The sequence below is a fragment of the Desulfosporosinus hippei DSM 8344 genome (assembly GCF_900100785.1).
Classification (GTDB): Bacteria; Bacillota; Desulfitobacteriia; order Desulfitobacteriales; family Desulfitobacteriaceae; genus Desulfosporosinus; species Desulfosporosinus hippei.
Genome location: NZ_FNCP01000008.1, coordinates 1 through 179,535 on the forward strand (window position 1 = coordinate 1; position 179,535 = coordinate 179,535).

General features: G+C 40.7%; 169 protein-coding genes, 3 pseudogenes and 2 riboswitches. Of the genes and pseudogenes, 18 read left to right on the forward strand and 154 right to left on the reverse strand.

Annotated features, from left to right (window positions below; genetic code table 11):
* Nucleotides 1-157 precede the first annotated feature (157 nt).
* The 13 genes from BLS16_RS08495 to cbiE form a co-directional block, all read right to left on the reverse strand.
* Nucleotides 158-1,261, reverse strand: coding sequence for a pyridoxal phosphate-dependent aminotransferase (locus BLS16_RS08495; RefSeq protein ID WP_092332259.1), 1,104 nt, complete (start codon nt 1,259-1,261; stop codon nt 158-160).
* A 4-nt stretch (nt 1,262-1,265) separates the two neighbouring features.
* Entirely contained in the window at nt 1,266-2,183 is a 918-nt protein-coding gene (locus BLS16_RS08500) for a GHMP family kinase ATP-binding protein (protein ID WP_092332262.1), read from the reverse strand.
* Between the two features lie 73 nt (nt 2,184-2,256).
* Nucleotides 2,257-3,726, reverse strand: coding sequence for a cobyrinic acid a,c-diamide synthase CobB (locus BLS16_RS08505; RefSeq protein ID WP_092332264.1), 1,470 nt, complete (start codon nt 3,724-3,726; stop codon nt 2,257-2,259).
* 63 nt (nt 3,727-3,789) lie between these two features.
* Nucleotides 3,790-4,761, reverse strand: a complete 972-nt coding sequence (cbiB, locus tag BLS16_RS08510; protein ID WP_092332593.1) for an adenosylcobinamide-phosphate synthase CbiB — start codon at nt 4,759-4,761, stop codon at nt 3,790-3,792.
* Nucleotides 4,762-4,851: 90 nt separating this feature from the next.
* The gene (locus tag BLS16_RS08515) at nt 4,852-6,396 is read right to left on the reverse strand and encodes a cobyric acid synthase (protein ID WP_092332267.1); all 1,545 of its coding nucleotides are present in this window, start codon (nt 6,394-6,396) and stop codon (nt 4,852-4,854) included.
* A 252-nt stretch (nt 6,397-6,648) separates the two neighbouring features.
* Nucleotides 6,649-7,284, reverse strand: a complete 636-nt coding sequence (locus BLS16_RS08520) for a precorrin-8X methylmutase (RefSeq protein ID WP_092332270.1) — start codon at nt 7,282-7,284, stop codon at nt 6,649-6,651.
* Nucleotides 7,281-7,649 (reverse strand): sirohydrochlorin chelatase, encoded by a 369-nt coding sequence (locus tag BLS16_RS08525; protein WP_092332272.1) that lies wholly within the window; start codon nt 7,647-7,649, stop codon nt 7,281-7,283. Before BLS16_RS08525 ends, BLS16_RS08520 begins: the two co-directional genes overlap by 4 nt.
* Nucleotides 7,646-8,410: a precorrin-6A reductase gene (cobK, locus tag BLS16_RS08530; protein WP_092332275.1), complete on the reverse strand. Its 765-nt coding sequence runs from the start codon at nt 8,408-8,410 to the stop codon at nt 7,646-7,648. Before cobK ends, BLS16_RS08525 begins: the two co-directional genes overlap by 4 nt.
* Entirely contained in the window at nt 8,407-9,096 is a 690-nt protein-coding gene (cobJ, locus tag BLS16_RS08535; RefSeq protein ID WP_242876236.1) for a precorrin-3B C(17)-methyltransferase, read from the reverse strand. The genes cobK and cobJ overlap by 4 nt, the downstream gene beginning before the upstream one ends.
* A gap of 26 nt (nt 9,097-9,122) precedes the next feature.
* The gene (locus BLS16_RS08540) at nt 9,123-10,241 is read right to left on the reverse strand and encodes a cobalt-precorrin 5A hydrolase (RefSeq protein WP_092332595.1); all 1,119 of its coding nucleotides are present in this window, start codon (nt 10,239-10,241) and stop codon (nt 9,123-9,125) included.
* Between the two features lie 58 nt (nt 10,242-10,299).
* Nucleotides 10,300-11,094 carry a precorrin-4 C(11)-methyltransferase gene (gene cobM, locus BLS16_RS08545; protein WP_092332279.1) on the reverse strand — a complete coding sequence of 265 codons (795 nt, stop codon included), beginning with the start codon at nt 11,092-11,094 and terminating at the stop codon, nt 10,300-10,302.
* Nucleotides 11,075-11,812: a precorrin-2 C(20)-methyltransferase gene (cobI, locus tag BLS16_RS08550; protein ID WP_092332282.1), complete on the reverse strand. Its 738-nt coding sequence runs from the start codon at nt 11,810-11,812 to the stop codon at nt 11,075-11,077. Before cobI ends, cobM begins: the two co-directional genes overlap by 20 nt.
* Nucleotides 11,812-13,062 carry a precorrin-6y C5,15-methyltransferase (decarboxylating) subunit CbiE gene (gene cbiE, locus BLS16_RS08555; RefSeq protein WP_092332284.1) on the reverse strand — a complete coding sequence of 417 codons (1,251 nt, stop codon included), beginning with the start codon at nt 13,060-13,062 and terminating at the stop codon, nt 11,812-11,814. The genes cobI and cbiE overlap by 1 nt, the downstream gene beginning before the upstream one ends.
* A 296-nt stretch (nt 13,063-13,358) precedes the next feature.
* Nucleotides 13,359-13,542: riboswitch (cobalamin riboswitch) on the reverse strand.
* A gap of 210 nt (nt 13,543-13,752) precedes the next feature.
* Between cbiE and BLS16_RS08560 the strand changes: the two genes are divergently transcribed.
* Complete coding sequence (locus BLS16_RS08560; protein WP_242876237.1) at nt 13,753-14,331, forward strand: Uma2 family endonuclease; 579 nt, start codon at nt 13,753-13,755, stop codon at nt 14,329-14,331.
* 82 nt (nt 14,332-14,413) lie between these two features.
* Here BLS16_RS08560 and BLS16_RS08565 read toward each other — a convergent pair whose 3' ends face one another.
* From BLS16_RS08565 to BLS16_RS08575, 3 genes are read right to left on the reverse strand one after another with little or no spacing between them, the layout of a single operon-like run.
* Nucleotides 14,414-15,760: a B12-binding domain-containing radical SAM protein gene (locus BLS16_RS08565; RefSeq protein ID WP_092332289.1), complete on the reverse strand. Its 1,347-nt coding sequence runs from the start codon at nt 15,758-15,760 to the stop codon at nt 14,414-14,416.
* A gap of 45 nt (nt 15,761-15,805) precedes the next feature.
* Nucleotides 15,806-16,021: a helix-turn-helix domain-containing protein gene (locus BLS16_RS08570; RefSeq protein ID WP_092332292.1), complete on the reverse strand. Its 216-nt coding sequence runs from the start codon at nt 16,019-16,021 to the stop codon at nt 15,806-15,808.
* A 10-nt stretch (nt 16,022-16,031) separates the two neighbouring features.
* Nucleotides 16,032-16,511: a DUF2975 domain-containing protein gene (locus BLS16_RS08575; protein ID WP_207649739.1), complete on the reverse strand. Its 480-nt coding sequence runs from the start codon at nt 16,509-16,511 to the stop codon at nt 16,032-16,034.
* Between the two features lie 757 nt (nt 16,512-17,268).
* Here BLS16_RS08575 and BLS16_RS08580 point away from each other — a divergent pair.
* Nucleotides 17,269-18,255: a gluzincin family metallopeptidase gene (locus BLS16_RS08580; RefSeq protein WP_176786109.1), complete on the forward strand. Its 987-nt coding sequence runs from the start codon at nt 17,269-17,271 to the stop codon at nt 18,253-18,255.
* Between the two features lie 54 nt (nt 18,256-18,309).
* Here the strand turns inward: BLS16_RS08580 and BLS16_RS08585 are convergent, their stop codons facing one another.
* The 8 genes from BLS16_RS08585 to BLS16_RS08620 form a co-directional block, all read right to left on the reverse strand.
* The gene (locus BLS16_RS08585; protein WP_092332300.1) at nt 18,310-19,098 is read right to left on the reverse strand and encodes a DUF3102 domain-containing protein; all 789 of its coding nucleotides are present in this window, start codon (nt 19,096-19,098) and stop codon (nt 18,310-18,312) included.
* Nucleotides 19,099-19,338: 240 nt separating this feature from the next.
* The gene (locus BLS16_RS08590; RefSeq protein ID WP_092332302.1) at nt 19,339-20,244 is read right to left on the reverse strand and encodes an Rpn family recombination-promoting nuclease/putative transposase; all 906 of its coding nucleotides are present in this window, start codon (nt 20,242-20,244) and stop codon (nt 19,339-19,341) included.
* A gap of 429 nt (nt 20,245-20,673) precedes the next feature.
* Nucleotides 20,674-20,877 (reverse strand): PA14 domain-containing protein, encoded by a 204-nt coding sequence (locus BLS16_RS08595; RefSeq protein WP_092332305.1) that lies wholly within the window; start codon nt 20,875-20,877, stop codon nt 20,674-20,676.
* 201 nt (nt 20,878-21,078) lie between these two features.
* On the reverse strand, nt 21,079-22,209 hold the full coding sequence (gene cbiD, locus BLS16_RS08600; RefSeq protein WP_092332308.1) for a cobalt-precorrin-5B (C(1))-methyltransferase CbiD: 1,131 nt from the start codon (nt 22,207-22,209) through the stop codon (nt 21,079-21,081).
* 155 nt (nt 22,210-22,364) lie between these two features.
* A complete protein-coding gene (locus BLS16_RS08605; protein ID WP_092332310.1) occupies nt 22,365-23,174 on the reverse strand; it encodes an energy-coupling factor transporter transmembrane component T family protein in 810 nt (269 codons plus the stop codon).
* Nucleotides 23,168-24,967, reverse strand: a complete 1,800-nt coding sequence (locus BLS16_RS08610) for an ABC transporter ATP-binding protein (RefSeq protein ID WP_092332313.1) — start codon at nt 24,965-24,967, stop codon at nt 23,168-23,170. The genes BLS16_RS08605 and BLS16_RS08610 overlap by 7 nt, the downstream gene beginning before the upstream one ends.
* A gap of 6 nt (nt 24,968-24,973) precedes the next feature.
* Nucleotides 24,974-25,489 (reverse strand): ECF transporter S component, encoded by a 516-nt coding sequence (locus BLS16_RS08615; protein WP_092332316.1) that lies wholly within the window; start codon nt 25,487-25,489, stop codon nt 24,974-24,976.
* Nucleotides 25,490-25,506: 17 nt separating this feature from the next.
* Nucleotides 25,507-26,247 carry an alpha-ribazole kinase gene (locus BLS16_RS08620; RefSeq protein WP_092332318.1) on the reverse strand — a complete coding sequence of 247 codons (741 nt, stop codon included), beginning with the start codon at nt 26,245-26,247 and terminating at the stop codon, nt 25,507-25,509.
* A gap of 98 nt (nt 26,248-26,345) precedes the next feature.
* Nucleotides 26,346-26,523: riboswitch (cobalamin riboswitch) on the reverse strand.
* Nucleotides 26,524-27,051: 528 nt separating this feature from the next.
* Between BLS16_RS08620 and BLS16_RS08625 the strand changes: the two genes are divergently transcribed.
* The gene (locus BLS16_RS08625; RefSeq protein ID WP_092332321.1) at nt 27,052-27,774 is read left to right on the forward strand and encodes an AraC family transcriptional regulator; all 723 of its coding nucleotides are present in this window, start codon (nt 27,052-27,054) and stop codon (nt 27,772-27,774) included.
* Nucleotides 27,775-27,889: 115 nt separating this feature from the next.
* A complete protein-coding gene (locus BLS16_RS08630) occupies nt 27,890-28,786 on the forward strand; it encodes an EamA family transporter (protein ID WP_092332323.1) in 897 nt (298 codons plus the stop codon).
* Nucleotides 28,787-28,902: 116 nt separating this feature from the next.
* Here the strand turns inward: BLS16_RS08630 and BLS16_RS08635 are convergent, their stop codons facing one another.
* The gene (locus BLS16_RS08635; protein ID WP_092332326.1) at nt 28,903-29,346 is read right to left on the reverse strand and encodes a YkvA family protein; all 444 of its coding nucleotides are present in this window, start codon (nt 29,344-29,346) and stop codon (nt 28,903-28,905) included.
* Between the two features lie 204 nt (nt 29,347-29,550).
* Between BLS16_RS08635 and BLS16_RS08640 the strand changes: the two genes are divergently transcribed.
* Both BLS16_RS08640 and BLS16_RS08645 read left to right on the forward strand, forming a co-directional pair.
* On the forward strand, nt 29,551-29,721 hold the full coding sequence (locus BLS16_RS08640; protein WP_014903027.1) for a DUF1540 domain-containing protein: 171 nt from the start codon (nt 29,551-29,553) through the stop codon (nt 29,719-29,721).
* Between the two features lie 24 nt (nt 29,722-29,745).
* Nucleotides 29,746-29,919: a DUF1540 domain-containing protein gene (locus BLS16_RS08645; protein WP_092332328.1), complete on the forward strand. Its 174-nt coding sequence runs from the start codon at nt 29,746-29,748 to the stop codon at nt 29,917-29,919.
* Between the two features lie 47 nt (nt 29,920-29,966).
* Here the strand turns inward: BLS16_RS08645 and BLS16_RS08650 are convergent, their stop codons facing one another.
* Nucleotides 29,967-30,569, reverse strand: a complete 603-nt coding sequence (locus tag BLS16_RS08650) for a DUF502 domain-containing protein (protein ID WP_092332331.1) — start codon at nt 30,567-30,569, stop codon at nt 29,967-29,969.
* 509 nt (nt 30,570-31,078) lie between these two features.
* On the opposite strand from BLS16_RS08650, the gene BLS16_RS08655 reads away from it, so the two are divergent.
* Nucleotides 31,079-31,264 carry a PspC domain-containing protein gene (locus tag BLS16_RS08655; RefSeq protein WP_014903024.1) on the forward strand — a complete coding sequence of 62 codons (186 nt, stop codon included), beginning with the start codon at nt 31,079-31,081 and terminating at the stop codon, nt 31,262-31,264.
* On the opposite strand, the gene BLS16_RS08660 is transcribed toward BLS16_RS08655, so the two are convergent.
* The 16 genes from BLS16_RS08660 to BLS16_RS08735 form a co-directional block, all read right to left on the reverse strand.
* Nucleotides 31,261-33,210 (reverse strand): (Fe-S)-binding protein, encoded by a 1,950-nt coding sequence (locus tag BLS16_RS08660; protein ID WP_092332333.1) that lies wholly within the window; start codon nt 33,208-33,210, stop codon nt 31,261-31,263. The two genes, BLS16_RS08655 and BLS16_RS08660, sit on opposite strands and share 4 nt — an antisense overlap.
* A 32-nt stretch (nt 33,211-33,242) precedes the next feature.
* Entirely contained in the window at nt 33,243-34,088 is an 846-nt protein-coding gene (locus BLS16_RS08665; protein WP_242876238.1) for an alpha/beta hydrolase, read from the reverse strand.
* A 260-nt stretch (nt 34,089-34,348) separates the two neighbouring features.
* Complete coding sequence (ytxJ, locus tag BLS16_RS08670; protein WP_092332338.1) at nt 34,349-34,717, reverse strand: bacillithiol system redox-active protein YtxJ; 369 nt, start codon at nt 34,715-34,717, stop codon at nt 34,349-34,351.
* Nucleotides 34,717-35,499 (reverse strand): ABC transporter permease, encoded by a 783-nt coding sequence (locus BLS16_RS08675; RefSeq protein WP_092332341.1) that lies wholly within the window; start codon nt 35,497-35,499, stop codon nt 34,717-34,719. The genes ytxJ and BLS16_RS08675 overlap by 1 nt, the downstream gene beginning before the upstream one ends.
* Entirely contained in the window at nt 35,483-36,250 is a 768-nt protein-coding gene (locus tag BLS16_RS08680; RefSeq protein WP_092332343.1) for an ABC transporter ATP-binding protein, read from the reverse strand. Before BLS16_RS08680 ends, BLS16_RS08675 begins: the two co-directional genes overlap by 17 nt.
* 78 nt (nt 36,251-36,328) lie before the next feature.
* A complete protein-coding gene (locus BLS16_RS08685) occupies nt 36,329-37,315 on the reverse strand; it encodes an ABC transporter substrate-binding protein (protein WP_092332346.1) in 987 nt (328 codons plus the stop codon).
* Nucleotides 37,316-37,386: 71 nt separating this feature from the next.
* Complete coding sequence (locus BLS16_RS08690; protein WP_242876245.1) at nt 37,387-39,354, reverse strand: transglycosylase domain-containing protein; 1,968 nt, start codon at nt 39,352-39,354, stop codon at nt 37,387-37,389.
* Between the two features lie 291 nt (nt 39,355-39,645).
* Nucleotides 39,646-40,560 carry an EamA family transporter gene (locus BLS16_RS08695; RefSeq protein WP_092332351.1) on the reverse strand — a complete coding sequence of 305 codons (915 nt, stop codon included), beginning with the start codon at nt 40,558-40,560 and terminating at the stop codon, nt 39,646-39,648.
* 239 nt (nt 40,561-40,799) lie between these two features.
* Nucleotides 40,800-41,807, reverse strand: coding sequence for an ABC transporter substrate-binding protein (locus tag BLS16_RS08700; RefSeq protein ID WP_092332354.1), 1,008 nt, complete (start codon nt 41,805-41,807; stop codon nt 40,800-40,802).
* A gap of 52 nt (nt 41,808-41,859) precedes the next feature.
* Nucleotides 41,860-42,702, reverse strand: a complete 843-nt coding sequence (locus BLS16_RS08705; RefSeq protein WP_092332357.1) for an ABC transporter permease — start codon at nt 42,700-42,702, stop codon at nt 41,860-41,862.
* Nucleotides 42,695-43,462 (reverse strand): ABC transporter ATP-binding protein, encoded by a 768-nt coding sequence (locus tag BLS16_RS08710; protein WP_092332359.1) that lies wholly within the window; start codon nt 43,460-43,462, stop codon nt 42,695-42,697. The genes BLS16_RS08705 and BLS16_RS08710 overlap by 8 nt, the downstream gene beginning before the upstream one ends.
* A 210-nt stretch (nt 43,463-43,672) precedes the next feature.
* The gene (locus tag BLS16_RS08715) at nt 43,673-44,095 is read right to left on the reverse strand and encodes a GNAT family N-acetyltransferase (RefSeq protein ID WP_092332362.1); all 423 of its coding nucleotides are present in this window, start codon (nt 44,093-44,095) and stop codon (nt 43,673-43,675) included.
* A 183-nt stretch (nt 44,096-44,278) separates the two neighbouring features.
* Complete coding sequence (locus tag BLS16_RS08720; protein ID WP_092332364.1) at nt 44,279-44,836, reverse strand: DUF1697 domain-containing protein; 558 nt, start codon at nt 44,834-44,836, stop codon at nt 44,279-44,281.
* Nucleotides 44,837-45,065: 229 nt separating this feature from the next.
* A complete protein-coding gene (locus BLS16_RS08725) occupies nt 45,066-46,247 on the reverse strand; it encodes a MalY/PatB family protein (protein WP_092332367.1) in 1,182 nt (393 codons plus the stop codon).
* 81 nt (nt 46,248-46,328) lie between these two features.
* Nucleotides 46,329-46,778, reverse strand: coding sequence for a (2Fe-2S)-binding protein (locus tag BLS16_RS08730; RefSeq protein WP_092332369.1), 450 nt, complete (start codon nt 46,776-46,778; stop codon nt 46,329-46,331).
* A gap of 82 nt (nt 46,779-46,860) precedes the next feature.
* Nucleotides 46,861-49,155 (reverse strand): xanthine dehydrogenase family protein molybdopterin-binding subunit, encoded by a 2,295-nt coding sequence (locus BLS16_RS08735; protein WP_242876239.1) that lies wholly within the window; start codon nt 49,153-49,155, stop codon nt 46,861-46,863.
* A gap of 144 nt (nt 49,156-49,299) precedes the next feature.
* Here BLS16_RS08735 and BLS16_RS08740 point away from each other — a divergent pair, with 144 nt between their 5' ends.
* Entirely contained in the window at nt 49,300-49,980 is a 681-nt protein-coding gene (locus BLS16_RS08740; RefSeq protein WP_092332373.1) for an AIM24 family protein, read from the forward strand.
* 290 nt (nt 49,981-50,270) lie between these two features.
* On the opposite strand, the gene BLS16_RS08745 is transcribed toward BLS16_RS08740, so the two are convergent.
* The 10 genes from BLS16_RS08745 to BLS16_RS08790 all read right to left on the reverse strand — a co-directional run bounded on the left by BLS16_RS08745 (nt 50,271) and on the right by BLS16_RS08790 (nt 64,421).
* Nucleotides 50,271-52,496, reverse strand: coding sequence for a YcdB/YcdC domain-containing protein (locus BLS16_RS08745; RefSeq protein ID WP_092332375.1), 2,226 nt, complete (start codon nt 52,494-52,496; stop codon nt 50,271-50,273).
* Nucleotides 52,497-52,870: 374 nt separating this feature from the next.
* The gene (gene dinB, locus BLS16_RS08750) at nt 52,871-54,037 is read right to left on the reverse strand and encodes a DNA polymerase IV (RefSeq protein WP_092332377.1); all 1,167 of its coding nucleotides are present in this window, start codon (nt 54,035-54,037) and stop codon (nt 52,871-52,873) included.
* A 22-nt stretch (nt 54,038-54,059) separates the two neighbouring features.
* Nucleotides 54,060-54,371 (reverse strand): hypothetical protein, encoded by a 312-nt coding sequence (locus BLS16_RS08755; RefSeq protein WP_092332379.1) that lies wholly within the window; start codon nt 54,369-54,371, stop codon nt 54,060-54,062.
* A gap of 163 nt (nt 54,372-54,534) precedes the next feature.
* A complete protein-coding gene (locus tag BLS16_RS08760; protein WP_092332381.1) occupies nt 54,535-58,359 on the reverse strand; it encodes a phosphoribosylformylglycinamidine synthase in 3,825 nt (1,274 codons plus the stop codon).
* Between the two features lie 220 nt (nt 58,360-58,579).
* Nucleotides 58,580-59,002 carry a hypothetical protein gene (locus tag BLS16_RS08765; RefSeq protein ID WP_092332383.1) on the reverse strand — a complete coding sequence of 141 codons (423 nt, stop codon included), beginning with the start codon at nt 59,000-59,002 and terminating at the stop codon, nt 58,580-58,582.
* Between the two features lie 570 nt (nt 59,003-59,572).
* Nucleotides 59,573-60,331: an amino acid ABC transporter ATP-binding protein gene (locus BLS16_RS08770; RefSeq protein WP_092332385.1), complete on the reverse strand. Its 759-nt coding sequence runs from the start codon at nt 60,329-60,331 to the stop codon at nt 59,573-59,575.
* Between the two features lie 17 nt (nt 60,332-60,348).
* A complete protein-coding gene (locus tag BLS16_RS08775; RefSeq protein ID WP_092332387.1) occupies nt 60,349-60,999 on the reverse strand; it encodes an amino acid ABC transporter permease in 651 nt (216 codons plus the stop codon).
* An 89-nt stretch (nt 61,000-61,088) separates the two neighbouring features.
* Complete coding sequence (locus tag BLS16_RS08780) at nt 61,089-61,730, reverse strand: amino acid ABC transporter permease (protein ID WP_092332389.1); 642 nt, start codon at nt 61,728-61,730, stop codon at nt 61,089-61,091.
* Between the two features lie 138 nt (nt 61,731-61,868).
* A complete protein-coding gene (locus BLS16_RS08785; RefSeq protein ID WP_092332597.1) occupies nt 61,869-62,711 on the reverse strand; it encodes an amino acid ABC transporter substrate-binding protein in 843 nt (280 codons plus the stop codon).
* Between the two features lie 213 nt (nt 62,712-62,924).
* The gene (locus tag BLS16_RS08790; protein ID WP_092332391.1) at nt 62,925-64,421 is read right to left on the reverse strand and encodes a PAS domain S-box protein; all 1,497 of its coding nucleotides are present in this window, start codon (nt 64,419-64,421) and stop codon (nt 62,925-62,927) included.
* A 1,029-nt stretch (nt 64,422-65,450) separates the two neighbouring features.
* Between BLS16_RS08790 and BLS16_RS08795 the strand changes: the two genes are divergently transcribed.
* Nucleotides 65,451-66,722 carry a RidA family protein gene (locus tag BLS16_RS08795; RefSeq protein WP_092332393.1) on the forward strand — a complete coding sequence of 424 codons (1,272 nt, stop codon included), beginning with the start codon at nt 65,451-65,453 and terminating at the stop codon, nt 66,720-66,722.
* A 124-nt stretch (nt 66,723-66,846) separates the two neighbouring features.
* Here the strand turns inward: BLS16_RS08795 and BLS16_RS08800 are convergent, their stop codons facing one another.
* The 10 genes from BLS16_RS08800 to allE all read right to left on the reverse strand — a co-directional run bounded on the left by BLS16_RS08800 (nt 66,847) and on the right by allE (nt 75,795).
* Nucleotides 66,847-68,250 (reverse strand): S26 family signal peptidase, encoded by a 1,404-nt coding sequence (locus tag BLS16_RS08800; RefSeq protein WP_092332395.1) that lies wholly within the window; start codon nt 68,248-68,250, stop codon nt 66,847-66,849.
* Nucleotides 68,240-69,205: a P-loop NTPase family protein gene (locus BLS16_RS08805; RefSeq protein ID WP_092332397.1), complete on the reverse strand. Its 966-nt coding sequence runs from the start codon at nt 69,203-69,205 to the stop codon at nt 68,240-68,242. Before BLS16_RS08805 ends, BLS16_RS08800 begins: the two co-directional genes overlap by 11 nt.
* A gap of 69 nt (nt 69,206-69,274) precedes the next feature.
* Nucleotides 69,275-69,820, reverse strand: coding sequence for a signal peptidase I (locus BLS16_RS08810; RefSeq protein WP_092332399.1), 546 nt, complete (start codon nt 69,818-69,820; stop codon nt 69,275-69,277).
* 237 nt (nt 69,821-70,057) lie between these two features.
* The gene (locus BLS16_RS08815; RefSeq protein ID WP_092332401.1) at nt 70,058-70,588 is read right to left on the reverse strand and encodes a hypothetical protein; all 531 of its coding nucleotides are present in this window, start codon (nt 70,586-70,588) and stop codon (nt 70,058-70,060) included.
* Nucleotides 70,589-70,641: 53 nt separating this feature from the next.
* A complete protein-coding gene (locus BLS16_RS23530; RefSeq protein WP_165574425.1) occupies nt 70,642-70,782 on the reverse strand; it encodes a hypothetical protein in 141 nt (46 codons plus the stop codon).
* A 41-nt stretch (nt 70,783-70,823) separates the two neighbouring features.
* The gene (locus BLS16_RS08820; protein WP_092332403.1) at nt 70,824-71,783 is read right to left on the reverse strand and encodes a cellulose binding domain-containing protein; all 960 of its coding nucleotides are present in this window, start codon (nt 71,781-71,783) and stop codon (nt 70,824-70,826) included.
* 393 nt (nt 71,784-72,176) lie between these two features.
* Nucleotides 72,177-72,440, reverse strand: coding sequence for a hypothetical protein (locus tag BLS16_RS08825; protein WP_014902986.1), 264 nt, complete (start codon nt 72,438-72,440; stop codon nt 72,177-72,179).
* 148 nt (nt 72,441-72,588) lie between these two features.
* Nucleotides 72,589-72,978 (reverse strand): iron chaperone, encoded by a 390-nt coding sequence (locus tag BLS16_RS08830; protein WP_092332599.1) that lies wholly within the window; start codon nt 72,976-72,978, stop codon nt 72,589-72,591.
* A gap of 246 nt (nt 72,979-73,224) precedes the next feature.
* The gene (locus BLS16_RS08835; RefSeq protein ID WP_092332404.1) at nt 73,225-74,895 is read right to left on the reverse strand and encodes a PucR family transcriptional regulator; all 1,671 of its coding nucleotides are present in this window, start codon (nt 74,893-74,895) and stop codon (nt 73,225-73,227) included.
* Between the two features lie 138 nt (nt 74,896-75,033).
* Entirely contained in the window at nt 75,034-75,795 is a 762-nt protein-coding gene (gene allE / locus BLS16_RS08840; protein ID WP_092332406.1) for a (S)-ureidoglycine aminohydrolase, read from the reverse strand.
* A gap of 300 nt (nt 75,796-76,095) precedes the next feature.
* Between allE and BLS16_RS08845 the strand changes: the two genes are divergently transcribed.
* Nucleotides 76,096-76,617, forward strand: coding sequence for an ureidoglycolate lyase (locus tag BLS16_RS08845; RefSeq protein ID WP_092332408.1), 522 nt, complete (start codon nt 76,096-76,098; stop codon nt 76,615-76,617).
* A 71-nt stretch (nt 76,618-76,688) separates the two neighbouring features.
* Here the strand turns inward: BLS16_RS08845 and BLS16_RS08850 are convergent, their stop codons facing one another.
* The 31 genes from BLS16_RS08850 to BLS16_RS08995 form a co-directional block, all read right to left on the reverse strand.
* On the reverse strand, nt 76,689-78,074 hold the full coding sequence (locus tag BLS16_RS08850) for an NCS1 family transporter (RefSeq protein WP_092332410.1): 1,386 nt from the start codon (nt 78,072-78,074) through the stop codon (nt 76,689-76,691).
* Nucleotides 78,075-78,124: 50 nt separating this feature from the next.
* Nucleotides 78,125-79,477: an allantoinase AllB gene (gene allB / locus BLS16_RS08855; RefSeq protein ID WP_092332412.1), complete on the reverse strand. Its 1,353-nt coding sequence runs from the start codon at nt 79,475-79,477 to the stop codon at nt 78,125-78,127.
* A gap of 12 nt (nt 79,478-79,489) precedes the next feature.
* Nucleotides 79,490-80,848, reverse strand: a complete 1,359-nt coding sequence (gene allB / locus BLS16_RS08860; protein ID WP_092332601.1) for an allantoinase AllB — start codon at nt 80,846-80,848, stop codon at nt 79,490-79,492.
* A gap of 111 nt (nt 80,849-80,959) precedes the next feature.
* Nucleotides 80,960-82,183, reverse strand: coding sequence for a Zn-dependent hydrolase (locus tag BLS16_RS08865; RefSeq protein WP_092332414.1), 1,224 nt, complete (start codon nt 82,181-82,183; stop codon nt 80,960-80,962).
* Nucleotides 82,184-82,509: 326 nt separating this feature from the next.
* Nucleotides 82,510-82,746, reverse strand: a complete 237-nt coding sequence (locus tag BLS16_RS08870; RefSeq protein ID WP_092332416.1) for a hypothetical protein — start codon at nt 82,744-82,746, stop codon at nt 82,510-82,512.
* A 263-nt stretch (nt 82,747-83,009) separates the two neighbouring features.
* Nucleotides 83,010-84,173: a sensor histidine kinase gene (locus tag BLS16_RS08875; RefSeq protein ID WP_092332418.1), complete on the reverse strand. Its 1,164-nt coding sequence runs from the start codon at nt 84,171-84,173 to the stop codon at nt 83,010-83,012.
* Nucleotides 84,174-84,412: 239 nt separating this feature from the next.
* Nucleotides 84,413-86,599 (reverse strand): ABC transporter ATP-binding protein, encoded by a 2,187-nt coding sequence (locus BLS16_RS08880; protein ID WP_092332420.1) that lies wholly within the window; start codon nt 86,597-86,599, stop codon nt 84,413-84,415.
* Nucleotides 86,596-88,323, reverse strand: coding sequence for an ABC transporter ATP-binding protein (locus tag BLS16_RS08885; RefSeq protein WP_092332422.1), 1,728 nt, complete (start codon nt 88,321-88,323; stop codon nt 86,596-86,598). The genes BLS16_RS08880 and BLS16_RS08885 overlap by 4 nt, the downstream gene beginning before the upstream one ends.
* A 205-nt stretch (nt 88,324-88,528) precedes the next feature.
* Nucleotides 88,529-89,686: a VanW family protein gene (locus tag BLS16_RS08890; RefSeq protein ID WP_092332424.1), complete on the reverse strand. Its 1,158-nt coding sequence runs from the start codon at nt 89,684-89,686 to the stop codon at nt 88,529-88,531.
* Nucleotides 89,687-89,887: 201 nt separating this feature from the next.
* Nucleotides 89,888-90,310: an acyl-CoA thioesterase gene (locus BLS16_RS08895; RefSeq protein WP_092332426.1), complete on the reverse strand. Its 423-nt coding sequence runs from the start codon at nt 90,308-90,310 to the stop codon at nt 89,888-89,890.
* A 38-nt stretch (nt 90,311-90,348) separates the two neighbouring features.
* Nucleotides 90,349-91,206, reverse strand: a complete 858-nt coding sequence (locus tag BLS16_RS08900) for a damage-control phosphatase ARMT1 family protein (protein WP_092332428.1) — start codon at nt 91,204-91,206, stop codon at nt 90,349-90,351.
* 109 nt (nt 91,207-91,315) lie between these two features.
* The gene (locus tag BLS16_RS08905; RefSeq protein ID WP_242876240.1) at nt 91,316-91,747 is read right to left on the reverse strand and encodes a DUF2695 domain-containing protein; all 432 of its coding nucleotides are present in this window, start codon (nt 91,745-91,747) and stop codon (nt 91,316-91,318) included.
* Nucleotides 91,748-91,831: 84 nt separating this feature from the next.
* The gene (locus BLS16_RS23535) at nt 91,832-91,972 is read right to left on the reverse strand and encodes a hypothetical protein (protein ID WP_176786110.1); all 141 of its coding nucleotides are present in this window, start codon (nt 91,970-91,972) and stop codon (nt 91,832-91,834) included.
* 1 nt (nt 91,973) lies between these two features.
* Complete coding sequence (locus BLS16_RS08910) at nt 91,974-92,519, reverse strand: HD domain-containing protein (protein WP_092332430.1); 546 nt, start codon at nt 92,517-92,519, stop codon at nt 91,974-91,976.
* 164 nt (nt 92,520-92,683) lie between these two features.
* Nucleotides 92,684-93,403 carry a 3-oxoacyl-ACP reductase FabG gene (fabG, locus tag BLS16_RS08915; RefSeq protein WP_092332432.1) on the reverse strand — a complete coding sequence of 240 codons (720 nt, stop codon included), beginning with the start codon at nt 93,401-93,403 and terminating at the stop codon, nt 92,684-92,686.
* A gap of 27 nt (nt 93,404-93,430) precedes the next feature.
* Nucleotides 93,431-94,516, reverse strand: coding sequence for a class III poly(R)-hydroxyalkanoic acid synthase subunit PhaC (gene phaC / locus BLS16_RS08920; protein ID WP_242876241.1), 1,086 nt, complete (start codon nt 94,514-94,516; stop codon nt 93,431-93,433).
* Between the two features lie 22 nt (nt 94,517-94,538).
* On the reverse strand, nt 94,539-95,636 hold the full coding sequence (locus tag BLS16_RS08925; RefSeq protein WP_092332436.1) for a poly(R)-hydroxyalkanoic acid synthase subunit PhaE: 1,098 nt from the start codon (nt 95,634-95,636) through the stop codon (nt 94,539-94,541).
* Nucleotides 95,629-95,832: a hypothetical protein gene (locus BLS16_RS08930; protein ID WP_092332438.1), complete on the reverse strand. Its 204-nt coding sequence runs from the start codon at nt 95,830-95,832 to the stop codon at nt 95,629-95,631. Before BLS16_RS08930 ends, BLS16_RS08925 begins: the two co-directional genes overlap by 8 nt.
* A 341-nt stretch (nt 95,833-96,173) precedes the next feature.
* Complete coding sequence (locus tag BLS16_RS08935; protein ID WP_092332440.1) at nt 96,174-97,490, reverse strand: radical SAM/SPASM domain-containing protein; 1,317 nt, start codon at nt 97,488-97,490, stop codon at nt 96,174-96,176.
* 135 nt (nt 97,491-97,625) lie between these two features.
* Complete coding sequence (locus tag BLS16_RS08940) at nt 97,626-98,663, reverse strand: NAD-dependent epimerase/dehydratase family protein (RefSeq protein ID WP_092332442.1); 1,038 nt, start codon at nt 98,661-98,663, stop codon at nt 97,626-97,628.
* Nucleotides 98,656-99,954 carry a beta-ketoacyl-[acyl-carrier-protein] synthase family protein gene (locus BLS16_RS08945; RefSeq protein ID WP_092332444.1) on the reverse strand — a complete coding sequence of 433 codons (1,299 nt, stop codon included), beginning with the start codon at nt 99,952-99,954 and terminating at the stop codon, nt 98,656-98,658. The genes BLS16_RS08940 and BLS16_RS08945 overlap by 8 nt, the downstream gene beginning before the upstream one ends.
* Nucleotides 99,951-100,964, reverse strand: a complete 1,014-nt coding sequence (locus BLS16_RS08950; protein ID WP_092332446.1) for a thiamine-phosphate kinase — start codon at nt 100,962-100,964, stop codon at nt 99,951-99,953. The genes BLS16_RS08945 and BLS16_RS08950 overlap by 4 nt, the downstream gene beginning before the upstream one ends.
* A gap of 11 nt (nt 100,965-100,975) precedes the next feature.
* Nucleotides 100,976-101,980 (reverse strand): diacylglycerol/lipid kinase family protein, encoded by a 1,005-nt coding sequence (locus BLS16_RS08955; RefSeq protein WP_092332448.1) that lies wholly within the window; start codon nt 101,978-101,980, stop codon nt 100,976-100,978.
* A complete protein-coding gene (locus BLS16_RS08960; RefSeq protein ID WP_092332450.1) occupies nt 101,977-103,152 on the reverse strand; it encodes an aminotransferase class I/II-fold pyridoxal phosphate-dependent enzyme in 1,176 nt (391 codons plus the stop codon). Before BLS16_RS08960 ends, BLS16_RS08955 begins: the two co-directional genes overlap by 4 nt.
* A 5-nt stretch (nt 103,153-103,157) precedes the next feature.
* A complete protein-coding gene (locus tag BLS16_RS08965) occupies nt 103,158-103,385 on the reverse strand; it encodes an acyl carrier protein (protein ID WP_092332452.1) in 228 nt (75 codons plus the stop codon).
* A 7-nt stretch (nt 103,386-103,392) separates the two neighbouring features.
* The gene (locus BLS16_RS08970) at nt 103,393-104,601 is read right to left on the reverse strand and encodes an NADH:flavin oxidoreductase (RefSeq protein ID WP_092332454.1); all 1,209 of its coding nucleotides are present in this window, start codon (nt 104,599-104,601) and stop codon (nt 103,393-103,395) included.
* A gap of 72 nt (nt 104,602-104,673) precedes the next feature.
* A complete protein-coding gene (locus tag BLS16_RS08975) occupies nt 104,674-105,711 on the reverse strand; it encodes a UbiA family prenyltransferase (RefSeq protein WP_242876242.1) in 1,038 nt (345 codons plus the stop codon).
* Nucleotides 105,656-106,129, reverse strand: a complete 474-nt coding sequence (locus BLS16_RS08980) for a helix-turn-helix transcriptional regulator (protein WP_092332458.1) — start codon at nt 106,127-106,129, stop codon at nt 105,656-105,658. Before BLS16_RS08980 ends, BLS16_RS08975 begins: the two co-directional genes overlap by 56 nt.
* Nucleotides 106,130-106,371: 242 nt before the next feature.
* Complete coding sequence (locus BLS16_RS08985; protein WP_092332460.1) at nt 106,372-107,127, reverse strand: sulfite exporter TauE/SafE family protein; 756 nt, start codon at nt 107,125-107,127, stop codon at nt 106,372-106,374.
* A 361-nt stretch (nt 107,128-107,488) separates the two neighbouring features.
* Nucleotides 107,489-108,124, reverse strand: a complete 636-nt coding sequence (locus BLS16_RS08990) for a DedA family protein (protein WP_092332462.1) — start codon at nt 108,122-108,124, stop codon at nt 107,489-107,491.
* Between the two features lie 223 nt (nt 108,125-108,347).
* Nucleotides 108,348-109,103: a carbonic anhydrase gene (locus BLS16_RS08995; RefSeq protein ID WP_092332464.1), complete on the reverse strand. Its 756-nt coding sequence runs from the start codon at nt 109,101-109,103 to the stop codon at nt 108,348-108,350.
* Between the two features lie 471 nt (nt 109,104-109,574).
* Here BLS16_RS08995 and BLS16_RS09000 point away from each other — a divergent pair, with 471 nt between their 5' ends.
* Complete coding sequence (locus tag BLS16_RS09000; protein WP_092332466.1) at nt 109,575-110,060, forward strand: cytochrome c3 family protein; 486 nt, start codon at nt 109,575-109,577, stop codon at nt 110,058-110,060.
* A 3-nt stretch (nt 110,061-110,063) separates the two neighbouring features.
* On the opposite strand, the gene BLS16_RS09005 is transcribed toward BLS16_RS09000, so the two are convergent.
* The 3 genes from BLS16_RS09005 to BLS16_RS09015 all read right to left on the reverse strand — a co-directional run bounded on the left by BLS16_RS09005 (nt 110,064) and on the right by BLS16_RS09015 (nt 111,979).
* Nucleotides 110,064-110,786: a nickel/cobalt transporter gene (locus BLS16_RS09005; protein WP_242876246.1), complete on the reverse strand. Its 723-nt coding sequence runs from the start codon at nt 110,784-110,786 to the stop codon at nt 110,064-110,066.
* 283 nt (nt 110,787-111,069) lie between these two features.
* Entirely contained in the window at nt 111,070-111,519 is a 450-nt protein-coding gene (locus BLS16_RS09010; protein WP_092332470.1) for a C-GCAxxG-C-C family protein, read from the reverse strand.
* Between the two features lie 118 nt (nt 111,520-111,637).
* A complete protein-coding gene (locus BLS16_RS09015) occupies nt 111,638-111,979 on the reverse strand; it encodes a toprim domain-containing protein (protein ID WP_176786111.1) in 342 nt (113 codons plus the stop codon).
* Between the two features lie 362 nt (nt 111,980-112,341).
* Here BLS16_RS09015 and BLS16_RS09020 point away from each other — a divergent pair, with 362 nt between their 5' ends.
* Complete coding sequence (locus tag BLS16_RS09020; RefSeq protein ID WP_092332474.1) at nt 112,342-113,124, forward strand: enoyl-CoA hydratase/isomerase family protein; 783 nt, start codon at nt 112,342-112,344, stop codon at nt 113,122-113,124.
* A 129-nt stretch (nt 113,125-113,253) separates the two neighbouring features.
* Here the strand turns inward: BLS16_RS09020 and BLS16_RS09025 are convergent, their stop codons facing one another.
* From BLS16_RS09025 to BLS16_RS09070, 10 genes are all read right to left on the reverse strand, one after another.
* Nucleotides 113,254-114,021 carry a formate dehydrogenase subunit gamma gene (locus tag BLS16_RS09025; RefSeq protein WP_092332476.1) on the reverse strand — a complete coding sequence of 256 codons (768 nt, stop codon included), beginning with the start codon at nt 114,019-114,021 and terminating at the stop codon, nt 113,254-113,256.
* Complete coding sequence (locus tag BLS16_RS09030; RefSeq protein ID WP_092332605.1) at nt 114,002-115,090, reverse strand: 4Fe-4S dicluster domain-containing protein; 1,089 nt, start codon at nt 115,088-115,090, stop codon at nt 114,002-114,004. Before BLS16_RS09030 ends, BLS16_RS09025 begins: the two co-directional genes overlap by 20 nt.
* A 296-nt stretch (nt 115,091-115,386) precedes the next feature.
* Nucleotides 115,387-116,184 (reverse strand): ectoine/hydroxyectoine ABC transporter ATP-binding protein EhuA, encoded by a 798-nt coding sequence (gene ehuA / locus BLS16_RS09035; protein ID WP_427846372.1) that lies wholly within the window; start codon nt 116,182-116,184, stop codon nt 115,387-115,389.
* 87 nt (nt 116,185-116,271) lie between these two features.
* On the reverse strand, nt 116,272-116,922 hold the full coding sequence (gene ehuD / locus BLS16_RS09040) for an ectoine/hydroxyectoine ABC transporter permease subunit EhuD (RefSeq protein WP_092332480.1): 651 nt from the start codon (nt 116,920-116,922) through the stop codon (nt 116,272-116,274).
* Between the two features lie 2 nt (nt 116,923-116,924).
* The gene (gene ehuC / locus BLS16_RS09045) at nt 116,925-117,566 is read right to left on the reverse strand and encodes an ectoine/hydroxyectoine ABC transporter permease subunit EhuC (protein WP_092332482.1); all 642 of its coding nucleotides are present in this window, start codon (nt 117,564-117,566) and stop codon (nt 116,925-116,927) included.
* Between the two features lie 61 nt (nt 117,567-117,627).
* Nucleotides 117,628-118,515, reverse strand: a complete 888-nt coding sequence (gene ehuB, locus BLS16_RS09050; protein ID WP_092332484.1) for an ectoine/hydroxyectoine ABC transporter substrate-binding protein EhuB — start codon at nt 118,513-118,515, stop codon at nt 117,628-117,630.
* A 318-nt stretch (nt 118,516-118,833) separates the two neighbouring features.
* The gene (locus BLS16_RS09055) at nt 118,834-120,261 is read right to left on the reverse strand and encodes a peptidoglycan DD-metalloendopeptidase family protein (RefSeq protein ID WP_092332486.1); all 1,428 of its coding nucleotides are present in this window, start codon (nt 120,259-120,261) and stop codon (nt 118,834-118,836) included.
* 136 nt (nt 120,262-120,397) lie between these two features.
* Complete coding sequence (locus BLS16_RS09060) at nt 120,398-122,827, reverse strand: coiled-coil domain-containing protein (protein ID WP_092332488.1); 2,430 nt, start codon at nt 122,825-122,827, stop codon at nt 120,398-120,400.
* Nucleotides 122,817-123,977 (reverse strand): metallophosphoesterase family protein, encoded by a 1,161-nt coding sequence (locus BLS16_RS09065; RefSeq protein WP_092332490.1) that lies wholly within the window; start codon nt 123,975-123,977, stop codon nt 122,817-122,819. The genes BLS16_RS09060 and BLS16_RS09065 overlap by 11 nt, the downstream gene beginning before the upstream one ends.
* Nucleotides 123,978-124,008: 31 nt before the next feature.
* A complete protein-coding gene (locus tag BLS16_RS09070) occupies nt 124,009-125,064 on the reverse strand; it encodes a GerMN domain-containing protein (RefSeq protein WP_092332492.1) in 1,056 nt (351 codons plus the stop codon).
* Nucleotides 125,065-125,290: 226 nt separating this feature from the next.
* Here BLS16_RS09070 and BLS16_RS09075 point away from each other — a divergent pair, with 226 nt between their 5' ends.
* A complete protein-coding gene (locus BLS16_RS09075) occupies nt 125,291-125,584 on the forward strand; it encodes a LapA family protein (RefSeq protein WP_092332494.1) in 294 nt (97 codons plus the stop codon).
* 66 nt (nt 125,585-125,650) lie between these two features.
* Here the strand turns inward: BLS16_RS09075 and BLS16_RS09080 are convergent, their stop codons facing one another.
* From BLS16_RS09080 to BLS16_RS09095, 4 genes are all read right to left on the reverse strand, one after another.
* Nucleotides 125,651-125,992 carry a cupin domain-containing protein gene (locus tag BLS16_RS09080; RefSeq protein WP_092332496.1) on the reverse strand — a complete coding sequence of 114 codons (342 nt, stop codon included), beginning with the start codon at nt 125,990-125,992 and terminating at the stop codon, nt 125,651-125,653.
* Between the two features lie 63 nt (nt 125,993-126,055).
* Nucleotides 126,056-126,961, reverse strand: coding sequence for an Fpg/Nei family DNA glycosylase (locus BLS16_RS09085; RefSeq protein ID WP_092332498.1), 906 nt, complete (start codon nt 126,959-126,961; stop codon nt 126,056-126,058).
* Between the two features lie 95 nt (nt 126,962-127,056).
* Nucleotides 127,057-127,599, reverse strand: coding sequence for an SGNH/GDSL hydrolase family protein (locus BLS16_RS09090; protein ID WP_092332500.1), 543 nt, complete (start codon nt 127,597-127,599; stop codon nt 127,057-127,059).
* A gap of 195 nt (nt 127,600-127,794) precedes the next feature.
* On the reverse strand, nt 127,795-128,115 hold the full coding sequence (locus BLS16_RS09095; protein WP_092332502.1) for a heavy metal-binding domain-containing protein: 321 nt from the start codon (nt 128,113-128,115) through the stop codon (nt 127,795-127,797).
* Between the two features lie 186 nt (nt 128,116-128,301).
* Here BLS16_RS09095 and BLS16_RS09100 point away from each other — a divergent pair, with 186 nt between their 5' ends.
* The gene (locus tag BLS16_RS09100; RefSeq protein ID WP_092332504.1) at nt 128,302-128,712 is read left to right on the forward strand and encodes a 4Fe-4S dicluster domain-containing protein; all 411 of its coding nucleotides are present in this window, start codon (nt 128,302-128,304) and stop codon (nt 128,710-128,712) included.
* The gene (locus tag BLS16_RS09105; protein WP_092332506.1) at nt 128,712-130,463 is read left to right on the forward strand and encodes an aldehyde ferredoxin oxidoreductase N-terminal domain-containing protein; all 1,752 of its coding nucleotides are present in this window, start codon (nt 128,712-128,714) and stop codon (nt 130,461-130,463) included. Before BLS16_RS09100 ends, BLS16_RS09105 begins: the two co-directional genes overlap by 1 nt.
* Nucleotides 130,464-130,467: 4 nt before the next feature.
* Here BLS16_RS09105 and BLS16_RS09110 read toward each other — a convergent pair whose 3' ends face one another.
* The 22 genes from BLS16_RS09110 to BLS16_RS09205 all read right to left on the reverse strand — a co-directional run bounded on the left by BLS16_RS09110 (nt 130,468) and on the right by BLS16_RS09205 (nt 152,579).
* Complete coding sequence (locus BLS16_RS09110; protein WP_092332508.1) at nt 130,468-130,737, reverse strand: hypothetical protein; 270 nt, start codon at nt 130,735-130,737, stop codon at nt 130,468-130,470.
* Nucleotides 130,738-131,017: 280 nt separating this feature from the next.
* Entirely contained in the window at nt 131,018-131,197 is a 180-nt protein-coding gene (locus BLS16_RS09115; protein ID WP_092332510.1) for a hypothetical protein, read from the reverse strand.
* Nucleotides 131,198-131,427: 230 nt separating this feature from the next.
* The gene (locus tag BLS16_RS09120; protein WP_092332512.1) at nt 131,428-132,078 is read right to left on the reverse strand and encodes a superoxide dismutase; all 651 of its coding nucleotides are present in this window, start codon (nt 132,076-132,078) and stop codon (nt 131,428-131,430) included.
* A 170-nt stretch (nt 132,079-132,248) separates the two neighbouring features.
* On the reverse strand, nt 132,249-132,449 hold the full coding sequence (locus tag BLS16_RS23540) for a hypothetical protein (protein ID WP_176786112.1): 201 nt from the start codon (nt 132,447-132,449) through the stop codon (nt 132,249-132,251).
* 56 nt (nt 132,450-132,505) lie between these two features.
* Nucleotides 132,506-132,652 carry a hypothetical protein gene (locus tag BLS16_RS23545; protein ID WP_176786113.1) on the reverse strand — a complete coding sequence of 49 codons (147 nt, stop codon included), beginning with the start codon at nt 132,650-132,652 and terminating at the stop codon, nt 132,506-132,508.
* 71 nt (nt 132,653-132,723) lie between these two features.
* On the reverse strand, nt 132,724-133,968 hold the full coding sequence (gene nrfD / locus BLS16_RS09125) for an NrfD/PsrC family molybdoenzyme membrane anchor subunit (RefSeq protein ID WP_092332514.1): 1,245 nt from the start codon (nt 133,966-133,968) through the stop codon (nt 132,724-132,726).
* Between the two features lie 15 nt (nt 133,969-133,983).
* Nucleotides 133,984-134,670 carry a 4Fe-4S dicluster domain-containing protein gene (locus tag BLS16_RS09130; protein WP_092332516.1) on the reverse strand — a complete coding sequence of 229 codons (687 nt, stop codon included), beginning with the start codon at nt 134,668-134,670 and terminating at the stop codon, nt 133,984-133,986.
* Complete coding sequence (locus BLS16_RS09135; RefSeq protein WP_092332518.1) at nt 134,667-137,237, reverse strand: molybdopterin-dependent oxidoreductase; 2,571 nt, start codon at nt 137,235-137,237, stop codon at nt 134,667-134,669. The genes BLS16_RS09130 and BLS16_RS09135 overlap by 4 nt, the downstream gene beginning before the upstream one ends.
* A gap of 121 nt (nt 137,238-137,358) precedes the next feature.
* Nucleotides 137,359-139,002 (reverse strand): hydroxylamine reductase, encoded by a 1,644-nt coding sequence (hcp, locus tag BLS16_RS09140; protein WP_092332520.1) that lies wholly within the window; start codon nt 139,000-139,002, stop codon nt 137,359-137,361.
* A gap of 586 nt (nt 139,003-139,588) precedes the next feature.
* A complete protein-coding gene (locus BLS16_RS09145; protein ID WP_092332522.1) occupies nt 139,589-139,954 on the reverse strand; it encodes a hypothetical protein in 366 nt (121 codons plus the stop codon).
* Nucleotides 139,955-140,060: 106 nt separating this feature from the next.
* On the reverse strand, nt 140,061-141,434 hold the full coding sequence (locus tag BLS16_RS09150; RefSeq protein ID WP_092332524.1) for a C4-dicarboxylate ABC transporter: 1,374 nt from the start codon (nt 141,432-141,434) through the stop codon (nt 140,061-140,063).
* 464 nt (nt 141,435-141,898) lie between these two features.
* Nucleotides 141,899-142,351, reverse strand: coding sequence for a DUF4362 domain-containing protein (locus BLS16_RS09155; RefSeq protein WP_176786115.1), 453 nt, complete (start codon nt 142,349-142,351; stop codon nt 141,899-141,901).
* A 393-nt stretch (nt 142,352-142,744) separates the two neighbouring features.
* Nucleotides 142,745-143,398, reverse strand: a complete 654-nt coding sequence (locus BLS16_RS09160; protein WP_092332528.1) for an SdpI family protein — start codon at nt 143,396-143,398, stop codon at nt 142,745-142,747.
* Entirely contained in the window at nt 143,395-143,667 is a 273-nt protein-coding gene (locus BLS16_RS09165) for an autorepressor SdpR family transcription factor (RefSeq protein ID WP_092332530.1), read from the reverse strand. The genes BLS16_RS09160 and BLS16_RS09165 overlap by 4 nt, the downstream gene beginning before the upstream one ends.
* A 122-nt stretch (nt 143,668-143,789) precedes the next feature.
* Nucleotides 143,790-144,821: a threonine aldolase family protein gene (locus tag BLS16_RS09170; RefSeq protein ID WP_092332531.1), complete on the reverse strand. Its 1,032-nt coding sequence runs from the start codon at nt 144,819-144,821 to the stop codon at nt 143,790-143,792.
* Between the two features lie 43 nt (nt 144,822-144,864).
* Complete coding sequence (gene rlmN / locus BLS16_RS09175) at nt 144,865-145,929, reverse strand: dual-specificity RNA methyltransferase RlmN (protein ID WP_092332533.1); 1,065 nt, start codon at nt 145,927-145,929, stop codon at nt 144,865-144,867.
* Between the two features lie 159 nt (nt 145,930-146,088).
* Nucleotides 146,089-146,607, reverse strand: a complete 519-nt coding sequence (locus tag BLS16_RS09180; RefSeq protein WP_242876243.1) for a Uma2 family endonuclease — start codon at nt 146,605-146,607, stop codon at nt 146,089-146,091.
* A 256-nt stretch (nt 146,608-146,863) separates the two neighbouring features.
* Entirely contained in the window at nt 146,864-148,600 is a 1,737-nt protein-coding gene (gene pyk / locus BLS16_RS09185) for a pyruvate kinase (RefSeq protein ID WP_092332535.1), read from the reverse strand.
* Nucleotides 148,601-148,615: 15 nt separating this feature from the next.
* Entirely contained in the window at nt 148,616-149,626 is a 1,011-nt protein-coding gene (gene gap / locus BLS16_RS09190; protein WP_092332537.1) for a type I glyceraldehyde-3-phosphate dehydrogenase, read from the reverse strand.
* Between the two features lie 291 nt (nt 149,627-149,917).
* A complete protein-coding gene (locus BLS16_RS09195; protein WP_092332539.1) occupies nt 149,918-150,190 on the reverse strand; it encodes a hypothetical protein in 273 nt (90 codons plus the stop codon).
* Nucleotides 150,191-150,230: 40 nt separating this feature from the next.
* Nucleotides 150,231-151,370, reverse strand: coding sequence for a carboxynorspermidine decarboxylase (gene nspC, locus BLS16_RS09200; protein WP_092332541.1), 1,140 nt, complete (start codon nt 151,368-151,370; stop codon nt 150,231-150,233).
* Nucleotides 151,371-151,379: 9 nt separating this feature from the next.
* Nucleotides 151,380-152,579 carry a saccharopine dehydrogenase family protein gene (locus BLS16_RS09205; protein ID WP_092332543.1) on the reverse strand — a complete coding sequence of 400 codons (1,200 nt, stop codon included), beginning with the start codon at nt 152,577-152,579 and terminating at the stop codon, nt 151,380-151,382.
* A 218-nt stretch (nt 152,580-152,797) separates the two neighbouring features.
* Here BLS16_RS09205 and BLS16_RS09210 point away from each other — a divergent pair, with 218 nt between their 5' ends.
* Nucleotides 152,798-153,331 carry a LysM peptidoglycan-binding domain-containing protein gene (locus tag BLS16_RS09210; protein WP_092332545.1) on the forward strand — a complete coding sequence of 178 codons (534 nt, stop codon included), beginning with the start codon at nt 152,798-152,800 and terminating at the stop codon, nt 153,329-153,331.
* Between the two features lie 64 nt (nt 153,332-153,395).
* Here BLS16_RS09210 and BLS16_RS09215 read toward each other — a convergent pair.
* Nucleotides 153,396-153,531: pseudogene (locus tag BLS16_RS09215) on the reverse strand (DUF3102 domain-containing protein); the annotation flags it as partial.
* A 345-nt stretch (nt 153,532-153,876) separates the two neighbouring features.
* Nucleotides 153,877-154,209 carry a hypothetical protein gene (locus tag BLS16_RS09220; RefSeq protein WP_092332547.1) on the reverse strand — a complete coding sequence of 111 codons (333 nt, stop codon included), beginning with the start codon at nt 154,207-154,209 and terminating at the stop codon, nt 153,877-153,879.
* A 531-nt stretch (nt 154,210-154,740) separates the two neighbouring features.
* Between BLS16_RS09220 and BLS16_RS09225 the strand changes: the two genes are divergently transcribed.
* Entirely contained in the window at nt 154,741-154,935 is a 195-nt protein-coding gene (locus BLS16_RS09225; RefSeq protein WP_092332549.1) for an aspartyl-phosphate phosphatase Spo0E family protein, read from the forward strand.
* 155 nt (nt 154,936-155,090) lie between these two features.
* Nucleotides 155,091-156,164 carry a GGDEF domain-containing protein gene (locus BLS16_RS09230; RefSeq protein ID WP_092332551.1) on the forward strand — a complete coding sequence of 358 codons (1,074 nt, stop codon included), beginning with the start codon at nt 155,091-155,093 and terminating at the stop codon, nt 156,162-156,164.
* 294 nt (nt 156,165-156,458) lie between these two features.
* On the opposite strand, the gene BLS16_RS09235 is transcribed toward BLS16_RS09230, so the two are convergent.
* The 20 genes and pseudogenes from BLS16_RS09235 to BLS16_RS09335 all read right to left on the reverse strand — a co-directional run bounded on the left by BLS16_RS09235 (nt 156,459) and on the right by BLS16_RS09335 (nt 179,122).
* Nucleotides 156,459-158,105: a DeoR/GlpR family DNA-binding transcription regulator gene (locus tag BLS16_RS09235; protein ID WP_092332553.1), complete on the reverse strand. Its 1,647-nt coding sequence runs from the start codon at nt 158,103-158,105 to the stop codon at nt 156,459-156,461.
* Nucleotides 158,106-158,221: 116 nt separating this feature from the next.
* The gene (locus tag BLS16_RS09240; RefSeq protein WP_092332555.1) at nt 158,222-158,734 is read right to left on the reverse strand and encodes an RHS repeat-associated core domain-containing protein; all 513 of its coding nucleotides are present in this window, start codon (nt 158,732-158,734) and stop codon (nt 158,222-158,224) included.
* Nucleotides 158,735-158,946: 212 nt separating this feature from the next.
* Nucleotides 158,947-159,486 (reverse strand): hypothetical protein, encoded by a 540-nt coding sequence (locus tag BLS16_RS09245; RefSeq protein WP_092332557.1) that lies wholly within the window; start codon nt 159,484-159,486, stop codon nt 158,947-158,949.
* Between the two features lie 6 nt (nt 159,487-159,492).
* Nucleotides 159,493-160,059 carry a hypothetical protein gene (locus tag BLS16_RS09250; protein WP_092332559.1) on the reverse strand — a complete coding sequence of 189 codons (567 nt, stop codon included), beginning with the start codon at nt 160,057-160,059 and terminating at the stop codon, nt 159,493-159,495.
* A gap of 51 nt (nt 160,060-160,110) precedes the next feature.
* Nucleotides 160,111-161,340 carry a (Fe-S)-binding protein gene (locus BLS16_RS09255; RefSeq protein ID WP_092332561.1) on the reverse strand — a complete coding sequence of 410 codons (1,230 nt, stop codon included), beginning with the start codon at nt 161,338-161,340 and terminating at the stop codon, nt 160,111-160,113.
* A gap of 624 nt (nt 161,341-161,964) precedes the next feature.
* Nucleotides 161,965-162,441 carry a VanZ family protein gene (locus BLS16_RS09260; protein WP_092332563.1) on the reverse strand — a complete coding sequence of 159 codons (477 nt, stop codon included), beginning with the start codon at nt 162,439-162,441 and terminating at the stop codon, nt 161,965-161,967.
* Between the two features lie 138 nt (nt 162,442-162,579).
* Entirely contained in the window at nt 162,580-163,032 is a 453-nt protein-coding gene (locus BLS16_RS09265; RefSeq protein WP_092332565.1) for a DinB family protein, read from the reverse strand.
* A gap of 123 nt (nt 163,033-163,155) precedes the next feature.
* Nucleotides 163,156-164,421, reverse strand: coding sequence for a hypothetical protein (locus tag BLS16_RS09270; protein WP_092332567.1), 1,266 nt, complete (start codon nt 164,419-164,421; stop codon nt 163,156-163,158).
* Nucleotides 164,422-164,499: 78 nt separating this feature from the next.
* Nucleotides 164,500-165,462: a phosphodiester glycosidase family protein gene (locus BLS16_RS09275; RefSeq protein ID WP_092332569.1), complete on the reverse strand. Its 963-nt coding sequence runs from the start codon at nt 165,460-165,462 to the stop codon at nt 164,500-164,502.
* 38 nt (nt 165,463-165,500) lie between these two features.
* A pseudogene (locus BLS16_RS24220) lies at nt 165,501-166,199 on the reverse strand (phosphodiester glycosidase family protein); the annotation flags it as partial.
* Between the two features lie 174 nt (nt 166,200-166,373).
* Nucleotides 166,374-167,366 (reverse strand): annotated as a pseudogene (locus BLS16_RS24225) (M56 family metallopeptidase); the annotation flags it as partial.
* A gap of 4 nt (nt 167,367-167,370) precedes the next feature.
* Nucleotides 167,371-167,748 (reverse strand): BlaI/MecI/CopY family transcriptional regulator, encoded by a 378-nt coding sequence (locus tag BLS16_RS09285; protein ID WP_092332571.1) that lies wholly within the window; start codon nt 167,746-167,748, stop codon nt 167,371-167,373.
* Between the two features lie 237 nt (nt 167,749-167,985).
* Nucleotides 167,986-170,421, reverse strand: coding sequence for a phosphodiester glycosidase family protein (locus BLS16_RS09290; protein ID WP_092332573.1), 2,436 nt, complete (start codon nt 170,419-170,421; stop codon nt 167,986-167,988).
* Between the two features lie 754 nt (nt 170,422-171,175).
* Nucleotides 171,176-171,478: a DUF4275 family protein gene (locus tag BLS16_RS09300; protein WP_092332577.1), complete on the reverse strand. Its 303-nt coding sequence runs from the start codon at nt 171,476-171,478 to the stop codon at nt 171,176-171,178.
* Between the two features lie 930 nt (nt 171,479-172,408).
* Entirely contained in the window at nt 172,409-173,338 is a 930-nt protein-coding gene (locus BLS16_RS09310; protein ID WP_092332581.1) for a hypothetical protein, read from the reverse strand.
* Between the two features lie 54 nt (nt 173,339-173,392).
* Entirely contained in the window at nt 173,393-173,848 is a 456-nt protein-coding gene (locus BLS16_RS09315; RefSeq protein WP_092332583.1) for a hypothetical protein, read from the reverse strand.
* A 1,012-nt stretch (nt 173,849-174,860) separates the two neighbouring features.
* Nucleotides 174,861-175,520 carry a response regulator transcription factor gene (locus BLS16_RS09320; protein WP_092332585.1) on the reverse strand — a complete coding sequence of 220 codons (660 nt, stop codon included), beginning with the start codon at nt 175,518-175,520 and terminating at the stop codon, nt 174,861-174,863.
* Between the two features lie 15 nt (nt 175,521-175,535).
* Nucleotides 175,536-177,761 carry a sensor histidine kinase gene (locus BLS16_RS09325; protein WP_242876244.1) on the reverse strand — a complete coding sequence of 742 codons (2,226 nt, stop codon included), beginning with the start codon at nt 177,759-177,761 and terminating at the stop codon, nt 175,536-175,538.
* Nucleotides 177,762-177,933: 172 nt separating this feature from the next.
* On the reverse strand, nt 177,934-178,098 hold the full coding sequence (gene comX / locus BLS16_RS09330; protein WP_092332589.1) for a competence pheromone ComX: 165 nt from the start codon (nt 178,096-178,098) through the stop codon (nt 177,934-177,936).
* Between the two features lie 109 nt (nt 178,099-178,207).
* Nucleotides 178,208-179,122 (reverse strand): polyprenyl synthetase family protein, encoded by a 915-nt coding sequence (locus tag BLS16_RS09335; protein WP_092332591.1) that lies wholly within the window; start codon nt 179,120-179,122, stop codon nt 178,208-178,210.
* Between the last annotated feature and the right edge of the window lie 413 nt (nt 179,123-179,535).

The window sequence follows — 179,535 nt, forward strand, 5'->3', positions numbered from 1 at the left end:
CCTTATTAAGATTATCTCAGTTAATTCTTGCCATGAAAAGATGTCCGAAAATTTTCATGCCTCCCTGTGAACGGAAGGTTCATGAATGTTTATATTGAATGTTAATGTTTATCTTATATTATCAATAATTTTTAAGTTAAATCCCATTACCCCGGGATTATCCAATCCAACTTTTCAATCCCTCAATTAGACGCTGCATCACTGGGATATCCTTGATCGCTACTCGAATAAAATTACCCGGCAGGCCGGCAAAACTGGCGCAGCTGCGCACGAGAATCCCTGAGCGACCTAAATGTTCGATTAATCTATCAGGAGTCTGGTCTAAAACTTCAATCAAGGCAAAATTAACCACAGTCGGCCACAGCTTTAGATTTAAAAACCCTGCCGACCGGAACTCTCTATAGAAATACTCTCTGCTCTCCTGCAATTTGCCCCTTACTTCATCAGGATACTGTAAATCTTCTAAGGCTGAGATTCCGGCATGCTGAGCAAGAACATTAACAGACCAGGGATCACGATATTTTTCGAAGTCAGCAATTAGAGTTGGCTGGGCAAAAACACTGCCCAAACGCAGCCCCGGTATACTATAGAACTTCGTTAGAGAATAGAGAACCATAAGATGCTCGTTGGCAGTTAAATAATCGCGAGCAGACCAGCGCTCTGCATCCGGAAGAAAATCAAGGAAGGATTCATCGAAAAGGATTCGACAACCTATTTCTTGGCAGAATACTAGGATTTCCTCAAAGGTTTCTTTCTCCAGGACAGTCCCGGTTGGATTATGGGGAGAACAAAGAAAAAGCAAATCACATTCCTTAAGAACTTCCTTCCAGATCTGTTGCTTACAATCAGCTTCAGAGGAATGTCCCTTCTTACCCGTTTGGTACTTGGCCCAACCCTCCGGGCCCAGAGGAATGTATTGAATTTCAGACACTACTGCCCGTGCAGCGCGTTCGTATTCACTGAATGTCGGAATAGGAATCGCCACTCTCCGGGGCTTTAAGGCCTGGACAATGGTAAATATTAGTTCGCCGGCTCCGTTGCCTACCATAATTGTTTCCAAAGGTTGATCCAAGTGCCTGGCAAGAGTCTTCCTCAACCCAATACTCTCCGGATCCGGATAATTTACAATATCCTCCATGCCCTTTTTTATAGAAGCCCATACCCCAGGTGGAGGTCCAAAAGGGTTAATATTAGCGGAGAGATCAACAAATGACTCCAAACCATAGATTTCCTTGGCTCTGCGGAGATTGCCACCGTGCATAGTATCACCCCGTATTTTCTGTAATTTCGATTTTATTGGCGACAATTCCGCCGGAATGACTATGGAAGAGGTCCAGATAGGCAGGAGCAAATCGTTGTTGAGCTTCACTTAGTAAGCTCCTGGATACATCCTGATTTAAAGATCCACTTTGGGGAAAAACTCCTGCTAACAATGTACCACTATGGGCAGTGACTAGGCCAAGCCCCCCCTTTTGCAGAACCCAGTCTAAAAAGGGTTGAAAGAATGATTTATGGTTAATTTCTAAATTGCACTGAGCGCTGATCGTTCCCGCTCTTGCTAATTTTTCTAAGTCACCCTGCTCGATTCCTTCACAGGCTAATTGATACGCTCTCTTAATTGCACTCTCCTGACGCCGATAGTGTTCAGAAAGCTCCGGGCGAGCGTTAAAGACTTTCGTGTCAATGGCCCCGCCCCAATCTAAAGCTAAGAACAAAGCCGGCACAGTGGGGCCCAGTAACCGATGGTTATGCCCTTGAACATGTTCTATTTCCGTAATACCCGGAAACATTACACTGTCGCTGGGTTCAATCCGGAGAGCAAAATCAGCTAAACGTTCCGGTACAGGATCTTCTCCTAGGGCAACTAAAGCTGCTGCTGCTACAGCAGTAATATCTGCCGTTGAGCTGGCCATCCCTTTTCCTTCCGGAAGCTGGAGAGAGAACTCAACCTGGCCCCCTAGCCTAGGCAGACCTAAACTTTTTTTGAGCAATTCCAAGACTTGGAGTGCTTTTACTTTATTAAGGGGCAGATCCCAGCCAGTAGTATTCAAGTTTAATGTCACTCTAGCTTCCGAAAATCGATCAATGGGACAATCAATAAGAAATGGAACTCCATTTCTAGCCCCTTGTACCCATTCTCCACATGTTCCCGGACACCGAGCTAACCCCACTGCGAAATCCATTAATATTCAATCCCCCTACGACTTTTAACCCCTTTAGAGAAAGGATGTTTCAGCATGTTTAGCTCAACTGTTATCATTCTGTTCTCCCGAGACGGGAAGCAAACCAATGTTCCAGTAACTCCGGATGTCCCGAAAAATGAAGGTGCAAATAAGAAGCGATTATATTATCTCTAGCATATCCTTCCAGGCGATCCACCTTATCTCCTCTGAATAATTCATAAGCAGGAGGATATTCCTTTTCATAGATGACTCGAGAATAGTGAAATTCATGCCCTTGAACAGTGGTTCCACCAGGGCCGAAAAAATTGCCCTCACGAAAGACTCCTTTTCGATAGCCAATCCCTTGTAAACGCTTGGTCATCTCAGCCTTCATGGGAATGATACCCGCCATGGGCAGCTCATTGCCTTCAAAATCCGTAATCGACTGGCCGAGATACATGTACCCTCCACATTCAGCATAGATTGGTTTACCGCTGGCGGCAAAATCCTGTAAGGATTTGATAAACGGTTTGTTTTGACTTAACTCTTTAAGATGCAGCTCAGGAAAACCACCGCCTAAGAAAATCCCATCCAAGTCTTGAGGGATAGAGTGATCGTGTAGGGGGCTAAAGGGTATTATGCTGGCATTCAAACCTTCAGCAAGATCTAAGGCGTCTTGGTAGTAAAAGAGAAACGCTTCATCCCAAGCTAAGCCTAACCGAAACTTATTACTAGTTTCTTGTCTCTGGATATTTGGATAGATTATTTCTTTATTTGTAGTTGAAACAGACACTTGTTCTGAGTCAATAATATTCGGCTTATCGGAAGGATACAGAATATGATCCTTTTCTATTTCAGGTAAAGATGGCTGTTTAAATTCGGGGGCACCCAGCATGATGCTTTCAACCAGATCCAGGTCAACATGTTTCGTTATCAGCTCAGAAAGTGTATCGATAAATCCTTCTAAGAGTCCGCCTTCCCCTACCGGAACTAACCCTAAATGCCGTTCAGGCAACTTAAGCGATAGTTCTTTGGGTAAAACTCCAAGGACGGGTATTCTAATTTCACTAAGGGCTTCTCTAAGAATTGCTTCTTGGGCGGAGGACTTAACCCGATTAAGGATTACTCCCCGAAGCTTAACTTGAGGGTCGTAAGTACTAAATCCATGAACTAACGCTGCAACACTGCGAGACATTGAGGAAGCATCCACTATAAGAACGATGGGAGCGTCAAGGAGTTTTGCCACATCAGCAGTGCTCCCAAAGCCCGCGGTTCCACTCATTCCATCATACATTCCCATGACTCCCTCAATCACCGCCCAACGTTCCTTGGCAGTCTGAGCAAAGACGGAAGGCAGGCTCTCCCCCAACAACCAGCGGTCAAGATTGCGGGAAGCCCTTCCCGTAGCCGCCGCATGATAACTGGGGTCTATATAATCGGGTCCAACCTTATACCCTTGGATTGGGTGTTCCCGCTTTTTTAAGGCTGCCATTAAACCCGTGGCAAGGGTTGTTTTCCCCACGCCACTATGCGTTCCTGCCAGGACAATCCGTGGAATCTTCATGCTTAATCCCCCCCAACTCGATGTTCGTGGTTCGATATTCGTAGTTCGTGCCGTTATACTGCTTTAAAGTAGATAAGCTAAAACAAGCGCAGGTATCAGAGACAGCCAGGTGGCTGTTTTTACCAGCTGACGGCAGCGAACAATATCAGTGGCATTGACTGGATGGAGTGCATCCCCCATCTCAGCACGATGATGCGTCTTCCCGTGATAAATATTAATTCCACCTAATTGAATTCCCAGTAGACCGGCAACCACACTTTCCGGATTTCCGCCATTGGGGCTGGGGTGTCCTGAGGCGTCCCGCTTCCACATCCGGTACGCATGAGCAACAGACATTCTTCTCAATTTTCCTGCCAGGAGCAAGATGGGAACGGATATGCGGGCAGGCAGGTAGTTTGCCCAATCATCCGTGCGAGCTGAAAACCAGCCAAAGTCTAAATAACGTTCATTTTTATAACCGACCATAGAATCCAAGGTGCTCACAGCTTTGAAGGCCATGGCTAAGGGGGCACCTCCCAGAGCCGCGTAAAAGAGAGGAGATAGTATTCCATCGACAAAGTTTTCCGCTAAAGTTTCAACGGTTCCTCGGGCAATTTCCCCTTCGAAAAGATTTGTCGTATCACGGCTGACTAACCAAGAAAGTTGAATCCGAGCCTCACTTAGATCCCCTTTTGTCAGGGGGACTAGAACATTTTGCCCCGCATCTAAAAGAGATTTAGCGGCCAGGGTGGTAAAAACTATATAAATGCTGAAGGCAAAACCGAGGATTGGGTGGAAAAAGTTAGCGAGAGAGACGGCTCCCCAAGTAAGCAGATAGCTTCCACCTACGACAACTAAAGTTAACAAGACCCCATTTTGCCGTCGTACCTTTGGAGATCCCTGATTGAGCTTCTCCTCTAAAAAACTAATCCCCTTGCCGATCCCTATAACCGGGTGGGGCCAGCTGTGTGGATCTCCAATAACTTGATCAAGAATAAACCCACAGAGAACAACCATTGGAAGGACTGCCCCAAACCAACTAAAGGTTTCTATCATAATAATCTTCACATCCTAGACTCCTACTTTAAAGCAAGAGTTCTCTGCTATAGGTCTTTGCTAATTCTGCTGACATCCCTAAAACCGTTTCTAAGAATCTGCCTTTAAACCCATAATATCTCGTATCCGTTCCAGATCCACATTCTGTCGCACTAAATCCGCCAACTCATTAAACGCCGATTCACGCAGAGCAGCTTGGGAAAGTGAAGCTTCGACAGGTCTCCGGGTTCCTCTGCGCTCCCACAACCAGTTTAACAAGGAGGCCCTCAAACTATCATTATCAAAAATCCCGTGGAGATAAGTTCCATAGGAATTTCCAGACTGTAAACCATCGAGATTGGATTCTCCATTGGAAGTTAAATTGAATAAAGGCAAATGGCCTTCATCCAACATGGATCGCCCCATATGAATTTCATAACCTTCAACAGTTTCTCCGGTGCAGGCTTTAAAAAAACCCTGATCCGTCAAGATAGTCCCCTTGCTTTGAACAGTATGTTTTTGAGGATAGAACTCTGTAACCATGGGCAGAATTCCCAATCCCGCTACCTCTTCCAGCTCAGATTCCGTATGCAGAGGATCCTTAACCAGACGTCCCATCATTTGATACCCGCCGCAAATTCCTATCACAGGAACTTCTTCCCCGCAAAGGGCCAGTATTTGTCCCCCTATTCCACTATCATGAAGAAAGCGCAAATCAGCAAGAGTATTCTTACTCCCCGGAATAATCAGAAGGTCGGGTTTTCCAAGATTGGCGCGCTCTGTGACATAACGTACGGAGACATCCGGCTCATCCTGCAAGGCATCAAAATCCGTGAAATTTGAGATATAGGGCAAGCGAATCACTGCCACATCCAATTGCTGATCTAGGGAAACCGAAGGATTTTCCACCGCTTCACTCAAAGCAACAGAATCTTCATCGGGAATACGGATTTTAAAGTAAGGAACAACCCCTACCACCGGAATCCCTGTCTTTTCCTCAATGAAATCCAGGGCAGGCTGAAGCAGCTTGATTTCACCGCGAAACTTGTTAAAAATAATTCCCTTGATCATCGCTCTCTCTTCAGGTTCTACCAATTCTAAGGTTCCTACAACAGAGGCTAAAGCTCCGCCGCGATCAATGTCTGCTACAAGCAAAACCGGTGATTTGGCCTCCATTGCCACTCGCATATTCACAATATCATTGGATTTGAGATTCACTTCAGCCGGACTTCCAGCTCCCTCGATAACCACTATTTCATACTCATCCAGCAGAGAGTGAAGAGCCTCAGTAACATACGGCCAAGTCATACGCTGATACTCCCCATGATAGCGCAAGGCTGTTACATTACCCTGGGACTTGCCCATAATAATAACTTGAGATCCGGCAGGTCCACTGGGTTTAAGCAAAATTGGGTTCATTCGAACATCAGGATCCACTCCGGCAGCTTGTGCCTGAACGACCTGGGCCCTCCCCATCTCACCTCCTGCAATGGTCACAAAGGAATTGAGCGCCATATTTTGAGCTTTAAAGGGAGCGACCTTATATCCTTCTTGATAAAATATCCGGCAGAACGCAGCAGCCAATACACTCTTTCCTACACTAGAAGAAGTTCCCTGAATCATAAGTTTGGCCTTTGCTTGAGTATCTGAAGACATCTTTTCACCCTCTTTTCTAAGGAAGCAAGGGGACAAATCTCTTGCTTCCACTTCATGCTTTCCAACTAATTACAAAGCTAACTTATCATTAAAGCTTATCAATCTGCTGAGCTTCTTAACCGAGATACTAACAGAAAACGACTCTGAAAACACCCCAAAAACATTCTTAACGACAATAGACCCGAAAGAAAGGGCGGATTCGTCCAACAGGAGTGAACCCATTGCATGGAGAGGCGGTAAAGGCCTGCAAATTTACTTTTGCTTTAAAACTGTATAAATCAAGGCATTTACCACTGTTGCTGCAATAGGACTCCCGCCCCTGGTTCCTAGTACGGTAATCGACGGGAACTCTTGGTGCTCCCAAAGGAGATCCTTTGACTCTTTGGCTCCAATAAAGCCAACTGGAATTCCAACAATCAAGGTCGGACGAGTCTCGGGATTTTCTGCGAGACGCAAAACTTCAAGCAAAGCGGTTGGGGCATTTCCAATGGCTACAATGGAACCCTTCAACCGATCGGCATTCATGCGAAAAGCGGTCATGGAACGTGTAATTCCCCAGGCTTTTGCTTGTTCGGGAACTCCGGGAGTGTTTAGAAAACATTCTACCGTCCCGCCCAATGATTTAAGCTTTTCCTTGGAAATACCTGCTCTAACCATCTCCACATCCGTAATGACAGTGGCCCCCTGTTTCAATCCTTGAAGACCACACGCAATTGCTTCCGGGTGAATCGCAATTGCAGATTCTAAAGAAGGATCCCCCGTAGTATGAATGATGCGTTCAACAACCGGGAGGTCCGTGTCTAACCAAGGACGGGTAAGTCCTGCCCGAATAATCTTCATGCTTTCAGATTCAATTTGACCGGGGTCTAAAATAAAATCTGCTGTCATTCGCCGAGAGCCTCCTTAATGCGAAGACTAGCCAAACTTGCTATTCCGTCGTCAGCTCCCAGCTCTCTGGTAAAGACGATTTCAACCTCCGGATGCTGTTCCCGAATCTCACGCAGTTCCTCATGAATATCAACAGTCACATGCATCCCACGGAAAAGAAAGAGGGGCATTATAACAATGTGCTTTGCTCCACTTTCAATTTTAGCCTCTACCGCTTCCGGCAAGCTCGGGTGGTCATGAGCCATATATGCGGGGGTTACAGGTTGCCCAATAATGCTGCTTACTTTTTCAGCGACGACTAAAAGTCCTTCGTTTGCTTCTGCTCGACGGCTGCCGTGCCCTAGAATGATGATTTCTGATTTCATGTTATTACCTCCAAATTATTAATAAATTCTGTAATGGTTGGTTGATTTGAAGCTATCTCTGCCGCCGGTCGTTTCAAAAGAACTAAAGGAAGATTCAAATTCAGACAGGCTTCTACCTTTTCGATGGTTCCGCCTACTTTACCACTTTCTTTAGCCACCACGACTTCGATCTTTAGCTGCTTGAACATCGCCTCATCCCATTCTTGGGAGAAGGGGCCTTGAGCAGCTATGATTTGATTCGGTTTTAAACCTAATTTTTCACAGCGCATCAACACTTCAGACGTAGGAAGAACACGAACGTAAAGGGATTTATCCTGCATTAACGGATGAGAAACCCATTCCGGCAACCCATTGCTGCCCGTGGTCAGCATAATTCGTTGTCCTAACTTGGCAGAAAGTTGAGCGGCACCGGATATGTCCTCCGCCCAATAAATAAGAGGATGATCCGGCAAATCCAGTTCTGAACGCTCCCAGCGTCGGTAAGGAACCTTTAAATCTAAGCAAACCTTTTTAGCCATTTCTTTAACCCTTAAAGCGTAGGGATGAGTAGCATCTACTAAGGCGGTAAAATTCTGTGCTTTCAAAAGGTTGATTAGCTTCTCTTCATCCATAGCTCCCCAGCGAGTCTGCAATCCTTGCCCTTGGGCTAACTCCGCTCCATAAGGAGTTAGTGTAGAAACTAATACCTCATGTCCCCGGTGCTTGAGGGCATAGGCCAGTTTACGTCCATCCTCAGTCCCTGCTAAAACTAAAAGCCTCACAGCTTATAGCCTCGGGGGGTTACCATGTAAGGTCCTACAATCCGAGTTTGCGAGTTTCCAATAATTACGGTTGTCAACATGTCGATTTTGTGCTTCGTGAAATCTTCCAGGGTGGTAATCTCTACACTGGATTCCTCCCCTCGCAAGGCTTCTCGAACCAGACCCACCGGAGTATCCGGACGACGGTAGCGTAAAACAATCTCTCGTACTGTCTCAATATGTTGAGGGCGACCGTTGCTCTTAGGGTTATAAAGGGCGAAGATAAAATCCCCTTCCGCTGCTAAGCGAACTCGTTTCTCAATAACTTCCCAAGGAGTTAAGAGGTCACTTAGGCTAACCACAGCAAAATCATGCATTAAAGGAGCACCTAACATCGAAGCTGCAGCAGAGGCTGCTGTCACTCCGGGGATGATTTCTAAAGGCATATCCAGGAGGTTCTCTTGTTCCAGACATTCAATAATAATCCCGGCCATACCGTAAACTCCTGCATCTCCACTGCTGATAACAGCTACTCGATGTCCTTCGGCAGCCAAGCGAATGGCTTCACGGCAGCGATCTATTTCTTGACGCATGCCGGTGGCCACAATTTGTTGATGGGTTAAAAAGGGTTTGATAAGGTCTACATAGGTTTTATACCCTACTATGTATTCAACTTCATTTAAGACCGACTGAACCCTTGCCGTCATATGTTCTTGATCCCCAGGCCCCAGACCTACGACATATAGTTTTCTATGCTGATGGCTACTGTTACTCCCTGCCCCTTGGTCTTGGGCAGAATTAACCTCCCCATTTGGGCTCCCAGTAAACTCGCTGCTTCGCATACACCGTCCACTCCTATCTTTTCGCTGACAAAATTTGATCGACTTAATTGTTCTTGAAGATTAACTGTTTGCAGTTCATCAGCACGAAAGGTTTTAAAGGGAACCTTCAAGCTTTTGGCTGCTTCAATCAGTCCCACTTCATCAGATTTGAGGTCAATACTATAAATACCCGCAATGGCTTTAAGGGAAGCCCCGAGTTCCTCGACAGCCATTTTTATGCGTTCCAAAATGACCTCCTGAGCAACTCCTCGTCTGCATCCCACCCCAACACTTAAAACCGGGGGGACTAAATATAGACAATCCCTTTTAAGCGGCAAATTCGGAAAAGCATCAATAATAACATTAGCTTGATCTTTCTCATTTTCACTTAAGAAACAATAATGAGCATCCTTTAGCAAGGCATGGTGCTCCGGCTTTAAGGGATACTTGGCCCAGACTTTAAGATATTCCCGGTTTAATAATAAGCTGTTGACCTCCGGCAAATGATATAGCGGTTCTACCTTCCAGCCAAATCTACGGGCATATTCGTCCGGAGCTACCATTCCTCTTACATCCGTAGCGGTGGTAATAACGGGTACTGCCCCAATCTGGGCGGAAATTTGCTTAGCCCAAGTATTAGCGCCCCCTAAATGCCCGGACAGCAAAGGAATTACGAATTTTCCTTCCTCATCTAAGACCAAAACAGCTGGGTCTCGATCTTTTCCTTCTATTAAAGAGGCTATCTGACGCACCACAATTCCTGTTGCCATGACAAAGATCAGCACTGCTGATTCTTGCCACAGACGGGGCACAACATCCCTGAGATGGCTGAAGGTTTGCAATTGGATCTGAGATTGGACTTGGGTTTGGGCTTGTCGATTAGGCTTATCTCCCGGACGGAGTACCTTTTCATGAAGATAAACCTTAAATCCAACATTCTCCGGTAAAGTCTCGCCAATACGCAGGATCGTATCCAAGCCTCGATCAGTCAAGGACAAAAGAGCTGCTTTCCCGCTTGGAGGATTATCCATGTCCTCAAAGTCTTGGTGGTGGTTTTTCGTCGTCACCTTATTGGCTTCAGTGTTCACCTTACTTATCTGTTCCTTGTCGGTATTCATGGGTAAAGGTCGGATCGTAGAGTTTTGACCGTGCATAACCCTTGGCAGGATCTAAGAAATCTCCTACCAGAATTTGCGCCTGTTTACGGATTCCTGCCGCTTTTACCTTTTCCACGATAGTTTCTAGGGTTCCCAAGAGAATCTCTTCATCCGGCCAGCTTGCTTTAGCGATAACGGCAATAGGAGTGGAGGCAGCGTAACCCCCATCCTGCAACTCTTTGACCACAGTTCCCATGTCTTGAACACTTAGGAAAATCGCCATACTGGCTTGATGTTGAGCCAATTTAGAAAGTGCCTCACGCTCCGGTACGGGAGTTCGCCCGGCTAAACGAGTTAGAATCAAGGTTTGACTGATATCCGGCAGAGTAAATTCTCTCTTTACCGCTGCAGCAGCTGCAAACACTGAACTGACCCCCGGTATGACAGAATAGGGAATTTCTTGTTTATCTAAGTATTCGAATTGCTCCTTAATAGCACCGTACATACTGGGATCTCCGGTATGAAGGCGAACAACAGTCTCTCCGTTATTCGTTCCCTCCAGCATGAGGGCCACTACTTCTTCAAGAGTGAGATGAGCACTGTCATGACAAGGAACCCCCGGACGACACATCCCCAGCAATTCCGGATTAACTAACGATCCGGCATAAATCACCCGGTCTGCGCCTTCTATAGCCCGGGCTCCTTTGAGTGTGATGAGCTCAGGATCCCCCGGACCGGCTCCGACAAAAATCACTTGGCCTTGGCCGCTAGTTTTCTTCTGGCTCACTGTTTTCCCTCCCCAGTAAATCTTTTTTGACAAGCAACAGGCTGAGATAGTCGACTTTTTCAGATTTAAAATCATCGGGCTTAGGTTCCCAACGTATTTTCTCTTCAGCTTGTCCGAGACGAGTCAGTAAAACTGCCTTTCTCTCACGTTTTTCCAGCAGATCCAAAATGTCAGGCAGCCTGCGGGAGACTTTCATCAGGACTAGATTAGGGAAGTTCAGGTAGTCTCCCACATCTTCCGTACTTGGTAAGATAAGGAGAGGTTCATCCCCTGTGGCCAGGGGCAGGTTAATCTTTGCTGCAGCAGCAGCCATGGCCGTTATTCCAGGAATGGTTTTAATGCATTCCTGGGGCAATTGTTTCTGAAGAATATTAAGCAGATAACTGTATGTACTATACAGGGATGGGTCGCCTAAGGTAATGAAGGCTACTGATTTGCCCTGTTTTAGTTCTTCCAGGAGGGTTTGAGCTCCATCTTGCCATGCTTTTTCTAAAACCTGCTGATCAGAAGTCATGGGCATTTCCAGCTCTACTAAACGAGCCTTCGCGGGGCAATGAACTTTAGCAATATCCCAAGCCACACTTTCTCGATCCATCTTGGATTTTGGAATAGCTACTAAATCCACGGATTGAAGTACATTAACAGCTTGCAAAGTCAAGAGCTGAGGGTCACCGGGACCGACTCCGACTCCATAGAATTTTCCCCATGTTGTATTCATCACTTTTCCCCTTTTCTTGCTGAGATAATAAAGATTGGATTCAAAGCTTGAGCCATATGCAGGGTTTGTACTGCTTTCCAGCGGACAGCTTGAATAGAAACCGTATCAATATCCTGATAGTTGTAATCCGAGAGCAATTTTAATCCTTGGGCAACAGTTTCTATGGTTACTGCTGTGATGACGATCCTTCCCCCTTTAATTAAGGGAACTGTTTGTAGTATTTCCGACAGTCTGCCGCTGCTGCCGCCAATGATACAGACATCCACCGGAGGCAGCTCTCCAAAGACATCGGGAGCGGCTCCTGGAATTAGCCGAAGATTTGGAACTCCAAACTTTTCTTGATTAGCTAGAATTAGTTCCTGAGCCTCGGTATTGTGTTCGATGGCGTAAACCACACCGGCAGAAGCCAGACCGGCAGCTTCAATACTTATACTCCCCGTACCCGCGCCAATGTCCACAACGCAATCCTTTGTGGAAATTTGGGCTTTGGCCAGGACTTGGACGCGAATTTCCGCTTTGGTCATGGGAACCTTACCCCTTAAGAACTCCTCGTCTGGAATCCCCAGCCTTAACTTTGTACCTCTCTCAGGGGGATCGGAATCAGATGGTTGGTTATTAGAGATACTCGTTTGGTTAGAATCCGGATGAAGAATGACAATGGCATTCTTTAGCAAGGTCTCTTCCTGAGCCAACTTCTCTGCATCCATTGTTGCCCAAAACTCCTCCGGATAAGCCAGGGCATTTCCTATGGATATCTGCGGATTATTTCCCTGCTCCAGATAAAATTGAGCAATTGCCTGGGGAGTGTTTTCCCCACCGGTCAGAACCGCTGTAGGTCGAGTTATCACTTGAGGTAATACTGACAGCTCGCGGCCATGAACACTGGCAAAGTCTGCCTCCTGCCAAGCAAGCTCAGCTCTGGCAAAGGCAAACTGCAGAGAACTAATCCCCGGATGTACATCGATCCTCTCCTCGGGAAACTCTTTCTTGAGTCTAGGTAAAAAACTAAAAAACCCTGGATCGCCGGAGACGAGGACTCCAATAACGTTCTTTTCCCTTAAGGCGCTTCTGATCACTTCTATACTACTGGCCAGATTACCGGATAGGACATAGGTTTGTCCTGTGAAATCTGGAAAGAGTTCCAGAGCCCTAGATCCTCCGATCAAGATTTCGCAGTTCTTCACAAGCTCATTAATCGCGGGTGGCAACCATTCCGGCCTCCCAGGGCCAATGCCGATCACCTGTAACATTCATTACCCTTCTTCCCTAATGTTGATGTTTAGTACTTGTTAGCCTTCAGTTCAGGCTGTGTAGCCCAGATCTTGCAAGCCCAGCTTATTCGGGGAAGACAGTTTCTGCGAAATGCTTAATCCGTGCGAAGACAGTGTCTGCAAGAATGCGTAATCCGTGCGAAGACAGTGTCTTCGTGTGTGTGTGTGTGTCGCTTAGCATTCCGAGGCTTCCTACTAGCTGGTATAAAAAAACGAGCCTGAGCGGCTCGTATGGTTTACCCAAATAAACACACACATCTCCTATCGCTCGTAGGTTGGTGATGCTACTTAAGGCAGGTTTCCTGGCTTCAGATCATCATTTTCTCCATTAATCATGTCTAATAACACAACTAGGCGAAGAAAACTCCTTGTTTACAGTGGCGGGACCGCGCCGGATTTTCACCGACTTCCCCTCTTTGATCCTTTAAATTCAAAGGAACCTTAAGCATAACAATATTAATTTAACAAATTGCGTCTTAACAATAATGAGTTATTCTATAAGTATATACTAAATTCCTCTATTTCAAAATAATTTGTTAAAAACATTATAATATTCACAAAGTTTATTCAAATGCATGTCATTCTAGTATTCTTATTATGTTCTTGTTCTACGTAAGCGGATATGTTAGATTATTGATAGGAAATAAATGGAACAGGGGGTGGATTTCCTTGGGTAAAAATCTAAAATACAATCAACGATTGTTTACATACCAAGATTACCTCACGTGGCCAGAAGTTGAACGCTGGGAATTACTTAATGGGAAAGCTTACAATATGACTCCTGCCCCTTCGCGTAAGCATCAAGAGATTTCTGGTCAGTTACATACTCTATTCAACAATTATATGAAAGGAAAACAATGCAGAGTTTATGCTGCCCCCTTCGAGGTACGTTTACCCCAAGTACATGAGACTGCTGATCAAACATCTACTGTCGTTCAACCTGATCTTGTCCTCGTTTGTGACACAAATAAATTAGATGATCGGGGTTGTCTAGGAAGTCCAGACTTGGTTATTGAGATAACTTCACCCTCTACGTTTCAAAAAGACCTTAAAGAAAAATTTAATCTTTATGAAAAGGTTGGGGTTCGTGAGTACTGGATCGTTCACCCGGAGGAAAAGACTATTTCGGTTTTCCAACTTACTAAGGAAGGAAAATTTAGCCGCCCGGAAGTGTATATTGAGGAAGATTCAATCGTCGTAGGTATTTTTCAAGATCTTTTAATAGATTTGCAGGATGTTTTTTCTTAAGTATTAAGGAAAGAGAATAGAACCGAAGAATAGGGGCGTGTTTAAGTTTAATGAAACACGCCCCTGCCCTCTTTTTATACACTTATTCAATATGATAAGAAAGCTTTCTTGCTAATCTACCAACAGAACTCATAAAACCAAAACTAGCAATTTTAGAAATTAATTTCCCAAATTTACGGTAGATTAAACTAAATAAAAGATAAGGCACTTTTTGCTTCGGATGGTCAGGTATTCTTTTAAAAATATTTTTAAATGAGTAGAACTCTTTGTAAATCCACAAATACCCCTCTAGTAATTCTTTCTGACTCATCTGTTTAGGGGAAAAGACAACGTTTGCAGTGTTATAATGGCTTAAATCAAAATCAACAATCCTTCCCTCTGCAAAGAACCTTTCATATAAAACTGTACCTGGATACGGAGTGAGAATGTGAGCTGTCATTGTTTCAACTTTGTTTTTAACCAACCAGTCTAGAGTGTTTTGAAAAACTTGGGGAGAATCATGATCAAAACCAAAGACAAGGCTGGCATTTACCATAATACCTCGCTTATGCAGCTCATGAATTAAGCGCTCATAATTTTCTCGTTTATTTTGGAACTTTTGAACACTTCGAATGGACTGTTCATTAATTGACTCGAAGCCAATAAATAGGCTTTGACAACCACTCTCTTGCATTTGATCTAATACATCCAGATGATTGAGTATATTAGCAGATACAGCGGCATTCCATTTGAGACCAAGGGGTTTAATTTCCTTAAGAAATGCTCTGGTCCAGCCGATATCACCAATTAGGTTATCATCAATGAACATGACGTGTTTGGTTTTTAGTCGTTTTATCTCCTCAAGGACATTGGCTATTGGCCGATTGCGATATTGATGATGTACATAATCGCAGCTATTATAGCAGAATTCACATTTAAAGGGGCATCCACGGCTGGCAACAATGATATTAGTATAGAGGTATTTTCCAGAGGGAGTTAGACTCCAGCGTGGAATAGGTATTTTGCTGGGATCAGCTATTATCGTGGAATAATACTTAGGTTTTAGTTGACCTAGACTTACGTCGGAAAGAATATCAAGCCAAACGTTTTCTGCCTCTCCGATACAAACAGAATCCGCAAACTGTAAGGCTTCCTCAGAATTTGCACTGACATGAATACCGCCCAGGATGACAGGTACCTTTTTCTTGCGATAATACTCAGCAATTTGATATGCTCGATTAGAAGTATCAATATTCACTGTAATTCCAACTAGATCAGGGGAATCCTCTAAGTTAAGTAGATTAGCATTTTCATCTTCAATGATTATTGAATGTTCCTTCGGAGTAAGAGCAGCTAATACTAAAAGGGACAAGGAAGGTGACATTAAGCGTTTAAATTCTGAATCCATAGGTCTAAGACTCATTTTTGGCTGGATTAATTTAATTTTCATTCCATTGCCCTTTCTTTTTACTTAAAGATCCCAACTTGATTATGACTAATTGTCTTGGTCACTTTTGTATTCTAAAATATCTCCTGGCTGACATTCTAGAGCTTTACAAATCCCCTCTAACGTTGTTAATCGAATCGCTTTGGCTTTCCCATTTTTCAGAATAGAAAGGTTAGCCATTGTTATTCCAACTCTCTCCGAAAGTTCTGTAACGCTCATTTTTCTTTTAGCCAACATCACGTCAATATTAATTATAATCGCCATCTTATTCACCTCAGACTGTTAAATCATTTTCAGACTTTATCTCTATGGCACTTCTTAATAGTTTTTGAAGAACAGCGGCAAAAACCCCAACCACACTGCAACCAAAAATAATGACCATTCCGATTACTATAATGCCTGGGGCATCATCTACCTCAGCCATGAGATAGATCAGTGGCATAAATACCACGTATAAAGAACTGATGGTGATGGCACAGTATTTGATATTCTTTAAAGCCTTTACCGATAACTCCGAGAACGCCTGGTTATTATCAATATAGCTTAAAAGTCTTAAGGCCTGGTACAAGGCAACGAAAAATACTATCGCCGTTACATACAACCCTATTAAAAAGGGATATTGCAAATAAGCTAACGTTGGATTTAACTCTGCAAAAAATTCAGCTATCTCAGGCACCACAAAAATACATAAAGCAATGACAGGAAGACTCATTAGAATAACCACTAACTTTAAAAAGAATGTTTCTCGTTTCATCAATAGCACCTCTCTTATTTGATAGTTGTATTCTAATGCATTATTTATCGTTTTGCAACAAACAATTATTGGTTGGCGTTATTTTTATGTCGTAATACAATTAGCGATTAACAGAAACGAGGACGAAAGGCCCGAGGCTTTGCAAGTGCAACTGCAAAGAATGCTGGCCCTAGATTATAGCGATAACTAGCCACAACCGTCGAGGAACGACTAACGACCCTTTACCAGGTTCCGCCAAGTACTTTAGGTTAAGCCCTCTATAACTTGAGATTCATAGAGGGTTTAACTATTTTTTTATCGATAATTAAATTAATCTCTAATTCCTTAACAAAGGAACCGACAGAGGGTGTTAGATTCAGGTGAACACACCTCTGTCCTTATTTTATCTGCATTTCAAGTTCGCACCTAATAATTGCCTTTCTTGCCAGTGAGGATTACCAATGGATACCTCTAGCGCAAAGCAAGATTCATTGCTAAACTGATGAAGCTGCAAACTTATAAATTAAAAAGGGAGTGGGTTTCTATTTTAGCTAAAAAAATTATTGGAATCCTTAAATCTTTATTAATTTATTTAACTTGGGTTATTGCTTTTTCAGTTTTTGCAGGATTAATCCTATTTTTTTACCTTCCAAGCAATAGTAATTTAGAAAATGTACTGGTTATTACACTTTTCCTATGCCTGCCGTTAATCATTATTGTTTTATTTGGTTTAATCAAAGGGAAAATTAACTTCCTTAGAATACCTAATCGAAGGTCTTTGCTTTTTCGGAGTGCCATCTTAATATCTTGTCTAGCCAGTTTCTTCTTATTAGGTGTCGGTCAATCTGCTATGGCCCAGGTGCTTATAAATGAGAATAGTCAAGACAGGATAACTAATTCGGAGAAAATTGAGTTTATTAAAGACTTGGCCCAAAAAATCTCCTCCAATAAAGCTAGTGCAGAGTATATTAACAGCCTGGATAGTCTAAGCCCTAATGATCGCTTAACAGTTTACTATTCCACGGAAGATAAAGAATTAGCTGAGAAATTAGTAAAAGTTATACCCGAGATTGAACAGCGGTTAAACAAGATGTTTGATGTCAAGGAACCCTTCCCCATAGAACTTATACTGTACAATGATTTAGATCAGTTTCGCCAGAGTAACGATATTGCCGAAAATCAACGGCTTTTAGGCTTATATATCAACAAAAGTATTCATATGGCCAATACAAAGGTCAGTGAAGAAATCTACCAGACTTCCTCCCTTGATCTGAATTTACAAGACCTGAATTATGAAGAAGAAATTATCCATACCCTTGAGCATGAATATACCCATTATTATATCCGAGGATTTCTGGCAGAAAACAACCTGAAGGAAGACATTCCCCGATGGTTCGATGAAGGACTGGCAGTTTATTATGGATCTGAAGGTTATCTCACAGATGTAGAATTTGAGTTTCCGGACTTAAAGGATTCCGCGATCCCCTTACAAGATTTAATGGGGTATATCGAATGGGAGAAAAATACAGAATCCGAAACTGCCAGTGATATAGCTTATAATGAATCCTTTATGATGGTTTACGAATTAATAAAAACTAAAGGTGAGAAGGTCATAACGGATATTTTGCTTAATGGAATTCCCAAGGCCCAAGACCTAAGTACTAATGAGCAGACACAGTTTACGGAATCTTTTTTAGAGCAGGTTGGAATGACTATGGATGATTTTCAAAATCAAGTGCTGACGAAATACTCTAAATCTAAATAAGAAGAGTGATAATAAAAGCGACGTGAGAGGACTTACCTCTCACGCCGCTTCTATTTACCACCTTTCATGAGTGGAATAGGTCTTAACTGTCATCATATTTGTCGTGGGAACAGGCGGCCATTCTTTAAGTCTTTCCACCATATACTCAGCCAGCCCGCTGGCATCTTGGCTGCATTTCTCCTTCACCGCCGGATCAAGCCTGGCCAGCTGGCCGAGAGATTCCAGAAGTTCCTGAAAGGCATCGGCGATCTTCTGACAGCATGCGGTGCATCGTTCTGCATACTTCTCGGTAAAAGCTTGGGAGGCTGCTGTTTTAGGCCTGCTCTTTGTATTGTTGGATTTCACCACAGTTTGATATTCTATCTGGATATTCCCGGGAGGATTGGACTGAGGCGTGACTGGAGGCTGCTCTTTCTCTGGAGGGCTTTGCCGTTCTTTGACTGCCCGCTCAAGTTCACGGGTAGTCATATTTTCTACATCATGCGCTAGGATGAATTTCTCCCGTTCATCTTCCGGAATCCCCAGCAGGAGAAGAGCCTGGTAGTAGGTCAAATTCGCCTGCGCCGGCGAATTTGACCTGCCTTCGCCTGTTCCGGCAGCTAATTGTTCATCTCCATATTCTTTAAAAAGCTGCATCAGCTTGTTAGCTGTGCGCTGGGAATAGCTTACGGAATCTACCAGCCATTTTCCCCATTCTCCGTGAGGGAGCAGGTCCTTGGCCTCCTTCAGGCGCCTGCCGATTTCAAGGGCATTGGTAAGCATGATTTCACAAGTCTGTTGCTTGATCCTGTTAATCTCAGCCGCGATGACCAAGGGCGTACGTTCCGTGCCTGCTTCATCCATTTTTGATTCCTGCCTTTTTATAGCTTTAGTTCAGCATACGCAGGCGGGATTCCCATGGTGAAAGCTTGACTAGAAACTATGATTTTTCTTTCAGAGGGCAACCCTCCGGAATACAAGCCTATAGAATATAGGGACACGGCAGTACAGCGCGTTTGTCAAAACCATCTAAAACCGAAAATAGAAGGCCAGGTGTATTGTTCATATAAATCAATACACCTGGCCCCTCTTGTTTTAACCCCACTACTCGTTCAATAACCTAATCTCTTCTTCAGATAATCCTGTTGCTTGGGCTATTTTGGGAATCTCAATCCCCATGTTCAGCAGGTTCTTAGCAACTTCTGCTTTACCCTTTGCTAATCCCTTTGCTAATCCCCTTGCTACCCCCCGTTCAATCCCTTCCTTCAATCTAAGTTCAGCTTCCCTTACTACTGCCTTTTCATCTAATACTGCCTTGCGTCTTGCAAAGTACTCTTCTCTCACATTGGGATCATCACTTGATTGCTCCCATGTTGCTATAGCTTGGTGTAAAACGGGATCTTGCATTGCAATCTCCTCCAGTGTATTAAATATTTCCTGATTTTCTGAACCTTCCAGAAGCAGTAACCATCGTACTAAACCATTCTCCCATGGACTAACTTCCCTGCTCCGCCACTTGTTGATTAGTTTGGGCAACTCCATGAAATGCATCTCTAACGCATCGATGAGTTGGAATTTTTCTTCATCTTCATAAAGATGGAACACGTTATGATAATTATTCGTCTCAGTTAAATAGTTAAAATCCAGAATGTTAATCGTGACGGCTTTAGTCAGTTCCTTATAAGCCATCCCTTCCCGCATCTGCCTAGTATACATTTGAGCCCAATAATACAGTGAGCGTTTCTTCATATTATATTGATCGCTTAGTTGTATTTCTATGTTAATCTGCATTCCTTCGGTGGTTACAGCGCGAACATCCAGGATGGACTTCTTATCATCCCTATATTCTTTATTGAACTCAGGGTTCAAGATCACAATATCTTCAATCTGACTATCCTGCGGCAACCTTAAGGCAGCATTGAGAAAAGCGATGAGGATCGCTTCATTTCCCTCCTTGCCAAAAATAAGTTTAAATGCATAATCGATCTTGAGGCTAATTAATTCCTTCACCTTTCACGCTCCATTCAATCACAAGATATTCATCTTCTGTCTGAAAATTTAACGACGGATCGGGATGATAACCATATTATACCATGGTTGATTAGACCACTTCAATTTATTTATCGTTTCAGGGTTCGTTCGAGAGTTTTCAAACCTTAAACCTCATACCCGGCGCAAAACACCATGGAAGGTGCGGTGGTGAAGGTGTAAAGTACTCACTTCCAGTCGTTGGTCCATAAGTTGTTGCCCAGATTGCGGTGCATGGGCATTAGGTTGTTGTTGGAATCGTATTCCAGCAGGTAATAGGTTCCGAAGACTTGGGCAAGGCCGGCCGCCTTTTGTTTAGTGCTTTAGAGCGCTGCCTCACTTATCTTATAAACCTTTTTTGTCTTCGCACTGACCCAGTTATAGAAGTACTCAATCACCACTTTATAGGGTTTACCCGCCTCGAGGATGGGGTGGTCCAGAGATAACTTGTGGCACCATTCTGCAGAACCACTTGTCGATGGCTAAGACCCCGTCAAACCACAGGCGTACCCCGTCATCTGCTGTTAAGGTTAAGGTGTAAGTTTCGTTTGTAAGGGGGACGATATAACCCTCGATATGAGCATTATAAAAATCAGTTTGTCCGCTGGGATCCACGTTGTTGAGATCAAGGGTTGGGTGGCATTACTTAGGTTAGCCCCTGCTGTGATTCCCGGAATCCCGCCCTTGTCAGCGACTGGATTCCAACCTAAAAAATGTCATTAATACAAGGAAGGGTATGTTTCCAAATATCGGAAACACGCCCTTCTTCAAATCAACTTTACCTAAACTTACTATTAAATTAAAAGTCCATTACACTCAACAAAGTTTCAATCCCCCAGCCCACCCTTGTTCCTCCACAATTCTTTGAGCCTTCGCGTCCCAACCCACAGGCTGGCCGTCTAATAAGGTCATAATTGTCCCCACACTCAGTCGCCCAAAGGTAAAGGCCTGGGCCCTTTCACTTGCCAAATAGGCCAAGTGGTGAAGCAGCTTTTGCTCACCCATTTGCAAGAGTTCAGTGGTTGCTCCTTCGGTGGTTGGAAACTCAGCCAGATGCTTCAAGCTGTCTAGATTCAGCCCTGCTAAAGCAGCATGGGCAAGCAAGATTTCCATTCGAGCATCGGCAACCCGATTATGGGTATGGAAAATCCCAGCCGAGACTTTGATGAGCTTGCCTACATGCCCTAAGAGAATGACCTCCTCAATTCCCCGATAAGCTGCTTCTTCCAGCATGTAGCCCACAAAATTACTCATTTGAATGACAGCCTCCGGGGGAACTTTAAAGCCCTCTGTCGCTACTCTGAATCCATAATGCCCTGGAGTAAGCACAATGGCTTTATATCCATAAGCTACAGCCTGATCCAACTCCGGCAAAATCGAGGTTTTAAAGGCCTCTTCAGACATGGGTCGAACAATCCCGCTTGTTCCAAGGATGGAGATTCCTCCAATCACTCCCAGCCTGGGATTAAGGGTGCGCAAGGCCGTGGTTTCTCCTGCAGGAACTTCGATAGTAATTTCAACTTCTTCCACCGGGAAAACCTCCCGGACGGCTTCCCTGATCATCCTTCTGGGGACAGGATTAATGGCACTTTCTCCAACGGAAATGGCCAGGCCTTTCTTAGTAACTGTCCCAACTCCCCGGCCACCGCGGATATGAACCTCACCCTGAGGTGAGATTAAGCGCACAAGGGCCTGAATCTCCAGGCCATGAGTAATATCCGCATCGTCTCCCCCGTCTTTTAAAACACAAGCTCTCCCTTCCAAGTTGTGGATTTCTCCACTATGGATGGGCATAGTCAGTCGGGCTGAACTGGGGAGCGGTATCTCAATCTGCTCAGCCAAACTCTCTCCTCTCAAGAGGAGGCAGGCAGCTTTTGCCGCCCCGGCGGCACAACTTCCTGTGGTATATCCTTCTCGCCAAGTATGTCGATCTTTATCTCTTGCCATGGTTTTCTCTCCCACATCAATTAATCCAAAGGTTCACTTGGTATGAATTCTATCGAAGGCAAAAATGAATTATCTTAAATAAAGTATAGGTCATGAACTAACACCCTGCAAACTACTCCCCAATTATTTTGTATTTAGTTAGTATGTCTCTATCATCAAAGAACTCCTAATTGCAAGCCAAATCGGATATAAAAGGCCAGCCCCAATCCTAAACCAATAAAAGCCATTGTCCAGTAATCCCTTGAATTAAAGGTAATTTGGCGCATGGTTGTCCAGGTTCTCGTTAAGCCATAACCACGATTAAGCATAGCCATGGATAAGGAATTCGCCATCATAATCGAATTGATAAACAGAGGAATCATAATCGGCAGATAGGAACCAATAGAACCGATGATTCCCTTCTCCTTGAATTTCGTACCCCGTGCTTTTTGCGCTTCTAATATTTGCCGGCGTTTTTTATCCAATGTGGGAATAAAGCGTATTGCCATGGTTAGCATCATGGACACTTCGGCTGGAACCTTCATCTTTTGAAAGAATTGAGTAAAATCCTCCAGAGAAGTGGTCAAAGTCAACACTGAAGAAACAATCATCATGCTAATTAAACGCAGGATAAACGTCGTTCCCATTAAAAATCCACCCACAGTAGCCCCTATTCTTTCTCCAGGTAGTGCATAAAAGAGGATTGCTTGGCTGGAGACCCTTTCAAAACGCTCCGGGGCAAAGGTAAACCCTGTGATTAGAATAATCGATATGATGATGGGAATCAAGGGAATCATCATTCCCCAGATTTTCCTCAAGGGTATTTTTATCCATAGAGCTAATAGTCCTGCTGACAAAAGGATTCCCAGTTGGAACAATGGATCTTGAAAAAGAAATGATATAATAATAAACCCAATAAATCCTAGCATTTTGGTGCGCACGTCAAGTCGATGGATCAAGGTATCCCCAGGCAAGTATTCTAGCATCCCCTTTGCTCCCCACTTTCGAACATCCCCAGAAATTCACTCGCTTCGACAAAGATTTGAGGCCCCAGAACATCCTTCAACTGTAAGGATAGCTTACAGAGTTGAGGGGCAGCAAGGAATGATTCACGCAGCACTTCTTCATTAGAAAATATCTCCTGAGGAGTACCATCCAGTGAAATCTCCCCATCTTTCATGACAATAACCCGCTTAGCATATTGGGCCACTAAATCCATGTCATGACTGATCATGATGATGGTAGTCCCTGCTGAGTGGAGCTTCTCTATCAAAGCCATCATCGTTTGAACCCCGGTCCAGTCTGACCCAGTGGTTGGCTCGTCGATGATCAGCAGTTTCGGTTTTAAAACAAGGATAGAAGCCACAGCAATCATTTGCCGTTCACCTTTACCCAGACTGAAAGGATGAACACTGCGGTAGGGTTCCAAACCTGTATATTCCAGAACCTCTGCAACTCGCTTTTTCATTTCCGAACCTCGATAACCTGCATTTTTAAGACCAAATTCTAATTCTTTTTCAACGGTGGCAGAGAAAATCTGATGGTCGGGATTTTGAAAGACGTAACCAACGGTTTTGGCCAATTCCGAGGTATCAACCTTCAGGGTGTTCATTCCTTCTATGATGACTTCGCCGCTGGTCGGCTGCAAGAGTCCATTGAAATGTTTAGCTAAGGTGGTTTTACCTGCCCCATTTTGCCCGATCAGAGCTAGGAATTCACCGGAATCAATTGTCAGATTAATTCCCCGCAAAGCGGGTGAGCCTGAGTTGTATCGGTAGGTTAGATCTTTGATTTCTACGGCAAGGACTTTCTCAGAAAGTCTAGGTTCCCGCTTTGAGCGCAAGTTCTCTCCATGTTGCTGAACTTCATGTTGAGATTTCTCCAGATATTTTACTCCCTCTAGAGGGATCCCAGGCCTATTTCCATATAGGGGTAACAACTCTCTGATCAACCCTTCCGCAGCCGGAATGTCTAAGGGAATTTCCGCCAAAGAGATCCACCCTTTTTCATAGAACTCCCAGCCAATCTCACTGACGGGAAGGGGCTTTATTCCCCACTGGCGCAAGAGAGGCAGATTGCGCAAGAGGTCTGAGGGTACTCCTCTCCAAACCAATTCCCCGTGGTTAAGTACAATGACCTCATCGACCTTATCCATCAATTCCTCAGTGGAATGATCGACAAGTAAAATCGTCAAATTATTTTTCTCTCGTAAAGCAGTTAAGGTAGCATAGATCTCTGATCTCCCAAGGGGATCGAGTTCTGAAGTTGGCTCGTCAAGCACTAGTATTTCAGGTTCCATGGCGAGGACCCCGGCAATAGCTAGGCGTTGTTTTTCACCGCCGGATAACTCCTCGGTTAAGCGTTGGTTATATCCTGTAAGGCGAACTGTTGCTAAGGATTGATCTATTCTCTGCTCAATCTCCTTAGCAGGCACTAAAAAGTTCCGAGGGCCGAAGGCAGTGTCCTCTTCGACGCTTCTCCCAATTATTTGGGTTTCCGGATCCTGCAATACAAGCCCTAATAACTTGGCTAAAGACTGAACGGCAGTCTTCCCCACGTCCTTTCCTGCAATGCGCACCCGGCCGGATAGCTTTCCTTCTAATAGTTGGGGAATCAACCCATTCAAACATAAGCTCAAAGTAGTTTTACCCGCTCCGGTGGAACCCAGCAAAGCAACGAATTTTCCTTTTTCTAGGCTGAGGTTGATGTTTTTCAGGCTGGGCTCCGAGGCATTTGGATAAGTATAAGTAAGATCTTCAAGTTCTATCAATATTTTCACCTCAGCTTAAATGAGCCGACTTCCTTTAATTGCTTTATAAGCAACTGCAGAGATAATCACATTTAACGCGGCCCCTACCACAAGGAAAGGCAACAATCCCAAAACTCCGCCCATCCCCATCATAGGCAGCATAGCAAAAGAGGAGGCGACACCATTAAGGATTATTCCGACGATGACTGCAGGAATCAAGCCGATTTTCTGATTAACCCAGCGATAAGCCACCGCCCATAAAGCCATTTGTAAAGCGATATATAAGTGGACAGGAATTGACATGGGAAAACCGGTTACAGCAGCCGTCAACATGTGTCCAAAGGCAATGACAATCCCTCCGGTGGTTCCCCCGAAGGCTAAAGCGCTAAAAAAACCTGGCGCGGAATCCATCCCGATAGTTCCAACGGGACTGGGGATCTTAATAAGCGCCCCTACCGCACTTAAAGCAATAAAAATTGCCATAATAGATAGTCTTTTTACATTCCAAGGAGATAGTTTCAATTCCTGTTCTTTTGTTCCTAAGCTTTGCATAAAATTCCCTCCTAAAATTAAGCCAACTCGCCAATTTTTGCTAAAGGCATGTTTAACTCCCTAATATAGTTCGCATCTAAAACCTCTGATGAGGAAAAAATCAAACATGTAGACGGACCGGCGGATTTTCCCAAATCCAGGGCGCAGCTTGGTTCAACTTGCAAGCGACTATTGACCGAGGCTGCAAGTTGTTCTGCCTCCAGTCGTATACCCCTTGAACCTACAGGTATTATGTCATGAATCCATGGGTTTTTTATAAGTGCTTGGACACTTTTGACGTTAACAATTTCCGGATCCTCTGGATCGCTAAGTTCCGGCCCTACTTTAGGCAGTCCCAGACAATAGACGGAATCCCTTGGTTGAGAAGTACCAATGCGCAAATTTGACTTTTCAGCAACACCAATGACGCTCACCCCCAGACCCGTCTGTTGAGTAGGCATGTTTTTTTCCGTACTGATCACTATGGGCAGGTTGGCTAATCCAGCCGATTCCAGTTCGTCCTTCACCCCCTTTATTAGCTCATCCCCAGCCGGAGACGGCTCATTGGAAATCGCCACAGTGACCATTTGGACTACTCCACCGGTAGAGATAACCTCTAAAAGAGCAACTCTTGTGGTCAACTTCCCTGTAATGAACCAAGAAATCTTATAGGCATCCAATTCCTTCATACCAATTGCCCCGCATGAGTCACAGGCAGCCAGCAGATATTGAGTTTCGTTGATAGAAACAACTTCAACATCCCTACCCAGAAATCCCATTCCGTTCCTTCCCCCTTTCCGAATATAATAAAAAGTTCACAGTCAATTCTCTTGTTATAGATTAACAAGAGAATTGACCATGAACTTTACCTTAATTCATGAATCCAACATTATAGGCAGGTCTCCTGACTTAGAATCATTGACAGTATGCGCCTTCCCGGTTTCCCAGTGGCAAATGCATAAGTCTCCTCATATACAGTGGTGGGTCCGCCCGGGATTCTCACCCGGTTCCCTATTCACCCTAAATTAAAGGGCACCTATAACGAAACTATTGAATTAATCGTAGTTTAATACAAGATGCTAAGGATTACAAGACTTTTTTATCCTAGGTGTACAAATCTTCCCACACCTCAAATTATTAACTACATCCATATATGAATTTTTGCCGGTAGTCCATTGAATACCCTGCCTTGCTTTCATTTTTACAGTTTCTTAATTCCTCGAAGTTCAAGTCTTGTAAAGTTTCTCAATTTAGGATTTGCTATTTCGCTTTGGGAATTTTCGCGTTGAGCCTCATTTCTTTTATTTTCTTATCTGTAATTAACGTTATTAAAAAAGCGGGATCAAAAATATTCAAATTCGCCTGCGCCGGCGAATTTGAGCCATAATATAATCGCAAATGATCATGGTCATTCGAAGGTACTACGCATTAAACTCAAATACAATTTGTTGATTATATATTGGTCGTAACAAGCCTGTCTGTCCAGTTAACTAAAAACCGAGGTAGTTGTATATGAACGCTATAATATATTATATAATTGAAGTGTGTTAAGGTCACTATGCTTTTTAAAAGGTGGGGCAGCAGTGGATAATAGAATAATTTGTGAAAATAGGACATATAACGATGTCATGAACACCCATGACCACAGCTTTGTTCAGTTAATACTGCCGCTTCAGGGAGTTCTGAACATAAAGACCGACGGCAAGGAATTAGAGTTAGATGAGGCCCATTTATTTTTACTTCCCCCTTCCTGCCAGCATACCTTTTGGGCGAAGCAGAACAACAAATTTCTAGTATTGGATATCCCCCAATTTATGTTTCAGGTGGAGGTATTGGATAATTTTCCAAGTGGACAAAACTATGTAATGGATGAGAAATGGAAGGCCATTAGATTCCTTCTTCTAAGTGAAGCTGGTCAAGGTAAAATCGAATCATCTAGGATCAGTTCTCTTTTTCATTTTTTTAATACCTACTTGACCGAATATCAGATTCCGGAGTCGGTTAAATATATTCAGAAATTCTATAACGAACAGATAAGCCTGGAGAAGCTCGCTTCTTTGGAACATTATACCGTTAGCTATTTTTGTTCATGGTTCAAAGGCATTATGAACTGTACCCCGATGGCATATCTGAAAAAAGTGAGGATTCAGCAGTCAAAACAACTGCTTCTTGGTACAACTCTTAATATTTTACAGATTGCTTGGGAAGTCGGATATGTCCACCAGTCTTCCCTAGATAGGGTATTTAAAGAAATCGAAGGTATAACTCCAGCAGAATACCGGCGAAACAATATGAAGATACGCTAAAAAATATCCTAATCCATGCGAAAACAACTTTATGACTTTGATTTATTATTATCTAAAAAGAAGCTGATGTTTTACTTATTTATTACAAATTGTGAAATCAGCTAAGGAGAAAATAATGAAGCAAAATGAAACCTTCTTCTCTAGCTTAGTGTTGGCAGCGGCTGTGCTCTGGGGAACGACAGGCACAGCCCAATTCTTTGCCCCTCCCGGCGTATCGCCATTGTCCATTGGATCGGTTCGCCTGGCGGTAGGAGGAGCGGCTCTTTTAATTTTCGCCTGGCAGCGGGGAGCTTTGGTGGGAAATTCCCTTTGGTTCAAGGGGACCACGTTTCTCGCAGCCGGGTGTATGGCTGCTTATCAGCTTTTCTTCTTTGCCGGAGTTTTGAAAACGGGAGTGGCTGTGGGAACAGTAGTGACTATTGGTAGTGCACCGGTGTTCGCTGGTCTTCTATCTCTGATTTTGCGGCGAGAAAACCCAGGGATGAAGTGGACAGCAGCCACTTTACTCTCAGTTATCGGATGTATTCTGCTAATTACTGGCGGCCAGAAACTAGCGCTAAACCCCATTGGCGTCATCCTAGCCTTAGGAGCCGGTGCCTCTTATGCGCTTTATGCCGCCATCAGCAAGGAACTACTTATGTCTCACCCTCCGGAAGCAGTGACCGGGATTGTATTCTTCATCGGGGCACTTCTACTTTCTCCTTTTCTCTTTTATTACAACCTTGAGTGGCTAAAAACTATCCAAGGTGCAAGTGTTGCCCTTCATTTGGGATTAGTGACCACAGCTCTGGCTTATGTTTTGTTTTCACATGGTTTGGCCAAAATACCCTTTCCCAAAGCAGTAACTTTATCCCTTGCGGAACCAGTTACTGCAGCGGCATTAGGATTGTTTCTGCTAAAAGAAAAATTATCTATTCTTTCTCAAGTAGGGATAATTCTAGTTTTTGGCGGATTGGTTATCCTGTCCTTGGGTGGATTACATAAAAAAAGGGTGACTAGGGGATTTAAATAAATGTCATCTTCTGGCATTCCGGCTGCCGTAAGATCTCCAACTATCTTTCTTACAATAGCAATACGGTGCTCACCAGAGCTGGGCACCCCCCTGTCATCATTCACAAGGCAACAACTTTATAGTTCCACCATTTGCGAGCTCGAATTTTCCCGGTTTTTCTCCAACTCAATCTCAGAATTAACCTGCTTTTTCCACAGCTTGTATTTTTCAAGATCTGCACTCACTTGAGATATAACAAAGCCAGCCACTGCTGCATCATCAATTAATCCACCAAAAGGAATGTAGTCGAAAACACCGTCTATAGGAGAAACAAAATAGACAATGCCTAAGACAATCATGAAAAGCGACCGTTTGGGAAGTTCCTTATAGCTGCCATTAAGCCAGTCTCTGAATACACTAAATAACAAATGCAGCTTTTCCCAAACCTCACCTAATCGATTCCTCTGTGCTGAGGCCTTCTGAATTGCTTCATTCAATAAGCCCATAGATTTATCCTTGTCCTTTATATACTCTAAAGCTTTAGCTTTAAACGGCTTTAGTTTTTTATCATCAATATCCACATTAAAACCTCCTCTTTTAGAAAAATAAAAGTTCAAAATCTAAAGCAAATTACAGTGAATAGCGTGGTTTAAGCTAGTCTTTCTAGATTTAAGCTAAATTATTTCATATGCACAAATCCGATTTGGATCATATTGGTATTCATTAAAAGTGGCAAATCGGAAACAATACTTTTGGATTCAAAAACAAAGGAGGAATGTTCAACAATGCAGATTAAGAAAATGCCTCAACCTAATGAAGGAATTAAATGCGTAGTTAATACATGTCATTATTATGGTTCCGGCGATCACTGCTATGCTGAGAAAATTGAAGTTCAATCCCCTAATGCTAAGAGCACTGAAATGACAGACTGTGCTACATTTTTACCTGAATCTTAAAAAAAGCTAATAGGAGGAATTGAAATGACTGGACGTGCCAATAAAATGCCTCAAGCTAACGGTGGAATTAAATGTGTTGTAAACACTTGCCATTATTACGGATCTGGGGATCACTGCTATGCTGATAAAATTGAAGTTCAACCACAAAATGCAAAAAGTACCGATATGACGGATTGTGCAACTTTTTTACCTGAGTAAAAATCAGCACATTCGAAATTGATCCCTCCATAGGGAAAAATTCAGACTTACCCATTGGGTAAGTCTGAATTTTTAAGGTTGCTTGGGGAGACGGGTTTATTCAAAAGTCCCGCAGAAGCAATAAACTTTAGTGCTTCCTCTGAAGAAACATCAATCAGTTGCACTTGATCCTTCGGCACTAAGATTAAATTCCCTGCCCATTGCATACTTTGCATCAGATAAACAGCCACATACCCTTTAGGAATAAAGGCACTTTCTTCATCATTGGTAATAAAGCCAAGAAGTTTAATGTCCTCAGACAAAGTAACTCTTACCAAACGAGAAAATCCCTTTTTATTTGAAGAAAATGAATTTACAGTGTCTTTGATGATTCCGTAGATATTTCCTAACAGCGGAACCTTAATGAGAACTTTTTCCAAGTAATTGAGTATTTTGTTCGTCAACCAGTTTGAAGCCAATACTCCCACTAAGAAAATAGCTGCCAAGGTGACTATTACGCCAAGACCCGGAAAGTATAATCCCTCTCGTTCCAGAATTCCCTTAAATATACCATCGGTTACAATAAACATCTTATAGAGAATGTAAAATGTCAGAACAATAGGTGTTAGAACGAGTAAGCCCTTTAGAAATATTCCAATAATTTTTTTCAAATATATCCCTCAATCCCCATCTAATACATAATTATTACCACCATTATTCTATCTTTTTTCAAGCTTGTCAAATTTCAGATCTAAGCATAAACATTAGTTTAGATAAAGTTAATATAACATATATTTGATTGATATAAATCACTGATTAGTTGCTTATCAAGGACAATTCCAAGCCAACCCACATCTTGTGTGTATAGAGGGGGGCTAAACTTTTGTTACCAGATTTCGAGGCACATTAGCCTTTTAATAAATCAATGAGAGTCCTTTACCGAACATTGGTTAAAGGAACTTTTTTTATAATTCTGATTTCAATATTAAACTTAATTCCTAAAGAGTTTGTCTTGAAAGGATTATTGAGTAAATGAGCAATTGGGTAGAGTATTTTATGAAAATCTGTAACTTTTTCATTACCTAGTACGTATAAAGAGTGTAATGGTAAAGAAAGCACAAAGACAACAAAGCTGAGAAATTCTTCACAGGCTGAAAATGATCGAAAAGGAGGAGGAAATATGTCGAAACGCTTGTATCGATCTAGCCTTAATAAACAAATAGGTGGGGTTTGCGGAGGAATAGCTGAGTACTTAGATCTTGACCCAAGTCTTGTCCGGATTGCAGCTATTCTACTAATGTTCGTTGGTGGAACAGGATTTTTGGCCTATCTGGTTGCCTGGTTCGTAATCCCATTAGATAGTTAAAGAGCATCTGCTACGAGTTCAGCTATATCCATACTTTGCATATCTACACTCTTAGAACTTACTGCTTCACTCAAGGTCTTCAAACATAATGAACAGGCACTAACCAAAATATCAGCCTCAGTTCTCATAGCCTTTTTGACTAAAAGGCTATGAATTTTTTTATCTCCCTTATCCTCCATCCATATACTACCACCACCTGAGCCACAACAAAAAGCCATTCCTTGATTATTCTTCATCTCGAGTAATTCTAACCCAGGAATTGCCTTCAAAACTTCTCTTGGAGCATTATAAACCTGATTGTATCTTCCTAAATAACAGGGATCATGGAAGGTAACTTTGCTTCCGTTGGATTCTTTGAGTATTATTCTCTCGGAACGAATAAGCTCTAGGATGTATTCCGAATGATGCATCACTTGATAAGAACCACCAAACTGAGGATAATCATTTTTCAAGGTGTTAAAGCAGTGAGGACAATGTGTCAAGATTGTTTTGAATTTATATCCGTTTAATGTTTTAACATTCTCATAGGCCAACTGCTGAAAGAGTTTTTCGTTACCGAGGCGTCTGACGGAATCTCCGCAACACTTTTCCTTTCCTCCCAATACCGCATAGTCAATTCCTGCTTTATCTAGAATAGTAATCATTGACTGAGAAACCTTCTGATTACGCGATTCATATGAGCCATAACACCCTAGCCAATACAGGACATCCGTCTGTTTTTTCTCACTCTGCTGTGGTGAGGATGCTAATTCTAAATTAGAAAAAACCGATCTTACATTGTTTCCCCAGGGATTTCCGAATTCAGAAATATTATTAAAGACCGATTGAATCTCAACAGGAAAACCATTATCTGAGGAAGTAAGGCCTCTGCGCAAATCAACAATTCTTTTTATATGTTCAATGTAGATCGGACATTTAACCTCGCAAAGTCCACAAGTTGTACATGACCAGAGGGTCTCTTGGGAAATCACCTGATCGATTAAGGTCGTAGCTTTTTTCTTAGAATGCTTTTTTAAGGTTTGTACCAAAACTCTTGGAGACAAGGGTCTTCCACTTAAATGTGCCGGACAGCCTTTCTGGCATCTTCCGCAAGAAATACAAGCATCTAATTCCAGCAGCTGTTTCATGCTAAATTCATTATAATACCCGGCCCCAACCCTCTTCTCACCTTCTGACAAACAATCAACCGGAGTCAAAGTGCCAATGTGTGAATTGGATTTTAAGAAGATATTAAGTGGAGAGGCAAACATATGAAACAACTTTGAATAAGGAATATAGGCAATAAACCCAAAGGTCAATAACATATGAAAATACCAGATAAAGGCATGGACAGATAGTGACAACTCAGTGGATAAACCGAATAATTGAAGCATTAGAGCAAACAAAAGCCCCACCGGTGACCACCATGCCCACGGGTCATATACAGAGTAAATTCTTAAACCCTCTAAGAAAAACCCCGTTAGCAGAATTGAAATTACAATGATTAATAAGAGGGCATCGTCTAGTGTATAATCCTCATGGTCGGGTTTATCGATATATCGTTTGTAAGCAGCCATCAATATTCCAACCATTGCCAAGAGTCCAGACAAATCGAGCAACAGGCTTAAAACTAAATACTTCAGCCCATAGAATAAGGGAATCCCAAAATGATCCTGAATAGCAATAACCAAGGTTCCGAAGGTTAAAACTATAAAACCATAGAAAATTCCTAAATGGGCATAACGGCGAAAGTCCCCTCTAAAAACTCCCTGGTCGTGCCTAGCCATTGTAGAAATAAACTCTCGAAGCCTCAAACTCAAATTATCAAATGCCAAAGCTCTCCCCTGCTGCCAACCCCTAATCTTGTTAATGGTTCCAATCGTAAAAACAACCAAGGCGATCAGAGCAAAAGCATACATTGTAGACTTCCCGTCAATATTCCAATAGAGCTGCCTAGTCGCCTCCATATTACACCCCAATCATAATCCAATTTAGTTTACTAATCTTGACGTTCACTTTGAGTTTCCAGCCAATTAATGACGTAGGTAAGTATTTCTTCTTTCGCCGGCTCATTATGTAGCTCGTGAAATAAGTCTTTCCAGATTTTTAGCGTACAATTTTCAGGTACAAAGGCTGCAAATTCCTTAGATCCTTCAGGAGATGTAATTTTGTCTCCTCCGCCATGCATTAGCAATAAAGGAAGATTAAATTGATCGGCATTTTTAATAGCCCAAAGTCCTGCGCAATCCATAGCTGTAAGTAAACCAAGAGAGATTTTATTATGAATATAAGGATCTTCTTGATAGGCTTTAATAACCTTCGGATCGTGAGAAAGGGCATCTAATAGTAGTCCACTGGAAACTGTAAAAGTTGGCCACAGCTTACTTAAAAATCTTACCAGTACCTTAAGCAGTGTTGGAGGTTCAACCCCTAACTTGAGCCAGGGACTTGTTACCACCACCCCGGAAAACTGGGGTTGTCGACGCAAAACATAATTTAGCACTAAGCTGCCGCCTAAACTGTGTCCATATAGAAAAGAAGGGAAACCTGGTAAACGTTTTGAGCACTCATTTTTAAAGCAGGTAATATCATCTAACAGCCTATCGAAAGATGGCGAGTGCCCTCGCTGGCCTTGTGACTTACCGTGACCGCGTTGGTCAAAGGCAGACAATGCAAACCCCGCCTGAGTTAGTTTCAGAGCCAGATTGGCATAGCGCCCACTATGTTCTCCTAAACCATGAACCAGGAAAACAACACCCCGAAGCTGACTGCTGACCGGCTGCCACTCCCGTGCAAAAAGTTTAGTTCCATCATTTGTCTTGAATTCAAATTCGGTGTACTTCATATTATCCGCCCTTCCAAATCGAACTCGCAAATTGACACCTTTCACTTTAACATATCATACAACAAATACTTCAACAAATCATATCACCAATTGTTTTACAGAAATATTAAGGAGCACTCGCAACGAGTGCTCCTTAATATTAAATTTCATAATTTCTTGATTACTCGCAAAAATAAAAACCGTTTTATAGGAATCACAATAACAGTGTCATAGCCAAGGGATTAAGATTCAAACTAACTGAGAAGAATGGAAGAATGTATTTAACCCATAAAATTATAAGGCAAATTTTGACCTTCCAAAGCTTTCGTAAGATTTGTCTGAGTGACTGTTTGATGGGAGGCATGCCACAGAACCTGTCCTTGGCTAATCAGCAGCGCTTGAGGAGATTGATGCTTAACCGTCATTTTTTCAGCCACAAAATTCGAAGTGGAGCGAGATTCAATCACTTTGATCATAACCACAAGCACTTCATTGTTGCTTTCCCGGATAAACTCCTGTACTTCCACCCAAGCACGAGCACTAATTGGGCAGGTTGTGCTGTGTTTAAAAATAAAAACTTTGCGTAACTGGGACTCAACTAAGATTCCTTCAAACTCTTCAACAGAACTGATTTCTCTGAACTCTGCCATTACTTCCCCTCCTTATATCCATTTAAGTGCTGCCAGCGACAAAAGATGTTATCAAAAAAATCAACGACAATAAATAATCCGACTCCAAGCAAGGCCATCATAATAATCCCCGCAAACATTTCATCCGGTGCAGCACGGCTCCAAGAATCCATGATGAAGTATCCTAAACCTTCGGTAGTTGCAAAGGACTCAGCAAAGAACAAAACCGCAATCGCTGTACCCATGCTTAAACGAAGGGATGTGAAGACATCCGGTAAACTTGCGGGCAAGAGTACATAGCGGTAGACTTGGAAACGGTTTCCCCCTAAGGAACGCAAAGAGGAAATTGTTTCTGACTGTACTTTACGAACCGCATCCCGAGTTGTGACTAATATTTGAAAAAAGACAATGAAGGTAATCAGGAAGATCTTGGAACCGTCGCCTAATCCTAGAAACAAAAGAATCAGCGGCAGAAAGACAATTTTAGGAATCGGATAAGTGATATAGACTAGGGGTGCTAAAAATCGGTCTATCCGACCTTCGTAGCCCATAATTATACCCAAGGGTAGTCCGATTAGAAACGCAGTCAATGTTGATAATACTACCCGATAGGTACTAACCCAGAAGTGTTTTCCGAGATCTGCTTCAAATAAGCGAATAGTGGCGGCGATTGCCGCCTGGGGTGTCGGTAAGAGGGGGGTCTGAAGACTCCAGGCTGCATATTGCCAAAGAGCCAGTAAAAATACTATAGCACCTAAATAGCCCCAGGACTTCCCTTGAAATACTTTACCTTGCAGATTCATCAAGTCCACCCCTTTCAAGAAGTGAACGTACATAGCTGGTCTTCTGGAAAAACTCTTCTGTCTGACGATAGCCAGGTTTTCCAACTAGTGGGTTCGATATTTCCCCCACAACTTTTGTTGGTCTGCCATCAAGAAGCACCAAAATACGGCTTCCTAAGAAAACAGCTTCTTCAATACTATGCGTTACTAAAACTGTTGTCAACCTTTGTTCCTGCCAAATCTCTAAGAGCAACCCTTGTAGTCTTTCCCGAGTTAAAGCATCTAAAGCTGACAAAGGCTCGTCCATTAACAGCAAATCCGGTTGGAGAGTTAAGGCTCGAGCCAATGCGACTCTCTGCCTTTGCCCTCCACTTAATTGACTGGGAAAATTGTGTTTCACTTCTCCTAGGCCCATTTTCCGAATCATTTCCTCAACGAGGGGTTTATAGTTTCTCTTAACCGTATGCCTGACTCGTAACCCTAAACTTACATTTTGCTCAACTGTAAGCCAAGGAAATAGCCCATACTCCTGTAGTATAAAAGCTGTTTTCTGACGGGTACCTTTAACAGACTCGCTAAAAATCTTAATATTGCCCGCCGTAGGCTTCAGTAATCCTGATAGCAGGTAAAGAAGAGTACTCTTGCCACAGCCTGAAGGGCCGATCAAGACTAAGCTCTCTCCCCGTTCAATCGTCAAATTGAAATCATCGTATACTTTAACCTGTGACTTTCCTTGATTATAGATGAAATCACAGTGCGAAACTTCAATCACAGGTTATTCTCTCCTTTTCCAAGGGATATTAGGCATAAAGTGAAAATCTCAAGAACCTAATCAACTGACTATTTAAGACTACGAGCTGGGCAGAAGATTGGGATCAACTAGTTCTTGGTAGTTATAAGCTTGGGGAATGAGGTTCTTTTCTACCATCCATTTCATCACACTCTGAACCTCTTCCTCAGTTGGAAGCTGCAGCTTGGAGAAGGTCGGGGTTTGATAACTATCCTTCAATTCTTGAGGAATCTGGGCTTTTTCCAAGAATAGATCTCGATATTGATCCGGACTATTAGTCAAAGCTTGCCCGGCAGTACCATAGGCCCGAAGGACAGCTTTAATCCCTTCGGAATTATCGTTTATACTATCGGTTCGAAATAGGAAAACAGTTTGAGAAATATTCTTATAAGTATCATCAATAAGTAAGTGAGCTCCTTTTGCTTGAGCCAATGAGGCTAACGGATCCGGAAGACAAGCAGCATTGATCTGGTCTGATAGCAGCATATCTAAGCGCACCGGCATCTTAGGAATTGATACTTTTTTTACACTATCCAGCTGAACCCCTTTATCCAGGAGCATTTGATCACTGACATAGTCAATAATTGAATTTTGAGATATCCCAAGGGTTCCTCCCTTTAAACCAGCTAGGTCTTGGATACCGGATTTAGGAGAAGATAAAATAGCGAAACGCCCCTCCTTTGGGGTTGCCCCCAGCCCTATGGATGCGATCTTCACATCGGCACCTATCTTCTTTAATAAAGCAACTGCCAGCAAATCTGCTACTTGACCATCAATTTGTCCGGCTTGAAGTGCAGCATCTCTTTCCATTGCACTGGCAAAGCTGACTAGTTCTACTTGAACACCTTCTTTGGTGTATAGTTTGTCTTTTTCCGCAACATAGAAGGGCAAATTATCTTCAATAGGCAAGACCCCGATCTTAACTACTTTAGCTTCACTGATTGGAGACTGATTCTCCGATTTTTTAGGGGCTCCGCAGCCAAATACAAAAAAGGCAATACTTAGAACCATTAATACCAGACCAACCCTTGAAATTTGTTTTTTCATTTAATCGACACTCCTCATCTTGAAACTACCCTATTTTAACACAACATAAGCTATTCGACATTTTATCGGCATTACCTTTTAAAATGTTCTTCAAACCACTTATATAATTTATTGGACAATCTATTCTGCTCGATGTATTCCTCAGGAATCTCAAATGGGACAACCGGTGTTGATTCTAGTGCACGTGACAGAATTTCACGAAAGACTACAGCAGGTTCTGCCCCTCCTGAGGTAGTGAGGTAATGGTTATGATCCGTGTTATCATAACCCATCCATACTGCTGCCGTAAGTTCCGGTGTATAACCCACAAACCAAACATCTTTAACCCCTTTGCTGATGTCCGCGAATTCTTCGGTTTGGGGAAGTTCAACTGACCCTGTTTTGCCGGCTGTAGGTCGAGATAGCTTTGCATTTTCACCGGTGCCGTTTGTGACCACATCCTCCAGCATCAGGGTCATCATATAGGCTACGCTTGGAGTGGTCACTTGAGTTGTTTCAGGTTGAGCAAGGTAGAGCACAGTCCCTTCATCCGTAGTAATTTTACTTATGGCATAGGCTTTATTCATAACTCCGAGATTAGCAAATGCTCCATAAGCTTGCGCCATCTGTAAAGGTGTAACCCCTTGAGAAAGACCACCCAAAGCTAAACTAAGGGTGTGATCTTCTTTCTTCAAAGTGATCCCACACCTTTGCACAAAATCTACCCCGCTGTCTATCCCGATCTTATTAAGTAACCAAACTGCCGGCACATTCCAGGAGTGTCGAACAGCTTCTTGCATTGTAATATATCCACGATACTGATTGTCATAATTCTGAGGGCTGTAGCCATTAATATTTAGAGGGTGATCCTCAACCGTTGAATCCGAATTATAGCCCTTTTCTAAGGCCGGGGCATAAACCGACAAGGGCTTCAAGGTAGAACCCGGCTGGCGCAGAAATTGAGATGAAGCGGCATGGTTCAACCCGCGGTAAACTCTCGCCCCCCGATATCCGACTAATCCTCTGATCCCCCCGGTTTTATGATCCAATAAAACCACACCACTTTGAACGAGTTGGTCAGATGTCCCTTTGGGAAAGTAATGACTTTCTTCATAAACCTCTTCAGCTGCTTTTTGGACAAGAGGATCCATTTGAGTATAGATTTTCAGGCCACCCTTGAGAATTTGTTCTTCAGTAAATCCGATGCGATTAATAGCTTCATCAATAACATAATCAACGTAAGGTGAATACTGGCCTGAAAGGTCCTTTAGAGAACCTTTCTTTATAACAATTGGTTGCACAAGGGCCTTCTGATACTCTACTGAGGAAATATAATTCTGTTCCTTCATCAAAGCAAGTACTATATTTCTGCGTTCTAAAGACTTTTCTTTACTATTCAGCGGTGAATAAATGCTGGGGGCTTTTAGCAGCCCGGCAAGTAACGCAGATTCAGGTAATGACAGATCCTCAACCTCTTTATCAAAATAAAGTTGAGCCGCATTTTGTAGACCATAACAGCCCTCACCATAATATATTTGATTGAGATAAGCGACTAAAATCTCATCCTTGTCCAGCACAGCTTCAATCTTTAAGGCATAGGCCGCTTCATTTAATTTGCGGGCAAGAGTTTTATCCGAAGCTAAGAAAAGGTTCTTGGCCAATTGTTGAGTGATGGTGCTTCCACCTTCGGAAAAGTCACCTGAAATTATATCCCGATAAAGAGCACGGATAATTGAACGAAGATCGACCCCTTTATGCTCGTAATACCGACGGTCTTCTACTGCAATTACAGCATTTTTCATAACCAGTGGGATTTGCTGCCCTGAAACAGGTTCTATTCGTGATGATGAAAGCTGGGAAATCCGGTTGCCATTTTGGTCATACAAGTAGGAAGGTCGTGCCAGAGGTGTTTGTAACTTACTAATATCTAATGAGGATATATAAGCCGTAATTCCACCGGTCAAACAAATGATAAAAACTAAAAAAACAACTCCCAGTCTTTTCCAATATCTAGCAAAAAGTACACTCACCTTAGATTTCTGCCCCTGAAGTGTACTCATATCTTCCAACTAAATCCCTTCTTTCTATAATCCTATAAATGAACTTTGATTAATTTCGAGACTCTTGCTTCTAACAATTGGGTTTTCCTTAAGCTTATTTTACCACAATGTACTTACAACAAAAGCTGAAACATGTCAAAGAAATAAGAAAGGTAATTATTCACCATAATGACAAGAGCCTCTCACCAACTTTATGAAGTCAGTAAAAGGCCGGAAAACTCGATGAGTATATATATCATATTCTGAAGCACCTAGGGATTTAAGATCGTATTAGAACAGGGTGTCTTACATTTAAAGAGCTGATGTGTCCACCGGACTAATCCGCTTTCGAGCTGGGGTTAAAATTGCCAGAATTCCCCCAACGATGACGAATCCCCCTCCCACTGCCTGCAAGAGGGTTATATTCTCATTGAATATAACAACCGCTAAAATAACAGTCATCACAGGCTCAGTTGTACTGATAATTGAGGCAGAAGTCGGACCCATACGCTTCATACCCTCAAAAAATGTCAGCATAGCTAATATCGTCGAGAACAGAACAATACCCCCAATTCCCAGCCACGTGCCCCAGGAAAGATTCCAGGTTGTTCCGCCTATTGGTAAACCGATTAGGCCATAGGTAAATGCTGCAGAGGTCGAAATTACAGAAGTACTTACTAAAGGAGTTGTTGTTTTTAACAACTTGTTGCCAACGATTATATAAAACGAGTAGACGAAGGCAGCGCTAAGAGCAAGTATAACCCCCAGATAATTAATCCCTTCCAATGCTATGCCTAAAACCAAGACTAAACCAAAGGTTGCGATAATCAAGCCAGCCAACTTGAGTAAAGAAAATTCTTCTTGCTTTGTCAAAACTGCTATGATGGTAACAATAACGGGATAGGCATATAGAAGCAACGCAGCTAAAGATGCCGGGATATATAATACTGAAGATATGTACAAACCGGCCATCATAGAATATCCAACTCCGCCCATGCCCCATAGTATCAGCCAAGTCTTAAGGGGCATGCGCGGGAATCCTTCTCGCCAAATAGTTATCGCCCAGAATACTAAGGATGCTATGGAAAACCTAACAAATAATACGGTAGAAAGACCTGCCCCTCCTCCAAAAACTACTTTTCCTAAAATCGGGTACAAGCTAAAACCAAATGTGGAAATAAGTATTAATGAAACCGCTAATCCTGTCGACTCTTTTTGATTTATCATTTTTTTCTCCATATCATAAGCGGACTTATTTATCTCAGTCGATTAACATCTTTAACATCCTTTTACATCTTTTAGGATGATTACTCTATTATCCAGGATTCTTGAATTCCTGTCAATTAGCTTGTTTAGGACTTTTCTTTCATCCCTTTTATTTTTTGTCTTCTAATTTTATACCTTATAAGAAAAAGGGATCAAGCTATAAGCCTAATCCCAAGTTATATTAAATAACTTTTACTCGATTATTTAACATTCTTTATAGCATTTTCCCCAAATTGCTTTGTGACAACTTTCTCGTAAGGAGCTATTTTGTTAAGCTCTCCGGCATCTTTAATGATTTGCTGCAAGAGATAAAAATCATTTTCTTGGAGAATAGGGTCTGTTTTCCAAGAATTTTGTTCTTTATAACGCTTAATAGCACTAATAAGAATTTGGTCATTCTCTTCAGGAAATTGAAGTTTTATAGCCAAGGCAATTTCTTCAGGAGTATGGCTTGCTACCCACTTCTGTCCTTTATAGATGGCGTTGGTAAACTTCTGAATAAGCTCTGGATTTTTTTCGATCATGCTCTTCTTGGCAAAATAGGCAGTATAAGGTATTTCCCCACTCTCTTTACCTAAAGAAGCAACAATATAGGCTTTACCTTCTTTCTCCATGCTTGATGCAGTAGGTTCAAAGATAATTACATAATCTCCTTGCCCTCCGATAAAGGCACCGGGCATTGCCGCAAATTGCATCGTCGTGTCAATGGTGACATCTTTTCCTGCCGCCATACCATTTTTGCTCAACACATACTGGAGGACAATAGCTGGCATTCCACCTTTACGTCCGCCGATTACGGTCTTTCCTTTCAGGTCACTCCATTTAAAGTCAGGATCAGGTTCTCTGCCCATTAGAAAGGTTCCATCCCCGTTGGTCAACTGGGCAAAAACAACGCTGTTATCCTCTTTTCCCTCGTTATGAACATAGACGCTCGCCTCAGGTCCGGCGAAGCCAATATCTACTTGACCTGATAATACGGCAGTCATAACTTTATCTGCACCTTGGCCATTAGTTAGTTCTACCTCAAGCCCTTCCTCTTTAAAGAACCCCTTACTCATTGCTACATACTGGGGAGCATAGAAAACAGAATGGGTAACCTCTGATAATTTAACCTTAGTCAACTCACTTTGCTGGCTGCAACCAGAGAGCACCATAGAAATTCCAAGGATCACGGTAATAAGTACGGGCATAAATCTTTTTCTAAACATGTCGCTCCTCCTTTATATATTTAAGCTTTTACATACTGTCCTAATCATTGGATCAAGCCTTGTTTTTCACAAGCATCCTTTCAAGGTAAACCACCCCCTGATACATGACCGCTGCTGCCACACCTAAAATAATGACACTAGTCATAACTAGGTCTAGTTTAAAAACTTGCCCCCCGTAAACGATGAGATAACCTAACCCCGCTTTGGAAACTAAAAATTCTCCAACAATAACCCCTACCCACGACAAGCCCACATTGATTTTCAAAGCATTGATAATCGTAGGATAAGAAGCCGGAAGCACTACTTTTGTAAGAACTTGATATTTTGAACCGCCGAAGGTCTGAACAAGTTTGATCTTCTCTTGATCAACCGTTAAGAAGCCGTTTAACACTTCCAAAACTGTGACGATCAGTGAAATAGCTAAAGTCATAACAATAATCGCCGGAGGCCCTGCACCAATCCATACAATGAAAACTGGGCCCAAGGCAATTTTAGGCAAACTATTGAGAATTACTAAGTATGGTTCTAAAATTTTGCACAAAAATTCAGACCACCACAACATTATGGCTATTATCGTCCCGACAAGGGTTCCTAAGACAAAGCCCAAGAAGGCTTCCCAACAGGTTATTCCAATATGATGAAAAAGAACCCCATCTTCATAAAGGCGAACCATTGTATTAAAAACTCTCGACGGCTGACTTGTAATAAATGGATCTACTATTTTGGTATTAGCACATATTTCCCAAAGCAAGAAAGCCACACCAAAGATTAGTATTTGAATGACCCGCACTGAGATTTTTTCCATCCTAACTCGGTGTAAGTAATCAATGTGTTCCTGAGAAATCTTTGTGACTTGAGTCTCCTTCGAAACCCTGTCGTCTTTCAACTTAGACATGGACATCTAACCCCTTCCATATCTCTTGAAAATAATATCTGAATTCGGGAGTCTCCCGAGACGAAAAGGGGGTTCTGTTCTTTATATCGAAATTAATTTCATAAATATTTTTCACTTTGCCAGGTCTTTTGGAAAGCAGAATAACCCGGTCAGACATGCTTATGCTTTCGGATATGTCATGGGTAACAAGTAAGGCGGTTTTATTCTCTTTTTTGATAATGTCATAGATATCATCGTTAACAATTAAACGAGTCTGATAGTCTAATGCCGAAAAAGCTTCATCTAATAACAGGATTTGGGGATTGGTCACCAGAGTTCTAATAAGAGCCACTCTTTGTCTCATTCCCCCAGAAAGTTGATTGGGATATTTGTCCTTAAATTCATAAAGCCCATATGTTTTTAGAAGTTTAATGGCATGCTCTTTTGCAGAGCTTGTAACAGTTTTTCGAATTTCCAGGCCGAGCATAACATTTTGAAAGATTGTCCTCCAGTTAAAAAGGTGATCTTTTTGTAACATATAGCCAATTTTCGGAGATGTCCCCGTGACCTTTTCCCCCGATAAGAGAACCGCACCTGAGGTAGATGCTATTAGGCCTGAAATGATTGATAATAAGGTTGACTTCCCACACCCGCTTGGGCCGACGATACTTACAAATTCTCCATCTTGAACCGAAAAATTGATATTTTCCAGCGCTGTAATTTCCCCGTTTAGAGATTGATATTTCATGCCAACATTATGAACTTCGACAACTGGTTTCAATGGCATCCCCCCCTTAAGCACATCCCGGTTTTTAATAGTGTATTGGGAAGTCTCCTAAACGGTGAGGGATTCGAAAATTTACCAGTTTTCTGAGTTTAAATATTAGAAGCCAGAATTAGTTAAAAAAAGGTGTTGTGGTGTTGTGGGGACGGTCCTTTTAACACACGAATGTGTGTTAAAAGGACCGTCCCCACAACACCACAACACTAATTATTCTGTAAAACCTTTTTCCTTCATATCACTAGCCTTTTGAAATAAGGCCATTCCAGTATTCATTTTTCTAAAATTTAACCGTTCGTAAAACTTTTCTTTGCCAGGTGATGCATATAAAATTAAGTTGCACATTGGAAGAGATTTTACAATATTATTGATAATCATTCGTCCTATCCCTTTGCCTTGATACTCCGGTAATACTGCAATATCATATAAAGCGGCTTGATATACTCCGTCTGAAATTGCACGACCAAAACCAATCAGTTTTTCTTCGTTAAAGACAAATACTACCGTTTGACTGTTTTCAAAAGCTTTTTGATGGATTTCCGGAGCATAATTAGCCATGCCAACTTTTCTTAAAGTTTGAGACACATAATTCCAGTCAATATTCAAACAATTATTCTTGATTATAAAGTCCATAAGCTTCCCTCCTGAAATAATAGCCTTATCCTACCAACATGTAACTCATTAAAGGAGTAATGCGCAAAATGGAAATAACTACGATAGTAAAAGATACTCCCATGCTTACGATGTTTGGAATAATATTTATTGTGGTATTTGATCCTACTTTTGTCGCGAATAAGAATAATGTGCATAAGAGCGTCAGTCCATGGCTTTGGCTAACGTGGTAAGCTTATTGAGCGTCTTCCAATTACGTACAGTAGCTGATACACCAAGTTTATAAAGGTTAGTAGCAAGCTTTGAATTTCTAATACTATGATTGAATAAGAGAAATACGTCTCGCCCTATAATTCGATACTGGTCGTTTACTTCTCTGTAAGCGTCCAGCAATGCAATATTTTCTTGCAAGGGTAGGTGGGTTAATAGTGCTACATATTGACTCTCTGCTTGAGTAGATGCCTCCGCATCAGCTAATTCTTCCGCTGAAAATGGGCAATTAGAAACCAGTTGTTCCAACTCCGCCGACGTTCTCAAAATAACCGTAAATGGAAATCCAAAAACCGCCTTAATTTCATGCTCAATTTTTCCCCGCAGAAATTCCTCTCCTTGGTTTGATTTGAATAATACGTTGCCACTTTGTATATATGTCTTGACATCACAAAGTCCGATAGCTTCAAATACTTTTTTCAATTCAGCCATCTTTATAACATTCTTTCCACCTACGTTTATTCCTCGCAATAGTGCTATATAAACAATCATAATTACAGGTCCCCTTTGTCAGTAATCATATGCAAAGGTGGTACAATGCCGTCCAACTTTAATCAGCAGATAAGATGGGATTATACAATTACTGCTCTCATCTTCTGCAATTTCGCTTTGTATTCCTCTGTGCGAAGGAAAAAGCTGTTTAAGCGGATGTTTTGAATTGGTTCATAATTCTCTTTAAAAGGTTTTTTGTAGCTATCTTGGTTATTTTCATATCCATTGTTTACACATGGAGATCTAATTTATCAATTGCAACTCTAATCCGTTCACAACCTTCTTCAAGAGTTGAACGAGAGCAACCGATATTAAGACGGGCAAAGCCTTCTCCGCCAGGGCCAAATTGAAAGCCTGGATTTAGTCCCACCCCAGCCTTGTGTACTAAGAACTTCTGTAATTCCTTGGGATCCATCCCTAAATCCCTGAAGTCTAACCAAGCCAAATAAGTCCCTTCGGGCTGAATCAGCTTAACATGAGAGATTTGAACAAGTGACGATATTAAGTAATCGACATTTCCCTGTAAATAGTCCATCAACTGATTTAGCCAATCCCAGCCATATTTATAGGCTGCTTCTAAAGCCGTAATACCAAAGACATTAGGATTATGTATCCCAGTCAAATCCCGAGTCGCTAGAAAAGCTTGTCTATAGTCCGGATTCGATATAATTAAGTTGGACGTCTGTAAACCAGCAAGGTTAAATGTCTTGCTTGGTGCTGTACAAACTACCGACTGAAGAGCTATTTCAGGTGAGAGAGTAGCAAAGGGAATATGGCGATGCCCTTTATAAATAAGATCTCCATGAATTTCATCAGAGATTACTAAGACCTTATAGGTGAGACAAAGTTTTCCCAAGCGTTCGAGCTCCTCCCGCTCCCAAACCCGCCCAACAGGATTATGAGGGTTACACAGAATCATCATCTTGACTCCGTTAGAAAACTTGTCTTCTAAATCCTTATAATCCATAACATAGCGGCCATTTTCAAAAATTAGTTGGCTATTGACTAGCTCACGATGGTTATTTTTAATAGCGTTAAAAAAGGGAGGATATACAGGGGACTGCAGAAGAACTTTATCTCCAGGCTTTGTTAAGCTTTTTACTAATTGATATAAGCCAAAAACGATTCCCGGACTAAAGGTCACCCAATCTCGTTGGATCTCCCAGCCAAAGCGCTGGTGCAGCCAGTTAGTTAAGGCCTCATAATAACCGTCCATTCCATCTGAATAGCCAAAGATTCCATGCTTAGCACGATGAACTAAGGCTTCAATAACAGCCTCAGGAGCTTGAAAGTCCATATCTGCAACCCATAAGGGCAAAACATCTTCACGTCCAAAAATCCGCTGATTGAAATCCCATTTTACAGAACAAGTCTGGCGACGATCGATTATCTGATCAAAATTACAGTTCATTTTCATCTACTCCTTTCGTGTTGAGGGGACGGTCCTTTTAACACACATTTGTGTGTTAAAAGGACCGTCCCCTCAACACGCTTATTCGGCGGCTTCCTTAATTGCCTGGACTATTTTATTGTACCCAGTACATCTACATAAATTACCGGCTATTGCAGTTTTAATCTCTTCTTCCGAGGGAGTAGGATTCTTCATTAATAGTGCTTTAGCTGACATTAACATTCCCGGAGTGCAAAATCCACATTGAACAGCACTATTTTTGATGAAGGATTCCTGTAATTTGTCTAGTCCATCTGTTTCAAGAGCTTCAATTGTCAGGATCTCTTGACCTCTAATTTGGGATGCAAGAACCAAACAGGAATTAACAGCTTTACCATTTATAATTACCGTGCAAGATCCGCACTCTCCTTCACCACACCCTTCTTTAGTCCCCGTTAGCCCTAGTTCTTCTCTCAACAAATCAATCAACCTCAGGGTTGGAGAAACCGTCAGATTGTACATTTTTCCATTAACCGTAAACTCAATTTGCATGCTTGCCACCCTTATCCTCTGCCTTTTGATATTCTTTTCCTAAATACATATCTTTACTCATCCCATTAATAAAGGACACGTCTCATTCGTACCTCATGCCTGAAACATCGCGCCTCGCATTCAGAGCAGCTATAATCTTTTCCGGTGTCAGAGGCAAATTTGACAAAGATGTGCCCAAGGCATTGTTAACAGCATTGACTACCGCCGCGGCCACCGGAACAAAGGCAATTTCTCCAATACTCTTTGCGCCATAAGGCCCTTTATCTCCACCCTCTTCGATCAAAAGAATTCTCACCTCAGACATGTCCGGTGCATTAAGTACATGATAATTTTTCAAGCTTCTGCTTAGAATACTTCCATCAGTCTTAACCTTTATTTCTTCGTATAGAGCATAACCAATCCCCATTTGCACAGCGCCTTGAATCTGCCCCTCAACCATCCCGGGATTGATAGCTTTACCAATATCATGGGCCGCCAAGTAATCCTTTACCTGGACTCTTCCCGTGGCTGTGTCAACTTCCACCTCGGCAAAATGTACAGCATAAGCACCTGGGTTGGACGTCCCATGATAGGTATGAGTAAGCACGATGTCCGTATTATACTTAAGTTTGGCGGTTGTGGCGATTTCTCGATAACTTAGAGAGTGCTGTTCATCTCCCCTAACCCATACTCTGCCAGCGCCATTTTCTAAAGACTCAATAGGTGTATGGAATATTTGTGAAGCACATTCCAATACTTTTTCTCTTACCCTCTGGGAAACTTCGTAGGCACAAGCGCCACATATATAAGTAACCCTGCTACCGTAAGAACCAAAATCATAGGGACCGTTTTCCGTATCCGCTTCTAAGGTCGTAATAAATTTAGGGTCGATGTCTAGGACTTCTGCAACAATTTGGGTAATCGAGGTAATGGTTCCGCACCCTAATTCATGGAGACCGGTGTTCAAAATGAAACTGCCATCCTCATTCATTTTCAAGGTCATGGTACTATGTTCGGGAAATCCTCCGTACATTCCATTTTTATGGGCAGCACAGGCTAATCCTACTCCTCTGCGGAATCTGCCTTGATTCGGCGCTATATTCCATCGGTGAAACTTCTCACTCCAACTGAAGGTTTCGGCACCTTTCAGGAGACACTCTCTGACACGAGCATTCCCTAAAGAAATTTCAGAGGTCTTATCTAAGTCATAAGGATGGATAAGATTCAGGAGCCGAAATTCTATAAGATCTATTCCTAACCCTTTCGCCACAGCATCCATATGAATTTCGAGAGCAGTCATGATTTCCGGTGCACCCCATCCTCGTGCTCCACCGGCTACAGGGGTGTTGGTATAAACGGTTTTGCCCCTGTGTTCATAGTAAGGGATTCTGTACAATTTACATATCTTCTTGGCCATTACATAAGTATTGTCAATAGAACTTGTCGCATACGCTCCGGCGTCTAATACGGTATCTACTCTACAGTCAACTAATCGACCATCTTGGTTAACCAGGGTTCTTACCCTGGAACTCGTTGCGGGTCGGGTCATTGTAGATATAATGGTCTCTTCTCTCGTCAAGGTTAGTTTGACCGGACGCTTTACCTCCTTGGCCAGAAAAGCAGTTAGGGGTTCAAAAATAATTTCTTGCCTGCCGCCGAAAGACCCCCCCATAGGAACTTTAATGACTCTGACTTTGTTATAACTCAGTTCCAGCAAATCAGCTACCACAGTTCTTACCCCAAATACTCCTTGGCAGGCAGCCCAGAGAGTGAGCTTGCCGGAACTGTCGTAATCCGCCAGACAAACATGGGGTTCCATAGCCGCATGATGCACTTTTTGAGTATTGGTTAAAGTTTCAACCTCAACACAGTTTTCGGCAAAATCTATCTCCCCGATTTTGTATTCAAATTCATGGAGCAAGTTCCCTGCAGAATGAATTTTGTCCGCCTGTTCCTCAAGAGCTTTTTCGGGAGTATTCAGCACACGCAATTCTGCATAGTCTACTTGAATAAGATCAATAGCCCGGGTGGCGATTTCTTTGCTGACAGCTACCACAACGGCAATGCGATCTCCGACAAAGCGAGCCTTCTCTGTTAAAAGACGCTCATCCTCTAAGCAAAACTCTTGGTCAGGCACTATTCTATAACGACTGTAGGTTTTAGCAGGAGTATTTAGATGAGTAAATACTCTTACAACTCCCGGTAAAGCCTCAGCTTTACTCGTATCTATATTGGTAATGTGAGCATGAGCGATTGGACTCAAAAGCAGTTTGGCATATAACATATTTGGCAGACTCATATCACTTAAATATTGTAGACTACCGTTTACTTTCTGCTCTGCATCATGAATTGGAAAAGTGCGCCCGACATATTTATAATCCTTGTCCAATACTCTCACTCCTCAGCTTTACCTTGTGAATCTACGTTAACCCTTTTCAACGTTGATTTGTTTACTCATTGTACAGACATTACTTTTGGTATATATTCTAAATATCTTTATATAACAAGATCGAAAATCAAACCTAGCAAGGAGGCTAATACAATGTTTAAGTTTAATGTCGAGGAAGAACTATGCTGTAAAATAGAAGGCACGGGTAAATTCATTGCTAAAAAAGGAACCATGGTCGCCTATAAAGGGAACTTTAAGTTTGACAAGATGTTGCTGGGACCAGACAATGGCGGAGGTGTCATGGGCTCTCTGCTTGGTTTAGCCAAAAGAACTCTAACCGGAGAAAACATAGAATTAATGACCGTCGAAGGGACGGGAGTCATTTATTTAGCAAAAAATGCTTATCATGTCTCCGTTTTCGAACTTGAACCCGGGGATTGTCTTTCTGTTGAGAGTGAAAATCTACTAGCCTTTCCCACTGACTTAAAATATGATGTGCGTTTAATAGGAAGCGGAGTATTATCACAAAAGGGATTAGCCTCCACTGTTCTCACAAATATATCAAATCAGCCACAACAAGTTGCGGTAATGACTGATGGCAACCCGCTAATGTTAGAAGCACCTTGTGTTGTCGATCCAGATGCTGTCGTAGCCTGGACAAGCAGTCCTAACGGCGGCGGGGATCCAAGCGTGTCTATGAATAACTTCAGCTGGAAAACAGCGATTGGACAGACCTCCGGAGAATCGTATCAATTCCAATTTAACCAAACAGGTCAAATGGTTCTCGTTCAACCCTCCGAACGATTATCCGAATTAAAAATTAGTGTGGATTAGTATGTAAAATATCGCCTTATTGTTGATACTCAAATATGTGTTTATCAAATCTAGCTTTCTATTAATTATAGCATTATTGCTACTGTTATGTTCAGTCAATTCATCCTAATCGAACCATTTTATTTTACGGAGTGTTATATCTCTGCAGGTAGAAAGAAGCAAATACGCTTATTTGTAGATAACAAAAGTCCCCTCGTCAATTTAAACGAGGGGACTTTCTGTAATGCATTGACATCTTACTACTTATATCCACTCATGATGAAATGATAATCATAGTTTGTTTCTAACTCTTAATTACGCCAGTTTAAAGCTCTAAAGAGCGCAGTAGCACCTTCAGCACGGCTCACAGTATCACGTGGTGCCAGAACTTGCCCTTCTACCTTGATTATCCCTGTACTGCTGGCTAGAGCAATATATCCCAGGGCATCCGAACTGATTTGATCAGAATCCTGAAAACTTACTTTGTAAATATCCTTGAGCTCTGCAAGCTTGTTCAGCTGGATGTAGCGGAGTAGGACTTTAGCGAGAAGTTCTCTATTTACAGGATCTCCAGGCTTCAGATCTTCTTTCAGCCAGCCCAGTTCTTTAGCTTTACTGATAATCTCTTTATCGGTAAGGCCAGTATTTCCCCATAATCCAAAACGGCTAAGGTACATAGCCCGCAGCATTGAACTTACGCTCATTTTCTCAAGGGGTTTAAAGCTATTGCCATAATCCCCAAATAAGCCGGCTTGCCCAAGTACTGTGATCTCCGGTGCTCCATTAACGCCAGCCAGATCGCTGAAGGTAAAGGGTTTGGGACCTTTTTCAATAGGCTGACCCTGATAGTCCAGTAATTCACCACTTTTGGCATCCAGAATGTTGGAAACTTGTATATTGCGATCTTTGATTGGCAAATACACTAACCGCAAGTCTCCGGGTATTCCATTGCTATATATACGAACATAGGTGAGGGTTAAGGAACGTGCTTTCAGAAATGATTCTACAGCTTTGTCTTTGCTGAGAATTCCCGTTACACTTGGCAAATCATAGTCTGACCAGTTTAGTTCATAATTCGTAACTTTGCCGGACACAGGATCCACATTGACAATCATGCTATTTTCCGGGAACGCTACCCCATTAACAACCCGACCATATGAAAAGGCTTGATTATTCCATGGTTCAGGGTTCATTTTATACATCAAATCCGTTTCCGGATCTAAGGTGACTTGAGTGAAACGTTCAGGCTGAACTTTTTTAAGAAATTCTTCAGCAACTTTTTGGGCTGCTGCCCGGTCTAGTTTGACATCATCTTTGCCGTTTTGTTGAGTAGAGATGGAAAATCCAAGTAGTTCGCCCGTTGTTGCACTTACTCTTGCATTAAGATATTGGGGGTTTCCCAGCTCTTTATCCGTTTCAACACTGTTCCAGTCAAAACTCCAAATACGCTTATCAGTACTGCGCCAGTCTTTACTCAAATTAGCACTGCTTAATGTCAGGCTATTCGGAATCTCAACCCAACGCTTCACAGCAGCAATTGCCTCATCTTGTTTAAGAAGCTTTGAGGTTCGTTCTACTTCTTGTTGTTCCTGAGGAGTTAGAATTTGTGACGAGTTACTTGCCTGACTAGCCTTTTCTGCCTCGGCTCTGCCCATACCACCAACTCCGTAGGCGTCTGTAGACAACCACTCACCCGGATTGAGTTGAAGGGGTTTACCCGTTAAAGCATCAATTGCCCCACCACTATTGTCCCCGGTTAATTGGTAAACAAGCTTTGCTTCTTGCTTTTGACCTACAAGCATAGGTTTGTATCCTGATGGAACCCAATACAAGAGTTTGAAAAATGGTGCTTCAGCAAATGCTTGCTGGGCTTTTTCGACACTAATCACTCCATTTACATCAGGTGCCTTGACATCATTCCAATTGAGAGTATAGGAATTAATGTGTCCATCTTTACTGGAGACTTGTACATTTACTCCATTGCCAAGAAAGGGTACGCCATTTATGAAGCGTTGATATTGAACCGAATAATAAAACGGGCCATAACTTAGGGGTACAACCTCCGACTCACTTGGAATTAACTTCAGTTCCTCAGTTCTCTTACCCAATAACTGGCTCAACAACTTATCGCTGATTTCTTGAGCACCCTCTTTATTAATGGTCGGAACTGGGGGGCTACTGGCCAATTGATCTTCATTTTTCCAATAATTCATGCTGACAATATCACCATTAATGGCATTAACTTCTGCTGCGAACTCTCCTGGTTGTTCCGATGTGCCGTTCCAACGTAAAGCCCAAACCTGGCGTCCATTATAAGTATTATAAGAAGAGTTAAAATCCTTATATTGATTAGGAACGTCAAAGTTAGTCTTAACAATCTGAATTGCTTTTTCCAGACCCACCTGAGGTGCGGCCAAAATCCCTACAGCTTCAGCAGAACTAATTTCCCCAGCCAATACGATAGGCGCAGAAACTGTTGGAACAAGTAAAACTGCAACTACAGCCGCGGCCAAGAAAGAACGCCAATTTTTCTTCATTGTATTACCTCCAATTTCGTGATTCAATGTTCGATATTCGCCTATCGAACTCTATTGATTTATAGAGAAAAAATGATCTGTCCAGCCAAGGCTGAAATACTACTGCTCGACTTCTCCTATCCCCTCCTTCTGCTTATACTATATTCTTGCTCCTTGGGCATACATGATCAATATGATCTAAGTGATATGCTTTCAAGCTCTACACTTCTTATAGACGTAGTTTAGCGGTGTTTCTGACAATAAACTTATCGACATTTTTATGTATAATTCGCAGATTGTCGTATTGAATATCGACGTTACGCTACTACTTAGAGGCTGACTATAGGTAAATAGGCCATTTGCTTAAGAATACGCAAATGACCTACTTATAAGTATTACAAAAGTCTAGCCCTTGTAATACTTTTCTCACCATATTTCTCTTTGACTAGATCAAGCACTTTAGTAAGGTTCTCTCTTTCTAGCCGAGGCTCTTCAAATAAAGAAATTTGATTTTCGTGCTGATCTGTCAGGTTCGACATGGTAACCCCTATCAAGCGTAGAGGCTGTTTAAGGGATAATTCCCTTAACAAGCTACAAGCCTCTTGAAATATAACATCATCAAGATCCGTCGCCCGATGAATAGTCCGTGATCGGCTTAAGGTGCGAAAATCTTCATAACGGACTTTCAAAGTTACAGTTCTTCCTCTTAACGCCTCTTTACGCAAACTTCGACCTACGTCAATAGCCAGCATTAACAAGGTCTTCTCCAGCAAATCACCATCGCTAATATCTGACTCAAAGGTGATCTCTCGACCGATGGACTTAACCACCCGGTCGCTTTCCACAGGTCGATGGTCAATTCCCCGTGCCAATTGATAAAGCTGACTTCCTAATGAACCAAAGAGCTTAGTTAAGAACTTCAACTCTAAACTACGCAAATCTTTGACTGTATTTATCCGATGCCTGTGCAATTGCTCCGCTGTTTTTTCACCGACTCCCCAAATTCTTTCGATTGGCAGCGGATCAAGAAACTCTTGAACTTTATCCGAGTGAACAACCACGAAACCATCAGGTTTTTTCAGATCTGAAGCAAGCTTTGCTAAAAATTTATTACATGCAAACCCAACAGAAGCCGTTAAACTTAATTCTTGCCGGATGCGCCGTTTAATCGTTAAGGCAATGTCCTCTGCCGGCCCAAATAACCTAGTTGAACCTGTAACATCCAAAAAGGCCTCATCAAGGGATATTGGCTCTACTATTGGGGTGTAGGTCAAGAATATTTGCCTGATTTGCCAGGATACTTCCCGATATTTCTTGGCATTCACCGGCAGGAAAACCGCATCAGGACAGCGCCTGGCAGCCTCTGCAACAGGCATTGCCGAACGTATTCCGTATTTACGGGCTTCATAGGATGCCGCAGAGACGACCCCCCGGCTATTCGGCCTGCCTCCGACTACGACAGGTTTACCCAACAAAGAGGGATTGTCCCGCTGTTCAACAGAAGCATAGAAAGCATCCATATCCACATGTAATATCTTGCGATAGTTCGCCAAATCTTCCATGATTTCCTCAATAGTTAAGATACTATTCTTCTTGTTCTTCTTTCATGGGACAAGAATTGGTCAGGTCGACAACTGCTGAGACTTCTTTCCATTCTGCTTCTTTAATATTAATAGTTTCTAAGAGCAAGATAAGATCCGATCTGCCAAAATATGCAGGATTTCCTTGAGGATCTAAGGTCATTAAAACCACCGGCATACCTTTAAACACAGGGAGTAATCCTTTTATAATGGTTGAAGCATTAAATGAATTCTGGAATACGGTTGGTTGTACTGAAACCACGGCAATTGTTTTGTCTTGTACTGTTACAACAGTGCTTTCAAATGTAGTGTTCAATGTAAAATTCATCTCCTAAAATATCAAATCATTCCACCAGTTCTAGTTCGACAAACAGTCAGAAAACCCTTTTACTCTAGAAAAGGCAATCCGAAAAATCTAAAGACCTCAAAAGGCAGCCCCACCCTAACACTCCCTGCTTATCCTCTGCTGGCATCGGTGTTTATCCTCTGAAATAGTTTACCCCTCCGGCAAAAATCGGCTGATACTTATTGCCCGGAATATTTTTAGCGATTTCAGAACCAGTTCTTTCCGAATGGGCCATTTTACCCAAAATACGTCCATCGGGACTAGTAATTCCTTCGATGGCTTCAAAGGAACCGTTGGGAGTATAGATAACATCATTGCTTGGGTTTCCCTTTAAATCCACATACTGAGTGGCCACTTGACCATTGTCAATTAAGGTTTGAATTATTTCTGAATCTGCGACAAACCGTCCTTCTCCATGGGAGATAGGGACAGTATGAATATCTCCTAAATTCACCCCGCTAAACCAAGGAGATAGGACAGAGACAACTTTAGTCTGTACCATGCTGGAAACGTGACGCCCAATTTTGTTGTAGGTGAGGGTTGGCGAATCTTCCATTAGATCAATGATTTCTCCATAGGGAACAAGACCCAGTTTGATCAATGCCTGAAACCCATTACAAATCCCGAGCATTAAACCATCCCGTTGATTCATAAGTCCAGCAATAGCTTCACTAATCCAAGGATTTCTAAACATCGTAGCAATAAATTTACCGGATCCATCCGGTTCATCTCCCGCACTAAAGCCCCCGGGCAGCATGACGATCTGAGCCTGTTGTATCTTTATAACCATCTCTTTGATGGATTGCTCTACATCTGAAGCAGTCAAATTCCTGATGACTAAGGTTTCAACGATTCCACCAGCTTTCTCGAAGGCTTTGGCCGAATCATATTCACAATTAGTACCCGGGAAAACCGGGATAAAGATTCTTGGTTTTGCCACTTTAATTGATGGAGTAAGGGTATTGCGCAACTTGAAATTCACATTTTGTGGCTGAGCAACTTTTTCCGTTTGGGTTGGAAAGACTTTTTCCAAGGGTTTTTCCCATGCCTGATAAGCTGTGTCTAGGTCAATGTTTACACCCTTGAGCGTTATCATCGGTGTTTCCTGGGTTACCCCCAGCAATTGATACTCTAGAGAACCAAAGGCTTCAGTTAAATCCAAGGTTCCATTTATTTCCAAAACAATAGAGCCATAATCAGCGGTAAACAGCTGCTTGACATCGATTTGGCCTTCTAAAGCTATACCGATTCGATTACCAAAGGCCATCTTGCTGAGTGCTGCTGCAAGTCCGCCCATCCTAACCGTATGAGATGCCAAAACACTTCCTGATTGGATCAACTCGTAAATCTTCAAATAGCTGGCACTTAGTTGTTCAAAATCCGGGACATGATGTTCATCTCGAATGGCCTTCACCAAGACTACTTGACTGCCTGCTTTTTTAAATTCTTGAGAAATAACCTTATCTGCCTCAACCACATTGACCGCAAAAGCCACCAAAGTTGGAGGAACGTGCAAATCCATAAAGGTTCCCGACATGCTGTCTTTTCCGCCGATAGCCGGAATTCCAAGTTTCTTCTGAGCATAGAACGCTCCCAACAAAGCACTGAAAGGCTTCCCCCATTTTTGCGGATCAGCTCCTAAGCGTTCAAAATACTCTTGCAGAGTTAGTCGAACCTTACGATAATCCCCACCTAGTGCCACGATTTTTGTCACCGCATCAACGACGGCATATAAAGCACCATGAAAGGGACTCCACGTAGCTAATTGTGGATTATAACCATAAGTCATCACCGTCGCCGTATTTGTTTCTCCTGTTAATACCGGAAGCTTAGACACCATACCTTCAGATGGAGTAGCCTGATATTTGCCGCCTAAGGGCATCAAGACGGATGACATCCCGATTGTACTGTCAAACCTTTCCACTAATCCCTTCTGACTGCAGACATTCAGATCCGTTAAATTAGCAAGCCAAGCCTCTTTCACTAATGAAGCGTCGTTTTCCAAACATTCAAGAGTATTAGGAGCTATTTTTTGTTCGACTATTTCCGGCAGACTGCTGAAGTAATCCCGACCAGCCTCAGGAAGAGAAACCTGAACCTTGGTAGTTTGCTTAACTCCATTGGTATTAAGAAATTCTCGGCTAAGATCGACAATCACTTGCCCTCGCCAAACCATCGTAAGCCTTGGCTGAGAACTAACCTTAGCGACTAAGGTTGCTTCAAGGTTTTCTTCATGAGCGTAGTCAGCAAAAGTCTTGAAATCTTCGGCCCGAATTACTACCGCCATACGCTCTTGAGATTCAGAAATTGCCAGCTCTGTCCCATCAAGACCTTCGTATTTTTTCGGAACTGCATCTAAGTCAATTTCTAAGCCATCCGTCAATTCTCCGATAGCAACCGAAACCCCGCCTGCTCCAAAATCGTTGCATCGTTTAATAAGGGTACTTACCTGGGGATTGCGGAAGAGCCTTTGAATTTTTCGCTCTGTGGGTGGATTCCCTTTTTGCACTTCTGCTCCACAAGCCGTTAAGGACTCTGTGGTATGCTCTTTCGAGGAACCCGTTGCGCCGCCACACCCGTCTCTGCCCGTTCTTCCGCCAACCAGTACAATGATATCACCGGCTTCAGGAACTTCTCGCACCACATTCTCACGGGGAGCAGCCGCTATAACGGCTCCGATTTCCATACGCTTAGCAATGAAACCTGGGTCATAGACTTCTGTTACCTGTCCAGTAGCCAACCCAATTTGATTTCCATAGGAACTATATCCTGCAGCAGCACCTGTTGTGATCTTTCTCTGTGGCAATTTCCCTGGCAGGGTATCCTCCAGTTTCAACCGAGGATCTCCGCTTCCCGTTACACGCATTGCTTGGTAGACATAGGTGCGACCAGACAAGGGATCTCTAATAGCTCCGCCCAGACATGTAGCTGCGCCGCCAAAGGGCTCGATTTCAGTAGGATGGTTATGGGTCTCGTTCTTAAACATCACCAGCCACTCTTCGGTTTGACCATTGACATCGACATTTACCACAATACTACAGGCATTGATTTCATCGGATAAGTCCAGATCAGGTAAGAGTCCTTTTTTCTTCAACTCTTTCATACCTAAGACGGCGATATCCATGAGACAGATATCTCGATTAGCAGGATTCTCACCATACACATATTCTCTTGAGGTTAGATACTCCTGATAAGCTTGGGTCAATGGATAAGCCATTTCTTCTTTGGGAAATGACACCTCTTCAATCTTAGTGTTAAATGTAGTATGACGACAATGATCTGACCAATAGGTGTCAATCACACGGATTTCCGTAATAGTTGGATTCCGCTTTTCAGTATCTCGGAAGTATTGTTGACAGAAAGCTAGGTCTTCAAAGCTCATTGCTAAACCCGTTTCCGAAAAAAACTTTTTCAGTTCTTCAAGTGACTTTTCTATAAAACCATCGAGAATTTCCACATCGGGCGGAATAATCGATTCAAAATCCAGACTCTCGGGCTTTTCTAACGAGGCTTCTCGTGACTCCACAGGGTTGATACAGTAATCTTTAATTTTTTGAAACTCTTCCTCAGAAAATTGACCCTGCAAAACCATTAGCTTAGCTGAAGCAATCGTCGGACGCTCTTTCTGGGTCAGAATCTGTACACACTGAGCAGCTGAATCTGCCCGCTGATCATATTGGCCCGGTAAATACTCCATAGCAAAAACTCGATCCCGAGAAGGAATCTCTAAATTTTCATCATACACTAAATCTAAGGGAGGCTCGGCAAAGATAATAGGACGAGACTTATTATATTCCTCATCCGTAATCCCTGAAATGTCATAGCGATTGATAACTCTTAACCCCTGCAATCCATTGATCCCTAAATTTTCGCTTAGATCATTGAAAAGGCCCTGGGCTTCAATATCATAACCCGGCTTTTTTTCCACGTAAATTCGTTTCACAGCGTGTGATCCCATATCATCCTCCATCAGTTACTTTTTCTGAGCCAACTTTTACTATTGTTGCCAATAACCCTCGCGTCCTTAAAATATGTATAAGGCCATAGCACTTTGTCTATGGCCTTGTCGCGCGTTAATCAATGGGTTACGCAGATTCTTTTTCTTATTTTGCATAATACCACGATTTTGATAGAAATAAAAGAGTAACTCTGAAAAGAGGATCATAGTACATATTACATTATTTAGCGGCTGAATACCTGAAGCCTCCTTCTTTGGCAACTTCTATGAATCGATCCTTTGAGCAATCGACGATAATTTTGAAGTATGACAGTTCCCTAAAGTGGGTATCTGTACACTCTCTTATATCCACCAGCCAATGGATCCCCGCTTGCTTACAGAACGTTAGCAGTTTTGCCAGGTATTCCAGGCAGACATTAACCAGACCCAGGGGAGTCACACACTCGTCGTTGCAAGTATAAATCTTATTAATGACTTGAATATCTGAACTTATAGGAACTTCTCCACCAGTTTCAATGAGTTTGACGATAAGGTCGCCATAGATTATTTTATACTCTTCGAGTTCACTTTCACTTAGTTGCCTAATCCCTCTATCCTGACCCGTTAAGGTAAATCTTTGAATATGCTCGTCACACTTTCTCATGGCATAACCTCCTTTATTAAGGGCATATAGCCAGTTCTAGAGAATTACCTTTCAAGCACCAGATAATTTAGTTTTCACCCCCCTCTAAGCTTTCGTTTTATTTTTCACTAAGGTGATTAGTTTATTTGTGATTTACCTTAAGTTAAGCTTAAACCTTATAAGATCAACTGTCTATAGGCTTTCGTTATGTTTTCAATTAATATATCATATATCACCTTCTATATTGACCCATATTATGAGAATTCAACATGTAACAACTTAAGAGGTTTACTGGATTCAACCCTAAATTTTAATATCAAAAAGCGATTGGTCATTACCAATCGCTACAAATATCACTAAATACCTACCTATACTCTCAATACACGACATCCCGATATTAATCACTACCTAAGTCCTTCGGTCATCCAATCATCAGAAAGAACCTCTTCCTAGGGTTAGAACCTTCATAACAAGATACAGCTGGTATCCGCGGATCAGATTATACTGTTCTGCCATAAGCACTCCACACTAATTATAATAAAATATACTTATTTCCAATCCAATGCATTTTGAGTAATTTTAATCTAATTGTTAGAGCATTTTTTCTAAAAACGTCTTTATCCTAGGATGACGTGGATTATCAAAGAAAACAGCCGGACTTTGATCTTCAAGTATTTTTCCGTCATCCATAAAAATAACCCGGTCGGAAATTTCCTTGGCAAATCCCATTTCGTGAGTCACAATAATCATAGTCATATGCTCCTGAGCCAGGTTCTTGATGACACTTAGGACTTCTCCAATTAACTCCGGGTCAAGGGCTGAAGTGGGTTCATCAAACAGCATAATATCCGGATTCATCGCCAGGGCTCGTGCAATAGCTACTCGCTGTTTTTGTCCACCGGACAACTTGGAAGGAAAGGCATCCTTTTTTTCCAGTAATCCCACTTTGTTAAGTTGCTTTTCCGCGTTTTTAACAGCTTCACCTTTACCAAGCTTATGAACAAGCATTGGTGCCTCAATAACATTGCCTAAGGCAGTCATATGTGGAAATAGATTAAAGCTTTGGAAGACCATACCCATCTTCCGATAGGCGGTTCTTACCTCCTGAGGGGTAGCAGTAATTTTGGTTCCCACATCTCCTGCTGCTTCAACCACAATCCCTTCTATCTCAACACTCCCCTGGTCTATCTTTTCTAATTGATTCATACAGCGGAGCAAAGTGCTTTTCCCGGAGCCGCTTGGCCCAATAATCGATATAATCTCCCCTTTATTAACTTCTAAAGATACTCCCTTTAGAACATGTACTCCAGCAAAATATTTATGAATGTTATTCATACGTATCATTGTCATTGAATCCTCACACTCTCCTATTCATATATCGAATATTTCTTCTCTAATGTACCAAAAAGTTTGACAAGAACAGAAGAGACGATTAGGTACAAAACAAAGGCTACAACAAATGGTGTAATATTAAAATCTCGAGTAAAAATCTGGGTGGCAATACGCAATAAATCCGGCATCCCTATGACGGCCAAGAGGGCAGTTTCTTTTACTAAGTTTACAGCCTCACTACAGGTAGGGGGTAAAACCCGTCTCACTGTTTGAGGTATAATGATTCTGCGCATAGTCTGGGAATAGGTCATCCCTAATACTTTGGCAGCTTCATATTGACCTTTGTCAATGGATTCTATTCCCCCTCGGAAAATTTCTGTCAGATAGGCCCCAGAATTCAAGGTATAGGTAATCGTCGCTGCGGTGAAGGGAGAAAGCCGTATCCCAATAATCGGCAAACCGTAGAACACGAAGAATAATTGCAGGAGCAAGGGAGTACCTCTCCAAATCCATGTATATAAATATAATAGCCTGGTGATTATCTTGGGACCTTTTACTTTGCCAATAGCAGCCAAAAGCCCTACAGGCAAAGCAAATAATAAGGTTGCTACATATACCTTAGCAGTTAATTTTAAACCTGATGCAATAAACGGAAGTATACTTAGAACATATTCCAGATGATCCATTACTTTTCTTATCCCTTCATTTGCCTTCTCTAAAAAGTTGTCTTGTCTCGATATTTATATTTAGCCTTTCAAGGAAACCAGACGGCATTTTATTCGTAAATCGAATATCTCTTCTCTAACCTGCTAAAGACTTGGAGCAAAAGTGAAGAAATAATTAGGTAAAAAACAAACGCCACAAAGAAAGCGGTAATTTTAAAATCAGTTGTCACAACTTCCTTAGCCGAACGCAATAAATCACCCATACCGATTGCTGCAACGAGAGCTGTATCCTTAAAGGTAAGAATTGCTTCATTTGCAGTGGCGGGTAGAACTCTCCTAATTGTTTGGGGTATAATAATTCGCCTCATGGTTTGAAAATAGGTCATTCCCAGAGACTTTGCAGCTTCATACTGCCCTTTGTCAATGGATTCAATACCTGCCCTGATGATTTCTGTTTCATAGGCTGCTACATTCAAGACAAAGGCAATAATTACTGCAACTAAAGGCGGTAAATTAATATCAAAGTACGGCAGCCCAAAATAGATAAAAAATAATTGCAGCAGCAAAGGGGTGCCTCGCCATATCCAAGTATATAATTGTAGGATCTTCTTAAGAATTTTCGGCCCCGATACTTTACCGATAGCCGCCAAAATAGCTATTGGAAAGATCAAAATTATTACAATTCCATAAACTGTTAGGGATAGCTTTAGACCCTTTAACAAAACGGGTAATATTGTCAGAACATAATCCATCGTTTTCTCTTATCCCCTCATGAATGTCTTAATAACCCGTATATTAGGGCTTAGGAAATATTCTCTAAAAATAAGGAATAGGAAGAGATTCATTCACCAACTTCCTATTCCTATTTTATACTAGCCAAGTTTTCTTTACTACTTAATAATGTTTGAACCAAACCATTCATTACTGATTTTAGCAGCCGTTCCGTCAGCTTTCATTTCATTGAGAACACGGTTAAGCTCTGTAAGGAAGGTTTTGTCCTCCAGGCGTACACCTACTCCAAAAGGCTCTTTGCCAAAATCCCCTTCTTGTTCCGTCAAGATATAGTATTTATCCGCTGTTTTTTCAGTTGTAACCAGATAACGAGCATTCATTTCATTAGTTACCACTGCATCAATGCGGCCTGCATCTAAATCCATTAAAGCGACTGTTGGGCTTTCAAACTTTCTGATTTCTTTTAGCTTTGAGGAAATCTCATCTTTAGTAACCGCTGGCTCGGCAGTACTTCCTAATTGCAGGCCGACGGTTTTTCCTGCTAAGTCAGCTTTAGACTTGATTGGAGAACCTGCCTTTACTACTATTATATTCCTGTCTGCCATGTAACTATCCGTAAAACCAATCTCTTTCTGTCTTTCAGGGGTTATGCCCAAGGCGTTCCAGATAAGGTCTATTTCTCCACTTTTAAGATTCAAGAGAACTCCGTCCCATTGAACCGGCTTGAATACAGCTTTAACACCTAAGCGCTTGGCAGCTTCTTTAGCTAAATCAATATCAAAACCAACCAGTTCTCCTGCTTTGTCCCGGAAACCGGCGGGCGGGTAATTATCATCCAAACCTATGACAAATTCCCCTTTTTCCTTAATTTTATTCCAGGATTGGTCACCTGTTTGAGCCTTGTCTGTAGGTTTTGTGTCCGGAGCTTTCTGAGCACAGCCCGCTGTCAAAAGAGCAACCGTACAGATTACTGCTAATAGTGTTAACCATCTTCTTTTCATCTTAGCTTTCTTCCCTTCAAGATTATTAATTTCATTCTTTCTAACCACATTCAAAAAAATTATGTTGTAGATGCTTAAATAAGGTAAGTGCATTTTAACACAATTGATTTTTCTATGGCATCCCTCCCATTATTACTATACACGAATATGCACCCTCTTGGCTAGGTTCAGAAGGGCGAACTAGCCCTGATTCTAAATGTATACATCTGTGGTCTATGGATTGATACTTGGGATAGGAAATGCTATTAAAAACTTTGTCCCCTTTGGGCTTGATTCTACATCAATTTTAGCATTATGAGCTTCAGCAATTTTGAAACATGTGGTAAGTCCAAGGCCTGTTCCATTATCTTTAGTGGTATAGAAAGGTGTCCCGATTTTTTCTATTTCCTCCGAGGAAATGCCATCCCCCTCATCTTCTATGACTAGTACTACCTTTTCATTTTCTAAACCAGTAGCAATAGTAAGTCTCCCTCGTTCCTTCATTGCTTCAAGACCATTACGAGCTAAGTTAAGAACAAGTTGAGAAATTTCGTTCTTATTCAATTCTAGATTTGGAATAATTCCCGGATTGAAGCAAATTTGTTTGTTCTGACTATATGTGTCTGCCTCTATGAGAGGGTATAAATTGTGTAAAATATCATTTAGACTTTGAACTATTAGATCTGTTTGTTTCGTTCTAGCCAGTGATAAAAATTCAGTGATGATGGAATTTGCCCGATCTAATTCAGATATCATTAAATCAAAGGTTGGCCTTTGAACTTCGTTTTCTGGCTTCGACCCCAATAATTGGAGATAGCCACGTACAATTGTCAATGGATTCCTTATTTCATGCCCTATCCCTGCAGCCATTTGTCCTATCAAGTTTAATCTATCCAATCGGTCAATCTCTTGCCGTGTCTTTATCCTATCAGTAATATCTCGCGAAATAACTGAGGCAACTTTTTCTCCTTTACTATTCCAATAAAATTTGGAGGTTGCTTCAACGGGAATTCTTTTACCACTCTTATGAATCGCATAATATTCTCCCTTGAATTTGCCTGTTTGCTCTCTCTCAACTAAAAGTTTGCTGACTCTGCCATCGAAAAAATCAACAATACCTTTTCTACCGACTGCACATATCTCCCCTTCCGTCATACCCAACATTTCACAGATTGCAGGATTCGCCGAAATAATTGTGCCATCAGGCTTGGTAATACAAATCCCGTCCATGCTATTTTCAAAGAGATTCCTGAATTGTTCCTCACTCTCGCGCAATGACTCTTCAGCTAATTTACGCTGTGTTATGTTTTCGACCATTCCGATGACATATTCAGGCTTGTCTAAAGAATTTCTGGTAATTGTTAAACTTAGCCTACCCCATATAATGGATTTATCCTTTCTAATATACCTTTTCTCTAATTGATACTTATCAATTTTGCTCTCGGTTACTTTTCGATATATTTCCAGCTCCTTTATTAAATCATCCGGATGAGTAAATTCACGAAAATTCATAGTCTTAAGCTCATTTTCCGAATAACCCAGCATTTCTTGAAAAGCAGGGTTACATAGACTTATCCCTGTTTCGTAATTTAACAAAACAATACCTATAATTGCTTCATCAAATATCGTTTGAAGATGTATTTGACTTTCTCTGAATTTTTTTCGCAGAGATTCTAGTTGGATTTGAATCGTTTCCTCGGCCGAATAATTATTCAAATAGGCTTCATTCATTGGAAAACACCCCTATGAGTTATTCAAAAAGGTATATTTACCAGAATTCTACATAGTTTAGGTATTTCCTCTTGATAATTATTATAATTTTTCTATTCAGAGTTTTTAGGAACTGATTTCGTTAATAATCATACGAACATCAAATATATAAATGTAATTGACGCTAATTCCCTGAAGCTTAGCCTAAGAAACAATAATGATTATGGGATATCTCGATAGCTATTGATGATAGTTACCTAAAGTTACCAGAATAAAGCTCTGCAAATAAGCCATACTAGGTTCATAAGGGTACGTAATGGTTGAGCCAAGATTTATATATGCTCTTAGTCGGGTGTATATGGGTTGGCCAAAGATTATATGCAGGTGGTAAACGCTTGTATATAGTCAGAGGGAAGATCTTTTAGTGGTGGGAAAAGGGCTTTATGGCAGTCTAGTTTGATTGTTTTAGGGTTCTGACTTATCTTAATGGGTCGAGCTAAGATTTTACCGGGTGTTGAGAAGGTTCTTACTCAACCATATGTCGTTAGATATATGCATGGGTAAGAAGATCGGTTATATCCAGCCGAGAGGTTGTGTATAGCTGGGTAGATATCTTGTAAGGTCGAACGAATCATTAGTATGGGTGGTAACCTGCTTGATTATGGTCGGAAGATCCTAGTTAGGTAATCAGCGATCTATACTGGTGTTAGGTAAATCATTACGTGCTCTTATATTTGTGCGAGATTTTGCTAGTGATGAGCTAATTCGCTTAAGTAGGGAAATGGTGCAAACTTATGTCAGTGTGATAAGTTTTTATAAAAAGGTTGACTTAAATTAACTGATTAATAAGAGTATGCTAATTGGAAAGCAAAATAATTCCAGTTCATTTATACATATTTATTGATAAATAAGTAAACTAATACAGTTCGGATCAGTAATGTAAGCGCATGTTTTGATGGGATAAGGATAAAAGATAATTGGCAAGCCGTAGTAACTTAAAATATACACAAATATTCTATTAAAAAATTTATCATAAAGGAGATTACTATCATGAGCAACTATAACGCAGTATTAGCAAGAAATACGGAAAATGCTCCAAAAAGTATCGGTCCATATTCACAAACTGTAGCTTACTCTCATTACAATAATCTTTCAGCTCAATTACCCATCGATCCAAAATCCGGCAAGTTGGTAGCTGGTGGTGCAAAAGAGCAGGCTGAACAGTGTTTTAAAAATATCAAAGCAATCATAAACAGCATCGACCATGTTATGAGCGATGTTGTTAGAATCACTGTATTCGTTAAGAATATCAAAGATATTGATGCTGTAGACGAAGTTTATAAAACGTTCTTCCCAGGCTATGTTCCTACACGGACGAATGTCGCAGTTGCAGCTTTGCCTATGGATGCTTTGGTGCAAATTGAAGCACTTGTTTCAAACGGTGAAGGTACAATTCCAAACGCACCACAAGCAGGCGACCTCATAAAGCTTACAAATAACACAGCTAATGCGCCAACATGTCCTCTATCCACGCAAGCTGTAGCTTTTTCACATTACAATAATCTTACAGCTCAATTACCTATTGATCCAAAATCAGGTAGAGTGGTAGCCGGTGGTGTAAAAGAGCAGGCTGGACAGTGCTTAAAGAATATCAAGGCAATTTTAGAAAGTATCGACGTTCCTTTTGACGATATTGTTAAAATTAATATCTTCCTCAAAAACCTCTCGGATATTGAAGCCGTAAACGAAGTTTACACAACATTTTTCCCAGACTCGGGTATCGCCAGGGCCGTAGCCTATGTCCCTGCACGGACAATAATTGCAGCTTCAGCTTTACCTATGGATGCTTTGGTACAAATTGAAGCAGTGGTGTCACACGGAGATGGTACACCTCCACAAGCTGTTGAAGACAGGCATGGGCTCATCATAGAAGCAAACAATACGGAAAATGCACCCAAAAGTTCTCTATCTACACAAACTGTAGCTTTTTCTCATTACAATCATATTTCTGCTCAATTACCTCTAAACCCCAAAACTGGTGAAATGGTAGCTGGTGGTGTAAAAGAGCAGGCTGGACAGTGCTTAAAAAATATCAAGGCAATTGTAGAAAGTGTCGACCATGTCATGGACGATGTGGTTAAAGTAAATATCTTCCTTAAAAATATTGCAGATATTAATGCTGTAGACGAAGTTTACACAACATTCTTCCCAAGCGGCGTTCCTGCGCGAAGAACAGTTGGCGTATCAGCTTTACCAAAAGATGCTTTAGTCCAAATCGATGCAGTTGTATCAAACGCTGAAGGAACACCCCCTAAAGCATAGCAGGCATTTGTATGTAAATACAGGAACGATATCAAATGAAAAATGACATCTTTGGTTTTTTAACAGCACAAATGAAAAAGCATCGAGATTTTAGCCGATTATGGCAGAAATCTTGATGCTTTTTTTAGATACTCTTGTCTTTTCTGAAATACTTATAAAGTTGGCCCTGATAAAATAACAACACAGCTGGAACCATCAAGAAAAGAATCCTTCCAACAATAGTATTGGCAAAGAGAATTAAAGCTCCAAGCCAGCGGCTTCTTCCGCTGTATAGGCCATGCACCGCTTGTCGGTTAATTGATTTTTTCATAGCCCCAATCTGAGACATGGGAGGATAATAATCAATATCTACAATCAATTGATTATCCGTTTTGGAAACTACCCGTTCTACATAGAGCAAATCATTTTCCTCAAACAGGATAATCTGTCCCTCCTCTATCTGGTATTGGGCATCAATTTTTTGAAAGTACGTCAAATCGTTAATCTCAATTTCCGGTTCCATTGTGCTAGAACTGAACACAAAAGGAATCACCCCGCGTATACTAACTTCTTGCCCGGGTGTAGAAGCATTAATCACAATAACGAATACATTAATAGCTAATGCTATACATATGAAAACGATGAGCAATAAAGTAGTTGCCGTATCGAGAATTCGCCCGCGCCAACCTTTTTTAACTTTGTTGCCAATTACTTTTTGTTTACCCGTTATTGAGTCAATTTCAACAATTTCCATATCTAAGGGTAGGATATCAGGATCGGGAGCCAGGTTATAGTACTTAGCAATATTTCTGCTCCTAAAAAGACATATTAAACCACAGGTTCCTATGATGACAGAGCCGACCAGCCAATACGCTGAAAGCTGCAGATTGAACAGCGTAGAGAAGTTCTGCATGTACACGCGATTGGAGATTATAGGATATTGTCCTAAAGCTGTTTTTAGAACAAATACAAGGATTGCCGTAAAAAAAGTCCAGTATCGACCGTTAAGCACAGTTTTGGCATAAAGTGAAAAGGTCATTGAAAGGATCGTGATGAGTAACAAATCTGCTAAGCCTACTAAGTAGAGCGTCGGCAGATAAGCCAATATGAACGTGTATTTCAAAAGAAAGGTAAGAATTATTGTTACTATAAAGCCAACAGTATATATCAATATGACAGTGTACATTAAGGCTAATAATTTAGAGAAAAACATGATCACAGGGTTATAGCCCATTTGAATAAGCAGATACCAGGAGTTTTTCCTGATTTCTGCAAAAAAAAGATAGTCATAATAGAGGATGAAGTAACTGATTATAAAGGCAATGACTATATGAATGTAAAGGTAAATAGTCGAGAAAAAACTGGGTTGCATTATCTCGGGAACCACATCGGAAAGTACACTTTCCTGGAGAGTCTGAAAAACAAAGTAAAGGGCAAAAGAAAAAAGCCCCAGAAAGAGAGCAAACGCTATTTTTCGGTTAGTACTAATTTTATTTTCCGTATAGGCCTGGCGAAGTTCTTTTTTAAAATAGCTATTTTTATAAATCATGCTTTAGGATTAGCTCCTCGTAGGCATTCTCAACTGTTTTCGGATTTATCTCAATAGAATCGGGAATGAATCCCGACTCGATTATTTTTTTATGAATTTCCCCAGGCTCATTTAATCCTGGGCCTTCACTCCTAATAAATAGACTGTCCTCTTTCATGACCAAATTATATCCTGGGAGAAGTCGATTGAGTTTTTCCAGCATACTTTTCGCAGTTTTATCCCGAATAATAACTTCTATCTTGTCATAGGTCATGCGTAACTTCTCCACACTGCCACTGTATATTAATTTTCCATCTTTGATTATCGCTGTATGGGAACAAGCTTTCTCTATCATAAAGGAGTTTTGAGTTGAGAGAATTAGAGTTTTTTCTTGTTTTCTTATGAATTTTGCTATTTCTGCAACTGCTTTAATAAGTACCTCATCCCATTCATACTCAGGGAGATTAAAAACGATTATCTGACTGTCTGAATAGGCTGCAGCGATCAAAGTGATTACTGCTTTTTCCTCTCTATTCAGCATATGGTTCGGTGTCAAGGATAGATGCCCTAGACCGATTTCTATAAGGTATTCAAAAATCTGTTCTTGCAACAACACCTTATTAACCTTAGACTTAGCAGTTGCAAACATTAAATATTCCAGAACATTCATATTATTGTAAAGCATATCTGAGCTTCCGATATAAAAAACGTGCTTTAAGATTACCCTTTTATGCCTCATCATGCCACGCTCTATCAAAACACATTTCCCTTTGTCATAAGGTCTGATATTTGCGATGATTTCTAGAAGCAATTTAATCTCATACACGGAAGTCCCCTTAATACCCCATTCTTCCGCCCTATTTATCACCAGGTTAATATCATCCAGTACTCTTCGAGATTTCCCTCCGTTAACCAAAAAATGTTCCACAGATGAGATATTTTCCATCAATACAATATTTTCCGGACCATGTTCCATGTCACTTCTCCCATCAATATTTTCTTAGAGAGTAAGTATAGAGTGTAGATGGCAGATACTAAACAACTATTATGTTAAGGGTATTTTAGCAACAAATACTCCGATCACCCTGTTTGGACTAAGAAGTTCCTGATCGACTGAATTTTTGGGATTATCTCCCTTTGTGCGATAAGCTTTACTGCCATTTTCATTATCTATAACCTCAACGACTCGATGGGTAACCACAGCCTCAGACAGGGTTTTGAAGGTCACAATATCATTTACTCTTAAAGCACTTCCATCATCATTAGGTTTCCTACTGACGATTACAGCCCCGATTTCCAGAGTAGGCTCCATACTGCCAGATTCAATAGCAAAAAGCTGAAATCCTAAGACATTAGGGATTTCACCCCTGCTTTTTGTGATTTGAATTGATATAATCGACCAAACTAAAAATAAACTAACCCCCAAAAATATAGCTCCACTGATGCTTCTTACAATCTGCTTCCCTTGGGGACGCCAGCCTCGGAATGACTTTTTCCTTTCCGAAACATTTAATAACTTCTGCTTTTCCTGGAGAATTTCTTTGCGCATTGCCTCTATTTGTTCTTGTGTCGTATACTTTGTAGGCGTCATAAATTTCAACCCTCTTTCACCTATTATGCCCTATCCTCAGGTAAAAAATCAGAGCTATGGACTATAGAACAACAAATAGAAACAGTGTACGAGTTTATATAGTCGTACACTGTTTCTGTTTGTTGTTTTTCTATTTCGTTATACACAATAGAATAATTTCATCATATGGAGATGAAAATTGGCCCTTAGGGTCAGGAGGCTTCGCCCACCCTTAGATTCCGCTTCCGGTGTGGCAGGTTACTTTTGAGTTCCCGTCACTGATACTTTAACCGCTGTACCATAATCAGCTCCAGCATAGGTTTTATCAGCATTATCATTACTTGGCCAGTTCAAAGATACAGTGTAAACCTTTTCCTGACCGCTTGCATTCAAGCCGAATTCTTCAGAGAATTCAATTTTACCGTTCGAGGTTAAACCTCCAACAACTTGACCATCGGCATCTTTGATACTTACTTCTAAGGGAGCAATCACGCTTTTCCCATCTTCTGCAACAACATCAACAGTATAATTGACATCCATCGCTGTCTCACTTATTATCGCGCCATCATAGTTTTTCACGCTAAACTGCCAATCCACTGTTTCAGCTGGAGCAATTTTTACATTTTTCTCAAAGGTATCCGTACCTCCTTCTACTAAGACAAATTCTTTGGCAACAACGCTGCCTTCAGCAAGGTTATCAATAGTTGTAGTATACATTGCTAGAGTCCCTGCGATCACAGATGTTGATAAAATCAGTACAAGTGCAATAGTTGTTAGTGCCTTTTTCATTATTTAACCTCCAATTATTAATTTGGTTTAAGGTACTTAAGAAATTTTAAAATTTAGTTCTTGGCTTTATCTAAATCCGAATAAATACTAATACCGAAGCTTGAAACCGATGTATAGCTGGATAGAGTACCAACGGTAAGAGAAACAAACAGTACCGCACTTAAGGCAAGAATCAAAAGAATCTTTTTTCTCATATCCTCCCTCCTCAGCATAATTGAGAGATTTTATAAGGCCTCTAATTTAGAGATGCCTTTCCAAATTGACACAATAAATCTACGTTTGTTAGATCAGTTATATTGCTTCCACCGACAATGATTGAACGAATTGCTTCAGTGCCCATTCCTTTAGCAGGGCCTCGGAAGGATACGCTTTTCCCAGGCAATATACTATCTGTTAATTGGTTATTATAGCCGGGATTGAGGAATTTGTAGTATCCCGGTGTATCAGATACCAGGTTGGCATTGCTCCAAGCACTGGTCAGTTTATCTGTGGGGAGGTTAAACGCTATACTCCAATTGTAAATAGGCTCTGTAGAATTATTAGTAATTGTTACCTTATATTCGTATTGGTAATTGCCACTTTGACCATTTTGCCACGGAACTGTTGTTTCATAACGGACGCTGACCTGGGGTGGATCAACGGGATCCGGGTCAGTAGCTTTTAACGGAATCTGGGAGGCAATAGCATCTACGTTGATCATTGAACCATAGTTGATACCGGCATAATTAATGTCAGAACTCCCTTCTGTCGGCCAGTTCACTTCCACTAAGAAATCCCGTTCTTGACCATTCACTGCAAGTGAAAATTGGCCTAAAACATCAAAAGTTCCAACTCCTGTAACACTGTTAAGCACTGTGCCATTGAGATCCTTGACTGTGACAGTCAAAGGTTCTATGGCAGTTTTACCCGGCAAAGCCTGTACATTAAAAGTTAATTTATAATAGATATCCGTTTCAGAGACAATATGGTTTTCATAGTTTTTAACCTTAAACTGCCATTGGGCTGTCTCTGAAGGAGCAATCTTTAGTCCTTCCTGAAAGCTGTCTGTTCCTTCCCCAACAAAAATGAACTCTTTGGCAACCACACTTCCTTTAGCTAAGGTATCAATAGAAACGGTGTACATAGCCAAAGTCCCTGCTGCAATTGAACTAACCATAATTAAAACCAATGCTAATAAGAATGCGAACTTTTTCATATATCACCTCATTAAGCCAGCGATAAACAATTAGAATTGAAATCAATTTGCGATTTAAACTTCATTTCCGCTGAAGTTCTTATTGCATTGATATCGTAGCATGACAAAATTCTAGCGTCAATTTGTAGATTAATCCATTTTTAGCATTAAAGATTAATATCACTTTAATTATTAATATATTATTACTTACACTTGAATTTTTTGCTCACTCTTTAGGTTATTATTTCCTCTTTTGGTATACGTCAATTGAATTTCATTTTTTCTCTACATTTTATACTTAAATTGCGTTCGTATTTAAGAAGAAATAGCAAAAAACAGTATCAGATGATTATCGGACACTGCTTTATCTTTAAGACCTATTGGCATATTATTTTTTTCGGTAATAAAACCTGTTTAGGATTTATTTAACATCTTAAGTTTATAAATACTACATTGAGTATATATTCCTATCCCCTCAGGAGTTTTAGTAATATCGGTAATTCGACTAAGAGTTGTAATCTTACACACTCCATCTTCATCATAGAATAGCAGCTTTCCCTTAGCTCCAATCTCTATGTCACGAAGCCATACTTTCCTTCCCCATCTATGAAGAGAAGCAGGCACTTCAGGTGAAGCGATATCATAAACTCCTTCTATAATCGCAACATCTTCATTCATTTTACACTTTCCCTCCATATTTCCCGAGAATCAGCCCATAGACATTTTAATTGTTGTATTATATCAATTCTGGCTAAATATCATAAATCCTTCCACAAAAAAGGAAATACTTATAGTATTCAAAAAGTATTTTATCATAGCTTTATGATTATCGTTTTTTCTTCGATTTGTCTTCCCACTGTTTAATATTTTCGGCAACTCTAAACTTGACAATTCTGCTTATCAAATCAAAGGGTAGTGGCTCGGCGATGGGAAATTGTACAGAACCTTTTGCCCCTTTATACTCCGACAATTCAACTTTGAAAGCCTCAATTCCACTGGGAGTTGGATAGAATCCAATATGATTTTTATAAGCAGCAAAATGCACTAAGTTTCCATGCAAATCAAAAGTAGGCATTTGATAACTTATCTTTTCATGTGCATCTGGTGCAGATTTCTTAATAACGTTTCTTAAAGACTTAAGTATCTCCTGGATATCAACTGGAAATTTCAAAATGTACTCATCGATGGAGTTGTTGGTTTTCTTGTTAATTTCCATATTTTCCCTTTTCATTGACGAAGCTTGATCTTTTTTTATTGTCATGATAGTTTGTGAATCCTGATAACTTTTAATCAGTAATTTCATATTATAATTTTTGATTAGACTTCTGCTACACTAAAAAACGAGCATCTTTCGATGCTCAGAACAAGGAAAAATTTACTTAATTATTTCAATTCGTATTACCTGTGCTGACTCTATGAAGTTTTCAAAAGATTATTAATAAGACTATTGTCAAATCCCATGTCAAAAATTATTATGTTCATTTCCTAGCAGGCGGATTATTTTTAAGCCTATCTCAATTTCCAAGCGATGTTCATTAGTTTCTAAATCCATACCGGTAATTTCTTTAATCCTTTCTAGTCGATAAAGTATTGTTTTATAATGTATAAAGAGTTTTTTGGCAGCTTTACTGGCATTCCCATTACAGTCCAAAAAGATTTCTAAAGTTTTCAGGAGGTCTGCTTCATTGATTTTATCATGCTCCATTAAAACAAGCAGTTGCTTCGGGACAAAACTATGTAATTCATTTCGCTCAGCAAACTTACACAAAATCCGAAATACACCCAATTCAGAGAAAGCTTCGATAACATGTTGACCTTGAATCATCCGACCAAAGGTAATTGCATCTCGTGCTTCTTTAAAACTCCGCGGGATTTCGTCAACTTTTAGAGCAACATCTCCAATTCCAATGGCAACGGAAACAGATTTAACTTTCTTTTTAATTTGTTCCTGGATCTCTTTCCCTGTCTTCTTGATCTGATCTAGGAGGCCATTGTAAACTTCAGGCGAGGGCCAAAGCAAAATAATTGCATCATTTTTCGTCCCGAGGATAAAATTCTTTGTGTGTCTTCTAATAGCATTAGTAATTATAGAAACAACGTCAGATTTTAACTCTTGCAAATACATTTTATCTGGGCTCTCTTTAGTATTCGCTAAAATCCCGTCGATGTTATCAATATCAAAAAGGACAATCGTATAGGGCTTAGTTAAATCCCATCCGATTAAGGTAGCCCTTTCCAGAGTATTATTAAGCGCTGTATTTCCTGTTATTAGATTTTCTAACAGGTCATTCTGAAATTTCTGTTCAACTTCCTGTACAGCTACTTTCTTCACTAAATCAAGAGTAACAACAGTAGCGGCATGTTCTAAACAAATGAAATCCATCTCTTGGAGTCGTTTATTCTTCTCTACTACGGTGAGATAAGCTTTTACTTGATTAAATGCCCGTATTGGTACTACAACTTGAGGAACGGGTTCTTCGCCAAGATCCGGAAATCGTACCATCTGACGATAGAAGGATAGTTTTTCATTCAAGCTTTCCTTTTGAAATAAATCTGCAATCTCGATAAACTTTTCAATCTGAGGAGTAGTTGTACTCATGCTTTTAAAATTGCGATCATAAACCGCAACGGGATTTCCGATTAAATCTTCAAGAGTTCTAATAATCTTTTCTAACCCTAGACAGTGTAATGCTAAGGCTGTAAAACGCTCCTGAATAATTTTATAGTAATTTAATTTAACGACTTGATTATTAAAGAGTTCAGCCATGATAGGATACATGACATCCACAAATCGCACATTAGCATCAAGCTCAATAATAGGTAAGCCGTATTGATTGGCTGCTTCGATCATATCCTCTGGAATTCGTTCCACAAACCGACCAACTTTAATAGCTATCGCTGCTACGCCTTTCTCAGCGAGCTTTCTTACAAAATCTTTATAGTTCAAGGTTCCGGCTGGCGCGGCATACAAACTGGTAAGAAGCAGCTCTCCACCAGCCAGCCAATTGACAATATCAGGTGCTTCCATTATGGTTACACCTTTTACAACATTATCTAACGTTTGATAACCGGCCACAATTTCAGATGTGCTTAAGGGGCCAATTTTCATGGCATCTTTTACCGTGATTTCCAGTGTGATACCCCCCTTGTTATCTATAAGGTTCGATTTTTCAAACTGCAGATTTCAATAAGTCTTAAATAATATAAGAGTTTTTTGAAATACGAGGTTCGATTAAGTTTCGAACCTCGTATTTTAATCAGTAATTCTATTTTACAGCTCAATGTCCCGATTGCAATCTTTAGTATAAATATAAGTGGAAGGTTTTCTACCCGCACCATAGTAGGCTTGAGGAACATACGGACCAAACCAGATGAAATCCTCCGTTTTCACAGGTAGCCATTTATCGTCAATCAAATAAACTCCCTCACCCTCTAGAAAATAAAGGCCATGTTCCTGAACATGGGTTTCCACGAAAGGATGACAGCCGCCAGGATAAAAACTAAGCGTATGAAAATTAACATCAAAGCCTAAATCAGTAGGCAGCACGTTTTTAATACGAACATTTTCCATACCATCATAAGCTTCATCAGGGATATCATTTAAGTTGCCTACAACAATTCTCGCTTCATAACCCACTAATGGTCGATAACGTTGTTTATAAAGAAGAAGTTTCCATGGTTCGTTGCTTGAATTTTTCAGTCCTACTCCTAATGAGGCAGGTGCAAAAACAAAGCCGCCATCCGTCAGTTCATAGGTCTTCTCCTCAACAGTTACGGTTCCTGCTCCTCCCATACAATAAACAAATGTTTCTATACCATCTTCTTTGAAATCAATGGTTGTCCCGCCATTTGATAATACTTCAACAGTATACATTGCAAACTTCGGCCCTAACTCGGGAGAGGCAATTATACTTGTATTACAATTCTCTAAATTAGGAATGACGTTTTTCACACGCCCTTCCGGTGGTATCAATGCATATCTGCCATGTTTGATAATTGCCCTCGTTGCTAAAAGATCATTTGGGTAACCCATAGATAACTTCTCCTTTCATATTAACAAGATTTTGACTATTGTCATATATTCGTCACTTTGCTTAAGGCGACCTTTAGAATAAATGGTTAAAAGGAAACCCTAATAAATATCAATCTTGGATAAACTATTAACCTTAAATCAGGCAGCTAAATTCTATTTGTGAATCGAACTTAGGAAATTTGGATAAATGAACAGCCTGACCATCATCAATAGTTGTAAAAGGATAAAAGCACGGGAATGAGTAATTATACATTGAATCAGAACTAGTGTGAACCAAAATTGAAAGGGGACATTTTCAATATGAATCGTATCATTAAAGTCGAACCTTTTACTAAAGAAGCCTTTGCACCTTATGGTCATTTGCTGATGCGTGAGCCGGGAGTTCCTCCTATTAAGACTACACCTCCAATTTTTGCTGACCGAATCCCTTTTGAAGTGGATGATGGTTCGGCCGAGTTCGTGTATGCTTTGCTTAAGCGAAAAGAATTTAAGTTTTCAGCCTTAGAACGTCACTTAAAAGTCACTCAAGGTTTCTTCCCCCTCTATGGCGGCCCCGCTATCATAAGTGTCGCTCCTGCCACAGACCCTAATGACCTGGAAGCTCTGCCCTCACCAGACTCAGTACGCTGCTTTTTACTGGAAAGCTATACGGCCTTTGTCATCCACCGTGGCGTATGGCACGGCACAATTCTCCCACTTGAAGAGTCCTTTGGCTATATTCTGGCAACACGTAAGGAAACAACGGATGATTCCATCGAGCCACTTTACGATGGGGATTGTCAAATCCGGGATCTTGGGGTAACTTTTGAGATTCAACTCTAATTAGTACAAAAAGGCATTTCCCTTATCTGTTAGGGAAATGCCTTTTCAATTTTTAACTTCCTGAAGGAAAATTATTCAAAGATCGTACCCTTTTTAAACTTTGAATCTTTAAAGGCAAACTTAGTAAGAAGATAATAAGAGATCCCGGCCACGACCAACCCGATAATCCAAGCCAGCTCAACTTTGGTAAAAGCTGCCGCAGCACCAATTAGCATGGCCAACACAGCTGCCGGATTATATCCTGAATAAGGGCCATTTTCTTTGTATAGATCAACAATGTCTACTTTTTGCTTTCTGAAGATATAGTAATCGATTAATAAAATTGAAACAATAGGGCCTAAAAATGCGGAATATATCAGGATGAACATACCCAGTCCTTTTGCCGACGAATCCTGAACAAGAACCCAAGGGAAGGAACCTAACGCAAGTAATCCGGTTATTGTAACTGCGACTTTGTACTTAAGCTTTGTGATTAGAGTGATAACATAGGTGGGCGGAATAATATTAGCTACCATATTAACTGCAATAGCACCCATAACAATAAAGGCTGATACAAAGACTGTGATGTAAGAATTATCGACTACGATTGCAAAGGCTTTCACCGGATTAGATATACCCGTTGCTGAAGCAAGCATTGCTCCAATTGCCAGTACGAAGCCGTAGGCTATTAATATAGGAAGGAAGTATAAAAATCCCCGTTTTCCGTCGCTAATTCCAGCTTTTAATTCTCTCGAATAATCTGCCGCGCTCAAGAAGATAGCCGCGTAGTTCCCCATGAACATCATAATGAAGGCAAAGAATGGCAAGCCCCATGAACCTTTGGCATGTACCCATTTTTCCGCAATTACTGCACTATGAGATGTCAAAAGAACACCAAACACATAAACAAGAGCGAGCATAATAACAATGGAAGTAAGGGATTCTACCCATTTAATGGCATGGAAGCCATACAAGGAAAGTCCGATTTGAACTAATTGAAGTACTACAAAGCAAACTGCCACATTATCAAAGGCGCCGCCTGTAAATACCTTGGCAATTTCGTTTAAAGCAGTACCTCCAATCCAGCTTTGAAAGCCGTACCAGACAATGGCGGGGATTCCACGCAAAAGGGATGAGATAACTGAACCTTTGATTCCAAAGGACATTCTCAGCTGGACAACATAAGGTATCCCTGTTCTGTAGCCAAGCCTATCATTCAAGGCAAAAATAGTTGAAATAATTCCAATGGCAATAATAGCTGCAGCAAATGTCTGAAATAGATTTAGAGTGGCAATTCCTGCAACAACTAAACTGGCTCCGAGGGTCATATTGCCTAAATTAACACCGTCTCCAATCCACATAAACATATAGTCTATGGGGCTAACCGTTCTACCCTCTAGGGTTTTAGGAATTAGTGATTCATCCACACCGGCATGTTGGATCTGCGTTGCAGTTGCAGCTTCTGTATTTGTTGACATCCTACACCCAACTCCTTCTTTTTATAAGTCCTTATTTCTGTAATTATGGTTTACAAATTAGGTCTCAGATGTTTGCCAATGGGCTTTGATACAATCTTTCCATCTTTAAACACTGTTGTTCCTCTGAGAATTGTTTGAGTAACCGCCCCACGGAACCTGTCACCAACATAAGGACTTACTTGGTATTTATAGAAAAGATCTTCGGCTTGCAATGTGAATTCCTTGTCTAAGTCTACCAAGGCAAAGTCTCCATCATAACCTACTGCAATTTTTCCTTTCCCCTCTATCTTGAAAATTTCATTAACATTTTGTGCAGTCAATCTGGCGATTTCCTCAAGTTGAACTTTCCGATCATGGTAGGCATGGGTAAGTAAGCCCGGGAGAGTTGTCTGGCAAGCTGAGATTCCACCCCAAACCTTTAAGAACTCACCATCTTTCAATTTCGGATCACAGGGTGAATGATCTGAGGATACAAAGGCTATCTCACCGTTTAGCAGTTTAGCCCACATTTTTGTTTGGTTCCCATTGTTGCGAATGGGCGGCGAGCATTTTGCGACAGTTCCTAAACGTTCCACATCATCGTCAGTAAGAATCAAATAATGTCCAATCGTTTCGCAGCAAACGTCCACTCCCCGGCTTCTGGCCTGAGTTACTAACTCTACAGCCTTGGCAGTACTGATATGGGCAATAATTAATTTGCAGCCTGTCTCTTCTGCAAAGGTAATCATACGAGATACATTTTCAATTTCCGTAATAGGCGGACGGGCTGCAAAATAATCCCTTACTGTTGTCTGGTTATTAGCAAGGGCTAAGGCCGTTAAATCCCTTGTGATTTCAGCATTTTCGCAATGCACCATAAGAGGCAGTCCAAGCTTGGCCAATTTTTCCATGCCTACTAATGCAGTAAAATCGTCCATTCTTTCGAACTCGTCAATGCCACTAAAGCAGGAAAATGCTTTAAATCCTATTACCCCACACTCTGCAAGCTCTTCAAGGTTATCTAGATTTTTAGGAGTGAGCCCTCCCCAAAATCCATAATCGACGAGAGAATCTTTCTGAGCTACAGCTAGCTTGGCATTAAAATTTTTAGCGTCCAGTGTACAAGGGCTGCAATTAAGGGGCATATCAAAGTAAGCAACTCCACCGCCCGCTGCCAGAGCACTGCTTCCTGTTGTTATAGTTTCCCATTCAGTTCTTCCTGGGTCATTAAAATGAACATGCCCGTCTGTTGCTCCGGGAAATACATATTTACCAGCAGCATCAATAATTTCTTTTGCATCCCAGGATAGTTCGCAGCCTATTTCTACAATCTTTTCGTTACTAACGGCTACATCCGCCTTCTTCACGCCCTCAGGACAAATAAGCATTCCGTTGCGAATGACAACATCATAACGCTTGCTCATGTACTATCCCCCCTACTTCAATTTTTTCACAAGTTCGCCAAATCCCTTTTGACCCACTACTTGACCATCTTTGGCTACGACCTGACCTCTGACTAAGGTACATACAGGCAACCCTTTGCCCTTTAAGCCTACGAAAGCCGAAATTTTATTGAGATAATGCAAGGAGTCTGGTGTGATTTCCCAATCTTGTTCAGGATCAAGTATGACCAGGTCTGCATCGAATCCAACTTCAATAGCGCCCTTTTTACCATAGATTCCGAAAGCCTTTGCCGGACCTTCACTTAAGGATCGAGCCAGTAAAGTAGGATTATAACCTCTCTTGACTACGCCTTCGCTAAATACAACTTGCATGACGTTTTGGATGGCACTGATCCCACCCCAAGCTCCAAAAATCCCATGCTTTTCTTCACTCTTTTCACTTAATTCGCAAGGTGAGTGATCAGAACCGATACAGGATAAGGTTCCGTTGTTGACATATTCCCACATTTCTTCAACCGCACTGGCTTCTCTTAAGGGAGGCGCACATTTGAACAAGCTTCCATTATTGATGACATCTTGATCTGTGAAGGTCAAGTAGTGACCGCAGGTTTCACCTGTTACATCAACACCTTCTAACTGAGCGTCTCTAATTATTTTGGCTACCTTGGGGTGGCTTACATGACAGATATGAACTTTGGCTTCCAGTTCCCGAGCCAGGTCAAGTATGTTTTGGGTGGCAATAAGTTCTGCAATGACCGGTCTGGTATTCAGAAAATCCTGCCAATCATTCTTCTCTTTTCTTTGTGCTCTGGCTTCTTCCCATTTGATAATAGAATAATCTTCACAATGGAAACCCGCACGTCCTCCACATTCTTTTAAAATTTCCAAAGCTTCTTTGGCCTGCCCAATGGATAAGGAAACATAATCAGGAGAAACCGGACCAATAAACGATTTAAAGGCCACGCATCCTTTGGCATCGAGTTCTGGCAATTTGTCTAAGTTATAGTCAACCAAGCCACCCCAGAAGCAATAATCTACATAAGCGTTGGGAGAAACCGTTTCTTCCTTCTTGTCGAAAATCTTAGCATCCGTCAAGGCAGGTTCATTCTGAAGAGGCATATCGACAATTGTTGTACATCCTCCAACGGCAGCGGCTGCTGAGCCGTGGGCATAATCCTCTCTCCAGCAGTAACCGGGATCGTTTAAGTGTGCATGACTATCAATTGCTCCCGGAAAAAGATAACTTCCTTTAGCATCGATAACTTCCTCTGCTTCAACAGAACTTCCCGCATCAATGATTGCCGCAATTTTACCATCATTTACACAAACAGATGCTTCAAAAATTCTATCAGCGTTTACGACCTTCCCATTTTTAATGACTAAATTAAACACATGCATGCCCTCTCTCTTATTCATAGAATTAGCATAAATCAACTAACCAGTATCAGGCCTACATTAACCATACTTTAATTTAGGAATCCCTCCTTTAAAACCGAATTGAAACTAATTTGCCAGACTTAAAAGAGTATGGTAGAGAACATTAACTCCATCCGCACAATCCTCCGGCGAACTCCATTCAGCCGGATTATGGCTGATTCCATCTTTTGATCTTATGAAGATCATACCGATAGGACAGATATTTACCACCTGCATGGCATCATGCCCAGCCCCGCTTGGCAGATAAAAGGGCTCAAATCCTTGTTTTTCAAAGGCATCTTTGGCAGCAAGTTGAAACTCTTCCGAACAAAGTGAAGGCGGGATGCGTTGTAAGACTTCAGTACGCATTTCCAGATTTCTTTCGCGGCAAATTCGTTTCGCTTCTTTAAAAATCGCATCTTCCACTTGATCACTAACTTCTTGATTGAGATCTCTTAAATCAAGAGTAATTTCAACCGTTCCCGGGATAATATTAATTCCGCCTGGTAATACACTCATTTTCCCAACAGTAGCAACCGTTGTACCGGTCTTTTTGGCTTCCTGTTCAACAGTTTGAACAAATTCGGCGGCTGCAACTAAAGCGTCATGCCTCATTGTCATAGGCGTTGTTCCGGCATGTCCTGCCTCACCTTTAAAGGTACATTTAAGCCATAATTCATTGACTATTCCTGTGACAATCCCTACTGATTGATTATTTTTCTCAAGCACCTTGCCTTGTTCAATATGCAATTCGATAAAAGCTTTTATAGTGCCTTTAGTACGAGCGGCACAACGAATCATCGTCGGATCCAGACCCTGAGCTTTCATAATTGTTGCCAGAGAGATTCCCTCTTTATCTTTAAGCTCTAAATCTTCAGGTTTCAGACTGCCGATCATTCCCCTGCTACCCATCATACTGAAGCTAAAACGAGCTCCTTCTTCATCATTAAAGGCATAGACTTCAATGGGATGTTCGGTCTTAATGCCCTGTTCCTGCATAGTTTGCAGAACTTCTATACCTCCGATTATGCCTAATGCACCGTCGAAGATTCCTCCGTTATATACAGAATCAACATGAGAGCCAGTGACAACCGCTGGGGCTTCCGGATTACGACCTTCCCTGCGCCCAACAATATTACCGACCGCATCCTCTCGCACACTTAACCCGGCTTCTTTCATATAGGAAGTTACGAGATCTTTTGCTCTACGATCCTCCGGGGTAAAGGCCAACCTAGTTATACCCCCAGATTCCTGTTTACCTATTTCCCCTAACTCCATCAGACGATTATATAGTCGTTTTTTGTTAATCACGATGCCACCTCTTAAAGCAATTTTATTTAGAAACGCTCTTTTCAGATTTTTTTCTTTACACTAATATTTTCTACAATTTTGGAAGTTTTGTCTTCTCATAATAAGGATAAAGATTTAGCTCCTATCTATCCTTGGTTGATAAGTCAAAATTATCAGAGTAAGAAGGCAGGGGGGCGTTTTGTTTGACCTTCGCAAACAAAACGCCCCCCTGCCTTGAAGATTGCTCTTTGACCTTGTTCTTATTGTCAAAGAGGTATCAACTGTCATGGATGCACATAAAATAAACACCCCCGTTAGAAGATGCTCTCATCCCAAAAAAATGCTGTTCATGCACTCTCAATCTCAGTAACTGCAATCTTTTTTAAGATTTCGACTCTTTCTTCTAGCTCTAAACTATACTTAAACTTGTCTAACAGATCCTTTTCTAAGGCAAAAGAATCTAAAGCCGATTTGCATTTTAGATACCAATGTATGCATTGAATGTTTTGAATTTTGCTACCGGTTTGTATTAGATTCGAACCCTCTTCGATTAAAATTCTTAAATCTTGTGCTGAAACCTCCACTTATTAACCGCCCCTCTATTGTCGCTGCCTCAACTAAAGTATAAGTATAATTTTTTAAATAAAATCTATTTCATTATATTATTTATTTGATATTAATCTAATTTACAATGTTATTGTAGTAGCTATTGGCATGAATATAAGTGCCAATAGCACATATTTCTAACGAAAATATCTATCTGGGAGTATCAACAATTATTCAACAAAAAGCTCCCCTATAAAATCGCTTTTGAGGGGAGCGTGATACATAGCAAGAATTTGATTGGCTAGTTAAAATATGGGATAGCTTGATTCTGAACCTTTTGGATTGGTAAGCCAAAAACAAATGTTGTCCCTATTTCCTCTGTTGAGACAAATTTAACATATCCACCCAGATATTTCTCTCCTAAGAGTTTCATACTATATATGCCTAAGCCCCGTCCTTCCCCTTTGGTTGAAAAAGTACGTTTAAACATTTGTAGTTGGATATCTTTCGGTATATATTGTCTATTATTCACTTTGAATTCCACATAGCCATCCTTCTTTATCCCCTCAACCGTTACAGTATCCATATAGGATGATTCAACAGCATTTTTCAGCATATTATTAAGGACACGTCTAACCAAAACAACATCACTGAAAACCAACACATCAATATCGCATTTAACTTCTATTGGACATGTGACACTGTTATTCTTTTTATACAGTTCAACTAACCTTTCAACAAGTTCCTTTACTCTGAATTCCGATAGGTTTAAGTTAAGCGTACCATTTTCAGCATTTTTCAAAGACTTTTGACTGTTAATCTCTTCAAGTACCTGTTCTATCGCCTCAAAGGCGTAGGTTGACAATTCCCTCGCCTCATTTATGTCCGTGATCTCTTTTATTAAAGAAATAAGTCCTTTAGCCGCTCCCGATGAGTTAATCAAGTCGTGAAAAAAAACCCGTTCATACATCTGTCGTCTCTTTTCTTCACTAATATCTCTGACTATAAATAAAGTAAAACCATATTTAATGGGTGCGGCATAAATTGAAAGTTCTAAACATTCTTCCCCATGCTCAGTATTCACCGTTAACAGACATTCCTTGGCAACCGGCGCTTTGGTCATCTGTGATTCTAGGATCGCCTGAATAGATCCGCAAACACTGCAATTTTCAGTGGTTCCGCAACCACCCTTCATCGTATTTGAATGAACGCAATTTAATAATTCCCCGGGCCGCAGACCTAAGAATTTTCTCTTGGCTGAAATGCCTATATGTTCCAGCAAGGCATCATTGGAATAAATGACCTGCCTCTCTTTGTTTAACACAAGTATTACACTGGGTATGAGTTTAAAAAGGTCAGGCACTAAATTTTGATCTATTATTTGCTCTGCTTGTATTTTAATTTCCCCATCTAATAAACGTTTTGCAGGTGCGAATTGTGTTTCTGTGTATGTAACTTCCGTCATGAAAATCCCCCTTAAACCTGAGAAAGCATCATCTAAATTAGATAAATAGTTGTTTACCCACGTAAATTCTTTATCGTGAATATTTTACCATAGAATATACCATTTAGTCTTTTTTCTTTGAATGACACTGTTAAGCTAGTAATAGAAGAAGAGGGCGTTTAAACTGCTAAGGAGTTTACAACGCCCTTTTTCTAAGATGAGGATTGGCTTAAATTGAACTTAAAACAGGATTACTTACTCTATCCAGTCTTAGTATCCAGACTTTCGGAAAATTGACTGTAGTAAAGATCTGCATAGAAACCAGCTTTTTCAAGCAGTTCGATATGGTTGCCCATTTCGATAATCTTGCCATCGTTCATGACCAAGATAAGTTCAGAATCACGTATTGTCGACAGCCGGTGTGCAATAACAAAATTAGTTCTGTCCTTCATAAGATTTGCCATAGCCTTTTGAATCAAAACTTCTGTTCTGGTATCTACGCTGCTGGTGGCTTCATCAAGAATTAAAATTGTCGGATCTGCCAGAATCGCTCGCGCTATGGTTAGCAGTTGCTTCTGACCCTGGGAAATATTCGTTGCCTCCTCATTGAGGACCGTATTGTAGCCATCAGGCAATGTTCTGATGAAATGATCTGCGTGTGCAGCTTTAGCAGCCCGCACAATTTCTTCCGTCGTTGCTCCTTGTTTTCCATAGGCTATATTCTCTTTAATCGTTCCATTGAAAAGCCATGTGTCCTGCAATACCATGCCAAACATCCTTCTCAGTTCGCTGCGTTTTAGATCTCTGATATCAACCCCGTCTACCCTAATTGTTCCTGATTTTATTTCGTAAAACCGCATTAGTAGATTTACTAAGGTGGTCTTGCCCGCACCTGTCGGACCTACAATAGCAACTGTGTGGCCTGGTTCTACATTGAGATTCATATCTTCAATCAAAGGTACATCTTCTTCATAGCGGAAATCTACCTGTTCAAAGCTTACCTGCCCTTTCGAGAATTCAATGATTTGAGCATTAGGTTTATCAGGTATTTCTTCCTCTTCATCAAGAATCTCAAAAACTCGTTCTGCGCAAGCTACTGTGGATTGAATCACGTTGGCAATATTTGCAGTTTGCGCAATAGGCATGGTAAAGGACCTTGAATATTGGATAAAGGCTAAAATGTCACCCAGCCCAAGTAAATTTCGAGTAATCCAAATTCCTCCAACTATACTAATACCTACATAGCCTATATTGCTGATAAAGTTCATCAAAGGAAACATGATCCCCGAAATGAATTGCGCTTTCCAGCCTGATGTGTGCAATCTGTCGTTAATTGCGTCAAATTTTTCAATTGAGTCTTTCTCTCGACCAAAGACTTTAACAATTTTATGCCCTGTATACATTTCTTCCACATGCCCGCTGAGCTGTCCCAGTTCTTTCTGTTGCGCAGCAAAATATTTCTGAGATTTCTTAGCAATAGTGGCGGTAGAAATAATGTACAAAGGTAATGTAGCGACAACTATAAGAGTAAGTATTGGACTAATCGTCAGCATCATAAGGATATAACCGATAATTGTAATTAGGGACGTGATAATTTGTGTTAAGCTTTGCTGCAATGTTGTTGCGATAGTATCGACATCATTGGTAACACGGCTTAAGATGTCGCCATGAGGATGTTTATCAAAATACCTCAGCGGCAAATTATTTAGTTTTAGATCAATTTGTCTGCGCATGTCTCGAACGGTTTTCTGAGCCACTCCCGACATCACTAGACCCATAACTAAACTAAAGACGGCGCTAATTAAATACATTCCTATCAGGATTAAAACAATCCTTCCTATATAATTAAAGTCATATTCCCCATTGGTTTCACGTATGGAACGAATTACTCCATTTATTTGATCCTCGGTTAATTTTATCGATTGTCCCTCAGTTTGACCTACAGGCATTTTCTTTACTAGATTCAACATCTGCTGAACAATGTCTGCTTTTTGATTAGGGTCTGTCACCGAACTAAGCATTGGCAGATTCATAAACTCTTGAACCCCTCGAAGGGTTTCAGGATCAGGAGATTGTGGGCTCTGCCCGACACCTGGAGTTTGTCCCTGCTGCATTTGGTTCATTTGTGTATTTATTTGCTGGGTAACCTGGGTCTGGGCCTCAGTCATTTCTCTAAGCATCATCTTCGCCATATATCCATCCTGAAGCTTATTCATAGCTTTACTGGTTATTTTAGGAGCAGCTATGGTAAAGATCGTGCTGGCAATCGCAAATATAAATACAACCATGAGGTTGGTTTTATGGGGACTCAAATATTTGATGAGCCTTTTTAAACTTGCTTTAAAGTTCTTAGGTTTTTGAACCGGCGCTCCAAAACCACCCCCAAAGCCTCCCCCACCCCCTCCAGGTCTAGGGCCGGGATTTTGTTGTCTATCTTGCTCACTCATGCGATTTCCTCCTCTGACAACTGTGAAGCAACAATTTCACGATATACATCGTTGGTAGCTAATAGTTCTTTATGTGTCCCCATTCCCGAGATCTGTCCTTTATCCAATACAATAATATTATCGGCATCCATGACAGTCCCTACCCGCTGGGCTACAATGATAACCGTTTCCTCGGCAATTTCCTTTTTTAAAGCTCCTCTCAATCGTGCGTCAGTTTTAAAATCAAGTGCTGAGAAACTATCGTCAAAGATATAGACCTCAGGTTTTCTGGCCAATGCTCTAGCTATGGAAAGGCGCTGTTTCTGTCCTCCTGATACATTGGTTCCACCTTGGGTTATATGATGTTCAAAGCCGCCCTCAAAATTTTCAATAAAATCACTAGCTTGAGCGATTTCAGCAGCGTGTTTAATTTCTTCATCCGTGATCTGCTCATTGCCGAATCGAATATTCTCTTTGATAGTTCCAGAAAACAGCTGGGATCTTTGCGGTACGAATCCGATCTTTGCCCGCAGGGTTTCCTGAGTCATTTCCCTTACATCTACTCCATCAACCAGAATACTTCCGCTGTCCACATCATAGAATCTTGGAATCAAATTAATTAGGGTGGATTTTCCCGACCCGGTACTTCCAATAATAGCTGTCACTTTTCCGGGATGAGCCGCAAAAGATATGTTACTCAATGCGGGTTCCTCAGCACCATGATAGGAAAAGGTAACATCTCTGAATTGCACATGGCCTTTTTCAGTAAAGGAGTCTATTCGTTTACTGGGATCCGTAATCTCAGGGATCGTATCCAAGACTTCATTAATTCTCACAGCTGCAGCCTGGGCACGGGGTACCATAATAAACATCACAGACAGCATTAACATCGAAAACATTATCTGCATTGCATATTGGGTAAAAGCTGCGAGTGCACCCAGATCCATACTGCCATTGCTAATTCGGATTCCGCCAAACCAGAGCACAGCTAAGGAAGTAAAGTTCATAATTAACATAATGGAGGGCATCATGTATGCCATAATTTTATTAACCTTAATATAGTTATCTGTAAGATCCACATTAGCATCGTTAAACCGTTTCATTTCAAGTTCTACGGTATTAAAAGCACGTATTACCCGAATCCCTGTCAGCTTTTCTCGCAGGACAAGATTAATTCTATCAATTTTGACTTGGACTAATCTAAAAAGAGGGATCATCCTGGAGGCAATCAAGGCAATAACAATCGTCAGAACCGGTATAGCAACGGCAAGCACCCAGGTAAGCTCTTTATCTTCCTGTAGTGCCATTATTATACCCCCAACCGCCATCATCGGAGCGCTGACCATCATACGCAAAATCATTACAGTAACCATCTGAATCTGGTTGATATCATTGGTGGTTCGGGTAATTAGTGTGGCAGTTCCAAGCTTATCAAATTCATGAAGCGAATAGCTTTCCACCACCTTAAACACTTTACTGCGTAAGATTGTGCCTAAGCCTACTGCGGATCTCGAGGACAAGTAAGTAGCTAAGATCGAACTCAAGGCTCCTCCCCCAGCGACTAAAAGCATAAATCCACCAATCTGCATAATCTTGTCGGTATCACCATGTAATACCCCATCATTGATAATATCCGACATTAAGGTCGGGAGATAAAGATCCCCTAAAGTTTGTAAAAATATCAGCACCAAAGCCCCTGCAATCATTGCTGAGTATGGTTTTAAGTATTTAAATAAATTCAACACACTAAAACAGTCCCTTCTGCCTATAACATCAAAAACAAAGTATAACTCACCCTATCAAATTCTATACTTTATCACTTTAATGATTAGTATGAACTCAAGGGATAGGGTTCTATGTAAGTCAAAATATTCCTATTTAACTATTGATCCTGCACCACACAAAAACCGCACTTTTAAAGGTGCGGTTTATTAAATAGTTATGGTATCGTCAGGACAGTTCTTTGGGCTTTCCATATATCCTAAACGTTAACGTATTGCTATTAACAATACTCCTAATCAGGAGGTATCCTTCTGAGAAATTTTGAAATTTAAAATCCAGGTTAGGATAAGCCACTGTTGCGTCCTGTCCTAGGGGAACATATTTCACAGGCAAGCTATGAGGAGAACGTTCAACCACACTTAAGGCAGGCGCGGCTAGGCAAACAGCATTGTAAAGAGTACTGGAAACCTGACATACTCCTCCCCCTAGACCAGGGACGAATGTATTCCCTTCAATTATCATAGCAGTCTGGTAACCTGCCTCTTCTGTTCTGGGACCTACCGTATTATTAAAAGAGAATACTTCTCCTGGTTTTAATACTTTACCATCAATGGCTTTTGCCGCAAGTTTAATGTTAAGGGATCGCTCTATTAGGGTCTGATCAAAGGTGGTGGTGTATTCACTTATCAGATCGCTTTTCTTGACGAGTTCTAGATCCTTTTTGGTAATTGTGGGTTTGACTTCTTTGAAAGGAACAACGATTGAATTATCCCCCTTTAATGCCTGTGTCTTTACGATCTGGGCAAGAGAATCGAGGTCGACTTCTTTTCCTTGATTTTCCGGAATTATTTCCAGGGAATTATCTGGGTTAATCAAAAAGTGTGCATCCTGAGCCGGCATGTTTAAAAACGAAGAATGAGTAGTCAGTGCCTCTGCTAGGAGTAAATCATCCCATTGATAATTAGGTTCTTTTATAATTCCAAAGCTTGCTTTATATTTGCTGACAGCTTTATCCAAGATTGTTCCTTCTCTACCAATCAAATAGGCCTCTTGAAGTGGTTCTTGATAGTCATAAGTAAAACCCAGATCCTTCATATTAATTACAAAATTTTTATTATCCGCAATGAAATGAATAGATCTTTGGAGATATTCATTTCTCTGTTGTTCCAATTTATCTCGAGCTTCCTCAATAGTTAGCTCTTCTAAAGGGATTTCTAATTCAACACCCTTAACAATCTGCCCTCTGTCCCAGGTATATAAAACCAGTGTAAAAGTGATCAGTCCGATTGCCGCCATTAGAATACCAAGAATAATTAGAAAGGGTTTATACCTTTTCAGAAAGTTTTGAAGTTGTGACAATTCCGCAGGGTTGGCATCCTCTTCCATGTATTTATCTCCCTTCTCGGCTAGTAACGTTTAACTATATGCGAGTCAGAAGAAAAATTTCACAGAGCTCTCTTGGTTATTTCTGGATTAAACTGTTAGAAACATAGTAGTAGTAGCCTGTCTGTTACCCTTTAAGGTGCAGACAGGCTACTACTACTATTAGGTATTGAACAATATTTGGGTACAAAATCAGCTCAACCGTTATAGGCCTACATCCAAATTCCTGATCCCTTCTTTAATCACTAACGGTAAGTCTGTCTTCTTATCAGTATTATAATCATAAATGACAATTACTTCTTCCCCGGTTGTAGCTAGCCCAATTTTTTCGCTAACAATTATGTACTCCATGACAAAACTTGATTTGCCCATTGACTTTACCCTAGCCCCAACCATTATTTGATCAGGATAAGCCAAGGGCTTGAGGTATTTACAAATCGTTTGAGCCAATATAACTCCTATGCCCGTCTTGGTTTTGAATTCATCGAACCGGAGCCTTCTAAGATATTCAAGGCGAGCTTGTTCAAAGTATCTTACATAATAGATGTTTTTTACATGGCCGGAAGCGGCCATCTCATTTTGAGTTATTGATATGCTTACTTGTACCGGAAAATCTACTAAATCCATAATACTCTCCTCTTTACAAAAATCATCTCTTAAGCATTTTAACTGCGGCAAAATACCATTTCATTAAGTTTAACCCCTAAATTTTCGGCGACAATCTCACATTTGGCTCGCAGCAAAAAATATAACCTTCTATCATCTTTACCAAGTTCTTCGAGGGATTCATAATTTGCCTGTCCCTTACTGATCACTAAGTCTGCCGATTTATATACATCCAGGAATTCTGGCGAACAGTCTTCGAGAATCGTCCCTAGAAAGCCACTGCCGTTCGAAATCACCCGAATCTGCCCTCCCATTCCTACATAAGCAGCGTCTTCCATGGTGGCATCATTTAAAATCGGTTGATCTTTAACTGCATAAGTCACCTTAACCCCATATTCTAAAAGCTGTTCAGCCAGTAACTTATCAAAGACAATTTCCCCACTGTTATCTCCGAGAATCAATATCTCCTGGGCTTCATTTAGACTTTGTTGGAAAGAAACATAATCGTCCCGCGTAAAACTTTTAGCCAAGGCCTCCTGAATACTTTTCTCAACATCAAAATCCTTCAGAATACCCATATCAATGATATTCCCGGCAACTGCGATTTGCAAAGACATTAACAGAGGATCTGTACTTTTCCGAATTCTCTCTTTGAGTTGAGGAAGAAGTTCAAGCGCCAAATCATTAGATTCTTTCTTAGCCTTATGAAAGGGATCCTCGATTCCCAACAGCTCATTTGCTCTTCTAAGAATTATGGTTGAGTTCTCTGCTGGAGTTCTTTGAGGATCTAAGTTTGAAATAAGGGGTAGAGTTGCCTGAATTATTTCTCTCGCTTTTTCCTCAGTGATGTCAGTTTGTGCCAAGGTATTAATCGTTTGCTTTATATAGCAAGGAATACATTCAAGAGTTACATTCACAAATAGTAGCCTCCTCTGTTTTTCGTAAGTTTTTATTCTTCGATCAGGTTCCAGAAATTCTTTATTCTAGAAATCCTCGAACTTCTTCGCAACAATTCTTTAGGTACAATTATTTTCCGATTAATTGACTCTCCACATTATAAAGAATCTCACAATCACACTGTCCACCATTCTTTTTGAATACATCGATTATCTCGTTAATCTTTCCCCTTTTAAACTGCATCTGAGTTAAGATCTGTTTAGTCAAACGAAGGGTATGGTCACATGACAACCCAGAGAGCTTCTCGTTTAATTTATAAAAAAACATTCTCCGAAAGAGCAGACTCAACAATACATAATCCTTATTTAAGGTAGCTTTCTCTTCATTAAACAGAGAATCATACTCCAGGGCTGCTGTTTGGATACCTGAGATAAGTCGTCGCTTAACTTCTTCTTTAATAAGTTTCTTATCGCTTAAAACCTGAGGTTTAGACCCAAGGTTTTCACTATTTTCTATGTCTATATCTAAATTATCTGTTTCCTGATCGTTAGATAGCTGCATTAAAACATACCCTCCAGTAATTCAAAGTTTTATTGCAGTATGTACTTAACCAAACAATTTATACCCTGCTAATTCTTACTAGTGCTATTGCCCTCCATCTTCATAAGCACTTTCTTTGTGCTTTACTTTTCTGGTATAGTCTTTGTTCGTTTTATGCGGGCGTGTGCCTGTATTGAACAGAGCTCTGGTTCTTGGTTTTCGAACCAGCTTTGTTTTACTTTTCATTCTAATTCTCCGGAGTATATAAGTTCTTAAACGCAGATATAAATTCATTTTCTACACTTGCAAAATCCCGAAGTGAAAATTCATGTTCCATCCCCTTGTCCGGTGGGACATCAAAAATCGGAAACTCCATTAATGTTTCAAACTCATAGTGTAGAAGAGTATCATCCACATTTTCAATCTGTTTCCTTTCTTCCTCCGACAAATCCCCCAGACCAAATCTATCATAAATAACACTTTGTAATTTTTCCTCGATAGCAAAATACTCCGGGAGGTTTTTCTTGACCGGCCTTGTCAAATCTGAAATATAGCTTTCACTAGCATCATGTATAAGGCATCCAAGTTGTACTCGCTCAGAATACCCCCGGCTTTTAGCCTCTTTATAGCAATGAATTGAGTGCTGAGCCACTGAATAAAAGTGGCTGCAATGTCCGTTGGCCCGGGTCATCAGTGATAATGAGTGGGCAATATCTTCAATCTTAATGTCTTCCATAATTGGCTCCAGTGGAAAGAACTTGATCTTTGAGTAGGTTAGTATGTAGTCGGACATAGTTACCTCACTTATAGTTTGGATTTTATCAGTATATTATTAATTACTTTCTTAGATCATAAACTATTATTTAGCTTTCTGTAAAGAGAACCATGATAGAACAAAAAAACCCCCATACAATTTGTATAGGGGCACGCGTAATTCTGGGAATGAAATAAAAATAACTACAACCTCATCCCGCCATTAACACTCAAATTATGACCGGTTATATACGAAGAATCATCAGAAGCTAAGAAAAGAGCTACCTTAGCAATTTCTGTCGGTTCGGCAAGTCTGCCCAACATAGTTTGCTTTGCAAATTTCTCCAGTAACTCTTGAGGAACAGTCTTTAAAATATCTGTCATTGTATAGCCTGGGGAGATTGCATTAACTCTTACTTGCGCTCCCTTCATGGTAAATTCTTTCGCCCAAGTTTTGGTCATCCCAATAATACCAGCTTTTGACGCAGAATAATTAGCCTGACCAATATTGCCATATTCTCCGACAACTGAAGATATATTGATAATAGATCCTTTACCATCAACCTGCATGATGGGGCCAATAAAGCGAGTCAGATTAAACGCACCTTTTAGATTTACGTCTATTACTAAGTTCCATTGTTCATCTGACATTTTTCCGGTAAGGGCATCCCTAGTAATCCCTGCATTATTCACTAGGATATCTACTTTACCATATTTCCCTTTAACGTAATCAGCTAACACTTTGCAAGCTTTGCTATCGGTTACGTTGAGTTCATACCCTTCGACATTATCATTTTGATAATGTAAAACTTCTATATCACAAACAATAACTCTGGCTCCGGCATTTGTAAATTCTTCTGCCATCGCCCGTCCGATACCTCTGGTTCCTCCAGTAATAACGGCCACTTTGCCATCTAATCTCATTAACCCCATCATCTCCTTCCCCGCTGATTACTTTTCACGCTTTAATAGCCACTCCGCAATTTTAGGTGCAATGACACGATGAGATTTTGAGCTGACATACATTCCGATATGACCTATTGGGTATGAAACCAGTTCTTTATCTTTACTCCCAACATAATCTAAGAATGGTCGTGTCGATTCCGGAGGAACGATATGATCTTCGTCTCCACATATAGATAAAACCGGCATGGTAATGTTCTTAAGATCAACCACTCTACCTCCGATTTCAAAGGTTCCTTTAATCAGTCTATTTTCTTGATATAATTCTTTGATAAACCGTCTAAAAGCCTCTCCTGACTGATCTGGACTGTCCAGGATCCATTTTTCCATACGAATAAAATTGGCGGCTGTATCAGGGTTTTCCAAATTATCTACTATACTTACATATTTATTAAGCATTAATTGGAAGGGTTTAAGAAAATCAAAACCACCATTCAAGAATTGCCCTGGGATAACACCATAAGCATCCACTAGATTATCTACATTCATATCTTTACTCCACTTAAATAAAAAACCATCCTTAGCCATTCTCCCCGCTTCAAAATCAATGGGAGTTACCATAGTAACCAGGTTCTTAACCTTTTCTGGATTTAAAGCGGTGTAAATAGCAGAAAACGTTCCTCCTTGGCAAACTCCAATGATATTTAACTTTGTCGAATCAGTTCTTTTGAGAATCTCATTAACGGTGTTTTCAATATAGACGTCAATATAATCCTCTAACGTTACATATTTATCTTGTGCAGTCGGGTATCCCCAATCAATAATATACAGATCCAAACCGAGTTCCAGCAAATTTTTAATAACACTGCGGTCTTGTTGAATATCCATCATATATTGTCGATTAACTAGGGCATAGATGATAAGTGTAGGGACTTTACTAACTTTTTTGGCTAACGGTTTATAGTGAAAAACCTTCATTTTATCTTCTTTGTAAAAAAGCTCTTTAGGGGTCTTATTTGATTCTGTATCTTTTAAATTCAATAATACATCGATTCCACGGATGAATTTTTTTTGGTATTCTAACAACTCGTCGAAAGATTTCTCTAGGTCAATCGGAAAATATGGTAACATCATCAAATCCTCCTTTGTCGGCTAATTAACTGATTGTCACTGTATTGGCTTTTATTTCTTTGAGTAAAATTACTTCCTTTTTCAAGGCTCTTACTTCTCTTTTTAAATCATCAAGTGTTCTATACAGACTATCCATATCAGTTCTTGTAGGATAGGGTAAGAATTTAAGCGTATTTTCTAACAAACTATCAAATTCTTTTTTGAAATTAACCCCAGCATCCATTACCTGTGATATTAACTTAGAAAACTCATCTGTTCCGAATAATTTGTGATAGGCTGCTTCATTTTGTTTCCACCAATATTCGTAAAATTCTTTAAAGGTTTTAGGGTTATTGCCCTTTACTAACATCTCTTGGTAATCTTTGATAATCTTTTCAAAGGTTTCCTGACTTACCTTGGCCATAGTTGCGAAAAATTCACTCATTGTGTTAATAAAGCTAATTGAGGCATTAATGCTATGCATTTGTTTTTGCATTAGTTCTCGATTCATTGAAAATATAGGCATATTAAAGATTTTCCCATAAGTTGATGAGAACTTTTCGTTCCATAGTTTTACAAACTCGATATAGGCAGTTTTATCTCCAGTAATACTTTTAGCTAATAGATTTTGTAAGGTTTGAGATCCCTCTAACCATGGATGTAAAAACTTTTGGCTTGTATCTGTTGATAACGAATAGATTTCGATGAACTTCTTAGAGAAATTTTGCACTTGCTCGGGCAAGTAAAAAATGAAGTTACTGGATAATAGTTTCTGATAATTTTCAATCCACTTATTATAAAAAGTAATTGGATCACTATCTTTTCCAGTAATAGTCTTAATTAAATCTTCCCAAATTTTATTTAGATTTTGATAGGTGTTAGCTCCGGAAAAAATTTTATCGAACTGCAATGGAAAAAATACTTTGGATATATTTTTAAGATATTGATCATTAAATTCAAACCATTGCTTAGTCATCTCCTGAGTGGGTCTTAGATTTTCTTCAAAATCACTATTTGAATCCTTATTCTTATCTTGAGCTTTATCTTTAGGAGTTACCGCCACATTCATAAGATCCTGCCAATAATCAAACATTTTCCGTTGGGTCTCAAAATACATTCCCATAAAATCCATGTTCTCACTCATTTTCAGTTCCTCCCTTGTCAGAAAATGCACTATGGATAAGTGCCAGGTCTTTGGGATCGTATGCAAATTCACCGGGTAAAGTATCAAACTGAATTACAATAAAGACACCAACTTCATCACGGTCAATTCCAACAACAGTACCAATACAGTGACTGATTGTCTCAACACGGTCTCCAACTTGAAACTCAAAAATCATAATATCCGACCACCCTGTTATATTTTTTGTAGCTTTTAGGATATTTCGGTATACAAGATATTTGCAAGAATTTGATTCTGCAAAACATACTAATCATTAATGCTTTTGAACCCTTCTAAATTGTTGATCCTTATCCCCCTCTCTATAATTTATATTTTCAGAAAAATCGTACCAATTTATCATGATAAAATCCATAGAAAATCATTATATTGGTAATCATTTATATTTATTTACAATTAACCCTAGATAACCCATGATATTTACTCTCATTGGTTTACTCATAGAAAAAGACTACTCACTGAGTAGCCCAATTGTTGTCGCCAAAAGTAACACAATTAAATTTACGGATATCGATGGTGACTAATCTGCCTCATCCGCTCCAACCTCTCATATAAATCCGTTTTCTTCCCCCGCTCCCAAGAACCATAGATCTTCTCTGACAACTCCGGGGTCAGAGGGAGAGTGTCTAAGCCATTCTCCTCATAAAGTCTATGAATATCTTGTGAACAACTTTCACAGAGATAACTCTCTCCGCCCCAGTCAAAGCAAGTGCGCATTTTTGCATAGATATCCTCAAACTTATCCTTCATTATGTTGCCAAAGGAGATATTTAAAAACTCACAGGGCTGTAGATCACCCTTGGCATTGATATAAAATCTGTCCGTGCCCCCGGCTGTACAGCCGAATACCGTCTTATTTTCTTCAATTATTTGAGCAGAGATGGCCGGATAATCGGCTTTCTTTTTATGTAAATTGTATTGGTTGACCTTCCCTTTGACATATTCAATGTCCTGGGGGGTGAATTCGACAACTCCTTTTTCCAGCCACCCTCCCGCAGGTTTAGGTTTTATAATCTGGATCAAACAGGCCTTGAAATCCTTGGCTGCCTCCATAATTCCTTCGAATGTACCGTTATAGAAATCTTCCCGCAGCAAGCAGGTATTAAAGGCCACCGCCAAACCCGCTTCGTGGCACATCTCAACTCCAGCCTTCATGGTTTCCCAAGCAGAGTCTTTCCCCATAAACTTGTTAAAGAGCTTAGCGTCAGGGCTATGCAAAGAAAACATGACCGCGGTCACATTTAGCCCTCTAAGTTCTGCAAGTCTTTCTTTAGTCATGCCAGCACCTGTGGAATTGATCCAGATCTCAGATCTTGAATCAATAGCTTGGCATACCTGTTTAAGCCGTTCATATGCAAAAAAAGGCTCCCCACCTTCGATATTAAAGAAAGCTACTCCCATTTCCTGAAGCTTTCTGACAATCCCTACCAATACTTCAATATCCACTTCCTTACCCTTATCAAGTTTCTGATAACAATACTGGCAATGATAAGGGCAAGCTGAAGTAATCGATAACAAGACCGTAGTACAAGGCATCTTTTCCTCGAATTGACTAAATTTCCGGCAGGCAGTGAGAAACGCCGTCGACGGAAAGCCGGGGATATACAGTCCTAAGCGTGTTTTGCCCTCAATCTCAACAAATTTATTCTGCTTCATTCTGGAGACAAAAAGAAGCAGCCTTCTCAATACTAGAATAAACTCCTTCAAAGAAAGCTCACCTTTCCCCAGAACCGTAAGATAGTGAAAAAAAATACTTATTTTTAACCTTAAGTTAAAGATATTTCTCTTAAAGCCTGTAACATTCCTTACAGTTACCATAAGGAACCCTCCTTTCTATCATGAGTAAACTTGTTCAGCTAAGCTAAACATCGTCTTTGGTGAGGGACTATACTTCACCGAGTTGGAAAATCGGGAACACCCACTTAAAAAGTGTTAGTCTCGAAATTCATCAAATTAAATCAAGCCTTGCTCCTTATACCAGGAAACGGTTCGTTTGATCCCTTCCTCCAGACTAAAGGAGTTCCTAAAGTCTAGGATATGGTTAGCTTTTTCAACAGAAAACTCAATATTATCATAGAACATATTCACTCTCCCTCGAGTTAAAAGGGGCGGATTCTGAGCTTTAAAGATTGTAAAGATTAGTTCCATGAGAAAAGCAAGCGGATAGCTTAAGGCTTTGGGCAGATTGCCGGGTTTTCTTAATCCAGCTGCCGAGCAGAAAAGTTCATAGATTCTATCCATATTCTCAGGTTCCTCGTTACCGATCAGCATACAATGCCGGCCTGTGAGCTGTTTTTTATAAGCTAAAAAATAGGCTCTAGCCAGGTCTCCCGCATAGACAACGTGAAATTTGTTATTCTTGGCACCCGGGACTAAAGGAATTCCAGCTTTCGCCGTTTTAAGGTATTCGTAAAATCCGGTGTTAAATTCTCTCTCTCCATAGACCCAAACAGGCTCTAAAATAGTCAGATTCAAATCATGCTTCTCGGCAAAAGCTAAAGCCTCTTGCTTGGCTATTGCTTTTGTATCACGATAGTAGTTTAACTTGCAGGGAAAAAAGCCATCTCCCAAGTATGGGTAATGTGAATTATAGGGGGATTCTTCGTCCTTAAGGACAAAGCAGTTTTCCTCACCATAAACAGAATTAGATCCCGTCATAAGAATGTTTTTTATGCCAGCCTGGACGCAAGCCTTTAATACATTGACTGTACCAACAACATTCGTTTGGTAGAATTCCTGGTAGCACCCCCAGTCCGCTACTTTAGCAGCATTGTGAATTACCCACTCATAACCACTGAAAACTTCGCTTAATTCCCCGATATTTTTAATATCTCCTGTCTCTAGTGCCACAGGCAACCCTTCTAGGTTCGATAAATGGCTGTCTTTTCTTACCAAGCAGCCGATGTTGACCTGATTTCCGCAAAACTCCCGAGTAATATGACTCCCGATAAATCCTGTCCCACCTGTAATCAAAACTCCATTCTTACCCATTTTCTTGGTACCTCTTGAAAAGGATTAAAGCATTATGCCCGCCAAAGCCATAAGACGCAGATAAGGCATATTCAATGAGAGTCATCACCGTCTCCAAAGGTAGATTTAGATTATCCAGAGAATCAGAGGTTAAGTTACCGTGGATTCTGGATTCTTTGATAGAAATCGCAGTTATAGCTGCTTCAAGAGCTCCACTGGCCCCGATGCTGTGCCCCAATATTCCTTTGGTAGAATTTATAAAAGGTTGCTTGCTCCGATCCCCAAAAATCCTTTGGATTACCTCAGCTTCGATTTCGTCATTGGTTGTTGTCCCGGTACCATGAGCATTGAGATAATCAACCTTAATTCCTCGGCAAATTTTCGCAAAAAGATCAGCAATATTATCCCCGTTAGGATCCATCTGAACTATGCTGTAGGCATCACTGCCTGCCTCATACCCTACAATCTCAGCATAAATATCTGCCCCTCTAGCTCGAGCCCGTTCTAGCTCTTCCAGAACAAGAACACATCCTGCCCCTTCATTGAAGAGAAAACCGCTTCTTTGCCGCGAAAAAGGCTGAGGCCTCCCGTCTTCTGAACGAGTAAGAGTTGAGAGCATATCAAAGCCTCTCATGATTGCTCCCTTTTTTTCTGTTAAGGCTTCAACGCCACCAGCTATAATTACATCACTTCTACCCCCACTAATAGCTCGATATCCCTCACCCAGTGCATAAGTTCCCGAAGCACAGGAAGCATTAAGAGTGTAACTGAATCCATTAAGTCCAAAGAGGATGGATATCCAAGCTGCCGGGGAATTGGTCATTAGCATAGGAATGACCATTCTGTTAAACCTAGGTTTAACAGAATTTGAGGATAGGTTCGGGTTTCTTTCAGCATCTAACTTTTCAGTATCAGTGATATGGACGATATAAGAGTCGAAGGCTGTCTGCAGACTGCTCATACCAATACCAATAATTGTCCCGCTGTTTTCCAAGCCCTCTACCCGCAGATACTTTTCTCCATTTGTAATTTTAAAGCCGGCATCTTCTAGGGCCAGCTTTGTACACAAGATTGAGATTCGCGCAGCCTCTTCCATCATTCCTTCCACTGACTTATGGAAGCCTAGATCGGTTAAGGAAAAGATTGGTTTAGGAACGTAATACCTGGATTTAAACTTATAGTTTTGTTCATAACTCCCTGGGATCTCAGCCAGACAGGTCTTTTGTCCGAAAACACCTGCAGTAAAATCTCTGATACCAATACCGCAAGCGGTAGCCGGCCCTATCCCTGTGATAACAACTCTTCGGTTCATTTTGCTGCCTCCTTGAGAAAATTTACGACCTTCCGCAAATAGTCTTTAGGATCTGAGTAATCCCTGGCTCGCAGGTCATACGCCCGCAAATCTATCTCCCGTCCTTTTTCCCAAAGAATTTGGGAACCCAGTTCTTTAACCACCCCAATTTTATGAAATGTCAGTTTCTGCTCCTTTGCAATTCTTAGGAACTCCTCTTCTCCCTTTTCACTCAAGGTAAACAGCAATTCGTACTCCCCACATTCTCCTAGAAACAGCATTTCCTTAGGCAGGTTAAGAGTCTTAGCTAAAATTAATCCACTTTTCACATAGGGCAAGTTGTCAACGAAAAAACCTGTACTGCTCATTTCTGAAATGGTTCGTAATGCATTAAACACTCCATCGCTGGTATCTATACAGCAGCGGCTGTATTTCCGAATAAGCTCAGCTTCTTTATTTCTCAACCGCAAGAGGTTTTTCCATCCTCCTGTGAGACTCTTAACTAATAAATTATCTCCATAAAGTCTGAGGGCGGCTTCCACATTCCCCCTGCCTATGCCACCGGTAATATAAATTCTGTCTCCCACCTTAGCTCCGCTTCTTAATAAGCTTTTACTTGCAAGCTCGCCAATGACTGAACCGGTGTATCTCCAGGTTTTAGATATCCCAAAATCCCCGCCGATAAAAGCTGCCCCTGCTTCCTTAATTACCTGGGCGATTCCTCGAGCCAGCTTTTCAATATACTCCGTACTCCAGGAATCTCGAACAACCATACTATGAGCATAGAACTTAGGAATCCCTCCTGAGGCCAGAATGTCACTGATACTGCCTATTGCCATATTCCAGCCCAGACGATAAGGGTCATCTTCCCGAAATAAGTCTTCTTCCGAAAATTCATCAATATTATAGAGAAGCCCCTTACCGTGAAAGGTCACGATTTCCGCATCCGACTCAAAAAGGTGATTAACTTGACTGGAACTCCTAGGCATTTGTTTATTGATAACTTCGATCAATTCTTTTTCTCTACTCATCATCAACCTTCTCACTTGCCATCTATTTTAAAACGGTGTAAACCCTTCTGCGGACAGATTACCTCTAAAGCGTCCAAAGCAGGCTCAATTTTACAAGGCAAAAACCCTCTTGGATCTCCATCAAACTCAATTTCATTATTTGTACTACTTCCGAAAATCTCCATCTGCTGAACATAGAGCAAGGACATTGTAGAATTATTAGCAAACTCATTCCCACTATATAACTTTTGCAAGACCTTAACCCAATTCACAAGACCAAGCTTTTTAATGATTAACCCATAGAGCCGAGGGTCATTTAAAGCTAACTCGTTTTTCACTTTTAGCCCAGATGCTATATAGGTGGTCTTACCCACAAAGATGTTGTAAACCTTCTCTAAAACCTCTTGTTTTCCGTCAATACAGACAGAAAAGTTGACGGGATGATAACTGACCAGCCCCTTGATCAGGGAAACTAAGGTTCCGGCAAAATCTCCGATATAGTCTCTTATCCCACTATTCGCCCCCCTGGCCACAGCGGCCCCAATCCCAATATTAGCGCAGCAGGCAAAATAACTTGTTTGCAGCTTCTTATGAGATAGGCTGAGTGGTTGGCCGTCCAACGTTTGATCATATTCACTGAGATAGGTAATCTTAGCCATAGGAATTTGTATAGTCTTTCCCTCCAGAACTGCGTTTAGGGCCTGGTCAATTTCTAAGGGCAAATTATAGCTCTTGCAAAAATCCGGACTGGTGCCCGTATGAATTACTGCCAGCTTTGAATTAGAAATCCTTTTCCCCTGCAAGTCATAAAACCCACTGATCACCCTGTTAATCGTTCCGTCTCCTCCTACAGCAAGGATCAGATCATAACCTTTTTTATTACCCTCTAAGGAGAAAGTATAGGCGTCATCCAGGGTCTTTGTCAGTTTATAATCAAACTTCACCTTATTATTATGTAGAAAAGCAAAAATTCTCTCAAACTTTGCTTTGCTTTTGCCCCCCTGAGAACCGGGGTTCAAGATCAACAAACACCTCATGAGGCACCTATCCTTTTAATAATCGCAACCGCTTCATTAACAGTCCCTTGAGAGAGGCCGGCTCCGGCAATCAGTCTTACCCGTCCTTGGTTTAGGGGAACAGAGGGCTCAATAAAGGGTGTTGAGAGAATCCCCTTGTCATAGAGCTTCTGCGCCAGAATAAAAGTTACTTCTTTACTGCCGGTTTCAATGGAATTAATGGGAGCTTCACAGGCAGCTACCTCAAATCCCCCTTCGCTTAAGGATTCATGGATTTGTCGTTGATAAGAATTAAGCCTATGCTTAATTCCTGCAAATTCCACCCTAATAATATCCAGAACAGCACTGATCCCTGCTAATACTGCCGGTGAAAGAGCTGTAGAGTAGACAAGATGGGAACAATAATACTTGAGAAAGTCTATGACCCTCTTTTCTCCGCTGATCATTCCACCGGAATTAGCCAGGGCCTTTCCTAAAGAGGCAGTATAGATTCCTTTATATCCTTCGATTTTTTGCTCTTCTAGGATGCCTTGGCCAGATTTACCTAAAACCCCAATCCCGTGAGAATCATCAATGATTGGCATGGCCCCGTATTTTTCGCACAATTCAACGATCTCTTTAAAGGGAGCAAGACTGCCTTCCGTTGAAAAAACAGACTCAGTGACAACGAAAACCTGCCGATAGCTGCTTGATCTTTGCAAGATTCCTTCTAAGTGATTCAGATTATTATGCAAGAAAGGCCTGATTTTACAGCCTGCTGCTTTAATCCCTTGAATCAAGGAAGAATGAACCAACCTGTCAACAACAATCAGATCCTCAGAACCGGCAAGACAACTGAATAACCCGTTGTTAGCCTGGTAGCAAGAAGGAAGAATAACAGTTCTCTCCAAGCCAACAAAGCTCGATAATTCTTCCTCCAGCCTTTGGAACAAATCAATATAACCGGTAGCGATAGGCGTACCGCAAAGGGAAACTCCATATTTCTGCACAGCCTCTATAGCAGCTTGTTTTACTCGAGTGTCCGTTGCCAGACCCAAGTAATTATTCGAGGCCAGGTCAATCATTTTACACCCGTTGACTAACAATCGTTCATTGAGTCCGGAATTAACAGACAAGTAATAGGGATTATACCCCGTGACTTCAGCAAGACTCTCATCGACCCATAACCTCTTATAAAATTCTTTTCGATCCATCTCCTCTAATAACCCCTCGCCTTCAACTTAACAACTATATCCTTGACAGTATGTACGTCAGCAAATTTTTCTTCAATCTCTAGGCCAAATTCATCTTCAATTGCCGAAAGAATCATGAGTTTGTCTAAAGAATCTACCAATAGATCTTCAAGTAAACGACTGTCTAAGGTAACCTCAGGACGTTTATCTAAAACGCCTTTTACCGAGTTAAGAACTCTGTCTTCAATATTCATATCAAAATCATCCTTTCCGATAACACCTGGTTGGCCGATCTGAATCACACATCACAGCGCAGATATTGCAATTGAGGCATTTAGAAGAGTAATTCTCGTCTTGATAGAGTTTCTGAACGAAGTCCGGTTCACAAATGAGCGGCCTGCACAAACTAACGAAATCTGCAAATTCCTTGTCCAGACAATGCCGGATCTCCTCTCCGGTTCGAAAGCCCCCTACGCAAATTACGGGAATGTTGGTTAATGATTTTGCAATTTTAGCATAGTTAAGATTATAAACTGGCGTAAAAGGTTTTAACTTTACCCTCATCAGACAGTATATCAAGGCATTATGTAGTGATCTGGGGATTGCTTTTAGGTCATAGGAAAATTTAAAGATTGGGTTATGTTTTAAGATTATTTTCAGTGGGACATCTCCTCGAAAGATGTTCAACGGATTATCCATTGTCCCATAACTTAGCTCTATACCATCAACCTTCTGCTCATCTAGGAAGCGGATAAGGTTGGCAAACTGATCCTTGCTAAACCTAGGATAATAATCATCACTTCCGCTAACCTTAACTAACAAAGCAAATTCTCTTCCGCATTTATTACGAATTTCTTTTAGCACAAGCTCCAGGAACTTTGTTCCTAGCTTACTTTCAGGATTAACTCCAAACTCATCCTGTCGATCATTGATAGTCGGCAAGATAAACTGGTGGATTAGGTAACCGTGAGCTGCGTGAACCTGTACCCCGTCAAATCCTGCGGCTTGGGCATACATTGCGGCCTTTCCAAATTGCTTAACCAGGCCATATACTTGTTCGGTGCTTAATTTCCGAGGAGATCCACCGAAATACAGGGATCTTTTCTTGGATACTCCCCAGACCTCTTGTCCGATTTCCTTTTTCCTTGTCTGCCTGCCGGTGTGTGCAAGCTGCAAAAATATCTTACAGCCGTCTTGATGTACCCTCTCGGTAACAGACCTAAAAAACTGACTCTTCTCCTCACTGTCCATTCCCGCCTGCCCCGGCTGCATTGCTTTTCCTTCAGGAGAAATATAGGCAAAGCCGGTAATGATGCCTCCCACTCCCCCGGAAGCCAATTGTTCATAGAGATGATAATAAGTCGGTAAGGGGTGGCCTTGGGAATCACACATCCCTTCAAATGTTGCTGACCGAATTATTTTATTTTTCAAGCTACAGGTGCCTATTCTGGCGGGTTCGAAGAGTTGCATTTTAACCTCCTGCTTATCTAGCCCCTAAAAACCACTCTTTATCAAAGTTGAGTGATTCTTTGCGGGAACGTCCTAAGATTTAGGGTCGGTGTGCAGGTCAAATAGGAAACCTACAAACATATAAGATACTAGAAATAAGATCATGGCCAGTTCGGTATTAAACAGGGCAATTAGAGTAGCCTGACCACAGATACAGGAGCGAAAATTTGCAACCAAGGAATAATAGGTTCTCTCCCCCCGAGGATTTCTATAATATAGGTAGCCAGTCCACAGCTCGAGGAATAGGGTTAATCCTGCCAGAATGAGAAACATATTATTGACTCTGGCTTCGATGAAATTGTTGAGATATAAAAGCAAAAAGATAACAGTAGGAAGGAAAGAGGAGACGGCTGCTAAATATCTGGACTTCTCTACCCCTAAGCGCACGATAATGGTTCGTTTACCTGCCGCTTTATCTCCTTCATAGTCTTTGAAATATGTATAGAAGGTCATTAAACCATTCATAACTGCCACTAAAATCAAGACCGAAACCCGGCTTTCGGTAAAATACGGGGAGATTGTCGGCCCCGCTGCTAAGAAACCGTAGGCAGTGCAGGTAGAGATCATTAATCCAAAGATGATATTGCCAAAAACACCATAAGCCTTAGCGTACTCATAAACAATATTTAATAAAATTCCTATGATTGCGGGAAAAAGGGCAATTGGTTCCAAATAGGAATATGTGGTCAGTAAAGACAGGATTAGTAATACTGCGGTTAAGATCAGAGCTTTCCTGGGATCAAGTTCACCAGTTACCATAGGCCGATTTGGCGCGTTCACCCGATCCTCCGCCAAGCCTAGATAATCGTTAATAATCTGGTTAATACCCCAACTGAGAAAGAGCATGATTAACACTACGGCCTTTTTCTCCGTCTCGGGTACTACCTCTACGGTCTGAAAGGGAGACTTGGCGATGTACTCATAAAACGCCATTCCAATCCATCCGGCAATGCCGGTGACGAACGCATAGTAAAGCCTCATAGATTCCACGTATGCTTTAAGAAACTTGAACAATTTAGTCTGTTCCCCCTTCTCCTGAAAGCTCTCTAAATCTTTTGCGAATGTACTCATGCTCAAAGGAGGAGCAGATTCTTCTATCCTGACTATCGAGAATCCGAAAGTGCCTGGATATTATGTTCTGTTGAATACGAAACTGATCTGAGCTTTCGATATTTGACCACCATATTTTTCCGCCCATGGTTTTCTCATTAGCTATTTCGTTAACCTCGTAATCGGAAAAAGCTAAAGATTGAATAATGTCTTGAGTATCTCCGCCAAAGGTCATTTCCAAAACTTCACTACCTCTAAAAATTGTGCATAAGACTACTGCACCGGCCCAACCCAGGTTTGTTCGACTTTTCTCAATCTGTACTAAAGTCTTTTTAGAGATACCCAATATTTCAGCCATTTTGTCTTGGGTGTAATCCCTTTCAATCCGGATGAGCTTTAATTTTTCCGAGGCTTTAGTAATAAATTCTTCTCTCGTCATTAGAAATTCACCCTTTCAGTGTAATTTTACACTATTTCCGTGGGTTTTTAAAGCTAATTATTGGAGAAAATACCCATCATCCTTTATTCCAAGGTGAATTTATAGTCAACTCCCGGAAGTCGCCCAGCCCCTTCATAAAAAATAACAGTTAATATAAAAAACCCTCATCGTTTCCGATGAGAGTCACGTGAAGAGAACTTCCTTTTGTAACCACATTAGGTCACACTTCCCCTTAGTATTGCTTATAATAACAGCCTTACCGCAGCAACTGCTGTCATGACGATGATAAGAATACGAAATTGTTTTTCGTTTACCTTCTTAATGACGATAGCCCCTAATAGAGCACCTGCCGCAATTGCAGGAAGCATACCTATAGTAAGACCCAGAGTTTTAAAAGAAATATTATGCCAGAATAGAACTTGTAAGGGTACTTTAGATAAATTAACAATAAAAAAGAACCAGGCAGTTGTCCCCATGAAGCCATTCTTTTTAAAACCCATGGCTAGTAAGTAGATACTGAATATAGAACCGGCAGCGTTACCGATCATTGAAGTAAAACCACTAAGGGCTCCCATGGCAGCATAAAACCAGGCACCCTTCGGAACCTTAAAGTTCTCTCCTTTTTTCTCCATATATATTAAGATGACTAGACATAAGATCACTGAAATGGCTATGAACATCTTAAATTGTTTGTCATTAACATTGCTCCCAGCTATTACTCCAATTATTAGCCCAACGTATGTCCAAGGCAAAAGCTTCCTAATGTTACTCCAATCTGCATGGCGCCGGTAATAGTATAAGGCAAAAGCATCCCCTACAATAAGCAGGGGCAGTATAATACCAGTAGACTCCTTCCCGCCAAATACGGAAGCAACAATTGGTATTACGGGCATTAAAAATCCGCTCATTCCAGTTTTAGAGAATCCAACCAGAAACGCAGCGATAATTACCCATACCCACTGCCATAGCGATAAATTAAATGAATGAATTATCTCCATCCTTTCACGCCCCTTTCCAAACATTATTAATATTCTTGATAAAGGAAAAAAAACCTTTGTAAATATTATGTAAATGGATTAGATGGTTAGCAATCTTGTCACAACAAACACTCAGTTATCCTACTGATACTTCATGAAAAACCCTTATATTAATTTTAATAAGAGTATGTTACCGACTTTCACCCCTTTGACTATGTCTGTGGCAGGGCGAATAACAAGAAAATAGCAGACCCTGAAGATCTGCCATTTTTGTACAAAAAAGTATTCTATTGGATGTAAACTTTAAAATGCCCCCTGTATCCAGCGAATTAATAAGGAGTAACATTTCTATCTTGGGTTTACCTTTTCCAGGATCACTCCTCTATCTTCGTTTACTGCGAATATAAGGAATAATTGTAGGCAGCAAGGAAACAAAGATAATCCCAAAAATTACATAGGTGAAATTATTCTTTACCTCATCAATGTTTCCAAACAAGTACCCTGCAAACATAAATAATAAAACCCATGAGACACCACCGATAACATTATAGATACTATATCTCAAAAAGCTCATTTTACCCAGTCCAGCCACAAAAGGGGCAAAGGTTCGAATTATGGGGACAAAACGAGAAAATATTATAGCCTTACCACCATGCTTGGCATAAAAAGCATGAGTCTTGTTAAGGTACTCCTTCTTGATGATTCGAGAATTTTTCATGGCAAGTATGCGGTGTCCAATTATTTTTCCAATAAAGTAATTTAAGGTATTGCCTCCTAAAGCCGCAATGATTAGCAATATAAGCGCAAACTCAAAGCTTAAAGTTCCTTTAGCGCCTAGCGCTCCAATTACAAAAAGCAACGAATCCCCCGGGAGGAAAGGAGTAACTACAAACCCTGTTTCACTGAAGATAATCACAAAAAGGATTAAATAGGTCCATGTTCCGTAATCACTAATTATCTCGACCAAGTGTTTGTCAACATGAAGAATAAAATCAACCAGTGCTAATATAAAATCCATAATCGCTCCTTCAATCTTTCAATTTCTCAAGTATTGCAACTCATTTTTATTCGACGCAGTAACTATAAAGTCCTCTTTCATAGATATACAATCTCTCCCAATTTATTCCTGTATCAACATAGAATAAAGACCCCTCTTGTATTTAATATTGAGGAGCCTTTATTCTATCATATCTGACCTTATATCGCCAAAAGCCAACTAAGTACATCAAATACTAAAGGTTTCAATTCACTATTGTTACTTTACCCTCGTCCAGATCATACATCATCCCTAAAACACTAACATTATTTCCTGCCAAACGTTCTTTAATAATAGGACTTTGCAAAATATCCAGCTTTGCATTTTCAACGTTAAATTCTGTAGTCTTAGAGATTAGATTTTCTGCACTGGTGCCTTCAGATTTAGCCTTTTCCAGGGCAGGGGCTATCTTGTTGAGAATTGAGGAGATATTACCATGAGCTTCCCCTCCCTGTACAGAGGCTGTGACCGCCCCACAGTTCTCATGCCCCAGAACTACGACTAACGGAGTATTTAAATGCTCTACGGCATACTCCACACTTCCCAACTCAGGAGGAGTAATGATATTACCTGCTATGCGGATTATGAATAGATCTCCAAGAGCTTGGTCAAACAAAAGCTCAGGCGGAACTCTCGAATCCGAACAACATACAATAACAGCAAAGGGATGCTGACCTTTTTCCATCAGCTCACTTCGTTTGCTAAGACTTAGATCCTTGCTTAAAGGCTGACCAGTCCTAAAACGTTCATTACCCTCCATTAGGAGTTTTTGAGCCTCTTCGGGAGTGGCAATTATGTCTGAACGCATGTAGACTGGGGCTGCCAGCACTTCCCGGGCTGGGGAGCTATCTGATACATTAGTTTGTTGCTCAGCTGCCGGAAAAAGTCTATCACAGCCTGAGAGCAGGATAGCTAAACTTAGTATTGCGCAGCTAAGATAATATGTTGATGGTTTACTCACGAAATCTCTCCTTATTATATCAAGTTGCAAAACAATTCTATCTCTATTTTACCATAATAAGGATAATTCTAATCAATTACTCTTGTAATTTCCTACTTAGACTATTTTTAGTAAGTTACTTAGTAAGGCTTTAAGCTGATATACCATGGAAGTGGCTTAAATGGCCAACTGAATCAGTGAATTACTCCCCGTCGGGGACGAGAGGTCAAATGGTGCATCGATGCACCATTTGATTTCAACTCCTTGAGGAGGGTTTGCAACTCCAAAGACTGTCAGCAAGCCCTAACTTAGAAAAAACTCCTCTCCAGACTAAAGATTTTTTAGTCTGGAGAGGAGTTTAATGCCTAAATGAATCCCTGTCAGCAGGCTCACCTTCTAAGTTGAAAACCTATACCTTTTCTAACAATTGGATAATAGCTGCTCTTTTACACATACTATTCATTATTTTTATTTTCTTGGGGAGGTTTTCTTGTGTGGAAGAAGGCTATTTTAGGTGGTCTGATAGCATTCGTAGCTTCATACATACTATTTCAAATAGGGTATGTTGCAACCTCCGGGCCTTATTTTTGTGCCCAGTGTCATGAGGTAGAAAAATATGTTATATCCTGGCAGCAGTCACCTCATAACAACTTAAATTGTCTAGAATGCCATCAGCCTCGAGGCGAGTTGGGTAAAATCCATGCTAAAGCCCGGGGATTAAATTATTTGTTCCAACATTTTAGCGGCGACTTCACCGTTCCCACTCGAGCCATTGTGTCGGATCAGAATTGTTTAATATGTCATTTAGGAGACAGAGAGCGCTATCCCAATACAGTTCGTCTAACAAATAGTGCCAAGGTAAACCACTATGAAACCATCCAAAACTCCCAATCGTGCTTAACCTGTCACCGATCCACCGGGCATGAAGTTGATATGTACTTGACCCCAGACCTCAAAGGAGCTAAAGAACAACTTTAGATATTAAAACATTGTTGAAACTCCAATATGATTAATTGATTGAAAGATAACGGCACCGCCTAAAAATATAATTAAGCATGAGGAAACCAAGGCCAAACGATTTACAACCTGCCATTTTTCTAACCGCTTCATTGTGTGGCTAGCTCGAACCACAAATAAGGCTATGGCTACCATAGTAATAGCTCCTCCAATTGAGAAGGCCCCAACTAATCCTAATCCCAAAGGGATTTTATCCGCTGAAACCGCCGCGAGCAAGATGGCTAAGGCACTTGGACAAGGAACAATACCCGTGAAAAATCCTGTCAAGAATAAATTAAATGGCGTCGAGGGAGTCGTCATGCTTGAATGACTATGACCATGATGGCAATTGCAATGACTGCTGCAATTATGGCTAACAGTATTTAGGTGCTTTTGCTTCTTTTCCCGATAATCAAAGATTCTTTGAGTAATTATATTGAGACCTATGTAGATCACAACTATTCCGGAAATAAGTTGAAGCCAATGAATCAAATTTTCCGGAACAAATACCTTAATGGCCGTTGAAGCTGAAACTGCCAGCAGAACAATCGAGAGAGTATGTGCCAATGCGGAAATTAGACCAATCATGACAGCCTCTTTAACTTTAGCACCGGAAGAAATTAAGTATGCTGTGATCACTCCCTTACCATGCCCCGGTTCTAATGAATGAAGAGCCCCTAAACCTATCACCACCGGAAAAGTATACATTAATTCCAAAATAGATTCCTCCCATTTTAAGCTTAATAGTATATATGCAAGCCTGTCTCATTACTTGCTACACCTATGCCACTAATCTCGAGAGAATTTTCAAGGGTATTCTAAGCCTAATAATGGGTTATGCCTCCTAATCGACTCTGTCAGTGAAGGCTAAGCTAGCTATAGTTTTCATATGAAAGAGATCTCATTACCTGCAACTAATAAAGAGCTCACCCCCATTAATCACAAGTGGGAGTGAGCTCTTTATCGGTCTGGGTATTTTAGTATCTAAGATTTATGAAACTTCAGGTTTTAGCAACCCCTTCTCTTGGATGAACTCCATCAGAAGCTTGGCAGTTCCTCCCGTTAGCTTCAGACATCGGCGTAAATGCTCAGGAGAGTCATATTCATGAGAGTTTAAGGCCCTACAACAGGTCGCTTCGTATTCTTTGAGGAAGCGATCGTGAAAGTCGTGAGCAAGATTGTAGGCTGGTTCTCTGCCGTCGCTAGGATCAAAACGTCCCTTCAAAAGTCCTAAAACCATAACTGAACCTGTCAAGGCACCACACATACAACCAGCGTAGCCCAATCCCCCACCAAAGCCTGTAGCCATTTTTAGAGCTTCTTCATTTAAGGGATTATTGAGGATTTCGTTAAATGTATGAACAATAGATTCGGAACAATTCAGGCCATTTTTAAACTTATTTCCGGCACGAGAACGAGCTTCCAAGGCTATGTCTTCCATGTTCTTATCCCCCTTTATAATTACTTACTATTAGTATTCTACATTGACCACTGTACTCCTACTAGTAAGTAAATAATTATCCATTTTTGGGGGTAGTTTCAATTATAAGGCAGGTTTTCTAAAATAATTCCTCGTCTTGGGGGTCTTTAACAGTAAAATAAGCCCCCTCCAGAATCCTTGCCAGAACACTAAGGGGTGTTGTCGCCACCTCTCTATACATACGATGAGTATATAAGTGTCTTACATTGGGAAATTCTTGTTTAAATAGCCGACGGGCTTTATCTCCGGCCTCATCAGCATCTAACAGAACACATACTTCATCATCGCTGTAATTAGCAATTAATTCTTCTAATTTATCGACACCTAATGTTCCATTAGTACACACGATCTCTACAGGTTCATCTAAGATCTGGAGTAAACGTTGCTTATCTGTTTTTCCCTCTACTATAATTACTCTCATAATCCACCAATTCTTTCTATAGGCTTACCATTCGTACTTATTATGAATAGCTGACTACTTTTTTAAGATTACTACTTTTTATTAATACTTCTATAAGCTAACTACTGTACCTGGAATACAATAGCTATGGTATCAAGTAAGTATCCTTTACAATAATGCTATTAATAGACTCTACCCTTTACAAAGGAAATATACCAGGACTAATCCAATTGATACTCAGAAACATGGCTGACTTACCTCGGAAAATATGAATATAAATTCATTTTTTAAGTCTAAACATTCTAAATAGTATAGATTTTCCAATACAAATATATTACAGTACAAGTAGTACTTAATGCAAAAAGAATTGGGGGAAAACAAAAATGAGCTATGGTAAACATTTGGCCTTTAATAAGGATGGCAGAATCGGAGTTATTACCCTGGATAATGCAAAAGGATTTAATTTAGTGGGTTCTGATTTTCTCAAAGAATTAGAGGAAATACAAAAAGAGATTACTGCTGACGGCAGCCTTGGAGCAATCGTAATAAACGCTGATGGTGATAACTTTTCGGCAGGAATTGATCTAAAGTTTTTAAAGGAGGTTAGTTCTGAGTTTATCATGGCCAACCTGGTATGGCTGCAAAATCTTTATTCTTTTTGGCAAGATCTACCTATTCCAGTGATCGCCGCCATTAATGGCCTTTGCTATGGTTCTGCTACGGAACTAATCCTAGGCTGTGATATAAGAATAGCCGCTGATGACGCTAAATTCTCTATTCCTGAAGTACGCTTTGGCTTAGCTCCAGATATGGGCGGAACTACCCGCTTAACTCATCTCGTTGGGATTGGCCAAGCTAAACGCTTGATTCTAGGTTGTGAAGAAATTGATGCGGAAGAAGCATTGCGAATTGGCTTAGTAGAAATCTTGGTTAAAAAAGAGGATCTTAACCAACGGGCGATGAAACTTGCTAAGAAAATGGCCGCCTTCCCTCCCTCTGGGGTTCGTTTTGCGAAAAAAGGTATTAATCTAGCTAATGAAAGCGGTGTTCAGGCAGGATTGCTCTTTGAGCAGTCTCAGTCAACTTTTTGTTGTGGAACAGAAGATTTGCGCGAAGCAGTTACCGCCTTTCTGGAGAAGCGAAAACCTGTCTTTAAAGGACGGTAATTCAAATACTTCTAAAACCGTAAAACTCTCCACAAATTGCTTGTGGAGAGTTCTTCTTTTCACTTAAATTTTTCATCATACGGCGAGAAGACTCTCACCTCCAGAGGTGGGGGAGGTTCACTTTATTTCTTATATAGACAAGTGAGTTTGGTTATTCGATTTATCATTGCCGTCACTTTTCAAATCTTTTGCTGCCTCCAGGCTGCTTTCACTAATTTCTTTGCTGTTCAGTAGTTTTGCGTACCAAAGACTATGCCGATGTTTGACATACTCCCGATTAATAAACCCGGTGAACATCCCGGGGATTAACGGACGGTTTTCTTTGAGCAGAAATGCCGCCAAGTGCCCGATTATCCCAAAAATAATCAAGCCCGTACCGATGTTATGCAAGGCGGTGTTCCAGTATAAGAGAGAATGGGAAAGGTCAACGCCGGGAGCATTCTTTAAAGTCTTAATCAAGCCGGTAACAATTAAAAGGAGTAGGCTAAAACCGATAAACAAATAAGCAACCCGTTGTTCTGCCAGATATTTATCTGAAGCGGGCTCTTGCCCCTTGGTCAACATAGCTTTAATGATCTGATAAGATTCTTTCAGGTCACCTTTCCGAGGGAAAATATCAAACTCACGCCGGGCAAATGCATACACAATATGAAAGGCTGCGACAAATATGAGCCCAAGAGCTCCTAGATAGTGTAATTTGATGGTTATAAAGTAATCACCGAGCCATGCTGCTCCGGGGAGCTTTGTGACATTATAGCGTGTATACAAAGGCAGTTGACCTAACCCAGTAATAATCAGCAAAATCACGGAGAGGGCCGTTGTCCAGTGGACAAATCGATTGACAAGACTTTGACGCAAGATCTTGCTTTGCTTAGGATTATTTGTTTTCTGTGCCATCGCTCTTCTCCTCTCTTTGATCCTTCAGATCAATTTGGGCACCCTTGACCTTATCCCCTTTTAACGTTAGATAGGCAGTTATTCCAGCTGCAGCTGCTCCCGCAAAGGGAGCGATTACTGTACTGAGAAACATACCTTTGCCTGTGGATAGATAATTCTCGACATTTACCGGCATTCCAGGACGTCCTGGTGCTGTATCCTTCTTACTGACCTTATCCTCTTTAATGGCCGCATCAATTGCTGCAAACGGAACTGCAGAGACATAATAGGTAGATGTTCCCCCATTTTCTTTGTCCCCATAGATAAAACCGTTAATATCTTCTGCTTTTTTGTAAGCGAGGGTTTTAATCTCGTCTTTCTTCCCTATTGAGATGGCATTTTTAGGGCAAGCGCTGACACAAGCTGGCTTTTTGCCCTCGAGCAAAAGATCGAGGCACATATCACACTTATACATAACTCCTCCACCGGCTAAGTCCGGAGCAACTTCCATGTATATTCCAACTCCTGCTTGACGCTGTGGAATACCCCATGGGCAAACATCACGACATTTAGCACCGCCAAAGCATATCTCATCATCAATGGATACTGCTCCAGTTTGATCCTTAGTGATTGCACTAAAAGGACATAGCTTTGAACAGGTTGGATGGTCGCAATGCATACACCTTCTTGGAACATAGACTTCTTGTTCTACACCATTGTATTGAACCTTAACATGATCCACAAACGTCCAATTATAGGGAGTTAAGCGACTTTTTAAGTCTCTCTTGTTTGACCAGTCCTCCACTTTATCTTGGGGCCAATATTTTTTCAGAGGTTTTTGAGGTTCAGGGAATCGCTCCTGATTATGCTTGCCACATGCCTCGACGCAAAGTGGTGTGGCATAGTTTTTACACCCGTCACACTTGGTCAAATCAATTAGGGTACCTAACTCTCCCGCACCTAATTCCGAAGCCTGAACAGGTTTATTAAGTCCTGTAACTGCTAAGGCACTGAGTAACCCAGCTGCAGTAGTTCTCTTGAAAAAAGTCCTGCGAGAGATAGCATCGCTTCTATTCCGGTTATTATCCATTTTCATACCCCCCATGCCCCCCCTACCCCCCCTGTGTATTTTATTTATTGTATTATTTTTATCATAGAATTGTGCTATTGGCAAGGGGAAATTTAGCGATATACGCTTAACCTATATTGGTAATTCAAGGGAATCTGACATCAGAGTTTACCCTTTTTCTCAAGTTGAACCTCGTAACTCTACCAATACCCTCTTAGGCTATGCCACCTTTTTTCATTTCATCATTAATATGTATCTAGCCATGAGCGCGTGAAAAAAAGCAGGTCTCAATGACCTGCTTTCATCAACCTCATTCCTTAATGTCTGTTAAAACGACTTAGGAACGTCTGCAAACGTTCGCTTTCGGGATTATTGAAAATCCTCTTAGGTGATCCTTGTTCAATAATGCGCCCTTGATCAAAGAACAAAATTCGATCCGCCACATCACGAGCAAAATCCATTTCGTGAGTTATCAGAAGCATTGCCATTTCTCCTTCAGCAGCAATAGCCTTGATAACTTCTAAAACTTCACCAACTAACTCGGGATCTAGTGCGGAGGTCGGTTCATCAAAGATCATAACCTTTGGCCGCATAACTAGGGCACGAGCAATTGCAACACGCTGCTTCTGACCTCCAGAAAGCTGCGCCGGATAGGCATCTATTTTATTGGCAAGCCCTACTTGTTTCAGCATTGTAACAGCACGTTCCATTGCCTCTTCTTTACTAAGCCCAAGTACATTTCGAGGGGCTTCCATGACATTGCGTAAAATCGTCATATGGGGAAAAAGATTGAAGTGCTGAAAAACCATACCAATATTCCCCCGAACTTTATGAAGGTGCTTCTCGTTAGCTTTAACCAGTTTCCCGTTTGTTTTTTGATGCCACAACATTTCTCCATCGACTTCGATGGTTCCTGAAGTCGGTTCTTCTAAGGTCATAAGCAGTCGGGCTAAAGTCGTCTTTCCTGATCCGCTTGGACCAATAAGGGCTACCTTTTCACCCGGCGCAATGTCCAAGTCAATATTCCTTAAAACTTGAAGATCACCATATGACTTACTGATATTGCTATAGTTTACAATCGGCTGTACAGCGACTTTCCGTAGATCGTTCCCTATACTTTTAGTTGATTCTTCGTTATAAATAACTTTCAATGGTACACTCACGCGATCAACCTCCTTAGAATAATAATTTTTTAACTAAGTCTATCTGAGATTTAGACGGACTTCCAAGCGCCTCACCATCAGCGAAGATGAGTAACTCAATACTAAGAACAGCACTCCAACGATCGTAAATGCCTCCAGATAACGAAATGAGTGCGACCCCAGCATCTTTGCGGTCTGCATTATCTCAACTAGGGTGATCGCTGAGAGTACAGGGGTTTCTTTAAACATAGTTATCAGATAATTCCCCATAACCGGTATTACCGGCGGAATAGATTGAGGGAGAATAATCTTGCGCCAGGTCTCAAGAGGAGTAAAGTTCAGTGCTTTAGCCGCTTCCCATTGACCCGGCGGTATTGACTCGATTCCACCACGGTATACCTCTGAGAGATAGGTACTATAGTGAAGCCCTAATCCCATAACTCCGGCAATAAACGGTGAAAGAGAAAGTCCATGTTCCGGCAAGACGTAAAATATAAAATACAGTTGCACTAATAGCGGTGTGCTTCTAACAAACTCGATAAATCCTTGGGCAAATAGAGATAAGGGTTTAAAGTCTGATCTGCGCGCCAGTGTCAGAATCAAACCTACCACCAGCGCTACTGCAAAAGCAACAAATGTAGCCGAAACTGTTATTTTTAAGGCCTCTAAAATCTGGGGTAAGATTAATAGTGTATAGTCCCAGTTCCACATAATTAATACCTCCCCGCAGATAACCTATGCTCAATCCATCGAATTCCCCTTGTAAATGGCAAAGATATCACAAAATAGATTACCAACAGCACAGAAAAAATTTCCGTTGGACGCATAATAGAGGAATTGAGAACCGTCGCTACAAAGGTCAAATCAGCAAGTGTCACTAGGGATACCAGAGCAGTTCCTTTAAGCATTTCTATGATCAGATTTCCAAAGGCAGGTAACATCATTACTAAGGCTTGGGGCAAAATAACCAGCCAGGTTCTTTGCCAAGGGGTCATGTTGAGGGCAATTGCAGCTTCAGTCTGACCTTTTGGCACAGAAATAATGGTACTCCGGACAATCTCAGACCCATAAGCCCCTGCGTTAAGTGATAGGGCCAATACCCCGGCCAGCATTTTTGGCAGCATTATACCGAATAGCGGTAAGGCGAAGTAAATCCAGAAGAGCTGTACAAACAAAGACGTTCCTCTAAATATCTCTACATAAGTTGCGGCTAAGAAACGGACGGCTTTGATTTTCGAGAGCCGCCCAAACCCCGCTAAAAATGCTAAGAAAAAGGCAATTACTGCTGAAAAAAGTGTTAATTGAATTGTTATTTTAGCTCCCTCCCAGAAAGAAGGGAGAATATCAAACCACATAGGTTCACATCGACTCCTTTCAGAAAGGTTAGTTTTTGTATGATTTTATGGATCACAAAGCTTAGTTATCCCTTGGAGTACTCAACTCTTCAGCTGTTTTATCTCCAGGCAATTCTTGTTCTGTAAATCCAAACTGAGAGATGATTTTTAATAATTCTCCTGATTCCTTAAGTTTCTGGATTTCACTGTTAAAAGCTTCGCGAAAATCTTGGTCATCTTTACGGAAGGCTGTGGCACCATAGCCTTTAACTTCCTTACCATCAATAACCGGCTGTACAAAATCCATGACTCTTTCTAAATCAGGATTATTAGCAGTTTCAAGTGTCGCCTGTACGGAAGGTCCGGTAGCGGTTAATGCATCAGCACGACCTGATTGAAGAGCTGATAATGCTGCCGGCATATCCGGTACGGTCATAATCTGCTTGAGGGGTACTCCGGATTTCAGAAGATATTCATATTCAAAGGCTCCTCCCGGAACGGCGATTTTCACATCAGGATTAGCAGCAATATCCTTGTAACTGTGAAGATTTAAAGGATTTCCTTTTTTAACAGCAATCGCTTCTCCGATACTGTACTCAGGATTAGCAAAATCTACTTCCTTAGCACGTTCAGGATTGATAAACATCCCTGCCGTAATCATGTCAAAGCGCTTGGCATTCAGCCCGGGAATAAGGGAAGCAAATTCTGTTAACTCCCCTTTCATTTCGCTAATACCCATATTTTTAAGGGCGGTTCTAGCAACCTCTACCGCTTCCCCTGTAAGTTTACCGTCCGGGGTTTGATAGGCATATGGTTTCTCGTTGGCAAATCCTACAACAACATATCCTCTTTCCTTCGCGGTCTCTAATGTGGACTTAGCTTTACTACCGGAATCGGTTGTCCCACATCCTGCTAATCCCAAAAGGGACAAAGCGAGCGCAGCGGCGAGTAGTTTTCTGAATCGTTTCATGTAATATCCCCTTTCCAAATAGAAATTAGTTCTCTCTTCTAAACTATTCCTGGAATACATGTACAAAATTAAAGAACCTGGTCAGGTTCCCAACAGAGAAAACGCTTTAACTATTTCAACGCTTTTCAAACGTTTTACCGTAATAATTCGCTTTCCCTTCGGCAACTGACAACCTTATGATAACAAATAAGTTGTTAGTTTGTCAAGGGTTGTGATTATCACTTTTCTAGTTATGAGGATTGCCTTTAAATTCAAAAAGAGTCTTAGCCACTCTCAAAAAGTGTCTAAAACTCTTTATAAACTCTCTGCTTTTAATGATTAGCGCAATGAATTAAGAGGATTTACTGTATCTCCATTGATTATTACTTCGAAGTGGAGATGTGAACCAGTCGATCGACCCGTCGACCCAACTAAACCAATGGTCTGACCTTTAGTTACCCTCGCCCCGGCAGAAACTAATAGTTTAGTGGAATGAGCATAGCGTGTCATCACTCCATTGCCGTGATCAATGAGAATAGTATAACCATAATTACCGCTCCAGCCGGCACTTACAACCTTACCGGCAGCTGCAGCTGTATAGGGATCCCCTTGATCCCCATCGATGTCAATTCCTGTATGAAACTCAGAATGGCGATAACCATAGTAGGAGGTTATGGGCCCTCTTAATGGCCAGGATACCCCGGAAACAGTGCTCCCGCTACCACGAGAATAAGCAACAGTGACTTGTTGGGGGCCTTTTTCAATGATTTGAGAAACTGCGGTTTTTAGTACTTTTTCATCCTTAACGGTTTGGGTAACTACTTTTTCATTTTTTTGAACGTATGCGTATTGTACTTCTTTTTCTCCGTCACTTCCAGCTTGTTTTACTTTTGTTTGTCCACTGGAGAGACTGGAGTCAGTTTTGGTAACCACATCAAAGGGAATTGTTTCTATATCCGTACGAACCCCTTCACAAACCACTGTTATGTAAGGAGCAACTTTTTCTAAGGTGATTTTCTTGCCAAGTTTTAAGATAGTATCTTCGTTCGCACCGGGGTTACTTGCCAAGACTTCTTTAGTCTTCATATCGTTTTTTCGTGCTATGAGCCACCAAGAATCGTTTTCCTGAATTGTATATTCGATCTTTTGCAGATTACCCTGTTTAAGTTTTTCAAGAGCTTGCTCATAGGAAAGTGCTTGGTCTAAAGGCACCTCCACAGGCTCAGTCTCAACCTCTTCTACAAAAGAGACTGAGGTAACTTGGTTTTTTTCACTTGGCTTAGCATAATACTCTTGAAATTCTTTTAGCAATCTTTCTCCATCTTCAGCTTTTGCCAGCACAAAAATAGGCTCATTATTTACCTTTACTGCTGCTCCGTCAACATAGTAAGAGATGTCTGCCTCTAATGTTGACTTAGATAAAGCCCTATATTCGGAATTTTTTATTCTAACAGATGAAAAGGTAATACTATCATGAGTTTTAGCTGCAACGCCTATGGGAGCTCCCTTTTCAGAGAGGATTTCATCGATCATTGCTCCCGCTTGCTGCTGACTTTCAAGAAGACCTACCTTTTCTCCATTGACAACAACGTAAACTGCAGAGGTTGTAGAGTTCAGGTAAACAATTCCACTTCCCATTAAGAGCATCAGAAGAATTGAACCTCCTATAACTTTTGGAGACTTCCATGTGATATTCTTCAATGTGAAAATCTTAGCTTTTAAAACATCAAGGTATTGTTTAAATGGTAAATCACTGGCCTTTTTCATAGAACCCCCTTTAATTTATTTTAGTCAATATATTCGTTTAAATGACCTCTTCCTATATTATTTTCTATTATTCTGCCTCGATTGTCAACTTAATGTAATAGAGGAAAGTTGCCACTTTCTGATTTTCACATGAATTTTAATCTTGCGCAAAGCTAAAAGGAGACCATCCGTCACCTAAAAGTATTTCCGCAAGCAGGGGATCCTCTGTATTTAAAAAAACTTGTCTGCCTAATCCCAACTTATTTAGATATTTTGCAGCATCTGCCCAAAAACTTTGATCCCCTTCGGAGATTTTTCCTATTGAGAAGAATAGAGGGACCTCAGTAGTTACAGGAAGGGCTAATTGAGCAAGTGCCAAGCGATAGGAAAAATAATTTCTTTTAACCACTGTTTCATTCTCAGTGTATTTACCTTTTTGGGAGAAGAAATGCTCGAAAATCCATTGTTTTTCTTCACTAAGATTTTTTTCATACTTAGTTTGCCATTCTTGCCAAGACAAATCCAAGATAGCTTGGGCATCATTTAAGGCATGGCGCAAATCTTCATAAGCTGTCCATTGACGTTTTTTAACTTCTATTCTTTTCTCAAGGACAGACAAAGAAGCAGCTTGTTCCTCCCCCTGAAGACGAGTATTTAAGGCTTCTAAATGCTGGTGTATTTCTACTCGCTCTTTTTCCCAGGAGGACATTTCTGCCAGCCTTTCCTGACTAGAAAGACGCTGTTCACGTTCGAGTTCAGCTAAAGGTTCAAGTATCCTTGAGAGTTGTTCTAGATCCCGATTCCCAAGCTTTTTGACGAAGATCTCCGAATACTTGACCACTTCCTCTTTAACTTCATCTCTTTCTTGCAGCTGACCGGCTACATTTAAAATAGCTGATAGGACTTCCTCTCGATCCCCCAAGGAAATACCCCAGTTCTTTAAATTTTCACTCATCCCTTCAGCACAGATTGCTAGCTTTTTTTCCAGGTCTAACTTTTGTTCTAAGTCCTTGTTTAATTGATCTGTTTCTTCTGAGCGCTGTTTCTTCATTTGCTGATAGGCTAACCACCCATTCAACCATTCGCTAAAATCTGCCGCTTGAACTTTCGAAAGAGCAAGTTTTATGATTTCATTACGTGAATCGATGATTCTGAGCAACTTTGGTTCTTTATTGACTTTTTCCTGCAGCTTCTCAATTCTCTTTTTTAGGTTTTCTACTTGTCTTTGCTGTTGTTGATATTCCTCTAGCCGACTTGTGAATTCCCGATAGTTTGCTACATGATACCTTTGGTAATACTCCAGAAGATGCGCTGATAACCGTTCATTAATACTCTTTATCTTTAAGGGTTTAGTTAAAAGTTGATCCGTAATATTACATATTTTGTAGCTTTGCCAGCGGTTTAATTGTTTTTCTTTTCTAGTAATCCGGTTAACAGCATCTTCAGTTACATCGGACATAACTATTAATTTTGATAACTTAGTGATTTCCTCTTCATACTCTAATTTAAGCTCATCTAACTCTTCTCTTAGCAGGATAAGTTTATCAAGCCTGTCTCGAGCTGAATCTCTCTCCTCCATCACCCGCCGGAGCTGCTGTTCTTCGTCTTCTCTAAATCCCTGATAGCCTGACGAAAGGAGTAGTTTTTGGATCTGCTCAATTAGTTTTATTCGAACTTCTATTTCTGCAGTTAAACTTCTCACATCTTTCTGAAAGCAGGCCCATTCCATACATTCTTCTCGAAAGTTCTCTATGATCTCCCAATCGACTGCACCATCACTGGAAATCGCCCTAAGACCTTCATCTAAACGTTGTTGGCGCTCTTCCATCCTGCTTATCTCATCTTGAAGTTGGCGCAGCTCACGATAATCTGGGTTTTGAGCAAGACATTCAAGGCGTTGATGGATTTTTTGAGTGAGAGCAATTTTTTCAGTTAAGATAGCTTGATTTTCTTGCAAATTCTTAATCTCAATCAGGAGCAGTCGATTGTCTTCTTGTTGCCGATGGGCATTCTCCCATTCATTTCGTAAAGCATCGTATTCAGCCTTTACTAACTCCATATTCTCTCTTTGATCTTTAACTCTTTTTTGAGCACCAATCAGGGAAGCTCGCACTTTAGTTAAAGAGAAATCCTCATCTCCACCTTGGCTAAGGTTATTAATTCGCAAAAACAAGTTATCCTGGCTGTCTTTTTCCGGCCAAGTAATTCTGCCACCTTGCAGAAAAGCTTGCATCCGAGCCTGAAATAAGTATTCTCCAATGGTCATCTTTTCTGGCAGATTAACTTTATACCCATTTCCATCTAAGAAGGTAAGTTGTTGTGTTATTTGATCCTCTATTTGGATATTTTCATAACGAACCACGAAGTGATGATTATCCTCAGATATCCATACCTCAGCTGCTGCATTATCTTTTTGCTTCTCCAACAATTGAGATTCCTGTTCATAGAATAGCTTCATCAGTAAATCGTCTAATAGTTTCTGATTATTGATATCTCGATTAATTATCAGAGTTGGACCTGTAGGGAATATCCAGTCGATATCCTTTAGATCTCTGAAATTACTAAGTCTAATCCGTTCAATCTTCATCTACTATCCGCCCCTGCCCCAGTGCTGTCATTCCGATTTTTTGTACAACTCCCCAATACTCTTTGTTTTCCGATTCAACCGCTTCTGACAATCTTGTTTGTAGTTTACCGGAAAAAATTTGGGCAAGTGTAGGAAAGCCTTCCTGAATATTTACTTTAGAAGGCCTAGGCAAATCCACATAGGATGGGTCTGGTTCTGCGTGAGCAATAACTTCAACGAAAGGAAGCTCTGCCATAAGCAGCTTCTGTAAAGGAGATACTAACCTTTCAATCTCTAATTTGTCTCCAGAGATATTAATCCTATATAAATTTTTTTGACGTTCATCAGGGCTTAGCTCTTTGATTATTCTTTCAGCTATTTCAGCAAGAGATTCTTGAGACTGAACTGTTAAATTTATTTCATAGTAACAGCGTTGTCCCAGTTCTCTAAATTCAATACAGGTTGATTCTTCTCTAATTTCTCCCAAGATCACACCATGAGATCCAATGTCAACAAAACTTCTAGCCTCTATCACTCCACAGTCTGCCCAGACAGTCTTTCCTGCCTGCTGTATTCCGCTCCATCCTTCCAGATGTCCGAGGGCTAAATAGTTTACCCCACTGGCAGATATTTGGTCTTGCTTAATGGGTATAAGTCCTTGGCTATTCCCTTGTGAATCAACAACAGCGTGAAGAAGCATAATCTTTAGTGTCGTATCATTAATAGGAGTGAAATCATCCAGAAATGATTTCTCTTGATGATATGCAGTCCAGCCTGCCCCATATATTGTTAGATTATGGGACGGGAGTTTGACACTTTTAATTCCACTTGAGAATATATGGACATTCCTTGGCCATACTGTCAAGCGATAAGCAGAGGATATTGTAAGCGGGTCTCTTCTGCCTGGTGTGATGAAAACTTTGGTTCCTTCCAATTTTCCAAGTAATTCAGCGACCCGCTCGACGGTCTCCTGGCGCACATACTGCTGTTCAAATAGATTACCGGTTAGAAAAAGCAATTCGATTTTTTCCGCTTGGCAAAGAGATAGTAGAGCCTGAAATGTCTGCCACAAATCTTGATTCCTTGCTGCTGCCCACCTCTCCGGTCCATCCCAAGCGGGGCTATCAAATCGAAAACCGGCACACTGTATGAAACGTACACTTGCAGCCATTTATTCTCACCTCATCCGGTACAAACAATCGTTATTTAAGTTCAGTACTGTTACTTAAATCGACAGAAAAGTACTCACCTTTATTCATGGCATAATGCCCAGAAGCATAGGGATTTCCTTCAACTGTAATATAAACCTTATCCACCCCGTAATAATTTCCTAGGGTATTAGTGATGCTCTGCAAGATTAAACCCTCATAACTAGATCCGGCAATCATTTCGCCTCTTAATTCTTTACTAAAATCAACATAAACTGCGTTATCCTTATTTAAGTAAAGACTCTTTATCTTGACATTGGGACCTAATACCGGAACAACATCCCCTTTGGGCAACTCTTTAAATGCCCTCTCAAAAGAAGCTTTTGTGAGATCATTGGTTTTAAAGGATAGTTTTTTGCTGACAAAATAAAGCTTATCAACATTATTATTGGGATAATAGAATTTGACTGTTTGGTTCAGAGATACATCACTTTCCAGTTTGCTTAAAGTTGAAGTGACCACAAAGTCATCTGATGTAAAAACTGATTTTACAAGCCCAATATTCGGGGCATAATAGTCTTGAGTTTTATCCGCTTTGCCCTCGGTAGTCACTTCTAGAGTTTTGTAAGTACCTGAAGGCGTGGTTATATCAGCTTCTATATTAGTTATCGAACGTTTTCTCCCATCCGCCAAGACCCATGATGTTCCCACGACAAGTGGTTCTTGCAACAGAATTTCTTCACTGTTACCTGGGCTTTGGAGTAAGTTTTCTCTAAAGTAGCTTTCCCCTCTTGCTAATCGCAAGGTCAGCTTTCCATTGTCCAATTCCAGCACTTTTACCGTCTCTGTTCCTCCATTATTTGAACGAGTCTGAATCCGGTTTCCTTCGATATAATCAACCATAACGTTATATGAGGCATACTCAATTCCTTTGCCCTCATAAACGTAGTTTGTATTTTCTTTGAAAGAACAATAATCTTGGATGCTTAGTGTCTTAGTTTCTTGGGGTTTATCATCCGGCTTACTGGGCGCAGTGCCACCCTTATTGGCACATCCGTTAAGTAGAGCTAGGGTGAGCAATATACTAATTAGGTATACTAGTTTCTTCATTTTTCTCCCTCCTCGGTGGTTTGATGTTAGTATAGCACTTCTCGGTCTAATTACACAGTTAAGATCGCCAGAGTTACTGAACTTGTGCCAAAAAACTAATCCTTCGCTACGCCTAGGGTTCCTCTGATTAAAAATCAATCTGCTGGTTTGTGACAAATTATTGCAGGGATTCGACGTTAATGGTCGAATTAACTATTAATAACCAAGAGAGAGGAGGCAATGCAACATGGTTGTACTTATCTTATCCCTTATCTGTTCGTTGCTTATTGCGGTGTTTGCCATCCAAAATGCTGGTTTAGTGACTATACAGCTCTTCTGGGTTACTAGAGATGTGCCCTTAGTCTTAGTAATCTTAGGTTCCACATTTGCGGGAGCTTTAGTAATGCTCCTCTTAGCAATCTGGCGGGAACTGCGCCTTAAGCTAAAGTCCAAACAACACCCTATGGATCAGTGTCAAAAGAGCGACCCTTCTGGTCAACAAGCTATTTCCCCTTTGAAGCCGACAGATGGGGCAGAATAATTAGCAGTTAAATTTAAACGAGACAGATACCTAACAATGGTTCTGTCTCGTTTATTCTTGGTGGGTTTATACTTCTATAGAATAGGCTGCTGAGGGATTAGGGGCTAATATTACAAAACAGGACATGTCTTTTTCTCCTGTGTTTTTCAGGCTGAAAACCTCAGCCCCTTTACAATGGATAACATCTCCTTCGGTAATCTCGTGTATTGTACCATCTACCCCCATTTCCCCTTGCCCGACAAGCACGTGGATAATTAGGTCACTTTGTTCATGGTGGTGGGGCGGGACTCCCTGTCCTGGTCTAAAGTTTAGAACGAAGTTCAGAACTCGAGATTCATTAAAAAGTATCTTCTTGGTAAGATTATCATCTTTATAGACGATTTTATCGGAGATTTTTTCAATCTTCATAATCTACCTCCATGCTTCATATTTTTGTATTTGTTGATCTTATTCTTATTAACATTGCTTAAACTACTTCTGACAGTGAGGGCAAAAAAAGGCATTCCTCCCCCCTACTTCCGACTTTTGAATATCCTCCCCACATACTAAACAAGGTTTACCGCTGCGATCATAAACTTTAAAGTAGGGATTATATCCCCCTGTAAAGTCATCCCAAGAGGCAAAGGGTTCCTCCATGTCTCCGCCAAGGCGAATAGAATCTCTAATAATTCTGACCAAGGAAGCAAATAGATTCTCTTTTTCAGCATCATCTAATGTCGAAACTCCTCGGGTTGGCAGTATACCTGCGCTGAATAAAGCTTCATTAGAATAAGCATTTCCTACGCCGGAGATGTTTTTAGGGTTCATTAACCAAGGTTTGATCATTCCCCTTTTCCCTTTCAGCAATTTGGAAAAGTCCTGGCTGTTGAAATCCGGGTCTAAAGGATCTTTTCCTAATTCCTGCAATTTCGTATCCAGATTAACTTGATCAAGGTAGTGCAAGTAGCCCAGTGTCAGATTGCAAAAAAAGAGTATCAAGCCACCGGATAGTCCAAAAATGACACTGGCTCTTCCCGGAAGATCCTTAACGATGTTTTTCAACTCTTCTGCACTGCTCTCCATGATCACAGACTGTAAAACTTCCGCTTTTGGGTTATCGGTCTTTTTGAGGGTTTCGGAGTCAAGTTTCAAAAGAAATAGCCTGCCATCAAGCATCATATGAGTCAGTAAAAAATCGCCTTCCTCAAAATTAAAAATTAAATATTTGCCCCGTCGCCTAATCTCTTTAATTCTCTTCCCTTTTACCTTTGCGCGGAATTCTGTTAATTCCAGGTTAATGCTTTTTGCTCGTAAGATATTAACCTCACTGATTTCTTTGCCTTTGACCCATTGATTTAAATAATTTTTATAGATCTCCATTTCAGGAACTTCAGGCATGGATTCTCAATCCCCTTTCGGCACCTGTTGTTATAATTCCACTAGGCCCAAAGATTAATGCAGTGGGGTTGAGATATTCCAACTTTCCTCTACAATCATTTCAAAGGTTTTAAACTATGTATAGCTATTTCGGCCATAAATCTATACCCATCCAGACTAGGATGGACTTCATCGACAAAAAGCTTGGCTTCTTCACCTGCCTCCAGGCGCTTAGAATAAGGAGTGTAAAAGTCAATCAATGGCAAACTATTGATTTTAGCACAATCTGTTAACCACCCTCGGTATTGACGGAGAAAAACCTCATCATCTGCCACTAAGGAAGGGGTAGGCAAGCCAAGTATAGGGATGATTCCATGTTCCCGGCTCATTTTCACCATGGCTGAGAAATGGGGAGTTACATTTTCTAAGGGATATTTGACATAGGCATCATTGGTGCCGCCAAGAATAATCACGTAGGTCGGATTATTTGATAAAACATCACCCTCGAATCTAGCGTTCATTTCTTGGGTTAGATTCCCGTTGATCCCTTTATTGATTACTTCACATTGAAGTTCTTGGGCTAAATAAGTCACCCAAGATTCTTGGGGAGTATAAGGATAGCCTTCGGTAATTGAATCACCAATTGCAACGACTTTCATAACTTTTTCGGACTCCTTCCCTAGATTTTGGTTGAAGATTGAGTGCTTTAAATGGCTGATTAAGCACAGTTCACTTTCAGTCTAAAAACGCAATATACCGGTTAAGATGTATTTGCATACCTTAACCGGTATATTTTTATAGGGACGTATTAGGCATTTTTCATCCTCTGCTGGCTGGGTTAGCGGCATAAAAGTTTACTCGACACGTACAGCTGTCCCCGAAGCGCTAACCATCAGCATGCTGCCACTTTGACCAACTACTTCATAGTCCAGGTCAACTCCAACCACTGCATTGGCTCCTAATCTTGATGCACGCTCTTCCAATTCTCGCAAAGCAATTTGTCTGGCTTCTTGCAGTTTTTCTTCATAGGCCCCGGAACGCCCGCCAATGACATCTGTTATGCTTGCAAAGAGATCTCGCATTATGTTAGCACCCATAATAGCCTCACCGGTAACTATACCAAAATAAGCTGTAATTTTATGCCCCTCGATAGATGGTGTAGTTGTCACAATCATGTTTTTGCCTCCCTATTCATCTGGTTTCCTTTAATTATAAACGATATACCATGTATTAACAATCAATCGTACTTCTCATTAATCTTTCAAAAATTATTAAAAATATGCTTAAAATATTATATTTCAACTGGTTTATTGTAGTATACTTGGATTTATTAGATTTAATGGAACATCTGGAGGCTAATGATGAAAGTATTGAAAGCAGTTGAAATGAACCGCTGTATTGGCTGTTTATCATGTATGATAACCTGCAGCGCCGTTAACCAACAAGACCATTCCATCTTAAAAAGTGCTATTCGGATTAAAACCAGTGGTGGACTAACAGGCAAGTTTGTGGCAATTGTCTGTCAAGCATGTAAAGATGATGTACCCTGTGCTGAAATCTGTCCAACAGGGGCACTTATAAAACGTCAAGCCGGAGGAGTTTTGTTAGATAAAGATAAATGTATCGGCTGCGAACTTTGCGTTAATGCCTGCACTGTTGAGGCAATTCATTTTGATCAAGAGACTCAAAAACCTATTGTCTGTAAGCATTGTGGTGTCTGTGTTCGCTTTTGCCCCCACGGCTGTTTACAGTTAGTAGAGGAGGGACTATAATGTTATACGAAAAAATCATTCGGGTTTTATACATAGACCTTGCTGCAAGTAAGATCGAAGTCAAGAAACGAACAGATTTGAGCGAGTATCTGGGCGGAGTCGGCATAGCTACAAAACTGCTCGAGGAAACCGTTAAACCTGAACTTCCTCCTCTTGCCCCTGAACAACCCATTATCTTGGCGATTGGCGCAATATCAGGTATCTTTCCACTGGTTACTAAGACAGTTGCCATGTTCCTTTCCCCCCTTACAGGTGAAATGGGGGAAAGCTATGCAGGAGGCAGACTTGCTTTAGCATTATCAATGGCTGGTTATGACGCTGTTGTGATTTCCGGAAAAGCGTCCCGCCCTTCTTACATATCTATCGAAGGAGATACTGTCCAAATCAAGGATGCTCGTCCCATTTGGGGGATGGATTCGGATGTTGTCGGACAATTCCTGCGAGATTCAGAAGAAGGCCGAGGCAGACGCAGCATTTTGCGGATCGGGCCAGCCGGTGAAAAGATGGTCAAGTTTGCCAGCGTATGTGTTGATACCTATCGGCATTTTGGGCGTCTGGGCTTAGGGGCAACCATGGGCAGTAAACTGGTCAAAGCGATTATTGTCTCCGGAGATAATACGACAAAAATTCAGAATTTCAAAGACTATTTCCGCTCTTACCAAGAAATTTTCAAATCTGTCACTGAGACTGATTTAATGTCCAAATATCATGACCTAGGGACAGCTATCAATGTTGAGTCAGTAAGTGCTTTAGGTGCCCTGCCCACCAGGAATTTGATCGAAAATCACTTTGACGAAGCCGAGGAGATTAGTGGTGAAGCCTTCGCTGAAAAAAGCTTAGTAAGAAAGATGGCCTGTACGGGCTGCCCAGTTGGCTGTATCCATATTGGGCAATTCCGTCGTAAGTTTGACGACGGCTATGACTACGAATCCGTTAGCGTGGCCTATGACTATGAATTAATCTATTCACTTGGAAGCCTACTGGGTATCCCTAAAACGGATGAAGTATTACAGCTGATTGAGGTTGTGGAAAAAACAGGTATGGATGCCATCTCTGCCGGTGTTGCCTTAGCCTGGGCCACTGAAAGCCTAATGCAAGGCATTGTCACCGAAGAAGATACTATTGTCCCCCTAACCTTTGGCAATTCGGAAAACTACTCTAAGGCCATCCGCTATTTGGCCAGTGGAAGGAATTCATTTTACGCAGCTCTCGGAGAAGGAACCCGCTCTGCAGGAGCAAAGTTCGGCGGAAAAGACCACGCTCTCCAAGTTGCAGGCAATGAAATACCCGGCTATCACACGGGCTATGCCAATTTAGTGGGTCTTACCGTAGGTGCGCGACACTCCCATCTATGCAATGCAGGTTACTCAGTTGATCAGTCATTAAAAGACTTTGACGAACAAAAAGCTGTCAATAAACTCTTTGACGAAGAACTAGAACGCTGTCTTTTAAATTCCCTCGTTATCTGTCTCTTCGCTCGAAAATTATACAATCGGGAGACAGTGCTAAAAGCTCTTAGAGCGGCAGGCTATCCTTTAACCGATGATGAGCTCACATTAATTGCCAAGCGAATATACTCCACAAAGCTGCGCCTTAAAGAAAAACTTGGCTTCGACCCGCGCCAAGTCGAGTTACCTAAACGCTTCTTTAAAACTCCAAGCATGCAGGGAATCCTGGATTCAACAATGGTAGAACGAATGATAAGCCAGTACGTAGAAAAATGCGAATCCCTACTCGCCGAAAAAATTTAATCACCTAGCAAAAGGAACGAGTCTTGAAAGACAGTCGTTCCTTTTTGCTATGGGAGAAAGAAAGAGGCATGGCCCCCTTACTTTCTCCCACACGTTCCCAATCCGGCCCCAGACGACCAGAAATTAAGGGGACATTTTGCTTAGTGAACACTTTAGTGAAGTTCACGATAAAGCGAGCGCCGATGCTGAAGGGCCAATTGCGCCCAGGTTCACTTCCTGCGCTACCCAGAGGTTGGCGCAATTCCTTCAGCATCCAGCGAGCTAGTGAACGCAACGAGTGTGAGCGGGCATTGTCCCCTTACTTTCACCATACTTCACTACTTTCACACCTTCCGTCCCCCAGCCCCAGGCGACCAGAAACTAAGGGGACATTTTGCTTAGTGAGCACTTTAGTGGAGTTCACGATAAAGCGAGCGCCGATGCTGAAGGGCTAATTGCGCCCGGGTTCACTTCCTGCGCCGCCCAGAGGTTGGCGCAATTCCTTCAGCATCCAGCGAGCTAGTGAACGCAACGTGTGTGAACGGGCATTGTCCCCTTACTTTCACGACCCCAAATTAATGCACTAAAAACTGCCTTACATCGTCAAGGGCCTTCCTTAAATTCTGAAGAGCTTCCTCACTCATTCGTCCTGAATTTTTCATCCTGTCGATTAGATCATCAGGACCAATCCCCTGCATTTTCATTGTATTGATAATCTCTTTTTCATCTCTGGTTAAATCTTCCCATTTTCTCATAATTAACACCCTCCCATTTTGTTAAAACAGCGACCTGCTTTGTAGCTTTTGAGTTCTACCAATTTTTATGTATCTGCCCTTATTTTTTTAGAAACCCAATTAATTTTTAATAAAAAAATCAGTATTTACCTAAACTGAACACCTTAGTAGTCCTCGGTTTAAATAATACTGATTCTGTCATATAACCTAACTATAGAAATCGTGCGAAAAGCTAGGGTGTTCTTAAAACTCTAGCTGATTACCAGCGGCATCTGACCTACCAAAGCCAGATTCAGTCTCTTTTCAACGGCTGCCCAATTAACAATCTGCCACCAGGACCTAACATATTCCTTGCGCTTCGATAGATAATCCAGATAATAGGCATGCTCCCATACATCCATTACAAGGAGCGGAATACCTCCAACCTGAAAGAAATTCTGATGTTTCTCAATTGCCAGGATTTCTAAGTGACCCCATCCGGGCTGCCATACTAACGCAGCCCAGCCAGACCCTTCCACATTAATTGCAGCCTCACTAAACTGTTCTTGGAAAGCAAGAAAACTTCCAAAATAATTAGCCATTAAATTATGAATTTGAGTACCGGGAGTTTCCCACCGATTCCCAATAGGGGCCATCGAAGTCCAATAAATGCTATGCAAAATATGACCGGAACCATGAAAAGCAATTTCCCGCTCCCAATGTTTAACAAGACTGTAATCCCTCTTACCCCGTGCTTCAGCCAGTTTAAGCTCCGCCTTATTCAAGCCTTCCACATAAGCTTTATGATGTTGACTATGATGAATTTCCAGTAACTTTCCACTAATAACCGGCTCAAGAGCATGATAGGAATAAGGTAATGGGGGCAATCTGTGTTGTCCCAGCGGCACAGTTAAGTACTGCATAAGTATCCCTTCCTTTTATGTGAAGTCAGTTTACAACCTAATATATTCATAATAAACATTTTCGTACCATAAAAGCTAAGGGAACATTTGCCCAGAGGTTGACCCAATTCCTTTAGTATCCAGCGAGCTAGTGAACGCAACGTGTGTGAACGGGCATTGTCCCCATACTTTCACGACCTACTTTCACACCCTCCGTCCCCCAGCCCCCGCGGACCAGAAACTAAGGGGACATTTTGCTTAGTGAACACTTTAGTGGAGTTCACGATAAAGCGAGCGCCGATGCTGAAGGGCCAATTGCGCCCAGGTTCACATCTTGCGCCGCCCAGAGGTTGGCGCAATTCCTTCAGCATCCAGCGAGCCAGTGAACGCAACGTGTGTGAGCGGGCATTGTCCCCTTACTTTCACCATACATTACTACTTCCACACCCTACGTCCCCCAGCCCCGCCGACCAGAAACTAAGGGGACATTTTGCTTAGTGAACACTTTAGTGGAGTTCACGATAAAGCGAGCGCCGATGCTGAAGGGCCAATTGCGCCCAGGTTCACATCCTGCGCCGCCCAGAGGTTGGCGCAATTCCTTCAGCATCCAGTGAGCTAGTGAACGCAGCGTGTGTGAACGGGCATTGTCCCCTTACTTTCACAACTCTACTTTTGCGGCACAAAATTATACATTCTTAACGCCAAGGTAACCACAAAGAGTAGCAGTCCAAAGGGTAAAAGAGCAACAGCATACTCAACTAGGGACGGCATATAGGCCCAAGAACTGACAAAGACCGGCACCCCCTCTTGAAGCTGGCCAATTGCCACTGGGTAAGCCCAACTTTCAATCCCTGCACCTGGAATAGCTAAAGTAAGGGGAATTGAATTAAAGGCCGGGTACATCAGCATTAAACGATGAGCAAATACTCCGATAAAAAGAAGCAAGCTTCCGATTATCAGGGCATTAAAACTATTTTTTCCTTTCTTGGTTAAAAAGAACACCATGGTGAAAGCAGGAAGCAATAGTTCTGTCCCATAGAGAAAGCCATAGTGACTGAAAATAAGGGAAAGTACTTCCTTACCTTCCGGGCTCCCCCACCAGCCATGGATCAGCAAATCTACGGCAACAAAGAAGAAATGAACAACCAATGAACCTGCTACGATTAGGGCCATCCTTTGAAAGGCTTCCTTATACTGCTCAAACTGGTCTTTTCCCACTGCAAGCAAGGCGATAACCAGGACAAGGGCTGTCCCAGAGGCAATTGCCACAGAAACAAAGTCCGGCGGCAGCACTGCCGTATTCCACCACCCTCGGGACTCTTGAGTGGCGAAAATCAAGGCTGTCACTGTATGAATTAAAATGGCAACCGGTAAACCTACAAGGGCAACCCGTTTAGACCATTTTTTCGAGAAAGCCTCAACATATTCTTGGGGGTGACTTTTAGTCCACCCATTTAAAAACCCCCGTCCTTCCTTTTTCCAATCCGGCAATAGTTGAACATAGACGCTTAAGAAGGTGATTAGGAGGTAGGCTGATATAACCACAACATCCCAAACCAAAGGAGATTTAAAATTGGGATACACAAAGATATTCCAAACCCGATCCACCCGGCCCATGTCTGGGAAGATCATGGCCCCTGCCCCTAAGATGCTGGCGAAGGCTGAGAGGGAGGCAATTCGAGTAAAGGGCTTCAGTTTTTCAATGTTGAAAAGATATACGGAAGAGGAAATAATTAATCCTCCGGCAGCCACCCCTACAAAAAAGGCAAAGGTTGCTATATATAAGCCCCAACTAAATGGATTTCGCATATTGGTGACGATCAAGCCTTTGTTTATTTGGTATCCCCAGGCGATTAAACTAATCAGAATCAAAACACCTGCCAGACCCAGTAGTAAATTACTTTTTTTCATGTCAATCCACCTCCTTTAGCGTATCGGCTTCGCCGGGGCCAGATAGAATACCTTGGGCGAAGTACCCAATTCTTCTTTTAAACGAATGGGCTGCCGCTTTTTAATTAGTTTACTGACCTCGGAGTTAGGATCATCCAAATCTCCGAAGATCCGAACCTTCCCGGGGCAGCCCCGGACACAAGCCGGTTCTTCCCCTTGAGAGGTGTATTGAGCACAGAAGGTACATTTTTCCACCACCCCCACGGGGCGATTGGGGGTGAATACTAGCCTACCGTCTTTATCCCGAAAATCCTCAGGATATCCATACTCATAACCTTTTTCATACCCAACCCGTTCTTTGGCTTTTTTCGGGTCTTCCCAATTATATTGACGAACTCCATAAGGACAGGCAGCAATACAATACCGACAGCCTATACAGCGCTCATAATCGATGAGAACTACTCCCTGTTCATCCGTATAGGTAGCCCCTGAAGGACAAACCTTTTGACAAGCGGGATTATCGCACATTTGACAAGATACGGGCAAGGATTCCATCTGCAAAGCTCCGTCTTTACCCACGGCAGCTTGATGAAAAGAAGCCCCAGGAGTAAAGACTCTATTCCACCAAGTTCCGGGTGGCTGAGCATTATGGGATTTACAGGCAACCGCACAGGAACGGCAGCCGATGCAGCGGTCTAAATCAATCACCATCCCCAGTCTCATAGACTATCACCAACCTTTCTCACATCACAGAGGCATTCATTCCAGGCCGTGTTGGGAGACCACATTCCCGGAACAAAGTATAATTCATGAGTGGGTTTAATAAAGGGATAGGTTAAAGAATTATAGGATGCTCCTTTTAGATAACGGCTCCACCACCCTTGTTCAAAGACAGCCTGTTTTCGCCCAACCCCAGGATCGATAATGGCATAAGCTGTCAGTTTGCCGCGATCATTATAGATTTCAACTTCGTCCCCTTCCTTAATCCCTTTTTCTTGGCTATCTTCAGGACTAAGCCATACTCTCGGCTTTCCTTCTTGAAGCTCGTTCATCCAAACATTATTTGAATGGGTAGAGTGGACACGATAAATAGCATTGCGAGTGACATAACAAAATTGATACTTTTCCTTAGCTAAGGGATTTAAGGCATATTCACTTTCTTCAAAAGGAGGTTTGTGCACGGGCAAGGCCTCGCCTGCTTGGAGCATGAGATCTTCATCTTTGTAAAATTCTATCCGTCCACTTTTCACAAACTGAGCGGTTTGTTCAAGTTTAGCCGGCAGGCTGACTGGCGGAAAAGGTTTTTTGTGTTGGACTTGTTCATAAAAGGGAATCTGCCTGCCTCCGGGAACCTCGGACTTTAGGCGAACCGGGCCTTTTCTGAGGTGTTCCAGAGTAATACCAGCCACTTCAGGACCACCGGTTTCCAGCAGGAGTTCGATAACTTTTTCTGCGGCCTGATTAGGCTCCAGGTCAGGATAAAAATATTTTTCAAAGTCCGGGTTAAGCCGTTTGGCTAATTCTCGCACAATCCAAAACTCCGGTTTTCCCTCATAAAGGGGATCTACCGCCGGCTGCTGGAGTTGGAGGTAAGGATGTACCGGAGTGGCCACCAGATCTGTCTTTTCATACCAGGACACAGCCGGCAATACAGCATGACTGTACTGGCAGGAGGTTGTCATCTGGAAATCAGTGGTGACGACAAATTCCAAATCCTCTTTTTCCACCATTTCCCGCAGTTTATTGGACATGTTGTGTTGATCAAAGGGATTACCCCAGCCCACAATAAGGGCCTTTATCCCGTTTTTGGGCCACTTGGCTTTCATGGTTTTAGTGGGACCGTGAAGAACATAAAGAAAGGGCAGCCAGTTTTGTTTTTTCCCTTCCGGAACCCACCATTCCGCAACCTTAAAACGAATTCGATATTGGCCGGCATATGTAGATATTCCGGCACCGGGCTTGCCAATATTTCCGGTAAGAACCGGCAACAAGGCTAAAGCTCTTCCTTTCAGATCACCGTGATACCACTGATAATTTCCTGCTCCATAGATGACATGCAGAGGTTTAGTCCCAGCCATTTCTCGAGCAATCCGCAGCAGATCATCTTTAGGGATCCCTGCAGTTTTTTCAATCTCTTCAGGTGTGTATTGGCTTAAACTTTCTTTTAGTAATTGAAAGGCGGGTTTGACCTTGACGGTTTCACCTGTTTTTAAGGTCACATCCACTTCCCCTTCGATCACCACATCTGATGGCAGGTCGAGTTTTTCCGGATGTACCGCCATAAATTGCCCATTGTAGGCAACATAAGCTTCTCGATAGGCCGGAATATCTGAGGGTTTAGTCAGGTCTTTTACCTCATCAGCCTTTAGTCGTTTACCATTATCAACACGTACCAGAAGAGGCAGATCTGTAAAGGTTTTAATGAAGTCAGAGTCGTAAAGAGTCTCTTCGATCAATACCCGTGCTAAACCCAAAGCGACTGCTGCGTCACTGCTTGGTTTAATGGAAAACCATTCATCGGCTTTAGCGGCAGTAGGACTAAAGTTAGGATCAAAAACCATGATCTTGGCACCCTTATTTCTAGCTTCTAAGAGAAAATGGGCATCAGGAATTCGAGTCGCCAAGATATTCGAACCAAAAACCATAACGTAACGAGAATTATGCCATTCTCTTGGCTCAATTTCCTCACTTTGAACTCCAAAGGTCATTGGCCAAAACATAGGTAAGTCCCCGTTTTGATCGTAGGCATGATGCATTGTCCAGCCTGCTAAGGTCGCTAAACGACTGACCGCCCCTTTTTGAACGTATCCGGTTCCTCCCACCTGAAAGACTACCCCGATTGATTCCGGACCGTATTTCTCCGCAATTTCCTTTAGTCGTCCTGCTGTATAATCCAAGGTTTCATTCCAGGAAGCTTCTTTAAAATCTCCTGAACCGGGTTTTCCCGTTAAGATAAGAGGTTTCTGCAGGCGGTCAGGACCATAGATTAAATTAGTCATGGATAGTCCTTTCAAGCAACCACGGGGATTGTACTCTGCTTCGGGGTAATCAGCAGCTTGAATAATTGACTTGATCTGACCGTCCTCGACAAGGGCATTCATTCCACACGCCCCGGTACAGTTAGGAGAACAGGTTGTTCGCACATAGTTAATTTTTGAGTCGCCTTGTTTAGGTGCTGCTCCTGCTTGACGAATTACGGAAGCTGTGCCTATCGTTCCTGCCAAGACCCCGGTAGCAGCTGTCAATTTAAGAAAATGCCGGCGAGTGAGTTTCAGATTCTGGGTTCCCATTGTATGGACACCTCCTATTGGTTATGTGAATTAATTCTCATACTGTTTAAACATGCCCGCCTTAGAAAAATGACTGCCTTCATGTGGAAGGCAGTCCATTCACTAAATTGCTTAGTGGGCATTATGACATAAACATTTTGACGTCATCTTCAACATTGGAAATGCCAGCTATACCGAAGTTTTCAACTAAAACTTTAACCACATTGGGAGACAAGAAGCCCGGTAAGGTTGGTCCGAGGTGAATGTTTTTCACACCTAAGTGGAGTAAGGCTAACAGTACGATGACTGCCTTTTGCTCATACCAGGCAATGTTGTAGGAAATCGGCAGTTGATTGATATCATCGAGGCCGAAAACTTCTTTAAGTTTCAAGGCGATTACTGCTAAAGAATAGGAGTCATTGCATTGTCCTGCATCCAGCACTCTTGGAATACCGCCGATATCACCTAGGTTAAGCTTATTGTATTTATATTTGGCACAGCCGGCGGTTAAGATTACAGTGTCTTGAGGCAGTGCTTTAGCAAAGTCAGTGTAATAATCCCGACTCTTCATGCGACCGTCACAACCTGCCATTACGAAGAATCGCTTAATGGCTCCGGATTTTACCGCGTCAACCACTTTATCTGCTAGGGCCATTACTTGATTATGAGCAAATCCGCCAATGATTTCACCGGTTTCGATCTCCGTCGGGGCTGGACAGCTCTTAGCATGGGCAATCAAAGCAGAAAAATCTTTAGCCTTTCCGTCTGCCCGATCGGCAATGTGCTTAACTCCCTCAAATCCTACAACTCCTGTTGTGTAGACTCGGTCTTTGTAGGAATCTTTCGGAGGAACAAGACAGTTAGTGGTTAGGAAAACAGGACCGTTAAAGGAGTCAAATTCTTTGTCTTGCTTATACCAAGCGTTTCCGTAGTTCCCGACAAAATGGTCATACTTTTTGAAAGCCGGATAGTAATGAGCCGGGAGCATTTCACCATGAGTATAAACATCGACACCTGTTCCTTCGGTTTGTACGAGTAATTCTTCAAGGTCTTTCAAATCATGACCGCTGACGAGAATGGCTGGGTTGTTTCTGACTCCAATGTTAACTTTTGTGATTTCAGGGTTTCCGTAAGTGGAGGTATTAGCTTTATCTAAAAGAGCCATTACATCCACACCATATTTTCCGGCTTCTAAGACAAGACCCACTAAATCGCCGACTTCTAAGGTATCATCAATAGTTGCTGCCAAGGCTTTTTCAATAAAGGCGAAGATTCCGCTTTCTTTATGCTCTAGAGTATAAGCATGCTCTGCATAAGCAGCCATCCCTTTTAGTCCGTAAGTGAGCAGCTCTCTGAGAGATCGAATATCCTCGTTTTCTGTGACTAAGATACCCACAGCTGCAGCTTTCGTTTCGAACTCTTCGGCAGGTGCCGTCCAAGTTGCCGCGTCGTGTAAGTTCTCCGGAATTATACCGCCTACTCTTATGAGGGCTTGTTTAAGATCTTCGCGGAGTAGGAGTCCTTCTTGAATTCGTTCAACGAAACGAGCTTTGTCGAAGTTGGCATTTGTAATTGTGCTAAAAAGGCTTTCCATGATGAATTTCTCTACATCTTTGCGAATAAGATAACGTTCCCGCGCTTGAACCGCGTAAACGGCGATTCCTTTCAATGTATAGATCAGAAGGTCTTGTAAGTTAGCGACATTTTCGTTTTTCCCGCAGACACCCTTAATCGTGCAGCCGGTTCCTTTGGCGGTTTCCTGACATTGATAACAAAACATACTCATTTTTCTTCCCCCTAATTTTATTTTAATTGTTTGTGTAACTCGTTCTGACTAAGGTTAGTTTATATCAATTTGTTGTATCATACCGTGATCATACAGTTTGTTTTGGTGTGATAAAAATCACACCGAAATACGAAATAATAGTAATAATAGTTTGCTATTATGATGATTTTGCCTGTTCTTAAATTGACAGATTTTCTTTAGCGGAGTATTATAAATTATAAGAAATATAATTTCTGAATTATCAAACTACATCCCTTCTAACTATTTACCGCCCTTGAAAGGAGATGACGATATGCGGGTTTTAAGATCTTTTTGGGATTTCTTAGTTTTCTTTGGAACTTGGCTTTGGCCTTATGAGGAGCAAACAGTAACGGACGTTAAATAAACGTCCGTTTTCTTTATAATCAAGCTAAACTATTATTAAATCCATTACTCTGCAATCTATCGAAATGATTGAGAAAATTCAAGTATTGCCTTTTCAAGTGAGTTTCTCTTATTTAATAAAATTAAAAGACATGGACAGTTATCAGTCCATGTCTTTTAATTATCTAAAAAGTTTAGAATGAAAGGATCTTAGACTTAAACATCATGAATCCATAAAAACAGTACTTAAGTATCCTAAAAGCTCTACAAAAGATGTATGGGGGACTTCTGAAGCCAGAATTATATCAAAATAGATAATTTGCTCAGATCTATCAATATCCCAGATCACCTTCTCTATAAAACCTTTGTCAATTAGCAAAGAGGTTTCAAGCTTTGAAATTGTTAAGAGAGCTTCCTTCTCTAAATACGGAATTAAATTACTGTATTGTTCAAGGTCAAACTCTCGATAAAACTTGATCTTGTTTCTGGACACGAAGGTCACATGGCATGGAACCAAGCATAAATCCTTTGATTCTTGGTAATCGCTTATAATGGCTTCATTAACATTACTTGTATGTAAAGCTTTCATATTTCTCCTCCGGCAGTCAATTATATAATTCGGCTTGGATAGCCTCTTATATAAATACGATTCTCAGCTCTTTTTTAGAGGGGCCGGAGTAAAAAAAATCTAAAAACTAAAGCCACCCTATTAGTCGAAAGACCGTTAAAATAAGGATCATTAAGGTGGAGGCAATAATCACATATAAGCTATTCCAACGGGGACCCACATTCATGGGAGACAGGCCTGTCAGTCCGGATAAGGCGATAACTGTTGCCGATGAGGGTGAAATGGATATTCCCATAGCCCAGCTAATTGCTAAAATTAGGGCAACATAGGTTGGAGTTACGCCATAAGCAGCAGCTTGAACCGTGCCGCCAATAATAGTCACCGGAATTATAGGGTGGATGCCTAAGGCAGAGAGTATCAGAATACTAACGATAATTACGATAGCCAGCAATACAGCATTTTGTCCAACAAAGAGGGATAAAATCACTGATAAATAGTTTCCTAAATGTGAGTAATTGATACTGGTAGCAAAAAGTCCGGCACCAACAAAAAGAATTATCTCGTTTTTAAGCTTTGGAACACTTTCCTGAAAATAACCTCTAAACTCTCTAATCAGGATCGGTAAACGGCCAATTATCCCCATCCATACAAATGGGAATATCAGTGATGCCAAGGAAACCACAATAACCGTATGTATTCCTGTAACTAAGGAGATGACAGCAATAGCGGTAATTAAAATTATACTAAAAACACTGAGCTCGAATACTTTCTTCCCATCATATTCAACATCACGCTCCTCAACTACAGAATCCAAGCTCATCCCAGCCCTCTTTTCCTCATACATAGTCATAAAGTACCCTACTAAGCCAGCTATTACACCACATAAGATGGCATAAGGAGAAAAAAGAAGCCAGCTTGCTCCGCTTAGATGCACTATTAAAGCTATGGCGGCAGTGGTAGGAGCCCAGATGGTACAAGTTGCAAAACCTCGGACAATGGCAGAACTTAAGAGTTTCCTGTTAGAGCTTCTAGTGCTGGCCTGACTTATCTGAAGCACAAGGGAAACTACGGCTAAGTTCACCAATACTCCTACAAAGGCAGATACAAAGCTAACCAGCAGATAAAAACGGCTATCGTTATAAACATAACGCCTAAAGACCCCTTGTAAAGCTTCAAAGTATCCTCCATGCTTGATGGGAATACCTAAGAGTGGTACCAAGGTAAACATTACGACAAGATAAATGTTTTCTTGCAAGGCTTGTTGCCATACTTTAAGAGGCGCATGGTAGAAAAGAAAAAGAAGGATGCTTAGGGCAAATAGCATGAAGCCAATTACCAAAGTCGTACCCCTAACCTCCCAAAAACTAAGCCCAACGACAACAACCATCATCATCAGATTAAAATCATCCATTAAGGTTGATTTGATAAAAAGGTTGCTTAAGAAAATAAATGCAATACATAAAGTGAGTACACTGCGGATACGAGTAAAAAGATCTTTCATGGCTAAACTCCTTGCAGCTTGAACTACTTACTAAAATCTTCACCGCTTTTTATTATAGCATATTCTTTACAATTGCTTTCTCTAGGATTAAAAGAAAAGAGGGGCTGTTCAAAACTTTTAAACCTTGGTTTACATTCTCACATTTTACTTATATAACATCAAACCTGCATTCCCATTTTTCAGGGGGAGGTAATGTCTTTAGCGCAGGGGTTAACCCGATTGTTAGCAAGTATGAGGAGTTGGTTATTCGTTCATTAGATAATAGCCAGATTAATAATATTACTTTCGAACTAAAAGGGAAAAATCGCATAATGAGAACGGGCAATTTTTCACTCGATTCAACGGGTTACTACATGAATGAAATAATTAATTTAGGTAGTAATGTTCAGTAAAAAAGACAGGTGGCTCACAGCTTCAAATCGCTGTAGCCACCTGTCTTACGCTTCGTATTCTACCATTATTCGTTATTTATTAGAAGAAACTAAAATTCGACTTGGGTTACCGGTTTTATCAATTAGATTATAAACAATATTCTTGCCATCCTCTTCTTTAACCAATCGTACATACTCACCTGTTTTAGTACCTGGTCCTTTGTTACCCGCTCTCATCTTATCTTGAGAGTCGTCAATGGTGAGCTTAATAACGTTTTTATCATAATATATTGTTTGAAAAATTGGGTCCCCTTCTTCAGTGAATTTATTAATTTGAAGATTAGCTACTTCGCCTTGACTAACGGACGCTAAAAAATTATCTACTACATTAACATCGGAAATCGCGCCACTCTGATTAACCACAATATTCCCCTGAAAAGTTTTAGATTCCTGTGGTTGGATTTGCTCGGATACTTTTGTATCTGAGCAACCAGTAATCGTGATTGCTAGGACTAATGTTGCTAAAACAAGACTAAATCTCTTCATATGATCACTCCTCATATAAATGTACCAACAAATCTATAGACGCATATCTAGCCCCAAATCTGACGTAACGGGTTTTTCCCCTTTGCATTAGTTGTTAGTTTGATTATAACAAACTCAACATGCTAACTAAACTAGAACTGCCCTGACTGCCCGTTAGTCTTGCTTTTACCATAATCGTAAAAGTCCTTGGGGTTATAAAATAGATTGAGATAATACTGGTAGTACAACCCGAAGTTCTTCCCATCAATGTATTGATCGGGATTACATACGAATTTATGTGAATTACTATAACTTCAAAGCAAAAGCGGTCTCTTCACCTGTGGAAGCAGACCGCTTTTCTATAGAAATAACCGCTTTAAAATTTGGAACCAGTTTAACACTGCTCCTCATTACTCATTTCAACTTTTGTTTGCGATGTTGAACCCAAGAATACAAGATAGGTTCAAGGGCAGAAACAAATATTACAGCAAAATAGACAAAGGCACTGCCACTCCCAGGGAAGAATGCCAAAACAGTCATAATGAGTCCAGCAATAAACCAAACAAAGCCCCCATGACGATGGGTTTTGGCCCACACCACCTCATTATCCAGAGTCCAAGGTGTCTTAATGCCCATAAAATAATTTTGTTTAAACTTAGGCATCAAATTACCCAGGACTATGAAAAGAATACCCACCATTAGTTTTATAATCATATCAACTTTAATAAAGGTCGCTCCCAAACTAATTGACATTGTTACAAATTGCAGAACCGCAAAGAAAGCGACTAACATAAATCTAATTAAAAGGTATTGGTCTTTAAATCTATCATAGTTAGCTTTTTTAGGATCAATTTTAGGCAATATGGCTACTAGAAAGGTTACTGCTATTCCAATTAGCGGAGCCATAAACGCCCAAGGGAATTTGGGATACCAGGCATCAATTTCGCCTTGAATATTCCAATGCATAGGGATCTCTGCAGGCAAATTGTTAAAGATGAAGGCTGTAATTACCAGTGGAATCAAGGCCATGGCCCACATTAATCTCATCATTACTTTCTCGTTTTTCATTGTTTATCGACCCCTTTCAGCTCTATTAACCAAGCCATGATTTCTTCAATGACCGAGGTATTCAGCTCGTAGAATATATATTTGCCCTCCCGTCGATCCGTGACTAATCCCCCGTCCTTTAATACCGAAAGATGGTGTGACACAGTGGCCTGGGTCATTGAAAAATGAGCAGCAATATCTCCTGCTGTCATATCACCATTCTTCAGCAAATTTAAAATCTCTCGTCGAGTTTTATCGGACATTGCTTTTAAAGATTCCTGAAACCCCATATCGCTCCCCCCTACATTTAGAAGATCATCTAAATGTATTTTACCCCTCTATAAATAAAAAAACAATATACATTTAGATATATTTCTAAATGTATATTGTTGATAATTTGGTTTATTTTTCCTTAGTTTCTGACGGCCTTTCTAATCTCTTCTCTCAAAGCGCTAACAGCTTCCTCACTTGTAGCCCAGGAAGTTACAAGCCGAATAGCCGAGTGATCTTCATCGATTTTTGCCCAAACATAAAAAGCATACTCTTCTTGAAGCTTAGCAATCAGCCAATTAGGCAGTATGGGAAAGATCTGATTGGATGGCGAATGGGTGAAGAATCGATATCCGGCTTCACTAATTTCAGTCTTGATCAGCTTGGCCATTGCATTGGCATGTCTGGCCAGTTCAAAATAGAGATCATCTCGGAAAAGCTCCAAGAACTGCAGGCCCAGCACTCGGCCTTTAGCCAAGAGCCCTCCCTTTTGCTTAATATGAAACCGAAAATCTTCTTTCAGGGAATCCTTGCAAATCACTAAGGCCTCTCCTAAGAGGGCCCCATTTTTAGTTCCTCCAATATAAAAGGCATCAATCAGGGTTCCCAGGTCACTAAGTTCGAGGTCATTTTCTTCAGAACATAGAGCAGAACCTAAGCGTGCTCCATCCAGGTATAATATCAAACCATTGCTCTGACAATACCTGCTCAATTCTACGAGTTCACCCTTGGAATAAATCGAGCCGATTTCTGTGGGATTTGAGATGTAAACCAATCTCGGCTTGACCATATGTTCGTCAGTATGGGCATCCAGAACAGCTTGGATATGATCCGGGGCCAGCTTTCCATCCCTCACTTCGCAAGAGAGTACTTTATGCCCCGTCCCTTCGATAGCCCCGGTCTCATGGACAAGAATATGCCCGGTATTAGCCGCAATAGCCGCCTCATGAGGCCTTAGAAATGCTGAAATCACCGTAAGATTGGTTTGGGTTCCTCCGGAAAGGAGATGAACATCTACATCCCTGGGCTTGAGCTTTTTTTTGATCAACTCGATTGCTTCTCTTGTGTACTCATCCTCACCATAACCTTTCATCTGCTGAAGATTTGTCTGGATTAAGGCATCTAAGATCCTGGGGTGTGCCCCTTCACTATAATCATCTTTAAAACTGTACATTCAATGATTCTCCTTTATCTTGAGTGGAACGAGTTAACTAATCTCATCCCTGGTTTGCTTTAACTTGCTTGCTCCTTAGTTGTCCGCAGGCGGCCTCGATATCTCTGCCATGCTCCAGACGGATACTGCAATTAATTCCATGCTTTTTAAGAACATCATAGAAAGCGAGCATGGTTTCATGGTCACTTCTCTGATATTGCGGATGTTCATCCACCGGGTTATAGGGAATTAGATTTATATTGATAAGTTGTTGGATATTTTTTATTAAACTTACCAGCTGAAGAGCATGCTCACGCTGATCGTTCAGATCCTTGAGCAGAATATATTCTAAGGTTATCCGGCGTTTGGTTTTTGCAAGATAGTATTCAACAGCTTGGATTATCTTTTCCAGGGGGTAAACCCGGTTGATTTTCATAATCTGCTCACGGAGTTCGTTGGTTGGGGCATGTAAGGAGATGGCCAGATTTACCTTTAAATCACTGTCCGCAAACTCAGAAATTTTGTCCGCCAAACCGCTGGTGGATATTGTGATACCCCTGCCGGGGATGGCAAGTCCTTTGTGGTCTATGATGATGCGTAAAGCGTCCATAACATTTATATAATTATCAAAAGGCTCGCCGATTCCCATGACGACTACATGACTCACTTTTTCACCCTGGCGAGCATTATCCATGTATTCTTGGACTTTCATGATTTGCTCCACGATTTCACTTCCGGACAAGTCACGATGTTTGGTCAATAAACCGCTGGCACAAAAACTGCAGCCAATATTACACCCAACCTGAGTTGTTACACAAACGGATGAACCAAATTTATGTCTCATTAAGACTGTTTCAATCAGGTTGTCATCCGGTAATTTGAACAAGAATTTAATCGTTCCATCCACGGATTCTTGGCTTGTATGTTCTCTTAAAGATTGCAGTATAAAGTGATCTGTTAATAATTCCAGACACTCAGAATTGACATCCGTCATCTCGGAAAAATTTGCAACTCGCTTTCTATAAAGCCAGTCCCAGACTCTCAAAGCCCGGGATTTTTTTTGCCCATGATCTTGCAGCCACTCAATTAATTGTTCTAGGGGTAATCCATAGATGGATTCTTTTTTCATGATAACCTCGCTATTATTCGTAAAATTTGCGAATATTGATTTTTGCCTAACGGCTTTTTTGCTAGAGCTCTATAACAATGCCAGAGCCCTTAACTTATGGTTAAGTCTCTGGCGGATTATCAAATTTAACTCCTAAACTTGGGGCTTATTTAACTATAACTAGTTAAATATTTCTCCCAAGTTTATTTCCATATCCGGGAACAAAGCTACTCTTACATTCTCTTCTTTTCCGTAGATTTGAGGTTCGGCGAAGAGGTTCTCGGAAAAACTATACACTTCCATTATCTGATTGAAGGGATCAACAATCCAGTATTCATGGACTCCTGAGAGTCTATAGCGCTTTAACTTTATCCTTTTATCCTTTAAAGCTGTGGACGGACTCAAGACCTCCACTACTAAATCAGGTACACCTACACAACCCTTTTTGTGTATCTTTGTTGGATCACATATCACTGTTATGTCCGGTTCAACATAAATGTCATTTTCTTCATCTAACCAGACTCCAAAGGGGGCAGGAAAAGCTTTACACTGTTTACCTTTTAAATAATTATAAAACTCCCCGAATAAACTCCCCACGATCGCTTGGTGTTGGGAGGATGGGGGTGGCGTCATATCATAAATCACACCATCGATTTTTTCCCAGCGTTCAAACTCAGACTCTATCGGTCTTTTTCCCACCTAAAGTCCCCCCCTTATCTTACCTTAATAATGAGGAAGGATAGACTAGGTTAATTATACCATAACTAGGGAATCACTATCTACCTGTGGTAGTGGTGGATCTTTCCGCCAAGGTAAAATAGAAGGATGGCAGAGCCATCCTTCTATTCATTAGTTATTCCATATTCCATATTCCATATTTCTTCAGGCTTAATCACGGAATAATGCTCGTGACTAGCCTACACTGATGTTTGGAGATTCTGGATTCCTTTAATCCTTATAAAATGCTGACAGAACCCTCATACATCAAGCCTGTCATGGCATCAACTGTTAAAGTCTGACCATCTGAGACCTTAGAAAAAGCCTCAACAGCACCGACAATCGTCGGAATACCGAACTGTACAGCTACAATAGCGGCATGTGACGTCAGACCACCTTCCTCAACGACTAACGCCCCTGCGCGAGCAATTAAAGGAACAAATTCTGCATCCGTAGATTGGGCAATTAAAATTTCCCCGTCATTAAAAGTGTCCTGACCCGGTACTTGAACTCTGCGGGCGGTACCGGAATAGGATTTGCGTCCAATCCCCATTCCTTTGGCAATGATATTCCCCATTATCTGGACTTTGATCATATTGGTAGAACCTACCTTGCCGATGGGAACACCTGCTGTAATGACCACTATATCCCCGGACTTGATATAGTTTTTATTTAAGGAAGTATTCACGGCAACTGAAACCATTTCATCCGTTCCCGAACTCTGAGGTACAACAATTGACTCCACACCCCATTTCAGGGCTAACTTCCTGGCTGTTTCAGGAAATGGAGTAGCTGCCACAATCAAGGCCAGGGGACGGTACTTGGAAATCATTCGGGCTGTCAAACCCGAATGGGTGGGTGTCAGAACTGCCGCGGCTTGCAGATCTTTAGCAATAGTAAAGCTGGCAAAACTAATGGCCTCGGCAACATTGACTTGAGGATGTTGAGCCGCTTTATTGTCTAAGCAAGTTAGTTCTGTGCGCTGAGATATTCTATCCATCATCCGGACGGCTTCAATGGGGAATAGCCCTGCCGCAGTTTCCCCGGACAGCATAATGGCGTCCGTCCCATCCAAGATAGCATTGGCTACATCACTGGCTTCCGCCCGGGTTGGTCTCGGTTGACGTATCATAGAATCTAACATCTGAGTCGCCACGATCACTGGTTTCCCCAACAAATTACACTTACGGATCATTTCCTTTTGCCGAATCGGAACTTCTTCTACGGGTATCTCTACCCCCAGATCCCCTCGGGCTACCATGAGACCATCAGCGACTTCAAGAATAGAATCTAAGTTATCGATCCCTTCCCGGCTTTCAATTTTGGCTATGATATGTACATCCGCGTTCATTTCCTCACAAATCCTGCGCACGTCCAAAATATTTAAGGCCTTCCGAGTAAAAGAAGCAGCGATAAAATCAATTCCTTGAGAAATTCCGAAGCGAATATCGGCAATGTCTCTCTCCGTCACAGCCGGCAAATCAATCAGGGCACTGGGAATATTAACCCCTTTTTGAGATTTTAAAACACCACCATTAAGAATTGTAGTGGTAATTAATTCCTTCTCTGCAGCTGTAACTTCCAGTTCGATTTGTCCATCATCTATGAGAATACGGCTCCCGGGTTTTACTTTACGCCATAAATCCCTATAAGTAATTCCCACCCGTTCCTGATTACCAATTCTGTTTAAATCCGTATCTAGAATGAAGGTTAATCCATTGGCCAGAACCACACCGGCTTCAGGAACTTTACCGGTACGTATTTCAGGCCCTTTGGTATCCAACAGAATACCTAAGTGTTTTCCCGCCTTCGCCGCTTCTTCTTTCAAAGTTGCGATTCTGCGACCATGTTCTTCATGGGTTCCATGGGAAAAATTAAGACGAGCAACATCCATTCCCGCTGCCAGCAGAGCTTGAACCTTTTCCCCTGACTCACTTGCCGGACCAATAGTACAGACAATTTTTGTCCTTCTCATGGTACCTCCCCCAACTTACAATCCTTTTGTAACCATTAGTTTAACCATATCAACAATGCGGCAGGAATAGCCCCATTCGTTATCATACCAGGCCAACACTTTGACCATGTTATCACCCATCATCATGGTGGATAAGCCATCGACGATAGAGCTGGCCGGATGGCCGTTGAAGTCATGTGAAACAAGGGGTAATTCTGAGTATTCCAGATAGCCGCTCATGGGGCCATTGGCAGCCTCGCGTAAGGCATTATTAACTTCTTCTTTAGTCGCAGGTTTGGACAAGTTGGCTACAAAATCAATTAAAGAAACATTCGGGGTGGGCACTCTAACAGATAGTCCGTTCATTTTCCCGGTTAACTCCGGTATAACAAGGGTAACCGCTTTAGCGGCTCCTGTAGTTGTCGGAATCATTGATTGATAGGCGGCTCTCGATCTGCGCCAATCCTTGTGCTTTACATCGACGGTTCGTTGATCGTTAGTAACTGAATGGATTGTAGTCATCATCCCCTGCTCAATTCCAAATGAATCAAGCAATACCTTGGCAACGGGGGCCAGACAGTTAGTGGTACAGGAACCATTTGAAATCACATGGTGTTTCAAGGGATCATATTTATCATCGTTAACTCCCATGACAATGGTGATATCTTCATCTTTGGCCGGAGAGGAGATGAGCACCTTTTTCGCTCCTGCTGTAATATGTTGGGCAGCGTCAGCACGTTTCTTAAATTTACCGGTACATTCCACGACTATGTCTATCCCCAGTTCGGCCCAGGGTAAGTTTAAAGGATTTCTGTCTGAAACAATTTCAATTCGCTTTCCGTCAATAACCAGTGCTCGTCCATCAACTTCCACTTTATTGGGAAGGGTTCCGTGAACGGAATCGTACTTGAGCAAATGGGCCAGCATATCAGGACTACCCATATCATTAATTGCCACCACTTCAAAGGGCAGTGATTGATTCAGGGCTGAACGCAGTGTAAGACGACCTATTCGACCAAAACCTGTAATTGCTACGCGGAAACTCATGGTTAACCTCCTCTTAATTATACCAATAATAGAACAATATATTTATATACAACATTCTATAATTCTGTGTAAAGGGACAAATTCCTTCTATCCAACAAAATTTAAAAAATTCAGATTACTGATGAGCAAAGCCTGAATTCCAACTTAACTAATGCTTAATACAAATGACACCTTTGCCTAAAATTGAGCATAAAAACTTCGGTGCGGAAGTAAAACCCCACCGAAGTAAGCTTAGGCATACCCCATATGAAGCAATAGGAAATTCACAGATTGATACAGATAAGTATCCACTCACCCGAATCTAGCTTTGTTTCCTTGCAAAGGATATATTTTTGTTAAATTAGTTCGTTGTATGTGGCTTCTGAAGGAATTTCTGGACTTCGTTAGGATCTCAATCCATTCTTCGGCGGAAAATAAGACAGCTATGGAGGTTAGCCCCTCCACAATCATAGAATATCTCTCGGGATAATCCTTTTCAATAACATCCAAAATTCCATCAGGAAAATCCCGAACATACTTCTTCTTCTTGTTTCCACTTCTTTGATAATCAGCTAAGTCCTTCATACAATACCTCACCAGCGGTTGATAATCTGCAACCTATTCCTTAGGAAAGACGATTCTTAAAGTCTTCATAGCCAAATTGCTTAACGACTTTAATCCCTTCTTCTTCATTATATAATACAATCGAAGGCAGATTAACCCCATTGAACATATTATTCTTCACCATAGTATAGTGTGCCATGTCACAAAAAACAAGCCTATCCCCAGATTTTAATGGCTGTTTAAATGAATAATCACCAATGATATCTCCAGCTAGGCAGGTATGTCCACCAAGTCTATAGGTATAAGAATACTCCTCCGGCTTTCCGGCATCAATAATCTTAGGTCTGTAGGGCATTTCCAGCACATCGGGCATATGACAAGCGGCAGAGGTATCTAAAATGGCAATTTTCATTCCGTTGTCTACAATGTCCAGAACTTTAGCCACTAAAAATCCGGTGTCTAAGGCAACAGCTTCACCAGGTTCCAAGTAGGCTTCCACGCCATATTTGTCCTGAAAGTACTTTATTGAGCGGACTAAGGTTTCAATATCATAATCAGCTCTGGTAATATGATGCCCTCCACCAAAATTCAACCACTTCATTTTCTTGATATACTGACCAAATTTCTGGTCAACTACCCGAATGGTTCGCTCTAAGGTATCCGAATTCTGCTCACACATGGTATGAAAATGAAGTCCTTCAATGCCCTCTAATTCATCAGGCCGGAAATTAGCTAAGGTCACACCCAGTCTGGAATTTTGATAACAAGGATCATAGATCGGGGTTTCTATTTCCGAGTATTCCGGATTGATACGTATTCCACAGCTTATAGGCTTAGTTTTGTGGTTTTTCACTTTATCTTTAAATCTATTCCATTGATCGAAAGAATTAAAGGAAATATGATCGCAATAACTCATGATTTCCTCGAATTCTTCTTCTATATAAGCCGGGGCATAAATATGAACTTCTTTGCCCATTTCTTCATAGCCCAGTCTGGCTTCAAATAACGAACTAGAAGTGACACCCGTGAGATATTTACTAGCCAGAGGAAATAAAGAATACATGGAAAAACCTTTTTGGGCCAGCAGAATCTTGCAGCCGGTTCGTTCTTGCACGGACTTCAAGATTTCCAGATTCCTTAAGAATAGTCTTTCATCGACTATATAGCAGGGTGTGGGCAGGGCCTTGATGTCGATGTCCATTAATTCACCTCAATCTAGCAAGGTTGGCGAGAAATCTTCCTGCCAGGGCAAACCGCATTTATTTAAGGCTTCCATGAAGGGATCCGGATCAAATTCTTCCACATTGAAGACACCGGGTTTTTTCCAAATTCCTTTGAGCATCAGCATTGCCCCGATCATCGCCGGAACACCGGTTGTGTAGGAGATGGCTTGAGAACCAACTTCAGCATAACACTCTTGATGATCACAGACGTTATAAACATAGTAAGTTCTGGGCTTACCGTCTTTAGTTCCTTGAATAATACATCCGATATTAGTCTTCCCTTTAGTTCTGGGGCCCAGGGAAGCCGGGTCAGGTAGCACTGCTTTTAAGAACTGCAAGGGAATAATTTGTTGTCCCTCAAAATTTATTGGTTCAATGGAGGTCATGCCCACATTTTCCAGAACCCGCAGATGATTGATGTAATTGTCCGAGAATGTCATCCAGAATCTAATCTTTTTGATTCCCTTAATATTGATGGCCAGGGATTCCAGTTCTTCATGATACAATAGGTAAATGTTCTTGGGGCCAATCTGGGGCAGATCATATTCTTTTTTCACTGCCAGAGGTTCAGTCTCAATCCAGGCACCATTTTCATAGTATCTGCCATTGGCCGTGATTTCTCGGATATTAATCTCAGGGTTAAAATTAGTGGCAAAAGGATAACCGTGATCCCCGGCATTGGCATCGACAATATCAATGGTATGGATCTCGTCAAAATAGTGCTTTTGAGCGTAGGCACAGAAGATGCCGGTAACTCCAGGGTCAAAACCACTGCCCAGCAAAGCTGTAATTCCAGCTTGAGCAAATTTCTCCCGATAGGCCCACTGCCATTTGTACTCGAATTTCGGAATATCGGGGGGTTCATAATTCGCCGTATCTAAGTAATCCACTCCGGTAGCCAAACAGGCATCCATTATCGTTAAATCTTGATATGGGAGCGCCAGATTAATGACAATATCAGGCTTAAAGCTTTTAATCAAATCAATGACAGCCTCGGTATTATCAGCATCGAGCTGAGCGGTATGTATAATCGTTTGGCTTCCTTCCAATTTGTTTTTGATGGCGTCGCACTTTTCTTTTGTTCTACTGGCAATACAAATCTCTTCAAAAACATCTGGATTTTGGCAGCATTTATGAATAGCAACACTGGCTACTCCTCCAGCGCCGATAATTAACGCTTTTCCCATATTCAGTACCCTCCAATCACTTTTACAACAATGCAAATTATACATAATACACTATAAATAATCAATTAAAACCCATAATGCTGCAATATTTTTCTTGCCCTAGAAAATGCCAACCCAATCAATGGATCCTTACCTTAAGCCAGGAAAAATTCAGGACTAAATACACACCGTAAAGCCTTCAAGAATACATAGGTATAAAAAGTCATTGGGAGGCTTATATGAATTATATTGTTCAAGCAGGTGATACTTTATTTAAAATTGCTCAAACCTATAATACTTCTGTTGAGGCCATTCTCGCCATCAACCCTCAAATCACTAATCCAAATTTAATTTATCCAGGACAGATTATTCTCATCCCAACCAGCAACATAAAATGCCCGCTCTTACGCCGTGGAGATCGTGGTTCGGCAGTTAGCAGGTTACAAAAACTTCTTATGTTTGCTCGATTTAACCCTGGTCCTATAGACGGCATCTTTGGTCAAAGGACTGAAGCAGCTCTTATTGCCTTCCAAGAAAGCCAAAGAGAGCTTGAAAGAACAGGTATCGCGGATGAGAAAACTTGGGTTGCCTTAGGTGCTGAATGCGAGCCCAGGTCGGAAGTTACTACATATATAGTTAGACCCGGTGATTCCTTGTATATTATTGCTACCCGATTTGATGTAACTATTGAGAGTATATTAGAGATTAATCCACAAATAACAAATCCAAATGTTTTATCTATTGGTCAGGTTATAGATATTCCTCCGAGTTAATCTCCGGTAACATCCCATCCGGATCTACAGGGTTAACAGGATCATCATTAGCATACGCATACAGGACCGCTTGCCTGAGTTCCCGATTAGTCATTCCCTCGATATCCATATTGAGGATGAATTGCGCCCGTTCCTCCTTTGGGATACCTAAAAGAAGCACCGTCCTGGCTGTAGTTCAAATTCGGATCTGGATCCGAATTTTAGGAGGTAGGCTGTCCTCGGATTGCCCTGATCACCACCATCCGGGACCCGAGAAATGAACCTCCACTGCCATTGGGTATCCGAACCAAGTTCGTCTCATCATAATGGTAGTTATTCGTCGTGCTCCCTACAGTCTTAGCTTTGCGCAAACCGTTCGGATGATACGTGTAGCTTACCTGAACTGTATCGCTGAGATTCTTACAGTCGTCAGCTATTTAGCATCTATTAGACAGAAGAAATACTCCCCTTTCATGTAGTAGGTTTAATTATTTAACCTGACTACTTTTAGAGGAGCATACCATATAGAGTGGTCTAATTAATTGGGTATTCATTTAGATTTCAGTTCATTTTACATAATGAACCACCTCATGAGCAAATGTATGCAAAATTGCTGCTAAAGCATCATCTCTTCCCAACTCCTCTTTAATATTATAGAAATCACCTGTTGCTAAACGAATATACGGTTCTACTAATTTATCGTATGGTGCAAAGAACGTCCCATATACTAGTTCTCCATATATATTCTTTACCAGTTCATCCTTTCTAACGTAGACCACTACTCTAATTGGGAAGTGAACTTGTTGCCGCAAAAAGCAAGCAAAATTCAAGATAGCTGGTTCGAACTCCATTCCAACCGTACACCATATTTTCATATAAATAAGATACAGCCCTGCCATCCCATAGGAATATATCCTGATTTTCACCAGCTTCGATATATGCTTGCGGTACGGTTCCTAACGCTAATAACGTCCCTCTAACGAAAGGACTAGCCACTTTCGCCTAATTAACGATAACTACTATCGCTCTCTAACGATAACTAGACTTTAACGCTTAACTATCGCCTTGATCGCTTCCTCTTCTTATAGACGTTAAATAAGAGAAAGAATCTCTTATCTCTTAGACGTTGCAAGAGCTTTAGCTCCAGCCCTCTTTCTTATTATGGTTCTTCTTATATGGTTCTTCTTATATGGTTCTTCTTAGTGTAGTGTTTGCCAACGTAGTAATGTAGCGTTTACCAACGTAGTATTGTAGTGGATACGCAACATTACTTGGAATAGTTAACAGAGTTTGAGATGAGCTTCTTTGAGTCCTTTAACATATACGTTCTAAATAAGCGATTTCTATAGAAATAAATTATGTCGAATATATTGATTTTCTTATAGGCTTAAAATAGAATGGACTACAGTTGCGTATTGAAATATGCTTGAATGAGTTCTGTTGAAGTATTATATTTGATTGAGAATTTGCGAGAGCAATTAAATACCTTGGCCTTACACAAGCCACTCGCAGATCCTGAGGTTGTGAATCTTAGCCAATTGCTTGATTCTTACTTGAATTTGTATCAACGTTTCTATTCCCCAACTTTGAATATATTACCGCCATTAACTATCTCTAAAGACTAATATGTTAGGATAATTTGCCAGATCGTTTTCAATATAACGTTCGGGCATTTTTTTGGGGTAAATTCTAATAGCTCTTCTCCTAATATTCGTAAAAAGCTCAGTACTTTAAAATAATTTGATTACATAGTAGCTATGGAAGTAAGGAGTTGAAATTTATGTTAAATGATCTTTTTGTTAACGGAGCAATTGTAATTGCTACTATAAGTATAGGAAATCAAATCCTAATTAATAAGGAAGTTAATCCTTATTCACCTTTCAAAATAAAGTTATTTTTCAGCTCAATGTCTGGAATTTTGGGAATCTTACTAATGATTAATAGTGTTTATATAATGCCAGGTGTAATTCTTGATTTTAGAAATATTGCAATTCTTTTATCTGCCACATATTGTGGCTTCCTAGCTTCAATTATCACTGCTATATATATTGCAACGTTTCGACTATTTTATAATGGTTTAACGTATTCATCATATGTAGGAGCATTAATAGCATTATTTATTGGTATTGCCTGCGGGTTTGTCACTAATCAAGATATTAAGAATCGACTTAAATGGATTTATATGAGTTTATGTGTACTATTAATACCATGTATGGCATTTGTTTTATTAATTAATAATCAGTTACTGCTAGCCAAAACGATAGCTGCTTACTTAATTAGTATGTCTGTAGTATCACTCCTTGTTTATCATTATGTAGAGTATATTAATTTTTCTAAATTTACTTATAGAAAATATAAACTTGATTCTTCAATAGACCATCGTACAGGTCTTAATAATGTAAGACAGTTCGATAACGAGTTAAATAAAATAACTAATGGATTGACAGGTAACAGTATAATTACATTGTTATTTATTGATATAGACCATTTTAAAAAGGTTAATGATATGTATGGACATCAGAACGGAGATAAGGTTCTTGAAGATCTGAGTAGAATATTATTAAGTACGTCTAAGGTTTCCGATATCATATCTAGAAATGGTGGAGAAGAATTTTCCGTATTAATGACAGACTGTCCACTAGATAAAGTTTATGAAGTAGCCGAAAGGATTCGAATAGCAGTTCAGGAACACAAGTTTATTTTACTTAATGGTGAGTCAATAAATATAACTATATCAATTGGGGTAGCAATCTATCCCTTTACTGTTAACGATATTCAAGAGATAGTTCAAAAGGCGGATTCAGCTTTATACGAAGCAAAACGTGCAGGCAGAAACAAAGTTGTTATTTTCTAATTAGATAGACCTTCAAGGACGAAAGTTAATGAAATTCGTAGCTGCCTCATAGCTCGGTCTACGTTGGTATTTGGTACATTACTTTTTGGTATTGCGGGTTCAATCGGTTCAACTCTCGACCGAAAATAGTAATTTGCGAAAGAGGTAAGATCGTATAAACCCTCCTTAAAGTCGTTTCAGAACTCATGGGAGATAGCGGAGGGTTAAAGTAGTTTTGTGACGCAAACTTCAAAAAAAAGACAAAAAAATAGCCAAGCGTTTTGCTCGACCCTATAGTTAATCATTTTTTAATATTTAGCTAATAACTTTAAGTAATTCGCGCATTACTTTAGTTCTAAGTCTATCAACGGGAAATTCTGTTGCTACTTCCAAATCGTATTCTTTTGGTATTTCGTTAAATTGAAAAAGCAAATGCGGTACTCTATCAGCCGGTAAATATGGAAAATCTAGATATTCAAGAATGTTATTATTTAAGATATCTCTAATATTTTCACTGTGACCCGAAAGGAGTCGGCCTGATTCTCTTATAGTAGTTACTAATTTAACAAAATTAGCTTTCTTATCGTCTATTTTAACCTCATAATAAGGTTTACAATCGGGGTTATCATTGTTCTCGCTATAGCCAAGAATGTCATTTAATTCACCTTTTTCTAGATCTGAGTTAATTACTTTTCCTAATGGTGAAACAACAAATACTTCATCTGAGTTTTCAAATAGTATTTGTTTAAATAATTGATGATCTTTACCACGAGCTAATGGTATAGGACAATGTGGATGTGAATGACGAATTCTAATCCAATTACCTGTAACAATCCCTATAAAAATTGCATCAGTCTCTAGCCTTAAATTTTGCAAGTAATGGTTTGTTTCTTTTCCAGAAACTGCAGAATAAATTGGCAGTGGAACTCCAGGCAACAGCAAGCTATTAATCGCAAGATCTCCATACCTACTACTTGTTTTTCTTCCATTCTCCATAAAATAAAGCATCCCTGGTAAATTGTTTGTTACAATTGTGACATGTTTAATCCATTCATTCTCTTCATTAGCATGAAATCTTAAAGCTTCCTGTGCAAGTTTATCAAAAAATGGGTAGAGAGTAGTTCCAGAATCAATTATGATGTAAACTCTTTTTCCAGATTCAACAAAAGATTTGCAACGATTTAATAACATAGGACAAAATTGTTTCGCCAAATAGTCCTTTTCCATTCGGTAATACTCAAGACGCTCTGAAAACAAAGACTGTTGATGCAATCCTCTTGCTCTTAATAAAGCCCCTGTAGCCCATTGATTATTCTTGTTTAGATGATTCACTATGTGATTGGCTACTTCAAGTATTTCTTCTGTATTTAAGCTTTTATTCAAGTATGTTGATCCAGTTAAGATCGAGTTTAATAAGTTTTCAATTGAGTTTAAACGTTCTAACAAAAAGTCTTCAGTTTTATTCTTTGTATTCTTTTGAACTATTGAACTCTGAACTACCCGATAAATTGGATTATCAGGAACATAATTATCAATAGCTTCATACACTACCTTTTTTAGTTTATCTCTTAGTTCATGAGCCCCAGCAATGTCATTTTGAAAAAAAATCACTCTATCATCGGTAATATCAAATGGCAAGATTGTTCCATTCACCGCAATCGACACCACAGGTAATCCTGTGGCATGCCTAACTGCGAGTTCATACATAACATTTGGATTTAAACTTGAGAGATTTGCTACAACTAACTCATCATTAAGCAAGTGATGTATGATCTGATGGCTAATTGAACCAGGCTTGTTTATTTTATGCGCAACTTCAACATCAAATCCCATTTCTTCAAGAGTTGGTTTTAATACTGAATCAATTAGTCCGTTTAAAGCCCTTCTATCATCAGAGTTTTCTTTTCCAATTGGTGAGATCACAAAACATTTTTTTTCATTACCGCTATTTCCACTACTCAAATATCTCACTTCCCCTCAATATTTATGGTAATGAGAATATTCTTTATTTTAAGTTAAAATCCTTTTATTAACTTGGATTATTTAGGAAACTTTTTATTTTTTGTAGGAGAGAAAATTCAAAGACTATATAATAAAGAGAAAACTGTCGCATTTGGCTGGACTCTCCCCAAATCATCAACATATTGCCCAGTTAATTGACGTATCCCAGGGGTAACTTGATTTGGAACTTTTTTCGCTAAATAGTTTCCTACATTAGATAGGCTTTTACCAACTTTACCCGCCCAGGAACCTGGAATGAATGGAAGAAATGTTGCCGCTACATCCCAGGCAAGGTATCCGCCATTACCCCAACTTGGATCATTATAGAAGTCGTACATACTTAGACCTAGACTTCCAACATCTAGAGCTGTCTCTGCAAAACTTCCACTCGGGTCAGCGAAGTTTATCGGATCTCCGTTAGCATAAGCATAAAAGTTTTGGCTTATTGGATTGCCCAAATCTCCACCATATGGATCTCTCGAAATAAACCTTGCCGTTTCCGGATCGTAATAGAGTGCCTTCAAATAATACAGCTTCGTCTCGGTATCATAAAGATAACTTCCCCGTCGGCTATAACTTGTTATCCTTATGTAATTCCACCCTTTACCTCTGACCCATCAAAGCGAATAACATATACTTATTGTCAACCACTGTTCACCTGACGCATAGTGACTTTATGTAAAAGCTACTTCGAGTAGTTTGACTTACACCATCAAATGTTAACATCAATCTAGCCTTATATGCCACCGCCTAAATTGCCGGATTCGGCAATCCTCGAGATGACACCGTGGATATGACATTCTCAAGGAAAGGTAGGAGCGGAGCCCAAAACCTCCTGGCAATGGGTTTGGATCACATGATGAAGATACTCTTCTAATGTCCATCCCCCAGTATTTTCAATCTCTCTTTCATAAACCTGCTCTAAAAGTTTAAGCACCGGCGAATCAATGGCGAGGATTTGGCGTTGATTAATTCCTTCAGTAAGTCTTTTGATTTCCAAGATGTTCTCTACAAAAAATATCAATCTCTCGGAATACTCCCGATTAGCGTTTATTACATACAAGACATCCAATACTTGAGCTGACTTACAACTCAAGTTAATTATATTATAACTCAAATGAAAATCCACATGGCTAACCATAGTTCCAATCTCACAGATATTTTCTATTTCACCAATAGTGACTTTAGAGCTTATCTCAAAATCCTGATCCTTTTGCCGCAAGAAAACGCTGCCTTCCCAGGGCAATATATTCAGAAATCGACATAATTTCAGAGCAAATTTCTTCAATTCACCTTTAGAAAAGCTCTTATTTGCGTATTGACGTCTGATTTCCGTGCTCATCCTGCGTTACCTCCTCTTGGTTGCTAGAGAACTATTCTTCAAATCGTCTATACGCTCTTGACAACGCATCTTGATCACCTGATTAAAATATTCGTCAAAGGATCCATCTGAATTTTTAGTTTCCCTTTCATAAACCTGTTGCATAAGGTCAAATAATGATTCTTCAATTTCAAAGAACTCCCGTTGGCTGTTTGGCGTCTGCTCACTGAATCTTGTCAGCCCCAGGATGTTCTCTGTTAGGAAGACGATCTGCTGAGCGTTTTCTATATCACCCTTAATATTGTAGGTAATCGTCATAGCCTGAGGGTTCAACTTAAATCTAAGCTTGATAATATTTAAGCTGGAGTGGAAGGCAAGACAACTCATGGTCTTGCCTATCTCACAGATATTTATAAGGTCGGTGACAGTACATCGGGTGCTCGTCTCAACACCAGCGCTTTTTTGGTGCATTATAATACCCAGGTCAGTTATGGGCAAATTGCCTAACTCAGCTAGGCTATAAGCGAATTGAGTCAATTGACCTTGGGAAAAAATTTTATTCTCATATAGACGTTTGAGAAATGCAACCTTCACACAGATAGCCTCCAGATCCCTAATTAAACTAATCCTCTTCCTGCCGATACATCAATGGGAAAACTGCTTATTCTCATCGACTAAACCCAGGGCAATTTCTACTAAGGCTGTGAGATGCATCATTTTCATACCAAGCTTGTAATGCCTATTCATATCAACAAACTGATCCATGCAGTTATGGCAAGGAATACAGCCAATGGTCGCGCCGGTAGCCAGAAGCTGATCGACTTTAGGTTTGGCTTTAATCATCCGCATTTCTTTAGATTCAGCGACAGCTCCCGCTCCCCCGCCGGCTCCACAACAAATGTTATACTCCCTGTTGGGCGTCATTTCCCGAAAGTCCATGACAGTATGACTCAACACATAGCGCTGAGGGTCAACAACCCCCTCTTTACGCACGGTATTACAGGGATCATGCAGTGTTACCGGGATGGTATTTCTGGTCTTATCCAGTTTTAAGGTACCATCTTTAACCCAATCCGCATACAGCTCCATGATATGACGAACCGGCATCTCTTTTCCTTTCCAATAATCCCGGGCAAACACTCTGGTTGACCGGAAGGCGTGACCGCATTCTGTGACAATAATTTCTTTAGCGTTTAACCTCTCGGCTTCTTCAAACAACGGGCGTGAGATTTCGTCAAATTCATCGTTTTTGCCGGTGAACAAACAAATATTCGTAGCATCCCAACGCTTAGAGCTAATAGTGAAGTTGGCCTTGGCGGCGTGGAAAACATTGAGTATACTCTGCAGATCAGCCGGATAATGTTTAATTTCCCGGGCATTGAATCCAAAAATAAAATCTGCATTGGGTACATTTAAAGGAATCTTATAAGTCGGATCCTTCAAATCTTCCTGCATCATTTCTTCTATCCATTCTAATGTCTCATCAAAATCTATTTGTTCAACAGCCATCTGATTGCCTGTCCGGATATGATCATCGGCAATAACCTGCAAATAACCGGGTGCCTTTTCTACTTTTCCCCGGAAGGCTCTCGTGAGTGCGTTCATATTCACTCCCATTGGACATTCCACCGTACAGCGATTGCACATTGTGCAATTCCAGATAAAGGGGTCATTTTCTGCTTCTTCCCGCATCCCCAGAGCTACTTTACGTATAAACTTGCGAGGATCCTGATCTTTATGAAGATCACTATAAATACAACCGGCAGTACACATACCGCAAGTAAGGCAATTAGAGAAATCGTAGCCATTTAATAAACCTGCTATTTCTTCACGTAAGGTTGGATCTAAATTTTTAACTCTTATTGGTTCCCGCAATCTTACTGCACCTCCAACATTAATTTAATAGTTCAAGCGTAAATGGAATATCAGTCCGTTTTTCACCTCACTCCCTTAACAAGAGCGCTTGGAGATTTTCCTTGCTGCAGTCAATATTAGTCGCCCTAACCTTTCCCTGCTGTCGGATTCGTTAAACACTTACATCTTCATTTAATTTACGCTTTAATACTCTAATATCTATATTAAAAATTAACAATCTAGGAAAGTCAGAAGAGGGCCAATTTCAAGGCTCACTGCAAGTTTAGGGAAAACACAGTGTCGCGAACGCTTTAAAAAATAAGAACCACATTAGTTATTGACATATGTCCTTATAGTCAATAATACTCCATTAAAAACATATGTCAATAACTAAAATTCAGATTATTGGAAAAGCATCAAATTAGCTGTTCTTACCTGAGGCAGTTTGGGGACAAATGAAAACAAAAAAGAGTTACTTCAGTAATCTTATGACTTGCTGAAATAACTCTTTTATTTTTCCGGCTATGTTTACATTTGTATGCCGTGATTGCCCAAATCACATTGATTGGGACGATAACCTATAATCTTAAACTCAGACTGGAATAAAAAGTTGTTATTACGCTGTCAAATTCAAATTGCAAAATTTTAATCCTCTTCCAGTCGCACTGATTTTCTCAACAGCCTTAAGCCATTCATCAGCAAGAGATAGCCCAAGAATCCACCTAAAGTATTCAAAATAACATCATCAATATCCGCCGTCCCGAGTTTTGTGATTAGCTGTATTCCTTCCAGGACAGAACTTGTTGTGAAGGTAGTAATCACAAGAGCTTTTGCACTTTTGAGCTTAGTAAAAACAAGGGGCAGCAGAAAACCCATGGGCATAAACGCTAAGACATTGCCAAACAAGTTAAAAAACCAAACATCAATATTATCATCACTGACCCAGCTTATATAGGTAATGATTGTTTTAAAAGGAATTAAATTAAACCGCAGGTCCTCCCCGGAAAACCTAAAGTATTCACTGTAAGCAAAAAAGAAAAGTCTATAGAGCAAATAGGTAAAATAAATAAGAAAAAGTACCCCTGGCATTTTTCGCACCAGCTTATTTAATCGGGAAGGCATATAAATGCTCCTCACTTTCTCACTTCTTATTATTTCCATATTCATATACCTTCCGGAGATCCTCAAGCACCATATGATGACGTAAACCTGAAGATTTTGCACCTTAATTCATGGCAAAACCCAGCCGATTTCTTCCCCTTAAAGTTCTGATGTACCAAAGATTTGTTTTAAGTGATGCTCCAGGTGTCTCAGGTAATCCTGTACCAACTCAAAGAGGGTCATTGATTTATTATCACCTATGTCACACATATAACCCAGTTTCTCTTCCGGTATTCTTGAGATGATTCTAAGGATATGTCTATTTAATACCGTCCAGAGGGAAATAATCTCATCCAGAGACATATTTTGATAATCCTGAATCATGACCCAATTGTTTTGGTCATAAGGCACTATCACAAAAGGCTGCTTCTCAAACTGAATTTTTATGAACCTATGATGATTGTTAGTAGCGGAATCACATAAATGGCCCAATATTTCCTTTTTCGACCACCTGCCTTCTATGCGAACTGAAAATTCTTGTTCTGAATACTGTTTGACCTTGGCAGGTACTGACTGAATTAAGTAGTTAAGTCTTTCGTTAATATCTCTCATATCCTCACTCTTCTTTCTTCTCAATATTCTGGGTAAGCAATCGATTACCTAATGTATACTATTTCTGTTGATAACTTTCTGTTTTCAATAAAGTTTTCCGCGAGCAGATTAAGAGATAGCCTTTTAAATGAGGGGTTGTAATTCCACATGGGTGGATGTTCCTGACTTGGTGAATTGGACCAGCTCAACCCCATCAGCCGAGATATAATTTTCATCGCCCTGCAATTTAACCTCCGTAAGATGACCCTCAGTAATAATATTGGCTGTATGATTATCGCAGACAATTATCTGTCCCTTCCCTCCAACCAGGGCACTAATATTTTTATTATAAGGAACTGATCCTTCCCATTCAGTTTTTAGCGCAGGGTTATCCTTCATCACTTCAAGGTCATACGTAGTTTTAATCTTTACGAGTTGATTATCAACTACTTCTCCGATATACACTCTTCCGTTTCTAACCCCAATAATTCTATCATTGGTATTTTCTGAGATGACCAGACGCTTATCTTTTTTTAAGGCTTCAACGTATTGAATTGCCGCAACTTGCTGGATAGTCCCCACTTTACTATCAAGATAAAGTGTCGAGAAGCGATCAGAGGTGGCCATATTATTGATAAGCTCTCTTGGTTTGTTTAGGGTGCTTAAGTTTTTCATAACGTTAATTTTCATGAGCTGTTGGGTAGAGCCATTCGTGACAGTTAAGTACATCAAATTAGTAGCTGCTGCGACAACAAACTTTTCGAGTTTTCCGCCTGCAGCAATCTCTTCACTGCAACTCGGTGGGTCAAAGGAATTCAAACGATCTTCAGGAGCGCTATCTTCATCACTATCCGGAAGTTCCAGTGAATACATTTCAGTAAGTTGTGGACTTCCATACCGTTTTTCATACCTAGGTTCAGTCGGAACCTTTTGGGTCACAATTTCCCCTTGGTTTGGGTCTTCTGTTTTCTCAACGACTGAAGGGTTTGGGACAATAGTCTGAGGGGGGTATACTTTGACGGTTGTCACCTCATTAGGGTTTTTCTTGGCATAAAAATAGAGTAAGATATTTCGATCCGGCAACCATTGATACCTCAAAACTCCCAGGGTTTGATCCGTGGCAGACGGAGATTTTTTTTCAAAGACAATCTTTTCTTTTTTTAAGTTAAAAATTTTAAGTGTACCCTTTTCCATATAAGCTAAGTAGTCCTTGGCGTAAGAAACTTGAATATTAGTAAGCTCAGAACCAGGGATGGTTGCTTGAAGCTGGAGTGTGATCGGTGGCTCATTTGCTAGCGGAGTCAGTCCCATAACTTTTTGAATTTGGATGTTCAAAAGCGTGTGCCCTCCAAATTGAAAAACCAGTGACACTAATATCCAAACTAACAAGATCCGAAGTTTCTTCTTCATGCGTAACTTCTCCTTCTATAACGGTAATTACTTTGATCCTATAAGAGGGAGCTGCAAGGCTTCCTCCATTCGTTGCTACTATTCTGGCATGACCACAAATGCCGTTGGCAGGTAGCGTTCACCAGCCCAGTTCCAAAGTTTATTAATCACTTTTCCGTTATAAAAGAGTTCTGTAGAAGAACCGCCATCCAGATTGGCCGCATTCACTGCATCGTAATCCTTGAAAAGGTTATAGAGGTCGCTCATTTTTGCTCCCCAACTCCAAGTTGGTTGGCGACCATCAATTACGACTAGAATAATCGTGCCGTCTGCTTTCTGTCCGATGGCAGTTCGTGGCGCAACTCCCCAAGTAGAGTCTTGAAATTCCCCTCGTTTTCCGTCTTTTATTAAGGCTGGCCAAAACGACACCCCTTCCTGAAGGTTTTTCTTTTTAACGTCATCAGCCATTATTTGTCCGACGATCAGTTTGCCCTCTTTATCAAGGGCCACAATGTCTGTACTTTTGTTGCCAATACTGTTATGGACGATTTCTCCATTATGAATGGTTAATCCGTCAGGAAACCCTCCATTTCCTGCACCATTGGGGTCATAAAACCCTCCGCCATTTATTCCCGCAATAGCCCCAGTGTCTTTAACGAAGTCACTTACCCGTTCACCTGTAACCTCCAATTCTTTTGTCACAGCCACTTTTACCCGTTTGGGATCCTTTATGAGCATTACTTTGCCTTTAAATGCCTTACCGTTAATATCTTCAATCGTGATACCAGCAGATGCATCTGAAACAATACGCCGGATTGGACCATTAGACGGCAGGGATGCGCTGTCATATTTGTTAACAATCTCGCTAATTTCCTCATCCGAGAGAAACGCCTTAACAACCTGTGGATGTCTAGAAGTGAGAATAGAACCAACCGCTAAAGTTTTCGTTGCTTCAAATGGCCCCCACAAAACGGTAAACGGAAACAAGATTACGGAGAAAACCAGATTAAAGATGATAAAAACAAGCATCATTTTGGGCCGTATTTTTCGATTTTTCCTCATGCTGCCTCCCTTAAGATCATGATCAATGAAACCTCACTCTAAGGGGTAACTACAAAGGCTGTGGAAACATAGCGTTCCCCAAAAACGTTCGGAAGTTTATTCTGAACTTTACCTTGAAAGACCATTTCTGAGGAAGAACCGCCATCGAGATTGACCGCATTAACGGCATGATAATCCTCAAAAACTTTCGTAAGGTCACTTAAAGTCGCCCCGATACTCCAAGTAGGCTGGCGTCCGTCAATAACAACGAAAATTACAGTACCATCCGCCCTCTGACCGATACCGGTCCGTGGGGCAATTCCCCAGCCACCATCTTCTAAAATTACAGATTTGCCCTCTCGGATAAGATTAGGCGCAAAAGTAACAGCTTCACGAATGTGTCGAGCTTCCAATTGATTAGCCCTCATCTTGCCCAGAACCAGTTTTCCCTGGTCATCAAATCCCACAATATTGGCTTCGTTTTCTCCCACATTATTGTCGACCAGTTTCCCGTTCTGCACAGTTAACCCGTCTGGAAAAGCTCCGTTCCCTTTTCCATTTGGGTCATAAAACCCTCCTGCATTAATTCCGGCGATGGCTCCCCTAGCTTTGACGAGCTCGCTGACTCGCTCTCCCATAACCCCAATATCTTTAGTAACGGCTAATTTAATTCGGGTGGGATCCTTGATCAACATCACTTTGCCTTTAAATTTTTCACCTGAGATATCCTCCACTATGACTCCCGAGCTTATATCGCTAAACTCTTTGGGGAGCATGTTTGCTTGTTCCGGTTCTTTTTCATATAAAGGGGGGTTGGCCATCGCTTGAGGACTGGCAAATGACGTAAAGGCTAGTAATACTATTGCCACAACTCCCAGCAACGACCATTTAGCTGAAGATCGATGATTCTCACTGCTTTTAATCATGATTAGTCTCTTCTTGATTTGTGAATTTGAGCCACACAAACTTGCCATACCTGCTAGGCGAGGGGTTGCAGAATATGTCTCTGCCAGCTTGAGAAGTGTATAAGCGTAGTCGCTGCATTGCTCCGCATCTATCCGGGCTGTCGCTAGAGCATCACAGGATATCTCCTGGTCTTCCCGCATCCGGTAAAAAGCGTACCAAATTAGTGGGTTAAACCAGTGACAGATAATCAAGAGCTGGGTTAAGCAATTTATCCAAACATCCTTACGTTTAAAATGGATAAGCTCATGTAAAAAGATATGATTTAACTGTTCCAAACTAAACCTTTCCTCAATTCCAATGGGTAATAGCAACCTGGGGCGGCTCAAGCCTAATAATGATGGGCTGTTTACCTGCCTCGACTTTAAGAGAGGAATCTCTGTTATTATCTTTAAATCTGCTTTGAGTTTATTGAACTCCGAAAGCAAACCTTGGTCAGTCACCACTGCATGTCCAATGTTTTTAGAAAACCGTTTGTTAACGATCACTGTGAGAATGGTCAATATCAAGACTCCTAATAACCATATGTAAGACATTAGTCTATAAACGAACGGGAAAGAAATCCATGTATTTGATTTTTCTCTTGGGCCCAGGGTTTCTGAGCTTACAACAGCCATCTGAGAATCGCCATCCCCGACAGCTGTTAATTCAAAAGTAGATTGTTGATTGGCAAGGTTTGCTGAGGATGATGGTATGGTTCGGTCAATGATCGAAGCCACCTTTTGCTGGAGGTGGGATAAGTCGAGGTAATTATAAACACTTATCGGGCTATTGGGTGTCCATGGCAACACTAAACCAATGATTAAGACTGACCATAACATATACTGAAATCCTGCCCGAATTTTATATCTAAGTACAAATTTTACTCCGAGAAGAAAAATGATAAAAATGCTTGCCTTGGCTGATGTTATCAAAACCCAGTTGAAGAAGCTTAGATAATTTGCCTGTGAAAGCGTTAGCATCACTTTACTCCTTCCTGTCTTCAAGGAGCCGTTTTAGTTCTTCGATGTCGTCCTGAGAGAGTTTTTCATCTTTGAGAAAGTTAACCAGCATGGGCTTTAGAGCTCCGCCAAAAACTCGAGTGAGAAAGGACTTACTCTCTGCTTGGATACACTCTTGCTCTGTCACCAACGGATAGTAGATATAAACCCTGCCCTCTTCTTTGAAACCGAGAGCCTCTTTTTTCACGAGTCTCCCAATCAAAGTCTTAATCGTGTTTGGTTTCCAATCTGTCGATTCTTCTAAAGCCTTAACGATTTCATTTGCGGTACATGGTGCCGACTTCAACCAACAGATCTTCATAACTTCCCATTCTGCATCAGATATATTAGGTATGTTTTTCAAAGTTGAATCTCCTCTCAGTTTAAGTTTACATATGTAGTTGATAGTATACTACAACTGTAATCGATTACTGTCAAGCATATTTTCTGAACTTTCAGGGCTTTCCAGTCCGGTTAGCGTTGCTTAAACCTTACAAGATCTCCTAGGATCATTCAGCTGGCCTCCCCATTGATTATTAAAACTAAAACAGGATCCATTCCCTACGACAGAGAAAGGGTCCTGTTAGTTCCGGAAAATCACTTATTGGGTTATGCCCTCTCCTAAAAGATCTTTGAATTCATAGGTAATATCATTCTCCATTACCGTTACCTCAAGATATTTTGCTGCAGTTGGCTTTTCCGGGGAAAAATCCTGAGTACTAAAACCAGCACAGGAAATATACCGAACTCCCCTATCCAGCTCACATTGATTGACATCTCCCGAAAACAAGACCCAGAGGTTTTTTCCGGTTTTCTCCCGATATTCGGCCAAGGTATCCTTGAGTAATTCACTTTCTTTGGCATTAATAAAAGTTGCGGGAGCTGCTGACATGACAACAAATACATTACTGCCGGTCAGGTTGTCTAACTCCTCGAACAACCATAGCCATTGTTCTGGATCACTTCTGCGCAGTCCCCCCTGACTAACATCCAACTGAATAAAGCTAGAGTTCTTATAATCATAGGTTTTATATTCATTCTTGGAAATCAGGGCAGGTTTGGACATGTCTCTGACAGCAGTTGGGGCTTGGCTTCCGGTATAAACCGCCATGTCCAAATTTTCATTAATATACCCGGTCATTTTGTTCAACAATTGCTCTTCCATAGTATTATAGCTTGCGTGCCTACTAGCAAAAACCGAAAACTTAAAACTTTCCGAACCTGACTTAAAATCTGTTCTCCTGTTGGCATCATCTTTGGGGCTTGTATTCTGAGGTATTTCCCTTTGCTCAATTACCTGGGAAGGCTGGTCGTCATCGAAGGAATCAATTGTATCTGTAGAGTTTTCATAGATGGCTGCAGCAATATAGGCATTTACGCCCCCTACGCCGGCTTTGATATAGCCTGCACCAACTGCAGTGGCTTTAAAGATTCCCTCCTTGAGATCTCCTATTTTCCCACTTACTGCCCACTGAACATCTTTCGGCTGAATTTTCCCTTGGAAGCCCTGTTGGTCGTAACCAGTTACCTGGATGGTTTGGCTCTGTCCAAGAGGTAAGTCTAACTTATCTGAACTGAGCTTAAGCTTGACAGGAGCACTTAAAGAACGGATATCCAACTCAGCTGTTAATTCCCCTACTTTAGCAATTATTTTGCCCTTGCCTACTGAAGTGGGCTGAAACTGATTATCTCTAAATCTCCCTTTAATCCCGCTCACTCTCCATTTTATCTGTTGAGGATTAATCTTGACCGGATTAGCGAAACTGTCCACTCCCCTAAGTGTATATTTTCTCGAAGTATGCACAAAAACATTAGGGTCCTCGGTTTCTAGGATAAGCTTCGTCAGTGAACCGGAAGAGGCCTGAGAAAAGATTCCGATACCGTTGGCAACAGAACGCAAAGAACCTTCAGAAGGTATGTTGACAAGGTCTAAGGTGGAAGTTCCCGGCTTTCTGGCTACCATGGTAGTAGATCCGCCGCCATCAAAAATCAGGGCATTGTAGGCTCCCAATTCCTCCATGAGTTGAGCGGACTCACTCTGGGTAAGACCGATACTGTTATCCTGTCGGCCATCGATCGTGACCAAAATCAGTTGTTTCCCATCCTCAGAGCTCCCGGCCAAGGTGCGGGGGTTTTTCTTGTCAAAACTGCCGGTGCTATAAGAAAAGGTCTCAGGAATCTGACCGTCCTTGACCAGCAAGGAAGACCCGGTTGCTGACATTTGCAGATCGGACCAGTCTGGGTTAGAGGTAACGGTGAATTGTGCAGGATCTCCCATCCTTAAGCTTTCCAGAAGTTTAAGAGCTTGTTCTCCCCGGGAAATCACAACATAACCTTGGGCTGGTATGGTTGCGGCAGGCATAGCTTGGCGAATTTCTATCACCCGTCCTTGGGAGACAAGAATTTCCACTAAATCCGGATACGTTTCTGAGGCTCCGAGGGTGGTGGGTCCCCATTTATTATCCAAGACGGTAATATCCATATATTGCTGACGGCTAGGCTGGTTGTACTGAGTCACCGCAAATGAAACATTATTGAATCCTGTCAAGGTCAGGGAATTTTCCCAATAATTAAAGAGTATCTGACCAGCGTTATCCAGAGAGAGAGAAGCCATTTCATCATTGTTTTGATTGTACCAACCGGAGGTGGCTACGAGGTCTCCCCCTTGTACAAAGGGTCCGTCAGGATACCCGGTACCGCCACCCATGGGATTGAAGAAACTGGCGTTCACTGCAGCTACGGCATTGTTTTCCTGGGCTAAGGCAAGTACAGTAGAAAGTGGATCCGTGATCCGGCTATTAGCCAAGGTATCTATTTTGATGTTAGGATTCGTGGTATCAATACGTAATACTTTGATATTTAACCACCCGTCTGCTGTAAACCGCGAAATATGTTCCAGAGTTGCTCCAGCGGTTATGGTCTGTTGAACTCTAGTCTCATAGAGAGTTTTTGGTTGGGCTACCGCTGTGCCGGAGATTGTCAGGACAGCGCAGACTGTTGTCAGAAAGATTACAAGTACTTTTTTCAAATAAGTCATTTAAGTTCTCCTCGGATATTTTTTCATAATAAGATTCAGCTTATCATCATACATTCCACATCTTCCTAAATAATCCTCTCCCAGGGGAAAGATTAGTTGAATTCAAAAAATAAAGTCCCAGGGTTTCCTAGGACTGTCCCTCAACCTGCCCCTTATCGTATTAGATAAGCGACTAGACTGAATACATTAACCGCATTTCTACTTCTATTTTTACTTTACTTCTATCCGAAATGAATGTGCAGAGTCATGGGTTTCATCCCATCTACCATTAATTTCGTAAACATATATACCTGGTATAGTAGGTGCACTAAATTTCTCATTATTTAGAATTACTTTCGACTCAATTTCTCCTTGGTTCCAGTGTATTATTTCTATCTGTTTTGGTTGATATTTGGTATCAAATCTGATCGATATGTTGCTATTCGGTTCAACTGCAATAGCGTCAATATTCTTTGTTGTTTCTTCGGGAGGGGGGTTTAGATGGCTATTCCCGCCCTTTTTTTTATCAAACCAATTGTACATAGACTCCACGGTCGGAATCGTTAAATTATTATATTTAACGATTGGAACTGGTGCTTCTTTAGGAATACTAGTATTGATTAAGGAATATACAATAATTCCAACACCTAATAGCAGTAACAGAATTATATTCGTTATGACCTTTTTAGTAATGATATTATCGCCTCACTACATTCTAAATGTCATTAGTTTCTGGGTTTATTGAAGAGCTTATTATAAAACCTAACTAATCTACTCATCTATGAAGTATGCAAAAATAAGGACCCAGCCACCCATCTTCATGTGTTAGGACAAATGTCCAATTAAATTGTTCATCAGTAATATAAATATCTGCTGTTTCATGATCGGTTATAAATTGGCTCAAATCATCAAATGAAAATGCTCTGAACTTGTTGTCAATGATATATCCCGTATCTTTATATTGATGGAAAAGATAAAAGCTATATAAGTTATCTTTTAAAATATCTTTAAAGGAATTTCTTGCCTGTTCATCACTTTCGCACTCCCTTGCTTTGTAGCTGAATATATGCCAAAGCATGTCTCGGCCCTATTTCGACACAATGGCTCTCTCGGAGCGAAATATTCACTCTGATCAGGTACAGAATAAAAAGCAAGTGTTACATGAATATATCGATTCTGTATATGTTTCACATTCAAAAGATTACAACATAAATGTAAAGCTCAATGTTAGGGTTTTTAATGTCTAATGACTCAATGTTTGATACAAATTAACGATGCATCCACTCTTTTTTCAAAGGGGGTGCATTTGCTTTTTGGGGGGTGCAAAATTCAAAAGAGCTCAGCCTAAAGTGCATATTTCCACGGCTTTCTACTCTTAACTATGATATATACTTCCAACTGCTGTTACTGCCTTTTTGCCCTCCCTTTTTGCGTTTATGTGTAATTCTTTAAAATTAAATGACTCAATAAAATTCGAACAGTTTAATTAATTACCAGCGATATTCATTCATATAACTGATAAGGGCAGAAGCACAATTTATTTTACATTTTCGCTAAAAACATTATGACTCCTCTAGAAAGTAATACTACAAATGAAATAATTGTCATTACGCGATTCTTTATTTTAAAGTAAAGTATTGAAGCCGATATCGCAACAATTAGTAAAAGCACATCTACCCAACTAATACTTCCGCTTAATACAACGGAAAAATTTGTCATAAATTTACTATAAAGAATCAATACAACCCAAAAGAGACTATACAAAGCAAGTAGAACAATAATTATGTTTAATAAAATCAATAGTTTTTTCTTCATATTCACTCACCTTTCTAAAAAACCTAAAGTAAATATAACCGTACTCTTGACAAAAATCCAGTACCTATACTTTTACTTTTTTAAATAAGAACAAACACATATTCTCAGCAATGAGTACGCTTTTTAAAAAAGTACTTGAGATTTATTTTTGTAAGTTAAAGGAGTCTGCTTCTTCTATAAACACCTAACACTCTCACCTCTTATTTATAAAAAGAAGATTGCTTACATACAGTCGGTCCATATAAGGTAATTCTTTATTTGAATAACCAATAAATAACGCAAAACAACTATGCGTTCCAGGCTCTTTAATTTCCAGTTCAACTGGAATAAGTGTCTTACCAGTTTGTAAATTGTTGCTAATTAAATTAAAATATTTCTTACCATTATTGTATACTTCAATTTGTTTATTATCCAAAAAAACAACGAATATACCTTTACTAAATTCTGTTTTGGATATATTTCGAAATAAATTAAACTTATAAATGTCAGTATCCTGTAAATTTTCTTGAGTCAGCACTTCTACACCATTTTTCCTAATACAATCGGAATTCTTTACCAAGAAAATCCCTTTCACGTCTTCTCCATAATTTTGCAAAATCTCAAGTGCCGGTTCACTATTTTGAGGGCTATACATACTATCTTGATCATTCACACAAACAGTTATTGCTTTATAGGTCAAATATATTCCAGGCGAAATAAATATGTCTTTAGGTATTCTTTGATCTTCTCTATATAACATGAATATTAATTCATTGGGACCATTATTTAAATTTCTGATCCCTACGTTAATAATTTTATTACTTTTTTCATTAATTGATATATCATAATTAAGATACATTTGTTTATCTATATAATATTTTTCTTGCTTTCCATTATTAAGCAAAATTAATGTATATATATTCTCAAATGGATAATCATTATCAATTCCAATCTCAATATCTAGAGTATTACTGTTGATATTTATGTTTTCTTCTCTTATTGTCGTACCATTGTTGCAAAATCGCATGCCCGTACTTACCATTATACTCTGTTTTTTTTCTTCTGAAGTTGTCTCTTGAATACACCCCGTACAACATACAATTATATATACTATTATAAAAATAAGTATGCTTTTCTTTTTCACGCTATCACCCTTTTGATCTTAAAATTAAAGGAGGGGGGTGGCCCCTCCCAGTTCTTATTCAAGGTCTTCATACGAATATATAGTTGCAAGTACCCCATCATGAGTAACAAAATGATTTGAAGCACATTTATACGTCTTACTGCTATCATAGGGTACCGACGTAGGTAATGAATATAATGATTGAGTGTTGTAAGCAAGCTGTTCATCATGACTCACTATAGTATTTCCTTCATATATATAAGTAATCGCCCTCATTACTTCTGCAATACCCCCCCAACACTGAGTATATCCTTGTCCACCAACATAGCCATAATTTTGCCAGATATCGGATCTTCCAGTAGAGAGCACAACGTGATCTGGTGTTATAATATTTTGTGTATCACTTTTTTGATTAGTACCTTGCGAAATTAGATCTATATCCGTTACCTTCGTTTTCTGAGCTGCAAATACATCACTTGAAAATAGCACGAATAAACAAAACATAAGTGGAAAAATAATCCTTTTTTTCACAAAACTCATCTCCTTTAAAATAGCTTATTTACTTAATTAATTTCGCCTCTCGGAATTCAAAAAATCAGATAGCAAAAGCTTTGCATAATCCTATCGAATATTTGAACACCCAATTAGCAATCTCAGGGAATAAGTAAAAAATCACTCTCCTTTTCCAAATCTCCCTTCACAAACATCCTCAGTAGGTATAGTATAAAAGTGCCTACTATTTGTGTAGGTGCCAACTCCTTCAGATCAATGTTACTTTGCGGGTATAGTTGATCTGGAGTCGTCTCTATTTAAATGACGAAAGCCATTCAAATACTTTATCGAAGTTGCTAATAAATTATAAGAACAAATTGAAAGTATTCCTGATTTTTCAGATTTTTCTAATGTTAATAAAACAATACAATAATGGCTAAAGTCTGCTCAACACATAACTGGATATTGCTTTAAAAACTACGAGGAACATTAACAGACATACTGACTTTTTCTTCCTCCCTTGTGAAAAAACACTATGTTCAGAAGAGCACTCAAGGGCACGTTATAAAAACATGATCCAGTGTTTCCTCGTGCCCGGAGTGTCCCAACATTACGGGTAAGGCTCAAAAGAATACTTCATATTATCCTCTTCCCTCGCCAAATTGAAGCATTCGACGTAGGGCAAAGTCGGATTTATTTAGGGACATTTTAGATCGATAATAAATAATGGGGTCTACTAGTAAAATAAAATCAAATAAAGGGAAAACAAAATTATAATTTCATCCTTCTTTGGTAAATTAAACCTACTTTCTACGTACTATACAATAAATTAAACATTATTGCACCGAAAATCATACAGCAGTATGCCGCATGTTTTTTGTGGTCACCGCAAAAACATACTCCCCAAGATGCGCTTTAGATCTTTAGCTATTATCCACAACTTCAACATTATGCTTTTCTGATTAACGAAAAAAAAGGCCTCACGGCCCCTAAAATATTAAAAAAGATCATATTTCAAGTTGCATTCTGCATTATTTTAGCCCACATCTTATTATATAAAATCCTCAATAGGAATAAGTCCCAGACGCTTGGCTTCAACTATTGCCTCCGCTCTTGAGCGAACGTTTAATTTCCCGAAAATTCGTGTCAAATTATACTCAACCGTACGTTGACTTATCAATAAAATATCTGCAATTTCCCTGTTGCCCTTACCTCTAGCGACTTCTCTCAGAATCGCTTGCTCCCTTTCATCGATTGAAATACCTTCTAAGCTTTCTTCATTCACCGAAGTAGCAACCCTTGCATCATTACGCCTTAGCTGATGTAAAAGAGATACGGGTATAACGGCCTCGCCATGCAAAGCACAGCGGATCGCCGTTATAAGTTGCTCTCGTGATGCTGTTTTACTTACGAAGCCTGAAACACATGTTTCAACTAGAATATTAAAATGCGAAGCAATATCGTAACCTGTATAAATAATAATAGGCGTATTTAAATTTGTCGTGATTACTCTCCGAGTTAATTCCAATCCATTGATTACCGGCATATTCAAATCAAACATAAGAACATCAAAAGTCTGGCTTTTCAACAACTCTAATGCTTCCATACTAGAAGTTACAACAGTCACTTTCATTTCTACGTCTTGTTCAATCATGCTTTTTGTACCTTCACCTACTGAGGGATGATCATCGACTAATAAAATTTGAATCACCTTGTCCCTTCCCCCTTAAACAACTTGTTCGTTTGCACTGGACATCATGTCCACCACCATCCAAATTGAAACTTCAAATCCTTTACCTGGACTTGAATGAAAACTTGTATTCCCCCCTAGACTTGAAACTCGTTCTTTGATTCCAGATAACCCCATATGGCTAAGTGAAGATTTTAAGTTGTTTAAATCTATACCAATACCGTTATCTAGATACCTAAATTCTAAAATATCATTACTATTGGCTAACGTGATATTAACCTCTGTTGCTTTTGAGTGTTTAGCTGCATTTGTCAACAACTCTTGGACAATTCGGTAAAGGGCTAATACATGTTCATAATCCAAATTCATACTGAAATCTTTTGAATTGAAATTCACAACGTAATCTGTTCGCAATTGGGCATCAGCAAACAAATTCTTTAACGCTTCTACAATCCCTGATTCCCTTAGTAAAGGCGGAAATAATTCATTACAGGTTTCACGAATTTGATGTGTTACATCTAACATTCCTTCGGCCAGATTATTCAATTGCATCTTCAGATCTACCGAAATTTTTTCATCTTCTAAGATTATTTCCAGCTTTCGATACCATAACAATTGATGTTGCAGTGCTGAATCATGTAAATCTAAGGCTAGACGTCGTCTCTCCTTTTCCGATAAGTTAAATAAAAGACGCATTACCCAAGGATGCTCTGGATCTTTTTGGGTAACCGCTTCCTCTAATTTTACGGTCAATCCCTCAATTAAGCGTAAGTTTTCATAGACCAGGCTTGCATAAGAAGCGATTGTTCTAAGCCATACTTTTTCATGTTGATTAAAATGAGTTCGATTTTGCTTTTCTCTAATCCATATAAGGTGAATTTTATCCTCAGCCTTACTTACTATAAGCAAAACACCATTATCTATATCGATTAATTCTCCAACGGAAATCAATCCGATATTGTCTTTTAACCAATTAATGCTTTCTTCAGAGGGAAAATTCGGATCCCCTGTTTTTATTAACAATGAATTGTCTGTCAGATCCATTGCGAACAAGGAAATGGATTTCACCGGTAAGACTTGCATTACTTCTATGATTAATTCTTCTTCCAGATCAGCTGGCTTCATCACCCTGGAGATAGTCTGAGAGAAACGGTCTAAGCTTGCTTGGAAATTATACTTTTCTCTAAATAATTTTGACCGAAAACTGAAATCAAGCTCTTCTTTGATATACAGGAACACTATGATTCCTATATAAGTAACAAGGCCAACATGAATCCCCTGAAGAAAAGTAATTTCCCCCACAATGTAGAATAAAATCAATAAAAAGAGTGTAGTGGGTATGAGGCAGATTATAGAATAATATCGTATACGGCTAATGATAAAATCGATATCAAACAAGCTTTTTGCTGTAATTAGATATAAAAAAACAACCGGAAGAAATACTAAGAAAACCGCCCCTAAAGCCCCCGGTATAAGTTCAACACCGAATAAAATACTTGGTAGACCCACTAATACGACAAAGGGGAAAAAGGCCAGTATAAAACCTACTATTATAATTTTAAAAACCGGTTTGTGCACCGTATTTCTATAACGCATATAACGAGAGATAATAATGTAAAAACATAGAAGAATGCTTACTGAAAAGACAGCCAGAAAGGAATACCTGATAATCGATAACCTTCCGCCGAAGATCTGAAACAATGAATGAATAACAAGCAGCAACCCATTTATTCCATAAAATGCAAACAAGAATTTACGACTATACAAAATAAGTCCATGTTGCAAAAAATAAACCCGTAAAAATTCCAAAAAGAGTACAGGGATTAAAGACATAGTAATTCGATTGATGTATATCCCGAGAATATCTATCCTAGAAGAAGCCCCAGCACTTAAGTAGCTAAACCCTATGGCAATAAAAAAGAAAATGAGGAGAAGAGCAGCCTTATCATCCCTTTTTTTAATATATAGGAAAAGGGAAAAAATAAAGAGAATCCCAAAGACTAGTCCTGGTATCAAAATATGATACCAAAGCAAATCTTGAGTCGGATTATTGGTCACCTTATATAAAATCAGTTCGTTACTTTGATTAATTGCTAATGTCTCTGCTTGTTCAATGACACCATATTGCCTGACGGTAAAATGCTCGCTAGGCTTATTTTGGTTGATCAATGCAACAGTATCTCCAGCCTTGATTCCTTGTTGATTAGCCCAACCAAGATGATCAACATTAGATATCTGCCATTTACCTGCTTCATTTTCCACCACGCTTAAGCCGATGTAGGGAACGTTTAGCGTGACAAAAAGTAAGTAATAGATCAATATTAAAATAATTCCGGCAGAAGATAGCCATACGAAACGTCTTTTCAGGTCTCCCATTCACAAATCTCCTTCATTAAAGAAAAGTCAGGATTTATCCTGACTTTTCTTTAATTTCTTACCAATACTGCAATGGCCCAACGACGCTAGGCTCATCTTCAAAGCTATCAATAACTGCCTTCTGCTCCATCTTTGTTAATCCTACTAAGCTTGCTGAGCCTTCTTTGACTTTCTCTTTTACATCTGGGTTTTCTATTAAATATTCGACAACATTTTGTAACATACCCTTTTTCTCTCCTTTAAAATTTATTTAATATACTATCATATAATCCATCAAACTGCCCCGCCAACAGGACTGCGGGTTCCCGCAATTGTATTGCGGAGCAACCACATTATATAAATTGCCATAGCTTTTCCTTCCACTTATTTTCTATCCCTATTTTATCTATCAGTTCAATCGCCTTTTGTTGATTTACTTTCATAATAACCCGCGTATATTCAAAAACACCAGATTTTTGAATTAACTCTTGAATTTCTTCCTTACTTTGGATTAATTCTTCCTTGTTTAACTTACCGCTAAAATAGTCCTTAACAAACTGATATTGGGGTCGTTGATTTTTTAGCCAATACAATGTGAGGAGAGTTTTCCTTTTGTTAATCAGGTCATCTTTTTCATCCCAGCGACAGGTATCCTTGATATCATTCCTTATTTGGGCAATTATCCCAATATGTTCTCCGTATTTACTGACGATTTCATGATGTTTGTCAGAAGTAAGTATAGTACCTAGCAAACATGCCGAAGCCATGAGCGAACCCGATTTCCCTCTAACCATTTGGATGTAATCTTCTTCAGATTCAATATTACCCATAAGATCAGAGTGTTGGCCATTTATCGCTTTGAGCACACACGTATTTAAGCAGTCGTTTGCCATTACCTTCCTATCTCGATCAAATGATGTTTGTTCTAATGCTTTTGAACTAACCATCAGCAGACCTATAGCTATGTTCAAAACTAGAGCGCGATCCATTCTCTGCCAAGGTACGGAAAAATTATCTTGATCTTGCAAATCATCAAATATATCCAGAGAAAGAATCATAAGTTCAACTGCTGCCGCCGCATTAAAGATGTCTTTAGACTGCCCGCCAAACATTTGGTAATGCAAGATAACGAGCTGGCCAAAGGGGAAATGACTGTTCATTTTGAAGGTAATGAATTCTGACATGTTAATTTTTAGTTCCTTCACCGGAAAATAGTCATTGACTAATTCTAACATTACCTTGCCGATAACTTTCCAATCTTCTGGCATAAATTTGTTACCACCTATTACGAACCAAAAGTAAAAATATATCTCTACAACAAGTAGATGCCGGCCTCTGAGAGGGCTTTTGTATTGGCTGAATCCAATATAAGGTACTTAATTTCAATTTACTGTAACGTTCAGTACTTATGAGAAACTTTATCTAGTTATACTCATTCATTATGGCATAACGTTTACACAAAATTTGGCGAACGCAGTCACAATGATAATTTTCTTAAGTGATAGTTCTATAGACGTTAATGAGTGCCTCATTTGTCTTTAAGGAAAGCCTATTTTCTTCTTATGGATAAGGTCTCCAAGTGCTGGTGTGAATGGTAAAATAAACTGATCGGTTTTCGGACAGGAAAACGGATCGGAATTTGGCCACAAACTGATCGCTTTCATCTTGAAATAATACAACT

Bases quoted from the DNA above. Each gene is read 5' to 3' on its own strand.
- BLS16_RS09130 (WP_092332516.1), bottom strand. From the start codon at position 134,670: ATGAGACTGGGGATGGTGATTGATTTAGACCGCTGCATCGGCTGCCGT.
- BLS16_RS08740 (WP_092332373.1), top strand. From the start codon at position 49,300: ATGTTTAAGTTTAATGTCGAGGAAGAACTATGCTGTAAAATAGAAGGC.
- BLS16_RS08675 (WP_092332341.1), bottom strand. From the start codon at position 35,499: ATGAATCTGCAAGGTAAAGTATTTCAAGGGAAGTCCTGGGGCTATTTA.
- BLS16_RS08810 (WP_092332399.1), bottom strand. From the start codon at position 69,820: ATGACGCCTACAAAGTATACGACACAAGAACAAATAGAGGCAATGCGC.
- BLS16_RS08585 (WP_092332300.1), bottom strand. From the start codon at position 19,098: ATGGATGAAGCAGGCACGGAACGTACGCCCTTGGTCATCGCGGCTGAG.
- comX (WP_092332589.1), bottom strand. From the start codon at position 178,098: ATGTTACAAAATGTTGTCGAATATTTAATAGAAAACCCAGATGTAAAA.
- BLS16_RS09010 (WP_092332470.1), bottom strand. From the start codon at position 111,519: ATGGAAGACATAGCCTTGGAAGCTCGTTCTCGTGCCGGAAATAAGTTT.
- BLS16_RS08715 (WP_092332362.1), bottom strand. From the start codon at position 44,095: ATGGACTTTATAATCAAGAATAATTGTTTGAATATTGACTGGAATTAT.
- BLS16_RS09055 (WP_092332486.1), bottom strand. From the start codon at position 120,261: ATGAAAAAGGCCAGTGATTTACCATTTAAACAATACCTTGATGTTTTA.
- ehuB (WP_092332484.1), bottom strand. From the start codon at position 118,515: ATGAAACGATTCAGAAAACTACTCGCCGCTGCGCTCGCTTTGTCCCTT.
- BLS16_RS08745 (WP_092332375.1), bottom strand. From the start codon at position 52,496: ATGAAGAAAAATTGGCGTTCTTTCTTGGCCGCGGCTGTAGTTGCAGTT.
- BLS16_RS08540 (WP_092332595.1), bottom strand. From the start codon at position 10,241: ATGGATAATCCTCCAAGCGGGAAAGCAGCTCTTTTGTCCTTGACTGAT.
- BLS16_RS08505 (WP_092332264.1), bottom strand. From the start codon at position 3,726: ATGAAGATTCCACGGATTGTCCTGGCAGGAACGCATAGTGGCGTGGGG.
- cbiB (WP_092332593.1), bottom strand. From the start codon at position 4,761: ATGATAGAAACCTTTAGTTGGTTTGGGGCAGTCCTTCCAATGGTTGTT.
- BLS16_RS08990 (WP_092332462.1), bottom strand. From the start codon at position 108,124: ATGGATTTTATATTAGCACTGGTTGATTTTATTCTTCATGTTGACAAA.
- BLS16_RS08890 (WP_092332424.1), bottom strand. From the start codon at position 89,686: ATGGAAGAGGATGCCAACCCTGCGGAATTGTCACAACTTCAAAACTTT.
- BLS16_RS08965 (WP_092332452.1), bottom strand. From the start codon at position 103,385: ATGAATATTGAAGACAGAGTTCTTAACTCGGTAAAAGGCGTTTTAGAT.
- BLS16_RS09085 (WP_092332498.1), bottom strand. From the start codon at position 126,961: ATGCCTGAAGTTCCTGAAATGGAGATCTATAAAAATTATTTAAATCAA.
- BLS16_RS09090 (WP_092332500.1), bottom strand. From the start codon at position 127,599: ATGAAAGTCGTTGCAATTGGTGATTCAATTACCGAAGGCTATCCTTAT.
- BLS16_RS09170 (WP_092332531.1), bottom strand. From the start codon at position 144,821: ATGTACAGTTTTAAAGATGATTATAGTGAAGGGGCACACCCCAGGATC.
- BLS16_RS08515 (WP_092332267.1), bottom strand. From the start codon at position 6,396: ATGTCTTCAGATACTCAAGCAAAGGCCAAACTTATGATTCAGGGAACT.
- BLS16_RS08945 (WP_092332444.1), bottom strand. From the start codon at position 99,954: ATGAACCGAAGAGTTGTTATCACAGGGATAGGGCCGGCTACCGCTTGC.
- BLS16_RS09025 (WP_092332476.1), bottom strand. From the start codon at position 114,021: ATGGCACAGAAAACAAATAATCCTAAGCAAAGCAAGATCTTGCGTCAA.
- BLS16_RS08985 (WP_092332460.1), bottom strand. From the start codon at position 107,127: ATGGAGATAATTCATTCATTTAATTTATCGCTATGGCAGTGGGTATGG.
- BLS16_RS09020 (WP_092332474.1), top strand. From the start codon at position 112,342: ATGAGCTATGGTAAACATTTGGCCTTTAATAAGGATGGCAGAATCGGA.
- nrfD (WP_092332514.1), bottom strand. From the start codon at position 133,968: ATGAAAAAAAGTAATTTACTACTGGGTCTGGCAGGTGTTTTGATTCTG.
- BLS16_RS08720 (WP_092332364.1), bottom strand. From the start codon at position 44,836: ATGATTGTTTATATAGCACTATTGCGAGGAATAAACGTAGGTGGAAAG.
- BLS16_RS08925 (WP_092332436.1), bottom strand. From the start codon at position 95,636: ATGAGTGAGAACATGGATTTTATGGGAATGTATTTTGAGACCCAACGG.
- BLS16_RS09060 (WP_092332488.1), bottom strand. From the start codon at position 122,827: ATGAAGATTGAACGGATTAGACTTAGTAATTTCAGAGATCTAAAGGAT.
- BLS16_RS08760 (WP_092332381.1), bottom strand. From the start codon at position 58,359: ATGGGATCACACGCTGTGAAACGAATTTACGTGGAAAAAAAGCCGGGT.
- BLS16_RS08940 (WP_092332442.1), bottom strand. From the start codon at position 98,663: ATGGGTAAGAATGGAGTTTTGATTACAGGTGGGACAGGATTTATCGGG.
- BLS16_RS08665 (WP_242876238.1), bottom strand. From the start codon at position 34,088: ATGAAGTACACCGAATTTGAATTCAAGACAAATGATGGAACTAAACTT.
- BLS16_RS09100 (WP_092332504.1), top strand. From the start codon at position 128,302: ATGAAAGTATTGAAAGCAGTTGAAATGAACCGCTGTATTGGCTGTTTA.
- BLS16_RS09145 (WP_092332522.1), bottom strand. From the start codon at position 139,954: ATGAAAGCTTTACATACAAGTAATGTTAATGAAGCCATTATAAGCGAT.
- BLS16_RS08690 (WP_242876245.1), bottom strand. From the start codon at position 39,354: ATGAGTACACTTCAGGGGCAGAAATCTAAGGTGAGTGTACTTTTTGCT.
- BLS16_RS08575 (WP_207649739.1), bottom strand. From the start codon at position 16,511: ATGAAACGAGAAACATTCTTTTTAAAGTTAGTGGTTATTCTAATGAGT.
- BLS16_RS08765 (WP_092332383.1), bottom strand. From the start codon at position 59,002: ATGAGAAAGTGTGACGAGCATATTCAAAGATTTACCTTAACGGGTCAG.
- BLS16_RS09195 (WP_092332539.1), bottom strand. From the start codon at position 150,190: ATGAAGGACTTAGCTGATTATCAAAGAAGTGGAAACAAGAAGAAGAAG.
- BLS16_RS08910 (WP_092332430.1), bottom strand. From the start codon at position 92,519: ATGTCCGACTACATACTAACCTACTCAAAGATCAAGTTCTTTCCACTG.
- BLS16_RS08705 (WP_092332357.1), bottom strand. From the start codon at position 42,702: ATGTCTAAGTTGAAAGACGACAGGGTTTCGAAGGAGACTCAAGTCACA.
- BLS16_RS09015 (WP_176786111.1), bottom strand. From the start codon at position 111,979: ATGAGAGTAATTATAGTAGAGGGAAAAACAGATAAGCAACGTTTACTC.
- BLS16_RS08825 (WP_014902986.1), bottom strand. From the start codon at position 72,440: ATGAATGAAGATGTTGCGATTATAGAAGGAGTTTATGATATCGCTTCA.
- BLS16_RS08800 (WP_092332395.1), bottom strand. From the start codon at position 68,250: ATGATTTATAAAAATAGCTATTTTAAAAAAGAACTTCGCCAGGCCTAT.
- BLS16_RS08875 (WP_092332418.1), bottom strand. From the start codon at position 84,173: ATGACGGAAGTTACATACACAGAAACACAATTCGCACCTGCAAAACGT.
- BLS16_RS08880 (WP_092332420.1), bottom strand. From the start codon at position 86,599: ATGAGTGAGCAAGATAGACAACAAAATCCCGGCCCTAGACCTGGAGGG.
- BLS16_RS08895 (WP_092332426.1), bottom strand. From the start codon at position 90,310: ATGGATTTAGTAGATTTTCCGGTACAAGTAAGCATATCAATAACTCAA.
- ehuD (WP_092332480.1), bottom strand. From the start codon at position 116,922: ATGTGGAACTGGGACTATACACTATTAATCTTACCCCAGATTTTAGAG.
- BLS16_RS09335 (WP_092332591.1), bottom strand. From the start codon at position 179,122: ATGCCAGAAGATTGGAAAGTTATCGGCAAGGTAATGTTAGAATTAGTC.
- BLS16_RS08520 (WP_092332270.1), bottom strand. From the start codon at position 7,284: ATGACAGCAGATTTTATTTTAGACCCCGGTCAAATTGAATCTGAAAGC.
- BLS16_RS09080 (WP_092332496.1), bottom strand. From the start codon at position 125,992: ATGAAGATTGAAAAAATCTCCGATAAAATCGTCTATAAAGATGATAAT.
- BLS16_RS09290 (WP_092332573.1), bottom strand. From the start codon at position 170,421: ATGACTTATTTGAAAAAAGTACTTGTAATCTTTCTGACAACAGTCTGC.
- BLS16_RS09095 (WP_092332502.1), bottom strand. From the start codon at position 128,115: ATGATTGTGACAACTACACCATCTATCGAGGGGCATAAAATTACAGCT.
- BLS16_RS08605 (WP_092332310.1), bottom strand. From the start codon at position 23,174: ATGCTAGAATACTTGCCTGGGGATACCTTGATCCATCGACTTGACGTG.
- BLS16_RS08570 (WP_092332292.1), bottom strand. From the start codon at position 16,021: ATGGCGATTATAATTAATATTGACGTGATGTTGGCTAAAAGAAAAATG.
- BLS16_RS09075 (WP_092332494.1), top strand. From the start codon at position 125,291: ATGGTTGTACTTATCTTATCCCTTATCTGTTCGTTGCTTATTGCGGTG.
- allB (WP_092332412.1), bottom strand. From the start codon at position 79,477: ATGAGCAAGCGTTATGATGTTGTCATTCGCAACGGAATGCTTATTTGT.
- BLS16_RS08935 (WP_092332440.1), bottom strand. From the start codon at position 97,490: ATGGTAACTGTAAGGAATGTTACAGGCTTTAAGAGAAATATCTTTAAC.
- BLS16_RS09245 (WP_092332557.1), bottom strand. From the start codon at position 159,486: ATGAGCACGGAAATCAGACGTCAATACGCAAATAAGAGCTTTTCTAAA.
- BLS16_RS09105 (WP_092332506.1), top strand. From the start codon at position 128,712: ATGTTATACGAAAAAATCATTCGGGTTTTATACATAGACCTTGCTGCA.
- BLS16_RS09300 (WP_092332577.1), bottom strand. From the start codon at position 171,478: ATGCTTTGGCATATATTCAGCTACAAAGCAAGGGAGTGCGAAAGTGAT.
- BLS16_RS08645 (WP_092332328.1), top strand. From the start codon at position 29,746: ATGACTGGACGTGCCAATAAAATGCCTCAAGCTAACGGTGGAATTAAA.
- BLS16_RS23535 (WP_176786110.1), bottom strand. From the start codon at position 91,972: ATGAAAAGTAAAACAAAGCTGGTTCGAAAACCAAGAACCAGAGCTCTG.
- BLS16_RS08845 (WP_092332408.1), top strand. From the start codon at position 76,096: ATGAATCGTATCATTAAAGTCGAACCTTTTACTAAAGAAGCCTTTGCA.
- BLS16_RS08685 (WP_092332346.1), bottom strand. From the start codon at position 37,315: ATGAAAAAACAAATTTCAAGGGTTGGTCTGGTATTAATGGTTCTAAGT.
- rlmN (WP_092332533.1), bottom strand. From the start codon at position 145,929: ATGAAAAAAGAATCCATCTATGGATTACCCCTAGAACAATTAATTGAG.
- BLS16_RS09065 (WP_092332490.1), bottom strand. From the start codon at position 123,977: ATGGCTGCAAGTGTACGTTTCATACAGTGTGCCGGTTTTCGATTTGAT.
- BLS16_RS09265 (WP_092332565.1), bottom strand. From the start codon at position 163,032: ATGAGAGATATTAACGAAAGACTTAACTACTTAATTCAGTCAGTACCT.
- BLS16_RS08660 (WP_092332333.1), bottom strand. From the start codon at position 33,210: ATGGAGGCGACTAGGCAGCTCTATTGGAATATTGACGGGAAGTCTACA.
- BLS16_RS09210 (WP_092332545.1), top strand. From the start codon at position 152,798: ATGAATTATATTGTTCAAGCAGGTGATACTTTATTTAAAATTGCTCAA.
- BLS16_RS08820 (WP_092332403.1), bottom strand. From the start codon at position 71,783: ATGAAAAAGTTCGCATTCTTATTAGCATTGGTTTTAATTATGGTTAGT.
- BLS16_RS09155 (WP_176786115.1), bottom strand. From the start codon at position 142,351: ATGAAGAGATTTAGTCTTGTTTTAGCAACATTAGTCCTAGCAATCACG.
- BLS16_RS08795 (WP_092332393.1), top strand. From the start codon at position 65,451: ATGAGCAACTATAACGCAGTATTAGCAAGAAATACGGAAAATGCTCCA.
- cbiD (WP_092332308.1), bottom strand. From the start codon at position 22,209: ATGGCAAGAGATAAAGATCGACATACTTGGCGAGAAGGATATACCACA.
- BLS16_RS08630 (WP_092332323.1), top strand. From the start codon at position 27,890: ATGAAGCAAAATGAAACCTTCTTCTCTAGCTTAGTGTTGGCAGCGGCT.
- BLS16_RS08525 (WP_092332272.1), bottom strand. From the start codon at position 7,649: ATGAAATCAGAAATCATCATTCTAGGGCACGGCAGCCGTCGAGCAGAA.
- phaC (WP_242876241.1), bottom strand. From the start codon at position 94,516: ATGATGTTACCATATTTTCCGATTGACCTAGAGAAATCTTTCGACGAG.
- BLS16_RS08500 (WP_092332262.1), bottom strand. From the start codon at position 2,183: ATGGATTTCGCAGTGGGGTTAGCTCGGTGTCCGGGAACATGTGGAGAA.
- BLS16_RS08695 (WP_092332351.1), bottom strand. From the start codon at position 40,560: ATGATAAATCAAAAAGAGTCGACAGGATTAGCGGTTTCATTAATACTT.
- cobI (WP_092332282.1), bottom strand. From the start codon at position 11,812: ATGAATACAACATGGGGAAAATTCTATGGAGTCGGAGTCGGTCCCGGT.
- BLS16_RS09115 (WP_092332510.1), bottom strand. From the start codon at position 131,197: ATGAGAAAATGGGAAGATTTAACCAGAGATGAAAAAGAGATTATCAAT.
- BLS16_RS08955 (WP_092332448.1), bottom strand. From the start codon at position 101,980: ATGAGGTGTTTGTTGATCTTGAACCCCGGTTCTCAGGGGGGCAAAAGC.
- BLS16_RS08730 (WP_092332369.1), bottom strand. From the start codon at position 46,778: ATGCAAATTGAGTTTACGGTTAATGGAAAAATGTACAATCTGACGGTT.
- BLS16_RS08970 (WP_092332454.1), bottom strand. From the start codon at position 104,601: ATGCAACTCTTCGAACCCGCCAGAATAGGCACCTGTAGCTTGAAAAAT.
- BLS16_RS09030 (WP_092332605.1), bottom strand. From the start codon at position 115,090: ATGGATAATAACCGGAATAGAAGCGATGCTATCTCTCGCAGGACTTTT.
- BLS16_RS09225 (WP_092332549.1), top strand. From the start codon at position 154,741: ATGAGTTCTGTTGAAGTATTATATTTGATTGAGAATTTGCGAGAGCAA.
- BLS16_RS08790 (WP_092332391.1), bottom strand. From the start codon at position 64,421: ATGAATGAAGCCTATTTGAATAATTATTCGGCCGAGGAAACGATTCAA.
- BLS16_RS08495 (WP_092332259.1), bottom strand. From the start codon at position 1,261: ATGCACGGTGGCAATCTCCGCAGAGCCAAGGAAATCTATGGTTTGGAG.
- BLS16_RS09150 (WP_092332524.1), bottom strand. From the start codon at position 141,434: ATGAAAGATCTTTTTACTCGTATCCGCAGTGTACTCACTTTATGTATT.
- BLS16_RS08775 (WP_092332387.1), bottom strand. From the start codon at position 60,999: ATGGATCATCTGGAATATGTTCTAAGTATACTTCCGTTTATTGCATCA.
- gap (WP_092332537.1), bottom strand. From the start codon at position 149,626: ATGAGTTTCCGCGTAGCAATTACAGGTTTTGGTCGAATAGGTCGTCTT.
- BLS16_RS09165 (WP_092332530.1), bottom strand. From the start codon at position 143,667: ATGGGGTTTCAGGAATCTTTAAAAGCAATGTCCGATAAAACTCGACGA.
- BLS16_RS08655 (WP_014903024.1), top strand. From the start codon at position 31,079: ATGTCGAAACGCTTGTATCGATCTAGCCTTAATAAACAAATAGGTGGG.
- BLS16_RS08975 (WP_242876242.1), bottom strand. From the start codon at position 105,711: ATGAGTACATTCGCAAAAGATTTAGAGAGCTTTCAGGAGAAGGGGGAA.
- BLS16_RS08830 (WP_092332599.1), bottom strand. From the start codon at position 72,978: ATGGAAATTAACAAGAAAACCAACAACTCCATCGATGAGTACATTTTG.
- BLS16_RS09160 (WP_092332528.1), bottom strand. From the start codon at position 143,398: ATGAAAAACGAGAAAGTAATGATGAGATTAATGTGGGCCATGGCCTTG.
- BLS16_RS23530 (WP_165574425.1), bottom strand. From the start codon at position 70,782: ATGAGAAAAAAGATTCTTTTGATTCTTGCCTTAAGTGCGGTACTGTTT.
- BLS16_RS08850 (WP_092332410.1), bottom strand. From the start codon at position 78,074: ATGTCAACAAATACAGAAGCTGCAACTGCAACGCAGATCCAACATGCC.
- pyk (WP_092332535.1), bottom strand. From the start codon at position 148,600: ATGAGAAGGACAAAAATTGTCTGTACTATTGGTCCGGCAAGTGAGTCA.
- ytxJ (WP_092332338.1), bottom strand. From the start codon at position 34,717: ATGGCAGAGTTCAGAGAAATCAGTTCTGTTGAAGAGTTTGAAGGAATC.
- BLS16_RS08815 (WP_092332401.1), bottom strand. From the start codon at position 70,588: ATGAAAAAGGCACTAACAACTATTGCACTTGTACTGATTTTATCAACA.
- BLS16_RS08615 (WP_092332316.1), bottom strand. From the start codon at position 25,489: ATGCAAAGCTTAGGAACAAAAGAACAGGAATTGAAACTATCTCCTTGG.
- BLS16_RS09275 (WP_092332569.1), bottom strand. From the start codon at position 165,462: ATGAGGAAAAATCGAAAAATACGGCCCAAAATGATGCTTGTTTTTATC.
- dinB (WP_092332377.1), bottom strand. From the start codon at position 54,037: ATGGAAGATTTGGCGAACTATCGCAAGATATTACATGTGGATATGGAT.
- hcp (WP_092332520.1), bottom strand. From the start codon at position 139,002: ATGAGTATGTTTTGTTATCAATGTCAGGAAACCGCCAAAGGAACCGGC.
- BLS16_RS09270 (WP_092332567.1), bottom strand. From the start codon at position 164,421: ATGAAGAAGAAACTTCGGATCTTGTTAGTTTGGATATTAGTGTCACTG.
- BLS16_RS08785 (WP_092332597.1), bottom strand. From the start codon at position 62,711: ATGAAAAGAAGATGGTTAACACTATTAGCAGTAATCTGTACGGTTGCT.
- BLS16_RS08980 (WP_092332458.1), bottom strand. From the start codon at position 106,129: ATGACGAGAGAAGAATTTATTACTAAAGCCTCGGAAAAATTAAAGCTC.
- BLS16_RS09260 (WP_092332563.1), bottom strand. From the start codon at position 162,441: ATGCCTTCCCGATTAAATAAGCTGGTGCGAAAAATGCCAGGGGTACTT.
- BLS16_RS08950 (WP_092332446.1), bottom strand. From the start codon at position 100,964: ATGAGTAGAGAAAAAGAATTGATCGAAGTTATCAATAAACAAATGCCT.
- BLS16_RS08780 (WP_092332389.1), bottom strand. From the start codon at position 61,730: ATGGATTATGTTCTGACAATATTACCCGTTTTGTTAAAGGGTCTAAAG.
- ehuC (WP_092332482.1), bottom strand. From the start codon at position 117,566: ATGTGGTTTGATATTCTCCCTTCTTTCTGGGAGGGAGCTAAAATAACA.
- fabG (WP_092332432.1), bottom strand. From the start codon at position 93,403: ATGAGATTAGATGGCAAAGTGGCCGTTATTACTGGAGGAACCAGAGGT.
- cobJ (WP_242876236.1), bottom strand. From the start codon at position 9,096: ATGACGGCAAGGGTTCAGTCGGTCTTAAATGAAGTTGAATACATAGTA.
- BLS16_RS08905 (WP_242876240.1), bottom strand. From the start codon at position 91,747: ATGCAGCTATCTAACGATCAGGAAACAGATAATTTAGATATAGACATA.
- BLS16_RS09070 (WP_092332492.1), bottom strand. From the start codon at position 125,064: ATGAAGAAACTAGTATACCTAATTAGTATATTGCTCACCCTAGCTCTA.
- BLS16_RS08620 (WP_092332318.1), bottom strand. From the start codon at position 26,247: ATGGGATTTCTGGGTAGGGATGTTGAAGTTGTTTCTATCAACGAAACT.
- BLS16_RS09220 (WP_092332547.1), bottom strand. From the start codon at position 154,209: ATGGCAGGGCTGTATCTTATTTATATGAAAATATGGTGTACGGTTGGA.
- BLS16_RS09230 (WP_092332551.1), top strand. From the start codon at position 155,091: ATGTTAAATGATCTTTTTGTTAACGGAGCAATTGTAATTGCTACTATA.
- BLS16_RS09120 (WP_092332512.1), bottom strand. From the start codon at position 132,078: ATGCAGTACTTAACTGTGCCGCTGGGACAACACAGATTGCCCCCATTA.
- BLS16_RS09005 (WP_242876246.1), bottom strand. From the start codon at position 110,786: ATGTATACTTTTCCGGTGGTGATAGGTTTAGGGGCTCTTCATTCATTA.
- BLS16_RS08770 (WP_092332385.1), bottom strand. From the start codon at position 60,331: ATGACAATGATACGTATGAATAACATTCATAAATATTTTGCTGGAGTA.
- BLS16_RS08565 (WP_092332289.1), bottom strand. From the start codon at position 15,760: ATGAAAATTAAATTAATCCAGCCAAAAATGAGTCTTAGACCTATGGAT.
- BLS16_RS09135 (WP_092332518.1), bottom strand. From the start codon at position 137,237: ATGGGAACCCAGAATCTGAAACTCACTCGCCGGCATTTTCTTAAATTG.
- BLS16_RS08640 (WP_014903027.1), top strand. From the start codon at position 29,551: ATGCAGATTAAGAAAATGCCTCAACCTAATGAAGGAATTAAATGCGTA.
- nspC (WP_092332541.1), bottom strand. From the start codon at position 151,370: ATGGACATCGACATCAAGGCCCTGCCCACACCCTGCTATATAGTCGAT.
- BLS16_RS08725 (WP_092332367.1), bottom strand. From the start codon at position 46,247: ATGAACTGTAATTTTGATCAGATAATCGATCGTCGCCAGACTTGTTCT.
- allE (WP_092332406.1), bottom strand. From the start codon at position 75,795: ATGGGTTACCCAAATGATCTTTTAGCAACGAGGGCAATTATCAAACAT.
- BLS16_RS08960 (WP_092332450.1), bottom strand. From the start codon at position 103,152: ATGGATCGAAAAGAATTTTATAAGAGGTTATGGGTCGATGAGAGTCTT.
- BLS16_RS09205 (WP_092332543.1), bottom strand. From the start codon at position 152,579: ATGGGAAAAGCGTTAATTATCGGCGCTGGAGGAGTAGCCAGTGTTGCT.
- cbiE (WP_092332284.1), bottom strand. From the start codon at position 13,062: ATGTTACAGGTGATCGGCATTGGCCCTGGGAGGCCGGAATGGTTGCCA.
- BLS16_RS08930 (WP_092332438.1), bottom strand. From the start codon at position 95,832: ATGATTTTTGAGTTTCAAGTTGGAGACCGTGTTGAGACAATCAGTCAC.
- BLS16_RS08805 (WP_092332397.1), bottom strand. From the start codon at position 69,205: ATGGAACATGGTCCGGAAAATATTGTATTGATGGAAAATATCTCATCT.
- BLS16_RS08700 (WP_092332354.1), bottom strand. From the start codon at position 41,807: ATGTTTAGAAAAAGATTTATGCCCGTACTTATTACCGTGATCCTTGGA.